This window comes from Flavobacterium indicum GPTSA100-9 = DSM 17447 (genome assembly GCF_000455605.1).
In the GTDB taxonomy this organism is placed as follows: Bacteria; Bacteroidota; Bacteroidia; order Flavobacteriales; family Flavobacteriaceae; genus Flavobacterium; species Flavobacterium indicum.
The window spans coordinates 1-230,686 of the sequence record NC_017025.1 but is presented as its reverse complement, the minus strand read 5'-3'; the positions used below and the strand labels follow the sequence as shown (position 1 = coordinate 230,686).

General features: G+C 31.4%; 196 protein-coding genes, 7 tRNA genes, 3 rRNA genes and 2 pseudogenes (1 of these 208 cut by a window edge). 100 read left to right on the top strand and 108 right to left on the bottom strand.

From position 1 onward, the window contains the following. On the top strand, nt 1-2,689 hold the 3' portion of the coding sequence (locus tag KQS_RS01040; protein WP_014387350.1) for an alpha-amylase family glycosyl hydrolase. Its footprint begins 155 nt before the window's first position; only the last 2,689 of its 2,844 coding nucleotides appear in the window; its start codon lies beyond the left edge, outside the window; the stop codon is at nt 2,687-2,689. Nucleotides 2,690-2,733: 44 nt separating this feature from the next. Here KQS_RS01040 and KQS_RS01035 read toward each other — a convergent pair whose 3' ends face one another. Continuing rightward, nucleotides 2,734-3,516 carry a DUF3050 domain-containing protein gene (locus tag KQS_RS01035; RefSeq protein ID WP_014387349.1) on the bottom strand — a complete coding sequence of 261 codons (783 nt, stop codon included), beginning with the start codon at nt 3,514-3,516 and terminating at the stop codon, nt 2,734-2,736. Nucleotides 3,517-3,633: 117 nt separating this feature from the next. Continuing rightward, the gene (locus KQS_RS01030) at nt 3,634-4,812 is read right to left on the bottom strand and encodes an acyl-CoA dehydrogenase family protein (RefSeq protein ID WP_014387348.1); all 1,179 of its coding nucleotides are present in this window, start codon (nt 4,810-4,812) and stop codon (nt 3,634-3,636) included. A 510-nt stretch (nt 4,813-5,322) separates the two neighbouring features. On the opposite strand from KQS_RS01030, the gene KQS_RS01025 reads away from it, so the two are divergent. The 10 genes from KQS_RS01025 to KQS_RS00985 all read left to right on the top strand — a co-directional run bounded on the left by KQS_RS01025 (nt 5,323) and on the right by KQS_RS00985 (nt 16,276). Beyond that, nucleotides 5,323-6,228 carry a hypothetical protein gene (locus tag KQS_RS01025; protein WP_014387347.1) on the top strand — a complete coding sequence of 302 codons (906 nt, stop codon included), beginning with the start codon at nt 5,323-5,325 and terminating at the stop codon, nt 6,226-6,228. 11 nt (nt 6,229-6,239) lie between these two features. Next, a complete protein-coding gene (locus KQS_RS01020; RefSeq protein ID WP_014387346.1) occupies nt 6,240-6,464 on the top strand; it encodes a hypothetical protein in 225 nt (74 codons plus the stop codon). A gap of 116 nt (nt 6,465-6,580) precedes the next feature. Further along, nucleotides 6,581-7,588, top strand: coding sequence for a grasp-with-spasm system ATP-grasp peptide maturase (gwsG, locus tag KQS_RS01015; RefSeq protein ID WP_014387345.1), 1,008 nt, complete (start codon nt 6,581-6,583; stop codon nt 7,586-7,588). Between the two features lie 3 nt (nt 7,589-7,591). After that, nucleotides 7,592-7,768 carry a hypothetical protein gene (locus KQS_RS14265; RefSeq protein ID WP_014387344.1) on the top strand — a complete coding sequence of 59 codons (177 nt, stop codon included), beginning with the start codon at nt 7,592-7,594 and terminating at the stop codon, nt 7,766-7,768. A gap of 3 nt (nt 7,769-7,771) precedes the next feature. Next, entirely contained in the window at nt 7,772-8,878 is a 1,107-nt protein-coding gene (gwsS, locus tag KQS_RS01010) for a grasp-with-spasm system SPASM domain peptide maturase (RefSeq protein ID WP_014387343.1), read from the top strand. 827 nt (nt 8,879-9,705) lie between these two features. Then, nucleotides 9,706-11,217 (top strand): thioredoxin domain-containing protein, encoded by a 1,512-nt coding sequence (locus KQS_RS01005; protein ID WP_014387342.1) that lies wholly within the window; start codon nt 9,706-9,708, stop codon nt 11,215-11,217. A 79-nt stretch (nt 11,218-11,296) separates the two neighbouring features. Next, nucleotides 11,297-11,572: a hypothetical protein gene (locus KQS_RS01000; protein ID WP_014387341.1), complete on the top strand. Its 276-nt coding sequence runs from the start codon at nt 11,297-11,299 to the stop codon at nt 11,570-11,572. Nucleotides 11,573-11,623: 51 nt separating this feature from the next. Then, nucleotides 11,624-12,730: a TlpA disulfide reductase family protein gene (locus tag KQS_RS00995; protein WP_014387340.1), complete on the top strand. Its 1,107-nt coding sequence runs from the start codon at nt 11,624-11,626 to the stop codon at nt 12,728-12,730. Next, nucleotides 12,731-14,986, top strand: a complete 2,256-nt coding sequence (locus KQS_RS00990; RefSeq protein ID WP_014387339.1) for a peptidase domain-containing ABC transporter — start codon at nt 12,731-12,733, stop codon at nt 14,984-14,986. 3 nt (nt 14,987-14,989) lie between these two features. Next, the gene (locus tag KQS_RS00985; RefSeq protein ID WP_014387338.1) at nt 14,990-16,276 is read left to right on the top strand and encodes an HlyD family secretion protein; all 1,287 of its coding nucleotides are present in this window, start codon (nt 14,990-14,992) and stop codon (nt 16,274-16,276) included. On the opposite strand, the gene KQS_RS00980 is transcribed toward KQS_RS00985, so the two are convergent. The 3 genes from KQS_RS00980 to KQS_RS00970 are packed head-to-tail and all read right to left on the bottom strand — an operon-like array spanning nt 16,277 to nt 18,129. After that, nucleotides 16,277-17,011, bottom strand: a complete 735-nt coding sequence (locus tag KQS_RS00980; protein WP_014387337.1) for a tRNA1(Val) (adenine(37)-N6)-methyltransferase — start codon at nt 17,009-17,011, stop codon at nt 16,277-16,279. A 23-nt stretch (nt 17,012-17,034) separates the two neighbouring features. After that, the gene (rimM, locus tag KQS_RS00975; protein ID WP_014387336.1) at nt 17,035-17,562 is read right to left on the bottom strand and encodes a ribosome maturation factor RimM; all 528 of its coding nucleotides are present in this window, start codon (nt 17,560-17,562) and stop codon (nt 17,035-17,037) included. 12 nt (nt 17,563-17,574) lie between these two features. Then, nucleotides 17,575-18,129, bottom strand: coding sequence for a 30S ribosomal protein S16 (locus tag KQS_RS00970; protein ID WP_014387335.1), 555 nt, complete (start codon nt 18,127-18,129; stop codon nt 17,575-17,577). Nucleotides 18,130-18,259: 130 nt separating this feature from the next. Here KQS_RS00970 and KQS_RS00965 point away from each other — a divergent pair, with 130 nt between their 5' ends. Then, a complete protein-coding gene (locus tag KQS_RS00965) occupies nt 18,260-19,648 on the top strand; it encodes a dipeptidase (RefSeq protein WP_014387334.1) in 1,389 nt (462 codons plus the stop codon). A 53-nt stretch (nt 19,649-19,701) separates the two neighbouring features. Here the strand turns inward: KQS_RS00965 and KQS_RS13900 are convergent, their stop codons facing one another. Together KQS_RS13900 and KQS_RS13895 are read right to left on the bottom strand one after the other, a co-directional pair. Continuing rightward, on the bottom strand, nt 19,702-24,042 hold the full coding sequence (locus KQS_RS13900) for a T9SS sorting signal type C domain-containing protein (protein ID WP_014387333.1): 4,341 nt from the start codon (nt 24,040-24,042) through the stop codon (nt 19,702-19,704). Nucleotides 24,043-24,172: 130 nt separating this feature from the next. Continuing rightward, a complete protein-coding gene (locus tag KQS_RS13895; RefSeq protein ID WP_014387332.1) occupies nt 24,173-28,813 on the bottom strand; it encodes a S8 family serine peptidase in 4,641 nt (1,546 codons plus the stop codon). A 128-nt stretch (nt 28,814-28,941) separates the two neighbouring features. Here KQS_RS13895 and KQS_RS00950 point away from each other — a divergent pair. From KQS_RS00950 to KQS_RS00880, 15 genes and pseudogenes are all read left to right on the top strand, one after another. After that, a tRNA-Leu gene (locus tag KQS_RS00950) sits at nt 28,942-29,023 on the top strand. A gap of 326 nt (nt 29,024-29,349) precedes the next feature. Beyond that, the gene (locus tag KQS_RS00945) at nt 29,350-29,631 is read left to right on the top strand and encodes a helix-turn-helix domain-containing protein (RefSeq protein ID WP_014387331.1); all 282 of its coding nucleotides are present in this window, start codon (nt 29,350-29,352) and stop codon (nt 29,629-29,631) included. 2 nt (nt 29,632-29,633) lie between these two features. Further along, nucleotides 29,634-29,972 (top strand): hypothetical protein, encoded by a 339-nt coding sequence (locus KQS_RS00940; RefSeq protein WP_014387330.1) that lies wholly within the window; start codon nt 29,634-29,636, stop codon nt 29,970-29,972. Continuing rightward, the gene (locus KQS_RS00935; protein WP_014387329.1) at nt 29,956-31,155 is read left to right on the top strand and encodes a primase-helicase family protein; all 1,200 of its coding nucleotides are present in this window, start codon (nt 29,956-29,958) and stop codon (nt 31,153-31,155) included. Before KQS_RS00940 ends, KQS_RS00935 begins: the two co-directional genes overlap by 17 nt. A 614-nt stretch (nt 31,156-31,769) precedes the next feature. Next, nucleotides 31,770-32,108: an ApeA N-terminal domain 1-containing protein gene (locus tag KQS_RS14700; RefSeq protein WP_014387328.1), complete on the top strand. Its 339-nt coding sequence runs from the start codon at nt 31,770-31,772 to the stop codon at nt 32,106-32,108. A gap of 111 nt (nt 32,109-32,219) precedes the next feature. After that, entirely contained in the window at nt 32,220-33,077 is an 858-nt protein-coding gene (locus KQS_RS00925) for a HEPN domain-containing protein (RefSeq protein ID WP_014387327.1), read from the top strand. Nucleotides 33,078-33,331: 254 nt separating this feature from the next. Next, entirely contained in the window at nt 33,332-34,951 is a 1,620-nt protein-coding gene (locus tag KQS_RS00920; RefSeq protein ID WP_014387326.1) for a T9SS type A sorting domain-containing protein, read from the top strand. Nucleotide 34,952: 1 nt separating this feature from the next. Further along, nucleotides 34,953-38,465 (top strand): hypothetical protein, encoded by a 3,513-nt coding sequence (locus KQS_RS00915; RefSeq protein WP_014387325.1) that lies wholly within the window; start codon nt 34,953-34,955, stop codon nt 38,463-38,465. Nucleotides 38,466-38,471: 6 nt separating this feature from the next. After that, complete coding sequence (locus KQS_RS00910) at nt 38,472-41,918, top strand: DUF6443 domain-containing protein (RefSeq protein ID WP_014387324.1); 3,447 nt, start codon at nt 38,472-38,474, stop codon at nt 41,916-41,918. A gap of 5 nt (nt 41,919-41,923) precedes the next feature. Then, entirely contained in the window at nt 41,924-42,244 is a 321-nt protein-coding gene (locus KQS_RS00905; RefSeq protein WP_014387323.1) for an immunity 53 family protein, read from the top strand. A 227-nt stretch (nt 42,245-42,471) separates the two neighbouring features. Further along, nucleotides 42,472-43,134 (top strand): IS1 family transposase, encoded by a 663-nt coding sequence (locus tag KQS_RS00900; RefSeq protein ID WP_014387322.1) that lies wholly within the window; start codon nt 42,472-42,474, stop codon nt 43,132-43,134. Between the two features lie 82 nt (nt 43,135-43,216). Next, nucleotides 43,217-44,077, top strand: a pseudogene (locus KQS_RS00895) (RHS repeat-associated core domain-containing protein); the annotation flags it as partial. Further along, the gene (locus tag KQS_RS00890) at nt 44,058-44,531 is read left to right on the top strand and encodes a hypothetical protein (protein ID WP_041251934.1); all 474 of its coding nucleotides are present in this window, start codon (nt 44,058-44,060) and stop codon (nt 44,529-44,531) included. The pseudogene KQS_RS00895 and the gene KQS_RS00890, both read left to right, overlap by 20 nt. A gap of 195 nt (nt 44,532-44,726) precedes the next feature. Then, a complete protein-coding gene (locus KQS_RS13890; protein ID WP_051149655.1) occupies nt 44,727-45,659 on the top strand; it encodes an RHS repeat-associated core domain-containing protein in 933 nt (310 codons plus the stop codon). Between the two features lie 5 nt (nt 45,660-45,664). Further along, a complete protein-coding gene (locus KQS_RS00880; protein ID WP_014387320.1) occupies nt 45,665-46,081 on the top strand; it encodes a hypothetical protein in 417 nt (138 codons plus the stop codon). A gap of 69 nt (nt 46,082-46,150) precedes the next feature. Here the strand turns inward: KQS_RS00880 and KQS_RS00875 are convergent, their stop codons facing one another. Beyond that, a complete protein-coding gene (locus tag KQS_RS00875) occupies nt 46,151-46,441 on the bottom strand; it encodes a helix-turn-helix domain-containing protein (RefSeq protein ID WP_262487936.1) in 291 nt (96 codons plus the stop codon). A 414-nt stretch (nt 46,442-46,855) separates the two neighbouring features. Between KQS_RS00875 and KQS_RS14695 the strand changes: the two genes are divergently transcribed. The 5 genes from KQS_RS14695 to KQS_RS00850 all read left to right on the top strand — a co-directional run bounded on the left by KQS_RS14695 (nt 46,856) and on the right by KQS_RS00850 (nt 49,762). After that, nucleotides 46,856-47,746 (top strand): RHS repeat-associated core domain-containing protein, encoded by an 891-nt coding sequence (locus KQS_RS14695; protein WP_041251933.1) that lies wholly within the window; start codon nt 46,856-46,858, stop codon nt 47,744-47,746. A 6-nt stretch (nt 47,747-47,752) separates the two neighbouring features. Further along, nucleotides 47,753-48,247: a hypothetical protein gene (locus KQS_RS00865; protein WP_014387318.1), complete on the top strand. Its 495-nt coding sequence runs from the start codon at nt 47,753-47,755 to the stop codon at nt 48,245-48,247. A gap of 180 nt (nt 48,248-48,427) precedes the next feature. Next, complete coding sequence (locus KQS_RS00860) at nt 48,428-49,165, top strand: hypothetical protein (protein WP_014387317.1); 738 nt, start codon at nt 48,428-48,430, stop codon at nt 49,163-49,165. Between the two features lie 32 nt (nt 49,166-49,197). Further along, entirely contained in the window at nt 49,198-49,434 is a 237-nt protein-coding gene (locus KQS_RS00855; RefSeq protein WP_157868372.1) for a hypothetical protein, read from the top strand. Nucleotides 49,435-49,447: 13 nt separating this feature from the next. Further along, nucleotides 49,448-49,762: a helix-turn-helix domain-containing protein gene (locus KQS_RS00850; protein ID WP_014387315.1), complete on the top strand. Its 315-nt coding sequence runs from the start codon at nt 49,448-49,450 to the stop codon at nt 49,760-49,762. 521 nt (nt 49,763-50,283) lie between these two features. Here the strand turns inward: KQS_RS00850 and KQS_RS00845 are convergent. The 15 genes from KQS_RS00845 to trmB form a co-directional block, all read right to left on the bottom strand. After that, nucleotides 50,284-51,588 (bottom strand): phage integrase SAM-like domain-containing protein, encoded by a 1,305-nt coding sequence (locus KQS_RS00845; RefSeq protein ID WP_041252146.1) that lies wholly within the window; start codon nt 51,586-51,588, stop codon nt 50,284-50,286. A 205-nt stretch (nt 51,589-51,793) separates the two neighbouring features. Beyond that, nucleotides 51,794-52,801, bottom strand: coding sequence for a hypothetical protein (locus tag KQS_RS00840; protein ID WP_014387313.1), 1,008 nt, complete (start codon nt 52,799-52,801; stop codon nt 51,794-51,796). Next, nucleotides 52,798-54,411 carry a flavin monoamine oxidase family protein gene (locus KQS_RS00835; RefSeq protein WP_051149654.1) on the bottom strand — a complete coding sequence of 538 codons (1,614 nt, stop codon included), beginning with the start codon at nt 54,409-54,411 and terminating at the stop codon, nt 52,798-52,800. The genes KQS_RS00840 and KQS_RS00835 overlap by 4 nt, the downstream gene beginning before the upstream one ends. After that, a complete protein-coding gene (locus KQS_RS00830) occupies nt 54,389-55,900 on the bottom strand; it encodes a polyamine aminopropyltransferase (RefSeq protein ID WP_014387311.1) in 1,512 nt (503 codons plus the stop codon). The genes KQS_RS00835 and KQS_RS00830 overlap by 23 nt, the downstream gene beginning before the upstream one ends. Beyond that, the gene (locus KQS_RS00825) at nt 55,893-56,099 is read right to left on the bottom strand and encodes a DUF350 domain-containing protein (RefSeq protein ID WP_014387310.1); all 207 of its coding nucleotides are present in this window, start codon (nt 56,097-56,099) and stop codon (nt 55,893-55,895) included. Before KQS_RS00825 ends, KQS_RS00830 begins: the two co-directional genes overlap by 8 nt. Nucleotides 56,100-56,130: 31 nt before the next feature. Beyond that, nucleotides 56,131-56,313 (bottom strand): hypothetical protein, encoded by a 183-nt coding sequence (locus tag KQS_RS00820; protein ID WP_014387309.1) that lies wholly within the window; start codon nt 56,311-56,313, stop codon nt 56,131-56,133. Nucleotide 56,314: 1 nt separating this feature from the next. After that, nucleotides 56,315-57,703, bottom strand: coding sequence for a DUF4178 domain-containing protein (locus KQS_RS00815; RefSeq protein ID WP_014387308.1), 1,389 nt, complete (start codon nt 57,701-57,703; stop codon nt 56,315-56,317). Next, on the bottom strand, nt 57,703-58,065 hold the full coding sequence (speD, locus tag KQS_RS00810) for an S-adenosylmethionine decarboxylase (protein WP_014387307.1): 363 nt from the start codon (nt 58,063-58,065) through the stop codon (nt 57,703-57,705). Before speD ends, KQS_RS00815 begins: the two co-directional genes overlap by 1 nt. Before the next feature lie 84 nt (nt 58,066-58,149). Further along, nucleotides 58,150-58,482: a 2Fe-2S iron-sulfur cluster-binding family protein gene (locus KQS_RS00805; RefSeq protein ID WP_014387306.1), complete on the bottom strand. Its 333-nt coding sequence runs from the start codon at nt 58,480-58,482 to the stop codon at nt 58,150-58,152. A 1-nt stretch (nt 58,483) separates the two neighbouring features. Then, nucleotides 58,484-59,536, bottom strand: coding sequence for an NAD(P)/FAD-dependent oxidoreductase (locus KQS_RS00800; protein WP_014387305.1), 1,053 nt, complete (start codon nt 59,534-59,536; stop codon nt 58,484-58,486). A gap of 73 nt (nt 59,537-59,609) precedes the next feature. After that, nucleotides 59,610-59,849, bottom strand: a complete 240-nt coding sequence (locus KQS_RS00795) for a NifU family protein (RefSeq protein WP_014387304.1) — start codon at nt 59,847-59,849, stop codon at nt 59,610-59,612. A gap of 65 nt (nt 59,850-59,914) precedes the next feature. After that, nucleotides 59,915-61,048 (bottom strand): Mrp/NBP35 family ATP-binding protein, encoded by a 1,134-nt coding sequence (locus KQS_RS00790; protein ID WP_014387303.1) that lies wholly within the window; start codon nt 61,046-61,048, stop codon nt 59,915-59,917. Nucleotides 61,049-61,198: 150 nt separating this feature from the next. Beyond that, on the bottom strand, nt 61,199-61,525 hold the full coding sequence (locus KQS_RS00785; protein WP_014387302.1) for an MGMT family protein: 327 nt from the start codon (nt 61,523-61,525) through the stop codon (nt 61,199-61,201). A gap of 18 nt (nt 61,526-61,543) precedes the next feature. Then, the gene (locus KQS_RS00780; protein ID WP_014387301.1) at nt 61,544-62,173 is read right to left on the bottom strand and encodes a LysE family transporter; all 630 of its coding nucleotides are present in this window, start codon (nt 62,171-62,173) and stop codon (nt 61,544-61,546) included. Beyond that, nucleotides 62,173-62,847: a tRNA (guanosine(46)-N7)-methyltransferase TrmB gene (gene trmB, locus KQS_RS00775; RefSeq protein ID WP_014387300.1), complete on the bottom strand. Its 675-nt coding sequence runs from the start codon at nt 62,845-62,847 to the stop codon at nt 62,173-62,175. Before trmB ends, KQS_RS00780 begins: the two co-directional genes overlap by 1 nt. A gap of 176 nt (nt 62,848-63,023) precedes the next feature. On the opposite strand from trmB, the gene KQS_RS00770 reads away from it, so the two are divergent. Continuing rightward, nucleotides 63,024-64,085, top strand: a complete 1,062-nt coding sequence (locus tag KQS_RS00770; RefSeq protein WP_014387299.1) for a glycosyltransferase — start codon at nt 63,024-63,026, stop codon at nt 64,083-64,085. Here the strand turns inward: KQS_RS00770 and KQS_RS00765 are convergent. Both KQS_RS00765 and KQS_RS00760 read right to left on the bottom strand, forming a co-directional pair. Then, nucleotides 64,059-65,105 (bottom strand): sensor histidine kinase, encoded by a 1,047-nt coding sequence (locus KQS_RS00765; RefSeq protein WP_014387298.1) that lies wholly within the window; start codon nt 65,103-65,105, stop codon nt 64,059-64,061. The genes KQS_RS00770 and KQS_RS00765 overlap by 27 nt on opposite strands. Further along, nucleotides 65,105-65,794 carry a response regulator transcription factor gene (locus tag KQS_RS00760; RefSeq protein WP_014387297.1) on the bottom strand — a complete coding sequence of 230 codons (690 nt, stop codon included), beginning with the start codon at nt 65,792-65,794 and terminating at the stop codon, nt 65,105-65,107. The genes KQS_RS00765 and KQS_RS00760 overlap by 1 nt, the downstream gene beginning before the upstream one ends. Nucleotides 65,795-65,976: 182 nt before the next feature. Here KQS_RS00760 and KQS_RS00755 point away from each other — a divergent pair, with 182 nt between their 5' ends. The 4 genes from KQS_RS00755 (at nt 65,977) to KQS_RS00740 (ending at nt 71,307) form a co-directional block, all read left to right on the top strand. After that, nucleotides 65,977-68,745, top strand: a complete 2,769-nt coding sequence (locus KQS_RS00755; protein ID WP_014387296.1) for a TonB-dependent receptor — start codon at nt 65,977-65,979, stop codon at nt 68,743-68,745. A gap of 145 nt (nt 68,746-68,890) precedes the next feature. Beyond that, the gene (locus KQS_RS00750) at nt 68,891-70,057 is read left to right on the top strand and encodes a hypothetical protein (RefSeq protein WP_014387295.1); all 1,167 of its coding nucleotides are present in this window, start codon (nt 68,891-68,893) and stop codon (nt 70,055-70,057) included. Nucleotides 70,058-70,215: 158 nt separating this feature from the next. Continuing rightward, entirely contained in the window at nt 70,216-70,563 is a 348-nt protein-coding gene (locus tag KQS_RS00745; RefSeq protein ID WP_014387294.1) for a toxin-antitoxin system YwqK family antitoxin, read from the top strand. Between the two features lie 129 nt (nt 70,564-70,692). Next, nucleotides 70,693-71,307 carry a lipoprotein signal peptidase gene (locus tag KQS_RS00740; protein ID WP_014387293.1) on the top strand — a complete coding sequence of 205 codons (615 nt, stop codon included), beginning with the start codon at nt 70,693-70,695 and terminating at the stop codon, nt 71,305-71,307. 15 nt (nt 71,308-71,322) lie between these two features. Here KQS_RS00740 and KQS_RS00735 read toward each other — a convergent pair whose 3' ends face one another. Genes KQS_RS00735 through hemH form a run of 4 tightly spaced genes read right to left on the bottom strand, consistent with a single transcriptional unit; the run spans nt 71,323 to nt 75,133 of the window. Beyond that, the gene (locus KQS_RS00735) at nt 71,323-72,099 is read right to left on the bottom strand and encodes an enoyl-CoA hydratase/isomerase family protein (RefSeq protein WP_014387292.1); all 777 of its coding nucleotides are present in this window, start codon (nt 72,097-72,099) and stop codon (nt 71,323-71,325) included. A 7-nt stretch (nt 72,100-72,106) separates the two neighbouring features. Next, nucleotides 72,107-73,576: a sensor histidine kinase gene (locus KQS_RS00730; RefSeq protein ID WP_014387291.1), complete on the bottom strand. Its 1,470-nt coding sequence runs from the start codon at nt 73,574-73,576 to the stop codon at nt 72,107-72,109. Further along, on the bottom strand, nt 73,569-74,111 hold the full coding sequence (locus KQS_RS00725; RefSeq protein WP_014387290.1) for a CopD family protein: 543 nt from the start codon (nt 74,109-74,111) through the stop codon (nt 73,569-73,571). Before KQS_RS00725 ends, KQS_RS00730 begins: the two co-directional genes overlap by 8 nt. Nucleotides 74,112-74,113: 2 nt before the next feature. Beyond that, nucleotides 74,114-75,133 (bottom strand): ferrochelatase, encoded by a 1,020-nt coding sequence (hemH, locus tag KQS_RS00720; protein WP_014387289.1) that lies wholly within the window; start codon nt 75,131-75,133, stop codon nt 74,114-74,116. Between the two features lie 337 nt (nt 75,134-75,470). Between hemH and KQS_RS00715 the strand changes: the two genes are divergently transcribed. The 6 genes from KQS_RS00715 (at nt 75,471) to KQS_RS00690 (ending at nt 80,349) form a co-directional block, all read left to right on the top strand. Continuing rightward, nucleotides 75,471-76,196 (top strand): hypothetical protein, encoded by a 726-nt coding sequence (locus KQS_RS00715; protein ID WP_014387288.1) that lies wholly within the window; start codon nt 75,471-75,473, stop codon nt 76,194-76,196. Between the two features lie 8 nt (nt 76,197-76,204). Next, nucleotides 76,205-76,987 carry a hypothetical protein gene (locus KQS_RS00710; protein WP_157868371.1) on the top strand — a complete coding sequence of 261 codons (783 nt, stop codon included), beginning with the start codon at nt 76,205-76,207 and terminating at the stop codon, nt 76,985-76,987. Nucleotides 76,988-77,028: 41 nt separating this feature from the next. Continuing rightward, nucleotides 77,029-77,859, top strand: coding sequence for a hypothetical protein (locus KQS_RS00705; protein WP_014387286.1), 831 nt, complete (start codon nt 77,029-77,031; stop codon nt 77,857-77,859). Nucleotides 77,860-77,971: 112 nt separating this feature from the next. Beyond that, nucleotides 77,972-78,733: a hypothetical protein gene (locus KQS_RS00700; RefSeq protein ID WP_014387285.1), complete on the top strand. Its 762-nt coding sequence runs from the start codon at nt 77,972-77,974 to the stop codon at nt 78,731-78,733. A 10-nt stretch (nt 78,734-78,743) separates the two neighbouring features. Continuing rightward, entirely contained in the window at nt 78,744-79,514 is a 771-nt protein-coding gene (locus KQS_RS00695; protein ID WP_014387284.1) for a hypothetical protein, read from the top strand. Nucleotides 79,515-79,524: 10 nt separating this feature from the next. Next, nucleotides 79,525-80,349 (top strand): hypothetical protein, encoded by an 825-nt coding sequence (locus KQS_RS00690; RefSeq protein ID WP_014387283.1) that lies wholly within the window; start codon nt 79,525-79,527, stop codon nt 80,347-80,349. Between the two features lie 33 nt (nt 80,350-80,382). Here KQS_RS00690 and KQS_RS00685 read toward each other — a convergent pair whose 3' ends face one another. After that, a complete protein-coding gene (locus tag KQS_RS00685) occupies nt 80,383-81,249 on the bottom strand; it encodes a helix-turn-helix transcriptional regulator (protein WP_014387282.1) in 867 nt (288 codons plus the stop codon). A gap of 231 nt (nt 81,250-81,480) precedes the next feature. Here KQS_RS00685 and hemA point away from each other — a divergent pair, with 231 nt between their 5' ends. The 8 genes from hemA (at nt 81,481) to KQS_RS00645 (ending at nt 88,358) form a co-directional block, all read left to right on the top strand. Further along, on the top strand, nt 81,481-82,749 hold the full coding sequence (gene hemA, locus KQS_RS00680; protein ID WP_014387281.1) for a glutamyl-tRNA reductase: 1,269 nt from the start codon (nt 81,481-81,483) through the stop codon (nt 82,747-82,749). Nucleotides 82,750-82,761: 12 nt separating this feature from the next. After that, complete coding sequence (gene hemC, locus KQS_RS00675) at nt 82,762-83,688, top strand: hydroxymethylbilane synthase (RefSeq protein ID WP_014387280.1); 927 nt, start codon at nt 82,762-82,764, stop codon at nt 83,686-83,688. Between the two features lie 2 nt (nt 83,689-83,690). Next, nucleotides 83,691-84,356, top strand: coding sequence for a uroporphyrinogen-III synthase (locus KQS_RS00670; protein WP_014387279.1), 666 nt, complete (start codon nt 83,691-83,693; stop codon nt 84,354-84,356). A gap of 45 nt (nt 84,357-84,401) precedes the next feature. Continuing rightward, nucleotides 84,402-85,424, top strand: coding sequence for a uroporphyrinogen decarboxylase (gene hemE, locus KQS_RS00665; protein WP_014387278.1), 1,023 nt, complete (start codon nt 84,402-84,404; stop codon nt 85,422-85,424). Nucleotides 85,425-85,495: 71 nt separating this feature from the next. Beyond that, the gene (gene hemF / locus KQS_RS00660) at nt 85,496-86,398 is read left to right on the top strand and encodes an oxygen-dependent coproporphyrinogen oxidase (RefSeq protein ID WP_014387277.1); all 903 of its coding nucleotides are present in this window, start codon (nt 85,496-85,498) and stop codon (nt 86,396-86,398) included. A gap of 85 nt (nt 86,399-86,483) precedes the next feature. After that, nucleotides 86,484-86,837 carry a four helix bundle protein gene (locus tag KQS_RS00655; RefSeq protein ID WP_014387276.1) on the top strand — a complete coding sequence of 118 codons (354 nt, stop codon included), beginning with the start codon at nt 86,484-86,486 and terminating at the stop codon, nt 86,835-86,837. Between the two features lie 59 nt (nt 86,838-86,896). Continuing rightward, complete coding sequence (gene hemB, locus KQS_RS00650) at nt 86,897-87,892, top strand: porphobilinogen synthase (RefSeq protein ID WP_014387275.1); 996 nt, start codon at nt 86,897-86,899, stop codon at nt 87,890-87,892. A 64-nt stretch (nt 87,893-87,956) separates the two neighbouring features. Further along, complete coding sequence (locus KQS_RS00645; protein ID WP_014387274.1) at nt 87,957-88,358, top strand: c-type cytochrome; 402 nt, start codon at nt 87,957-87,959, stop codon at nt 88,356-88,358. A gap of 47 nt (nt 88,359-88,405) precedes the next feature. Here KQS_RS00645 and KQS_RS00640 read toward each other — a convergent pair whose 3' ends face one another. Then, a complete protein-coding gene (locus KQS_RS00640) occupies nt 88,406-88,903 on the bottom strand; it encodes a CvpA family protein (RefSeq protein ID WP_014387273.1) in 498 nt (165 codons plus the stop codon). Between the two features lie 74 nt (nt 88,904-88,977). On the opposite strand from KQS_RS00640, the gene KQS_RS00635 reads away from it, so the two are divergent. Continuing rightward, entirely contained in the window at nt 88,978-89,334 is a 357-nt protein-coding gene (locus KQS_RS00635; RefSeq protein ID WP_014387272.1) for a hypothetical protein, read from the top strand. A gap of 187 nt (nt 89,335-89,521) precedes the next feature. Then, nucleotides 89,522-90,541, top strand: coding sequence for a phenylalanine--tRNA ligase subunit alpha (pheS, locus tag KQS_RS00630; RefSeq protein ID WP_014387271.1), 1,020 nt, complete (start codon nt 89,522-89,524; stop codon nt 90,539-90,541). Nucleotides 90,542-91,263: 722 nt separating this feature from the next. On the opposite strand, the gene rrf is transcribed toward pheS, so the two are convergent. The 5 genes from rrf to KQS_RS00605 form a co-directional block, all read right to left on the bottom strand. Then, nucleotides 91,264-91,373, bottom strand: a 5S ribosomal RNA gene (rrf, locus tag KQS_RS00625). A 140-nt stretch (nt 91,374-91,513) separates the two neighbouring features. After that, a 23S ribosomal RNA gene (locus KQS_RS00620) occupies nt 91,514-94,391 on the bottom strand. A 101-nt stretch (nt 94,392-94,492) separates the two neighbouring features. Further along, nucleotides 94,493-94,566: transfer RNA gene (locus tag KQS_RS00615), tRNA-Ala, on the bottom strand. Nucleotides 94,567-94,657: 91 nt separating this feature from the next. Next, a tRNA-Ile gene (locus KQS_RS00610) sits at nt 94,658-94,731 on the bottom strand. A gap of 90 nt (nt 94,732-94,821) precedes the next feature. Then, nucleotides 94,822-96,337, bottom strand: a 16S ribosomal RNA gene (locus KQS_RS00605). Together the 16S, 23S and 5S rRNA genes with 2 tRNA genes alongside form the textbook arrangement of a ribosomal RNA operon. A gap of 721 nt (nt 96,338-97,058) precedes the next feature. Here KQS_RS00605 and KQS_RS00600 point away from each other — a divergent pair. The 3 genes from KQS_RS00600 (at nt 97,059) to KQS_RS00590 (ending at nt 100,464) form a co-directional block, all read left to right on the top strand. Beyond that, nucleotides 97,059-98,282, top strand: a complete 1,224-nt coding sequence (locus KQS_RS00600; RefSeq protein WP_014387270.1) for a site-specific integrase — start codon at nt 97,059-97,061, stop codon at nt 98,280-98,282. 180 nt (nt 98,283-98,462) lie between these two features. Continuing rightward, a complete protein-coding gene (locus KQS_RS00595; protein WP_014387269.1) occupies nt 98,463-99,338 on the top strand; it encodes an AAA family ATPase in 876 nt (291 codons plus the stop codon). Beyond that, complete coding sequence (locus tag KQS_RS00590) at nt 99,316-100,464, top strand: DUF3871 family protein (RefSeq protein WP_014387268.1); 1,149 nt, start codon at nt 99,316-99,318, stop codon at nt 100,462-100,464. Before KQS_RS00595 ends, KQS_RS00590 begins: the two co-directional genes overlap by 23 nt. A gap of 104 nt (nt 100,465-100,568) precedes the next feature. On the opposite strand, the gene KQS_RS00585 is transcribed toward KQS_RS00590, so the two are convergent. Continuing rightward, nucleotides 100,569-101,084: a hypothetical protein gene (locus KQS_RS00585; protein ID WP_041251931.1), complete on the bottom strand. Its 516-nt coding sequence runs from the start codon at nt 101,082-101,084 to the stop codon at nt 100,569-100,571. A 64-nt stretch (nt 101,085-101,148) separates the two neighbouring features. Here KQS_RS00585 and KQS_RS00575 point away from each other — a divergent pair. After that, a protein-coding gene (locus KQS_RS00575) for an IS3 family transposase (protein WP_242400756.1) occupies nt 101,149-102,323 on the top strand; the annotation gives its coding sequence in 2 pieces (ribosomal slippage) (nt 101,149-101,416 and nt 101,416-102,323; 1,176 coding nt in all). Here the strand turns inward: KQS_RS00575 and KQS_RS00570 are convergent. The 6 genes from KQS_RS00570 to KQS_RS00545 form a co-directional block, all read right to left on the bottom strand. Next, nucleotides 102,320-104,326 (bottom strand): DEAD/DEAH box helicase, encoded by a 2,007-nt coding sequence (locus KQS_RS00570; protein ID WP_051149651.1) that lies wholly within the window; start codon nt 104,324-104,326, stop codon nt 102,320-102,322. The two genes, KQS_RS00575 and KQS_RS00570, sit on opposite strands and share 4 nt — an antisense overlap. Nucleotides 104,327-104,537: 211 nt before the next feature. Beyond that, nucleotides 104,538-105,104, bottom strand: coding sequence for a hypothetical protein (locus KQS_RS00565; protein ID WP_051149650.1), 567 nt, complete (start codon nt 105,102-105,104; stop codon nt 104,538-104,540). 120 nt (nt 105,105-105,224) lie between these two features. Further along, nucleotides 105,225-107,045 carry an NACHT domain-containing protein gene (locus KQS_RS00560; protein WP_014387265.1) on the bottom strand — a complete coding sequence of 607 codons (1,821 nt, stop codon included), beginning with the start codon at nt 107,043-107,045 and terminating at the stop codon, nt 105,225-105,227. Nucleotides 107,046-107,056: 11 nt separating this feature from the next. After that, a complete protein-coding gene (locus tag KQS_RS00555) occupies nt 107,057-108,601 on the bottom strand; it encodes an argonaute/piwi family protein (protein WP_014387264.1) in 1,545 nt (514 codons plus the stop codon). A gap of 1 nt (nt 108,602) precedes the next feature. Further along, a complete protein-coding gene (locus KQS_RS00550) occupies nt 108,603-109,979 on the bottom strand; it encodes a DUF4365 domain-containing protein (protein ID WP_014387263.1) in 1,377 nt (458 codons plus the stop codon). 1 nt (nt 109,980) lies between these two features. Further along, a complete protein-coding gene (locus KQS_RS00545) occupies nt 109,981-110,274 on the bottom strand; it encodes a helix-turn-helix domain-containing protein (protein ID WP_014387262.1) in 294 nt (97 codons plus the stop codon). Between the two features lie 287 nt (nt 110,275-110,561). On the opposite strand from KQS_RS00545, the gene KQS_RS00540 reads away from it, so the two are divergent. After that, the gene (locus tag KQS_RS00540) at nt 110,562-110,957 is read left to right on the top strand and encodes a hypothetical protein (protein WP_014387261.1); all 396 of its coding nucleotides are present in this window, start codon (nt 110,562-110,564) and stop codon (nt 110,955-110,957) included. Between the two features lie 157 nt (nt 110,958-111,114). Further along, nucleotides 111,115-111,549 (top strand): JAB domain-containing protein, encoded by a 435-nt coding sequence (locus tag KQS_RS00535; RefSeq protein ID WP_014387260.1) that lies wholly within the window; start codon nt 111,115-111,117, stop codon nt 111,547-111,549. Between the two features lie 118 nt (nt 111,550-111,667). Here the strand turns inward: KQS_RS00535 and KQS_RS00530 are convergent, their stop codons facing one another. Continuing rightward, on the bottom strand, nt 111,668-111,898 hold the full coding sequence (locus tag KQS_RS00530; RefSeq protein ID WP_014387259.1) for a helix-turn-helix domain-containing protein: 231 nt from the start codon (nt 111,896-111,898) through the stop codon (nt 111,668-111,670). 116 nt (nt 111,899-112,014) lie between these two features. Here KQS_RS00530 and KQS_RS00525 point away from each other — a divergent pair, with 116 nt between their 5' ends. From KQS_RS00525 to KQS_RS00515, 3 genes are all read left to right on the top strand, one after another. Continuing rightward, the gene (locus tag KQS_RS00525; RefSeq protein WP_014387258.1) at nt 112,015-112,290 is read left to right on the top strand and encodes a hypothetical protein; all 276 of its coding nucleotides are present in this window, start codon (nt 112,015-112,017) and stop codon (nt 112,288-112,290) included. A gap of 345 nt (nt 112,291-112,635) precedes the next feature. Next, a complete protein-coding gene (locus tag KQS_RS00520; protein WP_014387256.1) occupies nt 112,636-113,133 on the top strand; it encodes a hypothetical protein in 498 nt (165 codons plus the stop codon). A gap of 7 nt (nt 113,134-113,140) precedes the next feature. Continuing rightward, nucleotides 113,141-113,524 carry a hypothetical protein gene (locus KQS_RS00515; protein ID WP_014387255.1) on the top strand — a complete coding sequence of 128 codons (384 nt, stop codon included), beginning with the start codon at nt 113,141-113,143 and terminating at the stop codon, nt 113,522-113,524. Nucleotides 113,525-113,586: 62 nt separating this feature from the next. Here the strand turns inward: KQS_RS00515 and KQS_RS00510 are convergent, their stop codons facing one another. The 8 genes from KQS_RS00510 to KQS_RS00475 form a co-directional block, all read right to left on the bottom strand. Then, nucleotides 113,587-114,927: a DUF3987 domain-containing protein gene (locus KQS_RS00510; protein ID WP_014387254.1), complete on the bottom strand. Its 1,341-nt coding sequence runs from the start codon at nt 114,925-114,927 to the stop codon at nt 113,587-113,589. Then, nucleotides 114,927-115,724, bottom strand: a complete 798-nt coding sequence (locus tag KQS_RS00505; protein WP_014387253.1) for a DUF5131 family protein — start codon at nt 115,722-115,724, stop codon at nt 114,927-114,929. The genes KQS_RS00510 and KQS_RS00505 overlap by 1 nt, the downstream gene beginning before the upstream one ends. A gap of 4 nt (nt 115,725-115,728) precedes the next feature. Next, on the bottom strand, nt 115,729-116,016 hold the full coding sequence (locus KQS_RS00500) for a helix-turn-helix domain-containing protein (protein WP_014387252.1): 288 nt from the start codon (nt 116,014-116,016) through the stop codon (nt 115,729-115,731). 136 nt (nt 116,017-116,152) lie between these two features. Next, nucleotides 116,153-117,070, bottom strand: a complete 918-nt coding sequence (locus KQS_RS00495) for a hypothetical protein (protein ID WP_014387251.1) — start codon at nt 117,068-117,070, stop codon at nt 116,153-116,155. 122 nt (nt 117,071-117,192) lie between these two features. Then, nucleotides 117,193-117,266 (bottom strand) — tRNA-Asn (locus tag KQS_RS00490). A 37-nt stretch (nt 117,267-117,303) separates the two neighbouring features. Beyond that, nucleotides 117,304-117,377: transfer RNA gene (locus KQS_RS00485), tRNA-Asn, on the bottom strand. Between the two features lie 78 nt (nt 117,378-117,455). After that, a complete protein-coding gene (locus KQS_RS00480; protein WP_014387250.1) occupies nt 117,456-119,045 on the bottom strand; it encodes a site-2 protease family protein in 1,590 nt (529 codons plus the stop codon). A gap of 74 nt (nt 119,046-119,119) precedes the next feature. Then, a complete protein-coding gene (locus tag KQS_RS00475; RefSeq protein WP_014387249.1) occupies nt 119,120-121,051 on the bottom strand; it encodes a M1 family aminopeptidase in 1,932 nt (643 codons plus the stop codon). A gap of 171 nt (nt 121,052-121,222) precedes the next feature. On the opposite strand from KQS_RS00475, the gene serS reads away from it, so the two are divergent. The 3 genes from serS (at nt 121,223) to KQS_RS00460 (ending at nt 125,580) form a co-directional block, all read left to right on the top strand. Then, nucleotides 121,223-122,494, top strand: a complete 1,272-nt coding sequence (gene serS / locus KQS_RS00470) for a serine--tRNA ligase (RefSeq protein ID WP_014387248.1) — start codon at nt 121,223-121,225, stop codon at nt 122,492-122,494. A gap of 116 nt (nt 122,495-122,610) precedes the next feature. Next, complete coding sequence (locus tag KQS_RS00465; protein ID WP_041251930.1) at nt 122,611-124,395, top strand: tetratricopeptide repeat protein; 1,785 nt, start codon at nt 122,611-122,613, stop codon at nt 124,393-124,395. A gap of 39 nt (nt 124,396-124,434) precedes the next feature. Further along, on the top strand, nt 124,435-125,580 hold the full coding sequence (locus KQS_RS00460; protein ID WP_014387246.1) for a cystathionine gamma-synthase: 1,146 nt from the start codon (nt 124,435-124,437) through the stop codon (nt 125,578-125,580). A 390-nt stretch (nt 125,581-125,970) separates the two neighbouring features. Here KQS_RS00460 and KQS_RS00455 read toward each other — a convergent pair whose 3' ends face one another. Next, nucleotides 125,971-126,576: a 50S ribosomal protein L25/general stress protein Ctc gene (locus KQS_RS00455; RefSeq protein ID WP_014387245.1), complete on the bottom strand. Its 606-nt coding sequence runs from the start codon at nt 126,574-126,576 to the stop codon at nt 125,971-125,973. 24 nt (nt 126,577-126,600) lie between these two features. After that, the gene (locus tag KQS_RS00450) at nt 126,601-127,542 is read right to left on the bottom strand and encodes a ribose-phosphate pyrophosphokinase (RefSeq protein ID WP_014387244.1); all 942 of its coding nucleotides are present in this window, start codon (nt 127,540-127,542) and stop codon (nt 126,601-126,603) included. Between the two features lie 145 nt (nt 127,543-127,687). Between KQS_RS00450 and KQS_RS00445 the strand changes: the two genes are divergently transcribed. Both KQS_RS00445 and KQS_RS00440 read left to right on the top strand, forming a co-directional pair. Continuing rightward, a tRNA-Leu gene (locus tag KQS_RS00445) sits at nt 127,688-127,767 on the top strand. 201 nt (nt 127,768-127,968) lie between these two features. Beyond that, complete coding sequence (locus KQS_RS00440; protein WP_014387243.1) at nt 127,969-128,400, top strand: prealbumin-like fold domain-containing protein; 432 nt, start codon at nt 127,969-127,971, stop codon at nt 128,398-128,400. A gap of 497 nt (nt 128,401-128,897) precedes the next feature. Here the strand turns inward: KQS_RS00440 and KQS_RS00435 are convergent, their stop codons facing one another. From KQS_RS00435 to KQS_RS00325, 24 genes are all read right to left on the bottom strand, one after another. Then, the gene (locus KQS_RS00435; RefSeq protein ID WP_014387242.1) at nt 128,898-129,389 is read right to left on the bottom strand and encodes a hypothetical protein; all 492 of its coding nucleotides are present in this window, start codon (nt 129,387-129,389) and stop codon (nt 128,898-128,900) included. 141 nt (nt 129,390-129,530) lie between these two features. Continuing rightward, on the bottom strand, nt 129,531-130,016 hold the full coding sequence (locus KQS_RS00430) for a hypothetical protein (RefSeq protein WP_014387241.1): 486 nt from the start codon (nt 130,014-130,016) through the stop codon (nt 129,531-129,533). 193 nt (nt 130,017-130,209) lie between these two features. Next, nucleotides 130,210-130,803 (bottom strand): hypothetical protein, encoded by a 594-nt coding sequence (locus tag KQS_RS00425; RefSeq protein WP_014387240.1) that lies wholly within the window; start codon nt 130,801-130,803, stop codon nt 130,210-130,212. Between the two features lie 217 nt (nt 130,804-131,020). Further along, complete coding sequence (locus KQS_RS00420) at nt 131,021-131,266, bottom strand: hypothetical protein (protein ID WP_157868370.1); 246 nt, start codon at nt 131,264-131,266, stop codon at nt 131,021-131,023. A gap of 27 nt (nt 131,267-131,293) precedes the next feature. Next, on the bottom strand, nt 131,294-131,644 hold the full coding sequence (locus tag KQS_RS00415; RefSeq protein ID WP_041251929.1) for an RHS repeat-associated core domain-containing protein: 351 nt from the start codon (nt 131,642-131,644) through the stop codon (nt 131,294-131,296). Nucleotides 131,645-131,983: 339 nt separating this feature from the next. Beyond that, a complete protein-coding gene (locus KQS_RS00410) occupies nt 131,984-132,478 on the bottom strand; it encodes a hypothetical protein (protein WP_014387238.1) in 495 nt (164 codons plus the stop codon). Between the two features lie 6 nt (nt 132,479-132,484). Beyond that, nucleotides 132,485-133,363, bottom strand: a complete 879-nt coding sequence (locus tag KQS_RS14690; RefSeq protein ID WP_041251928.1) for an RHS repeat-associated core domain-containing protein — start codon at nt 133,361-133,363, stop codon at nt 132,485-132,487. A gap of 400 nt (nt 133,364-133,763) precedes the next feature. Next, nucleotides 133,764-134,195, bottom strand: coding sequence for a hypothetical protein (locus KQS_RS00400; protein ID WP_014387237.1), 432 nt, complete (start codon nt 134,193-134,195; stop codon nt 133,764-133,766). 2 nt (nt 134,196-134,197) lie between these two features. Next, nucleotides 134,198-134,326, bottom strand: coding sequence for a hypothetical protein (locus tag KQS_RS14635; protein WP_262487921.1), 129 nt, complete (start codon nt 134,324-134,326; stop codon nt 134,198-134,200). Nucleotides 134,327-134,484: 158 nt separating this feature from the next. Continuing rightward, nucleotides 134,485-134,946 carry a hypothetical protein gene (locus tag KQS_RS00395; protein ID WP_014387236.1) on the bottom strand — a complete coding sequence of 154 codons (462 nt, stop codon included), beginning with the start codon at nt 134,944-134,946 and terminating at the stop codon, nt 134,485-134,487. A 238-nt stretch (nt 134,947-135,184) separates the two neighbouring features. Then, nucleotides 135,185-135,799: a hypothetical protein gene (locus tag KQS_RS00390; protein ID WP_014387235.1), complete on the bottom strand. Its 615-nt coding sequence runs from the start codon at nt 135,797-135,799 to the stop codon at nt 135,185-135,187. A gap of 139 nt (nt 135,800-135,938) precedes the next feature. Continuing rightward, nucleotides 135,939-136,319, bottom strand: coding sequence for a TraR/DksA family transcriptional regulator (locus KQS_RS00385; RefSeq protein WP_014387234.1), 381 nt, complete (start codon nt 136,317-136,319; stop codon nt 135,939-135,941). Nucleotides 136,320-136,350: 31 nt separating this feature from the next. After that, nucleotides 136,351-139,815: an isoleucine--tRNA ligase gene (ileS, locus tag KQS_RS00380; protein ID WP_014387233.1), complete on the bottom strand. Its 3,465-nt coding sequence runs from the start codon at nt 139,813-139,815 to the stop codon at nt 136,351-136,353. A 164-nt stretch (nt 139,816-139,979) separates the two neighbouring features. After that, entirely contained in the window at nt 139,980-140,591 is a 612-nt protein-coding gene (locus tag KQS_RS00375) for a hypothetical protein (RefSeq protein WP_014387232.1), read from the bottom strand. 154 nt (nt 140,592-140,745) lie between these two features. Further along, nucleotides 140,746-141,459 carry a DNA repair protein RecO gene (gene recO / locus KQS_RS00370; RefSeq protein ID WP_014387231.1) on the bottom strand — a complete coding sequence of 238 codons (714 nt, stop codon included), beginning with the start codon at nt 141,457-141,459 and terminating at the stop codon, nt 140,746-140,748. After that, nucleotides 141,460-143,736, bottom strand: coding sequence for a type IX secretion system anionic LPS delivery protein PorZ (porZ, locus tag KQS_RS00365; protein WP_041251925.1), 2,277 nt, complete (start codon nt 143,734-143,736; stop codon nt 141,460-141,462). Between the two features lie 58 nt (nt 143,737-143,794). Continuing rightward, complete coding sequence (locus tag KQS_RS13885) at nt 143,795-144,535, bottom strand: tetratricopeptide repeat protein (protein ID WP_014387229.1); 741 nt, start codon at nt 144,533-144,535, stop codon at nt 143,795-143,797. 2 nt (nt 144,536-144,537) lie between these two features. After that, complete coding sequence (locus KQS_RS00355) at nt 144,538-146,340, bottom strand: BatD family protein (protein WP_157868369.1); 1,803 nt, start codon at nt 146,338-146,340, stop codon at nt 144,538-144,540. Continuing rightward, nucleotides 146,291-147,046: a tetratricopeptide repeat protein gene (locus KQS_RS00350; RefSeq protein WP_014387227.1), complete on the bottom strand. Its 756-nt coding sequence runs from the start codon at nt 147,044-147,046 to the stop codon at nt 146,291-146,293. Before KQS_RS00350 ends, KQS_RS00355 begins: the two co-directional genes overlap by 50 nt. Continuing rightward, nucleotides 147,043-148,068 (bottom strand): VWA domain-containing protein, encoded by a 1,026-nt coding sequence (locus KQS_RS00345; RefSeq protein ID WP_014387226.1) that lies wholly within the window; start codon nt 148,066-148,068, stop codon nt 147,043-147,045. Before KQS_RS00345 ends, KQS_RS00350 begins: the two co-directional genes overlap by 4 nt. Beyond that, nucleotides 148,069-149,070 carry a vWA domain-containing protein gene (locus tag KQS_RS00340; protein WP_014387225.1) on the bottom strand — a complete coding sequence of 334 codons (1,002 nt, stop codon included), beginning with the start codon at nt 149,068-149,070 and terminating at the stop codon, nt 148,069-148,071. After that, nucleotides 149,063-150,670 (bottom strand): hypothetical protein, encoded by a 1,608-nt coding sequence (locus KQS_RS00335; RefSeq protein ID WP_014387224.1) that lies wholly within the window; start codon nt 150,668-150,670, stop codon nt 149,063-149,065. The genes KQS_RS00340 and KQS_RS00335 overlap by 8 nt, the downstream gene beginning before the upstream one ends. Then, complete coding sequence (locus tag KQS_RS00330; RefSeq protein WP_014387223.1) at nt 150,670-151,536, bottom strand: DUF58 domain-containing protein; 867 nt, start codon at nt 151,534-151,536, stop codon at nt 150,670-150,672. Before KQS_RS00330 ends, KQS_RS00335 begins: the two co-directional genes overlap by 1 nt. A 65-nt stretch (nt 151,537-151,601) precedes the next feature. Further along, nucleotides 151,602-152,606, bottom strand: coding sequence for an AAA family ATPase (locus KQS_RS00325; RefSeq protein ID WP_014387222.1), 1,005 nt, complete (start codon nt 152,604-152,606; stop codon nt 151,602-151,604). A 290-nt stretch (nt 152,607-152,896) separates the two neighbouring features. Between KQS_RS00325 and KQS_RS00315 the strand changes: the two genes are divergently transcribed. Beyond that, on the top strand, nt 152,897-153,769 hold the full coding sequence (locus tag KQS_RS00315) for an aldo/keto reductase (RefSeq protein ID WP_394332339.1): 873 nt from the start codon (nt 152,897-152,899) through the stop codon (nt 153,767-153,769). 46 nt (nt 153,770-153,815) lie between these two features. Next, on the top strand, nt 153,816-154,952 hold the full coding sequence (locus tag KQS_RS00310) for an ATP-binding protein (RefSeq protein WP_014387220.1): 1,137 nt from the start codon (nt 153,816-153,818) through the stop codon (nt 154,950-154,952). Here KQS_RS00310 and KQS_RS00305 read toward each other — a convergent pair. Next, nucleotides 154,943-155,617, bottom strand: a complete 675-nt coding sequence (locus KQS_RS00305) for an SCO family protein (RefSeq protein ID WP_041251921.1) — start codon at nt 155,615-155,617, stop codon at nt 154,943-154,945. The genes KQS_RS00310 and KQS_RS00305 overlap by 10 nt on opposite strands. Nucleotides 155,618-155,727: 110 nt before the next feature. Here KQS_RS00305 and KQS_RS00300 point away from each other — a divergent pair, with 110 nt between their 5' ends. The 3 genes from KQS_RS00300 (at nt 155,728) to KQS_RS00290 (ending at nt 162,020) form a co-directional block, all read left to right on the top strand. Beyond that, nucleotides 155,728-159,120, top strand: a complete 3,393-nt coding sequence (locus KQS_RS00300) for a T9SS type A sorting domain-containing protein (protein ID WP_014387218.1) — start codon at nt 155,728-155,730, stop codon at nt 159,118-159,120. A gap of 5 nt (nt 159,121-159,125) precedes the next feature. After that, complete coding sequence (locus KQS_RS00295) at nt 159,126-161,201, top strand: M13 family metallopeptidase (RefSeq protein ID WP_014387217.1); 2,076 nt, start codon at nt 159,126-159,128, stop codon at nt 161,199-161,201. A gap of 132 nt (nt 161,202-161,333) precedes the next feature. Then, nucleotides 161,334-162,020, top strand: coding sequence for a hypothetical protein (locus KQS_RS00290; protein WP_014387216.1), 687 nt, complete (start codon nt 161,334-161,336; stop codon nt 162,018-162,020). A gap of 14 nt (nt 162,021-162,034) precedes the next feature. Here KQS_RS00290 and KQS_RS00285 read toward each other — a convergent pair whose 3' ends face one another. Together KQS_RS00285 and KQS_RS00280 are read right to left on the bottom strand one after the other, a co-directional pair. Further along, the gene (locus KQS_RS00285) at nt 162,035-162,721 is read right to left on the bottom strand and encodes a response regulator transcription factor (RefSeq protein WP_014387215.1); all 687 of its coding nucleotides are present in this window, start codon (nt 162,719-162,721) and stop codon (nt 162,035-162,037) included. Beyond that, a complete protein-coding gene (locus KQS_RS00280; RefSeq protein ID WP_014387214.1) occupies nt 162,714-163,979 on the bottom strand; it encodes a sensor histidine kinase in 1,266 nt (421 codons plus the stop codon). The genes KQS_RS00285 and KQS_RS00280 overlap by 8 nt, the downstream gene beginning before the upstream one ends. A gap of 155 nt (nt 163,980-164,134) precedes the next feature. Between KQS_RS00280 and KQS_RS00275 the strand changes: the two genes are divergently transcribed. From KQS_RS00275 to KQS_RS00240, 8 genes are all read left to right on the top strand, one after another. Continuing rightward, complete coding sequence (locus KQS_RS00275) at nt 164,135-164,578, top strand: DUF1573 domain-containing protein (RefSeq protein ID WP_014387213.1); 444 nt, start codon at nt 164,135-164,137, stop codon at nt 164,576-164,578. Nucleotides 164,579-164,637: 59 nt separating this feature from the next. Beyond that, nucleotides 164,638-165,111, top strand: a complete 474-nt coding sequence (locus KQS_RS00270) for a methylated-DNA--[protein]-cysteine S-methyltransferase (RefSeq protein ID WP_014387212.1) — start codon at nt 164,638-164,640, stop codon at nt 165,109-165,111. Between the two features lie 40 nt (nt 165,112-165,151). Next, nucleotides 165,152-166,312: a serine hydrolase domain-containing protein gene (locus KQS_RS00265; RefSeq protein ID WP_014387211.1), complete on the top strand. Its 1,161-nt coding sequence runs from the start codon at nt 165,152-165,154 to the stop codon at nt 166,310-166,312. 10 nt (nt 166,313-166,322) lie between these two features. Then, entirely contained in the window at nt 166,323-167,036 is a 714-nt protein-coding gene (locus KQS_RS00260) for a 3'-5' exonuclease (RefSeq protein ID WP_014387210.1), read from the top strand. Nucleotides 167,037-167,116: 80 nt separating this feature from the next. Continuing rightward, on the top strand, nt 167,117-168,715 hold the full coding sequence (locus KQS_RS00255; RefSeq protein WP_014387209.1) for a peptide chain release factor 3: 1,599 nt from the start codon (nt 167,117-167,119) through the stop codon (nt 168,713-168,715). A 408-nt stretch (nt 168,716-169,123) separates the two neighbouring features. Continuing rightward, on the top strand, nt 169,124-169,573 hold the full coding sequence (locus KQS_RS00250) for a LexA family protein (protein WP_014387208.1): 450 nt from the start codon (nt 169,124-169,126) through the stop codon (nt 169,571-169,573). 3 nt (nt 169,574-169,576) lie between these two features. Then, nucleotides 169,577-170,839 carry a Y-family DNA polymerase gene (locus KQS_RS00245; RefSeq protein WP_014387207.1) on the top strand — a complete coding sequence of 421 codons (1,263 nt, stop codon included), beginning with the start codon at nt 169,577-169,579 and terminating at the stop codon, nt 170,837-170,839. Between the two features lie 4 nt (nt 170,840-170,843). After that, nucleotides 170,844-171,440, top strand: a complete 597-nt coding sequence (locus KQS_RS00240) for an SOS response-associated peptidase (protein ID WP_014387206.1) — start codon at nt 170,844-170,846, stop codon at nt 171,438-171,440. 432 nt (nt 171,441-171,872) lie between these two features. Here KQS_RS00240 and KQS_RS00235 read toward each other — a convergent pair whose 3' ends face one another. The 3 genes from KQS_RS00235 to KQS_RS00225 all read right to left on the bottom strand — a co-directional run bounded on the left by KQS_RS00235 (nt 171,873) and on the right by KQS_RS00225 (nt 181,123). Beyond that, nucleotides 171,873-173,738, bottom strand: coding sequence for an OmpA family protein (locus KQS_RS00235; protein ID WP_014387205.1), 1,866 nt, complete (start codon nt 173,736-173,738; stop codon nt 171,873-171,875). 21 nt (nt 173,739-173,759) lie between these two features. Further along, nucleotides 173,760-174,680, bottom strand: coding sequence for a PorP/SprF family type IX secretion system membrane protein (locus tag KQS_RS00230; protein WP_014387204.1), 921 nt, complete (start codon nt 174,678-174,680; stop codon nt 173,760-173,762). Nucleotides 174,681-174,748: 68 nt separating this feature from the next. Beyond that, a complete protein-coding gene (locus KQS_RS00225; protein ID WP_014387203.1) occupies nt 174,749-181,123 on the bottom strand; it encodes a T9SS C-terminal target domain-containing protein in 6,375 nt (2,124 codons plus the stop codon). A gap of 159 nt (nt 181,124-181,282) precedes the next feature. Here KQS_RS00225 and hflX point away from each other — a divergent pair, with 159 nt between their 5' ends. Continuing rightward, nucleotides 181,283-182,506, top strand: a complete 1,224-nt coding sequence (gene hflX, locus KQS_RS00220) for a GTPase HflX (RefSeq protein ID WP_014387202.1) — start codon at nt 181,283-181,285, stop codon at nt 182,504-182,506. 26 nt (nt 182,507-182,532) lie between these two features. Here the strand turns inward: hflX and KQS_RS00215 are convergent, their stop codons facing one another. From KQS_RS00215 to KQS_RS00170, 10 genes and pseudogenes are all read right to left on the bottom strand, one after another. Beyond that, a complete protein-coding gene (locus KQS_RS00215; RefSeq protein ID WP_014387201.1) occupies nt 182,533-183,039 on the bottom strand; it encodes a DUF2480 family protein in 507 nt (168 codons plus the stop codon). An 81-nt stretch (nt 183,040-183,120) separates the two neighbouring features. Next, on the bottom strand, nt 183,121-183,444 hold the full coding sequence (locus KQS_RS00210; RefSeq protein ID WP_014387200.1) for an SUF system Fe-S cluster assembly protein: 324 nt from the start codon (nt 183,442-183,444) through the stop codon (nt 183,121-183,123). A gap of 35 nt (nt 183,445-183,479) precedes the next feature. Beyond that, on the bottom strand, nt 183,480-183,902 hold the full coding sequence (locus tag KQS_RS00205; protein WP_014387199.1) for a SufE family protein: 423 nt from the start codon (nt 183,900-183,902) through the stop codon (nt 183,480-183,482). Between the two features lies 1 nt (nt 183,903). Further along, on the bottom strand, nt 183,904-184,401 hold the full coding sequence (locus KQS_RS00200; protein WP_014387198.1) for a hypothetical protein: 498 nt from the start codon (nt 184,399-184,401) through the stop codon (nt 183,904-183,906). Nucleotides 184,402-184,506: 105 nt separating this feature from the next. Beyond that, nucleotides 184,507-185,721, bottom strand: a complete 1,215-nt coding sequence (locus KQS_RS00195; protein WP_014387197.1) for an aminotransferase class V-fold PLP-dependent enzyme — start codon at nt 185,719-185,721, stop codon at nt 184,507-184,509. Between the two features lie 42 nt (nt 185,722-185,763). Then, nucleotides 185,764-187,080 carry a Fe-S cluster assembly protein SufD gene (gene sufD / locus KQS_RS00190; protein ID WP_014387196.1) on the bottom strand — a complete coding sequence of 439 codons (1,317 nt, stop codon included), beginning with the start codon at nt 187,078-187,080 and terminating at the stop codon, nt 185,764-185,766. Between the two features lie 68 nt (nt 187,081-187,148). Then, on the bottom strand, nt 187,149-187,898 hold the full coding sequence (gene sufC, locus KQS_RS00185; protein WP_014387195.1) for a Fe-S cluster assembly ATPase SufC: 750 nt from the start codon (nt 187,896-187,898) through the stop codon (nt 187,149-187,151). Between the two features lie 134 nt (nt 187,899-188,032). Next, a complete protein-coding gene (gene sufB, locus KQS_RS00180) occupies nt 188,033-189,481 on the bottom strand; it encodes a Fe-S cluster assembly protein SufB (protein ID WP_014387194.1) in 1,449 nt (482 codons plus the stop codon). Between the two features lie 48 nt (nt 189,482-189,529). Continuing rightward, nucleotides 189,530-189,891, bottom strand: a pseudogene (locus KQS_RS14135) (four helix bundle protein). 70 nt (nt 189,892-189,961) lie between these two features. Next, the gene (locus tag KQS_RS00170) at nt 189,962-190,291 is read right to left on the bottom strand and encodes a HesB/IscA family protein (protein WP_014387193.1); all 330 of its coding nucleotides are present in this window, start codon (nt 190,289-190,291) and stop codon (nt 189,962-189,964) included. A 217-nt stretch (nt 190,292-190,508) separates the two neighbouring features. Between KQS_RS00170 and KQS_RS00165 the strand changes: the two genes are divergently transcribed. From KQS_RS00165 to KQS_RS00130, 8 genes are all read left to right on the top strand, one after another. Next, the gene (locus tag KQS_RS00165; RefSeq protein WP_014387192.1) at nt 190,509-191,468 is read left to right on the top strand and encodes a YjgN family protein; all 960 of its coding nucleotides are present in this window, start codon (nt 190,509-190,511) and stop codon (nt 191,466-191,468) included. Between the two features lie 3 nt (nt 191,469-191,471). Continuing rightward, nucleotides 191,472-192,551: a M48 family metallopeptidase gene (locus KQS_RS00160; protein WP_014387191.1), complete on the top strand. Its 1,080-nt coding sequence runs from the start codon at nt 191,472-191,474 to the stop codon at nt 192,549-192,551. Between the two features lie 48 nt (nt 192,552-192,599). Beyond that, entirely contained in the window at nt 192,600-193,457 is an 858-nt protein-coding gene (locus KQS_RS00155) for an MBL fold metallo-hydrolase (RefSeq protein WP_014387190.1), read from the top strand. Nucleotides 193,458-193,532: 75 nt separating this feature from the next. Next, on the top strand, nt 193,533-195,128 hold the full coding sequence (locus KQS_RS00150; RefSeq protein ID WP_014387189.1) for a S8 family serine peptidase: 1,596 nt from the start codon (nt 193,533-193,535) through the stop codon (nt 195,126-195,128). A 90-nt stretch (nt 195,129-195,218) separates the two neighbouring features. Continuing rightward, nucleotides 195,219-197,105: a M1 family metallopeptidase gene (locus tag KQS_RS00145; RefSeq protein ID WP_014387188.1), complete on the top strand. Its 1,887-nt coding sequence runs from the start codon at nt 195,219-195,221 to the stop codon at nt 197,103-197,105. A gap of 228 nt (nt 197,106-197,333) precedes the next feature. Beyond that, nucleotides 197,334-197,735 (top strand): ribonuclease P protein component, encoded by a 402-nt coding sequence (gene rnpA, locus KQS_RS00140; protein WP_014387187.1) that lies wholly within the window; start codon nt 197,334-197,336, stop codon nt 197,733-197,735. Between the two features lie 67 nt (nt 197,736-197,802). Further along, nucleotides 197,803-199,437: a S41 family peptidase gene (locus KQS_RS00135; RefSeq protein WP_014387186.1), complete on the top strand. Its 1,635-nt coding sequence runs from the start codon at nt 197,803-197,805 to the stop codon at nt 199,435-199,437. Between the two features lie 10 nt (nt 199,438-199,447). After that, nucleotides 199,448-200,272: an OmpA family protein gene (locus KQS_RS00130; RefSeq protein ID WP_014387185.1), complete on the top strand. Its 825-nt coding sequence runs from the start codon at nt 199,448-199,450 to the stop codon at nt 200,270-200,272. Between the two features lie 39 nt (nt 200,273-200,311). Here KQS_RS00130 and KQS_RS00125 read toward each other — a convergent pair whose 3' ends face one another. The 3 genes from KQS_RS00125 to KQS_RS00115 all read right to left on the bottom strand — a co-directional run bounded on the left by KQS_RS00125 (nt 200,312) and on the right by KQS_RS00115 (nt 203,826). Beyond that, nucleotides 200,312-200,758 (bottom strand): GNAT family N-acetyltransferase, encoded by a 447-nt coding sequence (locus KQS_RS00125; protein ID WP_014387184.1) that lies wholly within the window; start codon nt 200,756-200,758, stop codon nt 200,312-200,314. 75 nt (nt 200,759-200,833) lie between these two features. Beyond that, nucleotides 200,834-202,540, bottom strand: a complete 1,707-nt coding sequence (locus tag KQS_RS00120; protein ID WP_014387183.1) for a lytic transglycosylase domain-containing protein — start codon at nt 202,538-202,540, stop codon at nt 200,834-200,836. A gap of 98 nt (nt 202,541-202,638) precedes the next feature. Continuing rightward, the gene (locus KQS_RS00115) at nt 202,639-203,826 is read right to left on the bottom strand and encodes a phosphoglycerate kinase (RefSeq protein WP_014387182.1); all 1,188 of its coding nucleotides are present in this window, start codon (nt 203,824-203,826) and stop codon (nt 202,639-202,641) included. Between the two features lie 193 nt (nt 203,827-204,019). On the opposite strand from KQS_RS00115, the gene KQS_RS00110 reads away from it, so the two are divergent. The 7 genes from KQS_RS00110 to KQS_RS00080 all read left to right on the top strand — a co-directional run bounded on the left by KQS_RS00110 (nt 204,020) and on the right by KQS_RS00080 (nt 210,720). After that, nucleotides 204,020-205,180, top strand: a complete 1,161-nt coding sequence (locus KQS_RS00110; RefSeq protein WP_014387181.1) for a DNA polymerase III subunit — start codon at nt 204,020-204,022, stop codon at nt 205,178-205,180. 29 nt (nt 205,181-205,209) lie between these two features. Then, on the top strand, nt 205,210-205,587 hold the full coding sequence (locus tag KQS_RS00105; protein WP_014387180.1) for a DoxX family membrane protein: 378 nt from the start codon (nt 205,210-205,212) through the stop codon (nt 205,585-205,587). 113 nt (nt 205,588-205,700) lie between these two features. Continuing rightward, the gene (locus KQS_RS00100; RefSeq protein ID WP_014387179.1) at nt 205,701-206,294 is read left to right on the top strand and encodes a TetR/AcrR family transcriptional regulator; all 594 of its coding nucleotides are present in this window, start codon (nt 205,701-205,703) and stop codon (nt 206,292-206,294) included. A gap of 7 nt (nt 206,295-206,301) precedes the next feature. Further along, nucleotides 206,302-207,621: a TolC family protein gene (locus KQS_RS00095; RefSeq protein ID WP_162141181.1), complete on the top strand. Its 1,320-nt coding sequence runs from the start codon at nt 206,302-206,304 to the stop codon at nt 207,619-207,621. Between the two features lie 111 nt (nt 207,622-207,732). Continuing rightward, nucleotides 207,733-208,818 (top strand): efflux RND transporter periplasmic adaptor subunit, encoded by a 1,086-nt coding sequence (locus KQS_RS00090; protein WP_014387177.1) that lies wholly within the window; start codon nt 207,733-207,735, stop codon nt 208,816-208,818. A 5-nt stretch (nt 208,819-208,823) separates the two neighbouring features. Beyond that, nucleotides 208,824-210,047 carry an ABC transporter permease gene (locus KQS_RS00085; RefSeq protein ID WP_014387176.1) on the top strand — a complete coding sequence of 408 codons (1,224 nt, stop codon included), beginning with the start codon at nt 208,824-208,826 and terminating at the stop codon, nt 210,045-210,047. A 1-nt stretch (nt 210,048) separates the two neighbouring features. Beyond that, nucleotides 210,049-210,720, top strand: coding sequence for an ABC transporter ATP-binding protein (locus tag KQS_RS00080; protein WP_014387175.1), 672 nt, complete (start codon nt 210,049-210,051; stop codon nt 210,718-210,720). Nucleotides 210,721-210,798: 78 nt separating this feature from the next. On the opposite strand, the gene KQS_RS00075 is transcribed toward KQS_RS00080, so the two are convergent. From KQS_RS00075 to KQS_RS00050, 6 genes are all read right to left on the bottom strand, one after another. Continuing rightward, the gene (locus KQS_RS00075) at nt 210,799-213,072 is read right to left on the bottom strand and encodes a helix-turn-helix domain-containing protein (RefSeq protein WP_014387174.1); all 2,274 of its coding nucleotides are present in this window, start codon (nt 213,070-213,072) and stop codon (nt 210,799-210,801) included. A gap of 64 nt (nt 213,073-213,136) precedes the next feature. Continuing rightward, complete coding sequence (locus KQS_RS00070) at nt 213,137-213,691, bottom strand: OmpH family outer membrane protein (RefSeq protein WP_014387173.1); 555 nt, start codon at nt 213,689-213,691, stop codon at nt 213,137-213,139. Nucleotides 213,692-213,905: 214 nt separating this feature from the next. Continuing rightward, nucleotides 213,906-214,754 carry a class I SAM-dependent methyltransferase gene (locus tag KQS_RS00065; RefSeq protein WP_014387172.1) on the bottom strand — a complete coding sequence of 283 codons (849 nt, stop codon included), beginning with the start codon at nt 214,752-214,754 and terminating at the stop codon, nt 213,906-213,908. Between the two features lie 82 nt (nt 214,755-214,836). Beyond that, the gene (gene mnmG / locus KQS_RS00060) at nt 214,837-216,714 is read right to left on the bottom strand and encodes a tRNA uridine-5-carboxymethylaminomethyl(34) synthesis enzyme MnmG (protein ID WP_041252137.1); all 1,878 of its coding nucleotides are present in this window, start codon (nt 216,712-216,714) and stop codon (nt 214,837-214,839) included. Between the two features lie 83 nt (nt 216,715-216,797). Beyond that, nucleotides 216,798-217,217: an rRNA maturation RNase YbeY gene (gene ybeY / locus KQS_RS00055; protein WP_014387170.1), complete on the bottom strand. Its 420-nt coding sequence runs from the start codon at nt 217,215-217,217 to the stop codon at nt 216,798-216,800. Next, the gene (locus tag KQS_RS00050) at nt 217,217-220,513 is read right to left on the bottom strand and encodes a hypothetical protein (protein WP_014387169.1); all 3,297 of its coding nucleotides are present in this window, start codon (nt 220,511-220,513) and stop codon (nt 217,217-217,219) included. Before KQS_RS00050 ends, ybeY begins: the two co-directional genes overlap by 1 nt. A 182-nt stretch (nt 220,514-220,695) precedes the next feature. On the opposite strand from KQS_RS00050, the gene gltX reads away from it, so the two are divergent. After that, complete coding sequence (gltX, locus tag KQS_RS00045; protein WP_014387168.1) at nt 220,696-222,198, top strand: glutamate--tRNA ligase; 1,503 nt, start codon at nt 220,696-220,698, stop codon at nt 222,196-222,198. Between the two features lie 37 nt (nt 222,199-222,235). Here the strand turns inward: gltX and KQS_RS00040 are convergent, their stop codons facing one another. Beyond that, nucleotides 222,236-222,892: a hypothetical protein gene (locus tag KQS_RS00040; RefSeq protein ID WP_014387167.1), complete on the bottom strand. Its 657-nt coding sequence runs from the start codon at nt 222,890-222,892 to the stop codon at nt 222,236-222,238. Between the two features lie 102 nt (nt 222,893-222,994). Here KQS_RS00040 and KQS_RS00035 point away from each other — a divergent pair, with 102 nt between their 5' ends. Further along, complete coding sequence (locus KQS_RS00035; RefSeq protein WP_014387166.1) at nt 222,995-223,960, top strand: SPFH domain-containing protein; 966 nt, start codon at nt 222,995-222,997, stop codon at nt 223,958-223,960. A 409-nt stretch (nt 223,961-224,369) separates the two neighbouring features. Here KQS_RS00035 and KQS_RS00030 read toward each other — a convergent pair whose 3' ends face one another. Then, nucleotides 224,370-226,052, bottom strand: a complete 1,683-nt coding sequence (locus KQS_RS00030; protein ID WP_014387165.1) for a glutamine--tRNA ligase/YqeY domain fusion protein — start codon at nt 226,050-226,052, stop codon at nt 224,370-224,372. A 150-nt stretch (nt 226,053-226,202) separates the two neighbouring features. Between KQS_RS00030 and folB the strand changes: the two genes are divergently transcribed. Both folB and KQS_RS00020 read left to right on the top strand, forming a co-directional pair. After that, nucleotides 226,203-226,559, top strand: a complete 357-nt coding sequence (folB, locus tag KQS_RS00025) for a dihydroneopterin aldolase (protein WP_014387164.1) — start codon at nt 226,203-226,205, stop codon at nt 226,557-226,559. Nucleotides 226,560-226,672: 113 nt separating this feature from the next. Beyond that, nucleotides 226,673-226,743, top strand: a tRNA-Cys gene (locus KQS_RS00020). A 174-nt stretch (nt 226,744-226,917) separates the two neighbouring features. On the opposite strand, the gene KQS_RS00015 is transcribed toward KQS_RS00020, so the two are convergent. From KQS_RS00015 to rnr, 3 genes are all read right to left on the bottom strand, one after another. After that, nucleotides 226,918-227,595, bottom strand: a complete 678-nt coding sequence (locus KQS_RS00015) for a LysE family translocator (protein WP_014387163.1) — start codon at nt 227,593-227,595, stop codon at nt 226,918-226,920. Nucleotides 227,596-227,697: 102 nt separating this feature from the next. Next, entirely contained in the window at nt 227,698-228,372 is a 675-nt protein-coding gene (locus tag KQS_RS00010) for a head GIN domain-containing protein (protein WP_014387162.1), read from the bottom strand. 49 nt (nt 228,373-228,421) lie between these two features. Beyond that, nucleotides 228,422-230,599, bottom strand: coding sequence for a ribonuclease R (gene rnr, locus KQS_RS00005; RefSeq protein ID WP_014387161.1), 2,178 nt, complete (start codon nt 230,597-230,599; stop codon nt 228,422-228,424). Nucleotides 230,600-230,686 lie beyond the last annotated feature (87 nt).

Genomic DNA, 230,686 nt, shown 5'->3' with positions numbered 1-230,686 from the left:
ATATGCACACACAGGAGTAACCCTTAATGGTACACCTTGGCAAAATGTTATTGGATCTTGGGGTAATAATACCACACAACCAGCTTTAACTTTAGTTTCAGGAAACATATACAAATTAGATTTAACACCAACAATTTTAAATTATTATGGTGTATCGAGTGGAACTGTTTCAAAAATTAATATTGTTTTTAGAAGCAATACTGGAGCACAACAAACAACTGATTTAGAATTAAATGTTGGCGCCTATCAAGCAACTTTAACAGCTCCTAATGAAAATTCAACTACCTTATTAAATTCAGGTCAAAATTTAAGCATTGCAGCTAATAACACAAATGGAAATGCTAATTATAACTTATTCGCGAATGGAGTAAGTATTCACACCTATACTGGAACAAGTTATAGTTACACAGATTCAAATATTACTGCAAATAAAAGCTATGACTTACAAATTACACAAGGTGCAACAACATATTCAAAAAAGTTTAGTGTAATTATTAATCCTGGAACTATATCACAGGCTCTTCCTGCTGGAATGGAAATAGGAATTAACTACAACACTTCTGATGCAACTAAAGCAACTTTAGTTTTAGAAGCTCCTGGTAAAGATTTTGTATATGTTGCTGGAACATTCAATAACTGGCAACCTTCTTCTTCTTATGCTATGAAAAAAGACCCTACTTCTGGAAAATTTTGGCTAGAATTAACGGGTTTAACTTCAGGAACAGAATATTTATATCAATATTGGGTTGTAGATACAACACCAATAGCAAATTCTCCAACTATTGTTAAAACAGCAGACCCGTGTTCAACATTGGTATTGTCATCTTTTGATGACCCGTATATTCCTGCTACTAGTTATCCTGGATTAATGCCTTATCCAAATGGACAAGACAGAGAAGTTACTGTTCTACAAACAGGTCAAACAGCTTATCCATGGGTTGTTACTAATTTTACAAAACCAAGTAAAGATAAATTAGTGGTTTATGAGCTTTTAGTTCGTGATTTTGATTCTGATAAAAATTATCAAGATGTAATTGATAAAATAGATTACTTTAAAAATTTAGGAATTAATGCCATAGAATTAATGCCAGTTATGGAATTTGAAGGCAATGAAAGTTGGGGTTATAACACTGCCTTTCACATGGCATTAGATAAATTTTATGGCAATAAAAATAAATTAAAAGAATTAATTGATTTATGTCACCAAAATGGTATAGCTGTTATTTTAGATATTGCCTTTAACCATGCCTTTGGAAGAAATCCAATGGTTCGTATGTGGATGAATGATCCTGATGGTGATGGTTGGGGAAGCCCAAGTACAGAAAATCCATATTTCAATACAGTTGCTAAACATAGTTATAGTGTAGGAGAAGATTTTAATCATTCATCAAATTATACAAAAGATTATGTAAAAAGAACCGTTAAACATTGGATAACTGAATTTAAAATTGATGGATTCCGTTGGGATTTAACAAAAGGATTTACACAAAACTGTACAGCTGGGGATGATGCTTGTACCAATGCTTATCAAGCAGATAGAGTTGCTGTATTAAAAGAATATGCAGATTATACATGGAGTTTAGACAATGATCATTATGTTATTTTTGAACATTTAGGAACAGATTCTGAAGAACAACAATGGGCAAACTATAGAATAGCAGAAGGCAAAGGAATCATGATGTGGGGTGAATTATATGAACCTTACAAACAATTAGCTTTAGGTTTTTCAACTAATGGTGATATTACAAGAATGGGACATGTTAGTCGTGGTTTTACTGGAAAACGATTAATGGGATATCCTGAAAGTCATGACAAAGACCGTTTAATGTATCAAGCTTACACTTATGGAAATAGTGCTGGTACTGCACCAGTTGGCGGAAATTTAAACAATGCTTTAAACAGAATGCCTGCTGTAGGAGCAACAAGTATTTTAATTCCTGGTCCAAAAATGATTTGGCATTTTCAAGAATTAGGAATGGATGATTCTATTTTTACTTGTAATAATGGAACTGTTAATAGTGATGTAGATGCCATTGCAGGTGATTGTAAATTAGACACTAAACCTCAACCTCAATGGGTTGAAAATTGGTTAACTACTGCACCAAGAAGCACTATATATTCAGACTATGTGAAATTCATAAAAATGAAAAAGAATGATCCTGTTTTTAACGGGGATTACACAATTAGTCCTAACGGTAGTAACATTAGACAACGTATCTATATATATGACAACAGTTTGCCATCTACACAATTGAAAAATGTAGTTATCCTTGCTAATTATTCAGTAGCTGCTCAAAATATTACACCGGATTTTCCATATACAGGAACATGGTATAATTTAATGACAAATGCGCCTCTGACAGTTACAAGTACAACGGCACAAATTACTTTAAATCCAGGTGAATATAGAATCTATGGTAATCAGGTTTCTGCTGCATTAGCAAATGAAGCTTTTGAATTTGCTTCACAAATAGAATTATATCCTAATCCAGCTCAAACTTCATTTGTGCTAACTAATGATGTGAAAAAACTAGACATTTACTCTATTACAGGACAACTTATTAAATCTGCAAATAAAATCAATGCGTTAGAAAATATAAATATTTCAGATTTATCAAAAGGAGTTTATCTTGTAAAAATCGAAACTAACGAATCGATTTCAATCTCCAAAAAATTAATTAAAGAGTAGTTAGAAAAAATCCCGATTAAATCGGGATTTTTTATTTTATTCAATTAAACCAATTCATGTTTATGTTCAATTTGTTCTAAAATTGAATCCCATAAACCAATTCTTTTTTCTAAAGCTTCAATAGAAGTTTCTTCTACTTCTTGCCATTTTTTTGCATCATTGCCACATAATTCACTAATCATTTGCATCGCCATTGGACCATGTTCATCGGCATCTAATTCAATATGTCTTTCAAAATAATATATCAATTTAGACAAATTGGTTTCAGGAAAATTTTGTTGAAAATTACGTAATATTTCAGTAAACATAGTTGGAATTAAATCTTCTCTTCCAAAAGTAAATGCAGCTGCAATTTTATGCGGCTTCCCTTCTTCAATTATTCTAAATGTATAATCTAAAAATGCTTTTACTTTTTCATCGAGTTTAGACGTCTTTATGGAAACAAAAATATTTTTTGTTGCAGCAACATCAGAAAGAAACTGATTTACATCATTGGTATTGGCTCCACATTGTTGCATAGCATCTAAATACATTTCATAATGACTTTGACGGTTTCCATCGCTTGCTAAATCGGTTTCTTCTGCTACTACAATTTCATTTATTAAATAACGAATTTCAGGATTACCAACAGGCAACCAAGGCGTTTCTACACAAGTAAGTTTGGCTTGTAAGGCTTTTAACAAAGACATAAAATCCCACACAGCATACACATGATTTTCTAAAAAAACATGTAAATCTTCAATAGAAGCCACTTTTTCATATAATGTATGTTGCAACAATTGCTCCTTTAATGGCTGAATACTTTGGTTTATATTTTGAATTGACATAATAAAAAGGTTTTATTCAGATATACGTAATCTGAAAGAAAATTGATTTATGTAACAAAAATAAAAATGCTTCTCGAACTAGAGAAGCATTTTATATCAATTTTATTTATTGTTTAATTACTTGAATGCAGGGAAACCAGTAACATCCATACCTGTAATTAACAAATGAATGTCATGCGTACCTTCATATGTAACTACTGACTCTAAATTCATCATATGACGCATGATTGAATATTCACCAGTAATTCCCATTCCTCCTAACATCTGACGTGCATCACGTGCAATTGTTAAGGCCATATCCACATTATTTCTTTTTGCCATTGAAATTTGAGCCGAAGTAGCTCTACCTTCATTACGTAAAACACCTAAACGCCACGTTAACAACTGCGCTTTAGTAATTTCAGTAATCATTTCAGCTAATTTCTTTTGTTGTAATTGCGTAGCTCCAATAGGTTTGTCAAACTGAATACGCTCTTTTGAATAACGCAAAGCAGTATCATAACAATCCATAGCTGCACCAATGGCACCCCAAGCAATACCGTAACGCGCTGAATCTAAACATCCTAGCGGCGCACCTAAACCAGATTTATTTGGTAATAAATTTTCTTTAGGCACTTTTACATTATCAAAAATAAGCTCTCCAGTTGCAGAAGCTCTTAACGACCATTTATTGTGAGTTTCAGGAGTTGAAAAACCTTCCATTCCTCGTTCCACGATTAATCCGTGAATTCTACCTTCTTCATTTTTAGCCCAAACAACCGCAATATCTGCAAAAGGTGCATTTGAAATCCACATTTTAGCACCATTTAAAAGATAATGATCGCCCATATCTTTAAAATTAGTTACCATTCCTCCTGGATTAGAACCAAAATCAGGTTCTGTTAATCCAAAACAACCAATCCATTCACCTGTAGCTAATTTAGGTAAATACTTCATGCGTTGTTCTTCGTTACCATATTTCCAAATAGGATACATTACTAATGAAGACTGTACCGAAGAAGTAGATCGCACACCTGAATCACCACGCTCAATTTCTTGCATGATTAAACCATATGAAATTTGATCTAATCCAGCACCACCATATTCTACTGGAATATAAGGTCCAAAACCACCAATTTCTCCCAAACCTTTTACAATTTGTTTCGGGAATTCTGCACGTTGTGCATATTCTTCAATAATAGGAGAAACTTCTTTTTTAACCCATGCTCTTGCAGCATCACGTACTAATTTATGTTCTTCCGAAAGTAAATCGTCTAACAAGTAGTAATCAGGCGATTGAAATAAGTCTGGTTTCATAAGTTTAAGTTTTAATTTTTCATTTGTAGCTTATGGCATCGCTTTTTAATAGTTGTGTTTGCCTACGCAAACTTGTAATTAGTAGCAATGTCATAATATTTTGTGTGTTTTGTTTGTTTTTTTATGCTCTAAGCTAGTATTCTTTTGCTTAGCGGGTACAAAAATAATTAATTTTTAACATAAGTGAATTAAAATGTTAGATTTATTGAACTATTTAAATTGGATTTTAAATCACCATTAAAAGAGAAAATAAAAACAATTAACTTCTGTAGTCAAATAGAGCATTTAATTCATTTTTAAAAAAACCAAGAAAATGGCATCAAAAGCACTATTGTATTGGTTGAATAAAAAAGTTAAATGCTGATAAAAATGAATATTTAACTCAAATTAAAAAAATAATAGAGTTCGGACAAGAATTTTTTATTGAATTGAAAAAAGTACACCAATGTATCCTTAAAAAGTACACTTTTATGTAATATCATTTTACAGAAAACACTTTAAATTTGAATTATGAAAAAAACAATTGTTTTATTAACGCTTATACTATTATTACTTTCTTGTAAAAGTAAATTTACACGAATTGGGGATGAAAATGCAAATTACATACCCTACTATTTAAAAGTTTATGAAGCGGATAGTTTGTATATAATAAAAGAATACGAAAAAAGTTATGCTATTTTAGATAAATTATTTAACGAGTATGAGCCAATCGATATGGATACTTATTTTGAGTTTTCTAACTACTTTGAATTAAAAGTTGTTTTAAATAAAAAAATAAAACCCAAAAATTTTGACTTATTAGTAAGCAAATATGGTTATGTAAAAGAAAGAATTCTTGTAGATTCTTTATTAAATATTTATGTAAAAAATAAATACAGGGATTTTGAAAAAAAATATCCTGAATTACGCAAAACTTATCTGGCTACAATAAATGTTTCGCTAAGAGATAGTATAAAAAAAATGAATGCACTTGACCAAATGTATCGTCAAAAAGAACAAGACCTAAGCAAGTTAAAAGAAATTGACACAGTAAACATTCAAAAAATTAATAAATTTTTTGATAAATACGGTTATATCAACAAAAAAGTAATTGGTAATTCTTCAATTGACAATAGCCAAGTAAGTATCGAAGTCATGTTATTACATACGCAACCAGATTATAGACTAAAAACCTTGATGCCAAAAATACATAATTATTTACTCAGAGGTGATGCAAGCCCTTTAATATATGGGAAATTATACGATCAATATTTGTTGTATGGAGGAAAAGAGCAATATTATGGAACTTATCAAACTCCAAAAAAGATTATGATGCCTTTAGACACATTAAATAAAAGACGAAAAAATATAGGTTTGCCTAGTTATGGATATGAAAGATGGAGAATGAAACAATTATATCCAGAAAAATTTAATTAATACATAATCACATGAAACAGTTAAAAAAGTTTGTTATTGAAAATTCGTTTGAAGAATTAAGTTTAAACGAGATGAAAAGTATTTGCGGTAGTAAAAATTTCCCATCAAGCTCTAGAACTATTAGTAGTACACTTAACAGTTGGAATTGTCAGGATGAATTATGGACTGATTATCTTGATGAGAATGGAGTCTTGATTGCCATTTCTGAGGAAAACCATTTGATTGAGTATCCTTAATTTTAAAATTTAGGGCATATTTAAAATTCTTCGTTTGAATCTTTATAACTTATTTTAATCGAAAGAGGTTACTTTAGAGTCGTAATGAAGTTATTACAGCAAAAAAGTACAAAAATTTGTTTCAAAAAGATGTATCATTAGATTACAAGAGTAAATTTAGAAAAGCTTTAGAAAAATTCTTAGATAAAAACGATATGCTTCTAATAATAACTGAAGAAGCCGATTATACTACATCAGTAGTTATAGATTGGCTTCTTTTTAATAATATAAAATTTATCAGGATTAACCAAACAGATGAATTGGAAATTTATTTTTTAAAAGATGATATAGAATTAAAGGCAAAAAACTATAGTTTTTTGTTATCTGAAATTACATCTTATTGGTATAGGAGAGGTTCTTTGAATATTAAATTCAACAAAACAACAGATAAAAAAATTAATAATTTTATTAATTTAGAAGTTAGTAAATGTTTACAGTATTTATATTTTAAATTATCCAAACTACATCATTTAAATCTCTATCAGAATGCTGTCGTTAATAAGTTAATTGTTTCTGGAATTGCAAGAGAAATAGGCTTTACTACTCCTAATGATTATTTGATAAATACTAAAGAAGAGTTATTTAAAATAAAAGGATATAAAAACCATATTAGCAAGACAATTACTGGAAGTACAATGATAAATCTTGGAGAATATACATTGGTTGGAAACACAAAATTTCTTGATTGTAAAAATAAAATCACCAATAACTTTTTCCCTTCATTAGTACAAAATTATATTGAAAAAAGATATGAGTTAAGGATTTTTTATCTTGATGGATGTACCTATAGTATGGCTATTTTTTCTCAAAATGATGAAACTACAAAAGTTGATTTTAGAAATTATAATAAAAATAATCCTAATCGTACAATCCCATTTAATTTACCTACTGTTATTGAAAAAAAAATAGACAAACTAATGAAGAAATTAAATTTAAATTCTGGATCAATCGATATGATCGTAACACCCGATCTTGAATTTGTCTTTTTAGAAGTTAATCCAGTTGGTCAATTTGGTATGGTGTCTTATCCTTGTAACTATAGATTACATGAAAAAATTGTATCTTTTTTTGATAATATTATTTAATTAATGGAAAAAAATAAAATACTTGAAGAATTTAAACAGTGTTTACCACTTTCTCTTCAAAATATAGAGCTTAAAGAAAATCTTTCTGCTGTAACAGGTAAAGTTTATCCTGTTGAAAAATACAACACGAAAGTTTATCCCTTTTTACAATTTTATAAACATATAACAAGAATAATTTAATTAATGGAATATTTTAAATTATACTCAAATTGTTTTATAGTCAAAGGTGCTAAAAGAAGCTTAATATTTGACAGTCAAAAATATCAAATAAATTTTATTCCAAATGATTTAGTCGAAATCATTGAAAAAACTGAGAGATTAAGTATTGAGGAAATCCAAGCAGAATATGGAGAATCTAACCAAAAAACAATAAATGAATATTTCGAAAATTTAATTGCATTAGAATATGGTTTTTATTGTTATGAATTGGAAAAAAACTGGTTCCCTAAAATTGATACAACTTTTAAACAACCTAATCAAATAAGTAATATAATACTTGAAAATATAAACGATTTTGAATTTCTAAAAAAAGTGATTTTCGAGTTAGAAAAATTGCAAGTTACAATTGTAGAGTTTATGTATTACGACAATGTATGCGATATTATTGAAGAAATATGTAATCTTTTTGAAAATACTTTGATAAAAAACATAAATCTCAATCTACTTTATTCTGAAAAAACAGATAATGAATGGCTAAAAAAAATAACTTCCAGATATTTCAGGATTTCAAAAATTATTATTCATAGTTCTCCTTTTGACAAATCATTAGAAAGTGATAAATTTGACTTTGTAAATATTATTTTTACTCAAAAGATGATTAGTAATTTTTTGAATTGTGGTATGGTGAAGTCTAACCATTTTTCAAAGGAGTATGATCATTTCCTCGAATCCATTAACCATAACACCTGCCTACACAAAAAACTCACTATTGACAAAGACGGTAATATTAAAAACTGCCCAGCAATGCCACAAAGCTTTGGCAATATAAAAGACACTACATTAGAAGAAGCTTTAAATCATCCCGATTTTAAGAAATATTGGAATGTAACTAAAGACATGATAGAAATATGCAAAGACTGTGAATTCCGTCATATTTGTACCGATTGTCGTGCTTATACTGAGCGTACTCATTTTGAAGAAGATATAGATTTATCGAAACCCTTAAAATGTGGATACAATCCCTATACTAATGAATGGGCTGATTGGAGCACTAATCCATTAAAACAAAAAGCTATAGAATATTACGGTATGCAAGAGCTAGTTAAAAATTACACTTGTAACAAATCCTAGTATTTTTTCATATTATTTACTCCAAATAATATTCAAATGAAATATTAAATGATATCACTAAATGTACCTAATTATTTTTAAGCAGAAAACACAAATGATGTAATTATTAGTTAGAAAAAAGGAAAGTATCCATTATAATTCATCTAATATTATATTTTGGTTTTGAAAAAATACAATATGTTTTCTACTTTTTCGAATAAGTAACATTTGTTTAAAGAATATTTTTTCAAATTAAAATATGACCCTTTTTATATTTTTTCGGATATTTTAAATATTATGTAATATCATCTATAAATGAAGTAACTACTTTTTAAACTAAACACGAGCAGCATCACGCACTAATTTATGTTCTTCTGAAAGTAAATCGTCTAACAAGTAGTAATAAGGCGATTGAAATAAATCTGGTTTCATAAATTAAAGTTTTAATTTTTCATTTGTAGCTTATGGTATTGCTTTTTAATAGTTGTGTTGTATACGCAAACTTTTAATTAGTAGCGATGTCATAATATTTTGTGTGTTTTGTTTGTTTTTTTATGCTCTAAGCTAGTATTCTTTTGCTTAGTGAATAAAAATATATAATTTCCAACATAAGTAGGTTAAAATGTTAGATTTATTGAACTATTTATATAGCAATTCAAAATTTAATTTAATTAAGAAAATAATATTTATCCAATTCTATCCCTATTTAAATCTTTTTTTAAATTTTAAAAAACAATGAATTTTATTACATATTTAAAATAAAAAAATATATTTGCAAGAAAATACACTTAATAAATAAAAAATAAATAAACCAAAGCAACGTTAACTTACTAATAATTTTTTAAGCCATGTTAAACACCATTATTGCTTACCTTCATAGACTTGGATTTAACCATAAATTAAATGAATTTAAAAACAATTATTATTCTCACCCAAATTATCCTAGTTTACTAGCAATAACAGACTCACTAAATCTAGTTGGAATTGAAAATGTTGCTGCCAACGTTCCGTTTAACAACATTAATAATTTACCAAATAAATTTGTAGCTGAATTGGTTGTAAATAATAAAAACGACTTTTTTATTATTGAAAAAGTTGATGACGAATTTTTTATATCTAATGAAAATTTTAAAAGAAAGCAGTATAGTTTTCAATCTCTTACTGTTTTTTGGACGGGTTTAATTCTATTAGTTGAAGAAAATGAAAGCCCAACAACTAAAGAAAATGACTCAAGATATAGTAATTTTATTTTGTTAGCGATAATAGGATTATGTCTAGTTCTTTTAAAGAATAATTCATTTTATACAATAGTTCAATTAATTCTTTCTCTAACTGGTTTGTTTCTATCATTGGAAATAAATAAGTCTTTTTTTAGTGGTAGTAAAGATATTGAGTCTAAATTTTGTAATTATGGGAATGATTTTTCTTGTAACGATATTATAAAATCTAATACAGAAATATTTAAAAAACATTTAAGTTTTGTAGACCTACCAATACTCTTTTTTTCTTTTTCATTTTTATTACAAGTTTTTTTTCCAAATCTGATTGAGATAATTGGTTTGTTAAGTTTATTATCATCACCAGTTATTTTATATTCGATTTATTATCAGAAATTCAAAGCTAAGAAATGGTGTGTACTATGTTTATCTGTTTCTTTTGTAATAATATTAAACTCAATTCTATTTCTCTTAAATTTTAATTCACCAAAAGTAGATTTTGTTGATGTTTTTAATGTTTTCTTTTTAATGTTAATAGTTTACATGTTTTGGAAAGTGATTAAAAAAAATATTTTAAAAAATAATGATTTGCAAAATCAAAATAATGCTCTACTCCGTTTCAAAAGAGATAAGGAAATATTTGAAAAGCTTTCTAAAAATGTTGAGTTAAATTCAGCAAACTTAAATTTGATTGAATTAGGAAATGAAAATGCGAGAAATACAATAATACTTTTTATTAGTCCAAGTTGTCCGCATTGTCATAAAGCATTTAAAGAATCAATAGAAATTATTGAAAAGTTTCCAGAAGCCTATAATCTTAAAATTGGTTTTAATGTAAATGTTAATAATAATGAAAATCCTTTTATTGATGTTGTATTTATTATTCTGAGATTACATTCTTCTAACGGGGATTATAAAAATGCTCTAATAGATTGGCATATTAGAAACATGGAAATAGAAAAGTGGAAGGAAAAATGGGAAATGACAGTTATATCAACAAAAAATGAAATTGAAGAAATAAAAAATCAATTCAATTGGTGTTTGCAAAATGATTTTCATTATGCTCCGGTTAGAGTTTTCAATGGTTTTTTATTAAATGAAAATTATGATTTAAAAGATGTCTTCTATTTTGTAGACGATTAAAAATATTGTTGCAACGATAGTCAAAACTCTTAATTGACTTTAAATGTTTAAGAGATTAATAATATTTAATTTTTTTAATATGAAAAAATCAATTTTAAATTTAGAAGGTGTTCAAGTACTTTCTAGAAATGAGCAAAAAAGTGTAAATGGAGGATTAGCCTATGGTTCAAGATCTTGCAAGTTAGTAATTATGAGCCCAAATGGCACCTCAGTTACGTACACAGGAACATGCTCTATAACTGTTGACTATAATTACATTAATGGTACGCCATATCCTACAACTCGTTCTTATTGCAACGTTGGTTTAGGAGATTCTGTCCCATTAACATCAAACGGAGGTAGTTCTTATTGTTAATATTTATAATGGAGAATTTTATTCTCCATTATTCATTTAAATTTTTTATAAATGAATAACTTTAAAAAGTTAAGAAACATCTTATTTATTATTTTTTTGTTAGTGTTTTCATCATGTACAAATAATGAAAAAATAATTATTATTAAGGGTGATATTTCTAATCTACCCGACGGAACTATATATTTATCTCAAAAGTCTTACAATGACAAGGTAGATAGTGTAATTACAAAAAATGGTAAATTTAATTTTAGTTATACTTTAAAATCCAACGAACCAATATATATGGGTTTACATCATATTGATAAAAAAGGTGTGTTTATGTTGACAGGGTTTCCTACAAGTGCAAAGTATAATAATAAAAAATATAATTCTGCTTTGTTTATGTCAGATTCAACTATAATTATTAAAGGTAAGTTAACAGAATATTGTCCAATAGGAATACAAAAAAATACTAAAACAAAGTTTGTAGATTTTCCTAGAATTAAAGCTGGTTATCAAACTAATGCTTTATTTAATGTAGATGGAGATTTGTTTGATAATATTAATAAAAACACATATAATAAAGTATTATTAAAAATAAAAGAGTTTCCAAATTCTTATCATTTGTTATTTAGTATTAATGATAATAGAAATAGTTTTACACCTACTCAAGTAAATAATTTTTTAAAATCATTTAAAGGAGAAATTACTCAAAGCGAGACTTTCAATAAACTAAAAAAATATAATGAAAAACGATTAGAAAAGAAAGTTAATACATCACCTTCTCTAAAAAATAAAATAGGAAAAATAGAAAAAGTACTTGACAGTAAATATGATAAACATTTGGTAGTTTTTTGGGCTAGTTGGTGCGGACCATGTAGGCAAGAAATACCTGGATTAAAAAACATTTATAATAAATATAAAAACAAAGTAGAGTTTGTTTCTATTTCTACTGATTCTAACGAGCAATTGTGGCAAAACGCTTTAGAAAAAGAAAATATGCTTTGGAAACAATTCATAGTAAATGAAAAGTCTAATGATTATGAAAAAATAGAAATCTTTTTTCAATTAAGTAAATCAATCCCTTATACCTTGTTATTAGATAAAAATATGAAAGTAATTAAATCTTATGTAGGTTTAATGAGTGAGTTTGAATTAGATAAATATATTTCTGAATAAATGAATTTTCCCCACTACAAGCAACCTGATTCTAAAGACTGTGGCCCAACGTGTTTAAAAATCGTTGCCAAACATTATGGTAGAACTTTAAACATTCAAACTTTACGGGAGTTATCTGAAACTACTCGTGAGGGTAGTAATTTATTAACCCTAAGTGAAGCTGCGGAGAACATAGGATTTAGAACTCTTGGCGTTAAATTATCTTTAGAAAAATTACAAGAAGCTCCACTTCCCTGTGTTTTACATTGGAACAATAACCATTATGTAGTGCTAGCCTCCCTCAATCCCTCCAAAGGAGGGAGGCTGAAAAGCTTTGTGTCTAAACTTTTCGGTTATAAAAAATCCCCCTTTCGGGGTTGGGGGGCTATAGTAAGTGATCCAGCTCATGGTTTATTAGAATATTCAAAAGAAGAATTTTTGAAGTTTTGGATTGGAAATAATGCCAACGAAACTACTGAAGAAGGTATTGCGTTGCTATTAGAACCTACTCCTAAATTTCACCAATCAGAAAACGATATTGAAGAAAAAACATTTGGATTTGGTTTACTGTCAAAATACATTTGGCAATACAAGTCGTTTATTATTCAATTAGCAGTTGGTTTATTAGCGGGGAGTTTACTGCAATTAGTATTGCCGTTTTTAACACAAAGTGTAGTCGATGTTGGGATTCAAAATCAAAACATCAATTTTATTTATATTGTTTTAGTTGCACAATTATTTTTATTTTTTGGAAAAACGGCTTTAGAATTGATAAGAAGCTGGATATTATTGCATCTTTCTACACGCATTAATATTTCATTAATTTCCGATTTTTTCATCAAATTAATGAATCTCCCCATTTCATTTTTTGATGTGAGAATGACCGGTGATATTATGCAACGTATTAATGACCACCATCGTATTGAGCGTATTTTAACTACTTCTTCATTAAGCACACTATTTTCAGTATTTAATATGTTGATTATGGGTGGTGTTTTAGCCTATTATAATCTGAAAATATTTGCTGTTTTTTTCTTAGGAAGTATCGCTTATTTCTTTTGGATCACCCTATTTCTAAAAAAAAGAGCTACTCTAGACTATAAACGTTTTGCTGAAGTAAGTCAAGAGCAAAGTAAAGTCATGGAACTTATTAATGGTATGCAAGAAATTAAATTGCATAATGCTGAAAAACAAAAACGTTGGGGTTGGGAATACATACAAGCTCGTTTGTTTAAAGTTTCTATGAAAGGATTGGCCTTAGAACAAACACAAAGCATTGGTTCCAATTTTATTAATGAATTAAAAAATATCATCATAGTATTCTTATCAGCTAAATTAGTAATTGACGGTCAAATTACTTTAGGAATGATGATGGCTATAACGAGTATTGTAGGTAATCTAAATGGCCCAGTAGTGCAATTAATTAGTTTTATTAGGGAATGGCAAGATGCTAAAATTTCCTTAGCTCGCCTAGCGGAAATTCATGATAAAGAAGATGAAACGCAACAAGAAAAAGGACAAGTACATGATATACATAATTATGATGATATTACAATGGATAATGTCAATTTTAGATATATTGGTTCGGATGTGGAGGTTATTAAAGATTTGAATTTAACAATACCTAAAAATAAAATTACAGCTATAGTTGGAACAAGTGGAAGTGGCAAAACTACTTTAATGAAATTGTTGTTAAAATTCTACGAACCGTCAAAAGGAAGTATAAAATATGGTGTTACCGATTTGAATTATATTTCTCAAAAAGCCTGGCGTAAGCATGTGGGAACAGTAATGCAAGAAGGCTATATTTTTAATGATACTATTGCAAATAATATAGCCATTGGCGAAAGCATAATAGACAAACAACGTTTGTTATATGCCGCAGATGTTGCTAATATTAAAGATTTTATTTTAGAATATCCCTTAGGGTTTAATACTAAAATAGGTCAAGAAGGCGTGGGTATGAGTACCGGACAAAAACAACGTTTATTAATTGCACGAGCCGTTTATAAAAATCCAGAAATGCTATTTTTTGACGAAGCAACTTCTGCCTTGGACGCGAACAATGAAAAAGTCATTATGGAGAAGTTGAACCATTTTTTTCAGGAAAAAACAGTAGTTATTATTGCTCACAGATTAAGTACAGTTATGAATGCCGATCAAATAGTGGTTCTTGAAAAAGGTAAAATTATTGAAATAGGAAATCATGAAAAATTAGTAGCTAAAAAAGGAAGTTATTACAATTTAGTTAAGAATCAATTACAATTAGGAAATTAAATTATGCCAAACAAAGATGAAAATATAGAATTAAGAAGCGAGGAAGTTCAAGAACTATTAACCCGAATACCAAGTAGATTATTGCGTTATGGATCAATGGTTATTCTTGCAATTATGGTCCTTGTTTTGTTTTTAAGCTGGCTAATAAAATATCCTACTGTAGTCACGGCACCTGTTTCTATTACCACTGTTCAACCTCCAGAAAAGTTAATTGCTAAAGCTTCGGGTAAAATTCAAGCAATTTTGACAAAAGATAAGTCTATTGTTACTCCAAACACTGTTTTAGCAATTCTAGAAAATTCGGCAGATTATAAAGTTGTATTTCAATTGAAAAACATTGTAGATAAATATACTTTTGAAAATAAATTCCCTTTTGAAAAATTTTATGGGACTTCGTTAGGTGAATTAGAAAATGTATATGCCTTGTTTCAAAAAGAATATCAAGCAGACGAATTACTTAAAAAATTGCAACCCTATCAGGTAGATAAATCAGCACAATCGTTAGAACAAGTTCAATTACAAGATAGATTACAATTATTGCTTTCTCAAAAAGAAATTTCAGAAATTGAATTGCAATTACAAAAACAAGATTTTCAAAGGTATGAGAGTTTATATAAAAAGGGAGTGGTTTCATCACAAGAATATGAAAAAAACAAGTTAGCTTTTTTACAAGCCCAAAAAAATTTTAAAAACCTACAGAGTTCAATTTCACAAACTAAATCAGCTATTAATGAACTTAACAAATCAAAGAAGACTACAGAAATTAATGAAACTAAAGAAATTTCATCGTTGAACAGAAATCTTATTCAAGCATTTTTTCAGTTAAAGAAAGCCATCAAAGAATGGGAATTGAATTATGCTTTTGTGTCTAAAAATGGTGGTATAGTGAGTTTTATGCAAATTTGGTCGGTGAATCAAAATATTGAAGGTGGTGAAATTTTGTTCTCAATTGTACCACAACAATCAAAAGCTTTTATTGCAAAAGTAAAAGCTCCTGCTCAAAATGCAGGGAAACTTAAAGTTGGTCAAGAAGTCAATATTCGATTGGCTAATTATCCTGATACAGAATTTGGAGTTTTAAAAGGTAAAGTTCAAAACATGTCTTTAATTCCTGACAAAGAAGGAAATTTAATACTTGATGTGATTCTAAGCAAAGGGCTGAAAACATCTTATCATAAAGAAATTGTATTCCAGCAAGAAATGAGTGGAACAGCAGATATAATCACTGAAGATTTAAGATTATTAGAACGGTTATTTTATCAGTTCAGAAGCCTGTTTCAAGTAGAATAATTACATCTTCAAATAAAAATCTTTTGTTAATTCAATATATTCTGGAGTGTATTGATGACGTGCCGTTTCAATCACTAACTCTTCAATCAAAGGCGTTTGTTGAATTCGAGTAAAAGCCAATAAACTTCGCTTAATTTCTGTTGTTGGTGTACCTTTTACACGCGTAATTCTTAAAGGAAACAACCCGCGTTCTTGACATAACTGCACAAAACGTACTTCTTCTTTATAAGGAATAATAACTGAAAAAATTCCAGTGTCAGAAAGAAAAAAGTCGGCAGCTTCAATTAATTCTTCAAAAGGCAATGCGTCTTCAAACCGAGCAAAATCGCGTTTTTCATCGCCCGATTTAAATTCATCTGTATAAAAAGGGGGATTGGAAACAATAACATCAAACAACTCTTCTACTTCATCCACAAATTCATCTAAACCTGCATGGTAACAATACAAGCGATCATTCCATGGTGAATTTTCAAAATTTTCCACACATTGTTCATACGCATCGGCATCAATTTCAATTGCATCAATTTGCGTTGCCAGTTCGCCACTAGGGCTCGTGTGTTCAGCTTGACTTCTTTGTGCTAACATTAAAGCAATTAAACCTGTACCTGCGCCAATGTCTAAAATTGAAAATGGATGATTAATTAATGGCGTCCATGCGCCCAGTAAAACACCATCCGTTCCAACTTTCATGGCACAGCGGTCTTGTTTTATAGCAAATTGTTTGAATTGAAACATATTTAAATTTCAACTATTGCGTTTTATTCAAGGTACAAATCCACTAATCCAACTGGAGTATTCATGGTAATTTCCTTTTTAGAACGATTCACTTCTACGATAAAATCGTCAATCATAGGAATAAGGATTTGTTTTTCTCCTTTGAATATTTCAAAAAGAGGTTGTGCAGTATTTTCAATAATGGAATGAATCGTTCCAATGTCACCTAAACGTTGATCAACCACTTTAAAACCAATAATTTCATGGTAATAAAATTGATTGCCTTCTAATTGAGGTAATAAAGTCAGTGGTAAATACAATTCAGATCCCAAAAGATTATCAGCATCAGCTTCTGAATCTACTTCTTCAAATTTTACCCGTAGGAATTTATCTTTGTGTAGGGAAGATTGTTCAATAAAAAATGGAACCAGATTTCGATTCATTTGAACGAAAACTGATTCCAAATTTTGATACATTTCAGGCTCATCTGTGTCTAAATAACATAGAACTTCGCCTTTGAAACTAAACTTTTTAGCGATTTTGCCTAAATAGAAACATTCGTCTTTACGCATTATCGCACTATATTAAGCTTCTGTTTCGTTGTTTTCTTCTGTAGCTGGTGCTTCTTCAGTAGCAGCTTCAACTTCTGGAGTCTCAACTACCTCTTCAGTAGCTTCTGCCGCTTTTGCAGCTTCAGCTTGAGCAGCAATACGTCTTTCGTTTGCTTCTTTTTCAGCTTTTAATGCCGCTGCTTTAGCATCTGCTTGTGCTTTTGCTAAACCAGTTTCTTTAGTAGCTACTTTTCCTGCTTTTTCTTCTAACCAAGCGGCTAATTTAGCATCTGCTTGTTCTTGAGTTAAAGCACCTTTTCTTACCCCCCCATCTAAGTGGTGTTTTAATAACGCCCCTTTGTAAGATAAAATTGCTCTAGCAGTATCCGTAGGTTGTGCACCATTGAATAACCATTGAGCAGCTTTATCAATGTTTAAATCGATAGTAGCTGGGTTCGTGTTTGGATTGTAAGTTCCTAATTTTTCTAAGAATTTACCATCTCTTTTTGAGCGAGCATCTGCCGCTACGATCCAGTAAAAAGGTTTCCCTTTTTTACCATGTCTTTGTAATCTAATTTTTACTGACATAATCTAATTGATTAATTTGAGGTTCTCGACCTCGGTTATTAAGGGTGCAAATGTACAACTTTTTTTGAAACCACAAAAAACAAATAATTAAAAGACAAATACTTATCTTTGACTTTTACAATAAACAACCATGGAAAACATAAAACAATACGTTCAAGAAAACAAAGAACGTTTTTTAAATGAATTAATTGAATTATTAAAAATTCCTTCAGTAAGTGCAGATAGTGCTTATGCTCAGGATGTTATCGACACAGCAAATGCGGTAAAAAACAGTTTAGAAAAAGCAGGATGTGATGTAGTAGAGTTATGTGAAACTCCTGGCTATCCTATTGTTTTTGGCGAAAAAATTATTGACCCAAAACTTCCTACTGTTTTAGTTTATGGTCATTATGATGTGCAACCTGCTGATCCAATTGAATTATGGGACTCTCCTCCTTTTGAACCTGTAATCAAAAAAACTGAATTACATCCAGAAGGTGCTATTTTCGCAAGAGGCGCTTGTGATGATAAAGGTCAAATGTACATGCATGTGAAAGCTTTTGAATATATGGTTCAAAACAACTGCCTTCCTTGTAACGTGAAATTTATGATTGAAGGAGAGGAAGAAGTAGGTTCTAAAAGTTTGGGATGGTTTGTAGAGCGTAACCACGAAAAATTAGCCAATGATGTGATTTTAATTTCTGATACGGGTATGATTTCTAACACCCAACCTTCTATCACAACTGGATTAAGAGGTTTGAGTTATGTAGAAGTAGAAGTAACTGGTCCAAATAGAGATTTACATTCTGGTTTATACGGTGGTGCTGTGGCCAATCCAATAAATGTTTTGACCAAAATGATTGCTTCATTACACGACGAAAACAATCATATTACAATTCCTGGTTTTTATGATCGTGTTGAAGAATTGTCTCTAGAGGAACGTGCACAAATGGCAAAAAGACCATTTAGTCAAGAGGCGTATAATAAAGCATTGGATATTGCTGAAGAATATGGCGAAACTGGTTATACTACAAACGAAAGAAATTCTATCCGTCCTACATTAGATGTTAATGGAATTTGGGGTGGATATACTGGCGAAGGAGCAAAAACAGTCATTGCAAGTAAAGCCTATGCAAAAATTTCAATGCGATTGGTTCCGAACCAAGATTGGGAAGAAATTACACAATTATTCCAAAAACATTTTGAAAGTATTGCACCAAAAGCCGTTAAAGTAAAAGTAACTCCACACCATGGCGGGCAAGGCTATGTAACCCCTATTGATTCAATCGGATATCAAGCTGCTTCAAAAGCATATTCTGATTCATTTGGCGTGACACCAATTCCTGTTCGTTCAGGAGGAAGTATACCAATTGTTGCTTTATTTGAACAAGAATTAAAAAGCAAAACCATAATGATGGGATTTGGATTAGACAGTGATGCTATTCATTCACCAAACGAACATTATGGCGTTTTCAATTATTTAAAAGGTATTGAAACGATTCCATTATTTTATAAATATTTTGCTGAATTAAATAAATAAAAAAAAGGCTTTGAAAATTTCAAAGCCTTTTTTAGTATTCTATATTACTTCAATTAAAATACAGTTTTCTTAACTACTTTCTCTCCATTTTCTAATGTCATTTTCACTAGTAAACCTTGATTTTTAGCAGTTGTATTAATTGTAAATTCTTTAGAATTTGGTTTTGCTGTATAAATTAATTTACCTAATAAATCAAACACCTCTACTTCACTAACATTATTCTTAAATGATTGAACAGTTAACGATTGATTGTTAGTAATTAAAACAACTTCATTAGCATTCTCTGAAACTTCATTCAATTGTTTCTTTTTAAATATAATTTCAAATCTATCATTGAATGTACCTATTTCTGATATAAAATAATAAGACGATTCTTTTATATTAACAATACTTCCTGTATAATTATCCTTTAAATAGATATCTTGATTACTAAACAATCCATCAACTTGTTCTAAATTAATTTGATAATTTGAAGATTCAATAGCTTTAAAACCTAACTTAATCACATCTTCATCATTAAATGGCAATCCTTTACCTTGAATTACATATTCTTTATTATCAATTAAGCTATACAACATTGTTTTCGAAGTATCAAAAACTAATCCATCAATTTTTCTATCTACACCATCAGTAGCACCGTCCATATAACCCACTAATATTTGATTATGTTTTTGAGTAGCATCATTTAAATTTAGCCAAAATCTATGTTTCTCTACATTTTCATCTGCTCTTGTAACAGATTGTTGTTGTCTGAAGAATTGCGTAGAATTAGTTGCATCAACTCTAAACTCATTTTCAAAATTAACAGTATAGGCAGTAGCTGCTTTTACAAAAAACCCTTGTCCTACTTGAATATAATCATTTGGCACAGCACTTCCATTGGCAGATGCCGCCCCTCCTAACATAGTATAGGAAGCATAATTATTAGTTGGATACACCCCTCCACTTGCTGGAACGGTATGTGTCCAATAATATAATGCGTCAACTTTCGGATTATTTATTAAAAATGTTTTTGCATTAATTGGAGACGCATACGGATTTGCTAATAAATTATACCCTTGCCCAACCGCATATGTAATACTACCATTATTTGGCACACCTGTAAATTGACCTGGATAAGCCGCACCAGGCGCAGTAGAAGTCCAAGTATTATCAACTCTAATCATAAAACCTTTAGCCGTTGTAAAATTATTTGTTGATGGTACAACAGACTGATAAGCTGTTGGAGTAGTAGTACCTGTGTATAAGTATTCGTAAAAACGAGTTGCAATTGTATTTGGAGAGAAAGCTAATAAATTCTGACCTGCAACAGGAGATCCCCAAGCTGTATAATCTTGTCGAATCATGTTTGCAGAGTTTCTCTTTACAATAATATTACCAGTATTCACAGCATGTTTTGTATATTGTACTAAAGCTGCATTATTATTAATAGTTAAAGTTCCTGTTCCGTTAACGGTAACATTTTCACCAACTCTTAATGTGTGACCAGAGTTAAACACAACGTTAGCACCTGTATTTACAGTTACGGAACACGCATCTAAACTAGCTGTTGAAGAATAGTTTCCTGCAAAAACTACTGCATCTTTACTTGTTGGAGTACCCGTTGGTGACCAAGCCGTACCATTCCAAGTTTTAGTAGATGCTCCACATTGCCAGAATTGTCCTGTCCACACACCACGTCCAAAAGTTGCAGCAACAATAGTATTATCTAATGCTCTGAATTCAAAATTTAACACTTTAACATCTTTCATACCGTTATTAGCGCGTCTCCATGTAGGCGAAGCAGTATTAAAATCAACAGTATACCAAACCCCTAGTTCTGTACCAACAATTACTTCATTTGTAGCGTTTGGATTTTGTAAAATACATTTTACAGGCATATTAGGTAAATTCCCTTCCTTATTCTGCCATGATGTACCTCCATTTGATGAATACCATACACTTGGCACACCGTAATTATGGAACGTTACAAAAATATCGTTTTCAGTATTTCCAAAACGAATATCCGATATTGCTCCAGTCCATGTTGGATCAGCAATATTTGTCCACGTAATTGCACTAATATTTGCAGCAGTACTTGCTAATGCAGCATTATCTAACCTTAACAATCTTCCATTAGCCAAACCAACCAATACTGAAGTAGTAGTAGTAGGCATTGGTTTGAAAAATGTTGGGATATCATTTAATAATGCATTTGTTAATATTCTTCTTGTTGCAGAAGATGCACCTAAATCATATTTGTAAATTTGATAGGTTGGTGTTGCAGTTGTTCCGTTTGCATATAATCTATCATTAACACTATCCAAACCACATTGATTTACAAAATCACCGTCATTTTGATTAGAAGCAATTGTATAAGTTTGTACTCCTGTTGTTGCACTATGTCTACCATAAGTATTATAAACATACGATGAAACCACATAAGCATCAGTATCTTCAATGAATACCCAACAACCATCTCCACCATAAATTTCTGTTGTAGAATTCACACCAGCAGTTGCATTTGGCGCAAATTGAGTTCCATTATCTTGTAATCCAGAAATTAAACGAGTTGTAGCTGCAGAAGCAGTACTTATATCAGCTTTATAAGGTTGAGTAACATTATAATCTTTGTTTCTTTCTCCAATATTTGTACCAGAGTCATTTGAGTAATACACTCCACCATCACATCCAAACACTACACGTGATGTTTGAGTAGGACAAAAAGCCATTACATGATGATCCGAGTGTACACCGTCCAAACTAGCACCATTACCTGTCGCACTAGGATTCAACGTCCAATCCGTTAACTGTGTCCACATGGAAGAAGCCGTCGCCGTAAATGCAGTAGTTGTTCTAAAGATTTCAATTCCTCCAACATAAACTTCATTATCATTTGTTGGATTCATTCCTATCATTAAATCATAAAAAGCCTGACCTCTAGTAAAATCTGTAGCAGCAGGGGGCTGATTCCCACTACTAACTGGTAAAGCAATAGTTGTAGAAATAGTTGCCCAACCATCTGTAGTTCTTCTAATTTTAGGCAAACTAGTAGTATTATCTTCACAAAGCGCATACATATATCCATCTCTTTGTTTTGACGCCACTAACTGTACACGTCCATCACCATTTGGAGATGCTAAAGTTCTTACTAACGTCCAATCTGTACCATTAGTACATTTGTATATTCTTCCTCCACCTTCTCCAGTTGCAAAACTATATTTTGAACCCATATACAAGTCACCAGACTGATCAATTGCAAAAGAATTTGGCGCTACAAATTTTGTTCCTGCTGTACTGTACAAAGAAGCATTCGTTTGTCTGACAAAATTCACTCCATCAGTACTTTTATACAATCCAACAGTATTAGAACCTAAATAAGACCAACCAGCACCACCTGAACCACTGGTAACCTCTTCAGTATATGCCATAGCATCAGCACCAAAATAAACCTCTGTTAAACCTGTTGACGGATTTAACCAAGCTACAATATCTTGAATATAGGTTAATTGATTTGCAACTGTAGAACCAACAGGAGACGAATAAATTAAACGCCAATTATTTCCTCCATCAACTGATTTATAAACACCATTACCATTTACAGCACCCCAAGTATAAACTTCTCCAGTTCCAATATACATGATATTTGAATTTTGTGGATCTACTGTCATACATGTTACAGCCATATTACTAGGAACACCAGATACTTGAACCCAAGAAGAAGTAGAACTTGTAATATCATTGTTTATCCATAAACCACCACTAACTGCACCTGCAAATACTTTAGTTGTACTTCCAGTTGCAAATCTTAACACTCTTGTTCTCCCTCCAACATTGTTTGAACCTCTTTCTACCCATTGGTTATCTAAACCATCTCCAGGAACTCTTCCTTCTTCTAATTGCTTGTCTAATGACTTCTGTAAATCCAACACAACTTCTGGAGTTGGTCTACCTAAATTTGGATCAGCAGTATACAACCATTCTTGTTCATTATAAGCATTTGGAGGTAAACCCATGGCTTTTCTTTCCTTTTTCGGCAAGTGCATTCTTTTCCTTAAAGGCGAATAATTGACAAGATTATGGTATTTTTCTCGAATCTTTTCAATTGAATCTAACTCAGATGCAGAAATTGTTTTTTCTTGTTCTACAATAGTATTGACAGCAGCATCATTGATCGCTAAAGAATTGCTAGCAAAAACATTAGCTTTCTCTAAATTTGTTTTTTGAACAAATTTAGACTCTGCGTTTTGAATAAAATCAACTTTATTCGTCGCTTTAATTTCTGTTTTTTCACTAACAGATTTTTGTTTTGAATCAGAAGTTTTAATGTTAGTATCCTCTGTTTTATTACAAGAATAAATCAATACAGAGAAAAAAGCCAACAACAATCTAGATTTAAGATAGTTATGTTTCATATTTTGTAATTTGGGATGAACAAATATAAAAAAAAATAACAAAATAATAGATGAAAGCAAATAAAAACGAAAAAAAAACAAAAAAACCTATTTAATAATAGGCTCTTTTGTTAAATAGTTACTATTTATATTATTTAATTACTTTTCTATCAATTGTTTGTCCATTTGTTAAGGCAACTTTTACAATTAATGCTTGATTTCTATTGGCAATCGATGCTATCGAAAGTGTTTTCTCATTCACCTTATCATTAGTATAAATGTTTCTTCCTAACACATCAAACACCTGAACCGAAGCTATCTCTTGTGTAGAATCAACTTTTACTACATCATTTTGAACAAAAACTACAATATGGTCGGCTGGTACAAAATCTTCATTAGACATTACTGTATTTTTATACACTAATTTAAATCTAGTATTAAAAGTACCCGCTTCTGTTGTAAACACATATGGCGCTTGTTTTATATCATGGATAATATTTGTCACATTGTCTTTTACAAAAACATCTTGTGAAGCAAATAATCCGTCTACATTTCCTAATGAAATAGTGTAAGTACCCGCTGCCGTAGCTTTTAATCCTAATGCTACTTCGTCTGTATCTGCAAAAGGCAATCCTTTTCCTTGAATAACATACTCTGTATCGTTAATTACATTATACAACATCGTAGTACTCTTATCTAACACTTCTCCATCAATACTATGATCATATCCATTGGTAGCACCATTAGTATAACCCACTAATATTTGATTATAATTATTTGATACATCGTTTAAGTTTAACCAAATTCTATGTACTTCATTATTTACTTCTTGTGTAACAGCAGCATTTGATGTTCTAAAGAATTGTGTGCTTGAACTTGCATTGACACGTTGGGTATTTGTGAAATTTAAGTTCCCAGCTGCAGTAGCATTTACAAAGAATCCTTGACCTGTTTGTATAAATCCATTTGGCACTGCTCCTCCTGCTGCAGAAGCCGTACCTCCTAAAGTAGTATAAGAAGCATAATTATTAACCGGATAAACACCTCCACTTGCTGCAACTGTGTGCGTCCAGAAATATAACGTACCTACTGATGGATTAGCACTTAAAAATGCACGTGCATCAATTGGTGATGCGTAAGGATTTCCTAATAAATTATACCCTACACCCACCGGTTGTGACACATTTCCATTGTTTGGAACTCCTGTAAATTGACCATTAAACGTTGTTAAGGTTGTTGGCCAGTTATCCGCAGCTCTAATCATGTATCCTTTTCCAACCACAAAATTAGTTGTTGGTGAAACTGATTGATAAGCCGTAGGTGTTGTAGTACCCGTATATAAATATTGGTAGAATCTCGTTGGTAAAGTATTTGGTGAAAATGCCTGTAATTGTTGACCCGAAACCGGTGACGACCAAGCTGTGTAATCCAATCGTACCATAGGCGCTGAATCTCTTTTAACAACAATGTTTCCTGTATTTACAGCAGCACCATCTAACTGACGTAATGCTCCATTATTATTCACTGTTAAAGTACCCGTACCATTAACCGTTACAGACCCTCCAACCACAAAAGTATGTCCAGAACCAATAGTAACATTTACTCCTGAATTAACCGTGATTGAACACGCTTCTAAATCGCCCGTAGAAGTGTAATTACCCGCAAATGTAGCAGCAACTGTTCTTGAAGGAACTCCATTTGACCAAGTTGTACCGTTCCAAGAAGAAATAGTACTTCCACATGATACAATATTAATATTTACAGATCTACTTGGCACCCATCCATTATTTACATTTTTAACATCAACTCTAAAAGAAGTAGTTGCTGGAGTTGGTTGTGAATTGGTATAAGTAACGATTCCATCATTTATATCTTTTTGAGTGAAGGTAGTACCTACATTTAAATTTACACCACTTTTTTTCAATGTCCCAATTGATGGCAACTCTAAAACTGTATATGTTTGTTGAACATCCGTTTGAGCTGTAGAAGTCGCATTCATTTCAGTATTTGAAATTGCAATGGTAGAATTTGTTAATACATTTATTGTATTTGTAACTAGATTTGGAACAGGTGTAATAGCTTGCTTATTACAAATTTTTAAACTAAATGCGTTCAAGGTGCCACCATCTCCATTGTAAGGGTCATTTACAGTTAATGTCCACGTTCCGTTTGCCGCTAATCCGTCTAAATTTGCTAAAGCTTCAAAGGATTTAATTGTACCTGAAATTGCAGGAGAAGTTGTACTACAAGCTGGAGCAACACCATTATCATCATAAGTACAATTAATATCGGGCTGCCCTCCACAAGCTTCTTCTTGAAGTGTAATTACCGGACTTCCAATAGCTGCAGGTCCAGTCAAGGTTATGGTCAAATCTTGAACATAAGTATGTGTTATATTGACTGATGCTGTAATTTTACCAATAGTAAGCCCACCTGTTACATTAACTGTTGCTGTACCAACGCCATTCGCTGTTGTTTCCAATGTACCATCAACAATAGTTCCATTGAAAACAGCTGGCGAACAGTCTATTATTGCCGTTTGAAAACTTCTTTCTGCAGAGAAATTTCCATTAGCACAACCATTTTTAGGCTTCACTCTCCAATAATATATTGTTTGAGAAGCCAAACTATTTAAACTAAAACTTGGTGATGTAACATTCCCAGAATAGGCAAGAGAAGCAAAAGTTGGACTTGTTGAAACTTCCACATCCCAACTTGTAACATTAATATCATTTTGCCACGTTAAATTCGTAGATGTAGTAATCCCAGTTGCTCCATTTGCAGGAGTTAATAAAACAGGATTTGCAAATGTAGGATGATATACAGTTAGATAAATCTTTCTTATTTCTGTTTCTGAGCCATTGTTACCAATAATATCTATTGTATAAGTACCCGCTGCAACCGAAGCTAAATTACTAATAGTTACATCAAAAGTACCATTAGCAGAAAATGTAGACTGACTAAAACTCAAACTTGCCCCTGCTGGAACATTGGCCGCACTCATAGTAACATTAGCACCCCCAATTTTTGTCATTGAAAAATTGTAAACAGCATTTCCAGCATTAGAACAAATAGTTTTTGTATCTGCCAATGTTTTAAAAGTAAAATTAGAAGTAATACCTGTTACAACAAGTGCAAATTTTTGAGGTCCGTCTGCAAGAGTACCCTTGTGAGTGACTGTAATTGTATACACAGTTCCTGCTGTTGGCGCATCAATATTAATTCTTTCTACATTATCCACTATATTATCACCATCTCTTAATGCTAGAGCTGTTGCGCTACTTTGTAATCTCCAAGGATAATAAGTATTTGCTCCTTGTGTGATTCTAATATCTAAATCATTTGTTAAATCAGGCAAAGATTCATTTAAAGTTCCAGTATTTATCTTTGAAGTACTAGGAACATCTGTCCAACATATTGAGCCTAATAAAGGTGTTGTCCCTCCAGTAGCTACCACTTGCATTGTAAACGTTTGACCTTGATTTAAAGTTTCTTCAGAAATCCAAGAAGTCAATCCATTATTTGTAATTGTTTCAGCAGATTTTTTTGCATCCACATAACCCCAACCGTATCTTGCATCTGGACCAGCATTTCCTCTATCCGTAGCTGTATGACATACTAAGCCTTTCAAAGTTGCTGCTCTGAGAAACTTACCATTTACATTATTTGCGTGTTGTTGAATTAGAGTTAAAGTTCCTGTAATATTAGGTGCTGCCATTGATGTACCTAACATTGTTGTATATTGAGTTACAGTACCACCAGTTCCCGTTCCATTTCCACAAGAATAAATTCCTGCTCCTGTACCAGCTCCATCACCTGTTAAATCAGGCTTGATTCTTCTATCGTCTGACGGACCTTGACTTGACGAGGAATGTATTGCTCCTCCTGCTGTAATATTACCTGAAGCATCCACAGTAGCGTCTTGAGCATTGGCAATAGTTACTATATTTTTAGCATTTTTATTTCCATTCAATTTATCATATCCAGCTGTTGTTGGACTCGGATTAGTTGTTCCGCCATCATTACCTGCCGACATAACTGGCAAATAATAAGGAAAAGTATAAGCAATAACATCCCAATTGTAAGCTTCAGCTGAATAAGCACCAATATACCATGGTGTAGTAGAAACAGAAGAAACCGGAACTCCGTATGAATGATTAGACAACAACATCCCATTCATTGCTTCTGAAATAGCTTCTGATTCGTCATTATCCCAATCAAAAGACCTTGAAGTTGCATTAGGCGCCATACCTTTTGCAGCAGCCGACAAACCTGTTGCCATAATTGTTCCCATTACGTGAATAGCATGAAAACTATTTGTATTTCGTACCGTGTTATCTACTAAATTTATTCTACCTGAATACTCATTGTGAGCATGAATAGGTCCGCCGTCCCACATTCTAGGCACCATACCTGTTCCTGTTAAATTCAAACCTAATCCACCACCACTTCTTAAAAATGGCACTCTAGTAGAAATAGCCGCTTCAGCATTATAAATGGAGTAGTAAATTGGAATACCTGATTGATCAATTCGCATTAACTGATCAAATGATTGATCTGGATTTTCTTTAAAAATTGGAATATTGTATTTTTTAGCATATTCTGCTACTTCCCTTTTTTCTTTTAATTCTTTTTGCTGAAACTGTTTAAGCAATTGATTGGCTTTAACCATATCATACTCTTTAATGATTTCAGCTACTTGTTTTTCATTTTGAGAAAAAACAAAGCAAAAAATTAAGTTAAAAAATAAAATATAAGTAAATTTTGAGTACTTTAAGTAGTTATTTTTCATGTTTTTTGAAGATTTGTTGGCAATGCGCAATATATAAAAAAAATATCAAAAACAAAATAATCAAAAAATTACAAAATAAAATTTGGATTTAGTTGCATTGTTTCTATATTTGCAGTCCAATATCCACTGCGGGTGTGGTGAAATTGGTAGACACGCCAGACTTAGGATCTGGTGCCGCAAGGTGTGAAGGTTCGAGTCCTTTCACCCGCACAATAAAAAAGCTCTAACCCTTTATTTAAAAGGAATTAGAGCTTTTTTTATTTTAATTTGTTCCCCGTTTTGTTCCCCATAATTTGATTCTATTTGATATATTATTCTGTTAATTTCTATTAATTCAACTTTAATAATTAATTTACATTTAAGCGATAGAACAAATATAAATCATAATGTTCTTTGTTAAATATTAATTCAATACCACCCAATACCACCCAATACTACCCAATACTACCCAATACCACCCAATACCACCCAATACCCAACAAGCATTAATTTAACTTAATTAATATTGTTTAAAAATTTTTTAAATCATATTAATTATGGAACAAATTTTAAATTTTAAAATCGAAATCCCAGATGAATTCAAAAATGAAATCATCTCGGGCGTTGTTACACAAATCAAGGATTTGATGTTAAACAACAAAGCAGAAAATCAAAATGATTTACTAAGTAGAGCAGAAACTGCCAATCTTCTCAAAATTTCCTTAGTCAAACTTTGGCAATTAACCAAAGACAAGGTCATTCCTGTTTACAAAATTGGAAACAAAGTTTTGTATAAAAGAAGCGAAGTTGAACAATTATTCAATTCTAACCTTTTATAGTTATGGAAAACATTTTAAAACCATCAAATGAAATTGTTAACGATGTAAACTTTCATTTAACAAACATTCTAACTGATATTTCTAAACTAAAATTAGAGTATAATAGAGATTTAATTTTAATTCATTGGATAAACAATATCAAACAAAAGTTAGAAACAATAATTGAACTTTTGTTGGTATCTAATTCACAAACCTTTATTCAATTAGCCAATGAAGTCAACAAACTTTTTGTTTTAGACTGTGAAATGAGTAAAGTACAGGTTTTAATTATAAACCATAAAAGAAATATCAATAACAACAAAACTGGAACTTTAATTTTAAACTATGGATTCAATCAATAATTATTTAAGAATTGGTACAGAATATTATAGAATATGTAATGAACCATTTACATACGACACAATTAGAATATTGAGAAAATGGAAAAAGCATTTAATCATTGATGATTTAGGCAAAGATGTTGCAAATAAAATTAGTAAGTTCTATGGATTTTGTGTTTGTCCTTCTCATTCTAATTATCAACAGGTTATCAATGGATATTATAACAATTATAGTAAGTTAAGTTATGAACCAAAAGAAGGTTCATGGAATACTATTGAACAATTGTTGAAACATATATTTAACGAACAATACAACTTAGGTTTAGATTATTTAAACCTACTTTGGAAAGAACCAAAACAAAAATTACCCATACTTTGTTTGGTTAGTAAAGAAAGAGAAACAGGAAAAACAACTTTTTTAAACCTTTTAAAACATTTGTTTGAAACCAATGTTACATTAAATACAAATGAAGATTTTAGAAGCAATTTTAATTCAGATTGGGCAAGTAAACTATTAATCTGTATAGATGAAACTTTTTTGGATAAAAAAGAAGATAGTGAAAGAATTAAAAACCTTTCAACTTCTAATTATTATAAAAGTGAAGCTAAAGGCAAAGACAAGGAAGAAGTTGAATTTATAGGAAAGTTTGTTTTATGTTCCAACAATGAAGATTCATTTATTAAAATTGATGCTAACGAAACCAGATATTGGGTTAGAAAAATTGAACCTTTAGAAAAACAGAATCCTAATTTATTAGAAGTTTTAAAATCTGAAATCCCTGCATTTGCTCACTTTCTAGAAAATAGAAAAATTGAAAGTCCTAAAGTTTCAAGAATGTGGTTTAGTCCTGAGCAGATTTATACCAACGCATTACAAGTTTTAAAATTAGGAAATAAAACCCTTATTGAAAGTGAAATAAGAGAATTATTAATTGAAAATTTTGAATTTTTTAATGTAGATGAACTTTGTTATTCTTCAAAAGACATTTTAGACTTATTAAAAACAAAAAATATTAACTCAAATTCAATTTATATTGCTAAGGTAATTCAAAATGAATTTAATATATGTATTGAAAAAAATTCTTCATATAAATTTTATAATTCAAATAGTAGTATTCAAAGTAATTATCCTGAAAATGATTTTATAAATAAAAAAGGTAGGTATTTTAGATTTTTAAAAAAGGATTTTGTTGTTGAATGTTGAAAAAACTTCGCAATATCTTTTAAATAAAGAGATTATTCATTCAACACATTGTCAAAAATACGTCAACAATTAAAAAATGTATTGAAACTTGAATACTAGTTAAAAGTTTCTTTTTAAATAAAAAATTGATTGTTGAACCATTTTTGACAGAAAGTTGAAACTTCAAAAGCTTTATAATTAAGCTTTTACAATATTTTTTCAACATTCAACAAACTTTTTATCATTTTACGATTTACGAAACATTAATTCTTAATGTTAATAACTAATTTTGAAATACATTTCTTAAATAATTAAATTGCTACTGTTTTTATAAATGGATTTTTTTATTTGGAATAAACAATTTCTTAGGAGCTTAAAATAAGATTAGAAATCAACAAAAAGATAGATTCCTGGTTTGAGCTAACCTTTGCGGATTTTGTAAAAAAATTAGGAAAGAAGAAAATAAAGCTGTTCTTATTTGATAAAGCAGAATGGAAAGTTTACCTATTACAAGAACAACAAAAAGCATTTACCCTAAAACAATAAAAAACCACCATAGGCCAAGAAATAGTTAAAATGGCATTAGCTATATGGTTTAACAGAAGAGGAAATTAGTAGCGTAGAAAATAGTCAGAATGGATAATAATTTTAAATTACATAGAGGACAGGTATATTTTGAAACAGATGGTTTTATTGAAAGCTATGATGCTACATTAAATATTGAAAACAACTCATATGTTTTAGAAGTAAAAGGTAATTGCTTTTCATTTACAGATTATAAAATAATACAAGGAGAGTTTCAAGATTTAGGATATGTTACTTTAGTAGAATGCTTTTTAAGTGGTATGTCTTCAGGTTTTATTAGTTCATTTAAATATAATGTTTTACACATCATTGAAGGTGTAAAAATCAATCAGTTTGAAGAATTAAATTTTTCTTCTTTATCAATTGAAATGCCTATTTTAAAAAATTAGATAAATAAAACAAGTTTAAAAGGAGATTTAGTATTTAATAAAAAAATAGAATATTTAGGAACTCAAAAATTTGATTTATATAAATCAGATGAAATTGAATTAACTGCTTCATTGTATTGCAAGGAAAGTTTTTCAAAAAAAAACATAACCATTGAAGAATATTTTGAGTTAAATATTTCAGCCAACAATAATCTTAATCTTTTTGATTTAATTAATTATTATAGAAAAGTCAAAATATTACTAAATTTTTTTGGTCAGCATCATTCAGCTAATGATTATTTTTATTTGAAAGAAAATAATATTATTTATGAAAATCAAGATGAGCCATTAATAATAAAACTTCATACATCAAGTGTGAATTTCATCAACAATTTCAACTTTAATTTTAACTTTTCTTACGATGATTTGGTTGACTCTTATGAAAAGATATTTGATTCTTGGTTTAACAATCAAAAATTAGAAGATTCAATAAATTTAGTTGCAGAAAAAAGTTTTCTAAAATTATCAGGTGAAACATATTTTTTGAATACTTGTTTTTCTTTAGAAACTCTTCACAGAAAACACTTCAAAAATAATGTTTATGAAGAAGATATTTTTAAAGAATTGAGTGAAAGAATAATTAAAAAATTGGAAAGTGATGAAAAAAAATTATTTTTAGAAAAATTGCAATATGCCAATGAACCTTCATTTAGGAAAAGATTAAGAGATTTTAAAGAAGATTTTTCAATAGCTATAAAAGGAGATTTCAATTTAAAAAACTTAATAGGTAATATTGTTGATACAAGAAATTATTTAGTTCATAGAGGTGAAAAGAAAAATGTACTTGACAATATCGAGATGAGTAAAGTTGCCAAGGTAATTGAAAATGTAGTTAAGATTAATATTTTTAGATTGATTGGTATTGATGAAGAAAAGATTAAAACCAAAGTAAAGGCAATAGAATATAATTCCATTATTAGTAATGATTAAAATTTAATATTATATAATATTTTTAGTTCATTGACAACTATAAAAAAAATTAATTTCTCAGAAGTCAATGAGAATAAAAAATTAAATCTATTATTTAACACTACTTTAAAACCGTAAAAAATTCTTCAAAAAACCGTAATTAAAAAATTATGGTTTAAATATTTTTGGAAAAAATTTTAGGTATAAATACCTCTGTAGTATTGTATTAATTACCCGTTTATTTTAGCACAAAAATTATAAGTAACTAGTTTTTAATGAAAATTCCTTTCAAATTATTTGTTGCAACAATGTTTTGTTGGACAATTTCAAATGCCCAAGAGATTCTTTGGGAAAAATCATATGGTGGTAAACATGCCGAGTATTTATTTGATGTTTTAGCAACTCCTGATTATGGATTTGTATTAGCAGGAAGTTCTATTTCTGGTAAAACTGGTAATAAAGAAGACGCTAATAAAGGCGACTTGGATTACTGGTTGTGGAAAATGGATGAAAAAGGTGATTTAGAATGGCAAAAAAGCTTCGGAGGTAATGGCGTTGATATGCTTTATAGTGTGAAAATCACTAAAGATGTAGGTTATATTTTGGCAGGTATATCAAATTCATCTAAAAGTTTAGATAAAAAGGATGACTCTAAAGGAGGTGATGATATTTGGATTGTTAAACTTAATGCTAAAGGGAATGAACTTTGGCAAAAAACAATTGGTGGAAAAGGTCAAGAAAAAGTTAGTGTAATTAGAGTACTTAGTGATGGTAGTTACATAATTGGAGGTTCTTCTTCTTCTTATAAAACTAGGGTTGCAACTAATGGGCAAATAAATCCTTATAATAAATCAGAAGATACTAGAGGAAACTTGGATTATTGGATTATTAAAATGAAAGACGATGGTTCAATTGTGTGGCAAAAAACATTGGGTGGGAAATTTGTAGATGAATTAAAGGATCTAGTTGTTTTACCAAATGGAAATATCTTAGCTGGCGGTTATTCAAATTCACCAATATCAGGAGACAAAACAGAGGAAAATTTTGGTTTGGGTGATTTTTGGCTAGTTGAATTAAATACCCAAGGGGATTTAGTTTGGCAACAGACATTAGGAGCAGAAGCAGAAGATAATTTATTAGCAATTGAACCTACAAGTGATGGTGGTTTTATTATAGGTGGAAATTCTAATTCTTCTACTTCATTAGTAAAAACAAAAGGAAGTAGAAACGGAAGTGATTTTTGGATTATCAAGTTTGATAAGGATAAAAACATTCAATGGCAAGAAACTTATGATTATGGCACTTATGATGTTTTAACTTCAATAGTTGAAAATACGGATGGCACTTATTTACTTGGAGGTTATGCGCAAACGGAACAAAAAGGAAATATGAATTCTAAAATTGCCAAAAACGACAAAGAAGGAATTAGCGATTATTTAGCGTTGAAAATAAATGCAAAAGGTGAAGAAATCTGGACTAAATCAATAGGGAGCAAAGGTGAAGAAGTAATGAAAAAGTTACTTGAGACAAGAGATGGCGGATATGTATTAGCAGGAACATCAAAAGGAACTTCATCAAGAGACAAACAAAGTAATATTGGAGGTTCAGATTTTTGGGTAGTAAAATTAAAAGATAAAGACAAACCACTTAAAGAAAAATTACCAATAGAAGCTTTCCCAAATCCAGTAATAACTTTTACTAATGTAATTGTAGGTTATGAATACGACTATGGAACTGCAACCGTATATGATATAAATGGAAGACAATTACAACAACAAGATTTAAAAGGCGAACGCACATTACCATTTGAATTGGTAAATTATCCAAATGGAATATACATAATTGTAGTAAAAACAAATAAAGAAGAACATTCAGTTAAAATAATAAAGAAATAAGATGAGAAAAATATATTTATTAATAATATTAATAGTTAATAATTTTATTGGTTTTTGTCAAAATAATGGAGGAAGTAATTCACAAGATACTAAATATTATTTGCCTAATATAACTCCGCCCTCTCCAGAGGCATTTGCAATCAGTGAATATGGTAAAAATGGTGTTACTGAATCTACTGGAAAGTTAAATCTATCAATTCCAATTTATAATTTTAATGCGGGTCAATTGAGTATTCCTATTTCAATAAATTATTCTGGAGCAGGCGTAAAGGTGAATGATATTTCCACATGGGCAGGAATGAATTGGAATTTAGTAGCCGGAGGTAATATTACAAGAAGAGTAAATGATTTTGCCGATGAAGAAATTTCAAAAGTTAGAAAATATATAAATGAGCAGCATTTAATTACAAATGCTAGTAATACATGTGCAGATTATTCGCAAGAGTACTATTACATGTGTTTTTGGCCAGAGGATTACGATACTGAGGTTGATATATTTACTTTTAATTTTAATGGTTATAATGGTAGTTTCTTTTTAGACGAAAATTTTAATCCTGTATACATTGAAAATGAAAGTGAATTAAGAATAGAAATAATAGGACCTCAATCTACTAATTTAGAAAGGCTAAGAGCCACAAAAACATTTATGATTACCACACCTGATGGAGTAAAATACTATTTTGGTGGTCAAGAAACGGAACAAACTATGACTTTTTCAGGACATAGAGGTAATTCTATTTTATCAAATACTAGCTTTTATTTATACAAAATAGAGCACCCTATAAAAGGGTTAATCGAATTTGAATATACTACAGCGTCTTCAAGATTATCCTTTATTAGCAAAAGTTATAATATGCGTACTACGAATTTAACAACAAATAATTATGTATCGCCATACACACAACAATTTTTTAAAACTCAAATTAATAATCCTAAAATATTAAGTAAAATAAAATCAAACAATCATAATATTACAGTAAATTTTTATTCTACTATTCATGGTAGTCACAATTTCATAAGTACACTAAATAGAATTGAAATTAAGAATGGTATAAATTTATTAAAAGAATTTGATTTAACTCATGGAGCAAAAAATAGCAAAACGCAACAATCAAATGATTTTAATACGGCAAGTAGATTTTTTTTAGAAAAAATTGAGATTAATAAAAATATAGAATTAGATATTAACAAAAAAGAAGTTTATCTTTTCGAATATAATGACCCTTATTCTCTTCCAGCACGATTATCAAATAGTCAAGATTTATTAGGTTATTATAATGGTGAAACTAATGAAACATTGATTCCTTACCATTCTTCAATAAGTGCCATTGAACATCCTTTTTTTGCAAATAGACAGCCAAATTTTGAATTAGCTTCAAAAGGGACATTAAATAAAGTTACTTACCCTACTAAAGGCTATTCAATATTTGAGTATGAACCAACAGATGCAAAAGAAAAAGTATATAAAACATACGCAGGGGCGGTAGAAGGCGCTACTGTGGCAAGTGTACCAGGAAATAATGGTTTGTTAGATGAACCCACTTTATTTACACCCATTTACGAAACAAAAGAAGTAGTAATTAATATTTCCACAGGTGTAACAAATACTGCTGACCCAGAGTATGATTTAGCAGTGTATCAAACACACAAAGCAAAACGAGTAGAACTAAAAATCACGGATGTTACAGCAAATTCAGCACCAGTGTATATACGACGAAACTTTAGCATGAATCCAAAAACATCAGCTCATAATTTTACATTTATTAAAAACCATGTTTATGCCTTAGAATTAAAAATATTAAGTCCTGACGGTTCGAGTACTTTTAATCAATTAAATGCTGGTTTTAATTTCACGGTCTTTAATGGTTATAAAAAAATTGAAGGATTTGGCGTTAGATTAAAAAGACAAACAGATTTTGGAAAAAACCAAGCACCCACAAATATTAAAAGATATTATTATAGAACCATAAAAGAACCAGAAAATTATGTTTTAACATTACCTGTTATCAATTATTTTCCTGAGATAAGTTATGCGTTTAACTCGCAAGGTTTGTCAACGAATGAACCAACAACAAATTTTGATATGTTCGGTTATTTTGTTGATATTCATTCTGAGGCAAGTAATAAATACTGTAATCCTACAAATAATGAATTTTATGATGTAGTGTCGACTAGCTATGGTGGAGATAATTTTGAAAATGGTGGAACGGAAAAATACTTTTTTTACGCTCGTAACATAGCACAACAAAAAGTTGAAGTAAATAATGACGGTTGTTGGATAGGATTTATGGAACCAATTGATGGTGAATTGATGAATGAAGTTGTTTGTGGACTACCATCGCCTGCAAATACTTCAATAACTGCTATACGAAATTTATATAAATCCAATGAAACTACAGATATGGGAATGTATAACGGAAAATTAATAGGAGAAAGAAAATTTAAAAACATTAATGGAAGTTTATACAAAATTGAAGAACTATTTAATGAGTTTGACACGTTTAATATTCCGATTCAGCAAACTGTTAATTTTGTAGGTAAAGAACTTTTTGGTAGATATGTTGCATTAAATCACTGTACTGAAGATTTATCTGACCCTCCAAGGCATGCCATGTCCGATTGTTATTTGGGGTATTATTTGGTTAATAGTTTTGCATTTAATCTTAAAGAAACTAGAAAAACAGAGTATATTGACCCAATACCGATGTCACTCTATACACCACTTATTGATTCAGAATTAAATTTTTCAGTTATGCATAATCCTGAAATCGCAGTACTGGAGGCTAATTACAAAAAAATTGTAACAACTCAAACATTTGAATATGGAGCTTTAAAAGGTTTGCCTACTGTTATAACGAATTCTATAAGTGATACAAATACAGTTAACAAGACTATAAATACCTACGTAAATTCGGTTTCAAATTTAACTGGTTTACCTGCAAATCAATCCACTTTATATACATCTTTATTAGCACAAAATAGGGTAGACAGTCCTATCCAAACTCAACAATTTAAAAATTCAGAATTAGTAAGTACTCAGCGAACATTACATAACAACTTTACGGTTAACAATGTTACTAAGATTTTACCCGAGAAGATTCAAATTGCCAAAGGCAGTCAAACGTTAGAAGATAAAGCTATCTTTTATAATTATGACGAACATTTTAATCCAGTTGTTATGGGTTATAAAGATGCTCCAAAAACACGTTACCTGTTTAATACAGAAGGTTTAGTTGTAGCTAAAATTGAGAATTATACAGGTACAGCCACAACATTTCCTTTGATAACAGGTAATATTGATAATACTTCATGTACTTTACAAACACAAAATCCAAATTCATTAGTAACGGTTTACCAATACAATTTAATTACCAAAAAAGTAATTAAAATAACCGATCCAAATTGTAGAGATACCTATTATGAATATGATGATTTACAACGATTAAAATTCTTAAAAGACCATGAAGGGAATATAGTAAAAGAATTTGATCAACAGTTTAAACCTCAAAACTAAAGCAAGATGAAGAAATTAGTATATTTATTATTAAGTATTCCTGTTTTTGTTTTAGGGCAAAGTACAGATCAAAATTGGGTTAAAGTAAAAACATATAAGCAACCTACTTCAACTCCTATAACAACCCCTACAATTGAACAAGCCACTACACAAGTAAATTATTATGATGGATTAGGTAGGCCAATTCAACAAGTTGCTCATGGACAATCCAATACTGGAAAAGATATTGTAACACATATTGAATATGATGCATTTGGCAGGCAAATAAAAGAGTTTTTACCTTATGTGAATCAAAGTGCTAGTTTAAATTATAATTCAAGTGCAAATAATGATGTTTTGAATTTTTATAATTCATCTAATTATGAGAATACAGCAAATCCTTTTTCAGAAAAGCTATTAGAAGCATCGCCACTTGATAAAGTTTTAAAACAGGCTGCTCCAGGAAATCCTTGGGCATTAGGAAGTGGTAAAGAAATAAAGTTTGATTACCAAACGAATACATCTAACGAGGTTAAATTTTATAAAGTGACTTTAACTTGGAATGCCAGTCATAATATTTACAATATTGCATTAAATGAAATTGGGTATTATGCTCCAAACGAACTTTATAAAACCATAACCTATGATGAAAACTCACCAGGAGGGACAAGTAAACTAGGTAGAACAGAAGAGTTTAAGGATAAAGAAGGTAAAGTAGTATTAAAGCGAACATTTAATAATAATGATCCACATGAATCCTACTATGTTTATGATGTTTATGGCAATCTTACTTATGTTATTCCACCTGCTGTTGATACTAATGACCATATAGATCAAACTAAATTAGATAACATGTGTTATCAATATAAATACGATCAAAGAAATAGATTAATAGAGAAAAAACTTCCTGGTAAACAATGGGAATATATTGTCTATGATAAATTAGATAGAGTTGTGGCAACTGGTCCAGCTTATAACCCTTGGGGAGGTGGTGATTCTAAAAAAGGTTGGATGATTACAAAATATGATGTTTTTAATCGTCCTGTTTATACCGGTTGGTATTCTGGGGCAGTTGCTTCAAGTGCTGATAGAAATACTATGCAAAACAACTATAGTTCATCAACTGTTTTGTCTGAAAGTAAAGCAACTTCAAATGTTACTTTAGATGCAGTTGCAATTAAGTATACAAACACAGTATTTCCAACAAACTTAAAATTATTGACAGTTAATTACTATGATAATTACGATTATCCAAATGCACCTAGTATTCCAGCTCAAATTGAAGGACAAACTACTACAACAACTGGATTAAAAGGATTAGCAACAGGTTCATGGGTACGTGTATTAGATAATGCAAGTTCAACTACAAATGAATTAAGTTATACTCTTTATGACACTAGATTAAGACCAATTAGAGTGTATACTAAAAACTATTTAGGAGGTTATACACAAGTAAATACTAAATTGGATTGGGCAGGAAAAACGGAGTATACAGTAACTGAACACAAAAGAACAACTAGTGGGCTTGGAGTTATTGTAAAAGATATTTTTGAATACACAGCTCAGGATAGACTCTTAAAACATACACAAGAAATAAATAGCTCATCTGGACAGTTAATTAGTTCTAATAGCTATGACGAATTAGGACAATTAGTTTCCAAAAAAGTAGGCGGTGAAGATATTACAGCTTCAACTTCTTTGCAAAAAGTTGATTATAAATACAACATTAGAGGTTGGTTAAAAGAAATTAATGATGCAACAAATTTAACTCCTTCTGCAAATGAAGAAGATTTATTTGCTTTTAAAATTAATTACAATCAATTAGAACAAGGAAGTACTGGGCAAGCTTTGTTTAATGGTAATATTGCTGAGACATTATGGCGATCTTATTCAGATGATATAAAAAGAAAATATGAATATAATTATGATCATTTAAACAGATTATTACAAGCTAATTATAGCAAGCCAGATGCTAGTACAAATATCAATAACTATAAAGAATGGTTGAGTTATGATAAAAATGGGAATATTGCAGATATTATTCGAACTGGAAATGTAGATTTAGTGTCTGGAAATGTTGAAAACATTATTGATGAATTACATTTTACCTATGATACTAATAATAAAAACTTATTGTTAAAAGTAGATGATACTAGTAATAGTCCACAAGGATTCAAAGACAACTACAATTCAAGTGGAGATGATTATACGTATGATGCAAATGGGAACATGATTTCAGACAATAATAAAGAAATTCGAACTATTGTATACAATCATTTAAATTTACCAACAGAAATAATATTTTCAGGAACTACAAATGGAACAATTTATTATCTTTACAATGCTGTAGGTCAAAAAATAAACAAATTAGTTGAAGATGAATTTCAAAATGAAACACTTACAGATTATTTAAGTGGTTTTCATTATGAAAATGGTGTTTTACAATTTTTTCCACATGCAGAAGGATATGTAAAAGTAACTGGAAATGTTGGTAGAAATGGGCAAATTCAATTTTATTTCTTTAATTATGTGTTTAACTACACAGACCATTTAGGAAATATTAGATTAAGTTATGCTCAAGATCCAAGTAATATAAACGTTCTTAAAATATTAGAGGAAAACCATTATTATCCATTTGGTTTAAAGCATAAAAATTATAACGTAGACCAATTAAATTTTGAAGAATTCCCAGAAACAGGTGTTGAAATTGTTCCTACTGATAATCCAATGTATAAGTATAAATACCAAGGACAAGAACGCCAAGATGATTTAGGTCTTAATTGGGATAGCTTTAAATGGAGAAATTATGATTATGCAATAGGTAGATTTATGAGTATTGATCCTTTAGCTATGGATTACACATATAACTCACCTTATGCTTTTCAAGAAAATAAAATGGGGATGGGAAGAGAGCTAGAAGGTTTAGAATTGGCTCCCTTTGAGATATTTATTGAAGAATCTGTAATTATTGAGCCATTTTATTATGAGCCTAATTTACAACCATTACCATTTGAGCCAGTTATTGAAATACCCACAGCATTTGAATATGAAGTAGAACCTGTTTTAATTGATTGCTATTTAGACCCGAGTATAATCGAGAAGAATAGAATTAAAGATAATAGTAATGAAGCAACCTCTGGGCAAGAAGTTAATTCCGAAAAGCATATAGATAATAGCTCACAAAATTCTAAAACAGGTCAAGGAAGAGGATCAAATAATAGAACTCCAGATGACGAGGCTGTTGGAGATCATACAGTAAGAGACAGTAAAGGTCATACGACTTATAAAGAAAACCCTAATAATCCTAATAAAAACTCAAAAGGAAAAGGTTTTGAAACGGAGAAAAGAGTTGATTATGAAGGAGCTTCACATAAAAATAAAAATGGGGAAAATGTACCTACACCACATGTTCATGAAGGAAAAAATGTGAGACCTGCAATACCAGGTAAGGACATGCCAAAGAAAAATAATTAAATTATATGTTAAAATGGTTTGAAGAGTGGTTCTACAATCAATGTAATGAAGATTGGGAACACGGATATGGAATTAAAATAGAAACAATTGATAATCCTGGATGGGAGATTACTATTGATTTAGAAAACACAAAAATCAATCTAGAAAAAATAGATTGGATTTTAATTGGAGATTATGAAAACAGCTGGGTAGGTTATAAAATTGAAGAGAAGAAATTTAATGGAGCTTGTAGTCCTAAAAATTTGAATATTTTGATACAAATTTTTAAAGAAATAAATGATTTTGGATTAGTAGATGTGTCTAAGATTTCTAGTCTTTTAAAGTAATGTATCAAATTAGGGCATTGCCTAAATTTTAAGCTTTAATTATTAAAACCGGTAATGTCCCAAATTAGGATATGTCATAAAATATAAATTTAAATAATTGAAAACCAGTAATTAAATAATTTTTAATTGCTGGTTTTTTATGTTATGCAAGTATGGTGAAAAATAGAATAATTTTTTAAAACGCATAAAATAAGGTTTTCTTTTAGCTTTGTGTATCAAATTAGGATATGGAAAAAGATATTTGTCCAAAATGTAATGGTTCATCTGTTAAATGTGGCTTTCAAAATAATGTTCAGCGTTATTTATGTAAAAATTGTAATAAAAAATTTCAAGCATCTTATACATATAATGCTTATCAAACCAATATTAATAGTTTTATTTCAACATTAATAAAAGAGGGTTGTGGTATTAGAAGTATTTCGAGGATATTGAAAATTTCGAAAAATACTGTTCTTTCAAAAATAATCTATATTAGTAATTTTGTGAAACCCAAACCATTCGTGAAATTAGGATGCAAGTTTGAGATTGATGAAATTTGGACTTTTATTGGATGTAAAAATAATATGACTTGGATAACTTATATTATTGAAAGGGAAAGTAAAAGTGTAATCGACTTTTTTGTAGGTTCAAAAACTAAAGAAAACATAAAGCCATTAATTGAAAAAGTTTTAATGTTATATCCCAAAACAATTTTTACAGATAAACTGAATGTCTATCCTTCAATTATTCCAAAAGAAATTCATAAACGCTTTCAATATTGTACTAATATTATTGAAAGAAACAATTTAACAATTCGAACTCATGTTAAAAGGTTAAGTAGAAGAACGATTTGTTTTAGTAAGAGTGTTGTTATTTTGAATGCTATTTTGAAAATTTATTTTTGGTTTTGAGTTTTTAAAATAGTAAGTTTATCTTTTAAAATACATTCTTATAGCACATTGAAGTAAGTTCACAAAGTCGTATAAGTATAAATACAACGGTAAAGAATTGCAAGAAGAACTGGAGCTTAACATGTATGACTATGGCGCAAGAAATTACGACCCTGCACTTGGTAGATGGATGAATATTGACCCGCTGGCGGAGAAATCGAGGAGATGGTCAACTTATACATATTGTTATAATAACCCAATGATTTTTGTTGATTTTGATGGTATGCTTGCCTCGCCACCAGATTGGTATATTAACTCTAAAACAGGTCAGGTTTTAGGGAAAGATGACTCAACAACGAATAACTTCAGAATTATTAGTAAAGGAGAATGGAATTTAGGGAATGAAGCTTCGAATAAAACAGAATATTTACAAGCAAATAGTAGTATTTTAACAGTAGATAATGAAACTATACAAAACCAAATGCAAACTATACATTCAGAAACAATAAATACAGAACAGCAGGTATTTATTGTAATTGATGCTGAAAATTCTATGGTTACAGCAGTTAGAGGTAAAAATACTTTAAAAAATAAAGCTACAATAACTTCTGAAACCTATAATGACAAAGATTATCAAGTTACTAATACAATTGATGGAAAAACTTATCCAATACTTGGTCAAGTTCATACACATGATGATGTTACTGATGAAGGAATGGAAAATGGATTTGGGACTTCTCCTGAAGATGGGGACGTTGCTAAAAATTTAAATATTCCAATTTATGCCATTGACTCTTGGAATCATGGTAAAAAGTCGCAAGCAGTAATTAATAGAGTAACACCAAATGGAAAAAGAAATGTAAATATTGGAAAAACAATAGGTGCTGATAGAAATGGTACAAAAACCGTAAATGTAGGTCAAGAAACTTTAAACTATAAAGTATATGGAAAAATTGATAATTAAAAGTAGTTTTTTAATAATAAGTTTAATTTTTTTAAGTTGTAAATCCTCTAAAAAATTAATCTATGTATTACCAATTGAAGTTGAAAAAAAAATTTATGAAGAAGTTTTAAAATATAAAATTAAAGATTTTTTTATTAAATTAGAATCATGTAATGATGAAATGGATATTTTTATAATACCTACCGAGAATATCCAAAATGATTATATTAGCTTTTTTAAAATAACAGATTCTAATAGATTAATAAGAATTAATGATAAATTATATTTTTTAGTTTTTAAATCAGATGAAAAATTCGGTACAGAAATAAAAGAAAAAGAAATACAATCTATTGCTATAAGGGAATTACTAATAGAATTATCCAAAGAAGAAAAAATTCAAGGCGTGAAAAGAAAGCATGTAATAAACGATGCTGCAATACATTTAAAATTCAAAAATAATATTTTAGTTAATTAAAATGTTAATTTGACAAACGTTCTTAAAATATTAGAAGAAACCGTAAGGTTCATCGAACACCAATAAAACTATAAACTTGTGAGATAAAACCATTATTATCCATTTGGTTTAAAGCATAAAAATTATAATGTAGACCAATTAAATTTTGAAGAATTCCCAGAAACAGGTGTTGAAATTGTTCCTATTGAAAATCCAATGTATAAGTACAAGTTTCAAGGAACTGAGCGCCAAGATGAGTTAGGGCTTAATTGGGATAGTTATAAGTATAGAAATTATGATATGGCTATTGGACGTTTTATGTCGATAGATCCTCTTACAGAAGAATATCATACTTGGTCGCCTTATGTCTTTAGTGGTAATAGGGTTGTTGATAGTAGAGAACTTGAAGGACTAGAACCTGTAAATGTTACAAAAAACACAAAAATGTTAATCATTACTGTAAATGGTTCAGCAGGTGGTATCAATGGGGATAAAATAACAGGAAATAATACTTTAGTTAAGAATTTACCTGAAGATTATAAAAATAACGATGATGGCCTATCTATGCTTGGACAAAAGGGGTGGGATGTTCTTAATTCGCAAATAGTTAATTACGCAGGTTCAGAAGGAGGTATTACGGCAAGACATATCGCTGAAACAATAGGTAATTATAGAGAAACCAATCCAGATGGTAAAGTTGCTATTGTTGGTCATAGTTTAGGTGGTAAAGATGCATTAGATGCTGCTAATCTAGTTAATGGAAATAATGATATAAAAAACAAGACCATTGATTTACTTATTACAATGGAAGCTGCTACTAGAACAGGACCAACTTCAGCTGATGGCTATAGTACAGAAGTAGGAAGTAATGTTAAGAACTTGGTTAATTTTACTTCTGCATCAAATAGTTATCCAGGTAGTGGAGGAACAGCAGGAAGTGGTACAAATGTTCTAAATATAAGATTGCCTTCAGGAACAACACATACTAATATGGATAATACTCTTACGAGATATTTACCTATGATATTACATCAAACAAATGGTGGTAAAAGCCCTATTAATGTGATAAACAGAATAGATTTTAATAAGGCAAAAATTTTAAATAATGGAGATATAAAACCGAACGCCACAGGTGGTACAACATATTAGAAATTATGAAAACATATATTCACAAAATACTAGTTTTTTTACTAATAGTATCTTTTTTGCTTATTCAAATAGGATATAACAGTGCTCCATCAAATTCAATATTTAGTGCTTTTGTAGTATTAATTAAAGAGGGGGTTAAGAATAGTTTTGGTTTTGATAATTTTAATTTGAAAACAAACTATAGTTATTATCTTGTTGAGTTTTTGTTAGCATGTGTTGTTTTAATTATAGCAACAATAAGGAGTAATACAAAATTAATGATAATTGCTTTAATTATATTTGTTTTTATGTGGTTCATGTGGTTTAAAATGCTACAATCAATAATTAACAGCAACCTTTATTTGGTAACATCTATCCCATTTTTAATTATCATTACAGCTTTGGGATTAAAATTATTAATGACTAAAAAAGTATCTTTTTAAAATAATATTTATTAACTTAAGAAGAAGTATTTAAAGCGTTTGAAAGTGTATCTTTCAGACGCTTTTTGCTTATGGCAATATCAATAATATTATAGATTGATTTTTTTCTACTTCGTTCAGTTGGTCTAAAAGGCGAAGATTTTCTACAATACTTTTATCAAATGAATTTATATCAATAGGTTCATCATCATTAAAGAACTCAACTACTCTAACTTCTAAAGCTTCTGCGATTTTTTCTAACGAAGACAAAGTAGGTTCTACTTTACCACTTTCAATACGGCTATACTGTGCTTGGTCAATTCCAATAGTAATAGCTATCTCTTTTTGCGACAATCCTTTATTGGTTATAGCGGTTTTTATTTTGTCTGCTATATACCCGACCGCTCGGATTTCTCACCGCAACGCTAGCGCAGATTTGAAATCTGCGCCCACAAATTGAGGAAAAATGAACTAAAACCATTCAGAAATTATAAATTAAAATAAGATTAGTTAACTAGTTCGCAAAAAATTAAACGGCATTACTATATGATTCAGAAATGCCTTTTTTAATAGTAAAAACAAGAAATCCTAACCGTAAAAAGTTAGGATTTTGTTTATAAAATGCTAAATTTGACAAACGTTCTTAAAATATTAGAAGAAACCGTAAGGTTCATCGAACACAGATAAAACCATTATTATCCATTTGGTTTAAAGCATAAAAATTATAATGTAGACCAATTAAATTTTGAAGAATTCCCAGAAACAGGTGTTAAAATTGTTCCTACAGATAATCCAATGTACAAGTATAAGTATAATGGTAAAGAGTATCAAGACGAGTTGGGGCTTAACATGTACGATTACGGAGCAAGGAATTATGACCCTGCATTAGGTAGATGGATGAACATTGACCCGTTGGCAGAGAAATCGAGGAGATGGTCAACTTATACATATTGTTACAACAATCCATTAGTTTTTGTTGACCCAGATGGGATGTTCGCGACTCCGCCTGATATATACATTGATTCCAGAACTGGTAGAAAACTTGGCGAAGATGGGGCATCTACAAACAATATTAGGTCTATTAGTAGTGGTGACTTTAATGATATAAATGCTTCAAATAATGGTACAATATCTGCTGAAGCCACTAAACAATTGCAAGACGCTAGTTCAATTGTAAGTATTGATGATGCAAAGATTCAGAAAGATGTTCAAGATGTTCAAGATTCATCTAGGACTACAGAATCGCAAGCGTTTATTGTTTTTGATAGGGAAGCATCAACTATTACATCAATAAGAGGTAAAGATGGGGTTGATGGTCATGCAACAATTCCTGGAACAGACACAGTAACCACACCAAGTGGTAAAGTTATAGAAAACATATTGAAAGACGGTGATAAAAAATATATTTTAATGGGTCAAGTTCATGGACATAATTTATTAAATGATAAAACATATGTTAATGTACCAGGAACTTCACCAGATGATAAACAAGCTGCAAATTCAAAAGGTATAAATGTTTATGCTTTAGACTCTTATAACACACCTGTAGGTGGGCAAGCTGATATACATAGAGTTAAAGCTGATGGAACAGAAACTAAATATATTGGTTGTACAGGAGTATCAAATAATTCTTCAAGTTTTAATTTTGGTTTGGATTCTTTAACCAGTTGGATGAATAAAAAATAAATAAATATGAATAAAATCTTTTTAATACTTATAACTAGTTTATCACTAGTTTCATGTAAGTCTTCAAAAATAAACGAAACTACTTACATACTACCTTTTAATGTAGAAAAAACATGTTATGAATATTTAAAATCGCATAATTTTGATGGAAATTATTTTTTTGTATTAGAAAATTATTCTAATGATGTATCCAAATTAAAAGTGATTAAGATTAAAGATATTAGTAATCAGTATTTTGGCTTTAAAAAAATAAATCAATATAATTATTCAGTTTTGATAAATGATAAATATTATCCATTAGTTTTTCAAACAGATTTAAAGTATGGGATTAAATTTTGTGATACAGATAGTTTCTTTGATATAAATTATCGAGAAAATAACGAAGTATGTTTTAAAAACCCACCTACTACAATATATGAGTATTCAAAAATCTTTTATTTTAATAATAATGGTTACATTACTGATGAACATGGAAAATTGATTGGTAATGTCCCAAATTAAGGACATGTCTAATTCACAAACATAAATAACACTAAAACAGTAACTAGAGAAATATATTTAGTTGCTGTTTTTGGTTTATGAAATAAACGTAACGTAAAACAAAAAATCCTAACCGTTGAAAGTTAGGATTATTTTATTAAATAATTTGTTTTTTATTTAAGTTTTACTTAAATTTGAATCATGTTATACAAAAACACAAAATATACACTTGATGAATATCCTTTGGAAAACTTTTCAGAGGCTAGATGTTCTTTTGAGTTTTTGTATAGCAATTTTCTAAAGGAAATTGTTGATAAAAGAGAAAATGATTTAAAAAACAACCTTTATTCAAAAAATTTCCAGCTTAATTATAGTACTTATAAAGAAATAAATTCTTGGGAAGATTTTACAACTACAAAGTATAATGATTTAGATTTTGGAAGTTCTTATTTTTATAAGAATACTTTAAATAAACTTCAAAAACTTGAAACTGTAACAGAATCTAGGATTCAAGAAAACAAAAAATCATTAGATTTTGTCGCTAATCGCCTTTCTGATTTTTTATACCAACAAGAAAATATTGTTGTAAATGATTATTCAGCAATTGAAGTGCTTTCTGATTTTGATATTTCAAGTTCAGAACTACATCAAAAGTTATTAAAACTATCGGAATTAATTCCAATTAATTTGGAAGATTTCTATTATCAAGAATTAAATTTAGACGATGTTATTTTACATCGATTGGCTCAAAGTATCGAAACTTGCGTAGAAAACATCAAACAAGATACTTTATTATTAAGCCACATAAAAGCACTTTCAAAGCTAATTAAAAAAAGTTTATCAAAGTCGCTACTTAATAAAAGAGATTTTTTTAGAAAAATAAATAGTTTTCATTTTAAAAATTTAGATGATTATCATTCTATTTCTGCAATAGCATAATATTTTATGCTTGGATTACAATTGTAGAAAAATTGAAACGAGAATATTTTAATCATTTAATTTTTAAAATTATGACAAAAAAAGAAATTATATTAAAAATAGATGAGGCATTATTAAATGTAGACATGCCTCCAGAAACTAGAGAATTGTTAATTGAGTTAAGAAGTGAAATCCCAAGGATTAGAACCAAAGAAGAAATAATAAGTTTGGGTACTAAATGGGCTGAAATCATAACTAAGATTTTTATTTTCACTAGTACTAGTCAATAAAAAGTAGATAATTATGGAAATTGGACAAGTAATAAAACTTTTAATTAAAAAAAGAGGTTTAAAGCAAATTGATGTCGCAGAGCGAATTGGTAAAAGTACTACAGCTTTATCACAAATAATTAATGGTAATTATAAACCGCAGCCAGAAACTTTAGAAAAACTTTGTGAAGTTTTAGAAGTACCAGTTGCAGTAGTCCATTTTTTGAGCATAACTGAAGATGACGTTCCCAAGGAAAATATTGATTTGTTTAGAAATCTTGCACCTAGCATGGAAAAATATTTACTAGATGTCTTTACAGCAAAGAAAGAAGACCTTAATCTAGTATAATTAGAAAAATCCTAACCCAAGTATTGGTTAGGATTTTTTCTTTTATTTTAAATCTTCCCCGCTAACTAAATCAAATTCAAACTTCTTTTGATATGGACGAATTTCTCTATGCTTTTTAAAATCTATTACTCGACCGCTCGGATATGTGGTGAAAGTTAACACAGAATTACCTCGTCAGTTCTGATAAAACCTCTTATGTATTCTGTACCCACAAAATAAACGACATTGATGTTATAATTCAGAAATGCTGTTTATTTTAATAGTAAAAACATGAAATCCTAACCGTTGAAAAGTTATGATTCTTTGTTTATTTCTATTGTAACCACAATCAGCAAAAAATTCCAAATACTAAAAGTATTAAACATTCTAAATTTGGTAAATCATCAAATTTCAGCATCTATAAAATTAAAATATAAAAAAATTGTGTTTAGTGTAATTTATAAATCCTGGTTTGTATTATAGAACAAATATTTTAATCCTTATGTTAGTAAGTATTTATGTTTTTTAAATTATAAATCAATTTAAACCAAACTTTCATTTTTTCTCCAATATTCTTTCAGTTTTTCAGCATATTGCTTCGGTGTAATTTTGATATAAGATAAAAATTGAGATTCAGTTTTATGACCTGTAATTTTCATAATCGTTAAAGTATCTATTTTACCATATAAATTTGTTGCAAATGAACGTCTGCAAATATGTGAACTTACTAATTCATATTTCGGAAAATTACCCGCTTTCTTTCTATGGATTATCTTTTTCTTATTATTTTCAATAACATTAGTTTCAACCATTTTTGCACCAAAAACCACTTCATTTAAACCTACTTTTTCACAAACAATTTTTATATAAGAATTGAATTTTTGGTCTGAAATAGTTCTTGGAAACTTCCCTTTTCTTTTATCCAAAATGCTCTGTACTTGTTGATGAATTGGTATAATTACAGGAAAATCAGTTTTTATAGTTTGCAGTTCAATAAAACCTTCATTTAAATTTTTGTTTGATAGCTTTAAAAAGTCTGAAATTCGTAAACCTGTTCTAAGTCCAATTATAAACCAATCTCTTGCATTATCTAAATAATCATCTTCAAATTTGTGTTTATATATAGAATTAATTTCCTCTTCATTTAAATAAATATCTTGAGTTTTATTTGTAGGTGAATAAAACTCTGAAGTCTTTGTTTCTTTATTTATTTTTAAATCTTTTCTATCAGCATAATTAATAAACAATTTAATGTCATCTATGTAACCACCAATGGTATTCGGATTTAGCTTTTGATTTTTTTCTAAAAACTCAATAAATCTTGAATGAAATTTTAAATCAACGTCAATAATTTTAAGTTTAATATTTGTATGGTTTTCAAACTGATTAATTTTGTTAAGAGTAGTATTATAGTGTTGAATTGTTCTTGGTTTAATTGGATTACCTAAACGATTCCTTTTTGTCTTAGAATCCTCTATAAATGATACTATAAATTCAGAAAAATAAATTTCCTTTTTACTAACATCATCAACTTCACTCCTATTAAAAAATTTATTAATCAGATTTTTTAACCAACTTTGGTTTAAAATAATTGTTTCTTGACTTATTTTTGATTTTTCAAATTCGTCATTTATATATAAATCTAACTCTTTTAATTTTGAGTTTATTGTTCTATAATCTACTAAGTCAGTAACAAGTATTTGTTGCTTAGAATCACTCCATCTATCTTTTGGAATTTTAATTTCAGTTGAAATTTTAAAATCAAAGTTTGTCCCATGTTTAAAACGTAAATAGATAGAAGAAAAATCTGTTTTAGATTCTCTTAAAAAATACTTTAATGAAGCCATAAATAATAAATTTGTTCCCCAATTTGTTCCCCAAATTCTCAAAACAATCATTAATTAATGTAAATTAATAAAAATTAAAAACTTTGTTAACAATTGTTTTTATTGGGCTTTAAATTGAATTGCAAATTTAATGCCATTTATGAAAATTCATCAAAAGACTCCTTTCACCCGCACTAAAGCTCAAAAGTTAATTTTTGGGCTTTTTTTATTTATTTTTCCAAATAAATCCATCTAATAAATAATGCGTTAATTGAGGCACCGTGAGTAGAGGAACCAGAATGATTTGCCATTTTTCAAAAGGATTTTCAAATTGATGAAATTGGATTTGTTCATTCCAAACAGTAAACTCCCATAACAACTCTTCTGAAAAAGCCAAGCTAAGTATTAGTACAAGAAAAACCAACAATCCTTGAATTGTTTTCAAACGAGGAAAAAAGGACACATGACTTTCTTCTTTTTGATTGACATATATCAAAGCTATATAAGGAACTCCATGTGAAACGACATTTAATATCGTAAAAATTAAATCATTATTGAAATATACAATCCCAAAATACCAAGACAAATAGGTACCTAAAATCAACACGTTTTTTTGTAGATTAAATTGGTTGTACTTGATGTAGTTAAACACAACAATAGCAATGTAAGTCAGCAGTATCAACCCATACAAAACTTCAAGAAATTTTAAACAAGTTGGACAATTATATGTAAAAAACTCCTCTTCTACAAACCAAGTAAATTGTCTTTTAGAACTCAAAAACCAATACATCATTGGAAATAACGTTGCGTTATATATAGCCAAAGCATCTAGTCGACTTGTTTTTTTTTCTTCAAATCTTGCATACAAACGCATAAAGCCATATTGCTGCCTAATAAAATGATACACTGCAATATAGGCTAATACCGACCAAAAAAATTGACTCCCAATTCCATACAAAACAACACCTGAAAGAAGTGAAATCAGTGGCAACTTAATTAATAAACCTTTAAATTTTTGTCTTTCTTTAGGATTAAAATACGTCTTGTACAGTGTGCTATAGACATGAGCAACATCAATAAACACTATAAACAGCAACCAATTGACGAAGGAATATTTTTCAGCGATATCCTCTAATTTATCTTGAAAAAGAAAAATCAAAAACAAACACAAAAATGGTGGCGCTAAAATAAAAGTGACATCTATAAAAGGTTTACTAAGCCAATACTTTTTCATGAATTTACTATTTTATTCACCACATTAACACCTTGATGAAATGCTTCTTCAAAAACTGAAATACCACTTAAATCACTATGAGCAAAATGAATTTTAGCATCATTGGAAAGAGTTGCTCTCTTCTTTTCTTCACCAAAAATAAAACCCGGTCTTGGACTAACCATACCGTGACCTAACTTAAAAATTGACACCGAAATTACATGCTGTTCTATATTTGGATGGGCTTTATTTAAATCTTCAAAAATCAGTTTTTTTAACTCTTCCTCCTTCATTGCATATAATTTCTTCCTTACTTTTTTTGAATTGGAAGAAGAAAACGCATAATAATACGTTATCACCTTATGTTCTTGAACTTGAGCTAATGATTGATGTTGATTATAAATATACCCCAAACCCTGACCTTGATGAATAACATTATCCCAACACAATGGATAACTATCGTTTAAATCAACCGGCCCTAAAGTCAAGGTTGCCGTAAACCAAGGTGCATAGTCAAATGATTTTAAATTTTTTCTATCCGAAAACAAATAAGAAGATACAAAGGTTGGCGTACAACAAATCAACTGTTTTGTTTTATATAAAATTGTCTCTTGAAGATGATCATCAAATACTTTTACTTCGATTTTATCATTTTGGTTTTCCACATCAAAAGCCAATTGTTGTGTTTTTATATGGTCTTTAACACCAACTTCTAGATGTTGTTTGAGTCGCCCATTCCCTTCAGGCCAAGTTAAGACTGAATCCGTATAAGAAGTATTGTGTTTTCGAGCGGCAAAATAAAACACCCCTGCCCATGCAGAAACAAATTCAATCCCCAATCCAAAATCGTCTTTACAACAATAATCTACATACCAAAATAAATCTTCATTTTGTAATTGTTGACATAACAACCATTCTTTCATTGTCATATCATCTAAATACTTAAACTTATCCGATTTTGAACCCATATGAAGTGGCAACATAAAATGATAAAGACCCTGATCATCTTTACTTTCTTTTAATTCATTCATTAATGCAAAAAAACGTTCAAACTGAACTTCTGCTTCATTTGATAAACCAAATTTAGGAATCAAATCTTCTTGCCAATTATTTCTAATAAACAAGCGTTCTTTAGGATCAAAACACAATTGATTTTCATCAAAAATTGGTTTTCCATTTTCAAAATGTGTTATAATTTTCGACTCAAATAAAAATTCAAGTAAAGTTTTATCTTCAAAATTTGGCAATGGCAAATAATGAGCACCCAATGGATAATTAGAATATTTATTTTGTCCAAAATTTGAATTTCCCCCTGTAGTCGTTTCCATTTCGACCACTAAAAAATCTTCTACACCTCTTTTTTTTAATTGTCTTGCTGCAGACAAACCTGAAATTCCAGCTCCAATTATTAAAAAATCAACTTCAATTTCTTTAGTTACTTTAGGAAAATCTTTAGCCCATAATCGATGCCCTAAAATATGATTCATTCCCGTTATACGAAATAAAACCTTTTTTATTTGCTCTTGACAAGATTGCACCAACCCACCCACTTGACTAAAAATTCCGATAGCAAGTAACGATTTTAAAAATGTTCTTCTGTGAAATGTGTTATAATTTACCCCATTCTTCATCAAAATATCGCACTAAAATTTGATTATCTAACCTGTTAATTTCAACCGATTGCGCCATCATATCTTTGGTAAAAACGGACAAAGTAGCGAATTGATGGTTATAAAATTTTAAATTGGGAAGTCTTCGTTTTGATGTTGCAAAATTATGCTGATGAAGTGAAGCAATGGTATACCCCCACTCCCCAAAAGAAGGAACATATACATGATACGCTGCTGCATTTTTAAAGACTTGCTTTACGGTTTCATTTATACACCAAAACGATTTTGGCGCAAAGTAGGGTGAAGTAGTTTGAATAACTACCACTCCATGAGGATTTACTATTTTTTGAAGAGACGTATAAAAACTATGAGAGTACAATTTACCTAGACTATAATTAGAAGGATCGGGAAAATCAATCACAACAACATCGTATTTTTTGTGATGTGAAGATACCCACAAAAAAGCATCTTGGTTGAAAACACGAACTTTAGGGTTTGAAAATGAAGCTTGATTAAAATGAGCTAAAATAGGATTATCCCTAAACAAACTGGTCATTTTTTCATCTAAATCAACCAATGTAATGGATTTAACTTCCTTGTATTTCAAAATTTCACGACAAGCCAAACCATCACCTCCTCCTAAAACCAAAACATGTTCAATTTTTGGTGCAGTTTCCAATGCCGGATGAACTAAGGCTTCATGGTACCTGTACTCATCCGCAGAACTAAACTGAAGATTGTTATTTAAATACAACTTGTAATCGTTTTTATTGTGTGTCAGAACAATACGCTGGTAAGGAGTAGTATTGGTAAAAACGATATTTTCTCCATATAATTTTTCTTCAGAATACGACAAAATTTTATTAGCAAACAGAAACAATATCAACAATAAAACAAAAGTCAAAATTGCTTTGATTTGCACCAACTTTGATTTAATTTCATTTTTAAGAACAAAAGAAAGTAAAATAGCAATACTTACATTTATCATTCCAAAAAACAAAGCAGTTCTCATTACACCTAGTTGAGGAATAAGCACTAAGGGAAACAAAACAGAGGCCAACAAAGCACCAATATAATCAAACGTAAAAACATTAGAAACCAGATCGCTAAACTGTACTCTATCTTTTAAAATATTCATCAACAGTGGTATTTCCAACCCAACTAAAAATCCGGTAGAAAAAACAAACAAGTAGAGAATAAATTGAAAATAATCTACTTTATTAAATAAAATGAAAAGCACAACGGCACTTACACCACCGATGAGCCCAACTAATATTTCTACTTCTACAAATGTTTTTAACTGGTTTTTCTTAATGAACTTCGCAAAAAAAGAACCAATACCCATTGAAAATAAATATACTCCAATGATAAACGAAAACTGTTTCACAGAATCTCCCAATAAATAACTGGCCAAAGTACCCGCGACCAATTCATAAATTAGTCCACAAGTGGCAATGATAAAAACAGAGAATAGAAGTAAATATTCAAACTTGAATAATTTTTTACCCATGAATAGCGGCGCTTATTATCATAGAAATTCCAATTATCAAGGCAGCAAAAACAATAGCTAAAGCTGTGTTTTTATTTTGAACAATTTCTTTCCAAGTATTTTCAGGAGTTGTTTTTTCAATAATAAAATAACCCACTAACAAGATTATTATTCCTACTAACGAAAACACTACTGAGTTGATTAATCCATTTACTAACATATATTCTTATTTTGATTATTTTATGATATTATTATTTATGATAAAAACGATGTACTCCAGAAGAACCGCCTCTAGAAGTGGAACCATTTTCATATTTCTCGGTAGATTTACAATCGCAAATACGATTTCCATTATAAGTAACATACAAATACAATGAAAATATTCCGGTTGCAATGAGCAATGCCCATTTATTTCTTACTATAAATTCTTTCATATTATTCTTGATAAGGGGAGTACCTACTAGAACTCCAACGCCAAGTTTCAAAATAATGTTTATAAATAAACAAGGCTATTAATAGTACAACAAATAACACTAACGAAATTCCAAAATTCCAATTGGAGGGGTTTTCAATTTTAGCCTTTATAGACAACATTTTACTTTCTGCTGGACTTACTTGTTGTTCCGCTGTTACAGCTTGCTCACTTTTTATAACGCTGTCAACAACTTGATTCAAGTTAGTTTCAACAGGCTTTCCATCAGCAGTTAAAATTTGTACTGCTTTTTGAGGAAGTTCATTAGTCTTTGAATCAACGGCAACTGTTGTTGTTGGCACTACATTTTCAGCTGTAGGATTTACAACAATATGATAGTTACCTGCTTTTAAACCACAAATATAAAAATCTTCACTTTGACTACCTTCTACCCAACTTTCTCCCCCTTCATAACCAGAGTAAAACTCAATATCTTGTTCTGCAAACTCTTCTTCATTCGTCTTTTCGTTTACCACCGAAACTCCTGCATAGGCCCATGAATTTGACACATCAGAATACAAACTAATTTTTATAGGTACTGCCGAACCTTTTACTTCAAAACTAGGCGACACATATTCTTTATTATTAAATTCATTGATAGAAATGGTAGTATCTAAAACCTCTTTTTCACCACTTGTATCTTGGAAAATAAAACAAAGTAAAATTAAAATTCCAGTTACTAAAAAGATTTTAACCGTGTCGATGATATGAATTGGAAAAGGCTGAACAACACCAACCCCGTTTCGAAAAGGCAAATCGGTAAGTTGAAACATTTTTTTGACTTCTTTTCTATCAATATGTTCACCCAAATAAACATGCCTTCCATCTAAATCTTCAGAAGATAAAATATAGGGTGGTGCAATATACTCCACCGTAAAACATTGTTTATTTTCTAAACTAATATCAAAAAAACCTGAAGCTAATACAATTTCAGAGTTGTAATAATCATATTTTTTAAAAAGCAGAGAATTATAGGTCATTTCCAATCTGCTTTGTTTGGTAAAATCTACATCATCAACTTCTTTCAATAAAATCCAATGCCCTTCACATTCAGACAAATATTTATAATTCCCCGCAGTGGACTGCATGGTATATTCTCTTGCATAAACAAAATCACCTAAATATTTAACCAAAACACCGGTTATCTCATACGATTCCGTTCCAATCTTACAGGTTTGTCCTACCCTTAACATAAAAGAAATGGGCTGGTATTTGAATTTATATTTAAATCGAAATTCCCCTCTATCTTGCCAGTAAAGTGCTTTGCAAGAAGGACAACCAAAACTTTCCATAACCACTTCGCTTTGTACTGAAGTTGAAGTGTTACATTGCTTACAAGTAAATGTGGTCATTAGCGTTGAATTTCAATTTGTTTAACAACAGAAGCTTCAAAAAAGCGAATAATTGAATTTGAAATCACTCTAACTTTTTCAGTATTGTCTGCAGAATAATTACACAAATACACATCTGTGGTGATTGTATTAATTTCGGGCCACGTATGAATACAGATATGAGATTCTTTCAAACAAAAGGTTGCTGTAAAGCTTTTATTTTCAAATTCGTGCAACACTTCTCCAACTTGCTCTAATTTTAAATCTACCAACACTTGATTTAAAAAAGAAGCAAAATCAACCAAGTTCATCAGTTTTTCTAATTGTAAGGTATGTAACGTAAGTAAAGAATGTAACCCTAATAGGTTGGATGTTGTCAACATTATAACAATAGATTTTCTATTTATACGAAGATGTGAAAAAAATGTTACAATTACAAATAAAAAAAGAGCTAAAAAAGCTCTTGATTATTGTTCGGGTGCGATTTGAATTTCGAGTCCTTCTAAATCCTCCGATATATGAATTTGACAACCCAATCGGCTGTTTTCTTGTACATGATAAGCCTCGTCTAGCATCGCTTCTTCGTCTGGATTTCGCTCTAACGAAATAACATCATTCAAAACATAAACTTGGCAAGAAGCACACATAGCCATACCGCCGCAAATGCCTAATGTCCCTTCTTCGGCTAATTCATAAGAACGAATTAGTTCCATCACGTTCATATTCATATCGGTTGGCGCTTGCACTTCGTGTTTAACACCATTTCTATCCGTAATATATATAGTTACATCTTGCGCCATATTATTCAATTGCTTTTACGACTGCTTTCTCTGCTTCTTTTCTAGTCCCGTCGAATCCGTCAACTCCAGAAACCGTAGTATATTTTAACACATAACGTTTGCCCGGATTAATTCTGTTATAAACACTTTGACACATTAACGTTGCTTCGTGGAATCCGCATAAAATTAATTTTAATTTTCCAGGATAAATATTAACATCGCCAATTGCATAAATCCCTTCAATATTGGTTTGGTAATCCAATGCATTATTAACTTTAATCGCATTCTTTTCAATTTCCAAGCCCCAATTCGCAATTGCTCCTAATTTAGGAGTAAGTCCAAAAAGAGGAATAAAAAAATCCGTTTCTAATTTTTGTTGCTCACCATTAATTTCTAATGTAACTGCTTCTACCTGATGTTCTCCATGAATGGCTACCACTTCTGCTGGAGTAATAAGGTTAATTTTACCCGCTTTTTTTAATTCTTGCACTTTTTCAACAGAATCTAAAGCTCCTCTAAATTCGTTTCTTCTATGCACTAAAGTTACCGATTTTGCAATATTAGATAAAAACACACTCCAATCTAAGGCCGAGTCTCCCCCGCCAGCTATGACAATATTTTTATCTTTAAATTGATCAGGGTTTTTAACAAAATACTCTACTCCTTTTTCTTCATAAAAAGCAATATTTTCAATAGCAGGTTTTCTAGGTTCAAAAGTACCCAAACCACCTGCAATAGCTACCGCTTTAGCATGATGTTTTGTCCCTTTATTTGTGGTAACTATAAACGATCCATCCTCTAATTTTTCAATGGTTTCTGCTGTTTCCGACAATGTAAAACCAGGTTGAAACTGTTTGATTTGTTCCATTAAATTATCGACTAATTCACCTGCCAAAACAGATGGATAACCTGGAATATCGAAGATTGGTTTTTTAGGATATAATTCGGCCAACTGCCCACCAGGTTGCGGTAAGGCGTCGATAATATGACATTTTAATTGCAATAATCCGGCTTCAAAAACCGCAAAAAGTCCTGTTGGACCAGCTCCAATTATAAGTATATCTGTTTCAATCATGATTTAAAGTTTAAGCATACAAAGTAAATTCATTTACAACGTCTGAAATATGATATATATCAGACTGAAAGTACTAAGCTATATTTTCAACGGTTTCAATTTGAGGAACGTATTTTTTAATAGTCGTTTCAACACCTGCTTTCATAGTACTAATACTCAAGCTACAACTCGTACAAGCGCCTTCTAATCGAACTTTAACATGTTTGTCCTCTATAATTTCTACTAAAGAAATATTTCCGCCGTCTGAATTTAAAAACGGTCTGATTTCGTCTAATGCTTTTTCAACATTTAATTTTACTTCTTCTGTTGTCATATTTTTAACGTTTGCCACCTCAACAAACCAATTTGCATCGGTTTACCAAGATAAAGACTAAATAGTTATTTTTTTACCGCTGAACAACCAGCCATAGTGGTAATTTTAATTGCTTCTGTCGGCGGAAGATTATCGTTTCTTTTCACTGTTTCTTCCACAACATTTCTTGCTAATTCTTCAAAAGCAGCTTCTAAAGGTGTACCTTCTTGAAGTGCTGCAGGACGACCAAAATCACCAGCTTCGCGAATGCTTTGCACTAATGGAATTTCACCTAACATACGAACATCTAGGTCTTCCGCTAAATTACGTGCGCCTTCTTTTCCAAAAATGTAATATTTATTGTTTGGCAATTCTTCTGGAGTAAAATAAGCCATGTTCTCTACAATTCCTAAAACGGGAACCTGAACTGCATCTGACATAAACATTGAAACTCCTTTTTTAGCATCAGCTAAAGCAACCGCTTGAGGCGTACTTACCACTACTGCACCAGTAATTGGTAAAGACTGCATAATTGATAAATGTATATCTCCTGTTCCTGGCGGTAAATCGATTAACATAAAATCAATTTCTCCCCAATTGGCATCGAAAATCATTTGGTTTAAAGCTTTTGAAGCCATTGGACCTCTCCAAATCACTGCTTGATCTGGTTTTGTAAAAAATCCAATAGAAAGAATTTCTACACCATAACTTTGAATTGGTTGCATTTTAGATTTTCCGTCTACTTCAACAGAAATCGGTTTTGCATTTTCCACATCAAACATAATTGGCATAGATGGGCCATAAATATCGGCATCTAAAACACCTACTTTGAATCCCATTTTAGCTAAAGAAACTGCTAAATTTGCCGTGATCGTTGACTTACCTACTCCTCCTTTTCCTGAAGAAACAGCTATGATATTAGAAATACCTGGAATTGGTTTTCCTTTTATTGTATTCTCTTGTTTTTCTGGCACTTCAACTTTAATGTTAACTTTTATTTTAACCTCAGCACCAAATTTTTCAGTAATAACTTTTTTAATATCACTTTCAGTTCTGTTTTTGATATGAAGAGCTGGCGTACTTAAAGTTACATCTACTACCACTTCATCTCCAAAAGTCAATACGTTTTGGACAGCTCCGCTCTCCACCATATTTTTACCTTCACCAGCTACAGTAATAGTTTCTAGCACTGCTAAAATTTCTTTTCTATCTAATTTCATTGTATTTGAACGTTGAATATAATTTGGGTCTATACTTATTTAAACTAATTTTAGATTGCAAAGATAACAAGAAGTTTACTAGTTTAAGATTGAAAAAGTTAAAACTTTGTTATTGTATTATAGGTTTTTCTGATGAAACTATTAGACGCATCATTTTTTTATAACAGAAGGCTCCCAAAAATATTTTTTAAAATCGACAATTTGATTGTTCACCACTTTTATTCCTTCATTTTCAAGTAATTGTTGCATTAAATTGGTGCCATCAAAATGATGTTTACCCGTTAACACCCCGCTTCTATTGACTACTCTATGTGCGGGTACATCTTCTAAATGATGCGAAGCATTCATAGCATAACCTACCATTCTTGCGGAACGCGCCGCTCCAATTGCTTTAGCAATGGCGCCATAAGAAGTTACGCGCCCTTCTGGAATTTGTCTTACAATTTGATAAACTCTTTCAAAAAAATCGTTTTTCATTTAAAATATATTTTAAAATTACAAATTGTAAAGTGTAAAACAAGCAATTAAAGCAGTAATAAACGCGATAATAAAATTAATATTTTTTATAAAAAAAGCTACGTTTGATTTTATTTTTCTAAACAGATAAGCATAACTTAGAAATACTAAAAACGAGCCAAAAGTTGTTCCTAATACAAAAAACAATCCAACAAGGTTGGTAAAAAAATCTTCTATAAAAGTTGACAAATACAACCCAACAAAAGCATAATAGGGTATTGGAAAAACATTTAACCCTGAAATAACAACACCGTGTACAAAAGGTCTCAGTTTGCTTTTTTTAACACCTTTTGTTACTTCATCTTTTGATTGAATATGACTTTGTATTCCTTTACCAAGAAAAAAAACGGTAAGTACAATAAAAACCACACTCCCTACCACTTTTAAATTTTGCATAATTTTTGGATGTGATTCCAAATAAATGGCAAAAGTAAAAGCCAAAATAGTTTGAATAGAGACAACTAATATTGCTCCATTTATAAATTTTTTAGCCTTTTTTAATGTTTTTTTTACGCTATAATTAGCTACAGTCATATTGACAATTCCTGGAGGAAGAACGCCGATAAACGAAAACAGAACTGCACAAGCAAAAGCTAATAAAAAAGACACTATTTTATTTTAAATTGTATATAAGTAATTGGTTTATTAATTTCTAAATATTGTTTTTCATAAAAAGTTTGAATTGAAGTAACTACCTCAGGCGCACCTTCATTTTTATAAACATTATGGTTGGCATAAAGCACTTCATGTCCTTCTCCATGTAAAAGACCTAATGTATAACCATGCATAAATTCACTATCTGTTTTCAAATGCATTAAACCGTTTGGTTTTAAAATTTTCTTGTATCGTTGTAAAAACGCAGCATTGGTCATTCTGTGTTTTGTTCTTTTATATTTTATTTGCGGATCTGGAAAGGTAATCCAAATTTCATCTACTTCATTTTCTGCAAAACAATGTTCAATTAATTCAATTTGCGTACGCAAAAATCCAACATTATTCATATTGTTTTCAACAGCAGTTTTGGCTCCTCTCCAAAAACGAGCACCTTTTATATCAATTCCAATAAAATTTTTTTCTGGATATTTTTCAGCCAATCCAACGGTATATTCTCCTTTTCCACAACCTAATTCAAGCACAATTGGATTGTTATTTTTAAAAAATTCTTTGTTCCATTTACCTCTCATTTCTAATTCTCCATTCACCACCTCTTCTCTAGTTGGCTGAATCACATTAGAAAACGTTGCATTTTCATTAAATCTCTTCAGTTTATTTTTACTTCCCACGACTTTTTAAAATTTTTGGTAAAAGTATAAAAATAAACTTAAATTACACATTTCACACACAACACTCTAATATTGAAATACCTAAAGCAGCCCTTTAACATTATACATTTATTAACACTTCTGAAATCATAATAGTTAGTATCTTTGCCTAAAATCAATTGTCCAGCATTTTAATTTTGAGCAACACTACTTTTATTCTTGTTACACCTTTAAATTGGGGTTTAGGTCACGCCTCAAGATGTATACCAATTATTAAAGCATTAAAAGAAAATGGGTTTACACCTGTCATTGCTTCTGACGGAAATAGTTTAGAACTTTTAAAAAAGGAATTTCCAGAAGACATTTTTGAAGTTTTACCCAATTATAATATTGAATATGCAAAGAATGGGAAAGACTTTAAATTTAAAATAATAAAACAAATTCCTCGGTTACTTTTAGCTATAGCTAGAGAAAAAAAAATTATTTCTAAACTAATTAAAAAATACCCTATTAAAGGTATTCTTTCAGACAATAGATTTGGGGTTTATCATAAATCAATTCCATCAATTTATATAACACATCAAATACAAGTTCTTTCAGGAAACACTTCTTGGATTTCTACAAAATTGCATCAACATTTCATTAAAAAATTTGATCAATGTTGGATTCCAGATGTTAAGGAAGGTTTAAATTTGAGTGGCAAACTAAGTCATGTTGAAAATTTACCTAAAAATTGTCGATTTATAGGACCTTTAACCCGATTTAAAAAAGAAAGTTACCCTGTTAAAAACGACTTATTAATTATTCTTTCCGGGCCCGAACCTCAACGTACTTTACTAGAAGACAAATTACTTTTAGAACTTAAAGATTACAAAAACCCCATTGTATTAGTAAGAGGTATTGTAGAAAACCAACAAGTAATTACAAAAGACGGAACGCTTACTACTTATAATTTCATGGATTCAAAAGAATTAGAAAAAACCATTCATGAAAGTGATAAAGTTATTTGTCGTTCGGGTTATACTACCATAATGGATTTGGCATTTTTAGAGAAGAAAGCTTTTTTTATTCCTACTCCAGGACAATTTGAACAAGAATATTTAGCTAAAAAACTTAAAAAAGAAGGCAGTATTCCTAGCTGTAAACAAGAAAAATTTACAGCAGAAAAATTACACAATATTGACATTTATACGGGATTTAGAAAAATTGATTTTTCTAAAAATTGGGCTGAATTATTTTCCCTTTTTAAGCGTAAATGAAAATTCTGAACCTTTTTTAGGAGTGCTTTGTACAAATATTTTTTCTTGATGAGCTTCAATAATATGTTTAACTATGGCTAAACCTAAACCTGAACCCCCTTCAGCTCTTGAACCACTTTTATTTACCCTGAAGAAACGTTCAAAAATTCTAGACAAATGTTGTTTATCAATCCCTTCTCCATTATCCTGAATGCGAACTAACACTTTATTTTTATTAATTACTTCAACACTCACTTCGGTAGTTCCGTTTTCACGACCGTACTTAATAGAATTCATAATCAAATTCACTAAAACCTGTTGAATTTTCTCTTTGTCTGCAGTAACTATGATACTAGAAGTATATTTTTCATCAAACATTAAAATGATATTCTTTTTATCTGCTTCCATTTCGAGCAAATCGAATACATTTTGAATTTCGTCAATAATATCAAAACTCGAAAGTTCTAAATTTAAGTCGTTTGATTCAAATTTAGTAATCATGTCTAAATCTTGAACAATATGAATTAATCGTTCTACTCCTTTAGACGCTCTTTCAATGTATTTTTTTCTTAACTCTTTATCTTTAATTGCCCCGCCTTCAATAAGAGTATCTAAATAACCTTGTACGGTAAACAAAGGTGTTTTTAATTCGTGAGAAACATTGCCTAAAAACTCTCTTCTGTATTCTTCACGAACTTTTAATGATTCTATTTCAATTTTTTTCTCTTTTGCAAAATTCCTAATATCTTTTGTTAAGCTAGAAATATCGGTAGTAACCGTTTTATCGGTTAAAGAAGTTGCATCCAAAATAGAAACTTCATCATATAATTTTTTAATTCTTTTGTAAATAAATATCTCAACTCTGTATTGAATTAAAAAGAAACTAAAAACAAAAAGCCCTACAGGAAAGAAAAACAGAAAAAACACATCAATTTTTTCAAAAAGAAAATGATATAAACTAAGACATCCCAATAAAAATATTGAGATGTATAATGATGATTTAAAGGCAAATTTGTAGGATTTTTTAAAATTTACACCCATTAAAATTCTATTTTATAACCCACACCTTTAATCGTTTTAAAAATGTCGTCGTCTATTTTTTCTCTCAATTTTCGAATATGAACATCAATAGTTCTACCCCCCACAATTACTTCATTACCCCAAACTTTATCTAATATTTCGGCTCTTGTAAACACTTTTCCAGGTTTTGAGGCTAGTAAATATAACAATTCAAATTCTTTTCTTGGCAAAACAATGGTTTGGTTATCTTTTACAACTTTGTATTCTTCTCTATTAATTTGCAAGTTTCCAACTAAAATTGAAGTAGAATCCGTATTTTCTTCATCTTCTTTTAGTCTTCTTAATAAGCCTTTCACTTTGCTTACTAATAATTTTGGTTTAATCGGTTTAGCTATATAATCATCAGCGCCAACTTCAAATCCAGCCACTTGTGAGTAATCCTCATTTCTAGCTGTTAAAAATGTTATAATTACATCTTTTAAATCAGGGATTTCTCTAATTTGTTCACAAGCTTCCATTCCATCCATTTCTGGCATCATTACATCCATAATGATCAAATGCGGTTTTACTTTAATAGCCTGTTTAACAGCTTCTTTACCGTTTGACGCTGTAGATATTTGGTATCCAGCTTGAGCTAAATTATAGCCAACAATCTCTAAGATATCCGGTTCATCATCAACTAATAAAATTTTGATGTCTTTTTTCTTCATTTCAGTGAAATTTCATTCAATATTTCGGTAAAGTTAAAGATAAAAATGATAGAAAACTTTCACTTAACGGTAATTTAATCTATTAACTATAACTTAACTTTTAACAAACTTACAAATAACATCTCAATAACAATCGCATAATTTACATGACTTTATTTTGCACCAAAAATAAACACAACTCCATGAAAATTAAATTTTTACTATTCTGGTTATTTTTATCTGTAATCAGTTTTGCTCAAAACACTACTAAAATTAAAGGTATTGTAACGGATAAAGACAGCAATCAACCTTTAGGATTTGTATCTGTGTCCTTAAAAGGAACAGGTTACAAAACTGACACTGATGTGAATGGAAGTTACGAATTAAATGTAAAACCAGGAAATTTCACGTTGGTTTTTTCATTTGTTGGTTATAAATCATATGAGAAAAACATAACATTAACTTCAGGACAAACTTTAGAAGTAAATACTAGCTTACAAGAAAACTCTTCAAAAATTGAAGAAGTAGTTGTAAAAGTCTCTGTTAAGAAAACAACTGAAACAGCTTTATTGAAAGAGCAACAAAAAGCGGTTGAAATGAAACAAAGTATTGGTTCTCAGGAAATGGAAAGAAAAGGAATCAGTGATGTGGAAGAAGGGTTAACCAAAGTAACAGGAATTACTAAAGCAGAATCTAGAGGTTTATTTGTAAGAGGTTTAGAAAACCGCTACAATAATTTATTAATTAATGATTTACAAGCTCCCTCAAACAGTCCTTTTAAGAAAATTATTCCATTAGACTTATTTCCAACGGACATCGTTGGTGTTTTAGGCGTTTTTAAAACATTTAACCCAAATATTCCAGGTGATTTTGCTGGAGCAACAATTAATGTTGAAACTACAGAACCTCAATCATCGCAAACTAAATTAAGTGTTGGATTTGGATATGTTACCAACAACAACGGAAATGATTTTTTAATTTCTGAATCTGCAAACAACACGGATGGATTTTTTGGTATTCAAAAAAAATATAGAGAATTACCAAATGCCTATGGTACTATTGGCGCGTACAGATTAACTTCTGCTCAATATAAAGAAGGATATAAAAACAGTTCTTGGAACGTTGATAAAGTAGGTGCTCCAATTAACAACAGCATTAGTTTTAGTCATTCTGACAAATTTAAATTCAACAACAATCGTTCATTCTCCTATTTAATTTCCTTAAACGGCGACAATAAATATCAAGTAAGAAGAGGTGTTGAACGTTCATTTATTGAAGGGTTAGGCGAATACAATAATGATTTATATTCACAATCATATAGTTATCAAACTAATGCTTCTACATTAGTTGGATTGAAATATAAATCGAATCGATTACAAGTAGCTACAAATTCTATTTACATTAGAACTACTGAAAGCTTAATTAAGGATCAATATGGTATATTATCTAATCAAAAAAGCACGCCAAACAGATTAGTTAGAACAAACCAATTTGAACAATCTGATTACTTTAACAACCAATTATTAGCAAGTTACAAATTAACTTCTGATGACAAACATAGTGTTAAAGGTGGAATCTCTTATGTAAAAACATTATATGAATTACCCGATAGAAAATTCTTAGACGGGAAATTAAATTCAGATGGTTCGTTTGAAAATTCGTATGGAGGCAACACGCTAAATCGTCAACATTTTAATATAAAAGGGAATTATTATGTAAGCGGTATGTTTGAATACAATTTTAAATTTGGAAAAGAAATCAATGGTAAATCAAACAAATTATCATTAGGATATAATTCATTTAAGAACAGTATAGTTTCTAATTACCGATTTTTCTCAACCAGAGCATTAAGTGGAAGTTACACGGTTACTACTTCATTAAATGACATTAATGATCAAATTTTATCTGACATTGACAACGGATTAGTTTTCGAAAGAGAAGAATCAACTGCAGATTACAAAGTAAAATTAAATCAATTTGTAAATGCAGGCTATGCTAACCTATTCTTTAATTTAACTGAAAAATTAGAAATTAATGGTGGTGTTCGATTTGAAACATCTGACAGAACTATAAAATTTAGGACAATAGCTGATTCATTTGATAGTAAATACAGAAAGAATACTGAAAAGAAAAACTATATTTTACCTTCAATTAATTCAAAATATGCATTAACAGACAAAGCAAATCTTCGTTTGGCAGCTTCTAAAACCATTACAAGACCAGTATTAATGGAAGTTTTACCTGTACAATTTGTAAATCCCGATGGTACCGTTGAAACAGGAAATGGAGGTTTAAAAGACACTGAAAATTTAAATGCTGATTTAAAATACGAATTTTTCTCTGATAAAAAAGACATGGTAGCAGTTGGTGTTTATGGTAAAAACATTCAAGATCCTATTGAAAGAATTTTCAAACCTAGTGCCACTCAAATCACAACTTTCCAAAACTCTAAAGTTGCTAATTTATACGGTGCTGAATTCGAATTTATTTTTAACATGGCACATATTGCTAAAAATTTAGATAATTTTTCAGTTGGATTAAATGCTTCTGTAATGAAAACAAAAGTTGAAATTTCAGATGACAATCAATTAGAGAACAATCCAAGTAGAGAATTACAAGGAGCATCTAATTGGGTTTTAAATGCCGATGCTAAATACGAATTTAATTTAGGTAAAGAAATTAAAAACACCGTATCCTTGGTTTATGGCGTAAAAGGAAAAAGCATTTTTGCTGTGGGTACAGCAGGATTAGATCACATCTATGAAATGCCATTCCACAAACTAGATTTTGTTTACTCAAGTAAGTTAACAAAAAACTTAAGTGCTAAATTTTCGGCAGACAATATTTTAAATCCTTACCAAAGATTTCAATTAGGCAATAATAGTGAAATTCAAATAACAGAACCGTCACTACTACTAAAAGAATACAAAAAAGGAGTGGGACTAAGTTTAAGCTTAAGTTATACCTTTTAATAAAAACCTGCATAAGCAGGTTTTTTTGTTTACAAAAAATTTACATAGAACAAAATACTTAAAAATTTAATAATACTTCGCTAACTATAAGATTATTAACCCCTTTTAATTTTGTCCTATCAAAAAACAAATAAAAAACGACACAATGAAAAAATTAGTTTTAAGCTTAACGGTACTAAGTTTATTATTCACAGGTTGTTCTGAAGAGGACGATGAGACTACTACCACTAACGGTCCTGCTACAGGCGAAATCACTGGCGATATTACTGCAAACAAAACGTATGCATTTGGAAATTATTCATTAAAAGGAATTGTAAGAATTAAATCGGGTGTCACGGTAACTTTTGATGCTGGATCAAAAATTACAGCAAATGTTGCAGATGGTGTAGACGCACTTGTAGTAGAAAACGGTGGTAAATTAATTATCAATGGAACAGCTGCAGAACCAGTTGTATTTACAGAATCTTCTCAAACTCCAGGTTCTTGGGGAGGGATAATCATGTATGGTGATGCTCCAATTGTTGGTGCTGGTGGAGTTACAACTGCAACTTCTGAAGATGGTTTGGCTTTACCGTATGGAGGAACTAACCCTACTCACAATGGTGGTTCATTAAAATATGTTCGTGTAGAATACGCAGGTAAAAAAATTACTGATGGTACTTCAGAAATGAATGGATTCTCATTTTATTCGGTAGGTTCAGGAACAGTATTAGAAAACTTAGTTTCTTACAAAGGCGCAGACGACGGTTATGAATTTTACGGCGGAACAGTAAGTGGTAAAAATTTAATCTCTTATGGTAATTATGACGACTCATTTGATTGGCAAGATGGTTGGAGAGGTCAAGACAATACCAATTGGTATGCATACCAAGTTGGAACAGGTAACTTTGGAATGGAAATCGAATCAAAATCTGTAAACAACTCTTTTTGGCCTAAAGTTACTAACATTACTTTAAAAAGAGCTGCTGGCACATTAACTGAAAATGGTGCTGCAGAATACGATGCAATACAATTTAAAAAAGAAGGAAATGGTGATTATAGCAACATTTTAATTGCAGGTTATACAACAGATGCTAATGCTGTAGTGTGTAGAATTCAAGATGCGTCTACCAACACTAATCAAGTTAATGGAAGTAAAATTAAGTTGACTGATGTTAAAATTGTTGGTACTACACCACAAACTGGAGCTGGAAGTTCTGCTTTTACTGTAACTTTCCCTGCAGGTCAATATACAACAAGTACAACTGCAACAGGTGCTACTTTAACAAATGGAGCTTGGTCAACAGTAAATGGCGCTAGTTTAATTCAATAATAAAACTAAAATACTTATAAAAAGCAGCTCTTATTGAGCTGTTTTTTTTTACTCCAATGTTAAGTTTTCACCAATGTTACGAAATTGTTAAGTAAATGTTTGTTTTATGTAAATTAATTTAATAGCTTTGAATTATTAACCTCTAAAACTACATGATTATGAAAGCTTTAATGACAATTTGCGGTTTATTATTTTTATCATTTGGATTTGCTCAAGAAGTAAAACCTACAGCTGAAGAAATTGCACCAGATACATACAGAGTAAAATACTACCATGATAATGGCAAGGTAATGCACGAAGGAAATTACGTAGACGGGAAAAGCAATGGATTATGGAAATCGTATGATGAAAACGGTGGATTAATTGCTGAAGGTTCTTTTAAAGATGGAAAAAAAGCAGGTTTATGGAATTTCTATAAAGGAAATGAAGTAAGTAGTGTTTCTTATGAAGATAACACCATTGCAGAAGTAAAAAAATTCTACACGAATAACTTAGCAGTAAAATAATACACATCCATTCAAAAGTATTATAAACTACGCTTTATTAAGCGTAGTTTTTTTTTGAATATGTTATAAAATTTGTAAAAAAAATGTAACTATATAAATTAAAATCTATTTTTGCATAAAATTTAATTTATGAGCATCAAAAAAGCCTATTTATACATCTTTATTATATTATTAATAGACCAAGCAAGCAAAGTGTACATCAAAACAAATTTTGCAATTGGGGATAGTGTAACTGTTTTTGAATGGTTTAAAATTCAATTTATTGAAAACGAAGGCATGGCTTGGGGATTAGAATTACCAGGTGATTACGGCAAATTGTTTTTAACCCTATTTAGAATTATTGCAGTTGGCGGATTAGCTTGGTGGCTTTGGGATTCAATAAATAAAAAAGTTTCTAACTATTTACTTGTTGCCATTGTTTTAATTATGGCAGGTGCAATAGGAAACATTATTGATTCCGTCTTTTATGGTATTCTATTTAATGATAGCTACGGACAAGTTGCAACTATATTTTCAAACGAACCATATGGCACTTTGTTTCATGGTAAAGTAGTAGATATGTTTTACTTTCCAATTTACAGATTTGAAAATGTACCTTCGTGGTTTCCATTTAAAGACGCTGCTGGTGGATTTTCATTTTTTAATGCCATATTTAATGTAGCCGATGTGGCTATTTCTACTGGCTTTGGAATACTAATAGTTTTTAATAAAAAGTGTTTTAACGAACAAAAAAAGGAGGCTTAAGCCTCCTTTATATTTTTATTTTCCTGGAAACACTGCTTTTCTTTTTTCTAAAAATGCAGTTGTTCCTTCTTTAAAATCTTCTGTTGCAAAACAAGCACCAAAATTAGCAATTTCTACTTCAAATCCATTTACACCATCTGTGTAATTAGCATTTACCGCCTGTATCGCTTTAGCAATAGCTACACTTGAATTATTTGTTATTTTAGCAGCAATTCCTTTTACAAATTCTAATAATTCATCTTGTGGAACTACATGATTTACTAAACCATAATTTTTAGCCGTTTCAGCATCAATCATACTCGCCGTCATAATCATTTCCATTGCTCTACCTTTACCGACTAATTGAGCTAATCGTTGGGTTCCACCATAACCTGGAATAACACCTAAGGTTACTTCTGGTAATCCCATTTTTGCATTTGAAGAAGCAACTCTAAAATGACAAGACATCGCTAATTCTAAACCTCCACCAAGAGCAAAACCATTAACAGCTGCTATTACAGGTGTTGCTAAATTTTGAACAAAATCAAATAATAATTCTTGTCCTTTAGCTGCTAAAGTTCTTCCTTGTTCTGCAGAAAAATCAGCAAATTCTGAGATATCAGCACCCGCAACAAAAGCTTTTTCTCCACTTCCTATTACAATAATTGCTTTTACCTCTGCATCTTTATCTAAACTACCAAAAGCATGATGCAATTCTTCAATTGTAGCTTTGTTTAAAGCGTTTAATTTTGTAGGTCTATTAATAGTAACAACCGCTATTTGATTTAATTTTTCAACTAAAATATTTTCCATTTTATAATTATTTTATGGGTAATTCTACACAAAAAGTTGAGCCTTTCCCTAACTCAGATTCAAAAGTAATGATTCCGTCATAATTCTCAACTATATTTTTTATTATCGCTAAACCTAATCCCATTCCACTAGTTTTAGTAGTAAACTTAGGCTCAAATATTAACAATTTCTTTTCTTCTTCAATTCCAACACCATTGTCTACTACAAATAATTTTACTTTATCGTTATTTTTTTCCAATATAACTTGTACAATTTTATTTTCTTGTTCTTTAGGAATTGCTTGAATAGCATTTTTAACCAAATTAGTTACAATACGAACTAATTGTGTTTTATCAAAATGAATAATAATCTCTTGGTCATTTGCAATAAATTGAATATACTCTTCGTTAAAAATTTCCAGAGCAATTTTAGCAACTTTAACCATATTTAACGATTCATTTTCTTGAGCTGGCATAGAGGCAAAATTTGAAAACGCACTAGCTACGGCAGTCATTGTATCTATCTGTTGAATTAAAGTTTCTGAATAATCATTTAATTTTTGAATAATTGCAGGATCTTCCGGATTAAATCTTCTCTGAAAACTCTGAACTGTCAATTTCATGGGTGTCAGCGGATTTTTTATTTCATGCGCCACTTGTTTAGCCATTTCTCGCCAAGCATGTTCTCTTTCGTTTTGAGCTAATTTTTGAGCACTTTCTTCTAATTTATCAACCATCGTATTATAGGCATTAATTAATGCATTAATTTCCTGGTCACCGGGTTGTAAAGTTAATTTCTCATTTCTCTGATTTAATTGTGTTATTTCAAGTTTTTCAGAAATTTGAGTTAATGATTTAGTAATCGTTTTGGAGAGTGCAAAAGAAAAATAAATTGAAATTATCAACATTAATACATAAACCTGCAAGTATCTTTCGAGAAATTTCTGGACCTCTTCATTATAAAAATCATTACTCTCTACATATGGAATGTTTAAAATAGCAAAATTTTTAAAATTATTATTTTTAATAAATGAATAAGAAGAAATAATATTTTGTTTATCCTCATTAATCCTTACAAATAAAATTCTTTGCTTTGAAGAGGACGTTAATTTATTCAACGTTTCCTTTCTTAATTGTATTGTTTTATTATTCGTATAATAATACGGATTTGAGGAAAGAATTAATCGCCCTTTTAAATTAAAAAAATTCACTTCTAATCCATGAATATCGGACAACTCAAAAATTTTATTTCTAAAAATTTTAAATGTATTTTCCTCTGTTAGCTTATGAGGTGTATTTTTTAAAATATATTCAATGTGTTGTTTTATCGAATTTTCTTTTCTAGACAATCGTTCCTCATGGTATTCTCTTGCTTCATATCTAAAATGATAAACCGATACTAATGATATTAGTATTGATGAAAAAATGGTAAGTAGTATCATGGACAAAAAAATTCTTTGTCTTAATGAATACCCACTTAATTGATACCACTTAAACATTTTTTTCTCTAATTTTTTTGTACATTTTAAATCCGATCATTAAGAGTACTGAAAACAAAATAATACCAATTACACCAAAAATCCAATTTATTGCATTCTTTAATATTACTAAAAACACAACTGAAAACAAGATAATTGTAGCTCCTTCATTCCATATTCTGAAAAAATTAGAAGTATGCTTTACTTGATTGTTTTGTAATTGCTTAAAAATTTGATGACATTTTAATTGGTACAAGTACAATAACAAAACAAATACTAATTTAACGTGCATCCACTTTTGGGTTAACCATTCTGGGTTTAGATAAAGTAAACTAAACGCAAAAATGCTAGCTAAAACAGCGCTTGGCCAAGTAATAATATACCATAATCGGTACTGCATTAATTGATATTGTTTTATCAAAATACTTTGCTCAGGTTCTTTCATTTGTTTAGCTTCTGCATGGTAAACAAAAAGTCTAACTATATAAAACAAACCGGCAAACCACGTAATTACAAAAATTAAATGGAGCGATTTTATAGTACTATACAAATCCATTTTTATGTGTTTTGAAAATCTTTAATCCAATTTGCTAAAGTAGCAACCCAATCTTCCCTATCATTTAAGCAAGGGATAGATAGGAAGTTTTCACCACCATTTTCTTTAAAACTATGTGCAGCTTCCATTCCAATTTCTTCTAACGTTTCTAAACAATCAGAAACAAATGCTGGAGTAACCACTGCTAAATTTTTAATTCCTTTTTGGGCCAAACCATCTATTGTAGCATCAGTATACGGTTGCAACCAAGGATCACGACCCAATCGCGATTGAAATGAAGTACTATAAGTTCCTTCTTTTAAACCTAACAATTCAGCCACTTGCTTCGTAGTTTCTAAGCATTGATGACGGTAACAAAATTCATGTGCTTTAGAAGGTGTTGCACAACATTCTGCATTAATTTGACAATGACTTTTTGTAACATCCGACTTTTTAATATGGCGCTCTGGAACTCCATGATAGGAAAATAAAATATAATCCGAATTAAAATCAGTTAAACTATCCTTAATCGAATCAGCTAAATTTTTAATATAATCTTTTTTGTTATAGAAGGCCGGTTGCGCTTTAATTTTTAAGTTAGGAAAATTTTTATTTTTAATTTTTTCGGCCAAAACAAGAATTGTTTCAGTAGTAGCCATCGCAAATTGCGGGTAAAGCGGCACTAAAAACACTTCTTCTACTCCTTGCGCAACTAATTGAGACAATCCAAATTCCAGACTTGGATTTCCATAGCGCATTGCTAATTCTACTGGAATAGCTACTTTTTTTTGTAAATTTTGTTGCAATCGCTTTGATAATACTATTAAAGGAGAACCCTCAGGCCACCAAATTTTTTTATAAGCTTCAGCAGATTTTTTAGGACGTGTATTTAAAATAATACCTTTAACCAACAAGGCTCTTAACACATAAGGAAGATCGATTACCCTCTCATCCATTAAAAACTCATCTAAATATCGTCTAACATCTTTTGTATCAGTACTTTCAGGAGACCCTAAATTTACTAATAAAACTCCTTTTTTCATGCTTTTTTCTTTTTAACAAAAATACATGATTTTTTTAAAAATTTATCTTTTCTCTATAATGTTACTTAATTTTATAGTATTATAACATTTTAGACACAAAAAGTTAAATATAATTTAGCAAATATTCAATAAAAAAACTTTATTTTAAACAATTACTTAACATATAGTCTTTTATACTAATAATTTATTATTCATATTGATTTTTTTTTAAAAAAAACCCAATTTCATAATTAAATAATTTTTATATTTGTAGAAACGTTCTTCAAGACATATTTAAAATTGATTTAGATGTGCCTTTTCTGAAATTAAATTATTGCCAAACCCAAATCCGATAATTATGAAGAAAAATTACTATTTGACTATATTATTAAGCAACTTTTTTGCTTTTGCACAAACTTCTGGTGTTGGGTTAAATGAAACCAACCCTCAGCAAATGCTGCATTTGGGAGCATCTACAAGTACAATTCGTGTAGAAGGGCTTAACGAATTCAATAATGAATACAATCTTGGAGCGGAAAACACTTACCCTTTGTATGTTGATGATCAAGGAAGCTTAACTCTTTACAATGCAACTTTATATAACAGTAATGGCTCTGATGCAATTACTGACGCCAATATTACAAATGGAACAGTTGTTATATTAAATGGAGATAATGATGGAATTGCAAGTACAGAAATCATGAGTTTTACTGTAACAACAACAAGACCTTCACTTTTACTCGTTAAATACAACATCAGTTTTGAAATGTTCCAAGACGCAGCTGAAAACAAAATTTTTGACAAATTTGCAAGAAGAATAAACACTTACTTCAAATTAAATAACGGTACTAGAAAATACTGTCACACTTCAAAAAACTTCACTAGTTCAGACAAAACGGATGTAAATGGGATTTTATACAACATGTCTTCTTCATACATCGTTATCCCATCAGCTGGAACACACACAATCACAATACACGGAGAAATTTCATCTGGTTTAACTAGCGCTGTTGCAAATACTGGCAAAGCAACTTGTGCTATTTTTGGAAGAGGACAAGACTCTTTAATGTATAAACTTAATTAATTGTCAGCATGAAGAAAATACTTTTAACAGCATTCATTTTCATGGGATTTGAAAGTTATGCACAAATTGGAATAGGTACTACGGATCCACAAGAAACACTTCATGTTGCAGGAACTACAGCTACAATTCGAATTGAAGGATTAGACATGGTTAACAACCCTCAAAACAATGGAACTGGTAAATTAACACCCGTATACGTTGATAAAAAAGGAAATTTTACCCTTACTAAACCAGGGTATACCGCAGGAAATGGCTATGTTTTACCTTTAAATTTTTTAGTGTTTACACCAAATTTTATTCCAAACAATCCGGCAGGTCATCCTGCTCCGTATGATGATTATGGGACAATAATTAACAGCGATGCATCAACTACAACGGTAACTGATTTAATTCATAGTGTTGAAATTGACGTACCAACATCGTCAATGGTTGAAGTAAAATATGCTATGTCATTATATTTTTCAGAAACAGATTTATTTAATCCACCCGCTACAGAACCATCTGACGGAAAAACAAGGGTAATTCAATCTTATTTTTTGATAGATTTTAATAGCGATGGTTTAAGTGGAACTGAATTAACCACACAATACGGCTTCAAAGGTCAGTATTACGCAAGTGGCCCAGGAGGCACAAAAGGTTATCCATACATGAATAGTCAAGGTTATGTAAACATGACACCCGGACACCACACCCTCTATTTTTATGGAGTTGTTAATGATCCTCCAGGAACTTTTACAAGTATTGGGTTTGGCGGAGCAAATGAATACTTAAAGATTAGATTATTCAATTAAAATTAAAACCACCACACAAACTCCACAAAACTTACTACAAAATGAAAATACAATTACTTTTATTTGCTTTTGCATTAGGAATTAATGCAAATGCTCAAGTGGGTATAAATATTACAACTCCTTGGCCAGAAGAGGAATTACACATTGGCGGAGACACTTCAAACATAAGAATTGAAGGGTTAAATGCCGCAAATAATCCTAACAATTTAGGGTCTTCCAATACATCTAAAGTATTTGTAAATGAGTTTGGGGATTTAGTACTAGGAAAATTAGAAGACAACATTCAAATGATTTTTGATTCGGAAAATTACTTAAAGGATGTTCAAAACCCAACCTCCTTAATTCTTCAAACAGGAGAAGGACAAGGTTTTAGTCAAGCAGGCATTCCAACCCTTGGGCTTGCAGCTTCATTTACTTTAACAAAACCAGCTATCATTGAAGTGAATTATTCCGTTTCTTGGAATATAGGAAAAAACGTTACTTCTACATCCAGAATTGATGATTTTAGAGCAAGAGTTGTTCAAACAGGTATGTATTTTAGAAAAGATAATTATTTAGGAGCACCTGTTGTTAACGATTATTTTGGCAATCCAATAAATGGATATGCGCTTTGTATTACTTCTACATGTAGTGAAGTTGCAGGTATGATTGCAGTTAATGGGCAGATATACAACAACAACGACAACAATGAAGGAGAATGGCGAAGCTATAGAAATTCTGCATCTGATTATGTTGTTTTAGGACCCGGAACTTATACCCCAATGTTTGCAGCACAATTAGAAGTTGGCGATACAAATAGTACAGGCGCTATTAAAATGTATTTAGGAGTGGAAAACGATGAAGTTCAGATAATTGCACATTATTTTAATTGAAAAAACCGTTTGTCGATTAAAATAGCTCTTTAACGAAAATAAACTACTTTCATCGAAAAAATTAGTTCACTAATTAAATTAATGTTAAAATTGAGGTTAAAAAATTACCTCTATGCAAAAAAACCTACTTAAAATTGTATTATTTCCAATAATGCTCATTGGCGAAATTATGTTTTGTCAAAATGTGGGAATTAATGAAGTTACACCCGAACAAACCCTCCACTTAGGATCACAAACCGGTACAATACGAGTTGAAGGGTTAAATGATGCAAATAACGCTTATAACGGAGGCGGTGTAGACAGAACATATCCCGTTTTTGTTGACTCGAATGGCGATTTAACACTTAAAACCACTGCCTATCAAAATAGCGATGGTTCGGATGCTTTTATCTCTACAGCTCCCATAACTTCAACATTGGCTATTATTCCAATAGTTCAAGCAAATGATGGTTATGAAACTACCGAAATCACTTCATACACCTTTACAGTAGATAGAAATACTATTTTAGAAATAAAATATTCTTTAAGTATTGAAGTATATAGAGATGCAACTTTAACCTTAATTAAAGATGCATATGCTAGAAACATTTCTAACTTTTTTACTTTGGACACCCCAACTTTAGCGGCAACAACCAGAAGATATGCAGCAAGTTCAAAATGTTATTTTAACAGAAATGATTTTTTAAGTAATCCAGCAGCATTACCAGACGCTTCTGCGGGATATATTTACAACAGTGGAACAACTTATATCCCTTTAACAACAGGAACACATACTTTACGCTTTTATGGCACGGTTTGTTCAGGAACAGGAAATGTTGCCACTTTTGTTAGATTTGCAGGTGGCCCAGATGCAATATTTCTTAAACTTTACTAGTTATTTACTTATGAAAAAAATTATTGTTGGTATTGTTACAATACTTAGCACCGTTACATATGCACAAGTTGGAATTGGCACTAGTAATCCAGCTCAAGATTTACATCTTGCAGGAACAACATCTACTATTCGATTAGAAAGTTTAAACAGTATAAATAAACCAGCTTTAAATAACGGTATCAAACCAGCACCTCTTTATGTAGATGCCAATGGAAATTTTACATTAAATCCAAGTGGATTTATTAGTAATGGTGGAGTTGGAGGAGCTTCAGAACCTTTAAATTTTTTAATTAGTGTTCCAAATTTTATTCCAAACGGACCATTTGGTGATGGAACGGTAGTAGCCAACCCTACGACAACTACTTTTGGATCTTCACAATTGGCTTCTGTTCCCTTCTCAAGCCCTCAAGATGCACTAATTGAAGTTCGATATGCTATGACAATTGATTTATCTGATCAGCTTTTACCTGCTGCAAGTGCTTCAACATTTGCTGATATATCTGCTAGAACAGTTCGATGTTATTTCTATATAGATTTAAACAGCGACGGATTAGATGCAGTGGAATTAAGTAAAATTTATGGATTACATGGTGAATCTTATACTTCATACCTCCAAGGTTCTGTTGGCTATGCATTTATACACGGTGTAGGATATGGAAATATTCCTCAAGGAAACCACACATTAGTGTTTTTTGGAGAAACATCAGACGGTTCAAACAGAGACACTTATGTTGGTTTTGGCGGTTCATCAGATTATTTAAAAATAAGAATATATAACTAATTGAAAATTTATGAAGAATATATATTTTACCTTGGTCTTACTAACTTCAACTTTTTCATTAGGGCAATCAGTTGGAATTAAAACAACGAATCCACAAGAAGAATTACATATTGCAGGTCCTACTTCAACCATTAGAATTGAAGGATTAAACGAAACTAATAATGCATTAAATCTTGGCACACAACAAAACACAAAAGTCTATGTTGATGGTGATGGAGATTTAATTTTAAGTTCTGTTCCAACAAATATTGATGTATTATTTAACCCCGCGAATTATTTATCAGATCCGTTAGATACTGGAGGAGCTGATTCAAATCAAATAAACCAAACCGGTGTAGGTTCTGGATATTCTCAAGCAGGATGGCCAAGACAAACAGGTCCAGGTTTATCTACATTTACTTTAACAAGACCCGCAATTGTAGAAATTAATTATTCTATTTCTTATGAAATTTACAAATCGGGTATACCAATTGATGATTATCACGCAAGAACCGCTCAATTTTATACTTATTTTCGAAGTGGTGGACCTGCGGGGGCTATTGTAGCAAACGATTATGACGGTGCTCCAATTAATTTTGCTGGAAATGTAGGAGCCTTAGGATATAGTGGTAATTTTTATACCAATGGAAATTCTGCAGGAGCAGGTGGCGGAGAAGGTTATAACAAAAAATTTTATGCAACAGGTCATGACTATGTAAAATTAGGACCCGGAACTTATACACCCATGTTTGCAGGTATCTTATTCGTAGCAGACACCGGGGGCACTGGTGCTGTAAAAATGCAAATTGGTGGCGGAGATGACGAAGTAATCATAGTTGCTCACTATTATAATTAAACTAAAAAGCCAGTTAATCTGGCTTTCTTTATTCTAAATATTTAAAGACAATAAATATTTCTTAGGTGTAGTACCAAATTTTTTCTTGAATGCTGCAATAAAATGGCTTGATGTACTATAGCCAATTTTCAAACCAACTTCATTGACATTATAACTTCCAGAATCTAACATTTTTCTGGCATAATCTAATTTATAATCTAGTAAAAAATTAAACACCGTATCACCATATATTTCTTTGAACCCTTCCTTTAATCGTTTCAGTGAAATCCCCACTTCGTCGGCTAATTCTTGTAAACTTGGTGGTTCAGCCATTCGAGCAATAATAATTTCTTTAACTTTTTTAATTTTTAAAACATTTTCTTCATCGGCTAAAAATGGGCAATGTTCTGCATTTGGATCTTCATTTCTACTAAAAAACAAACTCAATAACTCATAACTTTTACCTTTTAAATATAAATTTTTAATACTCGTATTTTGATTGTAATGAAAAATTTGATTCAGAACTATAGCCATTGCAGGTGTAACATCTTCCTCTCCATAATATTTTCGTTCCAAATTATCTTTACTTAAAAACGGAATGACCTCTGCTTCTGAAGAAAATAAAGCATGAAATTTTTTAATTGAAATTAAAACAGAAATAATCCATGATTTAGGTAAAATTTCCAAATGTAATGGCAATTCTTTTTGAGGATTGTACAACAACAACGACTTTTCCTCTTTTAAATCTAATGCATAGTTACCGTTATTAAAAATAAATTTACCTTTACCTTTCACATTAAAATGAAACTGTATTAAACCCGTTTCTACTTGTTTTTCAAAACGTTCACTTACATCTGAATCATTTTGAAAACGAAGTAAAATAAAATCTTGATCAATTTTTATTTCTTCAACTGAACCCATAGCGTTGTTTTTTTATTTTAATTTTAAAATAACACCTTAAATACTATTTATAATAATTCTAAACTACTAGAATTGAAAGGATGTAATTTTATAGCAAATATATAATTTTTAAAGACTTACATAACGATAATAAGTAAAAAATCTGCTAACGTTATAAAAAGTACTTTGAGCGTTATTTTTTAAAATCTGTTGATAGTAATTTTGCTTCACGTTGTAGGTAAGAGCAAAAATATGGACAATAATACCCCAATTAAACATCCAACATTCTACGCTGTTGGTTTAAGTTATAAAAAAGCCGATGCAGAAATGCGTGGCAAATTTAGTTTAGACGAAAAAGCTAAAACAAATTTATTAACCCAAGCAAAGAATGAGGGTATTGAAAGTTTAATCGTAATTTCAACATGCAATAGAACCGAAATTTATGGTTTTGCTCAACATCCGTTTCAATTAATTAAATTACTTTGTGAAAACAGTCAAGGAACCGTTGAAGATTTCCAACAAGTTGCCTATGTTTACAAAGGTAAAGAAGCTGTTAATCATTTGTTTCGAGTGGGAACAGGATTAGACAGTCAAATTTTAGGCGACTTTGAAATTATTTCCCAAATAAAATTAGGATTTACAGAAAGTAAAAAACACAATTTAGGTAATGCATATATTGAACGTTTAGTAAATTCTGTAATTCAAGCCAGCAGAAGAGTTAAAAATGAAACAGAAATATCTTCTGGAGCTACTTCCGTTTCTTTTGCTTCAGTTCAATATATTTTCAAAAACGTTGAAGATATTGCAAACAAAAACATTCTTCTTTTTGGTACAGGAAAAATAGGACGAAATACTTGTGAAAATTTAGTCAAACATACCAAACACGACCAAATTACATTAATCAATAGAACAAAAGATAAAGCAGAAAAATTAGCTAAAAAATTAGATTTAATCGTAAAAGACTATGCTGATTTACAAGTTGAAATTCAAAAAGCCGATGTCTTAGTTGTCGCAACAGGCGCACAAAACCCTACCGTTGATAAAGAAATTTTAAATCTAAAAAAACCTTTGCTTATTTTAGATTTATCGATCCCGATGAATGTGAATGAAAATGTAAAAGAAATAGAAGGTGTTTCGCTTGTACACATGGATCATTTGTCTCAAATTACAGATGAAACATTAGAAAACAGAAAAAAACATATTCCCGCTGCCGAAGCAATAATTTCAGAAATAGTTGATGAATTTATGACTTGGACAAAAGGTAGAAAATATGCACCAACCATTCATGCACTAAAAGCAAAATTAAACTCAATAAAAGATTTAGAATTAAACTATCAAAAGAAAAAAATGGATAATTTCGACGAAGAACAAGCTGAAATTATTACAACACGTTTAATCCAAAAAATCACCAATCATTTTGCTAATCATTTAAAAGATGAAAACACTGCAGTTGATGAAAGTGTTGAATGGATTCAAAAAGTATTCCAACTAGAAAATAAAGAAAAACAACCATTGCTTTAATGGTACAATATAATGAAAAACAAAACCATTAGAATAGGTACTCGAGACAGTGAGTTAGCGCTTTGGCAAGCACACACTGTTGAAAAAAAACTAAACGACTTAGGGTATAAAACTGAAATCGTTGCCGTTAAATCTCAAGGAGATATTATTTTAGACAAACCTTTGTATGAATTAGGCATCACTGGAATATTTACTAAAACTTTAGACATTGCTATGATTACAGGGCAAGTAGATATTGCCGTGCATTCCATGAAAGATGTACCCACTGCTTTACCACAAGGAATAGTGCAAGCTGCTGTTTTAGAACGAGCCAATACGGTTGACTTATTAGTCCACAAAGGTAATTTAGATTTCTTAGAAAAAGAAGGTACAATCGCAACTGGAAGTCTTCGCAGACAAGCACAATGGCTACATAAATACCCACAACATCAAACGGTTGATTTACGCGGAAATGTAAACACACGCATGCAAAAATTACAAGAAAGTGATTGGGGTGGAGCTATTTTTGCTGCAGCGGGATTAGAACGAATTAATTTAAAACCAGATACATTCATCAATTTAGATTGGATGATTCCTGCTCCCGCACAAGGCGCAATGGTAGTTGTTGCTATGGCTGAAGATACTTTTTCGTTAGAGGCGCTTTCAGAACTCAACCATGTTGAAACTGAAATTTGCACCTACATTGAAAGACAATTTTTAAGAACTTTAGAAGGTGGATGTACTGCTCCTATTGGTGCTTTAGCAACTTACGAAGAAAAAACAGATGAATTGCATTTTCAAGGTGCCTTATTTTCAATTGACGGCAAACAAAAATTAGCCATTGATAGAAAGTACGACATTTCTGAATGGAAAAAATTAGGTTTTAATGCCGCGAAAGAAATATTAGCTAACGGCGGAAAGGAAGTAATGGAAACAATTAAATTACAATTAAAAAAGTAATTGTGGAAGAAAAAATAGGCATCCTATCAACTAAGAAATTAGCATCAAATCAAAAACAATATTTGTTAAATGCAGGTTTTTTAGTAATTGATGAAGATTTTATCACCACAAAAGCCATCTCTTTTGAAATTCAATCGCTAAATGATATTTTGATATTCACCAGTCAAAACGCGGTTCAAAACGTTCTTCAACATAAAAATGAATTAATTGATAAACCTGCAATTTGTGTGGGTGAAAAAACAAAGCAACTTTTGGAGAACAATGGATTTAACGTCTTAAATTCTCTAGCTGATGCCAATCAACTAATTCAAGTTTTCGAGAAAGAATACATCGGCACAAGTGTTACTTTTTTTTGTGGAAAGTCGAGATTAAATACTATTCCTGATTTTTTAAGTAAAAAAAACATTCAACACGAAATCATAGAAGTGTACGAAACCATAGAAACACCAATTAAAATAAGGACTAAGATGAATGGTTTATTGTTTTTTAGTCCCTCAGGTGTATCAAGTTTTGCAAAAGAAAATACAATTAGTAATGAAATGTGTTTTTGCATCGGAACTACTACAGCAAAAGCTGTTGAAAAATATTCTAAAAATATAATAGTTGCCAATCAACCCAGTGTTGAAAATGTAATTATTCAATGTATAAATTATTATAAAGTTAATTGAACCCTTGCAGGGTTAAACCCTACGAGGGTCAATAAAATAAAAGAAATGATAAAAAACGATTTATTTTTAAGAGCATTAAAAGGAGAAAGTGTTGAACGTCCACCCGTTTGGATGATGCGTCAAGCCGGAAGATATTTACCTGAATTTAGAGCATTACGCGATAAATATGATTTTTTCACACGCTGTGAAACACCAGAATTAGCTGCTGAAATTACAGTTCAACCGATTCGAATTGTAAAACCAGATGCTGCTATTTTATTCTCTGATATTTTAGTAGTTCCTAGAGCTATGGGAATTGATGTGGAATTAAAAGACAACATCGGACCAATTATTCCGAACCCAATTCGTTCTATGGAACAAGTAAACCAAGTTTTTATTCCAGATGTGAATGAATCATTGGGTTATGTAATGGACGCCATTAAATTAACAAAAGAAATGTTGAACAACGAAGTACCGTTAATTGGTTTTGCGGGTTCGCCATGGACTATTTTTTGTTATGCTGTAGAAGGAAAAGGCTCTAAAAGTTACGACACAGCTAAAGGATTTTGTTTTTCACAACCTGATGCTGCACATGCTTTATTGCAAAAAATCACTGATACTACTATATTATACTTAAAAGAAAAAGTAAAAAATGGTTGTAATGCTATTCAGATTTTCGATTCTTGGGGAGGTATGTTATCTCCGGTAGATTATCAAGAATTCTCTTGGAAATACATCAACCAAATCGTTGAGGCTTTAGCTCCCCTAACAGAAGTAATTGTGTTTGGAAAAGGTTGTTGGTTTGCACTAAATGAAATGTCAAAATCAAAAGCTTCGGCTTTAGGTGTAGACTGGACATGTTCTCCAAGAAATGCGCGTTATTTAACTGGTGGTGACATCACGTTACAAGGAAATTTCGACCCAAGTCGTTTACTTTCTCCAATTCCAACTATCAAAAAAATGGTTCATGAAATGATTGACGAATTCGGAAAAGATAAATACATTGTCAACTTAGGCCACGGTATTTTACCAAATATCCCTGTAGATCACGCGAAAGCATTTGTGGAAGCAGTTAAGGAGTATAAATAGTTGATAGATTTCAGTTGGTAGTTGTTGGAAAACATCTACTAACTATCAACCAACAACTAACAACTAAATGAATGAAAAATAAATTCTACACCTACATACAAACTTTACAAGATCAAATCTGTAAAGGTTTAGAAGACATAGACGGAGTGGCTCAATTCCGTGAAGATTTATGGGACAGACCCGAAGGCGGTGGTGGTCGCACACGCGTTATTGAAAATGGAGCTGTTTTTGAAAAAGGCGGTGTAAACATTTCAGCCGTTCATGGTAAACTACCTGATACCATGCAAAAAATGTTTGGTGTGGGAGAAGCTGATTTTTTTGCTTGCGGATTGAGTTTGGTAATCCATCCTAAAAATCCAAAGGTGCCAACGGTTCATGCGAATTGGCGTTATTTTGAAATGTATGACGAGAAAGGGAACATCATTAATCAATGGTTTGGTGGCGGACAAGATTTAACGCCGTATTATTTGTTTGAAGAAGATGCGAAACACTTTCATCAAACCTGTAAAACGGCTTGCGACAAACACAATCCAGAATTTTATCCGAATTATAAAAAGAAATGTGACGAGTATTTCTGGAATACGCATCGCAATGAAGCGAGAGGAATTGGCGGTTTGTTTTTCGATTATTTGAAAGAAAACGATACCATGAAAATGGAAGATTGGTACAATTTTGTTACTGAAGTTGGGAATTCGTTCTTACAAGCCTATGTGCCAATTGTAGAAAAAAGAAAAGATATATCTTATACCGAAGCACAACGTACATGGCAAGAAATTCGACGTGGCCGTTATGTAGAATTCAATTTGGTTCATGATAAAGGAACTTTATTTGGATTAAAAACCAACGGTAGAATCGAAAGTATTTTGATGAGTTTGCCACCCCACGTACAATGGGTGTATGACCATCATCCTGAAGTAGGAAGTGAAGAAGAAAAATTGATTAAAGTTTTAGAGAATCCAGTAGATTGGGTATAAAAGCGATTAGCTGTTAGCTTTCAGCGATTAGCTAAAAAATAAAAAAACTGAGAGCTAATTGCTAATAGCTGACAGGTTAAAACATATGAAAGACTATAAAAACTTTACAGTTTGGCAAAAATCACATCAATTGACATTAGATGTATATAAAGTTCTGAAAGATTTCCCTAAGGATGAAATATTTGGCTTAATAAGTCAAATGAAAAGATCTTCAAGTTCAATTCCAACAAATATTGCAGAAGGTTGTGGCAGAAATACGGACAAAGATTTTGCTCGATTTTTAATTATTGCATTTGGATCTGCAAATGAATTAGAATATCAATTTATATTAAGTAAAGATTTAAAATTTATTGATTTAGAGACAAGTGAAAAACTATTGTTTCAAATTGAAGAGATTAAAAAAATGCTAAATAGTTTAATTTCAAAATTAAATAAATAAAATTTAATCGCTGGAAGTGATAAGCTAATTGCTAAAAGCTGACAGCTAAAACTAAAGATATGTTTCCAATACACAGAGGTCGTCGTTTACGAGTAAACGAATCTATAAGAAGTTTAGTAAGAGAAACCAGCTTAAGTCCAGCTGATTTTATGTTTCCCATGTTTATCATGGAAGGAGAAAACACAAAAGTGGAAATTCCTTCAATGCCTGGCATCTTTCGTCGTACGTTAGATTTAACCGTAGAAGAAGTAAGAGAATTATTTGCTTTAGGTATTCGTGCGGTTAATATCTATGTAAAAGTTAGCGATAATTTAAAAGATAATACTGGTAAAGAAGCTTGGAACGAAAATGGTTTGATGCAAAGAGCCATTCGTGCTATAAAAGCAGCTTGTCCCGAAATGATTGTAATGCCAGATGTGGCTTTAGACCCGTATTCGATTTATGGTCACGACGGAATTATTGAAAAAGGCGATGTGGCCAATGACGCCACCAATGATGCTTTGGTAAAAATGGCGGTTTCACATGCCCAAGCTGGTGCCGATTTTGTGGCACCAAGTGATATGATGGATGGTCGTGTATTGCGTTTACGTCAAGGCTTAGATGCAGCTGGATTTCACAATGTGGGAATCATGAGTTATTCAGCTAAATATGCTTCAGCATTTTATGGTCCGTTTAGAGATGCATTAGATTCGGCGCCAAAAGATGCTGATGTAGCAGTACCAAAAGATAAAAAGACTTATCAAATGGATTACGCCAATCGTATCGAAGCCGTTAAAGAAGCCCTTTGGGATGTAGAAGAAGGCGCTGATATGGTGATGGTAAAACCGGGGATTGCTTATTTAGATATTGTTCGTGAAGTGAAAAATGCAGTAGATGTTCCTGTAACGGTGTTTCATGTTTCAGGCGAATACGCTATGATTAAAGCCGCTTCCGAAAGAGGTTGGTTAGATCATGATAAAATTATGATGGAACAATTAATGTGTATTAAACGCGCAGGAGCCAGTTTAATTTCGACGTATTTTGCCAAAGAAGCAGCGATTTTATTAAATAAATAAACTGATTTATATCATCATTTAATCTGAAAGTAATGCGTACTTTTGAGAAGAAAAAAACAGTAAGATGAAAAAAATAAGCTATACTTTTTTTACGATAACAAGTTTACTTGTGCTGAACAGTTGTGGTAAAAAAACTGAAACCGATCCAATGGGAAATCCTGTTGAACAAAGTACAACAGCTACACAAACACCGGAAGAACTAGGAAAAGAAATTTTTGAAGGAAAAGGAACTTGCACCACTTGTCACAGAGCAGATACCAAAGTTATAGGTCCAAGTATAAAAGAAATTTCAAAAGTTTATAAAGATAAAAAAGCGAGTATTGCTTTGTTTTTAAAAGGAGAAGGCGAACCATTAGTAGACCCAAGTCAGTATGAAGTCATGAAAGCTAATTTTGCCATAACCAAAACATTATCTGATGAAGAATTAGAGGCTTTAGAAGCTTATATGCATAGTTTAAATAAATAGAAATAAAGTCACCTTAGGGTGACTTTCCTATTTATAAAAAAATCATTTTATTTAATCTCATCTAATAACTCTTTAAAAGAAGGATAAATTATTTGAACTACTTCTTGTATGGGTTCATAAAACAAGGAATCTTTTTTTGTTTTATCACTGAATAACCAATTATTAAAATTTATCTTTTGAATCAATCCAATTAGAACACTTAATACTAAAACCGTTTTTAAAAGACGAAAACCAGCACCTGCCAATTTATTTAACCATCCTAAATGAGCAAAATCTGCAATATTTGAAAATAATTTGGCTAAAAAATGAATTCCAAAAAGCACCATTACAAAAGTGAGTGCAAATGCAATTACTTGTATATATCTTGGTGACCAAGACACAATTTCACTCAAAACGTTTTTAAGGATATCAGAAAAATGAATTGCGATATAAAGACCTAATAATAATGAAATGAAAGAAGCCAATTCCACTAATAGTCCATTTGTATACCCTTTGTATAAAGCAAAAAGTAGCGCAATACTACATAAGATGTCGATGAATTGCATTAGTATTTTTTTTGCAATGTAACCAAATTTTAGTGAATTTAAGAATGTAGCCCTATCTTTGTAAAAAAAGAAATATGTCGAGAGATACCATTTTAAAAGAACGTTGGGAACAAGTAGTAGAACTTCTATCAAACCGATTTGCTGATGGAGACACCTTGGATTTAGATAGTATTATTTATTTAATAGGTGTACAAGAGTTGGGCAAACCTAATCAAACCTTTAAGAAAGATGAAAAAGTAAATTTAATGCATATTGCCATTTGTCGTTTATTAGAACCTTATGGGTATTATGAATTTGATTATTTTGATAAGGAAGGATGGCCCCATTATAAAATAAAAAAACAACTTCCTCCTTTAAAGGCAGGTGAACAAGCAATATTAATGAAAGAAGCTATAGTTCAGTATTTTTTAGAAAAAGAGTTGATAGCATAAACAAATGGGTTTACTGCCACGATGGTAATGGCATCCTTAAAATGAAAACAGCGTTCAGCACGTTTACATTTTAAGATAAAATGGACAGCGTGAGTGAATTCCTTATGAAAATTAGTTTTCTGCAGCCAAATAAAAAAAGAATTATTCCCTAGAATTTAGTAAATTTGCACCCAATTAGTACAAAACCATGATTGATAAAATAAAACAGCATATTGAAGAAGCTAAAATGTTTCATGCTGATAATAAAGAACGTTTAGAAGAATTCCGAATTAAGTATTTGGGAGGAAAAGGAATATTAAAAGAGTTTTTTGCTGAGTTTAAAAACGTACCCAATGAATTAAAAAAAGAGTTTGGGCAAGTAATTAACGAATTGAAAAATACGGCAGAAGAAAAAGTTAAATCCATTCAAGAACAGTTAGAATCAAAAGAGGAGTCTAAAGGGCAGTTTGGTGATTTATCTCGTCCAGGCTATCCGATGGAAGTTGGTTCTAGACACCCGATTTCTTTAGTTAAAAATCAAATTTTAGATGTATTTTCTACAATTGGATTTAATGTATCTGAAGGTCCAGAAATTGAGGACGATTGGCACAATTTTACTGCCTTAAATTTACCAGAATACCACCCAGCAAGAGATATGCAGGATACGTTTTTTATTCAAACCAATCCTGATATTTTATTACGTACACATACATCTTCTGTACAAGTACGTTATATGGAAAATAACAAACCTCCTATCCGTACCATTTCACCCGGAAGAGTATTCAGAAATGAAGCCGTTTCAGCACGATCGCATTGTATTTTTCACCAAGTGGAAGGTTTATATATAGATAAAGATGTATCGTTCGCTGATTTAAAACAAACGTTGTTATACTTCACAAAAGAAATGTTTGGAAAATCTAAAATACGTTTACGTCCATCATATTTCCCTTTTACAGAACCAAGTGCTGAAGTTGATATCTATTGGGGTTTAAAAACAGAAACTGACTATAGAATCACAAAAGGGACCGGTTGGTTAGAAATTATGGGGTGTGGTATGGTTGACCCTAATGTATTGAAGAATTGTGGAATTAACCCCGATGAATATTCTGGTTATGCATTTGGTATGGGAATAGAACGTATAGCCATGTTATTATACCAAATAGGCGATATTAGAATGTTTTATGAAAATGATGTTCGCTTCTTGGAACAATTCAAGAGCAGTTTATAAAAATTAAATCCCGATATATTCGGGATTTTTTTATTTCAAAAAAATAAAACATCAATTAATTCAACAAATAAGCTGATAAAAAACACAAAGCTATACTTAGATATAAACTTTTAGTTTTCATTCTTTATGCAGCAGCTATGGTGTATTTATAGGGGTATTTGGTCCCGTTTTTCGCCGTGCATGGCACGTAGCTTCACCCGGGGCTGTAATGACGTATTGGTAGGTATAGGATATTTTTAACTAAAGTATTAAATAAACACCTAGTTTTTAATTGAGGTATATACAAAAAAAAATCCAGACGAAAAACATATAGTTTTTGTCTGGATTAAAGAAGGCGGCGACCTACTCTCCCATCTCGTCCTTTAAGACGAGACAGTACCATTGACATTTGACAATACAAGGAGCATGCCTTGAAGATTTATGCTACAAGACCTTTTACGCTATTGTATTTATTCGTATTTAAAAAGATTGAGATTGATACAAAAAAAAATCCAGACGAAAAACATATAGTTTTTGTCTGGATTAAAGAAGGCGGCGAACTACTCTCCCATCTCGTCCTTTGAGACGAGACAGTACCATTGACATTTGACAATACAAGGAGCATGCCTTGAAGATTTATGCTACAAGAGTTTTACGCTATTGTATTTGTTAGTATTTAAAAAGATTGAGATTGATACAAAAAAAAATCCAGACGAAAAACATATAGTTTTTGTCTGGATTAAAGAAGGCGGCGACCTACTCTCCCACAGTAATGCAGTACCATTGGCGCAGTCGGGCTTAACTTCTCTGTTCGGAAAGGGAAGAGGTGAGCCCCGACGCAATAACCACCTTAATGTTTTGTTATGTTTACTCCATTAGTTTGGTTAACCATAACAGTCTCGTTACTACGAACGAAACAAATATTTTAACATATTGAGATAGAATTCAAACTTTTAAAAGAAGTTGCTTGCTCCGATTGCTCGGAGCAAGTTGTACAATAAGCTTACGGGTTATTAGTACTACTCGGCTATGACATTACTGCCTTTACACCTATAGCCTATCAACGTGGTCATCTTCCACGACCCTTAAAAGAAATCTCATCTTGTGGTGGGTTTCGCGCTTATATGCTTTCAGCGCTTATCCCTTCCGAACGTAGCTACTCAGCAGTGCCCCTGGCGAGACAACTGATACACTAGAGGTTCGTCCAACTCGGTCCTCTCGTACTAGAGTCAGATCCACTCAAATTTCTAACGCCCACAGTAGATAGAGACCGAACTGTCTCACGACGTTCTGAACCCAGCTCGCGTGCCACTTTAATGGGCGAACAGCCCAACCCTTGGGACCTTCTCCAGCCCCAGGATGTGACGAGCCGACATCGAGGTGCCAAACCCCCCCGTCGATATGAGCTCTTGGGGGAGATCAGCCTGTTATCCCCGGCGTACCTTTTATCCTTTGAGCGATGGCCCTTCCATGCGGAACCACCGGATCACTATGCTCTACTTTCGTACCTGATCGACCTGTATGTCTCTCAGTCAAGCTCCCTTATGCCATTGCACTCTACGCACGGTTACCAAGCGTGCTGAGGGAACCTTTAGAAGCCTCCGTTACTCTTTTGGAGGCGACCACCCCAGTCAAACTACCCACCAAGCAATGTCCCCCGCACTGCGGGGTTAGGCCTCAGACAAGCAAAGGGTGGTATTTCAACAATGACTCCAGAACTCCTAGCGAAGCCCCTTCATAGTCTCCCACCTATCCTACACATCACGTGTCCAAGGTCAATACTAAGCTATAGTAAAGGTGCACAGGGTCTTTTCGTCCCACTGCGGGTAATCGGCATCTTCACCGATACTACAATTTCACCGAGCTCATGGCTGAGACAGTGTCCAGATCGTTACACCATTCGTGCAGGTCGGAACTTACCCGACAAGGAATTTCGCTACCTTAGGACCGTTATAGTTACGGCCGCCGTTTACTGGGGCTTCAATTCAATGCTTCTCCGAAGATAACATCTCCTCTTAACCTTCCAGCACCGGGCAGGTGTCAGGCCCTATACTTCATCTTACGATTTTGCAGAGCCCTGTGTTTTTGATAAACAGTCGCCTGGACCTCTTCACTGCGGCCAGCTTGCGCTGGCGACCTTTCTCCCGAAGTTACAGGTCTATTTTGCCTAATTCCTTAGCCATGAATCTCTCGAGCACCTTAGGATTCTCTCCTCAACTACCTGTGTCGGTTTACGGTACGGGTACTGTTAATCTAAGTTTAGAGGTTTTTCTTGGAAGCCCTTAGGTACACTATCACTTCAGCCGAAGCCTCCGTGTACTATCGCATTTCACCAAACTCTACGGATTTGCCTATAGAGCCTATAGCTAGGTGCTTTAACGAACTATTCCGTCAGTTCGCGGTACTTTCATCACTCCGTCACCCCATCACAATTAACAGTAGTACGGGAATATTAACCCGTTGGCCATCGACTGCTCCTTTCGGATATGCCTTAGGACCCGACTAACCCTCAGCTGATTAGCATAGCTGAGGAAACCTTAGTTTTTCGGTGTGCGGGTTTCTCGCCCGCATTATCGTTACTTATGCCTACATTTGCTTTTCTAACCAGTCCAGCATAGCTCACGCTACACCTTCAACCCTGTTAGAATGCTCCCCTACCACTGATATTACTATCAATCCATAGCTTCGGTAGTATACTTATGCCCGATTATTATCCATGCTCGACCGCTCGACTAGTGAGCTGTTACGCACTCTTTAAATGAATGGCTGCTTCCAAGCCAACATCCTAGCTGTCTGGGCAGTCAAACCTCGTTTTTTCAACTTAGCATACATTTGGGGACCTTAGCTGATGGTCTGGGTTCTTTCCCTCTCGGACATGGACCTTAGCACCCATGCCCTCACTGTATAGAAACATTTATTAGCATTCGGAGTTTGTCAGGAATTGGTAGGCGGTGAAGCCCCCGCATCCAATCAGTAGCTCTACCTCTAATAAACTTAACTACACGCTGCCCCTAAAGGCATTTCGGGGAGTACGAGCTATTTCCGAGTTTGATTGGCCTTTCACCCCTACCCACAGGTCATCCGAAGACTTTTCAACGTCAACCGGTTCGGACCTCCACTATGTGTTACCACAGCTTCATCCTGCCCATGGGTAGATCACACGGTTTCGCGTCTACCATTACTGACTATAGCGCCCTATTCAGACTCGCTTTCGCTACGGATCCATGTCTTAAACACTTATCCTCGCCAGCAACGGTAACTCGTAGGCTCATTATGCAAAAGGCACGCCGTCATTCGCCTGGGCGAACTCCGACCGCTTGTAAGCGTATGGTTTCAGGATCTATTTCACTCCGTTATTCACGGTTCTTTTCACCTTTCCTTCACAGTACTGGTTCACTATCGGTCTCTCAGGAGTATTTAGCCTTACCGGATGGTCCCGGCAGATTCAGACAGGGTTTCACGTGCCCCGCCCTACTCAGGATACCACTATCAATAACTTCCATTACCTATACAGGACTATCACCTTGTATCGTTAACCTTTCCAGGTTATTCTAGTTCTGTTAGCATCAAATCTCGTGGTCCTACAACCCCAGAATTGCCGTAACAACTCTGGTTTGGGCTAATGCGCTTTCGCTCGCCACTACTCACGCAATCACTTTTGTTTTCTTTTCCTCCGCCTACTTAGATGTTTCAGTTCAGCGGGTTCGCTCACCTATCGGTGTACTATGTCTTCAACATAGTGGGTTGCCCCATTCGGAAATTTGCGGATCAATTCGTATGTGCCGATCCCCGCAACTTATCGCAGCTTATCACGTCCTTCATCGCCTCTGAGAGCCTAGGCATCCCCCATACGCCCTTATTTTGCTTATTGTTTTCTTTTGGTCTTACTTATTACTAAGTAAAACTGTGTCTTTCTACTTGTTTGTATATTATCTCAATATGTCAATGAACTTTTCTCGCATATGCGAATCGTGGAGAATATCGGAGTCGAACCGATGACCTCCTGCGTGCAAGGCAGGCGCTCTAGCCAGCTGAGCTAATCCCCCGTTTTCGTAGTTGTCAGTTAACAGTTATCAGTTAACAGTAACTTTAACGGTTAGCTTACCTCTAGAATTTCCTTTTTTTTAGTTAAATTAGTAGTCCCGGGCAGACTCGAACTGCCGACCCCTACATTATCAGTGTAGTACTCTAACCAGCTGAGCTACGAGACTCTGTATTTAACCTAATTTTTTGAACTAACAGCAAGAGTAATACTCTATCTTTTTACTTTTTAACCTAACACCTATATCTTATGTCTCTAGAAAGGAGGTGTTCCAGCCGCACCTTCCGGTACGGCTACCTTGTTACGACTTAGCCCCAGTTACTAGTTTTACCCTAGGCAGCTCCTTACGGTCACCGACTTCAGGTACCCCCAGCTTCCATGGCTTGACGGGCGGTGTGTACAAGGCCCGGGAACGTATTCACCGGATCATGGCTGATATCCGATTACTAGCGATTCCAGCTTCATAGAGTCGAGTTGCAGACTCCAATCCGAACTGAGACCAGTTTTGAAGATTCGCTCCTTATCGCTAAGTGGCTGCTCTCTGTACTGGCCATTGTAGCACGTGTGTGGCCCAGGACGTAAGGGCCGTGATGATTTGACGTCATCCCCACCTTCCTCACGGTTTACACCGGCAGTCTCGTTAGAGTTCCCGACATGACTCGCTGGCAACTAACGACAGGGGTTGCGCTCGTTATAGGACTTAACCTGACACCTCACGGCACGAGCTGACGACAACCATGCAGCACCTTGAAAGTGGTCCGAAGAAGGCCTAGTTTCCTAAGCTGTCCACTCCCATTTAAGCCCTGGTAAGGTTCCTCGCGTATCATCGAATTAAACCACATGCTCCACCGCTTGTGCGGGCCCCCGTCAATTCCTTTGAGTTTCACACTTGCGTGCGTACTCCCCAGGTGGGATACTTATCACTTTCGCTTAGCCACTCAGATTGCTCCGAACAGCTAGTATCCATCGTTTACGGCGTGGACTACCAGGGTATCTAATCCTGTTCGCTCCCCACGCTTTCGTCCATCAGCGTCAATAAATTGTTAGTAACCTGCCTTCGCAATTGGTATTCCATGTAATATCTAAGCATTTCACCGCTACACTACATATTCTAGTTACTTCACAATTATTCAAGTCTAACAGTATCAATGGCAGTTTGATCGTTGAGCGACCAGATTTCACCACTGACTTATTAAACCGCCTACGGACCCTTTAAACCCAATGATTCCGGATAACGCTCGCATCCTCCGTATTACCGCGGCTGCTGGCACGGAGTTAGCCGATGCTTATTCATACAGTACCGTCAAGCTCCCACACGTGAGAGGGTTTCTTCCTGTATAAAAGCAGTTTACAATCCATAGGACCGTCTTCCTGCACGCGGCATGGCTGGTTCAGTCTTGCGACCATTGACCAATATTCCTCACTGCTGCCTCCCGTAGGAGTCTGGTCCGTGTCTCAGTACCAGTGTGGGGGATCTCCCTCTCAGGACCCCTACCCATCATAGCCTTGGTATGCCGTTACCATACCAACTAGCTAATGGGACGCATGCTCATCTTGTACCGTTGGAACTTTAGTAAAAAAGTGATGCCACTTCTAAACACCATGGGGTATTAATCCAAATTTCTCTGGGCTATCCCCCTGTACAAGGTAGATTGCATACGCGTTACGCACCCGTGCGCCGGTCTCAAGTTAGCAAGCTAACTCTACCCCTCGACTTGCATGTGTTAGGCCTGCCGCTAGCGTTCATCCTGAGCCAGGATCAAACTCTTCATCGTAGATTTTTAATATTTTTCGACGATATATTTTTTGCTAGGTCTAATTTCGTATACTCGAAAAAGTCTTACCCTTATTCTTGTATGCTGTCAATCCAATATGTCTATGAACTTAATCTCTTATTCTTATCACTAACCTCTCTCAGTTAGCGGGTGCAAAAGTAAAAACTTTATTTTAAACAACCAAAATAATTTTAAACTTTTTTTGAAGAAATTTTAAATTATTTTTTTTAATCTGTTTAAGAACGTGTTTCTCATTTTGGGATTGCAAAGATAGGGACATTGTAATTAATAAAACAAATTAATTTAGATGTTTTTGTGAAAAAAATTACAACTCTCTAGTTAGACAAGTGTTAACAATAAAAAAGTTTTGAAAAACAAGAATTTTAAAAAATCTATACAATTATATAAGAATAAGGAAATAAACTAATAGTAATTTGCGCCCATGAAAAAAGTATGTATTAAAAGACAACACAATTACAAAGTTGATAAAAACAAAAATCCTAATCATTACTGATTAGGATTTGCTCCCCCTCTTGGGCTCGAACCAAGGACCCTCTGATTAACAGTCAGAGTAATTATATTTTCATATTTTTTCATTTGCTTTCAAAAGCCTTGTATTTAAAGGATTTTTTAAAATCTGTATTTTCATTTGTTTTCAAATTTTAACCTATTTTCAATACATTTGTTGTACCTATGTTGTACCCAAAATAATTTACTCTATATGGCAACTATAAAAATCACTCAAAGAACTAAAATCTTATCAAATGGAGAATATCCTATATTTTTAAGAATAACCAAAGATAGAAAATCAAAATATATTTCCCTTAAATTATCTTGTGATATTTCTCAATGGAATGAAATTAAGTCTGAATTCAGAAAAAGTTATGTTAATTACAAACAAATGAATGCTGCTTTAATTGAAATTAGAAACAGGGCAGAAAAGATAATATCTGATTATTTAGCTAAAGGAGAGGATATAACATTGGATGAATTTGAGGCTTTGTTTTTGAATTTTAAACTTGACAAAAAAGTTTCAGTAAATGATTTTTGGCAGGAGCATATTGATGATTTAAATAAATCAGGAAGAACAGGTAATGCTCGATTTTTTAGAGATTCCAAAACTAGTTTTTTTAAATTTTTAGGTAATAAAACAATTTACTTCAAAGACATAACTCCACTTTTGTTGGATAAATATGAAGTGTATCTTCGTTCAAATGATAATATTGATAGTGGAATAGCTGTAAAAATGAGAGCTATCAGGGCATTATATAACGACGCAATTAAAAAAGGATGTGCTAGTAAAGAGTATTACCCATTTATAACCTACAAAATATCTAAGTTAAAAGGTTCATCAAATAAAAGAGCATTGAGCATCGAAAATGTTCATAAAATTATAAATCAGGATTTATCAGAACATCCTAATTTGATAAACACTAGGAATTATTTTGTTTTCAGTTATTATACTCGCGGAATGAATTTTAATGACATGATGAAACTGAAATGGGATGATATTACTGAGGACAAAATTACATATGTTAGAGGTAAGACAAAGGGTAGATTTGTTATTAAAATTCTTGAACCAGTTAGAGAAATTCTTGAATATTATAGAAATCAAAAGAGACCAACAAAGTATGTTTTCCCAATAATACTGAAAGAAGACTTAACACCTATTCAATTAGAAAACAGAAAAGAAAAAACACTTAAAAAGTTCAATAAAGATTTAAAACAATTGGCTTCTCTTTGTAAGATAGAAGATAAAATCACAAGTTATGTTGCTAGACATAGTTTTGCCACAAATTTAAAACAAAGTGGTGTTTCTACTGATCTAATTTCTGAAGCAATGGGACATCAAAATGTTTCAATTACGCAAGCTTATTTAAAAGAACTAGAAAATGATGTAATTGATGATGCAATGGAAACACTTTTACAAAAAGTGACAAAGTGATTTAATTCTCATAAAGTTCATTCTGAATTAGATTAATAATTCAGATTACTATTTAAAGCCTTTCATTTCAAAATGAAAGGCTTATTTTTTGATTAAAAACTTCTCAAAACAATTAGCACTTTATCACTTGTGTTAGTTGTTTTTTCATTTCAATATTAACCATTTTAAAGATTAAAATTTATGCAATTAAAGCAATCCGAGAGAAAACAAGTTAAGCTCCGTTTAGGGATAAGTGGAGCAAGTGGCTTTGGTAAAACCAAGTCAGCATTATTATTAGCCTATGGAATGACTAATGATTGGAGTAAAATAGCAGTTATTGATACTGAAAATTCCTCTGCATCATTGTATTCAGATTTAGGAAATTTCTATGTTATAGATATTTCAGCTCCTTATACACCTGAGAGGTATATTGAAGCAATTACACTATGTGAGAATTCAAATATCTCAGTCATAATTATTGATTCTATTACCCATGAATGGAATGGTTCAGGTGGATGTTTAGATATTCATGAAAAACTAGGTGGTAGATTTCAAGATTGGGCTATTGTAACACCAAGACATCAAGCCTTTATTGATAAAATTCTACAATCAAGTTGCCATGTTATTACTACAGCTAGGAGAAAAATTGAGTATGACATTGACAAAGATGCTAATGGTAGATTGAAAGTACAAAAGTTTGGTACTAAAGAAATTACTAGAGAAGGCTTTGAATATGAGCTTACAGTCAATTTTGAGTTAATCAATGACAATCATTTAGCTAGAGCAAGTAAGGATAGAACAGGGTTATTTATGAATAAACCTGAGTTTGTGATTAATTCTGCAACAGGTAAAAGGATTTTAGAATGGTGTAATTCTGGTACTAACTTACAAGATGCTAGAGAGAAAATTAAAGCTACTAAAACAGTTGAGGAATTGAAAGTTTTATACAATCAATACAGCAATTGGAGAGAGCTTTTAGAGTACGATTTTAAAATTCAAAAAGACACTATCAACTCGAAAGAATTATTGTTAAACCCTAAATCATTTTCAACAAATGGACACACAACTCATCACTGAAAATTCTACTACCATAATAGAGAATAATGGTAGTACCACAGAAGGAACATTGGTATTACAAAGAGTTAATCCAGATGGTACTAAAACTATATTGAATTATCCTAAAAGTGAAAATATTGATATAGATAATGAAGTTATGCTACCTAGCAAGATTAATGAGCTTATTGCTGTAGAAACCACTTCAAAGCCTACAGGAACTATTTTATTTGTACCTAAACCATTTATTGAAGCTAACACTTCAGAAATTAGTTTGCACACCTTAAAAAGTGATTGTGTAATACCAGTATTTTCAAAAGATAATGAAAGGACTATTGCGCATCAAGAGTTTATTGAAATAGCACAGGATTGTGTAGCAAAAGTATTTCCACAACATATATTTGATGAACCAGAGGTAAGGGTATCACACCAAATCAAAGGCAGAACTCCTGATGCTATAAATAAACAAGCTAAAGATTTACTAGACCACGAAAGAACTCAATACTTTGAAAGAATGGCATTCATTATTAGAATACCTAGTATTGTTGATACAATCAATGGTAATGAAATTGCTTTGGTAATAGGTGGAGTTCGTTCTTATAATTTGGAAAACCTTTACAACAAAAAGACTATTGAAAAGTTCAAGTTTTTTATTGGCTTCCAAGTTAAAGTATGTTGTAACCTAGCTGTATCGAGTGATGGATTTGTGGAAGAAATGCGTGTAAGTTCGTATCAAGAGTTACAAAGCAAGATTTTAGAAGTGTTGTACAATTTTAATGCAGAAAAGCAATTAGCACAAATGAAGCAACTTTCTGAACACTCCCTAACAGAACATCAATTTGCTCAATTATTGGGTAGAACAAGATTATATCAGCACTTGCCTAAAAAAGACAAGCTAAATATTCCAGTACTAAATTTCAATGATGGTCAGCTTAACACCATAGCAAAAGACTATTACGAAGATGCTAGTTTCAGCAGAAATGAAAATGGGGATATTAATCTTTGGAATGTATATAATCTCTTTACTCAAGCTAATAAGAGTAGTTATATTGATACGTTCTTGGATAGAACAGTCAATGCCTTTGATTTTTCAAATGGCTTGTTAAAAACACTAAATGGTAGCTCTAACTATCATTGGTTTTTGAGTTGAGAAGAACCCAACCTTTTTAATTAGAGGTTGGGTTTATATTGTATTTTTAAATATAAATTGTATTTAACCGCAGTTTATAATAAATGGATATATTTTGAAATTAATTAACTTATAAATCTTTCAATTTCAAACCTTTTGAAATCATTTAATGTATTCAGGTATTTTTTAAATTCTAGATTAGCTTTTAAGTTATTATTCATGTCAAACCTTAAATTATTTAACTGATTTTCAGATTTTAATTTATTTATAAGGCTTATGTTTAATCCAAATTTTGTAAAACTAATTATTTTCTTATCTGTTGTTCCATATACATATAAATGATATGTTTCTTCAGAGATTAATTTATAATCATACAAAAACACAATAAATTTATTTAATTTAAAACTAATAAAGTCATCCTCAATTTTCAATTTAACTATAGCATAATTAATTAATTGTTTATCTGTTAATTTTGTCAAATCTATAGCTACATTTTTATTGTGTATGTCTTTAAAATATTTTTTTGATTTATATGGAATTTCTCCATAGGTTGTGCCAATATAATATATATGATGCTTTTTATCTCTTGATTCTTTTCTAGCTTTTAAATATTTAAAAAGATGATTAACATTTTCTTTCAATGAATATTGGATATACTAATTTAGCTTCCAGTATGAGTTAAGAATAAAATCTTATTTTTAACATATGAAACGAGAAAGAAAAATCTATGATCCAGCTTTTAAGACAAAAGCAGTTCAATTAAGTAATGAAAGAGATAATATTTCAGAACTGGCAAGAGAACTAGGAATAAAAGTTAGTTTACTTTATAAATGGCGAAAAGAATACGAAGAATTTGGCGAAGGCAGTTTTCCTGGAAAAGGAAATCTTAAACTAACACCAGAACAAGAAAAGATTGTTGAGCTTGAGAAAAAGCTAAAAGATGCAGAACTAGAACGTGATATATTAAAAAAAGCAATCGGCATTTTTTCCAAGAGCGGTCGATGAAATATAAATTCATTAAACATCATGAATATCTATTTTCGATTGAAAAAATGTGTAAAGTGTTAGAAGTTGGTTCTAGTAGTTATTATAAATGGAAAAGCAAAACGCTTTCTAAAAGAACAATTAGAAAAAACGAAATAAAACAACAAATAACAACCATTTATTTTGCCTCAAAACAACGCTATGGAAGTCCAAGAATCACTATTGAGTTAAATACATTGGGCTACAAAATATCAAGAATAACAGTTGCAAAATATATGAATGAACTTGGTTTAAAAAGTAAATTAAGTAAGAAATTCAAAGTTACCACCGATTCAAAGCATAATTATTTAGTGGTAGAAAATGTGTTGAATAGAAACTTTATGGTTGCTAATCCATCAAAAGTTTGGGTATCAGACATCACTTATATTCAAACCAAAGAAGGATTTTTATATCTAACAACAATCATCGATTTGTACGACCGTAAAATGATTGGTTGGAGTTTAAGCAACACAATGAATACTGAAGATACAACTCTCTCAGCGTGGAAAATGGCTATAAAAAATAGAATCGTTGAGAAAGGATTGATTTTTCATTCTGACAGAGGAGTTCAATATGCAAACAAAAAATTTGCAAATACAATTGAATCTTACGGAGTAATTAGAAGTATGAGTAGAAAAGGAAATTGTTGGGATAATGCAGTAGCAGAAAGCTTTTTTAAATCATTGAAGACCGAATTAATTTATGGCAATAAACTAATAACTAAAAAGCAAATGGAACTGGAAATCTTTGAATACATCGAAATTTGGTATAATAAAAAAAGACGCCACAGTTCATTGAATTATAAAACAATCGAAGAATTTAATAATCAAAAAAACATTTACAAAAATGTAGCTTAACTTAAACTGTAATTTTTATTTGCATATCCACATTTTCTGTTTTCAATGTATCTTTCATAAAAGTCTCTAGCTACTTGTTGTTCAAGTCTCGCAAATTCAAAATCAATTATAAATTTATCTTCATTTACATAATCTTCTATAAATATTTTAAAAATCTTGTCTAATATTTTGATTTTTTCCCATTCTGAATTTTTCAACGCACTTGAATTGAGTTTCTTAAGTAAAAGTTTGGTAAGTTTATCTGTATCAGAATAAAATAGATTAATCCCATTTTCTATTAGATATTGTTTTAGTTCTCCAAACTCATCTGCTGGAGGTGTTATCAAAAATTCTTCATCATTAACTAATTTGTTAATAACCTTTGGGTCTGTTTTTTCTTTATTAATATCATACTTTTCTAAAGTTGGATTTTCAATTTTATCTTCGAAAGCCCTACTTCTTAATTCTAGTATTTTTGAAAACATATTAGTATTTGATTTATTATCAAATTCATTGTTTATAAAATGCACATTAGGTAGTAGCTTATGTAAATTATTTCCATTTTTGAAAATATCATTTAATCTATTGACTCTTCCTATTAAATTTGTTAATTCTTTTCCATGTAACCCATAAGTGTTAAGTATAAACAATGTGTCAATAGGTAAATTTATGCCTTCTAATATTACAGAATTAGCAATGATATATTTTAGTTCTGGTAATTCTTTAAATTTAGTTTCTAAATATTCTTTAATTAGGTCAGGTAGTTTGCCATGAAGATATACAATACCGTGCTTTAATAAATCCACACCATAAAAACTACTATGCACTTCTTCTTTTAGATTATTTATAGTCTCCACAATTCTATCATTCAAATTTATAGACTTCTCTATGCTTTTGGAAAGTTCAATGGCTAACTTTTCAATGACTTTTGGTGAATTATAATAAAGAAAATTTTTACTTCCAGAATTATTGATTAAATATTCAATGAAACTGTTATTTCTTCCTATTTCAAATCCTGTATTCAATTTATTTATAAAGTATTTATTATGCTTAACCACAGTATTGTTAATTTTATACTCGTAAATTTCAGGAATTTTAATATTAAACTCAATGATGTGAGAATGTATTACTTGATTATCATTAATTTTTATGTTTTGAATTTCATTTATTAATGGAGATAAATATGCAACTTTTTGATTCTGATTCAATATTTTATTTAGTTTTAAAAGTCTAGTTAACAACAAGCTTCTATTATCTCCACTCTTAACTTTTTTTAAAATATTATGAGCTTCATCTATTATTAAAACATCAAAAAAGACACCTTTCTTTCTCTTTAATAATCTTAATGCTCTTTCTTGAGTAAAAACAGCAATAAATTTAGTTTCAATTGAGTACATTTCTTCATGAATCAAAATTTTGTAATCCAAATTAGCATCTCTTATCATTCTATAAGTTTGCATCAAGAGTGATTTGGTTGGTACTATTATTACAATTTTTGAATTATTTTGAAGAGTTTTTAAGTAGTCAATTATTACTGAACTTTTACCATAAGAAGTAGGTGCTAAAAATCCTTTTTCATTAGCATCATCATATAGAAAACTGTTCCTTTCTTTATGTTGTTCATAGGTTTCAATATAGTATTTATTTATATCAGTTTCCTTTTGGAATTTTTGTAACTCAATTGATGTGAAAAAATTATCAAGATTATTATCATTGAGTAAACTATTTTTTAGTATTGAGTTTGAAATTGGGTAAAATCCAAATATGGTTGAAAAATCATATAATGGTTTATAGTCCAAAGTTTTAATTGAATATTTTAAAATTATGAAATATGCAATTTCTGCATAGCTTTTATACTTTCTATCATTAGCATATTCTTTTATGAATAACAAGGCACAAGTAAGCGCGTAAGCTTTCTCGTTTTCATCTAAAGCTTTATCAATAGTTAACTTTGTTAAGATATTTTTAAATTCAGAGTTTTTTTTAAAAATATCTGTGAGTACCCTTTTTTCTTCTGTTAGCATAAAATAGCATTATGATTTTAAATAATCTAGAACTTGTTTAATTGCTCTTTTGTTTATACAAATAACTATAATTTTTTTATACTTCTTTTTTTTGAGATAATTTTGAATTGTAATTTTTAATTCTTTTCTATTGATACTTTCCCAATCATCATCCATAAATATTGTAGAACATGGTATGATATTAAAATCTTTAATTTCAAAATAATTACCTCTAAATATAATTTATTGATAAATCATTCAATTTATCCTTTATAGTTTTTTTTGTCCTTAAATCACTTTGGTTTGCGTGTTTATATGCATTTTCCCATGGATTGTTATCTTTATCTTTGCCTTCTACTTTATTCTTCAACCCTGTATATGCCTCTGCAATTTTACTTTTATGAGAAATATCTATTGTAGTAATTTTACCTGATTTACTCTCTAAAATCCATTCTTCATTCTTTTTAGAATAATAACCATCAAAACCCTTTTTTAATGAATTTTCTTCAAGATTTGTAAATAAAAATTCAGCTTTGAATTTTTTAGTTTTGATAAAAAAATGAATGATTAGTTCAGCTACAGCTCCAATTTCTAAATCAGAATCTTTCTTTGAATCAAAAAAATCAACTAATTTAGTTTTTACATCAATTAAACCAATATTCCTCGTTCCTTCACAAATTTCTGTAAGTTTAGCATCAAAGAAATTTTTTAGATTACTGTCTATTATATCTATATCAATAGTGTAAAGGATGTTGCCACACTCTAGCTTTTGTTTTTTATGACTGAAAGGATTCTTCATTACTGCATACTAGTATATTAAAATATTTCTGGTTGATTTCAAATATAACAGTTGTGTCTTGCCTTATTAATTGTTGAATGTTGAATTTAAAAGTATCCAATTTATTAAAGATTTTATTTTCTATATAAAGCTACTTCTACACAACAATTTTTGTGGTAAATCTCTTGAGGTAAGTTCAAAACTCTTTCCTATACTAATTGATTTCTTTTTATTTAATGTAATAATAATAAATCCATTTGTTGAAGTTTCTTCACTCTCAATTTCGTAAAATTTTTCTACAAAATCTTTAGCGTTTCTTTTGAAAATTGAATTTATAAATACTTCAAATTCGCTAACCAGATCATCTTCAATAAATAATTTTAATTGATTTAGACTTTTATTTTGATATAAATACATTGAATATAACTGAAATGCTGCAATTCCAACTTTACTTGTTTTGTTAAAATCTGGTTTTTCAATCATTAATCTGGTTAAAAAAATCTGGTAAAACTGAAAATTTAATTTCATGTTTTTAAATCTTTTCTGAACTAATTCTGTGAAATAGAAACTAGGATTGGATGATATTGAAATTGTTATTGCTAGCTCATTTGGTATACTACTAATTACATTTAAGTTTTCTGGAATAGATGGTAGTTTAACAATATATTCTGCTGTCAAATATTCTTGAAGTGATTTATGTGCAAATTCATATAATTCATAACCTGCTTGAATAAAAAGTCCAGTATGAGTTTCTAATTCTTCTAAGACATTTTTTGAATCTTTTCTGTCTAAATCAAAATCATTATAAATTTTAAAATATAAATTCTCAAGTGTTGATGTAGAAAAAATAGACTTTTTGTTGTTTACAGTTAAATGATATGCTATACTTGTAAGAAACTCAAATTTTCTATCGATTTCAAAGTCTGAATACTTTGAAACTCTTTTAATATTCCTCTGTTCATCCCATTCCTCTAATAGTAAATTGACAATTTTTTTATATACAGTCTTGGGCTTTTCAGGAATTTTTCCAACTCTTTCATAGATTGCACATAAATGAGCAATTGTTAATGGTCTTACTGCTGTATCTATAAATGGGGATTTATAAACTTCTGATAAAAAAGAGTTGATTTTATTTTCCTCAATTAACCATTTTGTAGCAAATAATGAAATTTGTTCCTCATTAAGTGAACACAATTCAAAAGGTGTTATATTTTCAAAATGATAATTAAAATCTGATGTTCTAGATGTGATTATCAATCTCGAGTCTTCTAAAAAATTTGCTAATTCTCCTATTTCAAATAGAATTATTTCTCTGTGCTTTTTATAACTTAATTCATCAAACCCCTCAATTATTAGTATAACATTGAGCTTATTCAATAAATAAAGAACAAGTTTTTGCTTTGTTCTTATTATTTCTTCTTCGCTTTGATTTTCTCTTATATCTAAAGACAATCCAAGTAAATTGAAAATATATTCAAATAACATTCCTGACTTGTTCTTAGAATTTATAGGTTTATTCAAGTCTCTTAATTTGACTAAAATAGGGTACTTGTATTTTTGAAAACTAGTATTGTCATTGAAAAATATAGAGTGACATAAATACTTCATTGAAGTTGTTTTGCCTGCCCCTGGTTGTCCTAAAATTAATAAATGTTTAGTTTCAACATCAAAAATCTTATTTAATGGGATTTTTAAAATTTTTTCTGACTCATCAATTCTTATGTTTCTTGGGTAAACATACATATCTAATTCTATAAAAACTTGGCTCATTACTTTAGAAGACTTTAAATCTTTAAATGTAATTTCATTTGACCAGTTTTTTACTTTTTGAATATGTTCATTTAAAGAATCATAAATATCTTTTTCTTTTGATAAAAGTTTATTGAAGTTCTTTTTAAGAAATGTTGTGGAATATTTAAAAACCTCTTTAGCTGCTTCCTTAATAATAATCTCTTTAATCATAATTTTTTTGATTACATATAAAAATAGTATTTATTTGGGGGATTATCCACATCTTCTGGCATGTATTGGATTATCTCTCCAACTTTCATCGAAAATTGTAAAGTTATAGGAAGGCTATCAAAATAATCCGCATTATTAAAATTCATTTTTGTTAAAGCTAAAACCTCTTTACAAATTTCCTTGATAGGAGTTTCTCCAATATTTTCTATTTGAAGAGGTACAGGTACATATGCGCCAGGATAAGTATTGAAATATGGAACATAACCCGAAGTATATAAAATTGCTTTCTCATCAGAAATTTTTAACATAGTACCTCTTATTGATGGATATGCACCATTTCTTAATACTCTTATTTTGGAAGATTTAACTGTCACCAAATCATACTCAACATCATTTCCAAGTACCTCTACTATTCCTTGAACTATTCCATCTACTTCATTATATTCTTCATTTATATATGAATCCCAAAAATCTGATGTTTTATGGATAACAACTCTTTTTGGTGTGTGCTTATTAATCTTAACATATTGTTTTAAAACATTGATTATGAGTTCTTTTGCATAGTCATATTTCAAATGAGGAGCAACAACTTTTGTTTTATTACTATTCCATTCAAATTGTTTTCCAGTGAAAATTAGCCCCTTACCATCTTTGTTGAATGCTTGCGCTATACTTGATCTCAAATCATTATCATCACTTTCAGTAACTTTATGAAAACTAATTCCCAAATAACATGTATCAGAGTCAATATCTTTTATAGTCCAAGGTGTACAATTAGCAGTTTTATAATATTGTGCTATGCAGTAATTCCAAGCAATCATTGAAAGATCTTGTAAACTCTTTTTCTTCCCTGTTAAAGTATCTTCTAATATTATTTGAATTGGAACGTTTTTATCTAAAGCAATTATTTCTGCTTTCAGAATTCTTCTAAAATTAAGCCATTTATTACCAATTTGAATTGAAGAAAAATCCTCAAAGAGTTCTTTTCCAATAATTAGAATTATTATATCAGGTGTACCTGTTAGGTTGTTTTCAATTAGTTCAACATAAGCAGTTTTAAATAAATCTATAATTTTGAAAAGTTTATTATGTAATTTTTCATCTCCATTTAGAATATTATCAATCTCATTGGATTTTAAAATAATATCATTATCAGGATTGTTTTGAAACTTACATTTGAAACAACTGTTTTCATTAAAACCAGGGAAGTCAGGATTTAGTTTTTTATTTATCCCTTCAAATGGGGTTTCATTTTCATTTAAAATTTCATCATCTTCAAAAAGACTGATTTCTCCACTTTCTGAATTAATTGTTACGTTATTATTCTTTATTTTAAATACAGATGTAGATTCAATTGGATTTTTAAGTTTTTCAACAAATTCATTGTAAATTTCAATTTGTTTTTTTGTACCTATTATAGAATAATTTATTTCGGAATTGTGAGTGTTATTAGATAAAGAATAAAACCCTGTAGTTAATATTCCTTTCTTTGGGTCATCACAAAGAAAATCATCTGCAAATTCGATTAACGGTTCTTCTAATAATTCAATTTTCATATTAAAACAATGACATTTGGATATTATTCTCTTCTTGACTTTGTGACATGTTGCTTTTTGAATCCTCTTTTATCCCAAAATTGACTTTTTCACGGTGGGTTTGTTTAATTTCTATTTTTATGTTCTCACTTTCATAAAATATGCACCAATCCGATAATTCAAAAAAGTTTCTAAGGAAAGTAACGTGATTTATATACTGAACATTTCTCTCGGATTGTTTTAGTTGATTAGTTAACCTAGTAACTCTTTCCTTATTTTTGAGGGGTGTTTTGCCATCCTCTGTATAAAGATATTTTGGTTCAAAAATTATATATAACTCACTTTCAATCCATTCAAAAAATAATTGAAAACCTAAATGCTTATAGAAAGAAGATGTTTCATAATAAGTGTATTTTGAGACAACACTTCTTTTACTCTGATTTCCCGCCTTTCCTTTAGTTCTCTCAAATCTATAAACTTCTGTTTTTGAATTATCTCTATTTTTTGTTTCTATTGGAGTTTGAGAAGTAACACCAAAGTAATATCTGTCAAAATCTTTGTTATAAAAAATCTTTCTCTTTCTTAACTCTTCGTTAAGGTATTGTTTTACAATCCACACAAGAGTGTTTTTTTCATTACCTTTTCTTGATATAAAGTCTTTGGTTTTTATTTGATTACAAGATTTATCGATAACAACATTTTCTTTAAAAATTTTATTGTAACCATCCAAATCTTGAAAAGTATAAATTTTGTCAGATACAGCAACGTATTTTGGCTTAGGATATAACTCATTTTCTTTTATGAGTGTTTCTATTTTTGAAGGATTCTTTAATTTACTTTTATATTCTCTTACAAAAAAAGGTAAAACAATTTTGTGTATGTTAATAAATAGGATTTCTGAAGTATTAAAATCAACTCTTGATATAAACTTCTGATTTACAACACTCTCAAAATCAGAATTAATATCCAAGAGATTTTTCTCTTTATCGAATGTAATTTTATGGGTTTTGGTCTTTTTTATTACCATCCCTTTTTCAATTTTTTTTGCGTACAATTTATCTTCATTTTCAAAATAAACTACCAAAATAACAGGGATGATATGTTCATTCCAGTAGTCAATATCTTGTGTATTTGCTATAAAATCAAAGCTTGATTCATCTTCACTTGAAATATAGCCTTTCAACTTTGTAGATTTTAATTGTATTTTTAGTATTTCACTAGTAGCCTCAATTTTACCGTTAATAGTTTTTCTAGTAATTTCAACCTCACCATCAATTCCATAATCGTGTTTAGTTTCTTCTCTAAAAAGCAAAATAGGGTTATGATTAGCACAGAAAGACTGAAACTTACTTACTCCCTTTTCAGCAGTTATATGTTGTTCTGATACATATTTCCCCATATTATTTTCTGGATTTAATCATTTTTATTTCTGCTAACTTTAAAGCCTCAAGAGCAACTTCTTCATTTTTTAAACTATCTAAAAGTTTATCACTTAACCAAATTGCTTGAAGTTCATTTTTATTTAAAGATAGAGCTGTGGCTAACTTATCTATTTGTATTCTTGTGGGTTTTCTATCACCTTTTTCAAACTTACTTACTAATGCTGTGTCAGAATCAATCAAATAAGCAACTTCTCTTAGCAATAATCCCTTAGCTTCTCTTGCGCTTTTCAAAACTTCAGCTAAACTTTCCATTTTGTTTTTTTTGTACTTGTCAAATTTTGTCAAATATAGCTAAAAAAATATTATAAATTTTTTTAAGTAACTATTTTATACACACGCAACCCTCCGCACAAAACACCCCCGGCACTTCTAAAACCCACTAAATACCCCCACTTATTTGGAGCAAGAAAAGATTTCTTGTGCCATATTTTTTTCATTCTAAATTTTAGCTTACATAAATTCAAGGTGATAGTTGTAATTTTTTAAGTTCAGAGGTCTGTTTAAAGTTTGGCAAAGTTCAACTCAAAAAAATTAAATCAATGGTACGAATTGTTAACTATTTAAAAAGACAAACAGAAGAAGGAAAAGAATTCTTTGTTTTAGAAATTTCGGGAGGTATTGAAATGGTAAAAAGCCAAACCTCTAATCAGTTTTATGCAACTGCTAAAAAAGCATTTATTTCATCAACATTTGATGAGCAAACTTGTAAAGCTCTTATTGGTACTGAAATGCCAGGTAATGTAGTAAAACAAGAATGTGAGCCTTATGAGTATGTGAATAAAGATTCGGGAGAAGTAATGATGTTAAGCTACAGATATGTTTACACACAAGAAGAAGCTATTACATCTAAAGAAGAAAAATCCATTCAAAGACTTCTAGCCGAGGAACATACTTTTTCGAGTAATGGGCATCACAAAGAAGAATTTGTAATGTAAAAATATTAGTGACAAAGTGATAAATTTTTAAAGAAGTACAATGAGAAAAATAATTCCGTAAATATTAGTCTTGAATGAATTAAATATTTATCTGAATTTCATTTTTTATCCGTTTCAACTTTCAAGAAAAAATATCACTTTGTCACTTTTTTATCTTATGGAAGTAGCTGAAATTAAAGTTTCCTATTCAAATACTAATCCTGATAGAGTTCAAGTCACAAATAGCCAAAAGATATTTGAAGTGATTATGAAACATTGGGATTTAGATATTTTGGAGTATCAGGAACAAATGAAAGTAATATTGCTCAATAGGGCAAATATTGTATTAGGCATCTATGAGATGTCTAAAGGAGGTATATCAGGAACAGTAGTAGATATTAGAATTATTTTAGGTGTGGCTTTAAAATGCAATGCATCAGCTATTATTTTAGTACACAATCATCCAAGTGGTAAGTTAGTCCCAAGTGAACCTGATAAAGCTATTACAAAAAGATTAAAAGAAGCTTGTAATTTGCTTGAGGTGTATTTACTAGACCATTTAATTATATCAAGATTTGGGTATTACAGCTTTGCAGATGAGGGTACTTTATAATACACATTTAGGAGGCTGTTACAAATATCAGTGCGAATAGATGTGTGGATAAGGAGGCTTTTTGGAGTGTTGTTGATTAGTTGGAAAAAAAATCAAGATATAATAATATAGCCAAAAGTTATAATTCAAAATTATTCGATTTCATTAATTCCTCCATTGTAATTTCAAGACCTTCACAAACTTCCATTAAGTAAAGGTAAGTTGGATTTATGCCACCTCTCTCTAATCTTGCTATTGACTCTCTATCTTTATTAATCTTATGCGCAAGCTGAGCTTGAGTCAAACCTTTTAACTCCCTTATATCTTTAATTTTTTTACCAAACTTTTGAAGTTCTTGTTCTTTATCCATTGAACAAAGTTTGGGCTTTGTAATAATTTTTAAAGGAACGGATACGTTACGTTTGGATATATTTTGTATCTATGCATTATTATAGTATTTGATTGTAAAATATAAAAGTGTGTATTATGAACATAACAGAAAATGAGGACACTAATCCAAATGAAAGCTACCAAGAAGTTATCAAACAGATTCTAAAAGAGTTTGATGATGAGTTGGGTAGACTTGCCACTTTCAATGACTTTATTGAAAAACATATTAGATTAAATGGGTATGAAACCACTAAAAATGATTATTCAGATTTGTTAGATACTTGGAAAAGTACCGGTAGGGATTACGATGCAGATGACACATTTTGTAAGTATTTCATAAATACAGAAACAAATAAAATAATACCACAATAATAAAATGAGAATTCATCTTAAAATCCTTCTAATAGCTACAGGAATGTTATTAATTAGTTGTAATAGCACAGATAAATCATTGTTGGAAATTATACCAAAAGACTTAAACTCTCTAAAAAATATTTTAAAGTACTTGGCTATAATTTATATTCAAATGGCTTTAATTAGAGTTGTTCTTAACTTGATTTTTGGAGTTAAATTAAACATTAATTTAATATTATTTCTACTGTTTTTATATATCTATTTCTCCAATCAATTTGGATTTTTTAAATTATTTGTAATTACATTTTTGCCTAATATTTTTTACTTGATTTATCTCTACCTTAAAAAATTATATTCTGCTAAATGATAAGTAAAATTTATGAACTGCAAAAAAATCAACCTCTAAAAGTAAAGCAAATTAAAACTTGGTTGGTTGAAAATGAAAATTATGTAAATTTCCTTATTAGTGAATCTAATTGCAGAAAATGGGTAGAATGGCTTCAAGAAAAATCTACTCATATTTACCCTTGTATATGTTCTAATAGAGAACAAAACTGCATATTAATTGAAACCTATTACAAATTAGATAGAGTTATACAACTACATCAGAAAGAGGAATACTTTAATATCCTAGTACAAGAATACAAGCAAATTGCTAGTGATAATGTTGCAACCTCTGAATGGTTTAAAACACACAAAAAGTTAGCTTCTGAAATAGCCTTTGATACAGAAATATCAATTATGTTAGAATTAGAACCCTATAAAACTTCAAAAATTATACTCAATGAAAATGAGTTCAAAAACATCATTGAATTTCAAAACATCTTCAATGAATTAGAATACAATCAAATCATTAAATAATTCCAAAATGAAAAAATCAATTTTACTCTTATTCATTTTATCAATTTCATTATTTAACATTAGCTGTAGTAATGATGATAATGAAACCAATAACACAAATACAATAGTACCAAAAACACTATTAGTTAGTACAAGTGTTCCCAACAATACATATGTAACGGTACAGATAAAAGACAGTAATGATAATATTCTTGAAACCAAAAAAGATTCACTTCATGCTCACTTTATTTTTAACATAGATAAAGGTTCAAAATTTACTTTAACTATGTCTGTGCCAAGTCAAACTTTTGCAGGTTCGTATCAACTTACAGAAGATTATGGAAATATTATTTTAGTTCAAGATAGCTTCACAAATCACTACAATACATTTAGTGCTTCTAAAAGTTATTGATAAAGGGGCTCAAATGAGCCCCTTTCTTTTGCAGAAATTGCAGGTTTTGCATCTTTGGCAGATTAATTAATTTTTAGTTTTTTATACTCTCCATGTCCCTGCTTAGCTATAATTCCTTTCTTCTCCCATCTTTTCAATACATCAGCAAAAGTTCTTTCAGCAATATTTGAGTTTAAAGCTAATCTCAATCCAACAGCTCTTGAAAAATTAGTAGGAAGTTGATTCAATAATATTCTTTCTTTCATAGGGATAAAAACAGAATCCTTACTAAACAAATCAAAAACAAATAACGAGTGCTCAATCATTACTTTTGTTATATCTATTGCTTTGGTAATATCCTCATCTGAACACTCCAACTCACTAGTTTGACTATCTATTAAATCATTCTTTCTAAGAACGGTTAATATCATTGCAATTCTTATAGCTATAATTCCAAATCTTTTAACAACGGACAAGAACTCTCCTTTTTCATTACCAATAAAGGTGTCAGTTGCTAAACTCATCGTATTTTGAAATCTTTGCCATTGAGTATTTGTAAATTTTACGTGAATAGGATTCTCTTTAAAATAAAGTTTTCCATATAGTTTATAAACTACTTTTGAATGGTTTTCAAATACATCTTCTAAATCTATATAGTTTGCATTTGGAGAAACATCTTTCCACCTAGAAACATCATCAAAATAATAAAACATAAACCTACTAAACAGTCCATTTTCTTTTGATGCTATAAGTGGTTTAATTTGATTTGGTGTTCCTGATAAGACCATTGATAATTTTGGATTTTTAATTTCAAAATAAATATCATCTGTAGCTCTACTAATTGATATAGTTTCATGATGAAAAGCTTTTCTCATTACATCAGAAAAATCACCCCAATCTTGCTTTAGCATATTTGATAAAGAATCAGCTTCACTTTCAAAGACCAACAAACTATCATGTGCGTTCTTTAAATGATTATAAACTCTTGCAGAGCTAACATTACCTGGTAAAAATTTAATTTGAAATTCAGGTTTCTCAATACCAATGGTAGATGTTGAATTCCTAAATTGCTCAATTCTAGCCTTACTATCCATCATTATTTTATCATGAATAGGATTAACTAAAAGTTTTGCCCAATTCATTGCTCCTTTCCCAGATGCTGGTGGAGCAATTATAAATAAGTTTAGGTTAGGGTAGTACTTTTTTCTATCATAAACACAATATACTTTAGGTAAACATGAACTTAATACCCCAAGGGTAGAGAGGAACACAATGTCCCTCTCTCTTGATTCAAATTCTAATACTATTTGATTTAGTGGTTCAGGTAAATTTTGATAAACAGATTCAGGAATGAACTTATGAATATCTGCCAAACTTGCCACATCTGCATTTTCTGCAATTTGATTACTATTTTGATCTCTCATTATTTGTTGATTTTTGAATTATTAATTTCTACTTCTCCGTAGTTATATTTTGGATATTGTCTAATTTGAAACCTACTAGGGAAGTTTTTACAATATTTTTCTCCTGCCCAATCAGCTACTTTAAACTCATGGTAATGGTAATAGGTTCCAAGTTGTTTGAAGAATATTGGAATATTATAACTTCTTAATTGGTACATTAAAGATAAAAACCAACTTTTTTCGGTTTTTTCATATTTGAACTCTCCCGTTGAATAACCTGACATTCCACCAATTACTCCCCATTGAATTATTTCTAATTCTTTTTTCTCAAGATAAATTTCTCCTAGTAATGGTTCAAATGACACCCATTTTATCTCACATGGAATTTCCCCTAAGGTGTGAATTCTGTGAACAGTATCTTGATGTTCCACTGTTACACCTAACCAAACATGAGAATAAAGTTCTTTACACCAATCATCAGGTAAATGGTCTTTTATTCTTTCAGGTCTCTTTGTTAAAATTAAATAAGTGTGATGCGGTGTTTTTTTGATTATTTCCCAAGCATCATTTCTCCATTCATCAGCACTATGATGAAAGAAATCACTCATTGAACAGGTAAATATTTTTCTTCCTGTTTTCCATTCTTCAAGTGGTCTATTAAATTCAGACTCTTGTTTAAAAACTATTTTTGAGTTTTCCCCGTTTCTAGACATTGACCTATCCATATAACATCCAATACAAGCTTTTGATACTTTTGTACATCCTTTCCAAGGATTCCATGTTGAGTCTGTCCAACTAATTTTTGTTGCCTTTGCCATTTTCTTAATTTTTTAAATTATTAATTACTTCATTTTTGATTTCTTCATTGGATGGTTGTTTATTGCTGAGCATCCAATTCATTAAATCTTCCCTTTTAAAATAAATTAGTTTCCCGTTGGGTTTGTAGAAACTAATAGCTCGTTGGTGAGTTAACTTGTACAGCATACTGGCAGATACATCCAGCAGAGCTAATGCTTCCTTGAAGCTTAAAACTTCTTTGGCAAGCCAACCCAAATTCTGAGTGGGTTCTTCAATGTCTCCCACCTCTGTTGCGAAATTGAAATTTTTCATTTTTTTCAGTATTTCAATGAGCGTAACAGGTCTTTCCTGTTATCTGCTGCAAGTCTACATAGAAAATAAAATGACATAGCTTTACCATACCTTTACAGTAGTGTATAGGTATAATTGAAAATGAAGTAATTAATAATTAGATAAAAATTGAATTTAGGACAGAGTCAATTCTATCTTTTTGTGAAGGGTTACTAGAATTAGTAGATTTAGATTGTCTTATGTTTTTCAATCTATTATTTGAAGGATCTCTAAACAAATAATGTATCTTTTTATTTAGGAGTGTAGATGGAACATCTGTAATTAGTCCTTCTTCTATTAATTTTTCAACAAAGTAAAAGAGTGAAGATTTTGAAAAACTACCATTTTTACCAATAACTAACCATTTGATACCATTAGTTACTTTACGCATGGTAAAAGCTTTTATAAAATCTTCCTTTGAAGATTCAATTAGAGCAGGGGATTGGATTAGTAAATCATAAAGTTTTTCAATGTTTGGAATTGTATCTTCAGGATTTAATGAATCCCAATTTAATGAATCCTCAGAATAATCTTCAATATCAATAAGGTTTGGAGAACTAGTATTAATAGATATTATTTTCTCAACTAGATATTTTTCTTGAATGTAATTTATTAAACCAACAATAGCATTTTTTACTATTGGTTTATCTAAATAAAGAGATTCTGTTTTTACAAATAAATCTTTTAATATTAGTATCTGAATATTTATGAACTCCTTTGGGCTAATACCATTATAAGAAATGCTTAAAACAATGCTGTCTAAAGATTTTTTGGCTTTAACAAATTCAGAGCTAATTGTAGAGTTGAAAGATTTATTAAAATCATAAGTAACTAATCCCTCGATTTGAGAATCTGTTGATTCATCATAGAAAAAATCCCAATAGGTAACTATTCCATTTTCATTATCAACTTTTTCAATCATTGAACCATAATGCTCAATTATTTCTGAAATATAAGTTGTCTTAAGCTCATTAGATTTATCTTTTTCTAATAAACTTTGAAAATATTCTAAAGGATTTTTGTTTACATTTTCCACAAATCAAATGTAGTAAAAAGAATAATAGTAATGTGGAGGTAAATAATAATTGTTGTACCTATGTTGTACCTGTATAAAAAGAGAAAGGCTCTACATTTCTGTAAAGCCTTTGCTCATCTAAGCTCCCCCTCTTGGGCTCGAACCAAGGACCCTCTGATTAACAGTCAGATGCTCTAACCAACTGAGCTAAGGAGGAATCACCTTAAAAGGTTAATATGTTTGCTAAAAAGTTGCTCCCCCTCTTGGGCTCGAACCAAGGACCCTCTGATTAACAGTCAGATGCTCTAACCAACTGAGCTAAGGAGGAAGATTTATATCTTTTTAGCGAGTGCAAATATAATTGAATTTTTAAATCCTCAAAAATATTTTTTCACTTTTTATAAAATTATTTTTTTGCCAGTACGTCCATTATCCATTGATAAATGTCCTTCCCAAACGTAAAGGCCATCAAAGTCAACAAGATAACCATTCCAGCTGTTTGAACATAGCCTGCTGCTTTGTCTGATAATTTTTTTCCAGTTATCATTTCCACAAGGGTAAATAAAGCATGACCGCCATCCAATCCTGGTATTGGTAACAAGTTCATAAAGGCTAAACCAATTGAAAATAACGCTGTAAAATTCCAAACGAACTCCCAATCCCAAGTTTCTGGCAATTGTCTTGCTATACCAATTGGACTTTTAATTTGTTTGTAAGCTCCCGTTTTTGGTTTTAAAATCAGTTTAAACTGTTTTACATTATACACCAACATTTGCCAAGATTCGTTAATTGCTGCTGGAATCGCCTCAGAAATAGACAAATGATTAATTACTTGATACTGTTTTTTATCAAGTGCATTGAACATAATACCTAATTTTCCTTTTTCATTTACTTTAGTTACAACGTCCATAGCAACGCCATCACGAACTACCTGTAAAATTATATCTTTATTTTTATTCAACTTTAAATAATCTGTAAACTCATTTAAAGTTTTAATTTTTTGCCCTTGAACCCCAACAATACCATCTTTATTTTGCAATCCTGCTTTTTCTGCATTGGAACCCGATTCTACTTCTTGCACATAAACATCTAAAAGTCTTGTTCTCATATTAGGAAAAACCGTTTCACCTATCCCAATAGAACCCTCTTTATTAACAGGCACAGAAATTACCGTATCTTTCGCATTTCTAGTGATAACAAAATCAACTGATTTATTTTTATTTGCTTTTAGATAATCTTTAATTTGATCAAAATAAATAAACTTTTGTTCTTTAATTCCTTTGATTTGATCGCCAACTTTAAAAGTTGATTTTGAACTGATACTATCAATGGTAATACCTTCCGAAATTTCAAATCTAGGTTTCACAAAGTTTTTCCCTTCTGAACCTAATATTTCTCCAATTTGTTCGTCTGTTAAATGTAACTTAACTTGTTTTCCGTCTCTTTCAACAACAACTTCGTTACTTAATAACACATCTACAATTAACCAATTGAATTTTGGTTGCAACTTTCCATCAACTGAAATAATTTTATCACCGTTTTTGAAACCTACTTTTTCTCCTACTTCACCAAATGCTAATCCATTTTGTTGTAATATTTCAGAGGAAATATATTTTTGACCTACAGAAGCATACATTACAGTATATATCAACCATGCTAAAAGAATATTAACAATAATACCTCCTAACATCACAATTAAACGTTGCCAAGCTGGTTTCGATCTAAATTCCCATGGTTGTGGTTCCGATTGCATTTGCTCAGTATCCATGCTCTCATCTATCATTCCAGAAATTTTCACATATCCACCTAATGGCAACCAACCAATACCCCATTCTGTTTCACCTATTTTCTTTTTTACTAAAGCAAATCCAGCATCCATAAACAAGTAGAATTTTTCTACTCTCATTTTAAACATTTTTGCAGTAATATAATGTCCGAATTCATGAAGAATAACTAATACGGAAAGAATAAAGATTATTTGTGCAAATTGAATCATTTTAAATCTATTTGGTATTAAAACGACAAAAGTAAGGTTTTCACCTTACTTTTTATCAATATTTTATTAAATGACTATTTTTTTATAAAATTTTTATGAAATACACCCTCTGAAGTAGTTATTTTAGCCCAATGCATTCCTGAAGATAACATTGACACATCCATGTCTCTAGTTTGATGTGTAGAAACTAATTGCCCTAAAGAATTAAAAATTTCAACCTTTTCTAATTCAACAGTAGTAGGAAATTGAATGTGTAATTCCGAATTACTAGGAACTGGAAACAAAGAAATGGCTTTCTCTAATTCAAAAGTATCATTCCCTAATGTTGCGGTATTGTTTTTTGAAATTATGTGTCTATTAGGGTCAAATTCAACACCTGTAACCGTAAAAGGAACCGAAACAATAAATTGTTGCCCGTTTGTTGTATTATCCACCACCACATCATGTGTCAACCCTCCAGCACCTGTTAATCTAATTTGCAATGGCATTTCGAAAAAAGTTACACTTGGATCGGATTGTGTTTGGTTTACTGTAATTCTTGCTTGACCTGCCCCCCAATTTTGTGCGGTAATAGCATACGTTGGATACCCTTGATTGTATAACCAATCATTAAAAAACTCCGACAAACTTCCTCCGTAAACATTTTCTAAATGTGATTTTAAATTTGCAGTAATGGCATAACCATAAGCTAATGAAGGGTCTGCTAAATAATTTTTTAAAGCTTGAAAAAATGCGGCGTCTCCCATTTTCCAGCGCAACATATGTGTAATCATTGAACCTTTGTTATAGGTTAAACGACTAGAAAATATTCTATTTACATTGGTTAAATCAGAATCTTGCAAGTAAACATAACCTGCTGGTTGTGATGTGATACTTGCTATTTTACTGTTTTTCCACGACACAAATGAAGCCGGCCCATCAAGATTTTCATACACTAAACCCGACATATATTCTGTTAAACCTTCATTTAACCAAATATCCTTCCAAGTACCGCAAGTAATTTTATCTCCAAACCATTGGTGCGCCATTTCGTGTGCAATTAAATCTCTACCAAAACTTCCCATAAATGACACTGTAGTATGTTCCATTCCGCCACCCCAACCAAATTGAGCGTGTCCATATTTTTCATTTCTAAAGGGATAAGGCTCTAATAGTGATTCAAATAAATTGATAATAGTTGGAGTAGTACCCAATTGAGTGGCAGAGGTAGCAGACGCGTAAGATTCTGGATATAAATAATTTACAATTGGAAAATAAGGACTTGCTAACGTACCTAAGCCGCCTTGCTGATTATACACCTGATAATTGGTCACTGCAATAGCAACTAAATAAGCAGGAATAGGATAACTATGTCTAAAATAAGTTGTTTTATTTGCCCCTACAGTCGTTACACTTTGTTGCACACCATTAGCCACACTAGAATAAGCAGAGGGAGCCGTTATGTAAACATCAATTAGGTTAACTTTGTCATTTAAATCTTGTTTACAAGGCCACCAATCACGTGCTCCATAGGGCTCTGATAGCGTAAAAATTATAGGTGTACCACTATGAGTACTTCTCGTAAAAGCCCCTTCTCCTTGCGGTGGTGAACCTGCATAATTAATAGTAACTGTGGCACTATTACCAGCAGCTAAAGTAGCGGGTAAATTTATTACTAATTCATAATTGGCTTGGGTAAAAGTTAAATTCGTACTATTCATAGTTACTGAACTTACCACTAATGCCGTAGCCATATCAAAAGTAACCGTGTTCATATTTGACAATGCCGTAAAAGTTGTTTTTACAGCTCCTGTAATATACGGAGTGGTATTGTTTGGATCCACAGTAAAACGCAATTCATGGTAGGTAATGTCATAGTTTTGCGTATTCGGATTTACTTGAACACTCATAGTTGAAGCCGCTGATTTCATTTCAGCTTCAACCATATTATCAAATTCTACTTGATTTGTTTGAGTAAAACCAAATAAAAAAGATAATGAAAATAAGATTTGGGTAATTTTTTTCATTAATTAATTATTATAAAGTTGTGTTTGTTAATACTTTATGCGAAAATAATAATTTTTTATTGAATTTTTTAAAAATTAATAACAACAAAACTATCAATTTAGCAATTATTTACTACGATTTATTACTTTTTTAGCACAATTTAGTACATTTGCTTTTCAAAATTAATTATCATGTTACAAGTAAATTTTATTAGAGAAAACAAAGAAGAAGTGATTAAGCGCTTAGCCAAGAGAAACATGGACGCTAGTGCTACTGTTAATCTTGTGATTGAATTAGACGAAAAACGAAGAGCAACACAAGTAGAATTAGACAATCTTTTGGCAGAATCTAATAAATTATCCAAAGACATTGGTGAATTAATGAAGTCGGGAGAAAAAGCAAAAGCCGAAATTTTAAAAGAAAAAACAGCCCAATCTAAAGAGAGAGTAAAAGAATTAAATGAAGTTTTGTCTGCCACTGCAACTGAACTTCAGGAAGAACTTTATAAATTACCGAACGTCCCTGCGGATATTGTTCCTGAAGGAAAATCGGCAGACGATAATATTAACGTATTCCAATCTGGGGAAATTCCAACCTTGTTTGAAGGCGCTTTACCGCATTGGGACTTAATTAAAAAATACGATATTGTTGACTTTGAATTAGGAACAAAAATTACGGCACCTGGATTTCCTGTTTATAAAGGAAAGGGAGCTAAATTACAACGTGCTTTAATTTCATATTTCTTAGATAAAAATATTGATGCAGGTTACCAAGAATTTCAAGTACCACACATGGTCAACGAAGCTTCTGCCTATGGAACAGGACAATTGCCCGATAAAGACGGACAAATGTATCACGATGCCAAAGACAATTTGTATTTGATTCCTACAGCTGAAGTTCCGGTTACTAATATTTTTAGAGATGAATTAGTAACAGAAAGTCAATTACCTATTTTATGTACAGGTTATACTCCTTGTTTTAGAAGAGAAGCAGGTTCTTGGGGCGCACACGTCCGTGGTTTAAATCGTTTACACCAATTTGACAAAGTAGAAATTGTGCGTATTGAAAAACCTGAAAACTCGTATGCTGCCTTAGACGGTATGGTAGAACATGTAAAAGGAATCTTAGAGGAGTTAAAATTACCTTATCGTGTGTTGCGCTTGTGTGGTGGCGATATGGGATTTGCTTCAGCTTTAACCTATGATTTCGAAGTATTTTCAACCGCTCAAGATCGTTGGTTAGAAATTTCATCGGTATCTAACTTTGAAACGTTCCAAGCCAATCGATTAAAATTAAGATACAAAGATGCGAACGGCAAAAACCAATTGGCGCATACTTTAAATGGAAGTTCGCTAGCCTTACCAAGAGTTTTAGCTGGAATTTTAGAAAACTATCAAACACCAGAAGGTATAGTAATTCCAGAAGTGTTAAGAAGATATACCGGATTTGACATCATCAACTAATCCATAAAAAGCAACTCCAAAAGAGTTGCTTTTTTATTCTCTTAAAAAAATGCCAACTTCAATTACAATTGTTCAAATTTTGCTATTTTAGTGCATTCATTTTATGAAATCTACTTGTGAAAAAAATTAGTTATATATTTATTTTTCTTTGTTCCATCCTTGTTTTTGGACAAAACGAACAATTGGCTCAAAACTACTTTGACAAAGGTGAATTTGACAAGGCAGCTACCTTGTTTGAAGAAATTGTAAAAAAACAAAGTGGTAATTCATTCTTTGTACAAAAATTAGCCGCTTGCTACCAACAACTAGAACAGTTTCCAAAAGCCGAACAACTTTTAACTGAAAAATATAATAAATACAATTTACCAGTTTATTTAGTGGAGTTAGGTTATAATTTTCAATTACAAAAAAACCAATCAAAAGCCGATAATTACTACCAAAGAGCCTTTAAAGAAATTGAAAAAAATGCCAATTATACGTATAGTATCGCTCAAGCTTTTGAACAAAAAACTTTATTACCATGGGCTTATAAATCTTATGAAGCGGGCCAAAAAGCAAATCCAAACATGAATTTTGATTACCAAATGGCTTTATTACAAGGTCAAATGGGAAATTTAGATGTCATGGTCGTAAAGTTATTAGATTATGCTTATAGCAACCCTAATGCCGTGGTGAATGTTCAAAACCAATTGTCTTATTTTCTTCAAGAAGATACCGAAGGTAACTTTTTAGCTTCATTAAAAAAAGATTTATTAGTGCGAACTCAGAAAAATCAGGATATTTTTTGGAACCAATTTTTAAGCTGGCTCTACATTCAACAAAAAGAATACAGCAAAGCATTTATTCAAGAAAAAGCCATTTATAAACGCAATCCAGAATCTTTTGAAGACATTATTCAATTGGCGCAATTGTGTATCAACGACAACGATAATGAAACAGCCAATAGCATTTTTCAGTTCATCATCGATAATACTTCAGATGAAGAAACCATACTAATTTCCAATTATTATATCTTAAAAAATCAAATTGAAAAAGCAAAACCCGAAGAATATCCTATCATTCAACAAAAATTAAATAGCTTATTAACTCAATTTGGAGCTTCTCCTTATGCCTTAGATTTAAAACTGCTTTCTGCACAATTTTACACGTTTCAATTGAACCAATTCCCTCAATCAAAAGCAATTTTAGACGAATTATTAGAAAAACCGTTGAACATTCGTCAAAAAGCCAAGGTAAAAATGGAATATGGTGATGTTTTGGTGTACGATGAAAAATTCAATCAAGCGATTATTTATTATGCGCAAATAGAAAATGATTTACCTAATGATGAAATGGCGCATGAAGCAACCTTCAAAATGGCCAAAACTAGTTTTTATAAAAAAGACTTTGATTGGGCTATGAAACAAGCTAAAGAAATGAAGCAAGCTTCTTCTTTATTAATTGCTAATGACGCTGTGGAATTATTTTTACTTATAAGTGATAATGCTGTAGAAGATTCATTGAAAGTAGCTTTACAAGATTTTTCTAAAGCAGAATTATTAGAATACCAAAACAAACCTAATGAAGCATTAAAAGCTTTTCTTCAAATATTAGAAAAACACAAAGGTAACAGTATTGAACCTGGAACGTTATACCGTATTGCACGCAATTATGAAAAATTAGGAGATTATAAAAATGCTGTTACTTATTACCAACAAATTTTAGACCTTCATAAAGATTCTTTTTATACCGATGAAGCCTTGTTTTTTAGTGCCGAAAGCTACCGAAAACAGCTCAACGATTCCGAAAAAGCCAAATCCTATTATGAAAAAGTAGTTTTAGAACACCCCGACAGTATTTATTTTACCGCGGCTCGCATTCAATTTAGAACACTTCGCGGCGATAAACAAGCAGGAATATAAAGTTTTGTATCTTTGCAATTCAATTACAAAAAAATTAAAATGAAATTCAACACAAAAGTTATACATGGTAACCAACACCATGATCCAAGTACCGGAGCGGTAATGCCTCCAGTTTACCAAACCTCTACCTTTGTTCAAACCAGTCCAGGGCAACCTTTGGCTGAATACGAATACAGTAGAGCAGCCAATCCTACTAGAACGGCTTTAGAAAATGCTTTAGCCAGTATTGAAAACGGAACAAGAGGTTTAGCCTTTGCTTCTGGTTTAGCGGCTACAGATTCGGTAATGAAATTATTAAAACCGGGCGATGAAGTAATTGCCATGGATGATTTATATGGCGGAACCTACCGCATGTTTGCTCGTATCTATCAAGATTTTGGCATCAAATTTCACTTTGTTGACATGAATGATTTAGTAAAATTTGAAGGCTTAATCAATGCCAATACTAAATTGGTTTGGGTGGAAACACCAACCAACCCTTTAATGAAATTGGCAGATATTGCTGAAATTGCTAAAATCACCAAAAAACACAACTTATTATTTGCGGTTGACAATACGTTTGCGACGCCTTATTTACAAAAACCACTGGATTTAGGAGCCGACATCGTTATGCACTCGGCAACTAAATACTTAGGCGGACACAGTGATGTAATTGCAGGCGCCTTGATTGTGAAAGACCAAGAACTAGGTGAAAAACTACATTTTGCGCAGTTTGCAACTGGCGGAACCTTAGGTCCACAAGACAGTTATTTAGTATTGAGAGGAATCAAAACCTTACATTTACGTGTACAAAGACATTGTGAAAACGGAGCTAAAGTAGCCGAATTTTTAGCCAATCACCCTAAGGTAGCACGTGTATATTACCCAGGATTAGCGAGTCATCCGCTCCATGAAATTGCCAAAAAACAAATGATTGGCGGATTTGGTGGTATGGTAACATTTACTTTTAAATCGGGTGCCAAAGCTGATGCGATTGATTTCTTAGAAAAATTAAAAGTATTCACTTTAGCTGAATCACTAGGGGGAGTAGAATCGTTAGCCAATCATCCGGCATTAATGACACACGCTTCAATTCCAGAAGACAAACGTAAAGAAATAGGCATCACAGATGATTTAGTTCGTTTAAGCGTTGGGGTGGAAGACATCGACGACTTATTGGCCGACATCACACAAGCTTTACAATAAAACACTAGAACTCGTCATATTGGCGAGTTTTTTTATTTTTAGGAGAACACAATTAGTGCTATTAAGAAAAACCCTCAAGCTGTTCGCACTCGCTTTTTAAGGCTTCGAAAACCTCAGCCCTTAAAAGAGCTCAAACAAAGCTCCCATCTTGTCTATACATGACATTTAGTAGATGTAACCCAAATTAATCTATTGCAAAAAGGACTTCACATTGGCAATAGCACGCTATTTTTTATCCTCGAAGTAAAATTACATCTGAGGAAAATAGTTCCGTGCGTATTCCTTTTTTTGCGTTTCCTTTCATAACAACCTCTAATGCGTAATCTAGGTTTAAGAGATAAAAAAATCCCAATCTTTCGATTGGGATTTTGTATATAAGAAAATTGAAAATTATTTTTTCTTTCCTTTTGCAGCTTTCTCTGCTTTTGCAGCTTCTTGAGCAGCTTTCATCGCCGCACGAGAAATCTTCACTTTACAAACAACCGTATTATCTGGGTGTAAAATTTTGAAGTTGTTCACTGGTAATGAAGTAACGTATAATTTGTTACCCATGTCTAACGGAGTAATATCAGCCTCAACAAAATCAGGTAAGTTAGCAGGTAACGCTCTTACTTTTAATTTACGTTGGTTCACTTGTAAATCTCCACCAGCCATAACACCTTTAGAGTTACCTACGAATTTCACAGGTACTTCCATAGTAACTTCTTTAGCCGCATCTAATTCATAAAAATCGATGTGCATAATTTTGTCAGAAACTGGGTGAAACTGGATATCTTGTAAAATACCGTTAAATTTTTTACCACCTAAATCAATCTCAACAGTGTGAGCTTCTGGAGTATAAACTAATTTAGAAAATGACTTTTCTTCAGCAGAAAAGTGAACTGGGTTTTGTCCTCCGTAAAGTACGCAAGGAACCATTCCAGCATTACGTAAGGCTTTAGTAGACACTTTACCTACGCTTTCTCTTTCAGATCCTTTGATCGTAATTGATTTCATAAGAAATAAATTAAAAATTAAAAATTACATTAAAAACTTTCCACTAATGGAATTATTGTTTTGAACCATGTGCATTACTTCTGCAAATAATGGCGCACAGCTCACTACTTTTATTTTGTTTGACTCTTTCTTTAAAGGAATGGAATCTGTTACGATTAATTCTTCTAATTTAGAGTTCTCTATTTTTTCATACGCAGCACCCGATAAAATGGCGTGTGTACAAATGGCACGAACACTTAATGCCCCTTTTTCAATCATTACATCAGCTGCTTTAGCTAATGTACCGCCTGTATCTATCATATCGTCAACCAATATAACGTGTCTTCCTTTCACTTCACCAATCAACTCCATTGTATCAATAACATTGGCTTGCTTACGTTGTTTGTAACAAATTACCACATCTGATTCTAAAAACTTAGAGTACGCATACGCTCTTTTAGAACCCCCCATATCAGGAGAAGCAATCGTTAAGTTTTCTAAACCTAAACTTTTTACATAAGGCAAAAAGATAGTAGAAGCAAACAAATGATCTACTGGTTTTTCAAAGAAACCTTGAATCTGGTCGGCGTGTAAATCCATAGTCATGATTCGCGTAGCGCCTGCAGTTTCTAATAATTTAGCCACCAATTTAGCCCCTATTGGCACCCTTGGTTTGTCTTTTCTATCTTGTCTTGCCCAACCAAAATAAGGGATTACTGCTGTAATATGTCGGGCTGACGCTCTTTTAGCGGCATCAATCATTAGCAATAATTCCATCAGATTATCGGCACTTGGAAAAGTGGAACAAACTAAGAATACACGTAATCCGCGAATTGACTCTTCAAAAGAAGGTTGGAATTCACCATCACTATATTTTGAGAACGTTACTTTACCTAGCGGCACGCCATAATGATTCGCGATTTTTTCCGCAAGGTACACACTTTGAGAACATGCAAATATTTTTGCTTCCGGCTCGTTGTATGACATTTTAAATTGTTGTTTTGTAGTTAGTTAGTGTTGTGTTGAGTAAATCGGGTGCAAAGTTAGTAATTAAAATGAACTCTGAAAGTAATTTTTTAACTATTTTTCGGTTTATTTTCATAAAGTTTTCTATATTTGCACACACAAATAAGCCATGGTGGCGGAATTGGTAGACGCGCACGACTCAAACTCGTGTTCTTCGGAGTGTGGGTTCGATTCCCACCCGTGGTACAAAGCTCAGTGAAAACTGGGCTTTTTTTGTTTATCATTTATAAAAATCAATTTCAAGAGGCTTTAAGGTACCAGATATTTATCTTATATTTTATTTACCAAGTAAAAAGGTTTGCAAGAAATCGATGATTTAAATTTTACGTATTTGAACATTTATTGTTATAAAAATTCTTATTTTTAGCACAATTAAAAGATATAAATATGAAATATTTAAAACTACTTACTCTATTACTATTTGTATTCTCTTGTAGCCCAGAATCAGTTCAAAATCTAGAACCAACTCAATTAGAGATAACGTTAAAAGACGAAAATAATATTGTTTTACCTAATGCCGAAGTAAAGCTATATAGCTCTGAACAAGACGCTAATAATGATGAAAATTTGTTGCAAACAGCAACTACAGACGCCAATGGGAAAGTTGTTTTTGAAAATTTGCAAAATATAGTTTATTATATAGTTGCTGGTAACACATGTCATCCATTAAGTAATTTCAACACCAACACAATTGTATCAAATTCAAACAACCCTTATACATTTATTGTAAATAGTAATTATTTTGGAACAGTTATTACTAAAAACAATTCAAGTTATAATTTAGACTGTAATTCCTCTCAAGAAATATATTACTATTAAAAATTTTTGTTGAATAAATTTTCTTTTTTAATAATGACCAAAAATAGTTTTAACAACTTTAGTTAACTCAACACTTAGTTTTATAATTAAAACATTTTAACCTTAACTTTTAACAGTTAGGGTTTAATATTTTATATACTCTTGGTTTACAAATTAGTAAGAGTGGGTTCTTGTAGAGTTAACACAGGACATAGTATAATTTATATAGAAATACCAATAGTGTTACTATTCACTCAACTTACTGACATTATTTATACAACAAGCCCTAACATTATTGGTTAGGGCTTGTTGTAGTTTAGCTCAAAGTCGGGAGACTTTGCGCAGATGGGGTTTAACTTATACCTGTTTGTGTAATCTCAAGAGTAGCTGTGCTGCTCTATCATGGTTTCTCTTACAAAGAAGTTATTTTATTGGTGTTCGATGAATTTCATTTCCCTAAACGGTAAATTTAAGAAAAATTGGCAAGGATTCCCAGCGGTATCTTAGAGATCGGGTTATTATTGCCAAACAGGTATTAAGCTATCATTTTTTATAAAATAATCCATCCTATATATTAAATCAATTTCTCTATATAATACCTTTTCACATTGCAAAGAAATACCATTTATATTATAAAATTTATTAATATGATTTTTAAAATTTGAATAAACAAAAATTTTAAATCCTTTGTAATCAAAACAACCTAAATATAAATCTTTTTTATAAGGGCTAATTCTTTCAAAATAAACAACTGTATCGTTTTTTTGTATTGAAAAATTAAGAACAATTTTTTTTGGTTTATTAATTGTTTGATAATTTGAGTCTTTAATAAATTTATCCAATTTAACGCCAACTATTTTTTTGTTTATTGGATTATCTTCTTTTGAACACGATAATATTAAACAAAAAAAGACAATAAAAAAAACTGCTTTATTTATTATAATTAGGCCAATATTTTTCATCTGTATAAAAGATTGATTTACCATAATTTGGACAATTTTTTTCAACATTAAATTTTTTAGCAAATTGGCTAAATCTTACTGGATACAATCTAATTTCAAAACTAGAAGGCAATCTACTTTCTCCATATTTTTTTTCGAAATGACTTCTATATGCTCTGTCTCCATTTGCTGTTGTATCGACCCAATACCCTATTTAATTTTTAACTTATATGATTTACTTATTGAATCAGTATTAATGTAATAATAGATATGACCAAACGATGAAATAGACATCACTTTTTCACTGTTCTCAATATTTTCTTTTAACTTAATAAAATCCTTATTTAAAAATAATTTAATATTTTTTTTTAATATAGTATCTTCTAAATCATTTACTATCTCAAAATTTGATTTGTTATTATGGTCAATCCATCCTAAATAGTATTTTTCATTTTTTATATCGTAAATCAAATTAAAAATTTCTTCTTGTCCGTTATAACTATTACCAAAACTGTGATTATAAAAAACAATTTCATCACTATTTTTAATGTATTTATATGACTTTTTTAAATGAGTTTTAAATGTATTATAAGTCTTTAATTCCTTTTTTGTTAATCTAGTTATTTCTAAATAAAATTTATTTTGACTACATGAGCTAACAACAAACAAAACAATTATTAAAATAAATCTTTTCATATTTTATCTTTTAATTTTATTATTATTCATTATATTCCATATTTGATTGGCTTTTAAGGTTGGAGCAAATCCTCCAGTACTGATTTTTTGTTTTAGCATACATTTATTCCAAAAAAACAGCAACTAAAAAATAATATATATTTTCTTAGCTACTGTTTTAGTGTTATTTTAGGTTTGTGAGGTACACCATGTCCTAATTTGGGAAATAATTTAGATTACCTACTTTAAAATTAATTGCTTTTTCAATTTTTTCTACACATTTTTTGTCATTCAAATCAAATTTCTCCATATAATAACCATTTAAGTTTAAATAATAGGCAAACTCCAATACTTGCTTATTCGTTTTTAATAATTCATTTTTAATACATATATCTTCATCATTTGAATAACAATATTTATCAACAAATTCATTAAAATTACTTATACTATAATTTTTAAAAAAAGAATCATTAAAAACAAATAACACACCATCAAAAGATTTAAAAAATTCTGATTTAAATATTAAATCATTATTGAGTGCTTTTTCTAAATAATTTTTAAAAATTGGAAATTCTGTATTGTAATATTTAGAATATAAAAATTCTAAATATTCTATATCAGTTTTAGCAATCATATTATCAGTTTTTACAAATACTATAAAATTTCTAATTTGACCTTTCTGATATAAATTCCCTTTTTGTAGAATATGATTTATTTTATCAATATTCTTATTTGAATATGATTTATTTTCTTGATTACATGAAAAAAGAAAAAAGAAAAATACTAATAACAAAAATTTTAATTTCATATTATTTTTTAATTATATTTAAATTATTTGGCGGGTTTTGTAGTTTTTTAGGGTCAATCTTTTCCCCATCATAAGTTGTTTGAGGAATTCTACCTTCAAGTACTCTAGCTCTATTTTGATTATTAGTCGCTCTAATTTCCGCAGGGTCTTTAGCTGTCCCTTGTTGTTTATCTGGAATTGATTTTGAATCTAAATTATTTCCAATTTCAAAATCATATTAATGTCTCATCTCGTGTACAACTAGCTCTAAATAAAATATTTTACCATCATCAGTACCTTTCGCTAATGCTTTCATTTTTTCATCAGTAAAATTATAAAAAGTTTCAGTTGACCTAGGCTTATCATATTCTCCGTAAGGTGGCAAAATAGTATCTACTCTATTATCGTCTTTATATTTACCAGTATCATCATTTTCTTGATTATAAATTGTATGAATTCTTGATGATTTTTCCAATGTGTGCAATTGGTTTTTTAAAATCTTATCATTAGATTATTCTAAAGTTCTATATGACTTAAGCAACAAGTTTAATGTTCTATCTGCATTTTTTGAATTATACTTATATCTTTCATTCGTACTCTTATTATAAAAATTATTATTCTTGTAATAATATTCTGTACCATCTTCTGTTATATAAATAATTTGTTTTCCATCTGGGTCAATTACTCTGGCCGGATTATTAACACAATAATTATATGAAGAAAAACTAGTATATTTTTCACTTAACTCATCCATATTCATCCATCTACCAATACTTGGGTCATAATTTCTTGCACCATAATCATACATATTAAGCCCCATCTCATCTTGTAATTCTTTACCGTTGTATTTATACTTGTACATTGGATTATCTGTAGGAACAATTTCAACCCCTGTTTTAGGGAAATTATCAAAATCTAATCTGTCAATATTATAATTCTGATGTTTTAACCCAAAGGGATAATAATGGTTTTATCTCACAAGTTTATAATTTTATTAGTGTTCGATGAACCTTTCGGTTTCTTCTAATATTTTAAGAACGTTTGTCAAATTTAATTTTTTATAAACAAAATCCTAACTTTTCAACGGTTAGGATTTTTTGTTTTAGCATACATTTATTCCAAAAAAACAGCAACTAAACTAATAATATATATTTTCTAGCTACTGTTTTAGTGTTATTTATGTTTGTGAATTAGACATGTCCTAATTTGGGACATTACCAATCAATTTACCATGTTCATCAGTAATGTAACCATTATTATTAAAATAAAAGATTTTTGAATACTCATATATTGTAGTAGGTGGGTTTTTAAAACATACTTCGTTATTTTCTCGATAATTTATATCAAAGAAACTATCTGTATCACAAAATTTAATCCCATACTTTAAATCTGTTTGAAAAACTAATGGATAATATTTATCATTTATCAAAACTGAATAATTACATTGATTTATTTTTTTAAAGCCAAAATACTGATTACTAATATCTTTAATCTTAATCACTTTTAATATGGATATATCATTAGAATAATTTTCTAATACAAAAAAATAATTTCCATCAAAATTATGCGATTTTAAATATTCATAACATGTTTTTTCTACATTAAAAGGTAGTATGTAAGTAGTTTCGTTTATTTTTGAAGACTTACATGAAACTAGTGATAAACTAGCTATAATTATTAAAAAGATTTTATTCATATTTATTTATTTTTTATTCATCCAACTTTTTAAAGAGTCTAGTCCAAAATTAAAATTACAAGCATTATTCGACACACCAGTAGAACCAATGTACATAGCTTCAGTTCCATCAGCCTTAACACTATGTATATCAGCTTGTGCACCAGCAGGTGGCCCATAAGAATCAAGCGCATAAATATTTATTCCTCTTGAACTTGCAACACCTTTATCTTCAGGAGATGTCCCTGGTATGTTTATATAGTTTTTATCTTGTAATTCATTATGTCCATGAATCTGACCCATTAATAAATATTTCTTATTACCATCTTTTAGTATACCCTCAGTAACTTTACCTTGAAAAGTAACAGTATCTGTACCAGGGACTGTTGCTTCGCCATCCACTCCGTCTTTTCCTCTTATTGACATAATCACTGATGCTTCCCTATCATACACAATAAAGGCTTGAGCCTCTGTTGTTCTAGATGCATCTTGAGCATTTTGCTGAATTGTAGCATCATCAATACACACAACCGAACTAGTCTCTTGTAATTGTTTAGTTGCTTCCTTTGAAATCGTGCCACCATTTGCATCTCTAATTTCATTAAAACCGTCACTAGAAATTGACCTTATGTCATTTGTTAATGCACCATCTTGCCCAAGTTTTCTTCCAGTATTGGAATCAATGTATATATCAGGTGGAGCAACTCTCATTCCATCAGGGTCAATAAAGTAAACTGGATTATCAACACAATAATTATAAGGAGACCATCTTCTCCCTTGCACCGTCAACGGGTCAATATTCATCCACCTAACAATACTCGGGTCATAATATCTCATTCCATAATCATACATATTAAGCCCCAGCTCATCTTGTAATTCTTTACCGTTGTATTTATACTTGTACATTGGATTATCATTAGGAACAATTTCAACCCCTGTTTCAGGGAATTTATCAAAATCTAATCTGTCAATATTATAATTCTGATGTTTTAACCCAAAGGGATAATAATGGTTTTATCTGTGTTCGACGAACCTTACGGTTTCTTCTAATATTTTAAGAACGTTTGTCAAATTTAGCATTTTATAAACAAAATCCTAACTTTTTACGGTTAGGATTTCTTGTTTTTACTATTAAAAAAGGCATTTCTGATTCATACATAAATGCCGTTTAATTTTTTGCGAACTAGTTAACTAATCTTATTTTAATTTATAATTTCTGAATGGTTTTAGTTCATTTTTCCTCACTTTGTGGGCACAGATTGCAAATCTGCGCTAGCGTTGCGGTGAGAAATCCGAGCGGTCGGGTTTATTTTTTTATCTTTATAATATCAAAAAACAAAGTGATAGTAATTAACAAGTGAATTATGTTAAAACTTATTAGAGGATGTAAATCTCTAGTAGCATCTACAATTGATAACTTAAAATTAAAAATATTAAAAACTGAACCCACTGTAAAATCTTTTTCGTTTAAAATAAATAATCTTAAATCTGGCCCAATAATGAAATCATGCAAGACTATATAATTAAATGAAATCGATTGCATTAGAAAAAACAAACATAAAATAAACAAATTTAACTTTTTACCCAAATTCAAAAATAAATATATTATGTAGATTGATATTAATAAAATCATGAAATCAAAAAATTTTAATTTCATTAAATAAATAGAATTTGCAATTGTTGATGCGATAGCAAAAACATAAGTTGAATAAATATAGTATTTTTTTAATTTTTCCATTTTTAATTTTTCAATGGATTTATTTCGTCTCTAACTTCTTTTGGAGCACCTTCTTCTTTTAATTTATAATCAGTTAAAGCATCTATAAATGAATATATAACGCCTGAAGCGTCTTTTAGAACATTAGACACTCCTTGCTGTACAATGTCCGACTTTGTAATATATTAAACAAATTTACAACAGCAATTAATTTACTTTTTCAAATATTTAGTTTAAAACAATTTACCCAATAAATAACATATAAAAATAGCTCAAAGTCGGGAGATTTTGCGGAGCTGTGAACTTCAATTTAATTGTTTTTTTTAAATTTAATTCTTCTATTTTTATAAAATTTCAATAGATATCTTGGCAATGGTTTATTTATAGAATCAATTACATATACTTCATAATCTAAATTATTTTTTTGTGTTCTTGTAAAACAACTCAATTCTTCATTAAAATAAATAGTATCATTCGTTCCATTAGTTTTAATTACTACAGCATTAATAAATTCATTATCTAAATAAGTTTTTTCTAAACTACTTGTGTCTTTTATAGAAAAGTAAAACTGCTGTATTTTTTTATTACTATTCCATTTTGTATAATTTTTAAGATAAGTTTCATCATTCCAAATAGAAAATTTACTATTATTTGGATAATAAAAAAAATTATTAACTGAATAAGGTTTGTAATAAAACTCAACAATTCCGTTTTTTTTTGAACATGAAATGTTTAAGAAAACATTCAAAATAATTAATAAATAAATTTTCATAAAATTTGTTTAACCATGCTGAGCAAAGTCTCCCGACTTTGTATAAATATAATGTATTTGTAATTAATTTACTTTTTCAATTATTTAGTTTAAATATAATTTACCCAATAAATAACATAAAAATAACTCAAAGTCAAGAGACTTTGCGGAGCTGGGGCTGGTCAGTTTTCACTGAGCTTTTTTTGTTTTATTTAGCTCAAAGTCGGGTCACTTTGTGGAGTTGATTTGACACATTAAACTATTCAGAAGCTTTTACTAGAAAATATTTTTGATATTCTCCATCAATGCCTATTGGTTTGATCTTACCTTCGTCAAATAACCAAATTTCATTATCAAAAATTCTTTTAAAATCTAATTTAACGTCAAAAGTATTCGTTACATCACTTTTTAAATAATAAATCGGAAATTTTAAGCCAATATTACCAACATAAAATGATTTAATTCTCTTTTTAGTTTTTACATTAAATTTTCCAAATGGTATTTGGATTGACTCAATAGTTCCATCATCAAATGATAAATTTAAATTCAAATTATTTTGGACAAAAAAATCACTTCTATCTTTAATATTGAAACTATAGTTATCTCTGTTTTTTCTTATATATTTCTCATTTACAATAATTTTTTCTCTTTGTGGAAGACTATTTAGAATAAGACTATCTCCATTAATTATAAATCTACCGCTAACTTTTTCAACTCCTGACATGTAATGTCCAGATTGAAATTCAAATATATTATTTCCTTTTAGATTAATACACTCCCAATAATGATTGGTTTTATACTCATATTTTCCTAAATTTTTATTGTTATACTGCAAAGTGCTTAGTACAAACAAAATCGATAATATTATTTTCATTTTCTTTTCTTTTTTTACAATCTTATTGCCATTTAAATTAAAATTCTTCGGCTCCACAAAGTCCCCCGACTTTGCGGAGCTGTAGCCGTAATAAAATTTAAAAATTAGCAACAAAAAAACCCACCGAAGTGGGTTTTTATTATTTCTGCATATTTTTTGCTTCTATACTCATAGTGGCATGAGGCACCAGCTTTAAGCGTTCTTTGTTGATTAATTTACCTGTAACTTTACAAATCCCATAGGTTTTGTTTTCAATGCGGATTAGAGCATTTTTTAAATCACGAATAAATTTTTCTTGGCGCGTAGCTAATTGTGAATTGGCCTCTTTACTCATGGTTTCGCTTCCTTCTTCAAAAGCTTTAAACGTAGGTGATGTATCGTCTGTTCCGTTGTTTAAATCATTTAAATAGGCGCTTTTAATCAAATCTAAATCAGTTTTGGCTTTTTCTAATTTACCTAAGATTAATTCTTTAAACTCTGCTAATTCAGCATCTGAGTATCTTACTTTTTCATCTACCATAATTCACTTAATTTAGGTTAGTAATCGATTTTTATTTTTTTATACTTATTTTGGTTTTGATTTCATCAAACTCAATTTCCGTACCATTTTCTAATTCTTCCACAAATGAAATGCTTTCTGTTAATGTTTCCGACTTAATATAGTCTTCATTGGCTTGAATAGCTGCATTTACATGAGGCTCATTTTGAATTTGTACTTGAACTTTATCTGTCACTTCAAAACCTGAATCTTTTCGAATGTTTTGAATTCTATTCACTAATTCTCTAGCAATTCCTTCTTTTCGTAAATCTTCCGAAATAGTTATATCTAAAGCTACTGTTATACCGTTGGCATTCGCTACTAACCATCCCGGAATATCTTGAGAAGAAATCTCTACATCTTCGGTTGTTAAAGTAATACTTTTTCCAGAAACCACAATATCTAACGAACCTTCTTTGTCTAATTGATTGATTTGTTCTTGCCCAAAAGACTGTATCTCCTTAGAAATCAATCCCATATCTTTTCCAAATCGAGGTCCTAGTGCTTTAAAATTAGGTTTAATTTGCTTCACTAAAACGCCTGAAGCATCGTCTAATAATTCCAATTCTTTCACGTTTACTTCAGCTTTAATTAAATCTGAAACCGCTTCAATTTCTGCCTTGAAAGTAGCGTCAAGTACTGGAATCATTACGCGTTGTAAAGGTTGACGTACTTTAATCATTTCTTTCTTACGTAAAGATAATACTAAAGAAGAAACAGTTTGTGCTTTCAACATTTTGCTTTCCAGTGATTTATCAACAAAGTTTTCAACCAAAACAGGGAAATCGGCTAAATGTACACTAGCGAAGTTTTCCTTATTTGTCGCGGCATTCAAGTCTTTGTATAGTCGATCCATAAAGAACGGAGCCACTGGTGCCGACAATTTAGCTACCGTTGCTAAACAGGTATAAAGGGTCTGATAAGCCGCAATTTTATCTGTTCCGTACTCACCTTTCCAGAATCTTCTTCTACATAAACGCACGTACCAATTACTCAAATTCTCTTGTACAAAATCAGAAATTGCTCGGGTTGCTTTCGTAGGCTCATAATCGGCATATGCTTCATCCACAAACTGAATTAAAGTATGCAATTCAGATAAAATCCAACGATCTATTTCTGGTCTTTCGTCTAACGGCACCTCAGCTTCTGCATAAGTAAATCCATCAATATTAGCATATAAGGCAAAGAACGAATAGGTATTGTATAAGGTACCGAAGAATTTACGACGCACCTCAGCCACACCTTCAATATCAAATTTTAAGTTGTCCCAAGGGTTAGCATTAGAAATCATGTACCAACGCGTGGCATCGGGTCCATATTCTGCTAATGTTGTAAACGGATCTACGGCATTTCCTAAACGTTTGGACATTTTTTGTCCGTTTTTGTCTAATACTAATCCGTTTGACACTACATTTTTATAGGCAATTTTATCAAAAACTAAAGTTCCAATAGCATGTAAGGTATAGAACCAACCACGAGTTTGATCTACTCCTTCTGCGATGAAATCTGCAGGGAACATACGCTTGTCAACCTGAACTTGTTTCAGGTTCTCACCATTAGATTCCGAAACAAGTTCGGAATGACAAGTTCCGTCTATTAACTCCTTATTTTCAAAAGGATAATGCCATTGTGCATAAGGCATTGCACCTGAATCGAACCAAACGTCAATTAAATCGGTTTCACGTTTCATTGGTTTTCCAGAAGGTGATACTAAAGTTATATGATCTACCACATTTTTATGTAAGTCAACCAACTCATAGTTCGCTTCATCCATATTTCCAATTTCAAAACCTGTAAACGGATTTACGGTTTCTACACCTGCTTGGATTGCTTTTTCAATTTCATTGTATAATTGTTCTACAGAACCAATACAAATTTCTTCTGTTTTATCTTCTGTTCTCCATATTGGTAATGGAATTCCCCAATAACGTGAACGAGATAAATTCCAATCGTTTGCATTTTTCAACCAATTCCCAAAACGTCCTTCTCCTGTAGCTTTGGGTTTCCAATTGATGGTTTCATTTAAATCGAACATTCTATCTTTAACATCCGTAACTTTGATAAACCAAGAATCTAAAGGATAATATAAAATAGGTTTGTCTGTTCTCCAACAATGCGGATAACTGTGCACATATTTTTCAACCTTAAAGGCTTTGTTTTCTTCTTTTAAACGAATTGCGATTTCTACATCTACTGATTTCTCAGGCGCTTCACCTTCATTGTAATATTCGTTCTTTACATATTTACCAGCAAATTCGCCCATTTGAGCCACAAATTTACCTTGTAAATCCACCAATGGAACGGCATTTCCATTTTCATCTAAGACCAACATTGGTGGCACTTCAGGAGTTGCTTCTTTGGCCACTTTAGCATCATCAGCTCCAAAAGTTGGCGCCGTGTGCACAATACCTGTACCGTCTTCAGTAGTAACGAAATCCCCCGAAATTACTCGAAACGCATTCTCTGGATTTTGATACGGCAATGTAAATGGCAATAATTGTTCGTATTTGATTCCGACTAAATCGGCACCTTTAGTTTCGGCTAAAATTTGGTAAGGTATCTTTTTATCTTCTGGTTTATAATTTGCAAAATCTTCATCCGATTCGGCTACAAAATATTTTCCACCAAATTGTTTCCCAACTAAAGGTTTAGCTAAAATAACATTGATAGGTTCGAATGTATATTGATTGAACGTTTTTACTAAAACATACTCGATTTTTGGCCCAACAGTTAAGGCTGTATTTGAAGGCAACGTCCATGGGGTAGTCGTCCATGCTAAAAAATGAATTGTTCCGAAACCTTGTAAAAAACTTGGCAACGTATTTTCAACAGCTTTAAACTGCGCTACAATAGTGGTATCGGTTACATCTCGATACGAACCTGGCTGATTTACTTCATGCGAAGACAATCCCGTCCCGGCTTTAGGAGAATACGGCTGAATGGTGTAACCTTTATACAATAAATTTTTATCGTAAATCTGTTTTAACAACCACCAAACCGACTCCATATATTTCGACTTGTACGTCACATAAGGATCTTCCATATCAACCCAGTACCCCATTTTTTCGGTAAGATCGTTCCACACATCGGTATAACGCATAACGGTTCTTTTACACGCTTCATTATATTCTGAAACGGTAATGGTTTTACCTATATCCTCTTTGGTAATTCCTAATTCTTTTTCCGTACCTAATTCAACCGGTAAGCCGTGGGTATCCCAACCTGCTTTTCGTTTTACTTGGTACCCTTTTTGAGTTTTATAACGACAAAAAATATCTTTAATAGCACGTGCCATAACGTGGTGAATACCCGGTAATCCATTCGCTGAAGGTGGTCCTTCAAAAAACACATAAGGGGTTTTGCCTTCACGAGAAGTTACACTTTGTTCAAAGACATTGTTTTTTTTCCAAAAATCAAGTACTTCAGACGCCACAGTTGGCAAGTCAAGTCCTTTGTATTCAGTAAATTTTGCACTCATTTTTCGCTAACTTAAATCAATTTGCGAAAGTAAGGAATTTTTTTAGAGCATAATTCAAAATAATATTGAAATATAAAAGAATTACTGAATAAGTAAAAAACCACTCCTTTTTGCGTTAAGAAGTGGTTTTTCTCAAAAAAAATCTATTCTAAACTTTATTTTTATTAATTTCTAATATTTATAACAATCCATTTATTTAAAGTCCCATCATAAACAAGTTCAATTGTTCCAACACCAGAAGTTGCGGTAGCAGACCCTAAAGTATCGATATGATTTAATGGATTGGATGAATTCATATTATTGATTGTTAAATTTACTGGATTCGAATTATAAATTAATATATGCCTTCCATCTGTACCCCCACCAATACCTGATATAGTATAATTATGTGCTGCAGCTAATCTAAAAATAACAACATCAGTGTTAACGCCACTTAAATCAAAATTAAAATTGTCAAAATTTTGATTAGGAGCAACTGTTGCTATAGGTATACCAGCTATTTTATACTTAGTTGGTGAACTTGTATTGGTATTTGTTAGCTCATTGTTTTTTAACAATAAACCTTCACCTACCTTAATAGAAGTAATATCACCCTGAGAACAGTTACCTAAAAGATCTGTTGAAGTTGTTGTGTTATTTGTATTGGTTACCCTTAGATTACCTTGAACGTGAAGAGTTGCTTGTGGATTCGTTGTTCCAACACCAACTTGAGCATAATTTATATGTGAAGATAAAATCATCATTATGCTTACAATAAAGGAGTAGTATTTTATCATAATCATACTTTTTTAACATTAATAGTATAAAATTATTAAAATTTAATAGTATACTGAGAAATATCTGATACAAAACCAATAAAACAGATAAAATTCAATAACTAGAGTTAAAAAGTAAGTTAAAAACGATAAAAAACACTGTTAATATAGAAACTTAACTAAAAACTTCTTTTAAAATTTCGAGTGATTTCGGTTTTCTAAATCCGTCTAAATGAATGGCGTAATAATCCAAAATAATTTTCAAAATCAATTGGCGTTCCACACCCGTGAAAAGCTTTGCATTAGAATCAAAACGCAAATCAATAAGTTTTTTAATCAAAAGTGTTTCATGAGCTGTTAAACAACTTACCCCTTGAAAAGGCACAAAGACACCTTCTATCATTTCAAAAAATGGAAATTCATTTTGTGAGGATTGAGGATAAAACCCTAAAAACTTGGTAATTTGAAGCAACACAATTAAATGAAAATTAGCAATAGCGTCATGGGTATCTAACCAAAGTAATGCCGTTTCAATAAACTCGAAAAGGGATTCATTTTTTTCTTCTTCTAAAATACTATGATGTAAAATTTCGGATAGAAAAATAACAATCGTACTTTTTACAATATCTAATGGAATCGTTTGATAAGCATGTGCTAATTTAATTTCTTTAAAATGCTCTAATGTACCTTTGTTTTTATGTGTTGCTTCAATTTCTAGCAGCGTTAAAGGTTGAAAGTAACCAATTCGTTGGTTCGACTTCTTTGAAGAAAAAGCACTAGGCACAAAATAAGACTTTATGCCGTGATTTTGAGTATAACATTTTACAATTAAGCTTTTTTCTTGATATTTAATTGCACTAAGAACAATGGCCTTGGTTTTGACTAACATTTAACGAATAATCATTATTTTTTTTACCGTAGTTTCTGCTGCATCATCCGATGAAATAAAAATCATATAAACTCCCGAAGCTACTTTATATTTCCCAAAAGCAGTAGTGTCCCATTCCACTGTTCCTCCTTGAGAAGTGGTTTCAAACACCAAATTGCCTTCAATATCGGTAATTTTTAAATTCACTTTATCCATTAAACCGGCAATTTTTACTGTACCTGAGTATTCTGGTCGCACGGGATTAGGATACACATACGCATTTTCTAGATTTTCACTTCCTTTTGTTGAAGAACCTAAAAACGAAACTGTGCCTTTGTCGGTAGCAAAAAACACTTCTCCAGTTACCTCATCAATTTCAATATCCAGCACATTGTTGCTTGGCAAGGGCGAATTTTCTTTGGTAAAACGATGTAATGTTCTTTGCCCGTTACTACTTACATGAAAAACACCTGCATCTGCAATAGAAACCCATTTGTTATTTGAACCATCTACATAAATATCTTGAATAAACTGTTGGTAGAATAATTCCTGAGCTAAGTCGCCTTCTTGGATGACAATATTGGTAGCTGTTAATTCATTTTCAGACAAAAAACGATCAACATTACTCAGTATTCTTAATCCTTTATAGGTCCCAATCCATAATTGCCCTTTTTTATCAACGGCCACACAACGCACATCGTTATCGGGCAATCCTTTTTCTGAATTAATAACTATAGTTCTGTTATTGTATCTTTCATTAAACGCAATAACACCATTGAGAAAAGAAGCAATCCATTTTGTGCCGTTTTTATCAACCTCCATATTACCATAACGCTCATTTGTAGCATTTTGAATAGAAGAACTTAAATCATACGATTGCCAAGAACCATTACTTCGTAAGACTTTCAATGCTTTATTAACATAGGCATTTGTCATCCAAATATTTCCAGAATTATCTTGCACAAGACCATTAGGTCTGGTTGATTTATAATTTGGATCTGGAGCATAATATAAACTTTCTAAACCATTTGCTCCTGTATTGGTATGATCTAAAAGTGTAAAAACTGTATTATCTGTAATTTTTAATAACCCTTTATGATTAGAACATACATATTTCTCTTTTTTATTGAACGTATTTTCTAAAACAGTTCCTAAAGAAACAACATCTGTAAAGTTAGCTTTGTTTATGAAACTCCAGCCTAATGAACTTTTATAAGTACTAATTCCTTCGTATTTATAATCTGGAGCATACGTTCTATCGTACCCTCCATGCGTAATCCATAATTCATCAGACGTTTTTTTAATTTTAAAAGAATAATCTTCAATAGGACCATTGGGAGAAACATTTACAAAATTATTATTTGGAACAATATTAGATTCGTACAATCCATTTTTACTTGTTCCAATATACAATTTATCATTCACCACAGCTGCCCCAGTAAAAAAATCTGATACATTTGGAATACTATAAGTTATAGATTGCAAACTTAGATTTTGATCATAAACATGAACTTGATAATTAGCTTGAAAAACTAAATAATTAGAGGCGCTTTTTAACTTTTTCCCTGTAGAACCAAAAGTGCTAAATTGTTGTGCGGTTGAGCCAATAAATTTATATAAATTCATGTTTAAATTTGCTCCAACCAACTGATTATTAAAGGTAACCAAGCCAAGCCAATTTCCACTATTAAAAACAGACCATTGCGAATAATCATATATAAACGGATTGCTTAGTACTGCTTTTTTAATTCCTTGCGTTCTTGTAACCGCATAAATTTCATTATTAAAAACCGTGGTTTGTAACACATCTAAACTTTCACCCGAATTTCCTATGTAATACGTTTCGTCAACTTCCAGATTATTCAAATTATAAACTGTTATTCCGTATTGAGCAGAAACATATACTTTACCGTTATACTCGTAAAAATCATTAATCTTTTTATTATTAGGTGGAACTGGAACTTCAAGGATAATATCGGGTTTATTTATTACACTCCCATCTGGTTTAATAATAATAATTAACCCATTTTCATTTCCGATAAAAGTATGATTGGTAGAACTGTTAAATACAGCAGTCACCACTTCTGGTTTTACATCATTTATTGAAGTAAACGTTGCCAAGCCACCGCTCACTAACTCTTTTGAAAACAAAGAGTTTTTTGTAGCAGCAACCACTTTATTGTTTCCTGAGATAACATCCGTTATTTCTTTATATGAAAAATAGCCTTTCCATGGGTTCTGCTGTGCAAGTACAAGCATAGGAAGACAAACTGTTAATAATAAAGAAATTTTTCTCATAGCAATAGCGTTAATACCACAAATATAATACAAACGCATTTAATTTGAATTTATTGAGTTAATCCACTTTTTTTATTGCTTCTTTTTTCACTAAACCTTTTGAAAAATCAGAAAGATGTACTAAAAAATAGTTACCACTAGTTTGTTCTATATATACTTTTGTTCCTTCGTGAATTTTTCTAATGGTTTGTTTCTTATCTTTAGTAAGCATTAAAGTTTCGGAAGAAAACACAACACCAACTTCTGGATTTTTTACCTGTTTTTGGATAAAACTTAAAACAAAGAAACCAACAAAAAGTACTAAAGTAACTACTATTGGTTTTATATATCCCTGATTGTTTTTGTATTTATAGAGAATAATAAATGTTAACAAAATAAACGCTAAAACAATGGTAAAACCATTTAAAAAAATTTCGTAAGAAACCATTTTTGCTTTAACAAAGGCCAACCAATCGTTTGACGGTTTATACTCGATTTTATCTGTGGTATTTGCATAAGCAACAGCTAAATTGGTTTGAATTTTTTCGTCAAATGGCGCTCTTGCATTTGCTTTTTCATAATTGTATATTGCTTGTGGCAATTGTCCCATTTTAAAAAAACAATTCCCTAAATTATAATACACTTCGGCTGCTTCTACATTTAGTCCCTCTATTTGTTGATACAAATCGGCTGCTTGTTGGTATTCTCCTTTTTGATATAATAAATTTGCTTCTTTAAAATATACCTCAGCCTGAACTGCATCCGCAAAAGTTGCTTGAAAACCGAAAACAAGGAGTAAAAAAAATAACAGCTTTTTCATCGTTAAGTATTTTCAATTTGTTGAATACAATGTTTCACTTTTTCTAAATCTTGTTCCCTATTTATGTTTGAAACCGGTGCGTATTTTGCCATTTCACAAGATTGCAATAAATCCATAACACTTTGAATAATTTCATCTGATAGTTGAGCCTCTTTCAAAGTATTTACAACTACTTCTTTAGAAAAAGAAACTGAATTAATAGAAAATTTTTCGCAAAGATAGGCTTTTAAATTTTCCTCTAACGCGTTATAAAACAAATCTTTATGATGTAAATTATCTTCTAATTTTTGCACTGAAAAGATTGCTTTTTTAACTGATTTTGAAGTTGTCTTTTGTGTGTTTTTTGAAGAATAATCCGTTGTTTTCTTCTTTCTTAAAAACAAAACCAATGCAGCTAATATTGGAATACCTACCAAACTATAAAACAATTTTGTTCCAAAAAAGGAATTTGAATGCAAAGCAACGAATGAAGCTTCGGTAAAAATTGGCAGAATTGTTTTAGGTAATTTTGTATTGTTTTTTTGTAATTGAGAAATATACTTATCGCCTTGTGCAATAGTTAAGTTTATTTCGTCAGAAGAAATTGTTTTATACGATTTTGTTTGAATATCAAAATAACTGAATTGCTGCGGTTTCACTAAGAAATCGCCTTTATTTTGAGGAATAATCGTATATGAATCCGAAATTTTCCCCGACATTCCTCTTATACTTTCCTGGATTTCTTCTTTATGAATTGGTTCAAAAACTTCAAAATCTGAAGGCAATTTAGGTTTTGGAATCTCAAATAATTTTAAATTTCCTGTTCCAGAAACTACGAAATCCATCTGAATGGCTTCACCTGTTCTACTATCAAATTTATCAACAATTACCTCAAATTCAAAGGTACCAACAGCACCCGTAAAATTTTCGGGTTTGCCTTTTTCAGGTAACGGTTTAACAGTAATTGCTTTTACAGGTGTTGCAATTACTCTTCGAGCTGTTTCGTATTCAGGATCATTAAAAAAATCTAACTCACCTGTTGGATAAGCGATATTAAAATCTAAACTTAATGGATCAATAATTAAATTTCCTGTTTTTTGCGGATATAAAACAGTTCTTCTAAACAATTTAGTGTAGAATATACGTCCGTTTAAATTGATTTGTTCCCAGTTATTATTTCGTAAATCCTCAGTTTGACTCCAAAAATTATTGTATTTAGGAAAATTAATTTTATTTTCTTTTTCAATTTTATATTTCGGATTCAAATAAACTCGGTAACTTACTTCAATAGGTTCGTTAAGATAAGCCGTATTTTTAGACACTTCTGCTTCTATAAAAACTGGCGCATTTTTACCAACTATTGATTTGTTGGATGGGGATTCAACAGTAGAACTCCCTTCTCCTTTCACCGACTGATTTAATACATTAACAACGACAGGTTGTGATTTAAAAATTTTACCTCTGAACTCAACCATTGCAGAAGGAATTGTGAATTTTCCAGGTCTTGTGGCTTGAATAACATAAGAAAACTGTTGGCTTCCAGAATACGCACCATTAATTACATTTTCACTCTGACTCATCATGGGGCCATTTACTTGAAAACCTACTATTTTTGGAGGTATAAAATCATCTCCAACAGCATTAAATACAAAATCTAACCGTATTGCTTCACCTACTTTTAAGGTAGTTTTAGGCATACGAACTTCGAGTCGTGTTTGTGCTATACTACCGCACGACAGAACTAAAAATAAAACTAAAAATCTAAACTTCATCATCTTACCAATCTTTTTCTGTTTCAATTGTTTTTGTTCTTCCTTTTTGTGCATTAACTTTTTGTTGAACTCTTTTTTCATCTTTATTGATAGCATTCAAAATATTATCAATACGTTGTTTATTTGCTCCTTTAGGCTTTTTATTTTGTTGTTTTTGATCTTCTTTTTTATTGGATTGTTGTTTGTTTTTTTCTTGATTTTTCTTGTCTTTATTATTCTTTTCTTTGTTCTTATCGTTTTCTTTGTTCTTATTGTTTTCTTTATTGTTTTTATTTTGGTCTTTATTATCTTTATTCTGTTGGTCTTTATTTTTATTCTTTTTGTCTTTATTACTAGTGTTTTTTGGGGGATTTTTTTTCAACATTTCCTTAGCTAAAGCCAAATTATATCGTGTTTGTTCGTCTTTAGAATTTTTTTTTAAAGCATTTTTATAGGCCTCAATGGCTTTAGTATAATTTTTCTCTTGCATGTATACATTTCCTAAATTATGATAAGCCTTGTGTTTTTCGGTTTTCGTTTTTGCAGCTTCAATACTTGATAAATATTTATCTTTAGCTTCGTTGTATTTTTTAGATTTATAAATTGTATTCCCTAAATTGTAGGTAGCTTTATCTTTTGCTTCTTTAGATTTAGATTTAATCGCTCGAAGTTTTTCTTCTTTATTTGTTTCTTCCAAAGTTGTCTTATTTGCTTTTTCTTTTTGTTGCGAAAAAACACTTATCATTTGAAACAAAAACACTATGTAAACTAAAAACTTCATGCTTTTTTTGAAATTAATTTTTTAAAAGAATAGTTCTCGTTTTCCAACCAAAAAGTATCCAAAACAATTAATAACATCGCCATCAATAAAAACCATTGAAATTGAGATTTTTGTTGTGCTAATTGTTGTGCTTTAAATTCTGATTTTTTAACTTCTTCCAAAGCAGCTTTTATCTGTTCAACAACTTGGGCCGTTTGGTTCCCAACAATATATTTACCATCTGAATCGGCAGCAATAGCTTCTAATATCTTTGGGTTCAATTTAGTGATTACTACTTTACCTTCTCTATCTACTTTTAGCTGTGGCTCTCCATATTCATCAATAAAAGTAATGTTTCCGCCTGGTTCAGTTCCCATTCCAATTGCAATTATTTTCACTCCTTTTTCTTTAGCATAAGCTGCAATTTCACTACCACTTTCGTGATCTTCTCCGTCAGACAATAAAATCACTGCTTTACCTGAATTTGGATTGTCAAAAAAATCAACTGCAGTTTCTACAGCACTTTGAATAGCAGTTCCTTGCGAAGAAATTAAATCGGTATTAATTGTTTGCAAGTACATTTTTGCCAAAGCATAATCCGTTGTCATGGGTAAAACCGGGTGGGCGCTTCCAGCATAGGCAATCATTCCAATTCTATCGGTACCTAATTTAGAAATAGTTTGAACAATAATTTGTTTCGCTTTTTCTAGTCGGTTTGGCTTTACGTCATTACACAACATACTTTTTGAAACGTCTAATGCAAAAACCAACTCTACACCTTGAGCTTTAACCGTATCCGTTTCCGTTCCAAATTTTGGATTTACTAAGGCTAATATGACAAACAACAAGGCTAATATATAAATTACAAACTTTTGTTTTTTTCGTTTACTATTTCGATTTGCTGTAATTTTATGTAATGCCTTTTCTGAACCAAATTGTTGTTGTGCTTGTTGTTGCCAACGGACATAGAAATGCTGAAGCACCACACCTAACGGCAATAGTGCTAACAATAAAAAATAGATTGGTTTTTCAATATCAAACATTTATATAAAACTTTTAAACAGTGTTCGGTTCAGCACAAATTCAAGCACTAAACAAATTAAAGCAAACAACAGCCAAGGTCTGAAGTTTTCATCAAACTGAACGTGTTTTTCTTCCTTTATAATGGATTTTTCTAATTGGTCAATTTCTTTATATATTAATTCTAATTTTTCATTACTGTTAGCCCTAAAATACTTACCCTTAGTTATGGTTGCTATTTGTTTCATCAAAGATTCATCAATTTCTACCTTTTGAGGTTGAAAAACTAAATTACCAGCGGCATCTTTGGCAACAGGAAAATTGGCAACACCACTAGTTCCTACACCAATAGTATATACTTTTATTCCGTATTCTTTGGCAATTTCTGCGGCTGAAATAGGATCCAAACTCCCTACATTATTTACACCATCTGTTAAAAGTATGATTACTTTTGATTTAGCTTGACTTTCTTTTAAACGATTAATTGCAGTAGCTAATCCGATTCCAATTGCTGTTCCGTCTTGTAACACATATCCGTTATACTGAACTTCTGCCAAAGATTGCAATACCATTAACTTATCTGAAGTAACTGGTGTTCTCGTATAACTTTCACCAGCATATACGACTAAACCAATTCTATCATTTGGTCGATTTTTTATAAAATCTGCTGCAACTTTTTTTACGGCTTCTAAACGATTGGGTGTTAAATCAGTAGCCATCATTGAACCCGAAACATCCGTTGCGATTACAATATCGATTCCGTTTTTAAAACTAGTAAAATTTGATTTTTCGGTACTTCTTGGTCGAGCTAAAGCAACAATCATACAAATCAAGGCCAAAATTCTAAAAACAAATAAATACGGTCTCAAACGCACTTTCCAAGAAACAAACTCAACAGTTGTAAGAACCTGACTCATTTTTAATGTTGGAAATTGATATTTTTGAGTTTTCACATACCAATAAATCACTACTGGAATTAACAATAGTAACCAAAGAAATTCGGGATGCATAAATGAACTACTCATCATCTTCAACTAAAACAAATTCTATACTATTATTAATTCTATCCACCAATCCAGCAGCTTCTTTATCACTAACTTTATGAGAAATTGTAATAATCTGCTGGTTTTTATCATCATGTAAAATCACAGTACTGAACTTGTGATTTTGACTTCCTTTTTCATCATTAAAAGTGTATGTACCCACAACCAAATCTCCTACCACCCCTTTACTGTTTTTGAATTTTTTCATATCCATTTTAATACCCTTTGCATTTTGTTGCATCATTTCTCCTAATTCTCTATTTACCACATCATTCAACACAAAAGGCACAGAATCTTTATAAGCTATAGTTCTGAGGGTCACAGACAAATTATCACCCAACGTTTGCCATTCAAATGAGGCATAATTTTTAATTTCTGGACTTTTTATATCTGACTTAATTCGCGCTAAAATTTCAGGTGTTTCAATTTGAATTGGTGGATAACCATATTCAGAAGTAACCCATTCTCTTTTTTGATAATAGTGTGCATCTTTTCCGTTCCATTGTTGGTGTACATAATCTGCAATGTTTTGATAACCCAACAATACAACTGCTCCTAAAGTTGCCAAAAGAAAAGTTGCAACAGCTACAAATTGTCGAATATTTTTTTGCTTAAGCTTTCTTCTTTCAACTAATTTTAATGCATTTGCAACACGTTGTTCCTCATTCGACGTTGGCAATAAAGCATGAAATTCTGTAACGGCTTCAACAACTTTTTTCTTATCATTTAATACTACAGATTCTTCTAAATTTATTTTTGCAAATTTAGCTAAATCGGCATTTTGGAATATTTTTTCTAAGTTAGCTAAAGTGATTGTTTTTAGTTGGATTTTTTGTTCTAAAGCTTTGTTTTCAAGCCAAAGAATAAATTCATTTGTGGTGCTTTCAAGTGCTGGAATTTCTAGGGTAACATTAAAATATGTTTTCACCATTTCTGTAAGCTTGGAATAAAATGCTTTACTGTTTTTTTCTAAACCTTCTATTGCTTCAACATCTTGTTTAAATTTATCGAAAGGAGGAACATATTTTTCTGTTTTAGCTTCTTTGCGAAATTGTATCTTTTTTATTATCCAATAGGCTAAAAAAGCTATTGTAAAAACACCAAAAATTGCACTAATAATTTGAGGTGTAGTAATTTCATCATTATTTATTTTTTCCATTTCAGCTGCGATAGTTGCATCAGCTTTAATGTCGTACATTTTTTGTTTAGTGGTATCAACAACAACATCTGTTACTGTTAATTTTTGTTTATTAGTAGTTATTTTTTTCTTATTAAAAAGCACTTCTAAACTAGGAATGGAATAATTACCTGCATCAAATTGTGTTAGTCCATATTTTTTAACCAGTTGGGTTTGATTTTCAATTTTTATGGTATCAACGGGATAGCTTTGAATTAGTTCCAATTTTCCAATAGAGTCAGGTTCTGGAAAAACGACAAAATCGCTAGCATGAACTTTGGTTGTAAGCGTTAATATAGCTTCTTCTCCAATTTTAATAGTTTTTTTATTCAAAGCTGTTGTTGCTGTTTGAGCAAAACCCATTAAAGAAAACACAAAAAACAAAAACAACAATCCTCTTTTCATTATGCTCTCGATTTAAAATACGTTAATAATTTTAACACATAACTTTCTTTTGTATTGCTGTTTACAATACCCGCGCCACATTTAGAAAACACAGAAAAACAATAATTTTCATTTTGTTGATAGTGTTTTTTATAGGAATTACGTACTTTTTCATCAGAGGTATCAAACCAAGAATACTTCCCTGACTCTGCATCTAATACAGGAATTAAACCTAAATTGGGTATAGATTGCTCTCTTTCATCATAAATACGAATTCCGGTTACATCATGTTTTTTCGCTGCAATTTGTAATGCTTTTTCGTAATTTGAAGTCATAAAATCTGAAATTAAAAACACAATGGCTTTCTTTTTCATAATTTGAGCTACATATTCTAATGCAATAGTTATATTGGTTTTGTTGCTTTTAGGTTCAAATTCTACTAACTCACGAATGATTCGTAATACATGTGATTTTCCTTTTTTGGGTGGAATGTACAACTCTATTTGATCAGAAAAGAGTAACAAACCTATTTTATCGTTATTTTGAGTAGCCGAAAACGCCAAAGTCGCTGCAATTTCCGCCACTATTTCTCTTTTATCTTGTTCCGATGAACCAAAACTTTGTGAAGCTGAAACATCAACCATTAAAAGCATTGTTAATTCGCGTTCTTCTTCAAAAACCTTTACGTACGTTTCATTATTTTTTGCTGTAACGTTCCAATCAATGGCACGAACATCATCTCCATATTGGTATTGCCTCACTTCTGAAAATGTCATACCACGACCTTTGAAAGAAGAATGGTATTGTCCCGAGAAAAGATGATTGCTCAGTTTTCGGGTTTTAATTTCTATCTTCTTAACTTTTTTAAGTAGGTCTTTGGTTTCCATCTTTATTTTGTTTCAGGTTTCAGGTTTAATGTTAAACTAAGAGAACTTTAAACTTGAAACAAAAACTACGGTACTTGAACTTGATTTAATACTTTTGTAATGATATCTTCTGCAGTTATATTTTCAGCTTCAGCTTCATAAGTAATACCAATTCGATGACGTAGTACATCATACACTACCGCACGAACATCTTCCGGAATTACGTATCCTCTTCGTTTAATGAAGGCATAACATTTTGCTGCCAATGCTAAATTGATACTTCCTCTTGGCGAAGCACCATAATTAATTAAAGGTTTTAAATTTTCTAATCGGTATTTTTCTGGGAAACGTGTAGCAAAAATGATATCTAAAATATATTTTTCAATTTTCTCATCCATGTAAACTTGACGAACTAATTCCTGAGCGCGTTTAATTTGTTCCAAACTTACAACTGCATTTACAGTATTTAAACCCGATTGAAAACTCTGACGTATAATGGCTTGCTCGTCCTCCATTTTTGGATAATCCACTACAGTCTTAAGCATAAATCGATCCATTTGTGCTTCAGGAAGCGGATAAGTTCCTTCTTGTTCCACTGGGTTTTGAGTAGCTAAAACCAAAAATGGCGTATCTAATTTATACGTTGTTTCACCAATAGTAACTTGTTTTTCCTGCATAGCTTCTAACAAAGCCGATTGAACTTTCGCAGGCGCACGATTAATCTCATCAGCTAAAACAAAATTAGCAAAAACAGGACCTTTTTTAACTGAAAAAGCAGCGTCTTTAGGATTGTACACTAAAGTTCCAACCACGTCTGCTGGCAATAAATCAGGGGTAAACTGAATACGACTAAACGATCCATGAACGACTTTTGAAAGTGTGTTAATAGCCAATGTTTTAGCCAAACCGGGCATTCCTTCCAACAAAATATGACCTTGACCTAACAAACCAATCAACAATCGTTCAATCATGTGTTTTTGACCCACAATTGCTTTATTCATTTCAAAAGTTAACACATCTATAAATGCGCTTTCATTTTGAATTTTTTCGTTGATTGATGCAATATCTAAATTCGCTTGATTTACTTCCATGGGTATCAATTTTACAAGGCACAAAAATAAAATTTTCTATGTACGGTGCAAATTGAATTTTTTTTAGCAGTTTTGGTGTTAATACTCCGTTAAAACTACTGATTTTTTTAAGAATTTAAAATCGTTTTAAGAAATCCATAAAAAACTCAAACATAATTTTAAGAAATACTACTACGAATTGGTAATTAAGTTTTAAATAAAATTTTATTTTTTGCACATTAAACTTAACAAAGCTTTTACATAAACCCGTTATATTTTCAGAAAATTTACGTACTTTTAAGAAAAAATAAATTATGTCAATTTTACTATCTTCAGTCATAGTGGGCACCATGAATTGGGGTGTTTGGGGTAAAAACCTCAACACTAATGAGATGGAAAAATTAATCCTTCATTGTATTGAAAAAGGGTTAACTACTTTTGACCATGCCGATATTTATGGTGGTTACACAACAGAGGCCGCTTTTGGAAAAGCTTGGCACAATTTAAATATTCCTAGAGAAAATGTACAGTTTATCTCTAAATGTGGTATTAAATATGTGAGTGATGCTCGAGATTATAAAATTAAACACTACGATTACAGTAAAGAATACATCATTTGGAGTGTAGAACAATCTTTAATAAATTTAAAAACAGATTATTTAGACGTACTATTACTACATAGGCCAAGCCCTTTAATGCAACCAGAAATTATAGCTGACGCCATTACTGAATTGAAAATTTCTGGTAAAATTATCAATTTTGGTCTGTCTAATTTTACACCATCACAAACAGAACTAATTAGAAAACACACGGCTGTTACCTATAATCAAATTCAATTTTCAGCTACCCATTTAGAGCCTATGTTAAATGGCGAGCTAGATTATATGAATCATCATTGTATTAAACCGATGGCTTGGAATCCGCTTGGGTCTATTTATCGTGTAGATACACCACAAACTTTAAGACTAAAAAACGTATTAGGACAATTAAGCGAAAAATATAATGTTTCAGAAGATGTACTTCTTATAAAATGGATTATGCGTCATCCAGCACACATTAATCCAGTAATAGGAACTACTTCAATGGAAAGAATCAGTAGTATCGAACTTTTACAAACATTTGAGTTGGATTTAGAAGATTGGTTTGCTATTTGGGTAGAAAGCCAAGGCATTAAAGTTCCTTAAAAAGATAATAATTTACACAATCCAAATTTGATATTGATAAAGAGTTATGATAAACAAGCGATTGCTTATTAAGAACTTATTAGCTCATAATAATGAGAATAGCTTTTATGACAAAAAACGTCAACTAAATTTACATTCCAAAGAAGGAAAAGCTAAATTTTTAAAACATATTTGCGCGCTATCGAACTCTAATCCATTTAATAATTCTTATATTGTAGTAGGTGTAGAAGACGACACAAATGAGATTGTAGGTGATGATTTTTTTGATGATAGTAGAATACAAAATTTAGTAAATGCCTTTTTAGAAAATCCTCCGAAAATTTTATATGAAAACATCCCTTTTCCTAACTTACCCAAGGACAAAGTAGTTGGTTTAGTGACAATAAAACCTAAAAATAAAATTTCTTTTTTCAAAAAATCAATTCACACCATACCGGCACAAACTTCATTTGTACGGATAGGTAGTAATTCTTCACCTACCATTGAAAAAATACCGGTTTCAAAATCCAATGTAGAAGCTGTAATTAGCATTGAAAACAATTCAAGAAACAGCATTGAAAATACCCTTGACAGTGTACTCGATTTTATTACAATTCGTCATAAAGACCTACCTTGTCATTACAAGGTGTTTAGAGAGAATTTTGTAGTTTGTTGGGCTGGTCAAAAAAGAAAATTTAGAGAACAAACCTTTTTTTCAAGAGTTGACATTGAACTTGTAAATGAGCAAGTTAAATTATTTTATTCTAACCAAGATGATGTTGTAATAACTTATGACGAAAATAGTTTTCATATTACAGAATATGTACCCTTAGGTCTGAATGACAAAACCAGTTTTTATCCCTTAGAAAAAGTAACTTTTACCTTTTATGACAATGGTTATTATAAAATGGAAACCAAAATGTTATTTGAACCGCCTCAATACAATAAAAAACTATTGCATCATATCTACAATGCGACTTTAAACAACATACAAAAACTACAAAAAGGGCAACTAGTGGACGAAAAAGAAGTTTTAAATATTCCTTCAACCCTAATGCTCTGTTTTCTAAATGATTTTAAAGATGCTAAAGACAAATTAATAGAAGCAAAAACTGTTATAAAAAATTATAAAAATTCTTTAGCTTATGTTTATTTTAAAGAATCCCTTCGAATTTTGAGAAAGATGAAGTACAATTATTCTTGATTAGACAAGTACTCAATATCTTCTAGAAGTTGCTTTACATTTTTTACTCCTTCTTTTTTTTCGTCTAGTAAAGTTCCGTCATAAAAACCTCGAATTCTCCCCTTTTGATCAACCAAAACAAAATTTTCTGTATGCACCATATCATACAATTCTTCAGGTTTTCCTGTTTTAACCACTAAATAAGATTGTCGAGCAATTTTATAAATCTCTCTTTGATCACCCGTAACTAAATTCCATTTTTCATCAATCACACCTCGTTCTTTAGCATAACGTTTTAAAACCTCAACCGTATCTTCATCAGGAAAAACTGTATGTGAAAGCAATTTTACTTTTGGATTGTATTTAATTTGCTCTTGCAACCAAGTCATATTGGTGGTCATTTTGGGACAAATCGTTTGACAAGTGGTAAAGAAAAAATCGGCCACATAAATTTTACCTTCATAATCTTTATTTGTAATAACCTTTCCGTTTTGATTAATAAACTTAAAAGGTGCTATTTTATGGTTATAACCAATATGTTGCACGGTAGAATCTACTAATTCAGGATTTACATCTCTTGGAGTAATAATTGGCAAATTTTTTCTATTCATTAAACTATATATAGAAAAAAATATTGTCAATAATAAACATATAAAGAAAGTTACAAATACTTTATTTTTAAACATGGTAAAAAAAATTTAATACAAAAGTATAAAAACTAGTTTCTTGAATTAAAGAATTTAACAATTGAATATTTTTTTACTAAGTTTGTACTAACTAACCAACTACTAATCAAATGAAAAACATTTACTTAGCTGTTTTTTTCTTACTTTCAATTGTTGGATTTTCACAATTCAACAAAAACGCCCCATGGAATACAGCAAATGCAAACAACACAGCAACAACTTTTAATCAAGAAGTTCAAAATTTCAACGAATTTTGGAAAACAAGAGACAAAAACGTTAAAGGAAGTGGATACAAGCCCTTTAAGAGATGGGAAAGTATCTATGAAAATCAGTTAAATGATGATGGAACTATAATTTCTCCTCAACAATTATGGGAGGTATGGAGACAAGAAAACACATTAAAACAATCTAGAAGAACATCAAGTACTTTTGCTTTACCACCAAGTAATTGGCAACCTGTTGGACCTTTCACTCACACCAATACTGGCTCGTGGTCTTCTGGCCAAGGAAGAGTTAATGTTGTTGCAATTGACCCAACAAATCCAAATACTATATACATTGGAGCACCAGCAGGTGGAATATGGAAATCAACAAATAGTGGAACTACTTGGACTCCTTTATCAGATGAATTACCTCAAATTGGTGTTTCTGGAATAGCAATTGATCCAACCAACTCTAATGTAATTTATATTGCTACTGGCGATAAAGATGCTTCTGACACCTATTCTGTTGGTGTGTTAAAATCAACAGATGGCGGTTTAACTTGGAATACAACGGGATTATCATTTACCGGAACATCAAATTTTGCAGGAGATATTATTATACATCCAACAAACAATCAAATTATACTTTGTGCAACAAGCGCAGGATTATATCGAACAATAAATGGTGGAACAAATTGGACTGTTGAACAAACCGGTGATTTTTCTCAAGGATCAGTACGTTTTAAACCAACCGATCCAACAGTAGTGTATGCAACCACAAATAATCGATTTTATAAATCCACAAATACGGGTGATACTTTCACTAATATTACTTCCAATTTATCTTCTTCTGGAACAACAGGTAGAATGATTTTGGATGTAACTTCAGCTAATAGTGCGTATGTTTATGTTTTGAGTGTTGGTGTTAGTCCAAATTATGCATTAAACGGAATATATAGATCAACAGATAGCGGATCAACTTTTACAAAAACTTCTGGTACAACTGACATTCTAGAATCAACACAAGGTTGGTATGATTTGGCATTAGCGGTATCCGATACGGATGCTAATTTACTATTTACAGGTTGTTTGAATATATGGAAATCTACTAATGGAGGAGCTTCAGTTACTAAGGTAAACAACTGGAGTTCGCCAAGCTCAGCAGCTTATACCCATGCGGACATACATTTTTTACAATTTTTAAATGGTAAATTATATTGCGGAAGTGATGGTGGTGTTTATGTAAGTACAAATAATGGAACTAATTTTACGGATATTACTGCCGGATTACAAATTAGCCAATTCTACAGAGTATCTGTTTCCAAAACAACTGCGGGTAAAATGGTGGGTGGTTTACAAGATAATGGCGGTTATGCTTTTAGTAATTCTGCTTGGAAAAATTATTATGGAGCAGATGGAATGGACGCTGCTGTAAGTCAAGCCAACAGTAATGTATATTATGGATTCATCCAAAATGGAAGTTCAATGTACATTTCAAATAATGCAGGAAACAGTATTTCGGGAAGTGTGGCTTCTCCGGGAGGAATTGATGGAAATTGGATTACCCCTTTACGAGGAGACAGCCAAGGAACTATGTATGCAGGATATGATGCTTTATACAAACTTGTAAATGGAAGTTGGATTCAACAAAACATTACGTCGCTAGGTACTGGTAATTTAGAATCTATAACAATTGATCCTTCTAACGATACTATTATTTATGTAGTAAATGGCACTAGTTTGTATAAAAGTACCGATAGCGGTTTAAACTTTACTACTGTTTATACGGCAACTTCAAATATTACATCTGTAGCAGTTCATTCTTCTAACAGCAGTATCGTTTATATTACAACCAGCGGCACAACAGGTAATGCATTCAAATCTACTAATGGTGGAACTTCTTTTTCAGTTATTGCAACAGGATTACCTGCTATTTCTAAAAACATAATTGTTCACCAAGGCAGAAACACTGAAAATCCTTTATATGTTGGAACTTCATTAGGTGTGTATTACATTGACGACTCAATGACAACATGGCAACCATTTGATACTAATTTACCAAATGTACCTGTTCGTGATTTAGAAATAAATTTAGAAGACAATAAAATTATTGCAGCTACTTATGGAAGAGGTATATGGCAATCAGACATTCCTGTACAAATTCCTCCTACAGATGTGAAGTTTTTATCTGTAAACAATCCTACTTCAACTATTAATTGTGGCACATCTGTTAATCCACAAATTACCGTTAAAAACGGAGGAACAACAACAATAAACTCTTTAGTTATCAATTACAGTATTGATGCCGTTCCCTATTCATACAATTGGTCTGGATCAATATTAGCTGGCGCAAACCAAACAATTGATTTACCTACATTTACCACTACAAGAGGTTCTCACAACATTAATGTAACAGTAACTACAGCTGGAGACGCCTATAATGATAATAATGCTGGAACAACTCCATTTTATGTAAATGATGCTGGAACAGTTGGTGTAATCAATTCATTTACATCTGCTTCAGATGAATTAATTACTATCAATGAAGGTGGAAATGGTTGGACAAGAGGCAATAGAACATCTGGATTATTAAACACTGCAGGAAATACAGCTTATGTTACAAATACTACAGGAAATTATGCAAATAGCGTAAAAACCCACATTATTTCACAATGTTACAATTTAAGTACTGTAATCAATCCAACAATAAATTTTAAACTTGCTTATGATTTAGAATTAAATTGGGATGTAGTTTATGTAGAATACAGCACAAATTTTGGAGCTACTTGGAATCTATTAGGATCAATGGGAGCTGGATGGTACAATAGTAACAGAACGCCAAATACAACAGGAACAGATTGCAATAACTGTCCTGGAGGACAATGGACAGGAACCAATACTACTTTAACAACTTATACCTATCCATTAACGGCTTTAAACAGTGAAACTAATGTAATATTTAGAATTGTTTTCCATTCAGATGAAGGTGTAAATCAATTAGGAGCAAATGTAGATGACTTTGTGATTACAGGAACATTATCAGCAGATAGTTATAAAATGAATCAAATATCTGTTTACCCTAACCCGTCAAATGGTTTAGTTACAATTTCAACTGGTGATGTAACTTTAACTTCAATAGATGTATATGATTTAACTGGAAAGTTAATATTAAAACAAAACAAGTTTAATTCTAACAACAATTTAACAACAATTGATTTGTCAAATGCCGCTGAAGGTATTTACTTTGTAAAACTATCTTCAGATAACAATTCAATAGTTAAACGTATAATTAAAAATTAATTTTAATGAATAACAGAATTTTTAAGGGAAGTTTAGGCTTCCTTTTTTTAGCCACAGCAATTTATAGTTGCAAATCGAAGCAACAAACTGTTCAAGCTGTTCCTAGCAACAATGTTGGGATTCAAACACAATTTATGGACAAAAACATTAGTCCATCACAAGATTTCTTTAATTATGTAAACGGGACTTGGATAAAAAACACCGAAATTCCTGCAGACAGAACACGTTGGGGTAGTTTTGACGAATTACGTAAAAATACCGACGATGATGTAATGGCTATTTTAAATGAGGCAGTTGCTAATAAAAATTTAGATCCAAAATCAGATCAAGCAAAAGCCGTTAATTTATATAAAACCATACTTGATACCGTTGCAAGAAATAAAGCAGGAATTAATCCTATTAAACCTTATTTAACAAAAATAGACGCTGTAAAATCTAGTGCAGATGTTATGGCTCTTTTAACAGAATTTCGTGCGGAAGCAAGCTTAGGATTTTTTGGTTCGTATGTAGGTGCAGACGCTAAAAACAGCAACAGACATGTAGTTTATGTTGGCACAGGAAGTTTAGGTTTACCTGATAGAGATTATTACGTTTCGGATTCGCCAGACAATAAAGAAAAGAGAGAAAAATATGTTTTACATGTTTCTCGAATGTTACAATTTTTAGGAGAAGACAGTGCCACTTCAAAATCTAATGCTGAAAAAATATTAGCTTTTGAAACTTCATTGGCCAAACCTACATTAGATAGAGTAGAAAGAAGAGACAGAAGAAAAACATACAACCCAATGTCTGTTTCCGATTTACAAAAATTATTTACTTCCAACAATTGGGACACTTATTTCCAAAAAATTGGTTTACCAAAATTAGATTCAGTAGTTGTTTCACAACCAAAATACTTAACTGAACTAGACAAAATATTTAAAGAAAATCAGGTAGATTCATGGAAAGCATATATGCGTTGGACCTTATTAAGAGGAGCTGCTGACGAATTAACAACTACTATTGAAAAAACAAATTGGGAATTTTACAGCAAAACTTTAACTGGTGCAATTAAACAAAGGCCAGCAACTGAGAGAGCTTTAGCTGATGTAAACGGTGTATTAGGCGAGGCTTTAGGTAAATTATATGTGGAAAAGAAATTTCCAGCAGAAGCAAAACAAAAGGCAGAAGCAATGATTGCTAATGTTTTCAAAGCATACGAAAATAGAATTAATAATTTACCTTGGATGACTCCTGCAACCAGAGTAAATGCAATAGGAAAATTAAAAAAATTCAGAGTAAAGATTGGTTATCCAGATAAATGGAAAGATTATAGCGACTTAGTTATAAAAAGTCCTGAACAAGGAGGTAACTTATATGAAAACAACATTGCCATAAGCAAATGGAATAACAAGAAAAATTTAGAAAAATATGGCAAACCAGTAGATAAAGAAGAATGGGGAATGTCTCCACAAACTGTAAATGCTTATTATAACCCAACAAATAATGAAATAGTATTCCCAGCTGCTATATTACAACCTCCCTTCTATGATTATAGAGCTGATGAGGCAGTAAATTATGGTGGAATTGGTGGTGTAATTGGTCATGAAATTTCACATGGTTTTGATGATTCTGGATCAAGATACAACGCAGAAGGAAATTTAATCAATTGGTGGAGTGAGGAAGATTTAAAACAATTTACTCAATTAGGTGGAGCTTTAGCTGATCAATATTCTGCTTTACAACCCTTACCAGGCATTTATGTTGATGGAAAATTTACTTTAGGTGAAAACATTGGTGACTTAGGTGGTGTGAATGCTGCATATGATGGTTTGCAAATTTATTTAAAAGAAAAAGGCAATCCTGGTTTAATTGATGGATTTACTCCTGAGCAACGTTTCTTTATTTCATGGGCAACTATCTGGAGAAGTAAAATGCGTGATGAAGCAATAAAAAATCAAGTTAAGACCGACCCGCACTCACCAGGTATGTACAGAGCATACGTGCCTTTACAAAATATAGAAGCCTTCTACAAAGCTTTTAACATTGAACCTGGAGATGGAATGTATTTAGCTCCTGAAAAACGAGTAAAAATTTGGTAAAATTAGAAACCCGCAAAATTCTGCGGGTTTTTTATATCTTTATAATTATAAGGCATATTAAATTAACCTTATAAAAAACAATTTGTTCTATTTACAAGTAAAAATCTCGTAAATTGTGTAAAAAAATAATTAATGTTAGAAGTCAAGACTAAAAAAGAAGCTTTAATTCATACTTTTATACTAATTTATTTTATAAACTTAGTTTTATATAGTCTATGTTCTATTTTTAATATAACATTAGGCGAAAGTATTTTTTGGTTCATAAGAATACCAATTCTTTTAATACTTTATTTTATTTCTGGAAAAAAAAACACACTTTATATAATAGCCTTATTATTTTATCAATTTGCATCAATGATTTTTGCAACGAGCAATCCTCATAATTTCATTATTGGTAGTGTTTTGTCTGTAGGTTTTAAATTTTTATTATTGTTAATTTTAATTCCTTTTCTTAACAAAGAAAATCGAGTTCCGATAGGAATTGCTTGTTTGCCTTTTTTTATTATTTACTTGTATTTAATTGAATTAGTATTACATTCCCTTGGAGACTCATTATTTATATGGATTATAAATGCTTTTATTACTTCAATAATAGGTGGCATTGCTATTATTAACTATAACAACAACCATGATTTAAAAGGATATTGGCTTTTAATTAGTGCTATTTTGTTCATAATACAAATTGGTGCCTTTTTTATAAATAAATTTTACATAAAAAGTGAAGCCATTTATCAAATGGTTATCTTTTCTTATGGCTTATCACATTTTACTTTTTATAAATTTATGATACTAAAAGAGCAAGAAAAAAGCCCAACATAAAATGGCGTTTTATTTTATTCAGAAACCCATTTAAACCCTACTCTTGGTATATTTTCAATAGCAAAATTTGGTTCTTCTTTAATTATTTTTCTTAGTCGAGAAATAAACACATCTAAACTTCTACCCAGAAAATAATCATCACTTCCCCACAGTTCCATTAATATCTTTTCGCGTTTTAATACTGTATTGGGATGATCTAAAAATAATTTTAACAGTTGTGCTTCGCGTTCGGTTAATGTTGTTTTTGAATCTTTATTTTTTATCAAATAATTTTCTGGTTCAAATGTAAAGTTACCAAATTCATAAACCTTTTTCAATGGTTTTTCTGCTGTTTTTTGACTACGAGTGAGAAAAACTTCAATCTTTAATATTAATTCTTCGATAGAATAGGGCTTTACTAAATAATCATCGGCACCCAATTTTAAACCTTTAATTCTATCTTCTTTCATCGTTTTGGCTGAAAGAAAAATAATTGGAATTTCTTGATTTTTTTTTCTAATATTTTCCGCAATTTCAAAACCATCCATATCGGGCAACATTATATCTAAAACTACAATGTCAAAAGTATCTTTACAAAATGTATCAAACCCATTTTGCCCATTATTACAATGTGTTACATCAAAATATTGTTCTAAATTATCAGCTGTTAAAAAAGCTAATGTTTCATCATCTTCAATATATAAAACTCTTTTCTTATTCATAATCATGAATTAAAATTTGCACTGTAATTCCTTTATCAATATTATTCTGAATGGTGATTTTCCATTGATGCATGTCGCATAATTTTTTTACATAGGAAAGACCAATTCCAAAACCTTCAATTTCTTTACTATCTTCTCTGGCCACCCTATAAAACTTATCAAAAACGAAAGATAAGTCTTTTTCTGGAATTCCCGCGCCATTATCCTTAACTTGTATGGCTAACTTTCCATCCATTTCTTTGACTTTCATTTTTACCTCTGGTTCTGTTCCTGAATATTTAACGGCATTATCTACTAAGTTAAATATCATATTATAAAAATGGAATTTATCCGCCTTAATTTTATAATTTTTTTTGCAATCAATTTCTATTTCAATGTTTTTTTCAAATTTTAAAAACACATTTTCTTTCACTAACTCCAATACAGGTAATAACTCAAATTGTGATTTTTCGATAAAAGATTGTTTACTTTCCGTTTTGGCAACATATAATATCTTCTCAATATGTTGATTAAGTTTATTTGACTGATCAATAATAATTTGATTGTACTTACTTAATCTTGGATTATTTTTAATTTCAGGTTGATTTTTAGTATAATTTGACGCAATTAAAATAGAAGCCAATGGTGTTTTAAATTCGTGCGTCATATTATTAATAAAATCTTTTTGTAACTCCGTGTATTTTTTTTGCTTCAGCATTAATAAAACCGAATAAACATAGATGATTAAAACCAAAAACAAAACACCTGTAAAGACCCAATATTGCTCTAAATTTTTAAAATAATTTTGTTTTATTTCTGGAAAATGAATCGCAAAATAATAGGTATAGTCATTGTTTTTAGTAAAACACGTTTTACATTTTATAGGTTCTTTTTCACCTTTACTAGAAATATAGCTTCCATAAGCCATTTCATTTGAAGTACAATTGTAAACCGCATATTCAAATGCTAAATCTAATTTCAATCGTTGGAATTCTTCTGTCAAATAATGTTCAATAATTGTACTCTCAAATTCATCATCTACATTAACAATATAATAATTATCGGACTGTTTCTTTACCTGATCCGTGACTGTTAAACCCGAGTTTTTATCGCGATACACTTTTTCTAAAACATCTTGTAAAGTAAAGAAGATTTTATCTTCTGTTTCATTTTTTTCCAGTTTATAGGCGTTATTAATTAAGAGCAATTGCATGATAATAACCCCTACAATAGCTAGAAATCCTATTACTATAACTATATTTAATCTTGATATTTTCATTTATTAATTAACTAATTATTCAGCGATATTATTACAAATAATTCAACAAATTTAACCATTAACAACTCATTAACACCATAAAAACAACTGATTAACAGAAAATACTAAATTTGTTATTACATTTGCTTAAAACAAAATTAAAAAATATACACAATATGAAAACTATTAAAATTTTAGCATTTGCATTATTTGCTTCAACTGCGGCTTTTGCTCAACAAGCAGAATCTAAACCTGCAACTATTCAAGTAGCACCACAAACACCTTCTCAATTAAAATGGGAAAAAGATGCTCATGAATTTGGAACTATTGAAAAAAACAAACCTGTTTCTTATGAGTTTACTTTTACTAACACAACTAAAAAAGATGTGTTATTAACTAACGTAAAAGCATCTTGTGGTTGTACAGCTACAAACTACACTAAAACAGTTATTAAACCAGGTGAAAAAGGAACTGTAACTGCTACTTATAATGCAGCTACTCCAGGGGCTTTCCACAAAACAGTAACAGTAACTACAAGTGAAGAAAACACTACTCCTAAAATTTTAACAATTAAAGGAACTGTTAAAGCGGATGAAACTCCAGCGCCTGTAACAAAATAATTCAGTTGTTTTTATTATATTTAATCCCGGTAAGGCTTTACACTTATCGGGATTTTTTTATGAATAAAGTTATCATCAACTCTCCCTTAGGATTTACCTTGATTGAAGGTGATGAATTGGGGATTTCTAAAATTTCGGTTACTTCAAATGAAGAGGAATTATCCACTATAATACCTGACGCATTAACAACTGCAGTAACTCAATTAGAAGAATATTTTTTGGGTAAGCGAACACATTTTGATTTTAAATTGAATCCATCGGGAACAGAATTTCAAAAAAAAGTTTGGAAGGAATTATTAAAAATTCCATTTGGAAAAACTGTTTCCTATCAAGAAATTACCAATCAATTAGGAGATCCAAAAGCAATCAGAGCAGTAGCCAATGCCAATGGCAAAAACCCATTATGGATTGTAGTCCCTTGTCATCGTGTTATTGGTTCCGATGGTTCATTGACCGGTTATGCTGGTGGACTATGGCGAAAAAAATGGTTATTGGACCATGAAAACCCAGTCAAACAACAAGTTTTGTTTTAATATATTTTCTTACATTTGTATAATTCTTTTTTAAAAAAACATGAGAATACTTAAAAAAATAGCAAAATGGTTTGTCATTGTATTGGCGAGTACCATCCTTTTAATGTACATATTTGATGTAGATTACTTATTACGTGCTGTAAGAACCATCTATTTTAAAGGCTATGTAACTGCCTTTTTAGAAGATTATAAAGAATTCCCTAATCGAACGATAAAAAAAGGAACCGCTCAACCATGGGCTTTAACAAAAGACTATAATCAAATTGCTGCAACCGAAAAATTAAATAAAACACACCAAGAACTGCAAACCATTGCATATGTTATACTAAAAAACGACAGTATATTTCATGAAAGTTATTTTGACGGCTTCACTGCAAATTCAAAATCCAATTCGTTTTCAATGGCCAAAAGTGTAGTTTCGGCAGCTTTAGGAAAAGCTATAATGCAAGGTAAAATTAAAAGTTTAGACCAAAAAGTAACCGATTTTTTTCCAGAATTAAAAGGAAAATATGCCAAAGAAGTAACAGTAGGTGATTTATCTTCAATGGCGTCTGGATTAAGTTGGGATGAAAAATATTACAGCCCTTTTTCAATTGTAACACGCGCTTATTTTGATGATGATTTAAAAAAGGTGATCCTAGGTCTCAACGTTAAAGAAAAACCAGGACAGTCTTTTAACTATTTAAGTGGTGCAACCCAACTTTTAGCCATGTGTATTGAAAAAGCAACGGGTGAATATTTATCAGATTATGTTTCTAAATCGTTTTGGCAACCTATGGGTGCAGAAAACGATGCCTTGTGGCAATTAGACCACGAACCTGATGGTATTGAAAAAGCCTATTGTTGTATTGCAAGTAACGCTAGAGATTTTGCGCGTTTTGGAAAATTATACAAACAACACGGTAAATGGAATGGACAACAATTGTTAGACTCTACATTTATTGCAAAATCATTACAACCACGATTTAAAGAAAGTCCAGAATATGGTTACGGATGGTGGTTACACCAAATAAATGGAAAAAAACTATTCTATATGCGTGGTCATTTAGGTCAATTTGTAATTGTAATTCCAGAAGACGATCTAATTATCGTTCGTTTAGGACATTTAAAAGGAAAACAAACCCAAACCGACCCCCATAGCAATGATTTATACATTTATGTTGAAGAAGCCTATAAAATGCTTGAAAAACGTAAAAAATAACACTTAACCTATGCTTGATTTAATTCAATTAGAAAACATTTTATTTTTAGACATTGAAACGGTTCCTGAATTTGAAAATTTCAATTCTCTAGATTCCGATTATCAAGAATTGTTCGCACAAAAAACAGCTTATCAACGAAAAGATGAAATAACAGCGGAAGCGTTTTATGAAAGAGCTGGAATCTGGGCTGAATTTGGAAAAATAATTTGTATATCTGTTGGCTATTTTACTTTTAAAAAAGGAGAAAAACAATTTAGAGTAACGACATTTCACGGAGAGGAAGATAAAATTTTACAAGATTTCGCTAATTTAATCAACAATCATTTTTCTTTGCCTGTTCATTTGATGTGTGGTCATAATGCCAAAGAATTTGATTTCCCATATATTATAAGAAGAATGTTTATTCACGGTATTAAAGTACCCAATAAACTAAATATAATGGGTAAAAAACCTTGGGAAGTTCCACATTTAGATACCATGGAATTATGGAAATTTGGCGACTATAAACATTTTACTTCTTTAAAATTATTAACTAAAGTATTAGGCATTCCTTCACCAAAAGACGATATAGACGGAAGTGAAGTCGCAAAAGTATATTACATTGACAAAGACATTGACCGAATCATTACGTATTGTGAAAAAGATGTAGTAGCAGTTGCACAAGTAATTTTAAGACTACGTGGGGAAAAATTACTTCAAGAAGATCAGATTTTAAAAATATAAATAGTTGATATTTGAAACCTTAGTCCTTCTAAGGTTTTTTTTCGTTTATAGAATAACTACCTTTGCAAAAATTTTTTAACATGAGTTTCGAAAAAGAAATCGCACGTAGAAGAACCTTCGGTATCATTTCGCACCCCGATGCGGGTAAAACAACTTTAACTGAAAAGTTACTTTTATTTGGTGGTGCTATCCAAGAAGCAGGAGCCGTAAAAAGTAATAAAATTAAAAAAGGAGCTACTTCCGACTTCATGGAAATTGAGCGTCAAAGAGGAATTTCGGTAGCAACATCGGTATTAGCTTTTAACTATAAAGACAAAAAAATAAACATTTTAGATACGCCTGGTCACAAAGACTTTGCAGAAGATACTTTTCGTACCTTAACTGCTGTAGACTCCGTAATTGTAGTAATCGACGTAGCTAAAGGGGTGGAGGAACAAACCGAAAAATTAGTAGAAGTATGCCGCATGCGTAACATACCTATGATTGTTTTCATCAACAAATTAGACCGTGAAGGAAAAGATGCGTTCGATTTGATGGACGAAGTAGAAAAAAAATTAGGTTTACATGTTACTCCGCTAAGTTTCCCTATAGGTATGGGTTATGATTTCCAAGGGATTTATAATATTTGGGAAAAAAACATCAACTTGTTTGAAGGCGACAGTCGTAAAAATATTGAAGAAACCATTGCATTTAGCGACATTAACAGTCCGGAATTAGAAAAAATAATAGGCGAAAAACCAGCCAACAAACTTCGTGAAGAATTAGAATTAGTTGAAGAAGTGTATCCTGCTTTTGACAGAGATGCTTATCTAACTGGTAAATTACAACCTGTATTCTTTGGTTCGGCTTTAAATAACTTTGGAGTACGCGAGTTATTAGATGCATTCATTGAAATTGCACCACAACCCAAACCCAAAGAATCAGACACCCGTTTAGTGCAACCCAACGAAAATAAATTCAGTGGATTTGTGTTTAAAATTCACGCGAATATGGATCCAAAACACCGCGACCGTTTAGCGTTTGTAAAAATTGTATCGGGTGTGTTTGAACGCAACAAACCTTATCTGCATGTACGCCATGGGAAAAACTTAAAATTCTCAAGTCCAAATGCGTTCTTTGCTGAGAAAAAAGAAATCGTAGACATCTCTTATCCAGGTGATATTGTAGGTTTACACGATACCGGAAACTTTAAAATTGGCGATACCTTAACCGAAGGCGAAATTATGAATTTCAAAGGTATTCCAAGTTTTTCACCGGAGCACTTCCGTTATGTAAACAATGCCGACCCATTGAAAGCCAAACAATTAGAAAAAGGCTTAGACCAATTAATGGACGAAGGTGTTGCCCAATTGTTTACCATTGAAATGAACGGCAGAAAAGTAATTGGAACTGTTGGTGCCCTTCAATACGAAGTAATTCAATACCGTTTAGAGCACGAATACGGCGCTAAATGTACCTACGAAAACTTCCCGGCTTATAAAGCGTGTTGGGTATTACCCGATGATCCAAAGAACGAAGAATTTGCCGAGTTTAAACGTGTAAAACAAAAATTCTTAGGTCACGACAAACACGGACAGTTGGTTTTCTTAGCGGATAGCGATTTCTCTATCCAAATGACCCAATCTAAATATCCAAGTGTAAAATTATATTTCACATCCGATTATCATAAAAAAGAATAAGGAGCACAAGTATAGCATTTCATAACACATACACACCCGTGTTCCGTTATACAAAAAAGGTTGTCTAAAGCAGGACAACCTTTTTTTGTGCCGCTCCACCCGGGGCTATACTTGACGTGTTGAATTTCAAACACGCTAGCCAATAAAAAATTATACTATAGTGCTTTACTATGAAATTTGAAATGTGTTTGCTTTTGCAGTATATTAGGAAATATATACAAGCTTTTTTATAACTACGTTTTGAAAAATAGCTATAAAACAACAAATATCACGTTAAATTTTCCAGCAGAAAATCTTATCTTAGCAAGAAATAATACCGCGATCAAGAAGTCGCCTCTGTGCCAAAGCCTGGGAACACTAAATACAATAGTACCGAACCAAGCGTACGGACAAAAACAAAGAAATAAAATGACACCTTTAAAATTACACTCAAGCAATAGTATTGATATTTTTTCGGCAGAAACTAAAACTGTTCTTGAATTGCCTTTTGTGGACGAAGGTATAAGTGCTGGTTTTCCTTCTCCCGCATTAGATTTTATAGATATTTCTATTGACCTTAATAAGCATCTTATTAAACATCCATCTGCTACATTTTACGGAAGGGTTAAAGGCGTTTCGCTTATAAATGCAGGTATTAACGATGGTGATTTACTAATAATTGATCGAAGTTTAGAACCTATAAACGACAAAATTGCCGTTTGTTATATTGATGGAGAATTTACGGCCAAACGTATTAAAATTACGAAAAATGAAGTTTGGCTTATTCCAGAAAATGAAGATTACCAACCAATTAAAGTAACCGAAGACAATAATTTCTTAATTTGGGGAATCGTTACTCACGTTATCAAATATGTATAAAAAATGTTTGCATTAATTGACTGTAATAACTTTTATGCTTCTTGTGAGCGCGTTTTTCGTCCAGATTTGAACGGAAAGCCAATTGTTGTGCTTTCAAATAATGACGGTTGTGTAATAGCGCGAAGTAACGAAGCTAAAGCTGTTGGAATTCCAATGGGTGCTCCAGCATTTAAATACGAAAAGTTTTTTAAACAACATGATGTAAACGTTTTTTCAGCAAATTTTGCTTTATATGGCGACATGAGCAATCGAGTAATGACAATACTTTCAGACTATTCGCCCGAAATGGAAATTTACAGTATTGACGAATGTTTTTTAAAATTCAAGGGGTTCGAAAAGCATTTTAATCTGCAAAAGCATGGAGAAGAAATGCGTTATAAAGTAACTAAATGGACAGGAATACCTATAAGCGTGGGGATTGCTCCCACCAAAACACTTTCAAAACTTGCCAACCGTATTGCCAAAAAATTTCCGAATAAAACAAATGGTTGTTATAGTATCGACAACGAAGAAAAACGTATCAAAGCTCTTAAATGGTTAAAAATAGAAGACGTATGGGGAATTGGAAGACAACATGCCAAACGACTTAATGCTCATAATGTAATTACAGCATATGACTTTACACAACTTTCGGACGATTGGGTAAGGAAAAATTTAGCCGTGGTTGGACTTCGAATAAAACACGACTTACAAGGCATTCCAACACTTGATCTCGAAGAAACGCAAGCGAAAAAAAACATTGCAACTACGAGAAGTTTTGAAACCAATTATACAGAGTTTGAAGATCTTAATGAACGCATTTCAACCTTTGCAAGTGCGTGCGCAGAAAAATTAAGAAAACAAAAATCTTGTTGTAATTCTATAATGGTATTCATTCACAGCAATGGATATAGAAAAGATTTGCCTCAATACAGCCGAAATATTAGTATTAAATTACCATTTCCAACTAATTCAAGTATTGAATTGGCAACCTTTGCCAAACAAGGATTGAGAAAAATATTCAAACAAGGTTTTGCTTATAAAAAAGCTGGAGTAATTGTACAAGATTTTACACCTGAAAGGGTGGAACAAACCTTACTTTTTGAAAGTCGAAATGAGCGGCATATTCCATTAATGCAAGCTATTGATAAAATAAATTCAAATTTTGGACAACATAAAGTACGTCTCGCTTCACAAGACCAAAAACGTGTATGGAAAATGAAACAGAAGAAATTATCACCTTGCTATACCACAAGATTAAGTGACATCATCACCATAAATGTTTAGCGCTATGTGTTTCCACTCCAAACAATCTAAATCGGCACAAGAATTAAAACATCGTTTTAAAGCCAATTTCAAAGATGAAAAAGGGTTTACACCATCTGTTTATAACGGATTTCAATTTCCAAAAACACCTATAATTACAAACAAGCAGCCAAATGAAATTCAACTGTTCAGTTGGGGTTTACTACCATTTTGGGCAAAAGACGATACGATAAAGAAAAACACTTTAAACGCCAGAATAGAAACCATACACGAAAAACCAAGTTTTAGAAATATAGTAAATAATCGTTGTTTAATACTGGCGGATGCTTTTTACGAATGGAAATGGTTAGACGATAAAAGAAAACAAAAATATGAATTAACATTACCAGAAAATGAACTTTTTGCATTTGCAGGGCTATGGAGCGAATGGATTGACAAATCCACTGGGGAAATTATCAATACCTATACTATTTTAACCACTGAAGCAAACGAACTAATGAGCAAAATACACAATACAAAAAAACGTATGCCTATTATTCTTTCTGCAGACAAGGAGCAAAATTGGCTAAACGGACAAGAATTGATCATGCAAAATGACAGATTAAAAGCGATAGAAATATAAAACTGCACCTAAAAGTAGTTTGGCACATTAGTTTTAAAAAATAAAAGAAAAATAGAATTTACAAAGGAAACAATTTTACCAAATTTAGTTTTTATATTTAGTTTACTAAACATTATAAGTAAATAATCAAATTTAAACAGTTCAATTATTTTATCTCTAATTGGAATTGGTGCTACAGTACTTTTTTATAATCAAAATAGCATTTCAAGTAAATTAATATACATTTTAATATAAAAACAATTATATCCAAAATGTTAGTTGTTACACAACAACCATTTATTAAAAAAAATTACAATAGTTACTACTTCTGTCTCTTATTGAAGCAATTTGGAGTGAATTTCTTTAGTTAAGATTTATACAAACAACAAGAGCACCCTTTTGGGTGCTCTTTTGCTTAGTATTTACTAAGAGGGTATTCTTAACTTAACTAATTTATTTTTTTACAATTAAGAACTCTGAACGTCTGTTTTGTGCATGTTCTTCTTCAGAACAGTTTGTGCAAGAAACTTTCGGTTCAGTTTCTCCCATACCTTTGCCTGAGATACGTTCTTTTGCAATACCTTTTGAGACGATGTATTGTACCGTAGCCTTAGCTCTTCGGTCGGATAATCTCAAATTGTAGCTGTCGCTTCCTCTGCTATCGGTGTGCGATTTTGCATAAATCACCATATTCGGATACTCGTGCATTACTTGTACTAACTTGTCTAACTCCTCAGCGCCTTGTGCTGTGATGTTCGACTTGTCGTACTCAAAGTAAATCGGTTGTAATATAACTTCTCTCTCGGTGATGATTGGCTTGATTGGGGTTAGTTTTACTTCTATCACTTCGCTTCCGCCTTCACTCTGTTTCATCGTAGCACTTCCTGGCTCGTATCCACTTCTTGTTGCCGTTACGCCATAGCTTTGTTCACAAGCTAATCCGTATTTCGTTGCTCCTGATTCATCGGTGTCTTGTGTGCCTACTGATTTGTTTTTAGCATCTGTTACCGTTACTTGTGCTCCAGCTAATAATTTGCCTGTTTCTGCATCCATAACTTTCACTAAAGCATCCACACCACAAATCGGATCGGCTTGGAAAATATCGTCGTTCCCTTCTCTATTACTAGAGAAGTAACCTACCTTTTTCTCTTTATTGTAGCTAAACGCAAAGTCGTCTTTCTCCGTGTTTACCGGAGCACCAACATTCTTGGTTTCTTTTGTAGTGGTGTTGTATGTAAACACATCATAGCCACCAAATCCTGGTTTACCGTTTGACGCAAAGAATAGCACATGGTCATCCGTGATATAAGGAAAACTCTCGTTCCCTTCTGAGTTGACTCCACTTCCAAGGTTCTCTGGTGTACCATAGCTATCGCCATCAACACTTACTTTCCAGATGTCTTCGCCACCCATACCACCTGGCATGTCTGATGAAAAATACAACGTCTTACCGTCTTTGCTGATACTTGGGTTTCTAACCGAGTATTCTTTACTGTTAATAGGTAATGCTTTGGCATTTGTCCACTTATCCCCTTCCCCTTTTGTGGCTTTGTATAAGTAGATTTGTCCGTATTTTAATTTCTTTGTTTTATCCTTTTGGAATTCACTTTGGTTAAAGCTCTCACTACCGTAGTAAATCGTACTACCATCAGAGGTAATAGCCGCAGGGCCATCGTGCCATTTGGTATTCAACTCCACTACTTCCGTAGCTTGACTCAAACTTCCGTCTGTGTTTCTTGTTGCCTTATAAAGGTCTAAGTACGGTTGTTCATCCATACCGTTTTTCTTTCTTGCGGTGTTTCTAGCACTCGCAAAATAAACCTCATTGTTATTGGTTAACTGCGCACCAAAGTCGGCCTTATCACTACTCACATCCGATTTCTTGATGTTGTATAACTTACTTTGTTGTTGGAGTTGTTGCACCACATTAGGGTTATTGGTAAACGCTTTAGCTCGAGCATCGTTTGGCTGCATCTTGGCAAATTGAGCCATTTGTTTGTTACTCTCCTGCATGTTCCCTTCTGCTTTTAACATTTGGGCATAACGGTAATACACCTCCGCCTCTTGTGGGCGCTCCACGGCCTTAGCATACCACGTAACCGCTTCCTTAGTGTTAAAAACATTGTAGTAACAATCGCCAAGCTGTTTGTAAACATAAGCATCCGCTTTGCCTTTCTCTACTAATTTGGAATAAGCTTGGGCTGCATCAACATATTCTAAACGATCAAATAGCTTATCCGCGTCTTTTGTGTCCTTATTCTGTGCATAAATACTTGTTGTAAGCAATAATGCAACGGCTGATATATATAGTCTTCTCATGTCTGTTCTTCTTTGAATAGATTAAAAATAACGCGGTGAACTTGATACCTTCTTGCTGAAATTAACATCAAACAACAAGATAACCTCGTGTGATGCCGGGGTAGTCACCTTTAAATCCGATACAATATGATCGTAGGCATATCCTAATTTTAAACTCGGTGTAATAGCATAATTCACCATCGCACCAAAACTGTCGTCTAAACGATACGTCGCGCCAATCTCAAACTTCTCCTTAAATAAAAAATTTGTCGATACATCCAACGAAGTAGGCGCATCAAACGCACTCTTCAACATGAAAAAAGGCTTGAACTTTAAACTCTCATTCAAATCAAAAACATAACCCCCTGTTAAAAAATAATGACTCACCTCACTACCATAACTCCTACCATTAAAATCTAAATGCTGGGCCTTAACCATATTAGGAACAGACAAAGCCAAGTAGTACTTATTCGTATAATAAAATAATCCCGTACCAAAATTAAAATAACTATTACTAACATTCTTAGCAAATGAATCATCGTTAGGATCTGGTAAAGTAGGCGCAATCTCCGTAAAATAATCAACATTATGCAACGTTAAACCTGCCTTTAAACCTAAAGCTAATTTATGATCTCCTCCTAAATTCAATGTATAACTGAAATCACCATAAATATTGTTCTCCTCAACAGGACCAATCTTATCGTTAATAACCGATAGACCCATACCTACATTCTTCCCAACTGGAGCATGACCAAATAAAGTCGCAGTCGTAGGCGCATCCTCTATCTCAACCCACTGCTTTCTATACAACAAACCCATAGATAATGACTCCTTACTACCTGCATAAGCCGGATTCATAACACTCATATTATACATATACTGCGTATAATGAGGATCCTGCTGAGCAAACAAATCAGAACCAAAAACCGTTAATAGTAATACTACTAAATATATTTTTCTCATAAATGTATTGTTTAAAATTAACCGCTTAGCTCTATTAAAACTAAGCAGTTAATCCTTAATTTATTCTTTTAATCCTCTTTGTTTATATAAATCCATCCCGTTTTAACCTCGCCTCCGTATAACTCTATAACATAATAATACGTACCATCAGGTAAAACTGAACCACCGTTAGACTGACCATGCCAATCATTAACATAACTCGACTTACTATAAACCTCCTTACCATATCGATTAAATATCTCAACCTTCTGAGCACTTAACTTCAAATAATCATTTAAACCATCTCCATTAGGACTTATACCTTTTTGGATAGTACATAGAACAACTTGAACTGTCATAGTTGTAGAAGCAGCACATTGTGTAGGATCATTTGGAGTAAATGTATAAACAAAAGAACCTGGTTGAGTAGTATCTACAGATGATGGAGTCCATGTTCCACTTATTCCATTATTAGAAATTAAATTTAAAGTAACAGGCTGTTCACCTACACAAATAGGTTCTATTTGAGTAAATACAGGCATTACATTATTATTAACTAAAACAGAAACTACAACTGGAGAAGCACATTGTCCTGCATCAGGTGTGAATGTGTAATTGAATGTACCTGCAGAGGTAGTTGAAATAACACTTGGATTCCAAGTACCTGTAATTCCATTATTAGAAGTTGTTGGTAAACTTGGTGGAGTTGCACCTATACATAAATCATTTATTGGAGTAAATGATGGCGTAATATTTGTGTCAACAGTAATATTCATTGTTGTACCTGTACCACATTCACCTGCATTTGGAGTAAAAGTGTAAGTAGATGTACCAGCAACTGATGTATTAATTGTTGCAGGGTTCCATGTACCGTTTATTCCGTTAGTAGAAGTTGTTGGTAATACAGGAGCAGTTGCATTTTGACAAATTGTTGGAATCTGTGTAAATGTTGCTGGTGTAGAAACATTTATGACTAAAGTCGCAGAACTAGTACCTGAATTTATACAGTTAGCTACATCGCCCGAATAAGTATAATCTACTTGATAGGTACCAGGTGTAGAATTAATTAAATCTATCTCTCCAGTAGAATTACTAACAAAAACTAATCCTGGATTTGTTGAACTAAATGTACCACCTGTATTAAACCCAGCATTTAATATAGTTGTTGGGTTTGTACCCGTAGATTGACATACTGGTGTTGTATAACTAAATCCTAATTCAGGATTAATAAATGGTACAGCATTTATTGTAAACGAAATTGGCGCTGAATAACAGTTATTTACAATATCATGTACAATTAAAGTGTGTGTTCCTGGTGTTAATCCGGTGAATATTGTACTTGATTGATAAGTACCATTGTCTACACTATATTCATAATTTGCAGTTTGCAATAAGTATTGACCTAAATTAGAATAATTCTCAGGATCTAAAGAAGTCCATTGAGTAGCATCCCAAGTTGGATTAGGTAATGGAGTTGCACTTGCTAATCTTCTGTAGGTATAACCTGCTTGTCCAGCTGGAGTAAAAATACTTCCATCAGTAGGACCCCACATATCAATTACAACATTAGCTGAAGTAGTTAATCTAATATTATCATTATTGTTTACACCAGAACAAGTTCCTAAAATTAAATCTGGTGTTATACCTGGAATATTAGCATCACTACTTAGTTTAATAACAAATGTATCATTATTTGCAATTGTTCCAGACAACACATTATCACATGTTGTTGTAGTTGCGCCATTATTATAAACTCTTAATTTATATCCTGATAAATTAACCGCTGCTCCAGTTCCATTATACAATTCAACATATGTTAATGATCCAGTATTTGCATCTGTTACTTCAGAAATAAATAAATTAGTCGGTATAGTTCCCGAAGAACCTACAGGTGACACAACTTCAATTGAACCAGTTTGTACAGCACATGTAGGCTGTGAAGTTATATTTATTACTGGAGTAGGGATATTAATAATATTTACATTAAATGCATCTTCAGAACTACATTGACCATTAGTTGCATAAACATAAATTGTTTGATTTGTAGAAATAACATCCCCAGCGTTTAATTGTGTACCCGTTGCACCAGAACCTGTATAATAATTTCCTACTGATAATGCCGGTAAAACATATGAATTACAACCATTAACATCTACTTGAGCTGGAATTACAGGTCCAGTAACAATAGTTATTGTAGTAGATGTAGTGTATTGCGGACATCCACCTTGTGCCGGTACTGTTAGAGTTACTGTATAAGTACCAGTTGCAGCTAATACAGGAGTAATTGCTCCAGTAATTGGATCTAAAGCGTTTTGTAATCCTACAGGTGTAGAAGAATAATAAGCTCCAGTTCCTGAATTTCCTGTTAATGTAATTTGATGAAGTTGATTATCTGTATTACAATAAGTTGGATTAGAATAAGCAATTGTAGCATTTGGTGTTGGTGTTACAATTACAGTTCTTGTACAAATTTGTGGCGGATTATCTGCTGGAGGTGCTAAGTTAGGTATAATTGTACTAGTTACAGTATAAGTACCTGGTAAACTTGCTAAAAAATTAATTTCTCCAGTAGTTGAATTGATATTTAATCCTGAAGGTGAAGCAGTATATGTACCAGCAGTTGCACCTGGAATTAAAGTTGGTGTTGTATTCGCAGCATTATTACAATAATAAAGTGACGAATAATTATAAGTTGGATAAGGATAACAGAAAACTTGTGCTGTATTTGAAGGGTTTGGAGTAATTGTTATAGTTCCCCCTTGATTAGCAAAGTTTGTAACCATTAATATATAAATTTGACCTTGTAAAGCATTTACAGTAAAGGTTTCTGTTGGAGCAGCAGAATAACTACATTGAATTGGTGATCCATTAGGAATTGCAATACATCCTGCATCCTTAGATGCAAATGGTCCCCATAAAGCATAATCAACGTCAATTCCTGTTCCACTACCGTTCACTTGGTTCATAGTATAACTTAATGTTCCGTTTTGAGCAGCTTCTAAAAAGAAGAAACTTGCATTCGGAGATGATCCTAAACAACCATAACTACCTAAATTAATTACATTTGTTGCATTCGGATAAGTAATTGATGATGAACACAATGAAACTGATTCCGGACATGGAACACTTCCTATACATAAATTAAAATTAATTGTATTAGCAGTTGATCCAGCTGTAAACACTCTAATATAATATGTTTGACCAATAATTAAATTATTTACAACATTTGTTGCACCTGTAAAACAATTCACTTGAGTCATTGCTGTACAAGTTCCTGTATATAAAGCAAAATTAACCGTGTTTCCTGCTGTCACATTCGACAAGCTCATAGTATGAGTTGATTTTGTAGCAACAAATTGGTACCAAACATCATTTGCTGTTGGTGTACATGCTGTTAAAGCAGGTACTGTTGATGGTGTTGAGCCACCTAAATTACCTGGGTTTAATATTGTACAATTTAAATCATCATTTACTATTGCAATAGTTGCGTTACTACAATTGTCATTTAAAGGCGTAGTGGTAAATGTAAATCCATCTGACCAAAAACTAGCATCTGTTGATGAACAAATTGCTCTTACATAGAATGTATATGTAGTTGATGGTGATAAACCATTTATTGTAAAAGGATTAGAAGTTGCAGGAATTCCTGATTGTCCATAAATTGGTAGGTTTGAACCAAAAGGAACTACAAAAACTTCCCATTGTGTTGCACTACCCGACTCTGTCCATGACAATTGTGCAGTCGAAGCAGTAACATTACTAACACTAAGCGTAACTGGTTTAGGACACGTAATTGGTGGTGTACAATATATGGTTGCATCCCATCCTGCTGCTGTTCCTGTTGCATTTGATGTAAATACAAAGGTTAAACATCCAGTTGCTGAAGTTGATGTAAATGATGGTGGTAATGTTGTTCCTGTATAAGTACCAACAATTGGAGAAGTAATTAAGTTACCATCTCTAATAACTAAGTTATCTCCAGCCGCAATATTGAATGAATTAAACACAACAGTTACAACATCTCCCACATTGTCTGGGCATATTGTTGTTACTGAATTGGCATTATTTGAATATGCTCCAGTAGCACCTCCTGTATCATAAAAATGATCTCCCGCACAGAAGTGTGGAGTAGTACAGAAATTATACGGACCCGTCCAATAACTCACGTTACCAGGACCACAAACCGCTCGAATATAAACATCATAACATGTAATTGAGTTTAATCCTGTTATTGTATATGGATTAGTCGTTACATTTATACCTGTAGATGAAGCATTTGGTGCTGGTGAACCTTGTGGTAGAGTAATCACTTCCCATTGTGTCTCAGTATTTCCAGCTGTCCATGATAAAACACCATAATTATATCCAATGATATTCGCAGCAACAGCTGTTGGCTTTGGACAAGCAATTAAATTCAACATTACATTGTCAATAGCCGCAGGTGTTTGCACTCCTGTTGCATTATTATTTCTCCACTCAAAAACCAAACGCATGGTACCTCCTGCAAAAGAAGAAATGTTTAGCGCATCATAAACCTGAGTAACCCATGTAGCGGAAGAAGAAAAATCTATTCCTACTTTTATTCTACCTGCTCCAGCTGTAATCTGTGTTCCTGGATTAGGAGTAAACGTGGTAGGAACCATCCATACTCTAAAATAATCATTCGCATTCTCTCCTATTGAACGCCAATCAAATTTTAACTCTCCTTGAATTGCTCCTGCTGGAATATTAAAATCTTTATAGGCATGAACTACTGAAGTTCCTGTAATATTATAATTGTTGGTCGCTCCATCTGTATCTGAAATATAAATGGAATGTGTACCACCATTAGCTACTGCTGTACCTAATGCCCATTTATTAGGCTGAGCAACATTTGTAGACGAAATATTTGCTAATGTCCAACCTGTAACCGTTTCAAATCCGTCTGAAAAGTTTAAGTTCGTTGCAACTTGTGGTAAAGTAAATGTAAATGGACCTGACCAAACACTAAAGTTACCATCATTACAATCCGCTCGTACATAATATTGATACACAACTCCAGAAACACCATTGTATGTCCAGCCTGTGTTAGTATTCACTGTTGTACCAGCACCTGTTGGAAGACCATAAGGAGCCATACCAACTGAAACTTGCCATGATGTAGCTCCTGATGGATTACCCCATGATAAATCTGCTGATGTAGTGGTAATATTTGTCGCTGTTAATGCACTAGGTTGTGTACAAAATACTTGTTGAATTGTTAAAGTATAACCCACGGTTTGTGATGTAGCTGATGACGAAACAATAATATAATACGTCGTTCCTGCTGTAACTGCAAATGGATTAATATTTCTAGGATTACTATTCGTATTGGCCACACCTGCTAAACATGTAGCGCCTGGTGTACCAGGACAAGCATTATAAACATGGATACTTGAATTGGCTCCTGCTGGTGTTAATGTTATAGCAATATTTCCAGAAACAGTCGGTGTATACGTATAAAACACATCATTCCCTTGCATATAATTCGTAGCACTACCACTACACGTTAAGGGTTGTAAAATATCATTAGTATCGCCAAAGTTAGACGTATTATTTGTTGTTGTATAAGGTAATGAACCCACTACAATTGGCGCCGCACAAGCCTGACCAGGAATGGTAGTAGTAAAAGTACCCGTGGCACTTGACCATTCACTTGGAAAACCTGAAGGACAAATAGCACGTACCTTAAATTTATATGCTGTACCTTGTGTTAAACCCGTAGAAACCGTATAAGGATTCGTGGTTACAGGTGTATAGTTAGGAACACCTGTAAATGCAACCGCTTGAGGCTGAACCTCAATCTCCCATTGTGTAGCACCCACAGGACCCGTCCAACCTAAAGTAGCAAACGTAGTACCAATATTAGTAGAAGTTAACGTCGCTGGTGCATTACACGCCTCAACAACATTAATATTATCAATCAACCATCTATCTCCATTCTCATTAGTACGAACAAAGGCTAAATAAACATTTTGACCCGCATAAGTACTTAACGACACTACTTTCTCCTCATACACATTAAAAGTAGTATTTAAAGTATTTTCTGTCCAAGTAGCCGTAGGTATTGTAGTAAATGCCGCTGTACCTGTCTGTGAAGTAGTAGAAATTCTAACAGAAAATGTACTTCCATCATCCCCAGCTAAAGTCGTCCTAGTATAAAAACGTAATTGACCATTGGCAGGAACTAAAAATTGTTGAGTAACCAAATATTCCTCAGCTGTAACACCAGCCGTACCTGTAACTCTTGTTAAAAAGGCAGAAGTACCTGTGCCTCCATAAGCTAATGCAGCACTCGATGTAGTATTCCAGTTAACCGTACCAACTCCGTTATCAAAGGTAGTCCAACCTGTTGGTGGAAACGTACCCGATTCAAAGTTCTGTGTTAACTGACCAAAACCTACATAAGAAAGCGCTAACATCAATAGTGTGAGTAGTTTTTTCATTATAATTTTTTTGTTTTTGATTATATAAATACTAACAAATGTACCAAGTTTATTTAAGCAAAACAAAAAACACGACGAAATAACGTTTTTATCGACGAAAAGCATAGGTGTTTCTGAGGTTTTGAGAATATTTCACTATTTTTGTGTTTATTTTAATATATGTTAGAAAAAGAAACACATAATTTTGAAAAAACTGTAATCGTTGGAATTGTAACACAACTTCAAGATGAAGACAAACTTAATGAATATCTTGATGAGTTAGAATTTTTAACTTATACTGCAGGTGGTGAAGTTGTAAAAAGGTTTACTCAAAAAATGGACAAACCTAATCCTAAAACATTTGTAGGAAGTGGTAAACTTGAAGAAATTAATTATTACATTAAAGATAATGAGGTTAAAACCGTAATTTTTGATGATGAATTAACTCCTGCTCAACAAAAAAATATTACAAGAGAATTAGATTGTAAAGTTTTGGACCGAACTAATCTTATTTTGGATATTTTTGCTCAAAGAGCAGAAACTTCGTACGCCAGAACTCAAGTAGAATTAGCTCAATGTCAATATTTACTACCACGATTAACCGGAATGTGGACACACTTAGAACGTCAACGCGGTGGTATTGGTATGCGTGGTCCTGGTGAAACAGAAATTGAAACGGACCGACGTATAGTTCGTGATCGTATTGCTTTATTAAAAGAAAAAATCAAAACAATTGACAAACAAATGGCTATTCAACGAAGTAATCGTGGTGCCATGGTACGCGTTGCTTTAGTAGGTTATACCAATGTAGGTAAATCTACTTTAATGAATGCTGTTGGGAAAAGCGAAGTGTTTGTAGAAAATAAATTATTTGCTACACTAGATACCACTGTAAGAAAAACGGTAATTAAAAATTTACCTTTTTTATTATCAGATACGGTTGGTTTCATTAGAAAACTTCCAACGCAATTAGTTGAATCTTTTAAAAGTACACTTGATGAAGTTCGTGAAGCCGATTTATTATTGCATGTAGTTGATATTTCTCATCCTGACTTTGAAGACCATATTGAATCTGTAAATCAGATTTTACAAGATATTAAGAGTGCCGACAAACCAACAATAATGGTATTCAATAAAATTGATGCTTACAGCTATGATAAAATAGATGAAACGGACATTACTATTGAAAAAACTACTAAAAACTTTTCACTAGAAGATTGGAAAAAAACTTGGATGAGTAAATTAGGAGATAAAAACACCTTATTTATTTCTGCTACTGAAAAAGCCAATTTTGAAGAATTTAGAGAAAAAGTCTATGAAGCTGTTCGAGAAATTCACATCACACGTTTTCCATACAACAAGTTTTTATATCCCGATTACAAAGAAGCGATCGAAAATGAATAAAAAATACCCGACCAAGTCGGGTATTTTTATTTTCTTTTATACAAAGGCACTGCCGAACAAGCTTCACCAAACATAACACTTTTTGCCACTTTAATTAACTTTTGAATGGCAATAGTGTAAACTTCTTGAGGTACTTGTTTCTTAGCACAGCCTTTTAAAATTAAAGGCTTATCAAAATAGTCTGTATAATCCAATTTGTTTAACACATCTTGATACCACTCAATGATTGCGTTTTCTTTTGAGCCTTGGACAACCTTTAACGCATAAGGCACTAAATGAACTGTTACCAACGTAAAAGCCCAAGCTGGTAAAATAGCATCTTCAGAGCAAAACAATGCAACATATTTGTCTTGATACACGGACCAATCCGTGTTTTTTAAATGGTCTCTAAACTCAGATTCTTTCAACACAAAACCTCCAAATAACCATTGAGAAATATCAATACTAGTTACGTGATTTTCCTCAGGATAATAATCTTCTAAATCGAAAACCATTAATTTACTGTTGGCAACTTTATTTACAATTTCGTCCATATTTAAGTCACAGTTATTAATCACAGTTTTCAGAAACACATGTAAAATTACAGATTACTGCAGCTGCAACTATTTACTAGTTTATAGCATTCCTAACTCTAATTTTGCTTCTTCACTCATTAAATCTTTGCTCCAAGGTGGATCAAAAGTGATTTCAACCTCACATGATTTCACTTCACCAATAGACTTAATTTTTTCTTCTACTTCTTGTGGTAATGTTTCTGCTACTGGACAATTTGGCGAAGTTAATGTCATTAAAATTTTAACTTCATTATCTTCATTAATCATTACATCATAAATCAATCCTAATTCATAAATATCAACTGGAATTTCAGGGTCAAAAATTGTTTTTAATACCCTTACAACATTTTCTCCTAAGTTGATTTCGTCTTTGTATTCTTCCATAATTATATTAAGGTCTAAAATATCCTTGTTAAATATTAATTGTTTTTTGTTTGAAATGCCAAAGCATACATTTTTATCTGTTTAATCATAGATACCAAACCATTGGCTCTAGTAGGTGATAAATGTTCTTTCAATCCAATTTCATCTACAAAATCTGTATTCGCTTCTAAAATAGCTGCTGGTGTTTGATTAGAAAAAGCTCTAATTAAAATAGCAATGATTCCTTTCGTTAAAATAGCATCACTGTCTGCAGTAAATTGAATTTTACCTTCATTTTCTTCTGCATGTACCCAAACTTTAGATTGACAACCTTTAATAATATTATCTTCGGTTTTATATTGTTCGTCAATTAAAGGCAGTGATTTTCCTAATTCAATGATGTATTCGTAGCGTTGCATCCAATCATCAAACATCGAAAACTCATCTACAATTTCGTTTTGTATTTCTTGTATTGTCATATTATTCTTTTGGTACTAAACTTAGTATTTTATTAATTAAAGCTTCCCCTTCTGCAGGAGGATGTCCATGGTCAAAACCAGCCGCTGGATAGGCAACTCCTTTGCTAAAAAAAGTAACATTAGCATGCGGCGCTCCATCATAATAGCGCATTTCTGTTGGCCATTTCCAATCCTTAACTTTAGTTAAATCAATTTTTTTAGTTAAAACAACAATGTCATTCCAATCTTTTTCTGAAAGCGTAATTTTAGTTTCATAATCTTTAAAATCTCTTTGTTTTGAAACATAAAGCATTTTATTTTCAACTTTAACAGATAAAAATAGGTTTCTAGCGCTCGCGGCGTATTCAACAACTGGAATTTCTTCCTGTATTTGATTCAAATTGGATATCGTTTGAGTGTTGTCTACTAATTTAGTTGTTTCTGAATTAGTTGTCGCTTTTTGACAATTGCAACTTGTAAATAAAAATACAAGACTGGCTAAATACGTTAAAGTTTTCATATGTGTAAAATTATATTTGTCATAGGTCCCATATGGTATCGCTTTTATTTATTGGTGTTTGCTTACGCAAACTTGTTGTATATGGCGATTTCATAGTAAACGGTTTTAAGACAACATTTGCTGTGCTTTTTTCACAGCTTCTACAAATATATCAATTTCTTCTTTGGTATTATAAAAAGCGAAACTAGCTCTAATAGTTCCAGGAATATTGAAATACTGCATAATCGGTTGCGCACAATGATGTCCGGTTCTTACCGCTATACCTAACTTATCTATAATTGTGCCAATATCGTAGGGATGTATACCGTCAATATTAAATGAAATAACGGAAGCCTTGTTTTCACTAGTTCCATAAATGGTTAAACCTTCTATTTCTTTTAATCTTTTTGTACCATACGCTAAAAGTTCATTTTCATAAGAAGCAATAGCATCAAAACCAATTGAATTCATATAATCAATAGCCGTGCCTAAAACGATTCCTCCTTCTATATTGGGCGTACCGGCTTCAAATTTATGAGGTAAATCGGCATACGTTGTTTTTTCAAATGTTACTTCAGCAATCATCTCTCCTCCTCCTTGATACGGTGGTAATTTACGCAACCATTCTTCTTTTCCATACAAAACTCCCACGCCTGTTGGACCACAAATTTTATGCCCCGAAAACACATAAAAATCACAATCGAGTGCTTGCACATCGGGTTTTAAATGTGGAGTCGCTTGTGCGCCATCAATTAAAACAGCTGCGCCTTTTTCGTGAGCTTTTTTAATGATATATTCAATAGGATTAATGGTACCTAAGGCATTAGAAATATGATTAACCGCAACAATTTTTGTTTTTTCAGAAAGTAAGTTATCGAATTCTGAAACAACTAATTCTCCTTTTTCATTCATGGGAATTACGACCAACTTCGCCCCTGTTTTTTCACATAAAAATTGCCAAGGCACAATGTTACTGTGGTGTTCTAAAGAAGAAATCATTACCTCATCACCTGATTTTATGATGCTTGCAAAACCATGGGCTACCAAATTGATTCCAAATGTAGTTCCTGATGTAAAAATAATTTCGTGATTGTATTTTGCGTTGATGTGATATTGAATCGTATTTCGCGCTATTTCATAAGCATCAGTGGCTAATTGACTCAAGGTATGTACGCCTCGGTGAATATTAGCGTTGTATTCTGAATAATATTTTTCAATCGCATCGATAACCACTTGTGGTTTTTGTGAAGTGGCTCCGTTATCAAAATACACTAATGGCTTGCCATTCACTTTTTGGGAAAGAATGGGAAAATCGGCTCTTATTTTTTGAATGTCTAACATAATCTTATTTAAAAAAAACCGCAATATATGCGGTCTATTTATTTACAAATCAAATCCCATATTAACTCCCAATTTATCAGCAATAATTCTACCGATTTTAGCTTTTAATTCGGGGATTTGAATACTAGAAGTTACTTCGTTTGTAAAAGCATACATCAATAATGCTTTAGCTTCTTTTTTAGGAATACCGCGTTGTTGCATGTAGAACATAGCGCTTTCATCTAATTGTCCGATTGTACAACCATGCGAACATTTTACATCATCTGCAAAAATTTCCAATTGGGGTTTTGCATTAATCGTTGCTTTTTCACTTATTAAAATGTTATTGTTTTGCTGAAAAGCGTCTGTTTTTTGTGCTTCTTTCTCTACGAAAATTTTTCCGTTGAAAACACCGGTCGCTTTATCGTCTAAAATACATTTATAATTTTGATGACTTTCACAATTAGGCTGTGCATGATGCACTAAAGTGTAATGATCCACATGTTGATTTTCGCCAATTATGGTAATGCCTTTTAACGTAGAATCGATGCGTTCACCTTGATGATAGAAATTCAAATTGTTTCTAGTGATGTTTCCACCAAAAGAGAAAGTATGCACGGCTACTCTACTTTCTTGTTTTTGGGCAATATAGGTGTTATCTACTAAATTAGCGGTAAGCACATCATTTTGAACTTTGTAATAATCAACAATGGCTCTTTTTTGAGCAAAAATTTCGGTTACTGAATTGGTTAAAACCGGATTACTATTTAAACTTTGATGACGTTCTACGATTTGCACGTGTGCATTTTCACCAACAATGATTAAATTTCTTGGTTGCACCATTAAAGCTGCTTCATTTCCAGTGGAGAAATAGATGATTTCAATTGGTTTTTCCACTACTTTACTTTTTGGTACATGGATGTACGCTCCTTCAAAAGCAAAAGCCGTGTTCAAAGTAGTTAAGGTTTCTTCTTTACTCGCAATTTGATTAAAATAGGTATCAATTACCATTTTATATTTTGGTTTGGTCAATGCAGAAGACAGCAAACAAACGTCTAATCCATCGTGCGTAGTAGATGACAAGAACGAACTGAATTTTCCATCAATAAATACAACTTTATACGTATCTACATCATGAAGAAAATACTTTTTAACATCTTTAAATTCAATGGCATTTTCATGCTTAGGAAACACACTAAAATCGTGCTTTAAAATTGCGTTTAAAGACGTGTATTTCCAAGCCTCTTCTTTTTTAGAAGGGAAACCTTTGGTTTCAAAATTTTTTATGGCTTGACTTCTTACTTCGTGTAATTCAGCGTTATCGTTGATTTTTTCTTCAAACGCCATGAAAGAAGCTACTAATTTATCTTTTAATTCCATTATAGTTGATGGTTAATGGTTGAGGGTTGATGGTTTCCAATAACTGACAACCAACAACAAACAACTTTTTATACTAACTCTGCCTTAATCCAATCGTATCCTTTTTCTTCTAACTCAAGGGCTAATTCTTTTGTACCCGATTTAACGATTTTTCCATCCATTAAAACATGAACAAAATCTGGAACAATATAATCTAACAAACGTTGGTAGTGTGTGATGACTAATACGGCGTTATTTTCATTTTTCAATTTATTCACACCGTTAGCTACAATTCGCAACGCATCGATGTCTAAACCTGAATCGGTTTCGTCCAAAATAGCAATTTTTGGTTCTAACATAGCCATTTGGAAAATCTCGTTACGTTTCTTTTCTCCTCCCGAAAATCCTTCGTTTAACGAACGCGATAAAAATTTACGATCCATTTCTAATAATTCCGATTTTTCACGAATTAATTTCAACATTTCGTTCGCAGGCATTTCTTCCTGACCGTTTGCTTTACGCTTTTCGTTGATGGCTGTTTTAATGAAATTGGTTACCGAAACACCAGGAATTTCTACTGGATATTGAAACGACAAGAAAACACCTTTATGCGCTCTTTCTTCAGGAGCTAATTCAGATAAATCTTCTCCGTCCAAAATGATTTCTCCTTCGGTTACTTCATAATTTTCATTTCCAGCAATAATAGAAGATAACGTTGATTTTCCAGCTCCGTTAGGACCCATAATCGCGTGTACTTCTCCTGCTTTAATTTCAAGGTTAATTCCTTTTAATATGTCTTTGTCTTCAACAGACGCGTGTAAATTTTTAATCTGTAACATTTTATTGAGTTTCAGGTTTAAAGTTTCAAGATTATGAAATGTTGTTCTTGAAACATTTATATTTAATTATTTTAAATTCTATTATAATTATTTAAAGTTCAGGTATAACTTGAAACCTGAAACTTAAAACAAAACTATCCTACGGAACCTTCTAACGAAATTTCCAATAATTTCTGAGCTTCCACGGCAAATTCCATCGGTAATTTGTTCAATACTTCTTTACTGAAGCCATTAACAATTAATGCAATCGCTTTTTCGGTTGGAATTCCTCTTTGATTACAATAAAACACTTGATCTTCTCCAATTTTTGAAGTCGTAGCTTCGTGTTCAATTTTTGCCGAAGCATTTTTACTTTCGATATAGGGAAAAGTATGTGCACCGCAATTATTTCCCATTAAAAGCGAATCACATTGTGAAAAATTACGTGCATTTTCAGCTCTTGCACCAATTTGCACCAAACCTCTGTAACTGTTTTGTGATTTACCTGCAGAAATTCCTTTAGATATAATCGTTGATTTGGTGTTTTTCCCCAAATGAATCATCTTCGTTCCGGTGTCCGCTTGTTGGAAATTATTGGTAACAGCAATGGAATAAAACTCACCAATAGAATTGTCTCCTTTCAATACACACGAAGGATATTTCCAGGTTACGGCAGAACCCGTTTCTACTTGCGTCCAAGAAATTTTGGCATTTTTCTCGCACAAACCTCTTTTGGTAACGAAGTTGTAAACACCACCTTTACCTTCTTTATTTCCAGGATACCAGTTTTGAACGGTTGAATATTTAATTTCGGCATCGTCCATGGCAATTAATTCCACTACCGCAGCATGTAATTGATTTTCATCGCGACTCGGAGCTGTACATCCTTCTAGATAGGAAACATAACTTCCTTCATCCGCAATTACCAATGTTCTTTCAAACTGACCTGTTCCGCCTTGATTGATTCGGAAATATGTTGACAATTCCATCGGACATTTTACCCCTTTTGGAATGTAACAAAAACTTCCATCTGAAAAAACAGCTGAATTTAAAGCGGCATAAAAGTTATCCGTTGTAGGTACAACAGAACCTAAGTATTTTTGAACCAATTCTGGATGCTCTTTTATCGCTTCAGAAATACTCATAAAAATAATACCTTTTTCTGCCAACGTTTTCTTAAATGTAGTGGCTACAGATACAGAATCTACCACAATGTCTATCGCCACATTATTCATCATTTTTTGCTCATCTACAGAAATTCCTAGCTTTTTATACATGGCTAGCAACTCTGGATCAACATCATCCAATGTTTTATTAGGATCCGCTTTTTTAGGCGCTGAATAATAGGAAATAGCTTGGAAATCAGGTTTTTCATAATTCACATTGGCCCATTCTGGTTCTTCCATTGTTTGCCAAATGCGAAAAGCTTCTAAACGCCATTCCGTCATCCATTCTGGTTCTTCTTTCTTTTTAGAAATTGCACGAATAATCTCTTCATTTAAACCAGCAGGAAACGTTTCCGATTCTAAATTGGTGTAAAATCCGTATTCGTATTCTTTATTTTCTAATTCAACTTTTAAGTCGTCTTCTGTGTATTTGCTCATGTTTTTTATTTAAAAAATCTAAAAAATCTAAAAAACCAAAATATTTCGTTATGCCATTTTATTTTGCTTTTCCAAATTTTTCAAATATTTAATATAATTACCTAATTGTTTTGAAATCTCTAAAACGTCATTTCTATGGTCGTAGAAGTTTACTTCATTTATATATTCTAGCAATTGTAAAAAATTAAACATATTTCTACATTCACCAGCAGAACCTTTAGAAATGTACAAAATCTAATAAATTCTTTTTTTGTTTCTCTTTCAAATCCTTCAGCAATATCATTAGAAATAGATAAAGCTGTTCTTTGTAATTGATCTTTTAATCCATAATCTTTGACAATTTTATCATTTGTCAAGGTAAGTTTATAAACTTTTACTCCAAATTGAAGTGCTTTTTGACAAACTTCCATTTCTTCAAACGAATTGTACTTTGCCATTTTAGGTTTATTAATTATCCCTTTTTAGATTTTTTGGATTCGTTTATAACGAAAAAGATTCTCCACATCCGCACGTTCTTTGTGCGTTTGGATTATTAAAAACAAATCCTTTCCCGTTTAAACCGCCTGAAAACTCTAATGTTGTTCCAATTAAATACAAGAAACTCTTCTTGTCGCATAAAATTTTCATGCCATTATCTTCAATCAATTTATCGTCTTCGTTTTGTTTGTTATCGAATTTTAATTCATAAGATAACCCGCTACATCCTCCACTTTTAACCCCTACACGAATGAAGTCGTTTGTTGGATTAAAACCATCTTCTGTCATTAAATCAATGGCTTTTTTCTTTGCACTGTCTGAAACTTTTATCATAACCAATGTATTTTTTGTTTGTATAACTTAGATTCGTCTAAAATGAACTTTCTATTAATTATCTTATTTTGATTTTGTCTAAATTAACAGCAAAGGTACAACATAAAATGTATTTTTACATAATCCTCTATATTTTAATAAATAATCATTTGATAGATTTTTTTTATTTGACTTAAAAAAGATTATATATTGCAGTTTATTAAATAATTAACTTCGTATGGAACAAAACACTACAACAAACAAAAACTATTCACTTGATTTTCAAGGAAAAGGAGAAACTTATTTTGGAATTATCATTATTAACTGGTTGTTAACCATCATCACTTTAGGTTTCTATTATCCTTGGGCTAAAGAAAAAAAATTAAAATATTTATATGGAGAAACTACTTTAAACAATTCGCCATTTGAATTTCATGGAACAGGAAAAGAAATGTTTATTGGTTTTATAAAAGCTCTTGGAATTTTTGTCCTTCTATATGGTGTCTTGTTCCTATTTTTATCTCTTAATATGCTCGTAGTTGGCCTTCTCTTATTTTATGTTGGTTTTCTAGTTATACTACCAATAGCTATTCATGGTTCATACAAATATCGTATGTCTAGAACATCATGGAGAGGTATTCGTTTTGGATATAGAGGAGACAGAAATGAATTAATTAAAAAATTCATTATTGATTTGCTTTTAACTTTTATTACATTAGGAATATATGGCTCTTGGTTTGTTATAAACTTAAGAAAATACATAATTGGTAATATCAGATTTGGTGATATTAAAATGGAATATAAAGGTGATGGTGCTGATTATTTCGTTATGAATTTAAAAGGATACTTTCTAACTATATTTACAATCGGTATTTATTTTTTCTGGTGGCAAAAAGATATTTTTGAATATTATGTAAATTATACAAGATTATACAAAAATGATGAGTCTATTCACTTTAAATCAACTGCAAAAGGTCTAGATATTTTAGTTTTATCATTAGTAAACTTTTTAATCTTAGTATTTACTTTAGGTATAGGTTATGCTTGGGTTGAAATGAGAACAATCAAGTTTTTTATCTCAAACATTGAATTAAAAGGTGATATTGATTTAGATGCAATTATACAAACAGAAACTGCTTATAAAGACGCAACTGGAGAAGATATTGGAGATGCATTAGACATGGATTTCGTATTTTAAACTATGACAAGAAAAACACAGGCTATTTATTTTGATGGGGTATCTTCAACACCCTATCAAATTGAATTACATTTAGATAAACATAAAAATTGTTTATATTTTGAAAGAAAACCTTCTTTATGGACAAATTGGTCTATAAAAGAAGTGGAAATCATTTACAAAACCAATAAATCAACGTTAGTTCAACTAAAAGGAGACACAGCTGAAAGTATTCATTTTAATAATGAAAACTTTAAAAATGAACTTATTACTCATTTAAGTAACACTAATCAAGAATATTGGTATTATAAGTTGTTAAATTATAGTTTCAAAACTCATATCATAATTGCATTGTGCATATTATTTTCAATAATGCTTGGTTACATTTACTTTATTCCTTGGTTAGGTGAAAAAGCGGTTCATATAATACCTGAAGAGTACGACATCCAACTTGGAAACACGCTATACAACCAAACTATTGCTAAAGAAAAAGTTGTAAATGATAAAACAAAAATTTTAAATAATTTTTCAAAAAATCTAAACCTGAATAATACTAAAAAACTCAATTTTACGGTAGTTGAATCAGATATAGTTAATGCATTTGCTCTTCCAGATGGAAATATAGTCATTTATACAGGAATCATTGATAAAATGGATAATTATCAAGAGCTGGTTGCACTAATAGGACACGAATCTGCTCACATCAATCACCGTCATACCATGAAATTAATGTGTAGAGATTTATCTGGATATTTTTTTATTTCTACAATTTTGGGTGATGTAAATGGTATAATGGCTGTGCTTGGTGAACACGCAAACAGTTTACAATCTCTTTCTTTTTCAAGAGAATTTGAAAAACAATCAGATGAAGAAGGTTTAAAGATAATGATTAAAAACAATGTAAACCCAAAAGGGATGTTAGACTTGTTTAAAAGATTAGAAGAATCCGAGAGAGAAATTAATTTGTCGGTACCCGAATTTTTAAGTTCACACCCAATTACGACAGAAAGAATAAAAAAAGTGTCGGATTTTCTAAAAAAAGACAAAACGCATTATAAAGAAAATCAACAACTTAAAGGGTTATTTGAAGAACTTAAAAAATAAACAAATCATTATTATTGCTTCTTTTTTTATACCTTTAAACAAAAAATTATGAAAATACATGCTATTGAAGCCGGGAATTTTAAACTAGATGGAGGTGCCATGTTTGGCGTAGTACCAAAAACTATTTGGAGCAAAACCAATCCGGCGGATGCCAATAATTTAATAGATATTGCAGCTCGTTGCTTATTAATTGAAGAGGGTAACCGACTCATTTTAATTGACACAGGAATGGGTAATAAACAATCCGATAAGTTTTTTAGTTATTACTCGCTTTGGGGCGATCATTCTCTGGATGCCTCTTTACAAAAAGCAGGTTTTCATAGAGACGACATCACGGATGTTTTTATGACACACTTGCATTTCGACCATTGTGGAGGAAGTGTCAATTGGAACAAAGATAAAACTGGATATGAAGTAGCTTTCAAAAACGCCACTTTTTGGACCAATGAAAATCATTGGGAATGGGCTACAAAGCCTAACCCAAGAGAAAAAGCTTCTTTTTTACTTGAAAATTTAATTCCGATGCAAGAAAGTGGGCAATTAAAATTCATCAACAGACCAGATAGCGATTTCGGTTTTTCAAACGAACTTGGTTTTGATATTTTATATGTAGACGGACATACCGAAAAACAAATGTTACCGCATATTCAATACAAAGGAAAAACAATTGTTTTTTGTGCCGATTTATTAGCTACGGCCGGACATGTGCCTATTCCTTATGTAATGGGATATGACACGCGTCCACTTTTAACCATGAATGAAAAAACCAAATTCATGAATGAAGCTGCTGACCAAAATTATTTATTATGGTTGGAACACGATGCACACAACCCTATTGTAACTGTTGAAAAAACAGAAAAAGGCGTACGATTAAAAGAAACGTTGTCTTTGAACGATGTGTTATAAAAATTTGTTAAAAACCAAATTAAATGTAACAATCAACAACATCTAACTTCTAATTTAAAAATTAAGACCTTAAAAATGAAAAAATTATTTAGACCTTATTATTTATCTGTTGCTTTTGCATTAGCGCTTGCAAGCTGTGGACCTGCAAAAGTAATTCCAACTCCTGTTGAAAATATTGACAAAATGCCTTTGAAAACCACTCCCTTAAAAGAGAAAGATTTACAAAGATGGAGTCATTTGGATTTAGTAAAAGACACTGTTCCTGGAATGAGTGTGGATAAAGCGTATGCTGAACTATTAAAAGGTAAAAAAGGACAAAAAGTTATAGTAGGAATTGTTGATTCTGGAGTAGATATTAACCATGAAGATTTAAAGGCAGTTATTTGGACGAATCCAAAAGAAATTGCAGGGAACAATATTGACGACGATAAAAACGGGTATGTTGATGATATTCATGGATGGAATTTCCTTGGAAATGCGGTGCATGAACAATTAGAATTAACTCGTATAGTTAAAAAAGGCCCTGGAACACCAGATTATGACAAAGCTAAAGCGGAATTAGAAAAACAAATTCAAGATTTACAAGGCAATAAACAACAATTGGATTTTATCCTGAAAGCTGAAAAAACAATTAAAGATCATTTAAAGAAAGATAACTTTACTTTAGAAGAAGTAAAAGCAATTCAATCAGATGATACAAATGTAAAACAAGCGAAAGCAATGTTTACTCAAATTTTATCAGGAACTTCTAAAGCAGATTTTGACAAAGAAATTGTTGAATTTAAAGATTATGTTTATGGGCAATTAGACTATAATCTTAATGTTAATTTTGACGGAAGAAAAGTAGTTGGAGATAATCCTGACGACTTGAAAGACACTAAATACGGAAATAATAATGTAGTAGGTCCGGAACCTAAAGAAGCAAAACACGGCACACACGTAGCGGGAATTGTGGCTCAAGTAAGAGGAAACAAACTTGGCGGCGATGGTGTTACCAACAATGCGCAAATTATGGCGGTAAGAGCTGTTCCTAATGGAGATGAGTATGATAAAGACATTGCGTTAGGAATTCGATATGCAGTAGATAATGGTGCAAAAGTAATTAACGGATCTTTTGGTAAGTATTTTTCTCAACATAAAGAATGGGTAATTGAGGCTATCAAATATGCGGAGTCTAAAGATGTGTTGGTAGTTATTGCGGCTGGAAATGAATCATATGATTTAGATGTTACCAACAAATACCCGAACGACACTTATGATGGAAGTCCTGAATTTGCATCAAATGTGTTAATCATTGGTGCTTTAGCTCCAAATTATGGTTCAAAAATGATTGCTGGTTTCTCTAACTATGGAAAAAACAATGTAGACATTTACGCACCAGGAGAAAAAATCTACGCTACTACACCGCTAAATACCTATGAATATTTACAAGGTACATCGATGGCTTCTCCTAATGTAGCTGGTGTTGCCACATTAATTCGTTCATACTATCCTAGTTTAACCGCGAAGCAAGTAAAACAAATTATTATGGAAAGTGGTACGTCCTTAACCAATACAGTAACTGTTGGGGAAGACAAACACAAAGTGAATTTCAAAGACGCTTCAAAATCTGGAAAAATTGTAAATGCATATAATGCGTTACTTTTAGCAGAGAAAATGGCTAAAAAATAAAAATTAGTTTAGAAATAGTTAAAAAACCACAAAGTTTAGACGACTCGTTTATCTTTGTGGTTTTCTTTTTATGACCAAAATAAAAATCTTATGAAACAACTTTTCGTTTTAGGAATTACTTTGATTGGATTCCAATTAAAAGCACAAAACCATCCGAATCCTGGCTATTGGCAGCAACACGTGGATTACAAAATGGATGTTCAAATGGATGTAAAAAAATACCAATACAAAGGAAAACAAGAATTACAATACACCAATAATTCACCAGATACACTAAAAAAAGTGTATTATCATTTGTACCCCAATGCCTTCCAACCCGGAAGCGCCATGGATATTCGTTTACAAACGATAAAAGATCCAGATAAACGCATGGTTCGAACGTTTAAAAAAGAAAATAAAGAGGTTAAAGAAAGTAGAATCAGCACTTTAAAACCGGATGAAATTGGTTATTTAAAAATTGCTAATTTCAAAGAAAATGGAGTGGCTGCAGAAACAAAAGTAGTAGGTACCATATTAGAAGTTACTTTACCTCAACCGATAGTACCAAAACAAACGGTTTCATTTACATTAGATTTTGACGGACAAGTGCCTTTACAAATCCGTCGTTCGGGAAGAAATTCGGAAGAAAATGTGGCTTTATCTATGACGCAATGGTATCCTAAAATGGCGGAATACGATTTCGAAGGTTGGCAAGCTGATCCATACATTGGAAGAGAATTTCACGGAGTATGGGGAAATTTTGATGTGAAAATCACAATCGACAAAGACTATACGATTGGCGGTACTGGTTATCTACAAAACAAAAATGAAATAGGAAAAGGGTATGAAGACGCCGGTGTTCAAGTCATTTACCCTAAAAAAACCAAAACCTTAACTTGGCACTTTATAGCACCTAATGTGCATGATTTTGCTTGGGGTGCCGACAAAGAATACATTCATGATAAAATAATGGGAGAAAACAATGTAGAATTGCATTTCTTCTATAAAAACAAACCAGAAAACATTGAAAACTGGAAAAAATTCCAACCAAAAACAGCGGAGTTACTTGCGTTTTTCAACAAACATGTTGGTCCTTATCCGTACAAACAATATTCAGTTGTACAAGGCGGTGATGGCGGTATGGAATATGCTATGTGTACATTAATTACGGGAAACAGAAGCTATGGTAGTTTAGTGGGAGTTACAGCACACGAATTTGCTCACAGTTGGTTCCAACATATTTTAGCGACGAATGAATCGAAACATTGTTGGATGGATGAAGGATTTACATCTTACATTTCTGATTTGGCTATGCACCAAGTTTTACCACCAAAAGAACCAGAAAGTCCATTTGCAGATGCCTTTAAAAATTATATTTATATTGCAACTAGTGGAAAAGAACAACCTTTAACAACTCATGCTGATCGCTACGATTTAAACATGGCTTATGGCATTGCAGCCTATAGTAAAGGTGAAGTATTCTTAGCCCAGTTAGGCTATATAATTGGACAAGAAAATCTTGAAAAAACCATCAAACGTTACTACCACGATTTTAAATTTACACATCCTACTCCAAACGATATTAAAAAATCGGCAGAACGTGTTACAGGAGCTAATTTAGATTGGTATTTAAACGAATGGACTCAAACGACGAATACGATTGATTATGCGGTTAAAGAAGTACAAGAAGCCGGACAAAAAACGAAAGTCGTATTGGAACGCAAAGGAAGAATGCCTATGCCCATTGATTTAATTGTGGAATATACTGATGGTACTAAAGAATACATTTATATTCCTAATACATTAATGCGATGGGAAAAACCAAATGCTTACCCCGCCTTAAAAAGAACGGTTGTAGCCGGATGGGATTGGGCTTTTACTAATTATACCATAGAATTAGAAAAAACAAAATCACAAATTAAATCAGTAACTATTGACCCAAGTGGTTTATTAGCAGATATTAAGCCGGAAGACAATAAAATTGAAATAACGAAATAACAAAAAATTAAAGAGTAAAATCATATGAAGATTTTTAATTTTATGAAGCTTCATTAATAAAACTGAAGCTTTATTTATTAAAAAGATTTTATATTTTTATAATAAATAAGATTACTAATCGCGAGTATTAAGATTTTAAAATCTAAGAAAAACTCCTCTTTTGTTGAATTTTGAGGAGTTTTTTCTTTCTTGTTAGCCTCAGTTTGTATTTGTATATTTGCCCTTAAGATGAAATATACCTATCCCAAACACGAAAAATTAAAAAGCAAGAAAATCATCGATCTTTTGTTCTCTGAAGGTCAATCGGTTTCTAAATATCCGTTGCGTTTAGTGTATGTGCCCATTACAGAAGAAAATTATACCTTTTTAAAAAATCAAAATCCCGACTTAGGACCGCTTCAAATGGGGGTTTCGGTTTCTAAAAAATACTTTAAAAAGGCGGTTGACCGAAATTATTTTAAACGTGTTTTGAGAGAATGTTATCGTTTAAATAAAACATTATTACTAGAGAAATTAGACCAACCCTATGCGTTCATGTTTTTTTACCAAACCAAAGAGCGCCTTTCCTATCAAGAAATTGAAGAAAAAACCATTCAATTGTTTGAAAAATTCCAAACTAAAAACAAGTAAACCAACTTTTTGGTTTAGTTTTTGAAGATTTTAATTACTTTCGTAAAATTAATTAAACCAAGTGTACATGAAATTTTCGTTAAAAAAGAAAATTGTAATTCCAACGGTCTTATCGGGCTTTTTGTTGGTGGGAATGAGTTTTCAAAATGATTTTTTTGAATTAGCCAAACAAATCGAAATTTTCACATCCATGTTTAAAGTCGTTAACCAAAATTATGTGGATGAAACCAATCCAGGCAATATAATGGATGTGGCGATAAAAGGAATGCTAAAGGAATTGGATCCCTACACTGTTTTTTTTAATGAACAAGACGTGTTGAAATACAAAATTAACAACACGGGAGAATACACAGGAATTGGTGCTTTAATTACACGTCGCGACGGACAATTAATTCTTAGAGAAGTATACCAAAACATGCCTGCCGATAAAGCCGGCTTCAAAGCTGGAGACATCATAACGCAAATTGGAGATGTAAATTTAAAAGACTTTAAGGAAGACGCTTCTGCCCTATTAAAAGGAGCTAAAAACACCAAAATTGACATTTTATACACTCGTCAAGGAGTTCAAAAAAAAGGACAAATTGTTTTAGATGAGGTCGAAATAAAAGCCGTTCCGTATTATAAATTATTAGCCAATCAAACCGGTTATATTGTGCTGTCTAAGTTCAATGAAAAAGCTTCAGCAGAAACCAAAGAAGCCTTATTGAAATTAAAAGAACAAGGAGCTACCAAAATTATTTTAGATTTACGAGACAATCCGGGCGGACTTTTACACGAAGCCGTAAATATTTGTAATTTATTTGTGCCTAAAGACGAGGTTATTGTAACAACAAAATCAAAAAACACAGTTCATAATCATACCTATAAAACCAGAAACGAACCCGTAGATACTGAAATTCCATTAGCGGTAATAGTTAATGATAGAAGTGCATCGGCTTCAGAAATTGTGTCAGGAGCCTTACAAGATTTAGACCGTGCGGTGATTGTTGGTAACAGAAGTTTCGGAAAAGGATTGGTACAACGCCCGTTTAATTTAGCCTATGGTACACAAGTAAAAGTTACAATTTCTAAATACTACACACCTTCGGGAAGATGCATTCAGGCAACAGATTACAGTAAAAAAGATGAAAATGGCAAACCCATTAAAACCTCTGAAAAAGAATACAATGCCTTCAAAACTAAAAAAGGAAGAACCGTGTATGATGGTGGTGGAGTTTTGCCTGATGTTGAAATTTTAGACATGAAATTAAGCACTATCGGAAGAAATATCAATGAAACTGATGCTATTTTTGATTTTGCCACGGTATTGTATTATAAAAATCCAAATGCCAAAATGCCAACTATGATTTCAGACGCGGAGTTTAATGAGTTTAAAGCCTATTTAAAGAAAGAGAAAATCGAAATTAACACTAATACCGAAAAAAACTTAAAAAGTCTTTTAGAAGCTGCTAAAAAAGAAAAAATAGACAACGAAATTTCTGTTGAAGTAAAACAATTGGAAGCTGCAATTGATCGTTCAAAAGACAAAGAATTAGACAAACAAAAAGAAGAAATCAAACGATTACTGTATCAAGAGTTATTGTTAAGATATGGATACAGAAATGCCTTTTATGATTATGTTTCTTCAAAATACAGCGATGTTTCTAAAGCCATGCAACTTGTAAATACCCCGGCAGAATATAACAAAATATTAAAAAAATAAACCCATAACCATGAAGAAAATCACCCTACTTTTATTTTTATTTTTTTCATTAATAAGTCTTGCCCAAGAAGAAACAGTACATTCTATTTATTTTGAATCAGATGTATCTGAATTAAAACCGTTACAATCTGAAGCAGTAGTGGAATTTTTAAAGTTAATTGATACAACCCGTTTAGAAAGTATTTCCATTTTTGGGTATTGTGACGATGTTGGTAAAGTAGATTACAATTACAAATTGTCTCAAAAAAGAGCCAATGGTGTAAAAGACATGTTGATTAAAAAAGGGGTGAAATTAAAAATTATCGTTACCATTGAAGGGAAAGGTAAGGTTTTAATAGATGAAGATTTAGAAGAAAATGTACCGGAAGCCCGTTCCAAAAACCGTCGTGTGGATGTGGTGTTAAACTTTAAACCTTTAGTAATTGAAGAATTAAACATTCCAGGAATTTACAAAACCATTCGAAAAGATGCGGTGGAAGGCGATCGCGTTTATTTAGAAAACGTGTTATTTGAAAAAGGGAGTAGTAACTTAACTGCTTCTTCTAAAAAAGAATTAGACAAAATGGTATTATTATTAAAACGTAATCCTAAAATATGTATTGAAATACAAGGACATGTATGTTGCACGCCTACTTTTCAAAAAGAAGCTATTGACAAACACACTAAAAAAAGAGAGCTTTCTGTAAACCGAGCCAAAAGAGTCTATCGTTACTTTCAAGAAAAAGGAATTAGTGTAACCCGAATGACGTATAAAGGTTATGGCAATACACAACCGCTAGGAAAAGATGTTCAATTTGACCGAAGAGTGGAATTGGTTATTACTAAAATAAAATAAAATTTTAAAGGCTGTCTTAAATTAATAACAGCCTTTTTTTTACGCATTTCTCATCATTTGAATATGAGGAATATCGTCTTCTAAATACATTTCACTGGTTTGAACAAAACCATGACTTTCATAAAACTTTTTTAAGTATTGCTGGGCAGAAATAGTTATTGCTAACGTATTAAACGCTTTCTCAATGGTTTCAATTGCTTTTTTCATTAAGTCATGACCAAATTTTTTATCGCGAAAATCTGCTTTAACAATAACACGTCCTATTGAAGCATTGTCAAAATAGTAACCTGGTGCAAATAAACGAGAATATGCCACTAAAATACCATTACTATACCCTAAAACGTGTATTGCTTTCTCATCTTTACCATCAATATCTTGATACACGCAATTTTGCTCTACTACAAAGACTTCTGAGCGTAATCGTAGTAATTCATACAACTCAACAATAGAAAGTTCGTTAAATCGCTTTATTTTAAATTCTAACATTGTAATGGGGTTTAAACTAAAATTGCCACAAAGAAAACAATCTTTATGGCAATTCTATAAATTTTTATGGTTCTTTTAACCTTGAATTTTTAATTTCATTCCAGGTTGAATATTGTTATTTGGTAAGTTATTTTTCTTTTTTAAATCTTCCACAGTTAAATTAGGGAATTTTTTTGTGATAGAAAAAATAGAGTCACCTTTTTGAACAATATAAAAGTCTTCTTTAATTTCAATTCGATCTTTTTTAGCAGAAGTAGTAACAACTTCTTTTGATTCCGCTGTTTTATCTGTTGGGTTAGTATCTGCCACTAATACATCTGTTTCAGAAGGTTTTATCTCGGATTTCTTAATTGGTTTTTTAACCACTTCATTGACCGAAACTTTCTTCTTGGTTTGAATAACCAAAGACTGACCAAAGTTTATATTGCTTCCTTTAATTTTGTTCCATTTTCTTAAATCAGTAATGGAAACATTGTGTTTGTCTGCAATTTCAGAAAGTGTTTCGCCTTTTTTAACTTTATGATAGTCTTTTTTGATTATTTCTTTTATTCTTTTTTCAATGACTTTTTCATATTCTACATCTCCTGTAGTAGCTAAAGCAATAGCGACAGAATCTTTTTTAGCAATACTGTCTCTTTTTTGAACCTTTGCAAGTTGTGCCTTACGTATTTTTTCATTTTCTAAATAATCAACATAGGCATAGATTTTTTCTTCATTTGAAACAAATAATCCAATTTTATTTTTTGGTAATCGTAAAAAATAAATCTCGTCTTCGTATGAAGGAATATGGTTTTTACTGTAGGTTGGATTAAAGAACTCCAATTCTTCTATAGAAACATCTAAAAGTTCAGACAATTGTTTGAAGCTCATTGCCTTTTTTACAGCAACTGTATCTGTTTCAAAGTAAGTAACACTCGCTTTTTGAGGCACTAATCCATATTCTTTCTTAAACTCATAAATGTACATTGTTGCTAAAAATGCAGGAACGTAATTGGCTGTTTCTTGTGGTAAATACTTTCTAATTTCCCAATAATCAGTACTTCCGCCAGCTCTACGAATTGCTTTAGACACATTTCCTGGGCCACAATTATAAGAAGCTAACACTAAACTCCAATCGCCAAAAATAGCATACATATTAGTCATGTAATGACACATAGCCTCCGTAGCTTTTAATGGGTCGTGTCGTTCATCAATATAAGAAGAAATGTCTAATTTATACTGCTTCCCAGTAGCAGGCATGAACTGCCAAATACCACCAGCTCCTACTCTAGATTTTGCTTTTGGATTTAAAGCAGACTCTACAATAGCTAAGTATTTAATTTCTAAAGGTAAATTATATTTTGCCAAATGCTCTTCAAACATTGGAAAGTAATATTCCGCCAAAGCCATTTGACGTTCAATACTTTTACTTCTGTTTTTTAAGAAGGCTTTAATGGTATTTTCTAACGTTGGGTTGTACTCAATTACAAATGGTGAACGTGCGTCTAATTTTTTTAATCTGTTTTTAAATAACTCGGTATCAAAATCATAATTTACTTTCTCATCAATGTTTAAATGTTCAATGTCATAAAACATTTCTTTAGAAAGTTGCGAATTTGCCAATTCATTCATCCATCGTTCATCGATACATGAACTAGTAGAATGGTTTACAAAAGTCGATTTTAGAGAATCTAAGTACGATACTTTTGGGGCAAATAATGGTAATTCTTTCTCTTGACTTTCTTGAGCTATTGAAAACTCTCCTGCCATTACAGACAAAGCAATAATCAATAATTTTCTCATTTTAATCTTTATTTTTTTAGGTTTTTAAACCTTATATTTAGCATCTATTTCATTTACAAAGAATTACAAACGTAATACTTTTTAATTTATTGTGCAATTTATTTCAAAATAGCAGCGATTCCTGGCAATGTTCTTCCTTCTAACATTTCTAACATGGCGCCTCCACCTGTAGAAACATAACTCACTCTAGGTTCCAATCCAAATTGTTTTACAGCCGCTACACTATCGCCACCACCTACAAGCGAAAAAGCTCCGTTTTTAGTAGCTTCAGCAATATATTCACCCAAAGTAATGGTACCATTGGCAAAAGCGGGTAATTCAAAAACACCAATTGGTCCGTTCCATAAAATCGTTTTTGAATTTAAAACTACTTTTTTTAAAATCTCTAGTGTTTTTGGTCCGGCATCTAAACCTTGCCATCCATCAGGAATCGCATTAACCTCCACAACTTGTGTGTTGGCATCATTTGAAAATGCATCAGCAGCCAAAACATCTACAGGTAAATGAATTTGAACTCCTTTCGCTTTCGCTTTTTCTAAAATTTCCAGAGCCAATTCCATTTTATCATCTTCGCAGATTGAATTTCCAATTTTTCCACCTAAGGCTTTAATAAAAGTAAACGTCATACCACCACCAATAATCATGTGGTCTACTTTGTCTAAAATATTTTCAATAATCGTAATTTTGGTAGAAACTTTACTACCACCAAGTATTGCGGTTACTGGTTTTTCAGAATTTTTTAAAACTTTATCAATACTTTCAATTTCTTTAGCTAATAAAGCACCGAAACATTTATCATTTGGAAATTCATTTGCAATAATAGTGGTAGATGCATGAGCGCGGTGTGCAGTACCAAAAGCATCATTTACATACACATCCCCTAAAGACGCTAATTCTTTTGAAAACGCAACATCTCCTGCTTCTTCTTCAGCATAAAAACGTAAATTTTCTAATAATAACACCTCTCCCATTTGTAAACCAGCAGCGGCATTTTGAGCTACTTCTCCCCTACAATCTTCTGCAAATTTTACTGGTTTACCTAGAACTTCTGAAGTTTTAGCTAAAATATGTTTTAATGAATATTTTTCTTCTTTTCCTTTGGGTCTACCCAAATGTGACATTAAAATAACCGCTCCACCATCATTTAAAATTTTATCAATGGTTGGTTTTGCAGCTTCGATACGATTCGCATCTGTCACGTTAAAATTTTCATCTAATGGAACATTGAAATCTACACGAATTAAGGCTTTTTTTCCTTCAAAATTAATGTCAAAAATTGTTTTCATACTTTGTTAGTTTGTTGCTATATTAAATCAAAATAAACAGCAGACTGCTCATTTTTATGTATTTATTCGAATTTTGCAAATATAAGTTATTGATTTTAAAAAGGCGTTAAAAATATCTTATAATTCCTTGTTAAATTCCGAAAACGATGGCGTAAAATAAGGAAAATTGATTTTTTTTATGTAGGTTTGCTTCATGTTATTTCGAGACGTTTTAGGTCAAGACCATATTAAAAATTTCTTAACCACTACTGCTGATAGAGGTCGAATTCCACATGCTCAATTATTTGTTGGACCAGAAGGTTGTGGAACGTTAGCCATGGCAATTGCCTATGCACAATACATTTTGTGTGGTAACCAAAATGGTGAAAATGACAATGGCAATGCGGCTTGTAATTTAAAATTTGATCATTTTTCCCATCCCGATTTGCATTTTATTTATCCGGTGACAAGTACCGATGAAGTAAAAGGAGATCATGTAATTAGTGCCAACTTTTTATCTCAATGGCGTGAATTTGTTTTAGAGAACCCGTATGCTGGTTTATTTGACTGGTATAAGAAATTAGAGATTCCAAAAAAACAAGGAATCATTTCAGTTAAAGATGCTTCAGAAATTGGAAAAACATTGGCCTTAAAAGCTTATGAAGGAGGGTACAAGGTCATGATTATTTGGATGGCTGATAAAATGAATGTAGCCGCGGCCAATAAACTATTAAAATTGCTTGAAGAACCACCTGAAAAAACCGTTTTCATTTTAATCACAGAAAGTACATCCGATTTATTACAAACGATTACTTCCCGTTGTCAAGTGGTAGATTTTTTAGCTTTGCCTGAATCTGTTATTGCGCAAGAATTAATTGAAAAACACCAACTGGAAATAAATACAGCAAAAAAAATTGCCCATCAGTCTGAAGGCAATTACAACAAAGCGTTGCATTTATTACACAAAGACGATGACGAACAAATTTTTGAACAATGGTTTATCACTTGGGTAAGAGCCGCTTTTAAAGCCAAAGGAAATGCCAGTGTGATTGCAGATTTACTACAATGGAGTAGTACAATTTCAAAAGAAGGTAGGGAAGTGCAGAAAAACTTTTTATTGTTTTGTATGCAATATTTCCGTCAAGCCTTATTATTAAATTATCAAGCGAAAGACCTCGTTTATTTAGAGCCTAGTTTTGAAAATTTTAAATTGGAAAAATTTGCTCCTTTTGTTCACGGTGGAAACATTCAAGACATATACCATGAAATTGAAGAAGCTATTTATCATATTGAACGAAATGGAAATGGAAATGTTATTTTAACTGATTTATCTATAAAATTAACCCGTTTATTACATAAAAAAGAAAACGTATAACCATTAACTTATCCTAAAAAACTTAGATTATGAATGCATTTGCCTTACTATTATTAGCTTTTTTAGCTATTACTTTTTTACAATCTGGATTAGATAAAATTATGGATTGGAATGGAAATGTAAGTTGGTTAAAAAGTCATTTTTCACAAACTATTTTAAAAAATAATGTTCCTGCAGCACTACTTATTGTTCTAGCTTTAGAGATTGTTGCTGGCGTATTGGCTGTTATGGGAATAATTGAAAACATCACAAGTCATTCGACCCAATTGGGAGATTATGCTTGTATGGTTTCTTGTGTTACTTTACTTTTCTTGTTATTCGGTCAACGTTTAGCTAAAGATTACGACGGCGCAAGAACCATCGTCATCTATTTTATCCCAGCAATTCTAGGCGTTTATTGGTTGTAAAAACAAGAAACAAACATAAATAATAAGGCAATCTGGAAGGGTTGTCTTTTTTTATTTAGTAAAAAAATTGCTTTTTATGTTTATGTTAGTGAATATTCACATACCTTTGTACTATGAAAACAAAAGTATCTTCAAGACAGCAAGAAATAATAGAAATAAGTGGTAAAATTTTACTAGAAAAAGGCATTAAAGGGTTAACAACAAAAGCATTAGCTGCAGAAATGAATTTTTCTGAAAGTGCAATCTACCGCCACTTTCCTTCTAAAGAAGCCATTTTAGAATTGTTGTTAAATGAATTGTATTTCAGCATGTCTGAACGTTTGCATGCTTTAGTGAATCAAGATTTACATGCGAAAACTAATTTAGAATTACTTTTTGACAGTCAATTTACTTTTTTTTCGAAGAATCCACATTTTGTCATTGCCATACTTTCAGAAGGATTAATCGATGAATCACCATCCATTCAAACAATTATGCTTCAATTAATTCAAATGAAAACGGGCATCATTAGACAAATTATAGAAAGAGGAAAGGCAAAAAATGAAATAAATATTACAATTGAAACAGACGCTCTTATTCATATTGTAATAAGTACCTTTCGAATGCAAATGTTTAAATGGAAATTAGCACATTTTGAATTTAATAACGTTGAGGAAGGAAATAAAATCATGAAAACGGTACTTCAATTAATCGAAATAAAAAAATAAAATGAAGATGAAAGTGAATAGTACAACATTGGTAAAATCTAGCTTATTTATTTTACTTTTTTCCCAATTTAATTGGGGCCAAAATAATAAAGAAATTAAAAATTTAGACGCGTTAATTCACTACGCGAAGGAGCAAAATTTAACCATTAAGAACAATCAATTACAATCAGAATTAGCTACTATAACCAAGAAAACAGCCCTAGGAAATATTTTGAATCCAAGGATTCCCTCTACGGCTCAAGTGATTAACAATTTTGATCAACAAGTGAGTTTTTTACCTGGACCTATTTTTGGCCAACCCGAAGGAACTTACAAAGCCGTTACTATGGGGCAACAATATGTTAGCACATTTTCTATTCAACCTCAAATAGATTTAATTAATCCAGGAAATATTGCCTTATTAAAAAGTGCCATTATCAATGTAGAATTGGTAAATCAGCAAAACAAATTGAATGAGCAAAATATTTATAATCAAATCAATACTATTTATTACAACCTTCTTTATCTTCAGAAACAAGTTGAAATTTTTGAAGTAAACAAAAAAATTGCCGAGCAAATACTTACAATTAATCAAAATAAATACAAAGAAGGCATTGTTAGAAAACAAGAAGTAAACGAGGCAGAAAGTAATTTAATAGCTATCGAAGACAAACTACAACAAGCTTTAATTACTTTAAAAATTCAGCACGAATCGTTACGCGTGTTTTTAAATACCCAAGAAAATTTTCAATTAAAAGAAGAATTAAAAAATGTGGCACAAGACCTAAAATTAGTAGAAAGCACTTCTAACCTTAAAACAAGTATTAGTCAATTACAATATCAAAATGTACAACAAGAGGTAAAAGTAGCCCAGTGGTCGCAATTACCCGTACTTTCTTTAATATCATCATTCAATTGGCAAAACCAAAGCAATACAACCTACTTGGATAAAAATTCAAATTGGGTAAATTACAATTACATCGGATTAAAATTGAGTTGGGATGTTCCAACCACAATTCAAAAACTATCCACGGTGTATTCTAAAAAAATTCAATTGGAGCAAGCTAAAAATAATGCCGAACAAGCCGCAAAAGAAAATGAAACCGTGAATAAACAATTGGTTTTAGAATATGAAAAAGCCATTCAACAGGTTATTCATTTTGAAAAAATTTATCAATTAAAAAAAGACACATTTGAAAAAAATAAGAATCAATTCGATGAAGAAATTTTACCTTTAGATAAACTTTTACTCTCACAAAATGAATTCATTACAAGCGAAATAAATTTAGCATCTGCCTTAGCCAATTGTGGTTTTTCTAAATATAAAATTCTAATTAACAACAACTAAAATTCGATTGCTACTCATGAAATCGCTATTAACAACAAGTTTGCGTAAGCAATTACGAATAAACAAAAGGCGATAACATAAATGACCTCTAACAAAACAATATTTACATTTATGAAAAATACAGTTCTTTTTATCAGCACATTCTTCTTAATTGCTTGTAGTAGTAAAGAAGAAATTCATCCAAAAAAGGAAACCATTAAAGAATTGGTTTTTGCTTCAGGCACATTAGAATGGGATAATGCCTATAATTTAACGGCTCAAACGGATGGTGTGCTTAAAAACGTGACTTTTGATGTTGGTTCTACTGTACAAATAAATGAACGTATTGCCACTATAGACAATCCTACAAATGAAAACAATACGGAATCAAACCGTAAGTTAACGTCCATTTCTAAAGAAAATTTAACGGCTGCTTCACCAGCTCTGCAACAATTAAAACAGAACATTCAATTTGCCGAAAGCAAGTACCAACAAGATCTAAATCAAGCCAATCGATATAAACGTCTTTATGAAAGTCAAAGTGTTGCCAAAGTGGAATATGAAAATATGCGTTTAGCGGCAGAAAATTCTCTATCGCAATGGAATGCGTTAAAAAAACAATACGAACAATTGTTACAACAAGCCAAACAAAGCAATATAAATTCCGAAAACCAATTAAAAAATAGCCAAGTACAATTGAGCTACAACCAAGTTACAGTCCCACAAACAGGTACCGTTGTAAAAAAGGTAAAAGATGCTGGTGATTATGTAAAAAAAGGAGAGGTAATTGCCGTAATTGCCGATCCAAAAAAAATAGAATGTGTGTTAAATGTAGATGAAAATAGTATTGCAAAAGTAAAAATTGGTCAAGTCGTATTTATACAATTAAACACTAATAAACAAGCCGTTTTTGAAGGAGAAATAAGTGAAATTTTGTCGGCCTACGATGAACAATCACAATCTTTTATATGCAAAGCCATCTTTAAAAAACCACTTCCAAGTTCTTTATTTGGAACCCAATTAGAAGCAAACATCTTAATCGGCGAAAAAAAGAATGCCTTATTAATTCCAAGAAAATATTTAGGATATGGAAATAAAGTGCGTGTGAAAGGAAAAGAAGAGCCGGTGGTTGTAAAAACAGGAATTGTATCTACAGATTATGTTGAAATTGTAGCTGGATTAACTACAGAAGATGTTGTTTTACCCATAATTCCATAAGTAACATGAATATTAGTTTAGATATTGCAAAAACCTATTTGTTTTCTAACAAAAAAATGACGGCTGTGGCTACATTAGGCGTCGTATTAGGGATGTCTATTTATATTTTTATGAATAGTATGCTCGTGGGTTTTGACAAGAGTTCGAGTGCCAGTATATTTAAAACAACCCCACATATTCGAATTTATAACGACGATGTAATCAGTAAACCTTTAATTCAAGACACCAAAGAAAAATACATTATAACCAATCCGAAAATCGTTCCAAAAACTAACACGCTGATTAATCCGAAAGTAATCATTGAAACCCTTTCAAAATTATCAGAAGTAACCGTTGTAACACCTCAAGTAGCCACTAGTGTGTTTTTTAATAACGGAAAATCTCAAATTGCTGGTAGTGCAATAGGGATTAAACCCGAAGAAGCTAATATTATGTTTGACATTAAGTCTTATATGGTAGAAGGTAATTTTGATGTGTTGAAATCAAACTCCAACGGCATCATCATTGGTAGTGGAATTGCAGAAAAAATGAGTTTAGGAATTGGTGACAATGTATCCATAACTTCTTCAAAATCAGTTACAAAAAATTTAAAAATAATCGGAATTTTTAAAACCAATAATTCTAAAGTTGATAAAACAACCTCTTATGTAAATATTGCCAGTGCGCAACAATTCTTAAAAGAAGGAACGTCTTATGTAACGGATATTAATGTTAACATTTTAAATCCTGAAAAGGCAGAAAAAACAGCCACCACCATTTCTAATTTAACGGGTTATAAAGCAGAAGGATGGAAAGAAGCTAACGCGACCTTTATGGCAGCTAATAAAATGCGAAAAATCATCATTACGTTTGTTTCATTTACCATTTTGATTGTTGCTGGATTTGGAATTTATAATATTTTGAACATGACTATTACACAAAAAATTAATGATATTGCAATTTTAAAAGCGATGGGATTCAAAGGAAAAGACGTAATCCGCATTTTTGTTTCCCAAGCTATATCGATAGGTGTGGCAGGTGTACTAGGAGGGATGCTCATTGCGACTGTATTAATATCAATTCTTAAAAATGTATATGTAGGTGGTGATATTGGTTATTTCCCTATTGATTATGAGCCTTTAAAATATTTGCAAGGTGTAATTGTTGGCTTATTCATTACCTTTTTTGCTGGATATATTCCAGCTAAAAAAGCAGCAAAAGTTGATCCCGTAAGTATATTTAGAAAATAAAATGAGTACGATATTAAAGACTGAAAACATCAATAAATTCTTTTATGATCCGATAGAATTTCAGGTATTAAAAGACATTTCTTTTGAAGTTAAAAAAGGAGAATTCTTATCTATGATAGGAAAATCGGGGAGTGGTAAATCAACGCTATTGTATGTGCTTTCCACTATGGATACGGACTATAAAGGAAAATTACATATTGATAATCAATTAGTAACCGATTTAAGTGTTGATCAATTAGCGGCCATTCGAAATGAAAAAATTGGTTTTGTGTTTCAATTCCATTATTTATTATCAGAATTTAGTTGTTTAAAAAATGTGATGCTTCCGGCGTTAAAATTAGGTCGACTTAATCATGAGGAAATCGAACATAAAGCGTATGAAAAATTAAAAATTTTAGGCTTAGAAGACCAAGCGTTGAAACCGGCTAACAAGCTTTCCGGTGGCCAACAACAACGTGTAGCCATAGCTCGTGCTTTAATTAATGATCCTTTACTTATTATGGGTGATGAACCAACGGGAAATTTAGATAGTAAAAACACCCAAATTGTTTTTGATATTTTTCAAGAATTGACCAAAAATTATGGGCAAACCATCATTGCAGTTACTCACGACGACGATTTTGCCAAACGAAGCGACCGAATTATAGAGATGAAAGATGGAGAAGTGATTTAATTTTTTAATATGCGCCCTACTGCTCAAAGCTAGAAGACTCTGAGCAGAGTGGTTGCATTAATGTAAAAATTTAATTCGTTACTTCTTCAAACTTGCTTTAAACAAACGTAATTCATCCCATGAAAACTGGTCGCCATATTTTTCTTTAATCTCACCTAATGGTTCGTTGGTATACCCATTAAAAGCTTCTGTAAGTTCCTGAATTTTTTCATCCGAAATAATATCTTCCAACCGCAATAAATCAGCTTCTAATAGTTTAGTAAAATGACTAAAAATGGTACCTGCTGATAGTTTTCTAATTTCAGCAATTTGATAGATGGTTTTATTTTGTTTCCACAATTCAAATGTGGTTTCTAAAGTAGATTTTTTATCCTTTTTTTCTTTTTTCTGAGGGGCATCATAATACGAAGCATCGTCCTCATCTTCGAGTAAAGAACTGTTTTCCGACTTAAATCGGTTCGCGATTGTTACTAACTTATTAATTTTAAAATATTTAATTTCGTCTGAATGCAAAATTTCTTTAGTAATTTCTTTCTTTTCTAGTAATGCATCTAAAAGGAGTAAGGCTTTTTTTAAGTCGAGTAAGGTTTTTAATTGTATTGCTTCTAATGCTTGTAATTCGTCATACAAGACTTTCATTTTCTTTTTACGTTTAATTTCCTCAATTTTTAGCAACAATTCGTCTTCAACAAAATCAATTGTCTTAAAAAAATAATGATAGGCTGCATTACATCGTTCTTTTAGAAAAACAAAATCAACCTGTTCTTGATTGAATATTTTTTTTAATTGAAGTGCAAATTTTGAAGACGGTTCTAGTAATTGAAATAAAGATTCTGCCTGGGTTGTAGCCCAAATTTTTTGTTTGTTTTTAGTCGAATTGGGTAATTCGTCTTTAAAACTAAACTGGAAATTACGCCACTCTTGTATTAACTGTTTGAAATCGAAGGTTTTAATAAAAATTTCTAACAAATAATTACGCGTTTCAATAGTCAACGTTTCTTCTAAAACTTCAGGTGTTGCTTTGTGTGTGGCATATTGCAACACAGATTGATCACTTGAAATACCATTTAAATTTAACGGAGAAAGCAAAATTAAGCCATTTAAGCCACGAAGTCTTGATAAAGCCACATAGGCTTGTCCGGGTGCAAAAACTTGCGACACATCGAGCGCTGCTTTGTCAAATGTTAACCCTTGACTTTTATGTACCGTAATGGCCCAGGCTAATTTGATCGGGTAGTGGGTAAAGGTACCTATAACTTCTTCTTTAATTTCTTTGGTGTTTTCATCCACAGAATACTTAATATTTTCCCAAGAATACAGGTCGACTTCAATGGTTTTATTTTCTTCTGGAAAAAGTACAATTATTTCCTTATCTGAAAGTGATTTGATGACACCCATTTTTCCATTAAAAAATTTCTTTTCGTGTGAAATATCATTCTTAATGAACATTATTTGGGCACCTACTTTTAATTCTAAACTAGGCTCAATAGGAAAAATTTTATCGGGAAAATCGCCAATAATTTCTGCGTTATAAAAATAGGATTTACTGTTTAATTCTTGTAAAGCCCCTTCATTTATTCTATCTGCTTTACTATTGTGCGTAGTAAGTGTGATATACCCAGGATTCTTTTTTAAATCAAATTCGGGTTGCACATAATCCTTTAAAAAATCAAGATGTTGTTGGGTAATTGAATTATTTCTTAGATGATTCAGTAAAGAAATAAATTGGGCATCATTTTGTCTAAAAATTTTATTTAGCTCAATATATAGAGGCTTGTGTTTTTGGACAACATGCGCATTAAAGAAATACATTCCCGAATAATAGTGCTGCAATTCAATCCATTCCTCTTGCTTTACTATGGGTGGTAATTGTAATAAATCCCCTATAAATAAAACTTGACAACCCCCGAAAGGTTGGTTGTTTTTACGAACTTTTTGCAACATGAAATCCATGGCATCTAACACGTCTGCGCGTAGCATACTGACTTCATCTACCACTAATAATTCTAAATTTTGAATGACCGCTTTTTTAGTCCGATTCATCATGAAATGACGACCTAAAGTAAAGCGACTTTCAAATTTTTGGGATCCTGAAATAAGATTAACTGGTTTATAATCAGGAATAAAGGCTGCAAAAGGCAATTGAAACAAGGAATGTATAGTGACACCGCCAGCATTAAGAGCGGCTATTCCTGTGGGTGCAACTACAGCCGTATTTTTATGTGTGGTTGCAATAATTTCTTTAAGTAATGTGGTTTTTCCGGTACCTGCTTTTCCTGTTAGAAATACAGGTTTATTGGTTTGATTGATAAATTTTAGCACATATTGTGCTTCGGCTGATAAATGATTCATAGGCGTAAAATGTTGAAAGGTAAATATATTAAAAAAAGAACCCCGAAATTACTCGGGGTTTGTATTATTTTTTCTCTTTTGAAGATTTGTATTCTTCGTTTAATTGTTTTAACAATTTATCTGTTAAATTGTAACCGTCTTTAGCATAAATAATGTTTGAAGCATCGTTTGTCAAGAAAATATAATCATATCCTTCTTTTTTCCCATATTCTTTGATGTATTTTCTAACATCTTTTACTAATGAATCTTGTTGTTTATTAGTTTGCTCTTCTAAAGCAGCTAAAGCCTGTTGTTTCGCTTGCATAAAAGCTTGAGATCTTTTTTCGAAATCAGCCAAACGTTGTTGGTTTTGTTGAATCCAAGCTGGACCATTGGCTTGTGCCGCACGTTGCAAACTTTCTCTTTCAGCCATTAACTGTTTTTCTTGTGCTTCATACGGTCTTCCTGCTTCTTCATACTTTACTTTTAATTTATCTCCTTCATCTTTAAATTTCTCATACTTTTCTAAAAGTACTGCTGAATCGATATATCCTGTTTTAAAATCGTCTTTTTTTGTTTCTGTTTCTTGACATGAAAATAAAGAAGTTGCTACTACAGCTAAAATTATAAATTTTCTCATTTTTAAATTTTTAAATTTTGGTAAAAATAAATAGTTTCTTTTTATAAACGTAATTTTTTATATATAAATTATCTCTATTATGTGTAAAAAATGTATCAAAATCACCTATTAAAATCCACTTCAATAGCTTGTTTTTAACAAAAGTTTGAATTTTGGTAATATATTTTGATGTTTTATAGTGATAAAACAGCTAAAAACCGCTTTAAAATCGATTTTAGTTGTTTTTAATGATGTAAATGTGCGATGAAAACTCTTTTTTAAAGATTCCAGACACATTTGAGCGTAAACCAATGAAACCTCCTTTAATCAAACTCATTTTTCCTGTTTTATATTTTTCTGAAAGCATACTCACATAAAAACTATCAAACCACATAGGTTTCACGTGAAACAATTTTAAATCGTGATCAGAAAAAAGTCTTTGTATACTTGTTTTAGAAAAATGCCATAAATGGCGAGGCACATCATAAGCAGCCCAAAAACGACCGTAGTACTGCGCATCAAAAGATTTATAATTTGGAACAGCAATAATAATTGTACCGCCAGGTTTCAGCAATCTTTTTAAATTGGCGATGTATTCCTCTAAATTGGGTACATGTTCTAATACATGCCACATTGTAATTACATCAAAGCTTGCATTAGGTAACACAAAAATATCATCAGTAAAAACAACGCCTTTATTTTCAGCAAGCGTTTTAGCAGAAGCATTGGGTTCATAACCTAAAGTGGTCCAACCTTGGTTTTTAGCTTCTGTTAAAAAATCACCTGTTCCTGCACCTATATCCAGTAAATTTCCTTTTGATGAATTTTCTTTTGTAATTAAAGCTACTTTACTTTTAATGGCTCTAACTTTCACAAAATGATATAATTTTTCAAACAAAGTACGTTTACTATCCGTATGAGATATATAATCCTCACTTTCGTAATATTTACCCAAAACATCTAAAGAGGGCGTAGGGTAGGTTTTTAATAAATCGTATTCTTTATTGTATAATAAAGAAAAGGTTTCTTTAGAAACCGAATAATCTTTAACTAATAAATATTGATTTTCTTCTGAAAACTGCATTTAGTTGTTTTTTGTTATTTATAGTATTTATAATGCTTCACACGGTTGTTTCACGTGGAACGTAAAATTATTAATTAGTAAATTATCTACCCATATAAATTAAAAGCACAGAAATGTCACTAGGAGACACGCCACTAATACGAGAAGCCTGTGCAATTGTTGTGGGACGAATTTTATTTAGTTTTTGTCGTGCTTCAATAGAAATTGACTTTATTTTATCAAAATCAAAATTAGAAGGAATCATTACATCTTCTAATCGATTGACTTTATCTGCATGATTTTTTTCTTTTTCTATATAACCCGCATACTTAACTTGAATCTCGGCTTGCTCAATAATTTCAGAATCTAAATTATGCTCTTGAATATAATTGGCCACTTTTTCAAATTTTATAAAATCTTCTAAATCTAATTGCGGACGAGAAAACACCTTATACATTTTGTCGGGTTGCGACATAGGTGATGATCCTTTTTCTACTAAAACAGGATTGGCTTCATCAGGTTTTAAACTTGTTTCTTTAAAAAAGGTTAAGAAAGCATCAGAGGCATCACGTTTATATTCCATTCTACGTAAACGATCTTCTTTGGCTAAACCTATTGCAAATCCTTTTGGTGTTAATCGTAAATCTGCATTATCCTGACGTAAAAGTGTTCTATATTCTGCACGTGAAGTAAACATACGATACGGCTCTTCCGTTCCCTTAGTAATTAAATCATCAATTAAAACTCCAATGTAGGCCTCGTCACGTTTTAAAATAAACGGGTCTTGTTCTTTAACTTTTAAAGCTGCATTAATACCCGCCATTAATCCTTGTGAAGCCGCTTCTTCATATCCCGTAGTTCCATTAATTTGTCCAGCAAAAAATAAACCATCAATTAATTTAGTTTCTAAGGTATGTTTTAATTGTGTAGGAGGGAAGTAATCGTATTCAATAGCATAACCCGGCCTAAAGAATTTTACATTTTCAAAACCAGGCACAGAACGTAGAGCTCTAAACTGAACATCTTCTGGTAATGAAGTAGAAAAACCATTAATATAAAACTCAACCGTATTCCAACCTTCTGGTTCTACAAACAACTGATGTCTGTCTTTATCTGCAAAACGATTAATTTTATCTTCAATAGACGGGCAATAACGTGGACCTATACTTTTTATTCTTCCATTAAACATAGGACTACGATCAAAACCTTCTCGTAATAAATCATGTACTACTTCAGAAGTATAAGACATGTAACAAGAACGTTGGTGTTTTAATGGTTGTGTCACATCTGAATAGGAAAATTTAGAAGGATTCACATCACCAGGTTGCTCTGTCATTTTTGAAAAATCTAAAGAACGACCATCCACACGAGGAGGCGTTCCTGTTTTCATTCTTCCCGATTCAAAACCTAAAGCTTGTAAATCTTCTGTAATTCCGAAAGAAGCGCTTTCACCAGCACGGCCACCACCAAATTGTTTTTCACCAATATGAATTAAACCATTTAAAAAAGTACCATTAGTCAAAACAACCGTTTTAGCTTTTATTTCCACACCTAAAGAAGTACGAACTCCAACAATACGATTTCCTTCGGTTATGATACCAGAAACCATCTCTTGATAAAAATCTAAATTAGGAGTACCTTCTAACATCAAACGCCATTCTTCTGCAAAACGCATACGGTCACTCTGACAACGAGGAGACCACATTGCAGGACCTTTGGAAAGATTCAACATTTTAAATTGAATGGCTGTTTTATCAGAAACAATTCCAGAATAACCACCCAACGCATCAATTTCTCGAACGATTTGCCCTTTTGCAATACCACCCATGGCTGGGTTGCAAGACATTTGAGCAATATTCTGAAGATTCATGGTAACCAAAAGGGTTGAACAACCCATATTAGCAGCAGCAGCAGCAGCCTCACAACCAGCATGGCCACCACCCACTACAATAACATCATATGTATTTTGAAATAAACTCATTGTTCCACGTGAAACATTTAATATTAATATAAAATTTCTTTTATGTTCCACGTGGAACATAAAAGAAAAGATTAGCTGTTTAACTATTGTTCCACGTGGAACAAGTTAATTTTTTCTTCTTCTTTTTTACGCATTAATTGTGCGTCTGAATCAGATTTATCTTTATACCCACAGTAATGTAAAACACCATGTGCCATGACACGTTTTAATTCTTCATCAAACGAAACATTAAAATCATTTGCGTTATCTCGAACACGTTCTGTTGAAATAAAAATATCACCAGAAATAACTTTACCTTCCGTATAATCAAAACTAATAATATCAGTTAAAGTATCGTGATTTAAATATTGAACATTAATAGCGTGTAAATATTCATCGTCACAAAAAATATAATTTATTTCACCAATTATATAGTCTTCAGATTCAATAATTCTAGAAATCCAATTACTATAGTTTTCCTCATTAGTTAAAATAAAATCAGATTCGTAATTAAATAGTATCATTAGTTTTTAAAATACGTTTGTACTTTTTGATTAAAATTGGGCTGCAAAGGTAAGCTTTGTCTATTTAATATTTCAACACTTTTTAAATAATTTAATAGAGCAGGAGGTAAGGGTTTATTAGAACCTAAATAATCCTTTGCATTTGTATTTGATTCCCGTTTGTTATCCTGTCCTTGCTGTTTCATCGCATGCTCTAATTTTAAAAGTTCGTGATTAATTTGTAAAGCACGATTCACATTCTCTTGTGTAAAACCTTTATTTATTAATTGCTTTTCCAATTCTTTCATTTTTTGTAACGCATTTTGACCGTTGCCTCCTAAACCTTGTTTATCCAATTCATTTTGCAAAGCTTCACGTAAATCTTGTTGCTGTTTAAGGATTTCTAACAATTTACCAGCATCACCTTCACCATCGTTACCAGAAGAACCTTGTCCGCTTTTACCAGTTTCACCTGGCTTTTTTCCTTCACCCGGTTTCTTACCTTCTCCCGGTTTAGGCATACCTTCTTTCATTTGTTCGCCTAAGCCTTTTTGCTTTTGAATAATATCTGATAATTGTTGCCCTGAACCTTGACCTGGTTTCGGTTTACCTTTACCTCCTGAGGAACTACTCATGGACATATTCATATCGCTTTGCACATTACTTAGAAAATCTGCTAATTTATTGGCAGAGGATAAAACAAATTGTTGATGTGATATTCCTTTGTATAAATTAGATGATGGTAAAAATTCTAAAGCTTTATCTAAATTATAATGTACTTCTTCAACTTCTTTTAAAACAATATCTGACAATTTGGGTTGACGTAAAGCTAAAGCAAAAATACTATCATCAATATGCTTAAATTGTACTTTCAATTCTTGTTGTTTTTTTAATAGAGAATTGATAGAAGTTTTTGAGTTTTTAACTTGTTTAAATTGTTTTAATAATTTTTCTTCATCAAAAGAAAAGGTTAATAAATTATCTAAAATTTGACGTAATGCTTTAGCATCTTCTGCATTTTCAGCCATTTCACCGGTAGACATAGAATTGCTAATTTTCTTACCCATTTCTTTCATTTTTTGAGCAGCCGATTTTTGATTTTTTTTAGCAGCAGAGGTATTGTTTTTTTGTAAATTATCTTCCGCTTTTTGCTGTTGTTGATCTACATCTTGTTGCTCTCCCTTATCATTAGGAATATCCATTGGTGTTTTTAATTCTTTATTTTCTTTTTCTAACTCATTTAATTCATTTTTGATGGCATCAAATTCCTTAGAAAGTTTTTGCTGTTCTTCTAAGGAATTGGAATTTTTATCAGAGAGCTTATCTTGTTTATCAGCTAATTTATCTAACTTCTCAACTAATTGTTCAGCTTTTTGTTCCACGTAAAATCGTTTAGTTAACTCTACTAATTGCTCTAACGATTTCTGTTGCGCTTTGGCTTGTTGTTTCAATTGATCGGCTTTTTCAAACAACTCTTCTTTTTGCAATTTTCTAGTTAGCTCTTCTAGTTCTTTCAATAACTTTTCATTTTTAGCAGCATCTTTATCCGATTTTTCTAAACGCTCTAACAACTCTTTTTTGAATTCGTCATTTTTATCTGATTTAAAAATTTCTAAATTCTCTTTCATCTTCTCAGAGAATTCTTGCATCATATCTTGTTGCTGTTTTTGACGATTAATAAAATCTTCTATCTTTTTTTGGTCTTTATAATCTAGATTTTCTTTTTGTTTGTCTAATTTTTTTAAATTGTCCAAAGCATCCAATTGTTTATCTTGAGAATCTAATGTTTTTTGTAAACTACTAATTGTAGATTGTTGTTCCTGAAGAGCTTTTTGTTCTTTTTGTTCAGATGTTAATTCTTTATGACCAAAAATTTCAGATTTTGATGATTTTCTTCCATTAACTACATCATTATCAAATACTTCAAAATAATATTCGTAAGTTACACCCGGTTTTAGGGTTAAACCATCAGGAAAAGAATAGATAAATTGATCTACTAACTTATTTTTAATAGCAATGGATTTTTTAAAACGAACAGTAGGTTTAGTAACATCATAATATACCACTTGTAAAGCAGACATTCCATAATCATCAGAAACTTGACCGATAGCAACAGGTTGTTTTAATTTTAAACTATCTGGAGCAGCAGTAACAGAAATAGAGGGATATTGATCTTTTAGAATCGTTAACTTATATTGTAATTTTTCGTAGTCTTTCAATTGCTTATTAGAAATAGCTATCTCATAATCGGTATTCTTTTTAATAATTTTAGAATAATGGAATTGATTAGAGGTTGGTGTAAAATTAGTAAACAAACTATTTTCTATATAATGCACTGAAGTCGTAGCTAAGGTATTCAACACCCAAAATACTTGAGTCCCTTCTGGAACAACAGCATTACCCGTGCCTTTAATGACTTCAGAAGTTTTACCTAAATGTGAAGGATAAACCAATTTCATAGCAAATGAAGAAATGGTTGGAACGTTAACCACTTTTAAAGTAAAATCTTTAGACGTTATTTCGTTTGCTAATAAATGAAAACGAATATCATGTTGAACATTTTGAAAAGTATAGGTAAAAAAGCCTGGTTGTTCACTTTCTAAAAAATAAGTTTCATTATTAATAACTATAGAAACGTTCTCTGGTTGAATAGAACCCACTGTTTTTACTTTTAATTGAAACGATTGGTTTTGTTCCACAAGTAACGGATTGGTTTCAATTATAAAACGAAAAGGAGCAGGTTTAGCAAAATTTTGATTGTAAGCTACTACACGATTAAAACTATTAGAAACAATATCAGCATTACCCGAAAAATAAAAGAAAAGAATCACCAATACTGGTATAATGGCATAAGGTAAAAAACGTGAATTCTTTTTAAAATTGATAGCATTAGAAAATGGAATAGGTTGAAGGTTCTCAGCTTTCTGATCAATAGAAGCTAATACTAATTCAGAGGGTTGCGTTACAGTTGATAACTGTAAAAAATTCAGTAATTTATCCTTAACATCAGAAAAGTGATTACCAATTATAACAGAAGCTTCTTCATAGTTAATTCCTTTTTGAAGTTTAAACAATTTAAATAATGGAATCGCAATAAATTTAAACAGCAACAAACATTCAATGATAACAAAAGACCAAAATAAAATACTTCTTCCTGATGTAGAAAACCAAAATACATATTCAATTAGAAAAGTAAAAATGAAGTATAACAAGCCAATAGCTATAAAAAGTAAACTTCCTTTTATTAGCTCATTCGTGTAATACTTTTTGATAAAGCTTTCTAATTTATCGTAAATAATCGATTTTTTTTCAACCATTGTTTACAAAATGTTTATAACCGATAAATTTACAATATTTTTCATAAATAAATCAAATGTAATTCGTTAATACAAAAGCAGAAAATGTTAATAAACCAAAAAAATATTAAAAGTTCTCATAGTTAAGATAGAAGTTCGTTTTATCTTTGTACTCAATTAGAAAATTTCTAAAAAAAAGAATTATGTCAAGACCCGTTAGAGTTCGATTTGCACCCAGTCCAACAGGACCTTTGCACATAGGAGGTGTACGAACAGCCTTATTCAATTATTTATTTGCAAAAAAACATAATGGTGTATTTTACTTAAGAATAGAAGATACCGATCAAACTCGATTTGTTCCAGGTGCAGAAGCTTATATATTTGAAGCTTTAGAATGGTTAGGAATTGCTCCTGATGAGACCGTAGGAAAGAATGAAAAATTTGGACCTTACCGACAAAGTGAACGTAAAGCTATGTATAAACAATATGCTGATGAATTAATTGAAAAAGGTTGGGCTTATTACGCATTTGACACAGCGGAGAAATTAGATGAATTAAGAAAAAAAGCCGAATCCGAAGGAAAAACATTTATCTATAATCATACGGTAAGAGAACAATTAGATAATTCCTTAACAGTTTCACGTGAAAAAATAGAAGAGCGTATTGCCAATGGTGAACATTTTGTTGTACGATTTAAAACTCCAGTAAATGAACTATTAGAATTACAAGACATTATACGTGGAACCATAAAATTTGACACGAATTTATTAGATGATAAAGTATTATTCAAATCAGATGGGATGCCAACGTACCATTTAGCGAATATAGTAGATGATCATTTAATGGAAACATCGCATGTAATACGTGGGGAAGAATGGTTACCTAGTTTACCTTTACACCATTTATTATATAAAGCATTTGAATGGGAAGCACCTGAATTTGCACATTTACCTTTAATTTTAAAACCAATTGGTAATGGAAAATTATCAAAACGTGATGGTGATAAAATGGGATTCCCTGTATTTCCATTAGAGTGGAAAACAGAAGAAGGTACATCGATGGGGTATAGAGAAAATGGTTTCTTCCCAGAAGCGGTAGTAAACTTTTTAGCCTTATTAGGTTGGAACGACGGAACGGAACAAGAAATATTCTCATTAGAAGAATTGGTACAAAAATTCGATTTAGGAAGAATTCATAAAGCAGGAGCGAAGTTTGACCCAGAGAAAAACAAATGGTTCAATCATCAATATTTACAAAAACAATCGGATGAAAATTTAGCAGCAAGCTTTAAAAAAATAGTAGAAAAGAAAGGAATCTCAACTGCTCTTGATTTAACAAAAGTGGTTTCTTTGATTAAAGAAAGAGCACATTTCGTAAATGAATTTTGGGATTTATCCGACTATTTCTTTGAAGCGCCAACATCTTACGATGAAAAAGCGACTAAAAACTGGAAAGAAGAAACGCCAAGTTTAATGCAACAAGTGATTTCAGAATTAGAAAAGATTGAAGATTTTACTTCTGTAAATATTGAAACACTTTTAAAAGAATGGATGACGACGAATGAAATTGGAATGGGTAAAGTAATGCAACCGTTACGTTTAAGCTTAGTAGGAGCTTTAAAAGGACCACACTTGTTTGATATTATTGAAATGATAGGAAAAGCCGAAACAATAAAACGAATTGAGAAAGCTATAGCTACATTATAAAAAAAAGAAACCCCTGAAAATTCAGGGGTTTTGTTTTTTACAAATAAATTGTCAACTGTCCGCTTAAAATTCCAAGATTTCCTTTGAATTTCTCATTTGGTGCTTTTGTTTTAATTTCCTCTACATTTTTGTAATTACCAAAGAAATTATTTAAACCATATTGGTAACCTAAACGAAGACGAAAATTAGTGATTCCTACATTAATACCTGCATAAATATTGGCATTAATCTTAGTAACTTGTGTGATATCTTTCGCTTGTAAAGTAGGATGATCAACAAGAATATTGTTCTCATCGTCTTTACTAATTTTTAATTTATCATTAATTTGTAAAACAGGTCCAAACTCCACATTAAAATGATTTTGACTAATTACGTAGCCTGGTAACAAATAAATTTGAACGGCAGATAATTTAAAATTCGTATCCACTTTAGATAAACCTTTGTAAGATTGTAAGGAAAAATTACTATCAGTAAAAAACATTCCAAAACTCATTTGCCAGTCGTTGTAATAATTTCCACGAACATGCATACCGGCCATCCAACCTTGCTCTGGTTTTATATTAAAATTACTGGTATAAATATTCATTTGGGTTAAACCTCCACCAATACCTATACGATTACTGTCTTTAAAACCTCTTTGACCAAAAGATACAATTGAAAATAGGGCGATTACTACAAATACTAACTTCTTCATATTTAAAAAATTAAGGGGCAAAAATAGTATTATTTATGAAATATGTAACATTACTAATAAAAAAACGTATAACTACATATCTATTAACTAAAACGTATAACTATGGAATTTATTTCAATACCATTCATCATTTTTGGATTGGTTATTTTTTTCTCTGCTTTTTTCACAGTAAAACAGCAAACTTCTGTCGTAATTGAACGATTTGGAAAATTCACAAGTATTAGAAACTCGGGTTTACAAATGAAAGTACCCATTATTGATCGAGTAGCCGGACGTGTAAATTTAAGAATACAACAATTAGATGTAATCATTGAAACACAAACGAAGGATAATGTGTTTGTTAAAATGAAAGTATCAGTACAATTTAAAGTAATACAAGAAAAAGTGTATGAAGCTTTTTATAAATTAGAATATCCGCACGATCAAATTACTGCTTATGTATTTGATGTGGTACGTGCGGAAGTTCCAAAATTAATCTTAGACGACGTTTTTGTTAGAAAAGACGATATTGCAATTGCAGTAAAACGTGAATTAAACGAAGCGATGACGACTTATGGTTACGACATCATCAATACATTAGTGACCGATATTGATCCGGATATTCAGGTTAAGAATGCTATGAACCGTATTAATGCTGCGGAACGTGAAAAAGTAGCTGCTGAATATGAATCAGAAGCACAACGTATTCGTATTGTAGCTAAAGCTAAAGCAGAAGCAGAAAGTAAACGTCTTCAAGGTCAAGGTATTGCAGATCAAAGAAGAGAAATTGCTAGAGGATTAGTAGAATCGGTAAATCAATTGAATGAAGTGGGAATCAATTCACAAGAAGCCAGTGCTTTAATTGTGGTAACCCAACATTATGATACGTTACATGCTATTGGTGCCGATACCCATTCTAATTTAATATTGTTACCAAATTCACCACAAGCTGCAACCGATATGTTGAACAATATGGTAGCGAGTTTTGCGGCGAGTAACCAAATTGGTGAAGCAATGAAAACCACTAAACCAAAACCGAAAGATAAACATTTAGGAAGTGGGAATGATGTTCCACCTGCACAAGGGTAAAATTTTTTTTAAATAATTTAAAAAAACCATCAATTTTAAATTGGTGGTTTTTTTTATATCTAAAATTTATTGAAGTAACTATTTAGATTGTTTTTATTGATAAAAATATAAAAAAACAACAAAAATGTATTTTAAAGCTTTTTTAGACACTTTTACAAACATTATCTTAAATTCATATTACACGTTTTTAAAAATGTTTTAAAAACAAAATATAGAAGTCGATTTTAAAAGATAATAGTTATATAAATATTAAAAATAATAGATAAAATATATTATACATACTAATTATAAAAGTTTAATTTAAAATTGATTTTATTGATATAAAATAAAAAAACCTGCAAAAAAAATTTTTTACAGGTTTCTTATATAAATTAAGACTGAACTTGATTCAGTAGACAACTTTTTATTTTTATTGTTCTGAAACTTTTGCCCAAGTATCTCTTAGTCCAACTGTTTTATTGAAAACTAATTTTTCTGCTGTGGAATCTCGATCTACACAAAAATATCCTAAACGCTGAAATTGGAAATGATCCAATTCTTTAGCAGAAGTTAAACTTGGTTCTACATAACCTGTTATAACTTGCAAAGAGTTAGGATTGATGTATTCTTTAAAATCAACCTCTTTATTTCCATCCGGCATTTCATGTGTAAATAAACGGTCATACACACGTACTTCAGCTTCTTTTGCATGTTGAATAGAAACCCAGTGAATGGTTCCTTTAACCTTACGTTTACTCGCTTCGGTACCACTTCCTGATTTAGAATCTACATCATACGTACAATGAATTTCGGTAATTTTACCGTTTTCATCTTTTACAACCGACTCACCTTTAATGATATACGCATTTTTTAAACGTACTTCTGTACCTAAGGTTAAACGGAAAAATTTCTTATGTGCTTCTTCTTGGAAGTCTTCTCTTTCGATATATAATTCTCTAGAAAAAGGTACTTCTCTAAAAGTTAATACTTCTTCTTCTGGATTATTTTCTGCCTCTAACCATTCTTCTTTACCTTCAGGATAATTCGTAATTACTAATTTAACTGGATCTAAAACCGCCATTACACGAGGTGCAATTTTATTTAAATCTTCACGTACACAAAATTCTAATAACGAAACATCAATTAAATTGGTACGTTTAGCAATTCCAATTGTATGAGCAAAATTACGAATGGCAGCAGGTGTATAGCCGCGTCTACGCATACCTGAAATCGTACTCATACGTGGATCGTCCCATCCTGTAACATGCTTTTCTTCAACCAATTGCAATAATTTTCGTTTAGAAACTACCGTATGTGATAAATTTCTACGAGCAAATTCGCGTTGTTTCGGTCTTACTTTAGAACTGTCGTAAATTTGGTCTAAAAACCAATCGTATAATTCTCTATGAGGTAAGAATTCTAACGTACAAAAAGAATGTGAAATTTGTTCTAAATAATCGCTTTCACCATGTGCCCAATCGTACATAGGATAAATGCACCAATCATTTCCAGTTCTATGATGATGTTCGTGCATAATACGATAAATAATCGGATCACGCATCAACATATTGGGTGAAGCCATATCTATTTTAGCACGTAAAATGTAACTTCCGTTAGGAAATTCACCATTTTTCATACGAGTAAATAAATCTAAGTTTTCTTCCACTGAACGGTCTCTATTTGGACTATTAGTACCTGGTTGCGTTGGCGTTCCTTTTTGTTTCGCCATTTCTTCAGAAGATTGATTGTCTACGTAAGCTTTACCTTTTTTAATCAATTCTACTGCCCAATCATATAATTGTTGGAAATAATCTGAAGCATAACATTCTTTATCCCATTGATAACCTAACCATGCTACATCGCGCTTAATCGCATCTACATATTCTTGTTCTTCTTTAGAAGGATTGGTATCATCAAAACGAAGATTTACCGGTGCTTTATAATCTAATCCTAAACCAAAATTAAGACAAATTGCACTGGCATGACCCACATGTAAATACCCATTAGGTTCTGGTGGAAAACGAAAACGTAACTTATCATTTGACAAACCATTTTTTAAATCTTCTTCAATGATTTGTTCTATAAAATTCAGTGATTTTTCTTCTGTAGACATAATAATTTTCTATCTTTTAGCAAAGATAGAAAATGTTTCAAGTTTAAGGTTTAAAGTTGTTTAAAAAGTTGAAAAAACTACCTAACTTTGAACTTGAAAAAATACTATTCAAGTAAACAATATAAAACTTGAAACCTGAAACAAAAATTAATGGGAATAATAAAATTAACCAACATTCGTACGTTTTCTTATCACGGATGTTTAGAAGAAGAAGCAAAAATTGGTAGTAATTATCGCGTGGATTTAACGATAAAAACGAATTTGAAACCATCTTCTCAAACCGATGAATTGACAGACACGGTTGATTATGTAGATTTAAACCGAATTGTTACAGAAGAAATGGCAATACGTGCTAAATTATTAGAACATGTAGCTAAAAGAATCATCGATCGAATTTTAAATGAATTATTTATGGTGACTCAGGTTAGGGTAGAAGTAACCAAATTGAATCCGCCTATTGGTGGTGATGTTGAGGGAGTTACTATTATAATGAAGAAAAAAAGATAGTTTTTAAAAGTAATTAGTGAACAGTAAAAAGTAATTAGATTTAAATAATTATAAAAACTTTTGACTTTTAACTTTTGACTTTTAACTTTTTTAGTATATTTGCAATCCAATAAGGCGTCGTGGCCGAGCGGCTAGGCATCGGTCTGCAAAACCGCGTACCCCGGTTCGAATCCGGGCGATGCCTCGAAAAGAGTTACTAGAAATAGTAGCTCTTTTTTTTATTATTAATCGGAACTTGTTTACTTCTTCCTCCGCTAAACTCGAGCTAGAATCTAAAGAATTAATTAAAATACATCGAACTCAGGCAATGAATACTAAAATGTATTAAGTAATATAACACATTTTCAAATTAAAAAATCTAATCAGCAGAATGTTCAATTCGATCAGTAACTTTTTCTTTCATTCCAGGAAAAAGACCTTGTAAAATGAAGAAAACACCAAAAATAACTAATACAAAACTGATAATACGTTTAATTTTATAAATATTAGTGGGAGTTAAACGGTGTTTTAATTGTTTAGCTAATAAAATTTTAACCACATCAAAACCTAAATAAAATAATAAAGTTGCAGCAAAAAAAGTAAAAATTCTAAAAGGAACCATCTTTAAAATTGGACCTTGTGTAATAATTACCATCATCCAAAAACCTAATATTCCAATATTAATTACATTTAAAAAGAACCCTTTAAAAAATAAACCTAAGTAGTTATTTTTAGGAATATCATCAACATCTTTTTCTTCTTCAATAACAAACTTCTTTTTTAATTGAATAAATGATACTAAACCATAAATACCCATTATAAGTCCGCCAATAATAAATAAATTAGGATTATCTTTAAATTGTGCTAATATTTGATTAGAAGCAAAATAAGCTATTAAAATAAAGATAATATCACTAAACACTATTCCAAAATCCAAAAAAATTGCTGCTTTAAAACCTTTAGTAATACTTGTTTCTAAAAGAACAAAAAATCCTGGACCAATAGAAATAGCCAATAGAAAACCCCATGGCAAGGCAGTTAAAATGTCTTGAATCATTTATATATTTATAGTTTGTTTGTACGAAGTTACTAAAATATACTAAAAAAACGATACTTTTTAGGGTATCGTTTTAAAATATAAACAATTTCTTTTACAAAATTATTTTGCTTGTTCTATGGTACCTCCAGCAATTTTCTTTTCATTAATTTGTTTTGGTTTACCATGAATTGTAATTGTTCCACCTGCTCGTGTTTTGGCATCAACAAAATCAGTTGCAAAAATTTGAGCTATACCACCTGCATTAACAGTCACTGTTGTTTGTTGGGTTTTACAATCTTGTCCGTCATATTTTGCACCAGAATTAGCTAAAACATCCTGATTTTTTACTGTACCTTTTACAGTAACTATACTACCTGCACTGGTCCTAACTGTTAATTTATCCGCTTGTAAGTTTTGTAAATTTACTTCTGAACCTTCTTTAGTAATAATATCAAATCCAATAGCTTGAATCGCTTCTTTAGAAACTACTCTACTGCCTTCATTCGCTTCCACAGCATCTATTTTTTTGAAATAAACTGTGGCAGTGACATCATCTCCACTTAACATTTTACCCAAAGGCATACGGACTTTTAATTCCCCATTTTTATTGATTAATTCCACTTCACTTGAATTTGCACCTGTTAACAAAACCTTATTTTCAGTTCCTGGAACCAAGGTAACGTCAATTTTATCAAAAGCAGTGACTTTAGTAAAATCACCAACGTTTTTTTCAGTCTGAGCAGCACAAATTGAAAATATGGAAAAAGCTAAAAAATTAAAAAATTTTTTTTTCATGTTATTGTAAATTTAGATGCTGAAACAAGTTCAGCAAGACAAAAATTAATTATTCATTCTTTCTAATATACCAAAAGTCTAATTGTTTCTTAACTAAATCGGCGTTTTTAACTTTAACATACACTTCATCCCCTAATTGTATTAAACTTTTAGTCATTTCTCCAACTAAGGCATATTGTTTTTCATCAAATACATAATAATCATCTTTTATTTCTCGAATTCGACACATTCCCTCGCATTTATTTTCAATGATTTCTACATATATACCCCATTCTGTTACTCCTGAAACAACACCTAAAAACTCCTGATCTTTATGATCTTGCATGTATTTTACTTGCATGTATTTCACAGAATCGCGTTCGGCATTAGCAGCTAAACTTTCCATTTCAGACGAATGTTTACATTTTTCTTCATAATCCTCTTCACTCACACTTTTGCCTCCATCTAAATAATATTGTAACAAACGGTGTGCCATAACATCAGGATAACGACGAATAGGAGACGTAAAATGACTGTAATAATCAAATGCTAATCCGTAATGTCCGATATTTTGAGTAGAATAGGCCGCTTTACTCATACATCTTATAGCTAAAGTATCTACCATATTTTGTTCTTTCTTCCCTTGAACATCTTCTAACAAGGTATTTAATGAACTAGAAATGGTTGCTTTCGATTTAAAATTTATGGAATAACCAAATTTTGAAATCACCGATTGCAAACTCATTAATTTATCTTCATTAGGTTCATCGTGAATTCGATAGACAAAAGTTTTCTTTTGTTTACCAATAAATTCTGCTACTTTTCTATTGGCTAATAACATGAATTCTTCAATTAAATGATTCGCATCTTTACTTTGTTTAAAAAATACACCAACAGGTTCTGCATTTTCATTTAAATTGAATTTTACTTCTACTTTATCAAAAGAAATAGCACCAGCTGCCATTCGTTTACTACGTAATTTTTTAGCTAATTCATCTAGCTTTAATGTAGCTTCAACTATTGGTTTTGGAGCATGATACTGTTCTCCAGTTAACGAAATGTGTGCAGGAATGATATCACTTTTTGTTTCTATTATTTCCTGAGCTTCTTCATAAGCAAAACGCTGATCCGAATAAATTACGGTTCTTCCAAACCAAGAATCAAGTACTTCTGCTTTTTCATTCAATTGAAATACGGCAGAAAAGGTATATTTTTCTTCATGTGGACGCAAGGAACAAGCAAAATTTGACAACACTTCTGGTAACATGGGAACCACACGGTCTACTAAATACACCGAAGTAGCTCTATGATAAGCTTCGTCATCTAAAATAGTGCCTTCTTTAACATAATGTGAAACATCGGCAATATGCACTCCAATTTCATAATTACCATTTTCTAAAACCTGAAAAGATAAGGCATCATCAAAATCTTTGGCATCTTTAGGATCTATAGTAAATGTTAAAACATTACGTAGGTCTCTTCGTTTCGCAATTTCTTCAACGGTAATAGAAGTATCAATTTTATTTGCAAAAGCTTCTACTTCAATTGGAAAATCATAAGGCAAGCCATATTCTGCTAAAATAGCATGAATTTCAGTGTTGTGTTCCCCTGGTTTACCTAACACTTTTACTACTTTTCCAAAAGGAGAATCTGCTTTTTTAGGCCAATCCGTCATACGAACCAAAACGACTTCACCATGTTGGGCTTCACCAATATCATTTTTTGGAATAAAAATATCGGTATACATTTTCGCATTAGCTGTGGTAACAAAGGCAAAATTCTTTTGAACATCTATCACGCCAACAAATTCATTCTTAGCTCGTTCAAGAATTTCAACAACTTCAGCTTCGGGTCTTCTAGAGGCTCTTTTATTATAAATGTAACATTTTACTTTATCGCCGTCTAACGCATGATTTAAATTAGCAAACGGTATTAAAACATCTTTTTCTAATTCATCACACACAAAATAGCCTGTTTTACGAGAGGTCATATCAATATATCCTTCGTAATAATCAGAACTTGAAATTACTTGAAATTTACCTCGATCAATTTCTTGTATCTTTTCTTGAGAGGCTAAATATTTTAACTCTTTAATAATTTCGTTTCTACTTTGAGTATCTGTAACTTCTAAAATTGCAGCAATTTGTTTGTAATTAAAACTCTTAGAAGGTTCTTGTGAAAGTATTTTATAAATCTTTGCTGAGAAGTCTTTGTTTTTTTTTGTCATTTTTCTAAAATTCTTTTTCATTTGGTCTTTTTCATTTTTTTTTAACAGTCAAATGGTATTGTGTTTTTTTATTGGAATTCAATTTTAATCTTTTTGCGATTTCATACA

Bases quoted from the DNA above. Each gene is read 5' to 3' on its own strand.
- KQS_RS01035 (WP_014387349.1), bottom strand. From the start codon at position 3,516: ATGTCAATTCAAAATATAAACCAAAGTATTCAGCCATTAAAGGAGCAA.
- KQS_RS01030 (WP_014387348.1), bottom strand. From the start codon at position 4,812: ATGAAACCAGACTTATTTCAATCGCCTGATTACTACTTGTTAGACGAT.
- KQS_RS01025 (WP_014387347.1), top strand. From the start codon at position 5,323: ATGAAAAAAACAATTGTTTTATTAACGCTTATACTATTATTACTTTCT.
- KQS_RS01020 (WP_014387346.1), top strand. From the start codon at position 6,240: ATGAAACAGTTAAAAAAGTTTGTTATTGAAAATTCGTTTGAAGAATTA.
- KQS_RS14265 (WP_014387344.1), top strand. From the start codon at position 7,592: ATGGAAAAAAATAAAATACTTGAAGAATTTAAACAGTGTTTACCACTT.
- gwsS (WP_014387343.1), top strand. From the start codon at position 7,772: ATGGAATATTTTAAATTATACTCAAATTGTTTTATAGTCAAAGGTGCT.
- KQS_RS01005 (WP_014387342.1), top strand. From the start codon at position 9,706: ATGTTAAACACCATTATTGCTTACCTTCATAGACTTGGATTTAACCAT.
- KQS_RS01000 (WP_014387341.1), top strand. From the start codon at position 11,297: ATGAAAAAATCAATTTTAAATTTAGAAGGTGTTCAAGTACTTTCTAGA.
- KQS_RS00995 (WP_014387340.1), top strand. From the start codon at position 11,624: ATGAATAACTTTAAAAAGTTAAGAAACATCTTATTTATTATTTTTTTG.
- KQS_RS00990 (WP_014387339.1), top strand. From the start codon at position 12,731: ATGAATTTTCCCCACTACAAGCAACCTGATTCTAAAGACTGTGGCCCA.
- KQS_RS00985 (WP_014387338.1), top strand. From the start codon at position 14,990: ATGCCAAACAAAGATGAAAATATAGAATTAAGAAGCGAGGAAGTTCAA.
- KQS_RS00980 (WP_014387337.1), bottom strand. From the start codon at position 17,011: ATGTTTCAATTCAAACAATTTGCTATAAAACAAGACCGCTGTGCCATG.
- rimM (WP_014387336.1), bottom strand. From the start codon at position 17,562: ATGCGTAAAGACGAATGTTTCTATTTAGGCAAAATCGCTAAAAAGTTT.
- KQS_RS00970 (WP_014387335.1), bottom strand. From the start codon at position 18,129: ATGTCAGTAAAAATTAGATTACAAAGACATGGTAAAAAAGGGAAACCT.
- KQS_RS00965 (WP_014387334.1), top strand. From the start codon at position 18,260: ATGGAAAACATAAAACAATACGTTCAAGAAAACAAAGAACGTTTTTTA.
- KQS_RS13900 (WP_014387333.1), bottom strand. From the start codon at position 24,042: ATGAAACATAACTATCTTAAATCTAGATTGTTGTTGGCTTTTTTCTCT.
- KQS_RS13895 (WP_014387332.1), bottom strand. From the start codon at position 28,813: ATGAAAAATAACTACTTAAAGTACTCAAAATTTACTTATATTTTATTT.
- KQS_RS00945 (WP_014387331.1), top strand. From the start codon at position 29,350: ATGGAACAAATTTTAAATTTTAAAATCGAAATCCCAGATGAATTCAAA.
- KQS_RS00940 (WP_014387330.1), top strand. From the start codon at position 29,634: ATGGAAAACATTTTAAAACCATCAAATGAAATTGTTAACGATGTAAAC.
- KQS_RS00935 (WP_014387329.1), top strand. From the start codon at position 29,956: ATGGATTCAATCAATAATTATTTAAGAATTGGTACAGAATATTATAGA.
- KQS_RS14700 (WP_014387328.1), top strand. From the start codon at position 31,770: ATGGATAATAATTTTAAATTACATAGAGGACAGGTATATTTTGAAACA.
- KQS_RS00920 (WP_014387326.1), top strand. From the start codon at position 33,332: ATGAAAATTCCTTTCAAATTATTTGTTGCAACAATGTTTTGTTGGACA.
- KQS_RS00915 (WP_014387325.1), top strand. From the start codon at position 34,953: ATGAGAAAAATATATTTATTAATAATATTAATAGTTAATAATTTTATT.
- KQS_RS00910 (WP_014387324.1), top strand. From the start codon at position 38,472: ATGAAGAAATTAGTATATTTATTATTAAGTATTCCTGTTTTTGTTTTA.
- KQS_RS00905 (WP_014387323.1), top strand. From the start codon at position 41,924: ATGTTAAAATGGTTTGAAGAGTGGTTCTACAATCAATGTAATGAAGAT.
- KQS_RS00900 (WP_014387322.1), top strand. From the start codon at position 42,472: ATGGAAAAAGATATTTGTCCAAAATGTAATGGTTCATCTGTTAAATGT.
- KQS_RS00890 (WP_041251934.1), top strand. From the start codon at position 44,058: ATGGAAAAATTGATAATTAAAAGTAGTTTTTTAATAATAAGTTTAATT.
- KQS_RS13890 (WP_051149655.1), top strand. From the start codon at position 44,727: ATGTATAAGTACAAGTTTCAAGGAACTGAGCGCCAAGATGAGTTAGGG.
- KQS_RS00880 (WP_014387320.1), top strand. From the start codon at position 45,665: ATGAAAACATATATTCACAAAATACTAGTTTTTTTACTAATAGTATCT.
- KQS_RS14695 (WP_041251933.1), top strand. From the start codon at position 46,856: ATGTACAAGTATAAGTATAATGGTAAAGAGTATCAAGACGAGTTGGGG.
- KQS_RS00865 (WP_014387318.1), top strand. From the start codon at position 47,753: ATGAATAAAATCTTTTTAATACTTATAACTAGTTTATCACTAGTTTCA.
- KQS_RS00860 (WP_014387317.1), top strand. From the start codon at position 48,428: ATGTTATACAAAAACACAAAATATACACTTGATGAATATCCTTTGGAA.
- KQS_RS00850 (WP_014387315.1), top strand. From the start codon at position 49,448: ATGGAAATTGGACAAGTAATAAAACTTTTAATTAAAAAAAGAGGTTTA.
- KQS_RS00845 (WP_041252146.1), bottom strand. From the start codon at position 51,588: ATGGCTTCATTAAAGTATTTTTTAAGAGAATCTAAAACAGATTTTTCT.
- KQS_RS00840 (WP_014387313.1), bottom strand. From the start codon at position 52,801: ATGAAAAAGTATTGGCTTAGTAAACCTTTTATAGATGTCACTTTTATT.
- KQS_RS00835 (WP_051149654.1), bottom strand. From the start codon at position 54,411: ATGAAGAATGGGGTAAATTATAACACATTTCACAGAAGAACATTTTTA.
- KQS_RS00830 (WP_014387311.1), bottom strand. From the start codon at position 55,900: ATGGGTAAAAAATTATTCAAGTTTGAATATTTACTTCTATTCTCTGTT.
- KQS_RS00825 (WP_014387310.1), bottom strand. From the start codon at position 56,099: ATGTTAGTAAATGGATTAATCAACTCAGTAGTGTTTTCGTTAGTAGGA.
- KQS_RS00820 (WP_014387309.1), bottom strand. From the start codon at position 56,313: ATGAAAGAATTTATAGTAAGAAATAAATGGGCATTGCTCATTGCAACC.
- KQS_RS00815 (WP_014387308.1), bottom strand. From the start codon at position 57,703: ATGACCACATTTACTTGTAAGCAATGTAACACTTCAACTTCAGTACAA.
- speD (WP_014387307.1), bottom strand. From the start codon at position 58,065: ATGTTGACAACATCCAACCTATTAGGGTTACATTCTTTACTTACGTTA.
- KQS_RS00805 (WP_014387306.1), bottom strand. From the start codon at position 58,482: ATGGCGCAAGATGTAACTATATATATTACGGATAGAAATGGTGTTAAA.
- KQS_RS00800 (WP_014387305.1), bottom strand. From the start codon at position 59,536: ATGATTGAAACAGATATACTTATAATTGGAGCTGGTCCAACAGGACTT.
- KQS_RS00795 (WP_014387304.1), bottom strand. From the start codon at position 59,849: ATGACAACAGAAGAAGTAAAATTAAATGTTGAAAAAGCATTAGACGAA.
- KQS_RS00790 (WP_014387303.1), bottom strand. From the start codon at position 61,048: ATGAAATTAGATAGAAAAGAAATTTTAGCAGTGCTAGAAACTATTACT.
- KQS_RS00785 (WP_014387302.1), bottom strand. From the start codon at position 61,525: ATGAAAAACGATTTTTTTGAAAGAGTTTATCAAATTGTAAGACAAATT.
- KQS_RS00765 (WP_014387298.1), bottom strand. From the start codon at position 65,105: ATGGGTGTAAATTTTAAAAAATCCTACAAATTTGCCTTTAAATCATCA.
- KQS_RS00760 (WP_014387297.1), bottom strand. From the start codon at position 65,794: ATGAAGAAAAAAGACATCAAAATTTTATTAGTTGATGATGAACCGGAT.
- KQS_RS00755 (WP_014387296.1), top strand. From the start codon at position 65,977: ATGAAAATTAAATTTTTACTATTCTGGTTATTTTTATCTGTAATCAGT.
- KQS_RS00750 (WP_014387295.1), top strand. From the start codon at position 68,891: ATGAAAAAATTAGTTTTAAGCTTAACGGTACTAAGTTTATTATTCACA.
- KQS_RS00745 (WP_014387294.1), top strand. From the start codon at position 70,216: ATGAAAGCTTTAATGACAATTTGCGGTTTATTATTTTTATCATTTGGA.
- KQS_RS00740 (WP_014387293.1), top strand. From the start codon at position 70,693: ATGAGCATCAAAAAAGCCTATTTATACATCTTTATTATATTATTAATA.
- KQS_RS00735 (WP_014387292.1), bottom strand. From the start codon at position 72,099: ATGGAAAATATTTTAGTTGAAAAATTAAATCAAATAGCGGTTGTTACT.
- KQS_RS00730 (WP_014387291.1), bottom strand. From the start codon at position 73,576: ATGTTTAAGTGGTATCAATTAAGTGGGTATTCATTAAGACAAAGAATT.
- KQS_RS00725 (WP_014387290.1), bottom strand. From the start codon at position 74,111: ATGGATTTGTATAGTACTATAAAATCGCTCCATTTAATTTTTGTAATT.
- hemH (WP_014387289.1), bottom strand. From the start codon at position 75,133: ATGAAAAAAGGAGTTTTATTAGTAAATTTAGGGTCTCCTGAAAGTACT.
- KQS_RS00715 (WP_014387288.1), top strand. From the start codon at position 75,471: ATGAAGAAAAATTACTATTTGACTATATTATTAAGCAACTTTTTTGCT.
- KQS_RS00710 (WP_157868371.1), top strand. From the start codon at position 76,205: ATGAAGAAAATACTTTTAACAGCATTCATTTTCATGGGATTTGAAAGT.
- KQS_RS00705 (WP_014387286.1), top strand. From the start codon at position 77,029: ATGAAAATACAATTACTTTTATTTGCTTTTGCATTAGGAATTAATGCA.
- KQS_RS00700 (WP_014387285.1), top strand. From the start codon at position 77,972: ATGCAAAAAAACCTACTTAAAATTGTATTATTTCCAATAATGCTCATT.
- KQS_RS00695 (WP_014387284.1), top strand. From the start codon at position 78,744: ATGAAAAAAATTATTGTTGGTATTGTTACAATACTTAGCACCGTTACA.
- KQS_RS00690 (WP_014387283.1), top strand. From the start codon at position 79,525: ATGAAGAATATATATTTTACCTTGGTCTTACTAACTTCAACTTTTTCA.
- KQS_RS00685 (WP_014387282.1), bottom strand. From the start codon at position 81,249: ATGGGTTCAGTTGAAGAAATAAAAATTGATCAAGATTTTATTTTACTT.
- hemA (WP_014387281.1), top strand. From the start codon at position 81,481: ATGGACAATAATACCCCAATTAAACATCCAACATTCTACGCTGTTGGT.
- hemC (WP_014387280.1), top strand. From the start codon at position 82,762: ATGAAAAACAAAACCATTAGAATAGGTACTCGAGACAGTGAGTTAGCG.
- hemE (WP_014387278.1), top strand. From the start codon at position 84,402: ATGATAAAAAACGATTTATTTTTAAGAGCATTAAAAGGAGAAAGTGTT.
- hemF (WP_014387277.1), top strand. From the start codon at position 85,496: ATGAAAAATAAATTCTACACCTACATACAAACTTTACAAGATCAAATC.
- KQS_RS00655 (WP_014387276.1), top strand. From the start codon at position 86,484: ATGAAAGACTATAAAAACTTTACAGTTTGGCAAAAATCACATCAATTG.
- hemB (WP_014387275.1), top strand. From the start codon at position 86,897: ATGTTTCCAATACACAGAGGTCGTCGTTTACGAGTAAACGAATCTATA.
- KQS_RS00645 (WP_014387274.1), top strand. From the start codon at position 87,957: ATGAAAAAAATAAGCTATACTTTTTTTACGATAACAAGTTTACTTGTG.
- KQS_RS00640 (WP_014387273.1), bottom strand. From the start codon at position 88,903: ATGCAATTCATCGACATCTTATGTAGTATTGCGCTACTTTTTGCTTTA.
- KQS_RS00635 (WP_014387272.1), top strand. From the start codon at position 88,978: ATGTCGAGAGATACCATTTTAAAAGAACGTTGGGAACAAGTAGTAGAA.
- pheS (WP_014387271.1), top strand. From the start codon at position 89,522: ATGATTGATAAAATAAAACAGCATATTGAAGAAGCTAAAATGTTTCAT.
- KQS_RS00600 (WP_014387270.1), top strand. From the start codon at position 97,059: ATGGCAACTATAAAAATCACTCAAAGAACTAAAATCTTATCAAATGGA.
- KQS_RS00595 (WP_014387269.1), top strand. From the start codon at position 98,463: ATGCAATTAAAGCAATCCGAGAGAAAACAAGTTAAGCTCCGTTTAGGG.
- KQS_RS00590 (WP_014387268.1), top strand. From the start codon at position 99,316: ATGGACACACAACTCATCACTGAAAATTCTACTACCATAATAGAGAAT.
- KQS_RS00570 (WP_051149651.1), bottom strand. From the start codon at position 104,326: ATGCTAACAGAAGAAAAAAGGGTACTCACAGATATTTTTAAAAAAAAC.
- KQS_RS00565 (WP_051149650.1), bottom strand. From the start codon at position 105,104: ATGAAGAATCCTTTCAGTCATAAAAAACAAAAGCTAGAGTGTGGCAAC.
- KQS_RS00560 (WP_014387265.1), bottom strand. From the start codon at position 107,045: ATGATTAAAGAGATTATTATTAAGGAAGCAGCTAAAGAGGTTTTTAAA.
- KQS_RS00555 (WP_014387264.1), bottom strand. From the start codon at position 108,601: ATGAAAATTGAATTATTAGAAGAACCGTTAATCGAATTTGCAGATGAT.
- KQS_RS00550 (WP_014387263.1), bottom strand. From the start codon at position 109,979: ATGGGGAAATATGTATCAGAACAACATATAACTGCTGAAAAGGGAGTA.
- KQS_RS00545 (WP_014387262.1), bottom strand. From the start codon at position 110,274: ATGGAAAGTTTAGCTGAAGTTTTGAAAAGCGCAAGAGAAGCTAAGGGA.
- KQS_RS00540 (WP_014387261.1), top strand. From the start codon at position 110,562: ATGGTACGAATTGTTAACTATTTAAAAAGACAAACAGAAGAAGGAAAA.
- KQS_RS00535 (WP_014387260.1), top strand. From the start codon at position 111,115: ATGGAAGTAGCTGAAATTAAAGTTTCCTATTCAAATACTAATCCTGAT.
- KQS_RS00530 (WP_014387259.1), bottom strand. From the start codon at position 111,898: ATGGATAAAGAACAAGAACTTCAAAAGTTTGGTAAAAAAATTAAAGAT.
- KQS_RS00525 (WP_014387258.1), top strand. From the start codon at position 112,015: ATGAACATAACAGAAAATGAGGACACTAATCCAAATGAAAGCTACCAA.
- KQS_RS00520 (WP_014387256.1), top strand. From the start codon at position 112,636: ATGATAAGTAAAATTTATGAACTGCAAAAAAATCAACCTCTAAAAGTA.
- KQS_RS00515 (WP_014387255.1), top strand. From the start codon at position 113,141: ATGAAAAAATCAATTTTACTCTTATTCATTTTATCAATTTCATTATTT.
- KQS_RS00510 (WP_014387254.1), bottom strand. From the start codon at position 114,927: ATGAGAGATCAAAATAGTAATCAAATTGCAGAAAATGCAGATGTGGCA.
- KQS_RS00505 (WP_014387253.1), bottom strand. From the start codon at position 115,724: ATGGCAAAGGCAACAAAAATTAGTTGGACAGACTCAACATGGAATCCT.
- KQS_RS00500 (WP_014387252.1), bottom strand. From the start codon at position 116,016: ATGAAAAATTTCAATTTCGCAACAGAGGTGGGAGACATTGAAGAACCC.
- KQS_RS00480 (WP_014387250.1), bottom strand. From the start codon at position 119,045: ATGATTCAATTTGCACAAATAATCTTTATTCTTTCCGTATTAGTTATT.
- KQS_RS00475 (WP_014387249.1), bottom strand. From the start codon at position 121,051: ATGAAAAAAATTACCCAAATCTTATTTTCATTATCTTTTTTATTTGGT.
- serS (WP_014387248.1), top strand. From the start codon at position 121,223: ATGTTACAAGTAAATTTTATTAGAGAAAACAAAGAAGAAGTGATTAAG.
- KQS_RS00460 (WP_014387246.1), top strand. From the start codon at position 124,435: ATGAAATTCAACACAAAAGTTATACATGGTAACCAACACCATGATCCA.
- KQS_RS00455 (WP_014387245.1), bottom strand. From the start codon at position 126,576: ATGAAATCAATTACGATCAAAGGATCTGAAAGAGAAAGCGTAGGTAAA.
- KQS_RS00450 (WP_014387244.1), bottom strand. From the start codon at position 127,542: ATGTCATACAACGAGCCGGAAGCAAAAATATTTGCATGTTCTCAAAGT.
- KQS_RS00440 (WP_014387243.1), top strand. From the start codon at position 127,969: ATGAAATATTTAAAACTACTTACTCTATTACTATTTGTATTCTCTTGT.
- KQS_RS00435 (WP_014387242.1), bottom strand. From the start codon at position 129,389: ATGTTGAAAAAAATTGTCCAAATTATGGTAAATCAATCTTTTATACAG.
- KQS_RS00430 (WP_014387241.1), bottom strand. From the start codon at position 130,016: ATGAAAAGATTTATTTTAATAATTGTTTTGTTTGTTGTTAGCTCATGT.
- KQS_RS00425 (WP_014387240.1), bottom strand. From the start codon at position 130,803: ATGAAATTAAAATTTTTGTTATTAGTATTTTTCTTTTTTCTTTTTTCA.
- KQS_RS00415 (WP_041251929.1), bottom strand. From the start codon at position 131,644: ATGTACAAGTATAAATACAACGGTAAAGAATTACAAGATGAGATGGGG.
- KQS_RS00410 (WP_014387238.1), bottom strand. From the start codon at position 132,478: ATGAATAAAATCTTTTTAATAATTATAGCTAGTTTATCACTAGTTTCA.
- KQS_RS14690 (WP_041251928.1), bottom strand. From the start codon at position 133,363: ATGTACAAGTATAAATACAACGGTAAAGAATTACAAGATGAGCTGGGG.
- KQS_RS00400 (WP_014387237.1), bottom strand. From the start codon at position 134,195: ATGGAAAAATTAAAAAAATACTATATTTATTCAACTTATGTTTTTGCT.
- KQS_RS00395 (WP_014387236.1), bottom strand. From the start codon at position 134,946: ATGAAAATTTATTTATTAATTATTTTGAATGTTTTCTTAAACATTTCA.
- KQS_RS00390 (WP_014387235.1), bottom strand. From the start codon at position 135,799: ATGAAAATAATATTATCGATTTTGTTTGTACTAAGCACTTTGCAGTAT.
- KQS_RS00385 (WP_014387234.1), bottom strand. From the start codon at position 136,319: ATGGTAGATGAAAAAGTAAGATACTCAGATGCTGAATTAGCAGAGTTT.
- ileS (WP_014387233.1), bottom strand. From the start codon at position 139,815: ATGAGTGCAAAATTTACTGAATACAAAGGACTTGACTTGCCAACTGTG.
- KQS_RS00375 (WP_014387232.1), bottom strand. From the start codon at position 140,591: ATGATAAAATACTACTCCTTTATTGTAAGCATAATGATGATTTTATCT.
- recO (WP_014387231.1), bottom strand. From the start codon at position 141,459: ATGTTAGTCAAAACCAAGGCCATTGTTCTTAGTGCAATTAAATATCAA.
- porZ (WP_041251925.1), bottom strand. From the start codon at position 143,736: ATGAGAAAAATTTCTTTATTATTAACAGTTTGTCTTCCTATGCTTGTA.
- KQS_RS13885 (WP_014387229.1), bottom strand. From the start codon at position 144,535: ATGAAAAAGCTGTTATTTTTTTTACTCCTTGTTTTCGGTTTTCAAGCA.
- KQS_RS00355 (WP_157868369.1), bottom strand. From the start codon at position 146,340: ATGCACAAAAAGGAAGAACAAAAACAATTGAAACAGAAAAAGATTGGT.
- KQS_RS00350 (WP_014387227.1), bottom strand. From the start codon at position 147,046: ATGAAGTTTTTAGTTTACATAGTGTTTTTGTTTCAAATGATAAGTGTT.
- KQS_RS00345 (WP_014387226.1), bottom strand. From the start codon at position 148,068: ATGTTTGATATTGAAAAACCAATCTATTTTTTATTGTTAGCACTATTG.
- KQS_RS00340 (WP_014387225.1), bottom strand. From the start codon at position 149,070: ATGAGTAGTTCATTTATGCATCCCGAATTTCTTTGGTTACTATTGTTA.
- KQS_RS00335 (WP_014387224.1), bottom strand. From the start codon at position 150,670: ATGAAAAGAGGATTGTTGTTTTTGTTTTTTGTGTTTTCTTTAATGGGT.
- KQS_RS00330 (WP_014387223.1), bottom strand. From the start codon at position 151,536: ATGGAAACCAAAGACCTACTTAAAAAAGTTAAGAAGATAGAAATTAAA.
- KQS_RS00325 (WP_014387222.1), bottom strand. From the start codon at position 152,606: ATGGAAGTAAATCAAGCGAATTTAGATATTGCATCAATCAACGAAAAA.
- KQS_RS00310 (WP_014387220.1), top strand. From the start codon at position 153,816: ATGATAAACAAGCGATTGCTTATTAAGAACTTATTAGCTCATAATAAT.
- KQS_RS00305 (WP_041251921.1), bottom strand. From the start codon at position 155,617: ATGTTTAAAAATAAAGTATTTGTAACTTTCTTTATATGTTTATTATTG.
- KQS_RS00300 (WP_014387218.1), top strand. From the start codon at position 155,728: ATGAAAAACATTTACTTAGCTGTTTTTTTCTTACTTTCAATTGTTGGA.
- KQS_RS00295 (WP_014387217.1), top strand. From the start codon at position 159,126: ATGAATAACAGAATTTTTAAGGGAAGTTTAGGCTTCCTTTTTTTAGCC.
- KQS_RS00290 (WP_014387216.1), top strand. From the start codon at position 161,334: ATGTTAGAAGTCAAGACTAAAAAAGAAGCTTTAATTCATACTTTTATA.
- KQS_RS00285 (WP_014387215.1), bottom strand. From the start codon at position 162,721: ATGAATAAGAAAAGAGTTTTATATATTGAAGATGATGAAACATTAGCT.
- KQS_RS00280 (WP_014387214.1), bottom strand. From the start codon at position 163,979: ATGAAAATATCAAGATTAAATATAGTTATAGTAATAGGATTTCTAGCT.
- KQS_RS00275 (WP_014387213.1), top strand. From the start codon at position 164,135: ATGAAAACTATTAAAATTTTAGCATTTGCATTATTTGCTTCAACTGCG.
- KQS_RS00270 (WP_014387212.1), top strand. From the start codon at position 164,638: ATGAATAAAGTTATCATCAACTCTCCCTTAGGATTTACCTTGATTGAA.
- KQS_RS00265 (WP_014387211.1), top strand. From the start codon at position 165,152: ATGAGAATACTTAAAAAAATAGCAAAATGGTTTGTCATTGTATTGGCG.
- KQS_RS00260 (WP_014387210.1), top strand. From the start codon at position 166,323: ATGCTTGATTTAATTCAATTAGAAAACATTTTATTTTTAGACATTGAA.
- KQS_RS00255 (WP_014387209.1), top strand. From the start codon at position 167,117: ATGAGTTTCGAAAAAGAAATCGCACGTAGAAGAACCTTCGGTATCATT.
- KQS_RS00250 (WP_014387208.1), top strand. From the start codon at position 169,124: ATGACACCTTTAAAATTACACTCAAGCAATAGTATTGATATTTTTTCG.
- KQS_RS00245 (WP_014387207.1), top strand. From the start codon at position 169,577: ATGTTTGCATTAATTGACTGTAATAACTTTTATGCTTCTTGTGAGCGC.
- KQS_RS00240 (WP_014387206.1), top strand. From the start codon at position 170,844: ATGTGTTTCCACTCCAAACAATCTAAATCGGCACAAGAATTAAAACAT.
- KQS_RS00235 (WP_014387205.1), bottom strand. From the start codon at position 173,738: ATGAGAAGACTATATATATCAGCCGTTGCATTATTGCTTACAACAAGT.
- KQS_RS00230 (WP_014387204.1), bottom strand. From the start codon at position 174,680: ATGAGAAAAATATATTTAGTAGTATTACTATTAACGGTTTTTGGTTCT.
- KQS_RS00225 (WP_014387203.1), bottom strand. From the start codon at position 181,123: ATGAAAAAACTACTCACACTATTGATGTTAGCGCTTTCTTATGTAGGT.
- hflX (WP_014387202.1), top strand. From the start codon at position 181,283: ATGTTAGAAAAAGAAACACATAATTTTGAAAAAACTGTAATCGTTGGA.
- KQS_RS00215 (WP_014387201.1), bottom strand. From the start codon at position 183,039: ATGGACGAAATTGTAAATAAAGTTGCCAACAGTAAATTAATGGTTTTC.
- KQS_RS00210 (WP_014387200.1), bottom strand. From the start codon at position 183,444: ATGGAAGAATACAAAGACGAAATCAACTTAGGAGAAAATGTTGTAAGG.
- KQS_RS00205 (WP_014387199.1), bottom strand. From the start codon at position 183,902: ATGACAATACAAGAAATACAAAACGAAATTGTAGATGAGTTTTCGATG.
- KQS_RS00200 (WP_014387198.1), bottom strand. From the start codon at position 184,401: ATGAAAACTTTAACGTATTTAGCCAGTCTTGTATTTTTATTTACAAGT.
- KQS_RS00195 (WP_014387197.1), bottom strand. From the start codon at position 185,721: ATGTTAGACATTCAAAAAATAAGAGCCGATTTTCCCATTCTTTCCCAA.
- sufD (WP_014387196.1), bottom strand. From the start codon at position 187,080: ATGGAATTAAAAGATAAATTAGTAGCTTCTTTCATGGCGTTTGAAGAA.
- sufC (WP_014387195.1), bottom strand. From the start codon at position 187,898: ATGTTACAGATTAAAAATTTACACGCGTCTGTTGAAGACAAAGACATA.
- sufB (WP_014387194.1), bottom strand. From the start codon at position 189,481: ATGAGCAAATACACAGAAGACGACTTAAAAGTTGAATTAGAAAATAAA.
- KQS_RS00170 (WP_014387193.1), bottom strand. From the start codon at position 190,291: ATGATAAAAGTTTCAGACAGTGCAAAGAAAAAAGCCATTGATTTAATG.
- KQS_RS00165 (WP_014387192.1), top strand. From the start codon at position 190,509: ATGGAACAAAACACTACAACAAACAAAAACTATTCACTTGATTTTCAA.
- KQS_RS00160 (WP_014387191.1), top strand. From the start codon at position 191,472: ATGACAAGAAAAACACAGGCTATTTATTTTGATGGGGTATCTTCAACA.
- KQS_RS00155 (WP_014387190.1), top strand. From the start codon at position 192,600: ATGAAAATACATGCTATTGAAGCCGGGAATTTTAAACTAGATGGAGGT.
- KQS_RS00150 (WP_014387189.1), top strand. From the start codon at position 193,533: ATGAAAAAATTATTTAGACCTTATTATTTATCTGTTGCTTTTGCATTA.
- KQS_RS00145 (WP_014387188.1), top strand. From the start codon at position 195,219: ATGAAACAACTTTTCGTTTTAGGAATTACTTTGATTGGATTCCAATTA.
- rnpA (WP_014387187.1), top strand. From the start codon at position 197,334: ATGAAATATACCTATCCCAAACACGAAAAATTAAAAAGCAAGAAAATC.
- KQS_RS00135 (WP_014387186.1), top strand. From the start codon at position 197,803: ATGAAATTTTCGTTAAAAAAGAAAATTGTAATTCCAACGGTCTTATCG.
- KQS_RS00130 (WP_014387185.1), top strand. From the start codon at position 199,448: ATGAAGAAAATCACCCTACTTTTATTTTTATTTTTTTCATTAATAAGT.
- KQS_RS00125 (WP_014387184.1), bottom strand. From the start codon at position 200,758: ATGTTAGAATTTAAAATAAAGCGATTTAACGAACTTTCTATTGTTGAG.
- KQS_RS00120 (WP_014387183.1), bottom strand. From the start codon at position 202,540: ATGAGAAAATTATTGATTATTGCTTTGTCTGTAATGGCAGGAGAGTTT.
- KQS_RS00115 (WP_014387182.1), bottom strand. From the start codon at position 203,826: ATGAAAACAATTTTTGACATTAATTTTGAAGGAAAAAAAGCCTTAATT.
- KQS_RS00110 (WP_014387181.1), top strand. From the start codon at position 204,020: ATGTTATTTCGAGACGTTTTAGGTCAAGACCATATTAAAAATTTCTTA.
- KQS_RS00105 (WP_014387180.1), top strand. From the start codon at position 205,210: ATGAATGCATTTGCCTTACTATTATTAGCTTTTTTAGCTATTACTTTT.
- KQS_RS00100 (WP_014387179.1), top strand. From the start codon at position 205,701: ATGAAAACAAAAGTATCTTCAAGACAGCAAGAAATAATAGAAATAAGT.
- KQS_RS00095 (WP_162141181.1), top strand. From the start codon at position 206,302: ATGAAAGTGAATAGTACAACATTGGTAAAATCTAGCTTATTTATTTTA.
- KQS_RS00090 (WP_014387177.1), top strand. From the start codon at position 207,733: ATGAAAAATACAGTTCTTTTTATCAGCACATTCTTCTTAATTGCTTGT.
- KQS_RS00085 (WP_014387176.1), top strand. From the start codon at position 208,824: ATGAATATTAGTTTAGATATTGCAAAAACCTATTTGTTTTCTAACAAA.
- KQS_RS00080 (WP_014387175.1), top strand. From the start codon at position 210,049: ATGAGTACGATATTAAAGACTGAAAACATCAATAAATTCTTTTATGAT.
- KQS_RS00075 (WP_014387174.1), bottom strand. From the start codon at position 213,072: ATGAATCATTTATCAGCCGAAGCACAATATGTGCTAAAATTTATCAAT.
- KQS_RS00070 (WP_014387173.1), bottom strand. From the start codon at position 213,691: ATGAGAAAATTTATAATTTTAGCTGTAGTAGCAACTTCTTTATTTTCA.
- KQS_RS00065 (WP_014387172.1), bottom strand. From the start codon at position 214,754: ATGCAGTTTTCAGAAGAAAATCAATATTTATTAGTTAAAGATTATTCG.
- mnmG (WP_041252137.1), bottom strand. From the start codon at position 216,714: ATGAGTTTATTTCAAAATACATATGATGTTATTGTAGTGGGTGGTGGC.
- ybeY (WP_014387170.1), bottom strand. From the start codon at position 217,217: ATGATACTATTTAATTACGAATCTGATTTTATTTTAACTAATGAGGAA.
- KQS_RS00050 (WP_014387169.1), bottom strand. From the start codon at position 220,513: ATGGTTGAAAAAAAATCGATTATTTACGATAAATTAGAAAGCTTTATC.
- gltX (WP_014387168.1), top strand. From the start codon at position 220,696: ATGTCAAGACCCGTTAGAGTTCGATTTGCACCCAGTCCAACAGGACCT.
- KQS_RS00040 (WP_014387167.1), bottom strand. From the start codon at position 222,892: ATGAAGAAGTTAGTATTTGTAGTAATCGCCCTATTTTCAATTGTATCT.
- KQS_RS00035 (WP_014387166.1), top strand. From the start codon at position 222,995: ATGGAATTTATTTCAATACCATTCATCATTTTTGGATTGGTTATTTTT.
- KQS_RS00030 (WP_014387165.1), bottom strand. From the start codon at position 226,052: ATGTCTACAGAAGAAAAATCACTGAATTTTATAGAACAAATCATTGAA.
- folB (WP_014387164.1), top strand. From the start codon at position 226,203: ATGGGAATAATAAAATTAACCAACATTCGTACGTTTTCTTATCACGGA.
- KQS_RS00015 (WP_014387163.1), bottom strand. From the start codon at position 227,595: ATGATTCAAGACATTTTAACTGCCTTGCCATGGGGTTTTCTATTGGCT.
- KQS_RS00010 (WP_014387162.1), bottom strand. From the start codon at position 228,372: ATGAAAAAAAAATTTTTTAATTTTTTAGCTTTTTCCATATTTTCAATT.
- rnr (WP_014387161.1), bottom strand. From the start codon at position 230,599: ATGAAAAAGAATTTTAGAAAAATGACAAAAAAAAACAAAGACTTCTCA.